We start from the raw sequence: 230686 nt of genomic DNA, 5'->3' as shown, positions 1-230686 counted from the left end.
ACGTTTGCGAGCCCTACGGTAACGTGTTCCGGTACATTCCGCGTAACGCCTGAACGCGCGGCCGCGATGGAGCCTATACCGTCGGAACTGGCTGCCCATTACGCATTTCAGCAATATGAAAATGCATTGATAAATCGCGATTTGCTGATTTTCTTTTATCGCGCGATTTTCTTTCCTATCGATTACACAGATCATTTCCGATTGCGTGGATTTCGACAATCCGGACGGCAAAATGAAAAACTGTGAACGACACGCGTTGCCACCGGCGCATGCCGGTGGCCGAATCCGCATCTGCGCACCGCGGGTTCAACCGAAGCGTGCGGGCCGGTACGGACGGGGATCGATATAGGTCGGCGCGCCCGTCATCATTTCGGCGAGCAGACGGCCGGTCGCGGGCCCGAGCGTGAGCCCATGATGGCAGTGGCCGAACGCGAACCACAAATGGCGGTGGCGCGGCGCGGGCCCGATCACCGGACGCATGTCGGGCGTGCACGGCCGCATCCCGAGCCAGGGCTCCGGATCGAGCCGCTCGCCGATGCCGAACGCGTCGCGCGCCAGCGGTTCGGCGCGTGAGAGTTGCACGCCGGTCGGCGGCGCGTCGCGCGGCGCGATCTCGACGCCGGTCGTGAGCCGCAGGCGGCCGCCCTCCATCGGCGCGACGACGAAGCCCTCCTCGGTATCGCACACGGGCACGTTCAGCAGCGTGCGGGTCGGCAGGTAATGCATGTGATAGCCGCGCTTCGCGCGCAGCGGAATCCGGTAGCCGAGCGGCGCGAACACCCGATCCGACCACGGCCCGAGCGCGACCACGGCCGAGCGCGCCGAGATCGGCCCGTGCTCGGACCCGATCTGCCAGCCGTCATCCACCTGCGCGAGCGTCGTCGCGTCGCCGCGCACGAACGTGCCGCCGTCGCGCTCGAACAACCGCGCATAGGCCTTGGTCAGCCCGCCCGGGCTCGACACCGTCTTCGGGTCCTGCCAGTGAAAGGCGCCGCAGAAGGCGTCGCCGATACCGGGCTCGCGCGCGCGCAACGCACGCGCGTCGAGCACGGTCATCCGCAGCCCGTGCGCGTCGGCCACGCGCTGCTGGGCGCGCGCTTCCGCGTCGAACAGCGCGGGCGAACGAAACGCCTCGATCCATCCGCCGTCGTGCACGAGCGGCTGCGCGTCGGTGCGCGCGAGCAGCGCATCGTGCTCGACGACGCTCGCCGCGACGAGCGGCAGCAGGTCGCGCGCGGCGGCCGCGAGCCGCTGCGGCGACGATTCGCGCCAGAAGCGCGCGAGCCAGCCGGCGTACTCGGGCAGCGCCTTGTAGTCCCAATAGAGATCGACCGAACGGTTGCGCGCGTAGCGCAGCAGCGTGCCGAGCCGGCGCGGAAACGCATACGGCACGACCGACGAGCGCTCGATCAGCCCCGCATTGCCGTGGCTGGTTTCCTCGCCGGGCGCGCGCCGGTCGACGAGCGCGACGCGCAGGCCGCGATCCTGCAGATGCAACGCCGACGACACGCCGACGATGCCGGCCCCCAGAACGATGACGTCGAAATCCATGGTTCCCCGCACTGCGTCGAGATGGGAGGCGCCGTGCGCCAGCCCCGCGGCCGGCGCGCGGCGGCGCTCACTTCGCGATGATGTCGCGCTTGAAATACTTCCGCGACAGCGCGCTCAGCGTGCCGTCCTGCTTCAGCGCGTCGAGCGCGCCGACGATCTTCGCCTGCAGCGCCTTGTCGTTCTTGCGCATCCCGAAGCCGGTGCCTTCGCCGAGCGTCGCCGGATCCTTCAACGGCTCGCCGACGATCCGGTAGTCGCGACCGGCCGGCTTGTCGAGGAACCCGTCCTGCGCGGTTTGCGCTTCCTGCACGGCCGCATCGAGACGCCCCGCGACGAGATCGGCGTAGATCTGATCCTGATCCGGGTACGACACGACGGCCACGCCCGCATCGGCCCAGTGCGCCTTCAGGAAATCCTCCTGCGACGAGCCCTGCAGCACGCCGACGTGCTTGCCGCGCAGGCTCGCGACGTCGGGCTTCAGCGGCGAACCGTGCTTCGCCACCATCACGATCGGCACCACGTAGATCGCCGGTGTGAAGTCGATGCTTTGCTTGCGCTTCGCGGTGATGTTCATCGCCGAGTTGATCGCGTCGAACTTGCGCGCCTGCAGCGCCGGGATCAGCCCGTCGAACGCATTCTCGACCCACACGCATTTCATGTTCAGCTTCGCGCACACCGCGTTGCCGATGTCGACGTCGAAACCCTGCAACTGACCGGCCGGCGTCTTGCTCTCGAACGGCGGATAGGCAGCTTCGATCCCGAAGCGCAGCGTGGCCTGTTCCGCATGGGCCGTGACGGCCGCGCACGCGAGCGCCGCAGCGGCGCAGAGGGAAAGTTTCCGGTTCATGACGGTCCTTCTGTTCTGGATTGAGGCTGGAGATCGGTCGTGCGACGCCCTCGACCGGGCGCCAGCGCGGCATCCGAGGCACGCAGCCGCCTGGCGACGTGTCGGATCACACATGCCAAATATAGACTTAAAGTCTACTATAGACTATAGGGGATACGAGAATGTCGCCCCAATTTCTCGACGTCGAAATTTCGTAGCCTGCTTCCAACGCCTTTGATTCCATGATGTTTTCCATGAATCCAGCAATGACGCAGCGTCTCGAAAAGAAAAATTCTCCCGATTTTGTTTGTCTATATTAGACTTTTCGTCCATCACGAACCCTGCCGGACGCCGTCTTTCGAGACTTTCTGTCCAGCCCGAACCGGAGATGTCCGATGACGCAAACCGTCCCCACCCCGCCGCTGATCGTCGACGAAGCCGCAGTGCGCGCGGCGCTGCCGTCGCTCGACGTGCTCGGCACGCTGCGCCGCATGTTCGCGTCGCTCGCCGCGGCGCGCGCAGTGCAGCCGCCGCAGACGCTCACGCTGTTTCCCGATCAGGCCGGCGACTTCATCACGTATCTCGGCGCGCTCGCCGATGCGCAGGTATTCGGCGCGAAGCTGTCGCCGTACATCGTGACGGGCGGCAAGCCCGACGGGAGACCGATCGTCACCGCATGGACCGCGCTGATGTCGATGCAGACCGGCCAGCCGCTGATGTGGTGCGACGCGGGGCTCTTGACCGTCGAGCGCACGGCCGGCACGACGGCGCTCGCGGTCGACTGCCTCGCGCCGCGCGACGCGCGTCATCTCGCGATCGTCGGCACGGGCGCGGTCGGCCTCGCTCACCTCAGGCACACGGCGGCGCTGCGCGATTGGGACACGATCCGCGCGTATTCGCCTGCGCTGGCCGGCGATGCGGCGCAGCAAGCGGCCCTCGCCGCGCTCGACCCGCGCGCACGCGCGGCGGCGAGCGTCGAGGCCTGCGTGCGCGACGCGGACGTGGTGATGCTGTGCACGTCGTCAGGCACGCCCGTGCTCGGCGACGGGATGCTCACGCGCCCCGCGCTCGTCACGTCGATCAGCACGAACGTCGCGCGCGCACACGAAATCCCGCCCGCGTGGCTGCCGGACATGGACGTCTACTGCGACTACCGGCACACGACGCCCGCGAGCGCCGGCGAGATGCAGATCGCGGCGGCCGAGCACGGCTGGGATGCCGGCCGGATCGTCGGCGACCTGCCCGCGCTCGTCGCCGGCACCTGCGCGGCGCCGTCGCGCACGCGTCATGCGTTGTTCCGCTCGATCGGCCTCGGGCTCGAGGACATCGCGATCGCGCATGCGCTGTACACGCATCTGACGCGCGCATGAACGGCATGCGCACGCGGGGCCGATACAATGGCGCAACCGCCGCGGCGGCCGCGCGCGGGCGCACGGGCATGCCGGCCGACGGTGCGCCGGCTCGCCGGCCCGACACGCTGCCCGGCTCCCGCCCACCCGAGATCGCGACACCGATGCGCAAGAAGAAATCTCCCGTCAAAGACCTGCTGCTCACCCGCTATGCGCCGATCGCCGACGGCATCGCCGCACTGTTCTTCCCGTACGCGGAAGTCGTGATCCACGACCTGCACGACCAGACCGTGCTGTATCTCGCGAACAACCTGTCCAAGCGCGAGGTCGGCGACGATTCCGCGCTAGAGGAAATCGATCATTCGGCGCGCGAGCGCGTGATCGGCCCGTACGAGAAGCTGAACTGGGACGGCCGGCGGATGCGCTGCGTCAGCAACGTGCTGTTCGACGACGAAGGCCGGCCGGCCGGGATGATGTGCATCAACTTCAACATCGCGGTGTTCGACGAAGTGCGCGCGACGCTCGATCTGTTCATCAAGGGCGCGGGCGTCGTCGCGCAGCCCGACGAGTTGTTCCGCGACGACTGGCAGGAGCGCATCAACACGTTCCTGCACGGCTGGCTGCGCGAGCGGCAGGTCGGGCTGAACGGGCTCACGCGCGAGCACCGGCGCGAGCTCGTCGAGGCGCTGTACGCGGAAGGCGCGTTCCGCGGCAAGAGCGCGGCGAACTACGTCGCGAACGTGCTCGGGATGGGGCGCGCGACGGTCTACAAGCACCTCAAGCACCTGAAGGAAACGCAGGGCGACGCGTGAGCGCGACGCGGCGGGCACCATCGCGGTAGCTCGGCGTCGGTACCGGGCCGGCGGTTCCACGCCCCTGCTTCGCGACACGCGGGCGCGCGCCCTTTCGCACCATGCCACACGGTTCCGCGAGCGACGAAGCGTCGAAACATAAAGTGATATAGTCTCGGTTACATTTTTTGCCGCCCGGACCGCCCATGACGACCGCTCCCGCCCCGACTGCCCGCCCGACCCTGACCGTCGAAATCTGGTCCGACCTGATCTGTCCGTGGTGCTGGATCGGCAAGCGCCGCTTCGACGAGGCGCTGGCCGCGTTCGCGCACGCCGACCGCGTCGACGTCGCGCTGCGCGCGTACCGGCTGATGCCCGGCCAACCCGTCGAGCCGGTCGAGGCGATGCTGGCCGGCAAATACCGGATGGCGCCCGCGCAGGTCAACCAGATGCTGCGCCAGGTGACCGATGCGGCCGCGAGCGTCGGGCTGCGCTACGACCTGCCCGGCACGCTCGTCGGCGACACGCTCGACGGCCACCGGCTCGTGAAGCTCGCGCAAGCGTCGGGCCGCGCGCACGCACTGACCGAGCGGCTCTACCGCGCCTATTTCTGCGAGCACGGCTCGCTGTTCGATCATGCCGTGCTGACCGAGCTTGCGGTCGAAGCCGGACTCGAGCGCTCGGCCGTCGAAGCCGTGCTCCGCAGCGACGCGTATCGCGACGAAGTCGAAGCCGACATCGCGCGCGCCGCACGAATCGGCGGGCGCGGCGTGCCGCTGTTCGTGTTCGGCGGCCGCTACGCGGTGTCAGGCGCGCAGCCGGCCGACGCGTTCGCGCGGGCGCTCGATCAGGCGTGGCGCGACGGCATCGTCGAACCCGCCGGCGACGACGCGGCCGCCTGCGGCCCCGACGGCTGCGAACTGCCGGCTCGATCGTAACGGCTCATCCCGCAGCACGCGCGCCACTACGCGACGCTCCTGCCACAAACCGGCAGGAAGCCCGCGCCGCCGGCATCTACAATGCATCCTTTCAAATAACTATCGGAAGGCTGCAGGCCCATGACCCACGGGATTCACGGCGAGAAGCGCTGGTACGCGCTGATCGTGCTCTGTCTCGGCGTGCTGATGATCGTGCTCGACAGCACGATCGTAAACGTTGCGCTGCCGTCGATCAGCACCGATCTCCACTTCACCGAAACGGCCCTCGTATGGGTCGTCAACGCATACCTGCTGACGTTCGGCGGCTGCCTGCTGCTCGGCGGCCGGCTCGGCGACCTGTACGGCCAGCGGCGCATGTTCCTCGCGGGCCTCGTCGTGTTCACGCTCGCGTCGCTCGCGTGCGGCCTCGCGCAATCGCAGGCGATGCTGATCGCCGCGCGCGCGGTGCAGGGGTTCGGCGGCGCGGTCGTGTCGGCCGTCTCGCTGTCGCTGATCATGAACCTCTTCACGGAACCCGGCGAACGCGCACGCGCGATGGGCGTCTACGGCTTCGTGTGTGCGGGCGGCGGCAGCATCGGCGTCCTGCTCGGCGGGCTGCTGACGAGCTCGCTGTCGTGGCACTGGATCTTCCTCGTCAACCTGCCGATCGGCGTCGCCGTCTACGCGATGTGCGTCGCGCTGCTGCCGCGCACGCGTGCGCCGGCGGGCACCGCACGGCTCGACGTCGCCGGCGCGATCACCGTGACCGCGTCGCTGATGCTGGCCGTCTACGGCATCGTCGGCGGCAACGAGGCCGGCTGGCTGTCGACGCAGACCGTCGCGCTGATCGGCGCGGCCGTCGTGCTGCTCGTGCTGTTCATCGCGATCGAGTCGCGCGCCGCGCATCCGTTGATGCCGCTCACGCTGTTCGCCGCACGCAACGTCGCGCTCGCGAACGCGATTGCCGTGCTGTGGGCAGCCGCGATGTTCGCGTGGTTCTTCCTGTCGGCGCTGTACATGCAGCGCGTGCTCGGCTACGGGCCGCTGCAGGTCGGCCTCGCGTTCCTGCCGGCGAACCTGATCATGGCCGCATTCTCGCTCGGGCTGTCGGCGCGCATCGTGATGCGTTTCGGGATCCGCGGCCCGATCGCCGCCGGCCTGCTGATCGCGGCGTGCGGCCTCGCGCTGTTCTCGCGCGCGCCGGTCGACGGCGCTTTCGTGTGGCACGTGCTGCCCGGCATGACGCTGCTCGGCATCGGCGCGGGCGTCGCGTTCAATCCGGTGCTGCTCGCCGCGATGAACGACGTCGACCCGGCCGATTCCGGGCTCGCGTCGGGCATCGTCAACACCGCGTTCATGATGGGCGGCGCGCTCGGGCTCGCGGTCCTCGCGAGTCTCGCCGGCGCCCGCACCGACGCGCTCGCGACGGCGCAAGCCGCGCCGCTCGACGCGCTGAACGCCGGCTACCGCGCGGCATTCGCGTTCGGCGCGGCGTTTGCGACCGTGGCCGCGCTGATCGGTTTCGCGCTGCGGATCCGGCCGCAACGCTCGGTCGAAGGCGCAGGACCCGCGATGCACTGACCGTCGGCAGCCGGACGGGAACCGGCCTCGAGTCAGGGCGTGCAGCATCGCGCCCTTTTTTGTGCGCACCGGACGCGCGGCGTACACGCCCGGTTCGCCCTGCCTTTTCAGGCCGACGACGCCTCTCAGCCCCTGCTCAAACGCTCGTTTCACGCCCGCCGGCCGTCGCCGCGTGCCCCCTCGCGGCCGATTTTTAACCCAGTCGTACGTTGACGCGTCACTTTTGCGACAATGGCGGACTTTGATGCGCGCGCCGCGGCCGCGCGCCGCCGCCGAACGCCGCATAACCGCCTGCTTCCGATGTCGCTTCCCCATATCGATCTGCTGTACTCCCTGTCCGGCCTGTTCGTCGGCATCCTCGTCGGCCTGACGGGCGTCGGCGGCGGTTCGTTGATGACGCCGATTCTCGTGCTGCTGTTCGGCGTCCACCCCGCGACGGCGGTCGGCACCGACCTGCTGTACGCGGCCGCGACCAAGGCCACCGGTACGCTCGTCCACGGCCTGAAAGGCTCGATCGACTGGCGCATCACGGGCCGGCTCGCGGCCGGCAGCGTGCCGGCCGCGGCGCTCACGCTGTGGTGGTTGCACACGCACGGAATGAACACGCCGGGCACCGCGCGGATGATCCAGCTCGTGCTCGGCGTTGCGCTGCTGCTCACGTCGCTCGCGTTGATCTTCCGCCCGCAGCTCACGGCATTCGCCGCACGCAACCCGCTCGCGCCGAGCCCCGCGCGCACGCTGTGGTCGACCGTGCTGACGGGCGCCGTGCTCGGCGTGCTCGTGTCGATGACGTCGGTCGGCGCCGGCGCGATCGGCGTGACCGTGCTCCTGCTGCTGTATCCGCTGCTCGCGACGACCCGCATCGTCGGTTCCGACATCGCGCATGCGGTGCCGCTCACGCTGGTCGCGGGCATGGGCCACTGGCTGCTCGGCTCGGTCGACTGGTCGATGCTGCTGTCGCTGCTGCTCGGTTCGCTGCCCGGCATCGTGCTCGGCAGCCTGCTGTCGGCGCGCGCGCCCGAGCGGCTGCTACGCAACCTGCTCGCCGCGACCCTGGTCGCGGTCGGCGTGCGGCTCGTGCTGGCGTAAGCGGCGAGGCCGCCCTTTCCTCCGCGGTTACACCCTTTTCCCGTCCGGCGCATGACGCGCCGGCCCAGCGCTCGCTGCACAAAAAACAGCCCGACCGGCCTGCGCCGATCGGGCTGTCGTCCATCCGGGGCGGCGCGCGCCGCCCCACGCCGCTTACTGCCCCTGCTGCTGCAGTTTCTGCTGCTTCATCTGCTGCGTGCGCGCCTGCAGCTTCAGCACGCGCTGCAGCGCGGTGCGGTTCGCGAGGATGCCGTCGTAGAAGTTGGCGAGATCGCCCTTCAACGCGGTCCGCGATGCGTCGTTCAGGTAGATCATGTGACCCGACGGGTAGTTCTTGATCGTCAGGTTCTGCGCCTTGAGCGTCGGATCGAGCGGCATCTGCGCGAGCGTCAGCTCCGTCTGGTGGAACGGCGTGACGGCGTCGAAATAGCCGTTCGCCGACAGCACCTTCAGGTCCGGGTTCACGCTCATCGTCGACGCCAGGTCGCCGGCCGTGTACAGCGTATTGCCGCCGCCCTTGTTCGCACCGGTCGGGTCCGTGTGGCTGAAGTCCCAGTTGTTGAAGACCTGGTCGTTCAGGTCCACGAACGACGACGTCGACGTGTACTTGAGGTCGGTGTTGATGTAGCTGTTCCACAGCACCGTGTATGCGCCGCCGACGTTCGTGATCGACGGATCGTTGCTGCCCGAGTTCGGCAGGATGTACGGCGCGATGCCCTTGCCCGTGAAGTTCGCGCGACCGTCGTACTGGCCGATCTGCGTGCCCGGCACGAGCGTCAGGAAGAACGTGTACGGCGGGTTGTCGTCCGACGACGGCACGTTGCCGAGCGCGGCCGGGTTGCCGAAGGTCTGGATCAGCGACGTCGGGTCCGTGCCGATGTACGCGCCCATCTGCTGCGCGGTCTGCAGGTTCAGGTTCAGCCGCACGTTCACGAAGCCGCCGTCCTGCGGGTTCGGCTTCTGCGCGAGCGGCGCGAGCGTGTTGTCCGCGTAGTTGCGGGCCTGAACCATGTACGCGTCGAGATCGGTCGGCGTCGGGTTGAGCGTCGTCTTCTTCCAGTAGAACGCGTCGGCCGCGAGCGTCGGGAACGTGCCCGGCGCGGACAGCGCGTTCGCGTAGTCGAGAATCGACGACTGCAGCGTGATCCCGTTCAGGTCGATGCCGTCCTCGTGCAGCACCCACGACACGACCGCGCTGCGCGCGGTGCCGTACGACTCGCCGTACAGGAACTTCGGCGAATTCCAGCGCGAATACTTGGTCAGGTAGCGCTGGATGAAGCGGTCGATCGAGCGCGCGTCCTGGTCGGTGCCCCAGAAGTCCTTGTTCTTCGCCGGCGCGATCGCCGTCGAGTAACCGGTGCCGACCGGGTTGATGAACACGAGGTCGGTGCGGTCGAGCAGGCTGTCCGGGTTGTCGAGCAGCTTGTACGGCGCGGGCGGGGTGAAGTTCGGGAACGACGACTGCAGGCGCTTCGGCCCGTACGAGCCGAGCAGCAGGTAGACCGACGACGAACCGGGGCCGCCGTTGTAGAAGAACGTGACCGGGCGCGGCTTCGACGGGTCCGGATTGTCCTGCGTGTACGCGACGTAGAACATCTTCGCGTTCGGCGCCGACGTGATCGGATCGATCGTCGTCAGGTGGCCCGTGGTGGCCGTGTACTTGATCGTCTTGCCGCCGATCGTCACCTGGCGGTGCACGACTGCCGCGCCTTCGGTCGAATCCGTGACCGCGTCGTTCGGCCCGGTGCCGTACACGTCGGTGTCGACGTACGGCTGGTCGGCCGCGGCGGCGGCCGTTGCGTCGGTGCTGGCCGACGTGCTGCCGCTGGACGTCGCAGCCGCGGTGGCGGCCGCCGCACTCGGGCTCGGCCCGTCGTCGCCGCCGCACCCCGTGACGAGCAGCGCCGCGGCCGCTGCCGCGGCGAGCGGTACGCTCAGGGTCGTTCCAAATAGCGCGAAACCGTCTTTCAAGGACTTGCGTGTCGTCATTATTGCCTCTCGAACAGAACGATAAATACCGCCGGCCGCAAAGGATCATTTGCGCCGGCGCTCCGCACCGGGAATGCATTCGTTATGCGACGCACTCCGAGTTTTTTACCGGATCGGCGAATACCGATCGGCACGATTTACCCCACCCACGTTTTTTTGCAACCGCACAATGGAATCAATTCCATTGCGAACGGCAATTCAACGGTTTGCAGCAATACGAATGCATTTCGCGAATTCGCATGCGCACGAAATCGACGACCAAAGGACGCCCTGCGAAGCCCGCCCGGCAACGCGCCTTCACTTCGAACAGACGAACGATCCCGGTCGGCGCGATACCGATTAATCGCGAAACGGCGATCAATTGCGACGCGAGTCGACTGAATAAAATCGAAAGGATCGATTAACTAAAAGGAAAGGAATATTCTCGTATCTGGAATTTATTAAATTAAGTGAAAATACCGGCGCATAATAGGTTCCGGATTTATGGCCGTAAAGTAATAATTTGTTACGGCGCTCGCCATTCGGATAAAAGGCAGTACGGGACCGATTCCAGGCGACGTAAAAAAAGCCGGACGGCTGTCCGGCTTCTTCGGAGGCGGCGCGACGGCCGCCGTCAGAGCGGCACGTCGATCGTGCCGACGCCGGCGGAGATCGCGTTCGCGCCCGGCGCGGCCGAGATCGGCGGCAGGTTCGCGCTCGTCAGCGCGGGTGCGGCGCCCGGCGTGCCGCCGCGCGGCACCGTGCGGATCACCTGCGACGGCGGCAGCGGCGCGCCGTTCTTCAGGTGCTTCCACATCAGGTTCAGCGCCTGCACGTTGTAGTAGTGAACCGGCACGAAGCGCGTGTCGAAGCCCGGAACCGACAGGAATGCGTCGAAGTGCTGGCCGTTCGTCACTTCGTAGAACACCAGCTGGCTGCGCCCGGCTTCGCTGATGCCGTTCTGCGCGACGTACGCGCGCGACGCGTGGTTCACGGGAACGAGCGCGTCGCTGCGGCCCTGCACGATGATCGCCGGCTTGCCGTGCAGGTTCGCGTTCACGCGCACCGCGTCGATGTTCGCGGGCATGCCGAGCATCCCGTTCGTCCACAGCTGGCGCAGGCACAGCGCGCCCGCGAAGCTCGCGTCGGGCGTCGCGAGCCGGTGGTCGACGCCCGCGCCGTTGTTGAACACGAGATTGATGCCGGCCGTCGGCGGTACGCCGTTGCCGGCGCCGAACACGGCCGGCATCGGCGACGCGGCGGGCGCCGCGACCGCGCCGGTCGCCGGGTTCGTCGTCGCGAAGCTGAAGTTGCACAGGTTGTCGGTCACGCGCGAGCGCGTGTACGCGTTCGCATAGGTGACCGCGATCGCGGGAATCGCCTGCGAATCCCACATCGACGCCTGCAGCAGGTCGGAATCGGCCAGATAGCCGGCCGCATGGAGCTGCGCGAGCGCGTCGGCCGCCTGGCTCTGCGTGTCGGCGCCTGCCACCAGCCCGGCCGCGGCGAGCGTCGCGCAGCGCTGCGCGCGGATCGACTGCGTGGTCGCGGCCGGCAGCGCGCTCAGGTACGGCGCGCCGGCCAGCGACGCCGATGCGGCCGCGCACGGTTCCAGCAGGTTCGCGAGCGTCGCGTAATCGGCCAGCGGCCGGCCGAACGACGGCACCGGCTGGCCGCCCGCGCGAACGACCGCATTCGGCGCCATCCGCACGTTGATCTGCGGCTCGCCGACCACGACCGCGGTAATCCAGCCGCGGTCGTCCTGCTCGGCCGCCGCGAGCGAGGCGCCGCCGCCGTTGCTGACCGACGCGGCGATCGTCGTGATGTCGCCCGCGCGATAGCGCACGCCGTGACGCGCGCCGTCGATCAGCGGTCCGAACTGCTCGTTGAGCGCCCAGTACGCGAACTCGACCGACTGCAGCGTCACGCGCCCCCAGTCCTGCTCGGGATTCTGCTGCGAATGCGCGTGCTTGAACGCATAGCGGTTCGGGAAGCGGCTGTTGAACGCGGCGAGATCGCCGCTCGTCACGTTCGCGGTGAACAGGCTCGCGGTGCCGGCCAGCACCGCGTTGGCGAGCGTGCCGTCGATCAGCGTGACGGTGTCGGAACCGAGCTCGTGCGCGCCGTTGCCGCCGCCCTTGTCGTTGTAGGCCACCGCGCAGCCGCGCTTGAGCGCCCACTCGCCGGCCGCGGAAATCGCGCCGTACACGCCGCGCGAGCCGGACGACGTCGCGGTGACGATGCACGGCCGCGCGGGATCGAAGCTCGCGGGCACCTGCACGAGCAGCGTCACGTTCTTCGCGCCGCTGCCGTCGTCGGCATACGCGAGATATTCGGTACCGGGGATCTTGCCTTCGCCGAGCGTATCGTTGCCGTCGAGGTCGACGTTCGGCCCCCAGAAGCGGCCGTAGCCGCCGTTCGCGCTCATGTCGACGAGCGCGCGGTAGTTCGACCAGATGGCGAGGCGACGCAATTCGGCGCTCGTCGGCCGCGACGGGTTCGCGAAGCCGGGCGCACTCGCCGCGGCGAGGCCCGTCTTGCCGAGGCCGGCCGTCAGCAGGTCGTCGCTCGCGCCGTCGTAGGCCGTCGTGCGCACGCTGCCGGACACGAAGCCGGGCAACCGGTTGCGCTCGGCCGACTCGTCGCCGTTGCAGGCGCCGAGCATCGCGACCGCGGCCAGCGCCGCCCCCCACACCACCCGCCTGCCCCACCCGAGCTTCGTCATCGCCGCCCCCTCGATATCGTTATCGGTCCGCCGCCGCGCCGCGCACGGCGTTCGGTTTCTGAAGCGCAAACGGGCCCCGGCATGCCGGGGCCCGCCTGGAAACGGGCGCACGCGGCGCTCGCGCGCCGCCGCCCGGCATTACTGCTGCTGAACCGTCAGCTTGTTCGTGACCGACGTCACGCCCTTCACGCTCTTGGCTGCCGCTTCCGCCTTGTCGATCTGTGCCTGGTCGGGCACCGTGCCCTCCAGCGAGATCGCGCCGCCCTTCGAACGCACGACGAGGTTCGCCACGTCGATGCCGCCTGCCTTCGTAATGGCCTTGCGCACCGCGTAGCCGAGCTTGCGGTTCGCCTTCTTCGCGGTTTTCGCGGCGGCCTTCGGCGCGCTCGCCGCGGCCGACGGCGCTTCCGTTGCCGCTGCGTCGCTCGACTGCGCATACACGCTGCCCGACAGACAGGCCGCCACGGCGGCGACACCCAACGCTCTCAACACGATCGACTTCATGCTATCTCCTTATCACTCCGGAACGGCCGTGCACAGTACGGCCGGATACCCCCAAAAACAGCCGGCCCGCGCGCGAACGGGCGGGACAGCCGGTGTTTTCCACGGCGATACGAGAGAGGCGTCACGGGCCGGCGGCCGGCGCACGCGAAAGCGGGCCGGCCGGGCCGGACAGCCGCCGGCCGGACGCGCCCGGTCTGATGACGTGCCGGGTCGCGCGCGATTCGGGCGCGGCTGCGTCGCACAATGTAATCCAGCGCCCGCGGAAGCGCAAAGCTTTTGACGCGACGGCCCGCGCCGCTGTCGCCGCGCCGCCGTGCAATCCCGCCGCGACTCGCGCATGCACGGCGAAACCGGGTACCATCGCCGCGAGCATCCGTGTCGTCCGGTGACGACCGTCACCGATGCGTCACGCCAGCGTCATCCGCCAATCCCATGAAGCCAGCCCGCCCTCGCCCGCCGCGCCGTATCCTCGCCCGCTTCGTCGCCGTCTCGTGGCGCGACCTCGCGCTGTCGATCGGCCCGACCGTGCTGCTCGCCGGCGCGGCCGTCTGGCTCGCGGTCAAGCTGATCCAGCCGGCGCCGCCGTCCACGCTCGTGATTTCGTCCGGGCCGCCCGGCAGCACCTACTGGAACGCAGCCCAGAAATACAAGACGATCCTCGCAAAAAACGGCGTCACGCTCGACGTTCAATCGTCCGAAGGTTCCGCGCAGAACCTCGCGCGGCTGTCGAACCCGAACGCGCCGGTCGACGTCGGCTTCGTGCAGAGCGGCATCGGCCCGAAGGAGCGCGACGAGCATCTCGTGTCGCTCGGCAGCATCGGCTACGTGCCGCTCGCGATCATGTACCGCGGCCCGGTCGTCGGGCGCCTGTCCGACTTCAAGGGCAAGCGGCTCGCGCTCGGCGCGCAAGGCAGCGGCGCGCGCGAACTGAGCCTCGCGCTGCTGAAGATGAACGGCATCGTGCCGGGCGGCCCGACCGAGCTCCTGCCGACGGCCGGCGAGGACGCCGCGACCGCGCTGCTCGACGGCAAGATCGACGCCGCGTTCCTGTCGGGCGACTCGACGCAGATCCCGGTGATGGCGAAGCTGTTCCGCGCGCCGGGCGTGCACGTCTACTCGTTCACGCAGGCCGACGCGTATGCGCGGCGCTTTCCGTACCTGACCGCGATCACGCTGCCGATGGGCGTCTACGATCTCGGCCGCAACCTGCCGCCCGCCGACATCCACACGGTCGCGCCGACGATCGAACTCGTCGCGCGCGACTCGCTGCACCCCGCGCTGTCCGACCTGCTGATCGAGGCGGCGCGCGAAGTACACGGCCACGCGACGATCCTGCAGCACGCAGGCGAATTCCCGTCGTCCGTCACGCGCGGCTTCCCGCTGTCCGACGATGCCGCCCGCTACTACAAGTCGGGCAAGACCTTCCTGTACCGACGGCTGCCGTTCTGGGTCGCGAGCCTCGTCGACCGGCTGCTGGTGGTGGTCGTGCCGCTGATCGTCGTGCTGATTCCCGGGTTGCGGCTCGTGCCGTCGCTGTACGGCTGGCGCGTGCGCTCGCGCATCTACCGCTGGTACGGCGCGCTGATCGCGCTCGAGCGCAGCGCGCTCGGCGAACATACGGCCGAGGAGCGCGTCAAGCTGCTCGACGAGCTCGACGACATCGAGGAAGCGGTGAACCGGATGAAGATGCCGCTCGCGTACGCGGGGCAGTTCTACGTGCTGCGCGAGCACATCGGCTTCGTGCGCGAACGGCTCACCGCGCACGACCAGGATGCGCCGGCGGCCCCGCCCGGCGCCGGCAATCCGCCGGCACGCACGGAAACCGACCCGCCGCCGGCCGGCGACGCCCCCCGGGCGACTCCCGGTTCCGCGTAAGCGAACGATCCGCGATCATTGCTGCATGCGCGCGCCGCCGCGTAACATGGAGGCCGCCGCCAGGCGCCGCACGCCCCACCTTCTGGAGAACGACATGACAACCGGCCTCGACACCGCCCAACCCGCCTGGTTCTTCGACTTCGTGTCGCCGTTCTCGTATCTGCTGCTCGAACAGCACGACAAATGGCCGGACGTGCCGTTCAACCCGGTCGCCGTCTCGCTGCCCGACCTGCAGCGCCACTGGGGCCAACGCCCGAGCGCCGACGTGCCGGCCAAACGCGTGTTCACGTACCGGCATGCGCTGTTTCGCGCGGAACAACTCGGCATCCGCTTCAAGATGCCGCCCGCGCATCCGTTCGATTCCGACAAGGTCCTGCGCCTCGCGATCGCGCTGCGCGCCGATATCGTGACGGTGCTGGAAATGTTTCGCTTCATCTGGCGCGAAGGGAACGATCCGTCGACGCCGGAAGGCTTCGCGGCGCTGTGCGAACGCGTCGGCGTCGGCCACGGCGACGAGCTGATCGAATTCGAGGAAACCGCTGCACAACTGACCCGCAACACGGCCGACGCGATCTCGCTCGGCGTGTTCGGCGTGCCCACCTTCTGGATGAACAAGCAGCTGTTCTGGGGCGAGGACGCGCTGCCGATGGTGCTGTACTGCGCGCGCACGCCGAACTGGCTCGAATCGCGCGAGGTCAAGCGGATCAGCACGCTGCCGAAGGGCCGCGCGTGATGGCCGGTATCACGCACGGCAACGCGCGGCTGCGGTAAGGTTACGCGTCACCGGAATCACCCCCCATCGATGGAAGACGACGACCGTACCGCCTCGCTCGACATCTGGCTCGTGCGCGTGTTGCGCACGCTGCTGCTCGAGCGCAGCGTCACGCAGGCCGCGCTGCGGCTGAACCAGACCCAGCCCGCGATCAGCACCGCGCTGCGCAAGCTGCGCGAGACGCTGAACGACCCGATCCTCGTGCGCGGCAAGTCCGGCATGGTGCCGACCGAATACGGCGCGTCGCTGCTCGACGCCGCATCGCGCGCGCTGCGCGAGGTCGATTTCATCGCGACGCCGCACGGCGACTTCGATCCGTCGTCCGCGCGGCGCACGTTCCGCGTCGCCGCGCCCGACTACCTGAACGATTTCTTCATGCCGACGCTGATCGAGCGCTTTCGCGACGCGGCGCCGCATGCCCATCTGGAGATCGATTCGCTGAATCCCGCGCTCGACCACGCGGGTGCGCTCGAATCGGGCGCGCTCGATCTCGTGATCGGCAACTGGCCGAAGCCCGACCCGCAGTTCGCGCGCCAGGACCTGTTCTCCGACACAATCGTATGCCTGATGCGCGACGCGCATCCGCTCGCCCGCGTGCCGCTCACGCGCGACGCGTATGCGTCGGCCGCGCACGTCGCGCCCACCCCGTACACCGGCGACAAGCGCAACGCGATCGAGATCGGCCTGGCGCGCGCGCGCCTCACGCGACGCATCGTGACGACGCTGCCATACTTCGGGATCGTGCCGCAGGTGCTGCTGCAGTCGGACCTGATCTTCACGACGACGCGCCGCTTCGCGACGCACTATGCGCAACTGCTGCCGCTCGTCGTCGTCGCGCCGCCCGTACCGTTCCCGCGTATCAAGAGCTACCTGCTCACGCATCCGCAGCCCGATCGGCCGACCGACATCGCGTGGCTGTGCGCGCTGATGCAGAGCGTATCCGACGAGCTGACGGTCGCCCGCACGCGCAAGCGCTGACGCGCGGCCGGCGCGCCGCGCGACCGTTCGACAGCGCGGCCGCTCAGGCCGTGCAGAAGGTTTCCTGCAGATGGGTCCAGCGCACGACGCCCGCCGCGTCGCGCGCGAACACGGCGGTCGCACGGCGCGCGGGCAACTCGCCCGCCGCCGCGTGCTGCGCTTCGAGATAGGCGATCACCGCATGCGATGCGTCGGCCGCGAGCACGCGGATCTCCGACAGCGTGATGCGCAGCCCCGGCTTCGCGCCGGCCAGCTTCGCGAACAGCGCGCGCGTGCCGTCACGGTCGACCACGCGGCCGTCGGTCAGGGTCATCGTGAAATCGGCGGCAAACGCCGCGAGCAGCGCATCGAGCACCGCCGGCGCGGTATCGACGCCGGACAGCCAGCGCTCGATAACGACGAGGCTCGCATCGAGCGCGTCGAGATAGACGGAGTGATCGGACATGGGTGTGCACGGTGAGGTGAAGCACGGCCCGCTGCCGCGCGTCGTCGTGCAGTGTATGCAAAAACGCGCGACCGTGCGCCGGCCGCGCGACATCGGCGTTTTACCGCGCGCAGGACACGTCTTCGCGTGCGCGCCCGGCCGCCGCCGCCTTCGCATCGGCCACCCGCATGCCCGAGCGTGCCTGCAGCAGCTCCGCGCAGACGGCCACCGCGATCGCGCCCGGCGCCTTGTCGACGATGCCGGCGACACCGATCGGACACACCATCTCGACGAGCCGCGCCGGATCGACGCCGCGCGCAACGAGCCGGCGCTCGAACTTCACGCGCTTGGTGCGCGAGCCGATCATCCCGAAGTACGCGTAGTCGCGCCGCCGCATGATCTGCGCGGCGAGCGAGAAGTCGAGCGCGTGGTTGTGCGTCATCACGAGGAAGTACGCACCGGGCGGCGCCGCGTCGACGACGGCCTCCGGCGTGTCGGTCGGCTCCGGCTGCACGTTCGGCGGACATTCGTCCGGGAACAGCTCGTCGCGCGTGTCGACCCACTGCACGACGCACGGCAGCGCGCCGAGCAGCGTGACGAGCGCGTGCCCGACGTGCCCGGCGCCGAACAGCACGATGTGCATCGGCGCCGGCGCGCCGGTCGCGCGGTTGCGCTGGCCGGTGCCTTGCGCGAACGCCGGGGTCGACGCGGCGCGCGACGGCTGGGCCGGCCCGTTCATGCCAGCCTCCGCCGGGCCGTGCCGCCGTGAGCGGGCAACGTACGAAGCGCGCGCAAAGAGCGTTTCATGTCAGCCTGCCTGGCCCGCGCGGGCCGCACGCACCGCGCCGATCGCGCGCAGGATCGACTCGCCGGTGGCCGGCGCGTCGAGCGGCGGATTCACCTGGTAATCGCCGACTGCCGCGATCGCGTCGCGCACCGCGAAGAACACCGAGAACGGCAGCAGCAGCGGCGGCTCGCCGACGGCCTTCGAGCGGTGGATGCTGTCCTCGACGTTGCGGTTCTGGAACAGCCGCACGTTGAACTCGGGCGGCGTGTCGTTCACCGTCGGGATCTTGTACGTGGACGGCGCATGCGTCATCAGCTTGCCGCCCTGGTTCCACCACAGCTCCTCGGTCGTCAGCCAGCCCATCCCCTGGATGAACGCGCCTTCGACCTGGCCGATGTCGAGCGCCGGGTTCAGCGACGCGCCCACGTCGTGCAGCGCATCGACGCGCAGCGTGCGCATCTCGCCCGTCAGCGTGTCGATCACGACTTCCGACACGGCCGCGCCGTACGAGTAGTAGTAGAACGGGCGGCCCTGCAGTTTCGACTGATCCCAGTGCAGCTTCGGCGTCGCGTAGAAGCCGTCGGACCACAGCTGCACGCGCGCGAGGTAGGCCTTCGCGATCACTTCGCCGAACGGCACGCTCGCGCCGCCGATCCACACGAAGTCGTTGCCGAACTTCACGTCGGCCGCATCGACCGTGCCGTCGCCGAACTGCTTCGCCGCGAACGCCGCGAGCCGCTCGCGCAACTGGCGCGCCGCATCCTGCGCGGCCTTGCCGTTCAGGTCCGAGCCCGTCGACGCGGCGGTCGCGGACGTGTTCGCGACCTTGCTCGTATCGGTCGCCGTCACGCGGATCCGGCCGAAGCGGATGCCGAGCTCGTGCGCGACCACCTGCGCGACCTTCGTGTTGAGCCCCTGCCCCATTTCCGTGCCGCCGTGGTTCACGAGCACCGAGCCGTCGGTGTAGATGTGCACCAGCGCGCCCGCCTGGTTGAAGTGCGTGACGTTGAACGCGATGCCGAATTTCACCGGCGTGAGCGCGATGCCCTTCTTCAGCACCGGGTTGCGCGCGTTGAACGCGCGCACGCCCGCGCGCCGCGCACGGTAGTCGCTCGTCGTCTCGAGTTCGCCGAGCAGCTCGTGCAGGACGTTGTCCTCGACCGTCTGCCCGTACGGCGTCACGTTGCGTTCGGTCTTGCCGTACAGGTTCGCGTAGCGCACGTCGAGCGGATCGCGGCCGAGCGAGCGCGCGATGTCGTCGAGGATGTATTCGATCGCGAACGCGCCCTGCGGGCCGCCGAAGCCGCGGAACGCGGTGTTCGACTGCGTGTTGGTCTTGCCGCAGTAGCCGGCGATGTCGACGTCGCCAAGCCAGTACGCGTTGTCGAAGTGGCACACCGCGCGCGTCATCACCGGGCCCGACAGGTCGGCCGAGAAGCCGCAGCGCGACGTCATGTCGAGCGCGACGCCGTCGATGCGGCCGTCGTCGTCGTAGCCGACGTCGAAGCGGTAATGGAAGTCGTGCCGCTTGCCGGTGATCATCATGTCGTCGTCGCGGTCCGGACGCAGCTTCACCGGGCACAGCAGCTTCCACGCGGCAAGCGCCGCGCAGCACGCGAACAGGCCCGACTGCGATTCCTTGCCGCCGAACCCGCCGCCCATCCGGCGGCATTCGACCAGCACGTTGTGCGACGCGACGCCGAGCACGTGCGCGACGAGGTGCTGCATCTCGCTCGGGTGCTGCGTCGAGCAGTACACGTGCATCCCGTCGTCGTCCTTCGGCACCGCGTACGCGATCTGCCCTTCCAGGTAGAACTGCTCCTGCCCGCCGAGCAGCATCTCGCCCGACTCGCGGTGCGGCGCGGCGGCGAGCCGCGCGGCCGCGTCGCCGCGCGCGAGCTTCAGCGGCGGGATCACGTAGGTTTCGGCCTTGCGCGCTTCCTGCGCGGTCAGGATCGCGGGCAGCTCCTCGTAGTCGACCTGCGCGCGGCGCGCGGCGAGCCGCGCGGTCTCGTGCGACGTCGCGACGACGATGAACATCGGCTGGCCGACGAACTGCACGACGCCCTTCGCGAGCACCGGATCGTCGTGGACGATCGGCCCGCAATCGTTGACGCCCGGGATGTCGTCGGCCGTGAACACGGCGACCACGCCCGGCGTCGCGCGCACCGCGTCGAAGTTCATCGACACGATCCTCGCGTGCGGCTTCGCCGACAACCCGAGCGCCGCGTGCAGCGTGCCCGCGACGAGCGGGATGTCGTCGGTGTAGGTGGCGCGCCCGCTCACGTGCAGGTGGGCGGACTCGTGCGCGCGCGACACGTGCACTTGCGCGGCGTCGGCCTGCGGGTCGACGGTGCTGAGGAACGGTTCTGCTTGCTGGTTCATGTTCGGTGTTCTCCGTCTTCAGACGCGCGCCGCGTCGTTGGCAACTTCGGCGGCTACTTCGCGCACGTTCAGCGCCTGCGGCGGCAGCGGGTCGTGCGGACGCGTCTCCAGCCAGAACCGGAACATCAGGTTCTTCGCGGTATCGAGGCGATACGTGCTCGTCGCGCGCATGTCGGACAGCGGCTGGTAGTCGCGTTCGAGCGCCTGCATCGCGGCCTGCGCGGTGGCTTCGTGCCACTGTGCGCCGTCGAGCACGGCTTCCGTATGTGTGGCGCGCTTCGGCGTCGCCGCCATCCCGCCGAACGCGACGCGCGGCTCGCGGATCGTGTCGCCGTCCGCGATGAACGCGAACGCCGCGCACACGGCCGAGATGTCGGAGTCGAACCGCTTCGACAGCTTGTAGGTGCGGAACTGCAGCTTCGCGCGCGCGCCGGTGCGGGTCGGCACCTTCAGGCCGACGACGAATTCATGCGGCGCCATGTCCTTTTGCTGATAGCCCGTGTAGAGCGCTTCGAGCGGCAGCTCGCGCACCGTGTCGCGGCCGCGCAGTACGACCCGCGCGCCGAGCGCGATCAGGCCCGGCATCGAATCGCCGATCGGCGAGCCGTTCGCGACGTTGCCGCCGATCGTGCCCGCGTTGCGGATCGGCAGCGACGCGAAGCGCTTCCACATCTCGGTCAGCTCCGGGTAGGTGCGGGCGAGTGCCGCATAGGCCTTCTCGACCGTCACGCCCGCGCCGATCTCGATCCAGTCGTCGCCGTCCACGACCTGCTGCAGTTCGGCGATCTGGCCGACGTAAATCAGATCGTCGAGGCGGCGCATCTGCTTGGTGACCCACAGCCCGATGTCGGTGCTGCCCGCGAGGATGCGCGCGTCGGGACGCTCGGCCTTCAGCGCGGCCAGCGCGTCGAGCGTGCGCGGCGCGGCAAAGCGCGCGCCGTTGGCCGCCGTGTAGTCGAACGTGTCGTCGCGCTTGAGCGATGCGAGCGTGCGGGCAAGCGCCGCTGTGTCGACCACCGCCGACGGCGCCGGCGAGGCTTCGCCGGTCGCGCCTTCGCCGGTCGCACCTTCGCCGGTCGCATCGAACATCCGCACCGCCGCATCGACGATCGGGCGATAACCGGTGCAGCGGCACAGGTTGCCCGTCAGCGCATCGGCGATCTCGGTGCGCGTCGGCACGTCCTTCGCCTTCGCGCACGCGTTGCCGCAGCCTTCGTGGCCGTGCTTCTCGTACAGCGCCCACATCGACATCACGAAGCCGGGCGTGCAGAACCCGCATTGCGAACCGTGGCAATCGACCATCGCCTGCTGCACCGGATGCAATGCGCCGTCCGGCCGGCGCAGGTCCTCGACCGTCAGGAGCGCCTTGCCGTCGAGCGTCGGCAAGAACTGGATGCACGCGTTGACGGCCTTGAACTCGACCGCGCCGGCGTCGGTCAGTTCGCCGACGACGACCGTGCACGCGCCGCAGTCGCCTTCCGCGCAGCCTTCCTTGGTGCCGGTGCAATGCGCGTCCTCGCGCAGGTATTGCAGCACGGTGCGGGTCACGTCCGCGCCGCTGACTTCGCGGATCGCGTGACGATGGTAGAAGCGAATCGGCTCACTCATGTCTCGGTGTTTCTTCAAATTGGGGGCAAGGCGGCCTGCGCGGAGCGCTCGACCGACGTTTTTCCGACAGTTTGAACGCTATCACCGTCAAATTCCGCAACCCATAGTCCATCGCGCATGCGGCTCATATAACTGCCGCGATATGCGCGCCCGGCCGCCCGCGCCCTTTGCCGCACCGTGCGCTCTGCCGTTCCCGGCGCCCGCGACCGCAGGTCGTCTTCGCGAACGGCGGCCCGGTTAACTAAACGGTACCTGCGTGAAAACCGGTTCCATGGGAAAATCCCGATTCCCTTTTCCGCCGTTTTCCGTTCGATCCGTCATTCGTTCCGACCCCATGTCAACCGATTCCGCCACACCGCCGCACAGCGGGTTCGCGGTCACGCTGCAAATCGTGTCCGTCGTCTGCTTCACGTTCATCTGCTACCTGACCATCGGCCTGCCGCTCGCGGTGCTGCCGGGCTTCGTCCACGACGACCTCGGCTTTTCCGCGATCGTCGCGGGCGGCGCGATCAGCGTCCAGTATTTCGCGACGCTCGCGTCGCGGCCGCTCGCCGGGCGCCTCGCCGATACGCTGGGGCCGAAGCAGACGGTGCTGCGCGGGCTGGTCGGCTGCGGCGTGTCGGGCGTGCTGCTGCTCGTCGCGCTGCTGCTCGCACACTGGCCGGTCGCGAGCCTCGTGCTGCTGATCGCGAGCCGGCTCGTGCTCGGCGTCGGCGAAAGCCTGTGCGGCACCGGCGCGATCCTGTGGGGCATCGGCCGGGTCGGCGTCGCGCACAACGCGAAGGTGATCTCGTGGAACGGCATCGCGACCTACGGCGCGCTCGCGCTCGGCGCGCCGGTCGGCGTCGCGATCGCCCATACGCTGAATCCGGCGCTGATCGGCGTGATCGTGATCGCGCTGGCCGCGCTCGGCTTCTACCTCGCCCGCCTGATCGCTGCCGTGCCGCTCGTGCACGGCGAACGGATGTCGTATGCGAGCGTGTTCACGCGCGTGCTGCCGCACGGCCTCGGCCTCGCGCTCGGCTCGGCCGGCTTCGGCTCGATCGCGACGTTCGTCACGCTGTACTACGCGGCGCGCCACTGGCCGAACGCCGCGCTGTCGCTGACCGTGTTCGGCACGCTGTTCATCGGCGCGCGCCTGCTGTTCGCGAACACGATCAAGACCCACGGCGGCTTCCGCGTCGCGATCGTGTCGTTCGCGTTCGAATGCGCGGGCCTCGTGCTGCTGTGGCTCGCGCCGGTGCCGCACGTCGCGCTCGTCGGCGCGGCACTGACGGGCTTCGGCTTCGCGCTGATCTTCCCGGCGCTCGGCGTCGAGGCCGTCGCACTCGTGCCGCCCGCGAGCCGCGGCGCGGCGCTGTCTGCGTATTCGGTGTTCCTCGACCTGTCGCTCGGCATCACCGGCCCGCTCGCCGGCTATGTCGCGGGCGCGTTCGGCTATCCGCAGGTGTTCCTGTTCGCGGCGGTGGCCGCCGCCGCGGGCGTCGCGCTGTCGATGGTGCTGTATCAGCGGCAGGCGCGTGTGGCGGGAAGCGGCGCGGCGGCTTGATCACGCCGCTCGCCTCACGGCGGCCAGTTGCGAAAGTCGCGGCGCCGTCGCGTCAAAAAGAAAACGCCTGCATCGCGCAGGCGTTTTTTTATATGGCGGCCGTTGCGATGGCCGGCGCGGTCACGCCGTCCGCAGAAACAACCGGCGCGTGAGATCGAACGCGACGAGATTGCCGGCCACCACGAGCAGCAGCCCGATCACCGCGAGCGGCGACCATTGGTAGCCCTCGAACACCGTCGACACGGCCAGCGCGACGATCGGGAACAGCACCGTGCAGTACGCGGCGCGCTCCGGCCCGATCCGGCCGACGAGCGTCAGGTAGGCGGTGAAGCCGATCACCGAGCCCGGCACGGCCAGGTACACGAGCGCGCCGAGATAGCGCGGGCTCATGTCGAGCGTGAACGGCATTCCGGCCACCGCGCTGCCGACGGTCAGGATCGCCGCGCCGATCAGCATCGCCCAGCCGTTGGTCGCGAGCGGGTGCAGCCCCATCGACTGCATCCGGCTCGACAGCAGGTTGCCCGCCGAGAAACACATCGTGCCGGCGAACGCGATCGCGAGCCCGATCCAAGTCGCGTGATCGTCGAGATGGCCGGCCATCTGCTGCCAGAACAGGCATGCGATGCCGGTCAGGCCGAGCAGCGCGCCGGCGATCGCCGACGGCCGCAGCGGGCGGCCCATGAACAGCCGGCCGTTGATCGAGTTCAGCAGCGGCGCAGTCGAGAAGATCACCGCGACGAGCCCGCTCGGCACGACCTGCTCCGCATAGTAGAAGCACAGGAAATTCAGGCAGAACAGCGCGAAGCCCTGCGCGGCGAGAAAGCGCCACGCTTCGCGCGGCGGGCGCACCGGTCGGCGCATCACGCGCAGCAGGGCGAACAGCACGGCGGCCGCGAGCCAGAAGCGCCACGCGATCGACACGGGCGGCGGCACCGAGCCGAGTTGCCACTTGATCGCGATCCAGGTAGTGCCCCAGATCAGCACGGTGACGAAATAAAGCGACAGGTTCATGGCGACAATCCGGGAAATCGGGTGAATCGGGATCCCGACTATGCCGCCGCACCGCGCGTGCCGATTGTCCGGAATTGCGGTCTTTTTCGGGACGCCGCACACGCGGTCGCGCGGCCGCTTATACTCGGCGCATCATGAGTCCCTCCCTCTGCGCCCCGCCCGTCGACCGCGCCGCCGCCCTGGCCGGCGGCGATCTGCCGTTCGGCCTGCAGTCGGTCTGCCGCACGCTCGCCGACGCGAACGCGACGCTCGAGCGCTTCGCGTGGCTCGGCGACCATCTCGCGATCGCCGAATGGACGCGGATCACCGACGAAAGCGAGACGATCTACGAGCAGCCCGGTCACCACACGCTGTCGTGCTACCTCGACGGCGGCTACCGGACCGAGCGCCAGCGCGTGCCGCGCTACGGCGCGCCGAGCCTGCTGTGCGCATTGCCGGGCGACCATGAATCGCGCTGGTGGGTGCGCGGCGAAATGCATTTCATCCACCTGTATTTCCTGCCCGAACACTTCACGCAGCGCGCGATCCGCGAGCTCGACCGCGAACCGCGCGAACTGAAGCTGGCCGATCGCACCTATTTCGAGGATGCGCGCGTCGCCGCGCTGCTGCGCTCGCTTGCGCTCGACGGCTGGGACGATGCCGACGACCGGCTGCGCGCGAACGAAACCGCGCATGACGTGCTGAGCCTGCTGCTGCGCGGCCAGAGCACGACGCGCACCGACACGTCGTACCGCGGCGGGCTCGCGCCGGCCGTGCGCCGCCGCGTGCGCGACTACATCGACACGTACCTGACGCAGCCGCTGACGCTCGGCGAACTCGCCGAGGTCGCCGCGCTGTCCGAATACCATTTCTCGCGGATGTTCCGGCTGTCGTTCGGCCGTGCGCCGCACGCATGGGTGGCCGAGCAACGGCTCGCTCGGGCCCGCGAGCTGCTGCGCACGACGGCGCTGCCGCTCGCGCAGATCGCGGCCGACTGCGGCTACGCGAACGCCGGCCACTTCAGCCATCGCTTTCGCGACGCGCACGGCACGACGCCGAATACGTACCGGCGCGCGATGCAGGGCCGCTGAGCGCGGCCCCGTGGCGCTGTTCCGCGCTTACGCGCCGCGCCGCGACAGTTCCTGTTCGAGCGCGGCGACGCCGGCCGGCAGGTCGACCGGCACCTTCAGGTCGACCATCGTGCGGCCGAACGCATGCAGCGTGCGGAACAGGTTGTGTTCGCGGCACTGCTCGCCCATCTGCCCGATCCGCACGATCGGCAACCCGAACGAACCCGAGATCTCGACCTGGTACTGCTTCGAGATATGGCCGCAGACCATTCCCGGCGTGAGCCCCTCCGGCGTCTCGATCCCGACCACCGAATTGAGCCGGCAGTCCTTCGGCGCATAAAGCTTGAGCCCCATCGATTCGACACCCGCCTGCAGCGCCAGCGAGCAGCGCAGGTGGCGCGCGAAGCGGCTTTCGAGCGTCTCCGCGCAGACGAGCCGCAGCGCCTCGTGCAGCGCGAGCACGCCCGACACGGGCGCCGTGTAGTGATAGCCGGCGTTGTGCCAGAAGTTCTCCGCGAGCGCCATGTCGAGGCACCAGTGCGCATTCGGCTCGGGGCGCTTCTTCATGCGTTCCCACGCGGCATCGGAAAACGCGATCAGCGACACGCCCGGAATCGACGACAGCCCCTTCTGGCCGCCGGTGATCACCGCGTCGATGCCCCACGCGTCCATCTCGAGCGGCATCGTCGACAGCGTGCACACCGCGTCGACGACCACCAGCGCGCCGGCCGCCTTCGCGAGCGCGGCGATGTCGCGCAGGTCGCGGTTCCATACGGTGTTCGACGTCTCGCCCTGCACGATCGTGACGATCTCGGGCCGCTCGCGCGCGATCGCGTCGGCGATCTCGTCGAGGCTCGCGACCGCGCGGTCGGCGACTTCGAGCGTCGCGACGTCGGCGCCGACGCGCGTGGCCATCTCGGCCATCCGCGCGCTGAAAAAGCCGTTGCGGATCGACAGCACGCGCGTGCCGCGCCACGCGAGGTTCGAGATCGCCATTTCCATCGCGGCCGAGCCTGGGCCCGCAACGCCGAGCACCCACTTCGTGCGGGTCTGGAACACGTAGCGCGCCATCTCCTTCACCTGCTCGATGATCTTCGCCATCGTCGCGCCGAGATGGTTGATCACGATCGTGTTCGCCTTGGCCACCACGGCCGGGATCGGAACCGGGCCGGCCCCCATCATCAGCAGCGGTTCTTCGGGCAGGATCGCGTCGAGCGGCACGACGACGGGACAGGGAATCGGCGAATAATCGATGGACATGGCTGGAAAAAGGTGAGGAAAGGAAAATGCTCGGACGCCCGTGACATGGCACGGCGAACCGGTCGATCATTCCGCGTTCCGCCGCCCCGCGCAAGAGGCACGCACGTCCGGACAGCGCGACGCCGGCCGGTCGCCGGACCGGGCCAGCCGGTTGCGCCACGACCCGCCGGATTGAAAAATGGATTGCCGGCCGGTTCCGAAACGGTTCCATTCGAGTTCCGCCCGCACGATTTTCTCCGTCAATATCGGCAACGATTCGCCGACACCGGCGGTTCAGCCGGATTCTCGGTTCGAACGAAATGGAGCGGTCACCTGATACAAATCGCGGAGCGAATTCGATACACAAAATCCGAACGTGGAAAAAACATCCACTATTGCGGCATGTATTGGGGAGCGATTCCGAAATTGCCCTGTCACGGTTCGCATGAATTTAGCTCAACACGTTGATTGGAATAGGCAATCCCGGCCGCCTCGGCGCATATTCCAATACCGCACCGTTTTTCGCGGGAGGATCTTGCTGCATTGCAGCGTTAAACCGGTACTCGCGATTTCGATTTTACGCAAGCCGCCCATTTTCTCAGGTTGACGGATATCGGTTCCGTATTGAACAATCGTCTGCGGAATCGAAATTCGATTTTCGATACGAGGGAGAGCTGGGGCCGCGCAATGCGCTTTCGATGTCGTGCGGCGATAAATCACAACCAAAATCAATCAACCGGGCCAGAAATACGCAAGCCATGAACCAGATTCAGACCATGCGTGTATTCGTCTGCGTCGCCGAACAGCAAAGCTTTCGGCGCGCGGCGCACCATCTCGGCGTGTCCAATGCGCTCGTCACGCGTTCGATCGCGATGCTCGAGGGCCACCTGAACACACGGCTGATCCATCGCACCACGCGCAACCTGTCGCTCACCGAGGCCGGCGTGCGCTACCTCGATGGTTGCCGCGCGCTGCTCGAGGAATTCGACCACCTCGAATCGTCGGTCGCGCATGCTGCGCGCGAACCGGCCGGCACGCTGCGCGTCGTCGCGTCGGGGCTGCTGTCGCCGCTGGCGCTGACGCCGCTCGTCAGCAGCTTCCGGCACCGCTATCCGGAGCTGCGCGTGCAGCTGACCGTCGCCGAAGGCCCGCTCGACGTACTCGATTCGGGCTACGACGTCGGCATCGTCACCGGCACCCGGCTCGACGGCAACCCGTCGCTGATCGGCCATGCGCTCGCGCCGAACCCGTTCGTCGCGTGCGCGGCGCCGGCCTATCTCGACCGGCGCGGCGAGCCGCGCGTGCCAGACGATCTACCGGGCCACGACTGGGTCACGCTCGCGCCGCACCAGCACGCACCGACGTGGCAACTGGTCGGTCACGACGGCGTCGCCCATTCGGTCACGGTGCGCCCGGCCTGCACGGTCAACCAGCTCGCGCTCGTGCAGGCGGCGGCCGTGGCCGGCGCCGGCATCGCGGTGCTGCCCGAGCCGTGCGTGACCGACGCGCTCAACCACGGCACGCTCGTGCGGCTGATGGCCGGCTACCGGATCGACGATCCCGACGCGCAGTTGTCGCTCGTCTATCCGAACCGCCAGTACGTGCCGGCCCGCACGCGCAGCTTCGTCGAGCACGCACTCGAGCACTTCGGCGCGCCGTCCGCCCGCGAGCGGACGGACTACGGCTTCCTGCGGCCGGTGCGCGGGCCCGAACACGCCGATATCGTCACGGGCCTGCAGTAAACTGCGCGCGTCAGCCATCGGAGGTGCAGCGTGCGCGTGATCCTGTTCAGCAGCCGGCAGTACGACGAAGATTCGTTCACCGCCGCCAACCGGCAGTTCGGCTATCGGCTGCACTTCCAGCCGTCGCACCTCGACGCGGAAACGGCGATCCTTGCGCACGGCTATGACGTCGTCTGCCCGTTCGTCAACGACACCGTCGATGCGGCCGTGCTCGAGCGGCTCGCCGACGGCGGCACGCGGCTGATCGCGCTGCGCTCGGCGGGCTTCAACCATGTCGACCTCTCCGCCGCCGAACGGCTCGGCATCGCGGTCGTACGCGTGCCCGCGTATTCGCCGCACGCGGTCGCCGAGCACGCGGTCGCGCTGATCCTCGCGCTCAACCGCCGCCTGCCGCGCGCCGTCGCACGCACGCGCGAAGGCGATTTCTCGCTGAACGGGCTGCTCGGCTTCGACCTGCACGGCAAGACCGTCGGCGTGATCGGCACCGGCATCATCGGCAGCGTGTTCGCGAAGATCATGATGGGTTTCGGGATGCACGTGCTCGCGCACTCGGTACCGCCGTACAACGACGAGCTGATCGCGTTCGGCGCGCGCTACGTCGAGCTCGACGAGTTGCTGCATCACGCCGACATCGTCAGCCTGCATTGCCCGCTGCTGCCGTCGACACACCACCTGATCGACGAACGAACGCTCGCGCGGATGAAGCACGGCGCGATGCTGATCAACACGGGGCGCGGCGGCCTCGTCGATGCGCAGGCGCTGATCGACGCGCTCAAGAGCGGCCAGCTCGGCCATCTCGGGCTCGACGTGTACGAAGAGGAAAGCGGGCTTTTCTTCGAGGATCACTCCGACCTGCCGCTGCAGGACGACGTGCTCGCGCGCCTGCTGACGTTCCCGAACGTGATCGTCACGTCACACCAGGCATTCTTCACGCGCGAGGCGCTGGCCGAGATCGCGCACACGACGCTGCTGAACATCGAGGCGTGGCATGCGGGCGCGCCGCAGAACGTCGTCATGCCAAACCGTTGAGAAACAGCCCGTTTGACGGCCAGCAGCGCATCCGCAATCGTTTGCTTCTGCTCATTGCCGCTCACCGCACCCAACCTCGTCAACAATTGAGTGCATTGTTTCGCGTGAAGTAACGTTTCGTGCGCGCCGTCTGTTATCGTTGCGCCGACGTCCTTCCCTGCCTTTGCCGCTCATGCGTTTCGACGATTCCGACATCGCCGCCGTCTATCGCGCCATCTTCGAACGGCGCGACATGCGCCACTTCACGCCGGCGCCCGTCGATCCGGCCGTGCTCGCGCGGCTGCTGCGCGCGGCGCACCACGCACCGAGCGTCGGCTTCATGCAGCCGTGGCGCTTCATCCGCGTCACCGATCCCGCATTGCGCACCGCCATTCACGCGCTGGTCGAGGCCGAGCGCCGCGCGACCGCCGACGCGCTCGGCGAGCGTCAGGACGAATTCATGCGGCTGAAGGTCGAGGGCGTGCGCGAATGCGGCGAGCTCCTGGTCGTCGCGCTCGCCGACGGCCGCGAACGCCATGTGTTCGGCCGCCGCACGCTGCCGGAGATGGATCTGGCATCCGCCGCATGCGCGATCCAGAACATGTGGCTCGCGGCGCGCGCGGAAGGCCTCGGGATGGGCTGGGTGTCGCTGTTCGACGTCGATGCGCTGCGCACGCTGCTGCGGATGCCCGACGGCGCGAAGCCGATCGCCGTGCTGTGCATCGGGCACGTCGATGCGTTCTATGCGAAGCCGATGCTCGAAGCAGAACGCTGGGCCGCGCGGATGCCGATCGAAGCCTGCCTGTTCGAGAACGGCTGGGACGCGCCGGCGGCGATCGACGGGGCCGGATCGGCTGCGTCGCCGGCAGATGCTGAAATCGAAAAAACCTCGGCCGCGATACCCGACGGGGCGCCCGAACGCATCGCCTGATGCACGGTTCGGCAGCCACCATCGTGCCGCTACCGAATCGCCGCCGATCCCACGGGGGGAAGCTCCCCGCCCGCCGCCCCGTCGCACGCCGGCAACAACCGTTTTGGCCCCAAGCATAGGGGTTTTCACTGAAGTAGAATCGCGGCTGACGTTCGCCTGACCGACCGCCCGTCCCGCGCATCCCGCGCCTGGCTCGAGCGGCATCCTTTCCCGAGCCTACCGCGATGCCCCTGCCTCTTTTCGCCCTTGCCGTCGCCGCATTTGGAATCGGTACCACCGAATTCGTGATCATGGGCCTGCTGCCGAACGTCGCGCGCGACCTCGGCGTGTCGATCCCGGCCGCCGGAATGCTCGTGTCGGGCTATGCGCTCGGCGTGACGGTCGGCGCGCCGATCCTCGCGATCGTCACCGCGAAGATGCCGCGCAAGCGTGCGCTGATGGGTCTGATCGGGCTGTTCATCGCGGGCAACCTGTTCTGCGCGATCGCGCCCGGCTACGCGGTGCTGATGGCCGCGCGCGTCGTCACCGCGTTCTGCCACGGTGCGTTCTTCGGCATCGGCTCGGTGGTCGCGAGCAACCTCGTCGCGCCGAACCGCCGCGCGCAGGCGATCGCGCTGATGTTCACCGGCCTCACGCTCGCGAACGTGCTCGGCGTGCCGCTCGGCACCGCGCTCGGCCAGGCGTTCGGCTGGCGCGCGACGTTCTGGGCCGTCACCGGCATCGGCATCGCCGCGGCCGCCGCGCTCGCGGTGTGCCTGCCGAAAAATCTCGCGATGCCCGACACCAGCATCACGCGCGAATTCAGCGTGCTGAAGCACCCACAGGTGCTGATGGTGCTCGGCATCAGCGTGCTCGCGTCCGCGAGCCTGTTCAGCGTGTTCACGTACATCACGCCGATCCTCGAGGACGTGACGGGCTTCTCGCCACGCCAGGTCACCTACGTGCTGCTGCTGTTCGGCCTCGGCCTGACGGTCGGCGGTACGCTCGGCGGCAAGCTCGCCGACTGGCGCCGGATGCCGTCGCTGATCGCGACGCTCGCGCTGATCGGCATCGTCCTCTCGCTGTTCGCGGGCACGATGCATCTGCCGTTCGCCGCGCTCGCGACGATTTTCGTGTGGGGTATCCTCGCGTTCGCGATCGTGCCGCCGCTGCAGATCATGATCGTCGATCGCGCGAGCGACGCGCCGAACCTCGCATCGACGCTGAACCAGGGCGCGTTCAACCTCGGCAACGCGACCGGCGCGTGGCTCGGCGGCATGGCGATCGGCTCCGGCGTGTCGCTCGTGAACCTGCCGTGGGTCGGCGTCGCGATGGCCGTCGCCGCGCTCGCGCTCACGCTGTGGTCGGCGTCGCTCGAACGTCGCCCGGTGGCCGTGCCGACCGAATACGTGTAACGCGACCCTGCCGCGATCGTTGCGGACACAACTCCATCCGAACCTGACGGCCTTCATGGACCTTTCAACGATCGCGGTGTAGCATCGCGGCCGATGAAAGCCATTCTCAATCGCGATTTCCTCGCGCTGATCCTGAGCGTCGCGGTCGTCGGCCTCGGCACCGGCGCCACGCTGCCGCTCACGGCACTTGCACTGACCGAAGCCGGACACGGCACCAACGTCGTCGGCATGCTGACGGCCGCGCAGGCCCTCGGCGGCCTCGCGATCGTCCCGTTCGTCACCGCGCTCGCGCGGCATATCGGCGCGCGCCGCGCGATCGTCGTGTCGGTCATGCTGCTCGCGGCCGCCACCGCGCTGATGCAGTTCACGTCGAACCTGGTCCTGTGGGGCGTGCTGCGCGTGCTGTGCGGCGCCGCGCTGATGCTGCTGTTCACGATCGGCGAGGCGTGGGTCAACCAGCTCGCCGACGATTCGACGCGCGGCCGCGTCGTCGCGATCTACGCGACCAATTTCACGCTGTTCCAGATGGCGGGCCCCGTGCTCGTCAGCCAGATCGCCGGCGCGACGAGCATCCGCTTCGCGCTGTGCGGCGCGCTGTTCCTGCTCGCGCTGCCGACGCTCGCGACGATCCGCCGTGCGCCGCTCGCCGGCGACGACGCGCATCACGACGCGCACGGCCGCTGGCTCGACGTGCTGCCGCGCATGCCCGCGCTGATCATCGGCACCGGCTTCTTCGCGCTGTTCGATACGCTCGCGCTGTCGCTGCTGCCGCTCTACGCGATGGATCACGGCGTCGCGAGCGCGACCGCCGTGCTGCTCGCGTCGATCATGCTGTTCGGCGATACCGCGATGCAGTTCCCGATCGGCTGGCTCGCGGACAAGCTCGGCCGCGAACGCGTGCATCTCGGCGCCGGCTGGATCGTGCTCGCGGGCCTGCCGCTGCTGCCGTTCGTGATCGCGAACCCGTGGCTGTGCTGGCCGCTGCTGTTCGTCCTCGGCGCGGCGGCCGGCAGCATCTATACGCTGTCGCTCGTCGCGTGCGGCGAGCGTTTCCGCGGCGCAGCGCTCGTCACCGCGAGCTCGCTCGTGTCGGCGTCGTGGAGCGCCGCGAGCTTCGGCGGCCCGCTGGTTGCGGGCGCGTTGATGGAGCAACTGGGCAGCAACGCGCTGATCGGCGTGCTGGTCGCCTGCGTCGCCGCGTTCGTCGTGGCCGCATTGTGGGAACGGCGCGCGGCGGTGCAACGCGCGGTCTGATGCAGATTGGCGTTGGCGTTGGCGTTGGCGTTGGCGTTGGCGTTGGCGCGCAACATCATGCGTCGATACGCGTCGGCCCGCTCGCACCCATCCTCCGGTCAACGAAAAACGGTCCGCGCAATGCGGACCGTCCCGTCATTCCGTACTAGCGTGGCCGGCCTGCGCGTGACTTCCCGCGCTGCGGTCCGTCAAGCACGCCGCGCCGGCAAAATCTTGCCCGCACACGTGCCGAAGCCGACGCGATAGCCGTCGCCCTGGCACCAGCCGGCAAGCGTCAGCTCGTCGCCGTCCTCGATGAACGTGCGGCTGCCGCCGCCGTTCAGCGCGACCGGCTCCTTGCCGTTCCACGTCAGTTCGAGCAGGCTGCCGAACGAATCCTTGGTCGGCCCGCTGATCGTGCCCGAACCCATCAGGTCGCCCACGCGGGTGTTGCAGCCGGCCACCGTGTGATGCGCCAACTGCTGCGCCATCGTCCAGTACATGTGCTTGAAGTTCGTTCGGCAGATCGACGTCGCTTCGGCTGCCCCCTCGGCCCGTAGCGTCACCTCCAACGCGATGTCGAACGCATGCTTGCCCGCATGCTGCAGATACGCGAGCGGTTGCGGCGACTGCTCCGGCTGCGCGACGCGGAACGGTTCGAGCGCGTCGAGCGTGACGATCCACGGCGAGATCGTCGTCGCGAAGCCCTTCGAGTTGAACGGGCCGAGCGGCACGTACTCCCACTGCTGGATGTCGCGCGCGCTCCAGTCGTTCAGCAGCACCATCCCGAAGATATGCGCTTCCGCGTCCTCGCACGCGATCGGCTCGCCGAGCGCGTTGCCTTTCCCGACGATGAAGCCCGTCTCCAGTTCGATGTCGAGCTTGCGGCACGCGCCGAACACCGGGCGCTCCTGGTCGGGCAGCTTCAGTTGCCCGTTCGGGCGCCGCACCGGCGTGCCGCTCACGACCACCGACGACGCGCGGCCGTTGTAGCCGATTGGCATCTCCGACCAGTTCGGCAGCAGCGCATTCTTCGGATCGCGGAACATCGAGCCGACGTTGGTCGCGTGCTCCTTCGACGAATAGAAATCGGTGTAGCCGGGAATCTCGACCGGCAGATGCAGCGTCGCATCGCGCTGCGCGACGAGCACCTGCGCGCGCAGCGCCGCATCGTCACGCAGCGTCGCGTTGTCGCGCGAGAACAGCGCCGACAGTTGCACACGCACGCTGCGCCACGTGTCGCGGCCGAGCGCGATGAACGCGTTGAGCGTCGGCACGGCGAATGCATCGGCGCCGGCCGGCAGCGTCACGAGGCCCGCACGCGCGAGCGCCGCGAGGTCGACAATCTGGTCGCCCAGCGCGACGCCGGCACGGCGCGCCGGTTGCTTCGCGTCGCTGAAGATCCCGAACGGCAGGTTCTGGATCGGGAAATCGCAGGCGGGATCGTTCGCGGTCTCGACCCAGCTCTTGCGGGCCGGATCGAGCGTCGCGCGCCAGTCTTGGGTATCGCTCACTTTTGCTCCGGATTGAAGTGTTTCTTGATGCCTTGCCAACATTCGAAGTAATCGGCCTGCAGCTGCGCGGTGTCGAGCGCGTAGCGCGTCGGCCGGATCAGCGTGCGGGTTTCGAACATGAACGCCATCGTCGCGTCGACCTTGTGCGGCTTCGTCGTATCGCTCGCGGACGCCTTCTCGAACGTGTCCGCATCGGGCCCGTGGCCCGACATGCAGTTGTGCAGGCTCGCGCCGCCCGGCACGAAGCCCTCGGCCTTCGCGTCGTACGCGCCGTGCACGAGCCCCATGAACTCGCTCGCGACGTTGCGGTGGAACCACGGCGGGCGGAACGTATCCTCGGCCGCGAGCCAGCGCGGCGGGAAGATCACGAAGTCGATCGTGTCGACGCCCGGCGTGTCGCTCTGCGCCTGCAGCACGAGGAAGATCGACGGATCGGGATGGTCGAAGCTGATCGAGCCGATCGTGTTGAACAGGCGCAGGTCGTATTTATACGGTGCGTAGTTGCCGTGCCATGCGACGACGTCGAGCGGCGAATGGCCGATGTCCGCGCGCCAGAGGCGCCCGTTCAGCTTCGCGACCAGGTCGAACGCACCTTCGCGGTCTTCGTAGGCGGCCTGCGGCGTCAGGAAGTCGCGCGGGTTCGCGAGCCCGTTCGAGCCGATCGGGCCGAGATCCGGCAGGCGCAGCAGCGCGCCGAAGTTCTCGCAGATATAGCCGCGCGCGTCGCCGTCCGGCAGCGCGACGGCAAAACGCACGCCGCGCGGAATCACCGCGATCTCGAACGGCTCGACGTCGAGCCGGCCCAATTCGGTCGCGATGAACAGGCGCCCCTGCTGCGGCACGATCAGCAGTTCGCCGTCCGCGCTGTAGAAGAAGCGGTCCTGCATCGAGCGGTTCGCCGCATACACGTGGATCGCGCAGCCGTTCATCGCGGCGGCCGAGCCGTTGCCGGCCATCGTCACGAGGCCGTCGACGAAATCGGTCGGCTCGACCGGCATCGGCAGCGGATCCCAGCGCAACTGGTTCGGCGGCGTCGGCGGCACGTCGGCCGAATCGGCGAAATCCGACACGAGCCGCTGCGGGCCCGCATACGGCTCGAACGGCCGGTGCACGGCGGCCGGGCGGATCCGGTACAGCCACGAGCGGCGGTTGTGGCCGCGCGGTGCGGTAAACGCGGTGCCCGACAACTGCTCCGCGTACAGCCCGTACGGCGCGCGCTGCGGCGAGTTGCGACCGTGCGGCAGCGCGCCGGGCAGCGCCTCGGTCGCGAATTCGTTCGCGAAACCGCTCAGGTAGCCGGCGGTCGCCGGTTTCGACAGGTCAAGCGTCATCGTTTCGTTTCTCCATCAATTCAGGGCGGCGTTCGGCGCCTGCGCGCCGCTGCGCCGCGTGACGCCCGCCAGGCCCAGCACGAACAGCGCCGAGCACAGCACGGGCACCGCGGCCGCGTGGAACAGCGCGCCGTTCGACCAGTTGAGCGCAATCAATTGCCCGCCGACGAGCGGCCCGAGCACCGAGCCGATCCGGCCGATGCCGAGGCTCCAGCCGATACCGGTCGAGCGCAGCGACGTCGGGTAATACTGGCCCGCGAGCGCGTTCACGGCCGGCTGCCCGCCGACTACGCAGAACCCGCCCGCGAACACGACCACCAGCAGCCACGGCAGCGCATGCGCGACCGAGCCGATCAGCCCCACCGACACGGCCGCGCACACGAAGCACGCGAACAGCACGCGCACGAAACCATGACGTTCGATGAACCAGCCGAGCGACAGCGTGCCGATCACGCCGCCCGTCTGCAGCACCGTGCCGACGATCACCGCCGTGCTCGGCGAATAGCCGGCGTCGCGCATCACGGTCGGCAGCCAGTTCGACAGGAAGTACAGGTCGATCAGGTTCATGAAGCTGATGGCCCACAGCAGCAACGTGACCGGCAGGCGGCCATGGCGGAACAGCTCGGCGACCGGCGCGCCGCTCGCGGCACGCTCGCGCACGACGAGCCGCGTATTCGCATCGATGCCGGCTTGCGGCGCGAACCGCGCGAGCCAGTCGCGCGCCTGCGCGACGCGCCCTTTCAGCACCAGGAACTGCAGCGACTCGGGCAGCCGCGCGAGCATCGCGATCGTCAGCACGAGCGGCACCGCGCCGCCGACAAAGAACACCGAACGCCAGCCCAGCGCCGGAATCAGCGCCGCGCTGATGAAGCCGCCGACCGCCGCGCCGAGCGTGAAGCCGCACGACACGATCATCATCCGCTTCACGCGATGCGCGGCCGGGCTGAACTCGCCGACCAGCGCCATCGCGTTCGGCATGATGCAGCCGAGGCCGAGGCCGGTGACGAAGCGCAGCGCCATCAGCACGGGGATCGAGCTCGCGAACGGCGTCGCGAGCATCGTCGCCGCGAAGAACAGCGTCGAGCCGATCAGCACCGGGCGCCGGCCGATCCGGTCGGCCAGCACCGACAGCCCGAGCGCGCCGAGCAGCATCCCGAACAGGCTCGCGCTGAACACCGGCCCGAGCGCCTGCTTCGGCACGCCCCATTCGGCGATCACGCTCGGTGCGACGTAGCCCATCGCCTGCGCATCGAAGCCGTCGATCACGAGGCATAGCCCACACAGCATCAGCAGCATCCAGTGAAAACCCGGGCGATGGGTCTCGTCGATCACGCGCTCGACTTCGAGCACGCGCGCGTCGGCCGGCGCCGCGCTCATTGCGCGACCTCGGCGGCCGGATGCACGGGCGGCGTCACGCCCTGGCGCGCGAGCGCCATCGCTTCGCGCAGCACGTCGGCGTCGCCGACCTGGTTCGCGAGCAACAGGATCAGCTTCGCGTTGACGAGCTGGCTGTCGGCATCCGACAGGTCGCGATGCATGTCGATCAGCGCTTCGTAGAACGCGTCGGGGTCGGCCAGGCGCGGGCGGGTATCGAGTGGGGGCATGACGGTGTCTCCGGTGTCTTTGTCGTATCAGCGGGCGCAGGTGGCGCGCGCCAGTGCGTCGGCAATCGCCTGACGGTCGAGCGTGCGCGTGCGTGCGCAGACGTGCTGGTCGGGGCGCAACAGGTAGAACGTGCCGGGCTGCGCGTCGTAGCGCCGCGCGGCGAGCCCGTCGACGTCCTCCACGACGTCGACGCCGGCCACCGGCTGCGCGTGCCCGGCCGGCACGACGAGCACGGGACGCACCGGCAGCGCGAGACCGCCGACGGCCTGCGCGAGCGCCGCCGCGTCGCCCGGCAAGCCGAACAGCACGCCGGTGAAGCCGCCGCGCAGATGCTGCAGCAGCCATCCCCGCGCACCCTGCACGCGCACCGGCGCATCGGCCGCCGCCGCGCCCGGCCGCATCGCGCACGCGAATGCGTCGCCGCCGCGGTCCGGCGTGTTGAGCGGCGAATCGGCGAGCACGGCCGGCACCGACAGGCGCCCGCTGTTCACCAGCTTGCGCGCGAACTCGCAGTCGCGCGCAAGCTTCAGCGTCGCATCACGAAACACGCGCGACACCGCGCTCTTCGGCGTGATGAAATCGGTCGAGCGCGTCGAGTGGCGGATGTTCTCGTCGGCCGCAAACTCGCGCTCGCTCGCATACGTATCGAGCAGGCTGTCGGCGGAATGGCCGTCGAGCACCAGCTTCAGCTTCCACGCGAGGTTGTCCGCGTCCTGCACGCCGCTGTTCGCGCCGCGCGCGCCGAACGGCGACACGCCGTGCGCGGAATCGCCCGCGAACAGCACGCGGCCGTGACGGAACGTGTCCATCCGCTGGCAGCGGAACGTATAGACGCTCACCCACTCGAGCTCGAACTCGACGTCCGGCCCGAGCAGCGCGCGCACGCGCGGGATCACGCGCTCCGGCTGCTTCTCGGCGACGGGATCGGCATCCCAGCCGAGCTGGAAGTCGATGCGCCACACGTTGTCGGGCTGGCGGTGCAGCAGCACCGACTGGTTGCGGTGAAACGGCGGATCGAACCAGAACCAGCGCTCGGTCGGAAACTCCGCCTTCATCTTCACGTCGGCGATCAGAAAGCGGTCCTTGAACGTGCGGCCACGGCTTTCCAGGCCCATCATCGTGCGCATCGGGCTGCGCGAGCCGTCGGCCGCGATCACGTACTGGGCGCGCAGCGTCGCGACGCCGTCCGGCGTCTCGACCGTCAGCACCGCGTGTTCGGCCGACTGCTCGATACCCGTCACCTTGTGCTTCCAGCGGATGTCGATGTTCGGCAGCTCGAGCGCGCGATCGGCCAGATAGCCTTCGACGTAGTACTGCTGCAGGTTGATGAACGCGGGGCGCGCATGCCCTTCCTCGGGCAGCAGGTCGAACGCGTAAAGCTGCTCGTCCTGCAGGAACACCTTGCCGACGTGCCAGCTCACGCCCTTGTCGACGAAGCGCTCGCCGCAGCCGAGCCGGTCGAAGATCTCGAGCGTGCGCTTCGCGAAGCAGATCGCGCGCGAGCCGGTCGACAGCGTGTCGTCGTCGTCGAGCAGCACGACGGGCACGCCCTGCTGCGCGAGGTCGATCGCGGCCGCGAGGCCCACCGGGCCCGCGCCGACGACGATCACCGGGTGGACGGCCGCGTCGTGCGCGCGGGCGCGGTACTCGAACTTCAGCGTCTGGTAATCGATGCTCATGGTCGCCATCCGCTCCTCAACCGCGCCGTGCGCGCACCGCCGCGCCCGTCGTCCCGCCCCTCTCCTGCCGGCGCGCCTGCCCGCCTGTCCTGTCAACCGCCACGTCTCGCTCCTTGCTTCCTGTTGATTCGTGAACGGCGCCGTTTCGCGGCGCCCGCATGCCGCATTGCTTGATCGGCGGCACATTCTGGATTTACGAATAGTAAAACCAATTACGAATAGTGAAATAAACGTAAACCCTAGGCATCGACGCGGGGACGGGATAACCATATGAGCGAAACGCCAAGCCGAGCGCGGCGCGCACTGCTAATATCAAGTCAACGAGGCGGCCCTTTCGGCCGCCATTTTTCCTTCTCACGCCGATGATTCCGCCTACCATCCCCGAGCTGGTCGCCCGTGCCGGGCAACTGCCGTATCTGCGGGAACACCTCGCGCTTGCCGAGGGCGGCACCGCGTGCGCGAATCTGCCCGAGCGCACGCTCGCCAGCGCGTACGAGCCGATCTACGACGTGACGATGCCCGGCTCGCCGCAATCGACGTCGTTCGCCGACGCGATCGAGCGCTACGGCGACGAGCTCGGCTTCCAGGCCGTCACGCTCGTCACGGGCGCGCAGCACGATCCGGTCGACGCGGCCGTCGACGACCAGACGCTGGTCGCGATCGACCGCCTGTCGCGCGCGCTGCACGCGATCAATTTCTTCGGGGCGCAGCGTCACGGGCTGCTGTTCCTGCGCGTGCACGAGCGGCTGCTCAAGAGCGTGAAATACGACCACGGCAAGCATTTCTCGTCGGTGCTGCAGCGCTTCGGGCTGCCGCCCGAGCGGATCGTGATCGAGTTGCCGGCGGTCGCGGTCGCCCACAAGACGTTCCTCGGATACCTGACGCGCAGCTACCAGCATCACGGGTTCAAGGTCGCGGACAAGCTGCCGGACCCGGGCCGCATCCTCGCGGTCGAATCCGACATGGCGCGCCCCGACTACATCAAGATGGATGCGGGCATCGCGTTGCGCGACGGGATGGTCAAGGCGCTCGTCGCCTACGCACAGCGCGTGCGCATTCCGCTCATCTTCGACGGCGTCGTCGACGAGACGCAGTGCGAGCTGCTGCGCCAGCACGACGTGCGGTTCATGCAGGGGCCGGTGTTCGCGAAGGTCGTGACGGCCTGAGGGATCGGCGGGGAAGGCGCGCGGGAGCGGCGTGCCGGATGGCGGGCGCCGGTGTCGTGCCGCTTCGCAGATCGGGTTTCGGCACGCAGCGTGGCGCGACGCCGGTCGGTTCCTGGTTCGTTCATGCAGCGAAGCCGGACGCGCTTGCGCGCGCTCGACGCCGGCGCAGCGACCGACGCCGATGTGGCGCCTATTCTGGTCCGCCGTCGGCGTACTTCGGTAGATCGTCGTCGATCTCGATGCCGGGGAAACGATCCCCGTACCAGACATGCCACGCCGGACGCAGCCGCGACGGTTCGTCGAGCGTCGCGGAATTGATCTCGACCGTCTGCGGCGCGTCGGAGCGCCGGTATTCGAGCTGCGCGCCGCAACGGCCGCAGAAGCGCCGCTCGCCCCACGCGCTCGATGCATAGACGGTCGGTTCGCCCTGCAAGTATTCGAATGCGCCGATCGGCACCGATGCCGACGCAACGACCGCCGCCCCGGTCGTGCGCTGGCAGAGCCGGCAGTGGCAGAAGCCCGCGTCGGCGGGAACGTCGGCGATACGGTAGCGGATCGCGCCGCACGCGCATCCGCCTTCCATCGGTTCGGAGTGCGCCATTGCAAACCTCGTCGTCGGGAAGCACGCGAACGATGATGAGCGCGGTTCTCCCGTCGCGCAATACGCAACGGCGCCGCGCCGCCTCCGCGCCCCACGCTTTACGGCCTACGCCGACCCAGCGCGAACCAACCGGTTGCCGCGCGACGGCAACGCCCGCGCGCTTGCTCAGACCGTCTGCCCGAGCCGCTGCGCGAGCGCCTTCAGTCGCGGTCCGACCTGCGTGCGAAACACGTCCTCGTCCATCGACGACGCGGGGCCGCTGCAGCTCAGGATCAGCCAGCGCCCCTCGCGCGGCTCGCGAAACGGCACGGCCGCCGCGTTCACGTCCATGTGCCACGCGCGGAACGAATAACAGCAACCGCCCGTCGAGAACTCGGCCACCGCCCGCTGCGCGGCCTCGACGAGCGCATCGGCGTCGGCCGCGCCGCCGGCCGCGCGGTGCAGTTCGGCATAGAGCGCGCGGCGCGCGTCTTCCGGCTGCACGGCCAGATACGCGCGCCCCATCGAGCTCGTCAGCATCGACAGCCGCGAACCGGGCGCGAGCCCGAGCGTCAACGCGGTCTCGCTGCGGATCGTCTCCAGGTAGATCATGTCGAGCCCGTCGCGGCAGCCGAGCGACACGGCCGCGCCGATCTCGCGCGCCAGCGCCTGCATGTGCGGCCGCGCGAGATCGATCGTCCCCGAGCCCGACAGCAGCGCGTAGCCGAGCGACAGCACGCCGGCGTCCAGCGCATACTTTCCGAGCGTCTCGTCGTAGCGCAGATAGCCGAGCACCGTCAGCGTATAGGCGAGCCGGTTCACCGTCGCCTTCGGCAGGCCCGTGCGTTCCGCGAAATCGCGATTGCCCAGCATCGTCTCGCCGGGCCGGAAGGCGCGCAGCAGGTCGAGCCCGCGCGCGAGCGCGACGACGAACTTGCGCTCGTCGATCGGGGTGTCGTCGATGGTTGAAAGTGTCATCCGGTGCTACACTGGGTTCGGTTTGCAAAACATTGTTCCGCACAGCGGAACGCAAGTCAAGCGAACTTCACGCATCAGCCCGGAGCAAGCGCCGAAGCACTCTCTGCCCGACCGAAAAAGCACGGGTGTGGAGTCGCGCCGAGGCGCCCGCTCCGACCGACCGCAAAGATGGGGCCGAGTAAGCACCACTCGGCCCGACCGCGAAGCATGGGGCCCGAGTAAGCGCTGAAGCGCCAACTCCGGCCGACAGGAGATGAGACGATGAGTGCTGCAACTTTTCATTGGGACGATCCGCTGCTGCTCGACCAGCAACTGACCGAAGAAGAGCGAATGGTCCGCGATGCCGCGCAGGCGTACGCACGGGACAAGCTCGCGCCGCGCGTCACCGAAGCGTTCCGCCACGAACGCACCGACGCGGCCATCTTTCGCGAGATGGGCGAAGTCGGCCTGCTCGGCCCGACGATTCCCGAGGAATACGGCGGCCCCGGCCTCAACTATGTGAGCTACGGATTGATCGCGCGCGAAGTCGAGCGCGTCGATTCGGGCTACCGGTCGATGATGTCCGTGCAGTCGTCGCTCGTGATGGTGCCGATCCACGAATTCGGCTCCGACGCGCAGAAGCAGAAATACCTGCCGAAGCTCGCGACCGGCGAATGGATCGGCTGCTTCGGCCTGACCGAGCCGAACCACGGCTCCGATCCGGGCAGCATGGTCACGCGCGCGAAGAAGGTGCCGGGCGGCTACTCGCTGTCCGGCGCGAAGATGTGGATCACCAACTCGCCGATCGCCGACGTGTTCGTCGTGTGGGCGAAGCTGGAAGAAAACGGCAAGGACACGATCCGCGGCTTCATCCTCGAGAAGGGCTGGAAGGGCCTGTCGGCGCCCGCGATCCACGGCAAGGTCGGGCTGCGCGCATCGATCACCGGCGAGATCGTCCTCGACGAAGTGTTCGTACCCGAAGAGAACCTGATGCCGAACGTGAGCGGCCTGCGCGGCCCGTTCACCTGCCTGAACTCGGCGCGCTACGGGATCGCGTGGGGCGCGCTGGGCGCTGCCGAGTCGTGCTGGCACACCGCGCGCCAGTACGTGCTCGACCGCCGGCAGTTCGGCCGGCCGCTCGCCGCGAACCAGTTGATTCAGAAGAAGCTCGCCGACATGCAGACCGAAATCACGCTCGGCCTGCAAGGCGTGCTGCGCCTCGGCCGGATGAAGGACGAAGGCACGGCCGCCGTCGAGATCACGTCGATCATGAAGCGCAATTCGTGCGGCAAGGCGCTCGACATCGCCCGCCTCGCGCGCGACATGCTCGGCGGCAACGGCATCTCCGACGAATTCGGCGTCGCGCGCCACCTCGTGAACCTCGAAGTGGTCAACACGTACGAGGGCACGCACGACATCCACGCGCTGATCCTCGGCCGCGCGCAAACGGGTATCCAGGCATTCTTCTGACGATCCGGTCATGACGCACGCGGCAGCGATGCCGCGCACGCGCCCGCCGCCAAGCAAGAGGCCCGCCCGGCATCGCTGCCGGGCGGGCCTCTCGTCATCGGAGCCGCGGCTGCGGGCCGCCGATGCTTACTTGTTCGGCTGCGGCGTCAGGCGCAGATACGGACGCACCGCGTTGAAGCCCTTCGGGAAGCGCTTCTTCAGCTCTTCCGGATCCTGCAGCGACGGCACGATCACGACGTCGTCGCCGTCCTTCCAGTTGCCGGGCGTTGCGACCTTGTAATTGTCGGTCAGTTGCAACGAATCGATCACGCGCAGCACTTCGTCGAAGTTGCGCCCCGTGCTGGCCGGATAGGTGATCGTGAGCCGCACCTTCTTGTTCGGGTCGATCACGAACAGCGAACGCACCGTCAGCGTTTCGTTCGCGTTCGGGTGAATCATGTCGTACAGCTGCGATACCTTGCGGTCCGCGTCGGCGATGATCGGGAAACCCACGACCGTCGACTGCGTTTCGTTGATGTCGTTGATCCAGCCCTTGTGCGATTCGACGCCGTCGACCGACAGCGCGATCACCTTCACGTTGCGTTTCTCGAATTCGCCCTTCAGCTTCGAGGTCAGCCCGAGTTCGGTCGTGCACACCGGCGTGTAGTCGGCCGGATGGGAGAACAGGACACCCCAGCTGTTGCCGAGCCACTCGTGAAACTTGATGGTGCCCAGGCTCGATTCCTGCTCGAAATCCGGTGCGATGTCGCCAAGACGCAGACTCATGATGTTCCCTCCTCGAACGATGCTGGTTGAAACCGCGCGCCGGACAGCGCGGGGCAGTCCATCAGCTTACGGGAAGCAATGGGCCGTGCGAACGATTATTCCGTTTGATATTCATACTTTTTTGTCATTTTTACCCGGCGTCGCGGCAGTGCGGAGGGCTGCGAGGGAAACTTTTCAATCCTTTGCCGCTCTGTTCATGATTACAAGTCGTTTACCATGCAGTCTTGCGCTGCCGCCGTGTGTCTTCCCGGCTCGCCAGCAGGCAGGGGTTTCGCTACGATGTGAACCTGCAGCATGACAGCACGAAGGGAGTTGCAATGTCGGAAATCAACAAGGAGAAACTGATGTCGGATATCAAAACCGTTCTCTCGGACGCCGAAGACCTGCTCAAGCAAGCGGCGAGCAGCACGGGCGACCGTGCGGCCGAGCTGCGCGAGAAGGCCATGTCTCGCCTGAAGCAGGCCAAGGAAAAGGCGGCCGACGTCCAGGTCGTGGTGGTCGAGAAAGGCAAGAAGGCCGCGCGCGCGACCGACGACTACGTGCACGAGCATCCGTGGACGTCGATCGGCGTGGCCGCCGGCGTCGGCGTGCTGATCGGCCTGCTGATCAATCGCAAGTAACGCGCTTGGCGCCGTTTCGTCCCGCAGGCCGCGTCGCGCGGCCCGCGGGCGTCGAAGCCAGCCGGCTGCGCCGGCCGGCTTTGTCCTAGCTGCTCACTGCACGCGCAAGCACCTCATCCATGACGACAGACACCCCCTCGCAGCCGTCCGGTCAAGGACCGCTGCGCCGCCTCGTCGGCTCCGCCATCGGCCTTCTGCAGACGCGCCTCGAACTGGTGGGCATCGAGCTCGCCGAGGAGAAGGAGCGCCTGATGGGCGTGCTGTTCCTCGGGCTCGCCGCGATGATGCTCGCGACGATGGCGCTCATCAGCCTGACCGTGCTGGTCGCGATCGCGTTCTGGGATACCTACCGCTGGCAGGCACTCGCCGCGATCACCGCGCTGTATGCCGTTGGCGGCATCGTGTGCGCGCTGAAGGCCCGCTCGGGCCTGCGCGACGCGCCGACCGTATTCGAGGCGACGCTCGCCGAACTCGAGAAAGACCGCGACCTGTTCCGCGGCAAGTCGTGAACGCCCTCGCGCTCATCCCTCCCACCTACCTCGCCGACGCGCCATGAGCCAGAACATCACGGGCAATTCATCCCGCTCCCATTCGTCGCGATCGAACTGGAGCGCATCGCAGCACCGCGCGCTCCGCAAGGAATTGCTGATCCTGCGATCCGAAGTCGAGCGGCTCGAACTCGCGGAAGCCGCCGCCGAAATGCGTCAGGCCGTCACGCGCTTCAGCTGGCTCAAGGTGTTCATCCCCGGCCTGTCCTCCCACAAGTTCGGCCAGTCGGCCAAGAACCTGAACGCAAGCCTCGGCCAGCTCGTCAACCAGTATCCGATGCTGAGCTCGCTCGCGTCGCTCGTGCTGGCGAAACCCGTTCGCTCGCTGCTGCGCGCGAGTGCGGGCCCCGCGTTGAAGTGGGGCACCCTCGGCTTCGCCGCATGGGAGGTCTACCGGATCTGGAAGCAGTCCCGCGACGAGCGCGGGCTCGACGCACACGACGACTGACCGTCGGCATCTCCGCGCGCACGGCCATGGCCGCTGCGTGTCTTCCTTGCGAACTCAGCGCCCGCCCCAGCAGGCCGCGCCGGGTTCGTCGGCGCCATCGTTTCCTGCATTGCCCTTCGTCCCGTCCGAGCGCAGCGTGAACGTGCCGCATGCATCGTCGCGCATCGGGCCGGTATCGAGTGGCGTCGCTGCCAGTTCATAGCTCACCGGCGAATCGTCGCCGTCGGGCCGCCCGAGCGTCAATCGATACACGGCATGCCCGTCCGGCGGCGCGTGCGCGAGCGCATCCGGCAATGCCGCAGGCGGCGCACCGTCCAGCGTTTCGAGATATTGGGCCGCACGGTACAGCGCGGACACCGCCGACGCGCGGTGAACACGCACGACATGCTCGCGATACGTCGGAATACCCCACCCGGTCAGCACCGCGACGATCGCGAGCACGATCATCAGTTCGATCAGCGTGAATCCCGCCGCTCGGCACATCGACAGGCGGCCTTTCATCGAAACACCGCCGCGACACGACGCCAACGCAGCACGATGATGTGGCCGTCGCGTATCGCGACCTGGTGTTGCAGCCACACGGCGCTCGACGCGTGCGCGCCGACGCCGCGCGCAGTGATCAGGTAAGTGCGGTCGCCGGCCTGCCCTGCCGGACGTCGCCACGCCTCGATCAGGCATCGCGGCGGTTGCGCGGCCGTCGGCCAACCGGCGAATGGCGCGAACGCTTCGACCGCCGCCAGCGGCGGCATGCGTCGCCATGCGTCGGGCTCCGCATGCGATTCGCTTTCGCTCACATACGGCGCCGAGCCGCGCAGCAATCGCCAGGTGCACGCGGCAAGCGCGGCATCGGCCGCGTGGAATGCGATCAGCCGATCCGACAACGCTCGAGTGCGGCGCGATTCCGTCAATGCCGCGTCGAACCACGTGCCGGTCAGTGCCGCGATCGCTGCGCCGATGGCGATCACCGCAGGCAACGCAAGGCCCGCGTCGCGACGCCATGCGCGGCGGGTTGAGCGCAAACGTAGATGCAGCTCGTGCGGGCTCGCCGCCGAAAGGTCAACGCATCGGGAGAGGGTGTCCCGCGCGTACTGCGCTGTTCCGCTCATCGCGCCACCCCGCTTGCTCGAGTTGCATCATGCAACGCAACGTCGGATCGGAGCGCGACGTTCCGCAACGCGACGATGCGATCGAGCGTCAAACGTGCACGGCCGTCCGGCGCCAACGCGGCGCGGCCGTCGCAGTCGACATGCCGCGTCGGTTCGCGCATCGGTTCGCCGCGCGCCCGCACACAGACATGCACGGCCACGACCTCGCGCCAGTCGTCGGCACGCATCGCATCGGCGTCGACAAACTGCGTGGCGCCGCGGCGCAAATAGCGCATGCGCAATTGATCGATTCCCGCCACGACGGGCTGCGGCGTGCCCGGCCGGCCGCTTCCTTCGCAATACAGTTCGGGTTCGCCCGTCGACGGGCTGATATGCGCGTCGAAGCGATTCTCCACCGGCGCCGGTTCGCCCGGCACGCCGACACCCTGCCCGAGGCAATCCGTCGCCTGACCGCTCACCGTCGTCCACGTCGATACGGCATCGCCGACATACCGGATCAGCAACGCGTCCGATGACAAGCGCGACGGCTCGCAGCGCACCTGTGCGCCGCTACCCCGCACGCGCGCCATCGAACACCCGAACACCGGCGGCAACGACGATGCCGCTTCGGCATCGAGCGGCCGGAATCCTGCCATCTGGACCTGCTGACCGATCAGCATCAGCGCGGTCGTAGCCGCGTCGCGCATCCTGAACCCGTCTTCCGCACGGCGCTGCGCAATGCGCTGCGCGTGGTACAGCGCACCGGCCGCCGCGAGCACGAGCAGCCCGACGGTCATCGCGATCAGCACTTCGAGCAGCGTATGCCCACGCATCCAGCGATCAGCGTTCATCGCCTGCCCGCTCGCGAAATGGTATCCGGACACACGATGGCGGTCGCGTCGACGTTCCCGCCGCGTCGCAGCGCGGCGGCGCGCTCCCATTGCCGCCACGCCAGCGGACAACCGCATAGCGGACGCCGCCCGGCCCACCGTCGAGCGTCATCGCGCCATCCGGCAACGACGCTGCCGCCAGCGCCGCGAGGTCGTCGTCGGCCGCGGCCGCAGCATGCAGACGCTCGATACGCGCGTCGGCCAGCCACAGCGCGCGTTCGCGCCAGATCGTCGCGCGCTGCGCACGCGCCATCGCGAGCTGGCTGCCGACTACTGCCAGCATGACGGTGGCAAGCAGCGCGATGGCCAGCGTCGCCTCGATCAACGACGTACCGCGCATGGCATCGCGCATGGCGATCACACCGCGTCGCAACGGCCGGCGGCGATTCGCGCGCGGCCGCCTGCCGCAATCCGCACGCAACGCGACGCGTGCGCATCGTCGGCGCCGGACACGCTGCGCCTCGGACGCACCTCGAAACGCCGGATTCCGCCGATCGACTGACCGACCGGCGGCGCAAACGCAAGCTCATGTGCGGCGCCCGAAACGGCCACTTCGGCATCGCGCGGGTAGCGTCGCAGCACACGCGATTGCCCGTCGACCTGCCCGCTGACGAGCCAGTCGCACGACCATTCGGCAGGATCGCATCGCTCACCGGCGCGCAGACAGGCACCGTCGCGCCCGGCGCGGCACAGCGTGACGCGCGCGCCAAGACGCGTTGCCTCGGCACGCGCAAACGACAGCGCACCGAGCAGCGCGCGCGAGCGTGCATCCACGCGTTCGCGCATGCGCCACTGGTCGAACGTGGGGACCGCATAGAGCGCGAGCCCCGCCGCCAGCGACATGACGACCATCAGCTCGACGAGCGTGAATCCGCCCGGTCGTTGCACCACATTCTTCAAGGATTGGGCGCCCAGTTCCATCGCAATCGTCCTCCGCCACGGTGATGCAACGACTGTAGCGGCGCGTGCGGACGCGCGCCATTGGCCGAACGGCCGACTGGCGACATGCGATCGCAGCCGACACAATCGGCGCGAATCGAACCAACGGAGCAGACGATGAACGAACGCAGCGCGTCAGCGCTTACGTGGGGTCTTGGCGGGAGAAGCGCGACGGAACTCTTCGATCACGTCGGCAAATTCGGAAACGTCCTCGAACTGGCGATACACCGATGCGAAGCGCACATAGGCGATCGTATCGAGGCCGCGCAACTCGTTCATCACGAGTTCGCCCAGCTTCTCGCTACGCACTTCGCGCTCGCCAGTCGCGAGCAGTTGATATTCGATACGGGCGACCGCCGCGTCGATCGCGTCGGCGGCAACCGGCCGCTTGCGCAGCGCGAGTTGCATGCTGGCGACGATCTTGCGACGGTCGAACTCCGTGCGGCTGCCGTCCTTCTTCACGACGAACGGCAGGGACAACTCGACCCGCTCGTACGTCGTGAAACGCTTGTCGCAAGCCGAGCAGCGACGGCGCCGCCGAATCGCGGCGCCATCTTCGGACACGCGCGAGTCAACGACCTGCGTGTCGTCATGCCGGCAGAACGGGCAGCGCATCGGCGATCAACGGTAAACCGGGAAACGCTTGGTCAGCTCGGCGACCTGCGCGCGTACGCGCTCGATCGTCGCTGCGTCTTCCGGGTTCTCCAGCACGTCGGCAATCAGGTTGCCCACCTGCTCGGCTTCCGCCGGCCCGAAACCGCGCGTGGTCATCGCCGGCGAACCGAGACGGATGCCGCTCGTCACGAACGGCTTTTCCGGGTCGTTCGGGATCGCGTTCTTGTTCACCGTGATGTGCGCCGCGCCGAGCGCCGCTTCCGCTGCCTTGCCCGTGATGTTCTTCGCGCGCAGGTCGACCAGCATCACGTGGCTTTCCGTACGGCCCGACACGATGCGCAGGCCGCGCTTCACCAGCGTTTCGGCCAGCACGCGTGCGTTCTCGACGACCTTCTGCTGGTATTCCTTGAACTCCGGCGACAGCGCTTCCTTGAACGCCACTGCCTTCGCCGCGATCACGTGCATCAGCGGGCCGCCCTGGATCCCCGGGAAGATCGCCGAGTTGATCGGCTTCTCGTACTCGGCCTTCATCAGGATCACGCCGCCGCGCGGGCCGCGCAGGCTCTTGTGCGTCGTCGTCGTCACGAAATCCGCGTGCGGCACCGGGTTCGGGTACACGCCCGCCGCGATCAGGCCTGCATAGTGCGCCATGTCGACCATCAGGTACGCGCCCACCGACTTCGCGATCTTCGCCAGACGCTCGAAGTCGATCTTCAGCGCAAACGCCGACGCGCCCGCGACGATCAGCTTCGGCTTGTGTTCCTGCGCGAGCTGCTCGGCCGCTTCATAGTCGATGTCTTCGTTTTCGTTCAGGCCGTAGCTCACCACGTTGAACCACTTGCCCGACATGTTCACCGGCGAGCCGTGCGTCAGGTGGCCGCCATGCGCGAGGCTCATGCCCATGATCGTGTCGCCCGGCTTGAGCATCGCGAAGAACACGCCCTGGTTCGCCTGCGAACCGGAGTTCGGCTGCACGTTCGCCGCTTCCGCGCCGAACAGTTGCTTCACACGGTCGATCGCCAGCTGCTCGACCACGTCGACGTACTCGCAACCGCCGTAGTAGCGCTTGCCCGGATACCCTTCCGCGTACTTGTTCGTGAGCTGCGAGCCTTGCGCGGCCATTACGGCCGGGCTCGTGTAGTTTTCCGACGCGATCAGCTCGATGTGATCTTCCTGGCGGCGGTTTTCCTGCTCGATCGCTGCAAAGATTTCGGGATCGACGTTCGCGATGGTGCTTTGGGCTCTGTCAAACATACGGTTTCCGTTAAGTGTGTACAGGTTGACCGGAGTGGCCAAGTACGGTGCGCTGCTGGCGAGACCAGCTCGACGTGGCGGAAGAATCCGTATGACGCGAGGCAGGACAGCCACCGGCGATGCACGCGACGGCGCACAACGGCTGCCCAGGCGAACGGCAAAAACAGCGCCCCGCGCTTCACGGTGGGATGCTCCACCTTGAACCCGAAGGGTTCTATCGCCAGTCACGCAGGGGTGATGAGCGCATTAGTGTATTGGATGCGTCATGAATAGGCAACCGCACGGCGGGGCGCCCGAATCAATTGGGGCCAGATTTTACGCGCCCGTGCCGAAACGCTTCGTCGCCTTGCCGCGGTGCGGCATTCTCAGTAGGCTTGCGGGATTCCACCCGCTATCACGTCACCGACCAGGAGCAGCAATGATCGTGTTCGTCACAGGCGCGTCCGCCGGTTTCGGCGCCGCCATCTCCCGTGCCTTCGTCAAGGGAGGCCACCGCGTGGTCGCGACCGCGCGCCGCAAGGATCGTCTCGATGCGCTCGCCGCCGAGCTCGGCGACGCCCTTCTGCCGCTCGAGCTCGACGTGCGCGACCGCGCAGCCGTCGAAGCCGTGCCGGCCGCCCTTCCCGCCGAATTCGCGGCGCTCGACGTGCTCGTGAACAACGCCGGCCTCGCGCTTGGCGTCGAGCCTGCCCATAAGGCCAGCCTCGACGAATGGCAGACCATGATCGACACGAACTGCTCGGGCCTCGTGACCGTCACGCATGCGCTGCTGCCCGGCATGATCGAGCGCGGCCGTGGCCATATCTTCAATCTCGGCTCGGTTGCCGGCACCTATCCGTATCCGGGCGGGAACGTATACGGCGCAACCAAGGCTTTTGTCCGACAATTCAGCCTGAACCTGCGCGCCGATCTGATCGGCACGCCGTTGCGCGTGACCGACATCGAGCCGGGCCTGTGCGGCGGCACGGAATTCTCGAACGTCCGCTTCCGTGGCGACGACGCGAAGGCGGCGAACGTGTACCAGAACGTCCAGCCGCTCACGGCCGAGGACATCGCCGACACGATCTACTGGATCGCGACGCGCCCGGCGCACGTGAACATCAATACGATCGAGATGATGCCGGTCGCCCAGGCGCCGGCCGGCCTCGCGATCCATCGCGGCTGACGCATCGCGCACCGCCGCGGCGGCCTCCGGCCGGCCCGCGGCGTGCCGCGTCGTACTACATTCCGTTACGAAACCGTTACGAATCCGGTTCCTGCGTTCCGGTAGAATGCGCGCCATGACTCAGCCCACCCGCTCCCCGGAAGCGCTGTCCGGCTTTACCTGGCCGGTGCGCGTGTACTACGAGGATACCGATGCAGGCGGCATCGTCTTCTATGCCAACTACCTGAAGTTCTTCGAGCGCGCCCGCACCGAGTGGCTTCGCGCGTGCGGCGTCGACCAGCGCCGGCTCGCCGACGATACCGGCGCGATCTTCATCGTGCGCAGCACGTCGCTCGACTACCGCGCGCCGGCGCGACTCGACGACACGCTGACGATCACGAGCCGGCCCGGACGCATCGGCCGCGCGTCGGTGGAATTCACGCAGGAAGCCTGGTGTGGCGACACGCTGCTCGTGGCCGGGCACATCCGCCTCGGCTGCGTCGACCGTCACGGCATCCGGCCCGCGGCCATCCCGCCGGCCGTGCTCGACGCGCTGCAACGCGGGCCCGTCATCGACGACGCCGGGCAGCCTGACCTGTCAACGAAGCTCGCATGAGCGCCGTTTAGACACAGCCTATGAACTTGCCGTTCTGATTCGATACTAAGCAAGGTTCGGCGTCAGGCATGGCCGGCGCGCCGCGCCGCACGCACACCGGACGCCCTTGCCGGGCACTCCCGAAGGGACGTTACTCAAACCTCTATGAATACTGCTCAAGACCTGTCGATCATTTCCCTCGTCCTCAACGCGAGCGTGCTGGCCCAGGCCGTGATGGGACTGCTGCTGCTGCTGTCGCTGATGTCGTGGACCTTCATCTTCCGCAAGTGGTTTGCGATCCGTCGCGCGCGCGCGCAAACCGAACGCTTCGAGAAGGATTTCTGGTCGGGCGGCGACCTGCAGGCGCTGTACCAAAGCGCAGCCAACAACCGCCACACGATCGGCGCACTCGAGCGGATCTTCGAATCGGGGATGCGCGAATTCCTCAAGGCGAAGGAAAAACGCCTCAGCGATCCGGGCCTCGTGCTCGACGGTGCGCGCCGCGCGATGCGTGCGTCGTTCCAGCGTGAAATGGACGCGCTCGAAGCCAACCTCGCGTTCCTCGCGTCGGTCGGCTCGGTCAGCCCGTACATCGGTCTGTTCGGCACGGTCTGGGGGATCATGAACTCGTTCCGCGGCCTCGCGAACGTGCAGCAGGCCACGCTCGCGAACGTCGCGCCCGGTATCGCCGAAGCGCTCGTCGCCACCGCGATCGGCCTGTTCGCCGCGATTCCGGCGGTGGTCGCGTACAACCGCTACGCGCACGACATCGACCGCCTCGCGATCCGCTTCGAGACCTTCATCGAAGAGTTCTCGAACATCCTGCAGCGTCAGGCCCAGTAAGGAGCGCGCCATGGCAGGAAGCCCCATCCGATCCAGCATGCGCGGCGGCCGTTCGCGCCGCGCGATGGCCGACATCAACGTCGTGCCGTACATCGACGTGATGCTGGTGCTGCTCGTGATCTTCATGGTCACCGCACCGCTCGTCGCGCCGTCGATCATCAACCTGCCGACCGTCGGCAACGCGGCGCCGCAGGAGCAGACGCCGCCCGTCGTCGTCAACATCAAGGCCGACCGCACGATGAGCGTCAAGTACAAAGGCGACTCGGGCGCGACCCAGGAAGACACGATGACGAAGGCCGAGCTCGACAGCTTCATCTCGGCCCGGCAGGCCGATCACCCTGACCAGCCGGTCGTGATCGCAGCCGACAAGACCGTGCAGTACGATGCCGTCATGACCGTGATGTCCGATCTGAAGGCGCGCGGCGTCAAGCGCGTCGGCCTCCTCGTCAAATCGCAATGAACCGGCAGCAATCCACGCGCAGATCCGCGTACCCGCTCCAGCCTCCCCGCGAGCGTGGGACATGGCGCGCGTTCGCGCTCGCCGCGCTGATGCACGTGCTGCTCGCGCTGTTCCTCTATCACGGCGTGCAGTGGCAGAACAGCACGCCGGCCGGCGCCGAAGCCGAGCTGTGGACCGAAGTGCCCGACGTCCCCGCGCCACGGCCCGTCGTCACGCCCACGCCGCCCGCGAAGGTCGCGCCGCCCCCTCCCCCGGTGCGCGACGAACAGGCCGACATCGCGCTGCAGCAGAAGAAACGTCAGCAGGAAGCGGCCGCGCGCGAAGCGCAGCTCGAGCAGCAACGCCGCGCGCAGCAACTGAAGGCCCAGCAGGAAGAGGAGGCACGTCGCGCGCAGCTCGCCGCGCAACAGGCCGCCGCGCTCGCCGCGCAGCGGGCCGCGGAACGCGACAAACAGAAGCAGGCCGACAAGCTCAGGCAACAGCAGCTCGCCGAGCAGCAAAAGCTCGAACAGCAGAAACTCCAGCAGCAAAAGCAGGCTCAGCTCGAAGCGCAGCAGGCGGCGAAGGCGAAGGCCGACGCAGCCGCGAAGGCAAAGGCGGAAGCGCAGGCCAAGGCGAAGGCCGAAGCCGCGGCGCGCGCGAAGGCCAATGCGGCGGCGAACGCGAAGCTCGACCGCGAGCGCAGTGCGCGCCTCGCGCAGCTGCAGGGGCTGTCCGGCGCCGGCGAAGGCGGCGGCGAAGGCCTCGCGAAAAGCGGCACGGGCACGGGCTCCGGCGGCAATGCCGCCACGCCGGGCTATGCCGACAAGGTGCGCCGCCGCGTCAAGCCGAACATCGTTTGGGGCGGCGAGCGGGCGGGCCTGACCACCGTCGTCAAGATTCGGTGCACGCCGTCCGGTGACGTATTGAACGCATCGGTCTCCCGCTCGAGCGGGAATCCGGGGTGGGATCAAGCCGTGGTCAACGCGATCCACGCGTCGGTCCCGTTGCCGCCCGATTCTAACGGTCGTACCCCGTCTGACATTACGATCACCTTCAAGGCGGCAGAGTGAAACGAAATGCGCTTACACTCCGGGCGTCGCTGTCAGATGGGAACGAATCGGGTATTTTTACTGTCTCTGCCGTTGCGCAGCGATCCAAGCCATACGGGAAGCAAGAAGCATGAGTTTGATGACAAAGCTAGGTTTCAGGGCACTCGTGGCCTCGTGTCTGATTACGGCCGGCAGCGCCGCTAACGCCCAGGTCAACGTGCTGATCACCGGTGTCGGGTCGACCCAGTTCCCCATCGCCACCGCGAATTTCACGAACGAGGCGAACCTGCCGCAGCAGGTCACGTCGATCGTTCGCGCCGACCTCGCGCGCAGTGGCAAATTCACCAACATCGACGCCGGCAGCACGCCCGTGCCCGAGACCGCATCGGTCGATCTCGGCGCATGGAAGGCCAAGGGCGCGAATGCGTTCGTGGCCGGCAGCGTGAACCGCGACGCAAACGGCCAGTACAAGGTCAACTTCATCCTGTACGACACCGTGAAGCAGCAAAGCCTCGGCGGCCTGTCGCTGACGGCCACCGACACCACGCTGCGCACGGCCGGCCACAAGATCGCCGACTACATCTACCAGAAGCTGCTCGGCGTGCGCGGCGTGTTCGCCACGCGGCTGTCGTACGTGATCAAGACCGGTAACCGCTACCAGCTGCAGATTTCGGATTCGGACGGCCAGAACGCGCGCATCGCGCTGTCGAGCACCGAACCGATCATCTCGCCGGCCTGGTCGCCGAGCGGCACGAAGGTCGCGTACGTGTCGTTCGAGCGCAAGAAGCCGATCGTCTACATTCATGACCTGCCGACCGGCAAACGCTACATGGTCTCCGACCAGAAGGGCAACAACAGCGCACCGGCGTGGTCGCCGGACAGCAACACGCTCGCCGTCGCGCTGTCGCTGACGGGCAATACGCAAATCTATACGGTCAACGCGAACGGCGGCGGCCTGCGCCGTCTCACGCAGAGCAGCTCGATCGATACCGAACCGTTCTACTCGCCGGACGGCCGCTGGATCTACTTCACGAGCGACCGTGGCGGTGCGCCGCAAATCTACCGGATGCCCGCACAGGGTGAAAGCGCCGGCGCCGCACAGCGCGTGACCTTCACCGGCAGCTACAACACGAGCCCGCGCGTGAGTCCGGACGGCAAGCTGCTCGCATACATCTCCCGCACGGGTGGGGGCTTCAAGCTGTACGTTCAGGATCTGCAGACCGGCGCGGCGAACGCCATCACGAATACCAATCGCGACGAATCGCCGAGCTTCGCGGCAAACGGCCAGTACCTTCTGTACGCGACCCAGTCGGGCGGTCGCAATGTTCTGGCTGCAGTGCCCTCCGACGGCAGCGCGCCGCCGCAGATCCTGTCCGTCCAGGGCGGCTCCGTTCGCGAGCCGTCGTGGGGGCCCTTCATGCAATGACCACAAGGAGAGTAACCATGATGTCGAATAAAGCTCGTCTGGCCCTGGCCGTGATGATGATCAGCGCGCTCGCAGCGTGCAAGTCGGGCGTGAAGCTCGACGACAAGGCAAACAACGCGGGTGCAGTCAGCACGCAGCCGAGCGCCGACAACGTCGCGCAAGTGAACGTCGATCCGCTGAACGACCCGAACAGCCCGCTCGCGAAGCGCAGCATCTACTTCGACTTCGACAGCTATTCGGTGAAGGACGAGTACCAGCCGCTGATGCAGCAGCACGCGCAGTACCTGAAGAGCCACCCGCAACGCCACGTGCTGATCCAGGGCAACACCGACGAACGCGGCACGAGCGAGTACAACCTCGCGCTGGGCCAGAAGCGTGCGGAAGCCGTCCGCCGTGCGATGGCCCTGCTCGGCGTGAACGATTCGCAAATGGAGGCCGTGAGCCTCGGCAAGGAAAAGCCGCAGGCAACGGGTCACGACGAAGCATCGTGGGCGCAGAACCGCCGCGCCGACCTCGTCTACCAACAGTAAGTAACGGAAGAATCGCCGTATGACGCACCGTTTAACCTGGCTGCGCGTTGCCGCAGCATTCTGCGTCGCGGGCGCGGCGTGGTCGGCCGCGCCGGCGCACGCCGGCATGTTCGACGACAACGAAGCGCGCCGTGCCGTACTCGATCTGCGCAGCAAGAGCGACAACCTGTCGAGCCAGTTGTCGGCCGCCCAGCGTACGATCCTCGATCAATCCGGCCGTATCGACCAGCTGAATCAGCAGGTCGCGACGCTGCGCGGCGAGAACGAGGATCTGACGAACCGGCTGACGACGCTCGAGCGGCAGCAGAAGGAGTACTACCAGGATCTCGACACGCGGCTGAAGAAGTTCGAGCCGCAGCAGGCGACGATCGATGGTGTCGAAGGCACCGTGCAGCCGGGTGAAACGGATGCGCTCAGCGCGGCGCAGCAGCAGTTCCGCAACGGCAACTTCAAGGCGGCGGCGGCTTCGTTCCGCGCGTTCATCGCGAAGTATCCGCAGAGCCCCTATCAGCCGACCGCGCAGTACTGGTACGGCAACGCGCAATACGCGCTGCGCGACTACCGCGGTTCGACCGCGACGTGGCAGGGGATCGTCAGCAAGTTCCCGCAGCACCCGCGCGCGGCCGACGCCCTCGTGGCGATCGGCACGAACCAGCTCGAGCAAGGCCAGAAGGCGGCCGCGAAGAAGACGTTCGAGCAGGTCGTGTCGCAGTACGCCGGATCGAACGCGGCGCAGACGGCGCAGGGCAAGCTCGAAACGATCAAATAATTATCGTGACGGGTTGTTGACAGCCCTGCAACCCGTCGCTATAATCTTTTGCTCTTTAGGTCGTTGCCCAAGTTGCTGAAGCAACGAACCGACAGGTTTCAAGAACGTGGGGTGGTAACTCAGTTGGTTAGAGTATCTGACTTTTAATCAGAGAGTCGAGGGTTCGAGTCCCTCCCACCCTACCAACTATCTTCGATAGTGCAAACAAGCCTCCCTCGCGGAGGCTTTTTTGCGTCTGTCGCTTTTGTATCGCACTCCGACGCCCTCGATAGGCTCGCCGTAGGTCAGCCGGATCCACCGGGCTCGTCACGCAACCCAACCGTCACACGCACTCAGTACGGCCCCGAGGTTCGGTGTCCGGAACATCTCCATCGCCTGCGCGACGGCATGGATGAAACGAACGGACGGTGGACCTGCGGCGCCCCGATGAATACGTTCCGCCGCGGACCTCATCACGCAACGAGCAGCATCAGCGAGCGCCCGCAGCCCGCACCGTCACTCCTGGATCGACGGCACGGAATCAGCGTCGGTATAGCGCGGCTTCGCGTTCTGCAAATCGCGCGTGTTCTTCTGCACGGCCACCGAGCCGAACAGCGCGAGCACGAACGACATCGCGTAAAAGCCCTTCTCGCTCAATTGAAGCGTCGCGTTGAAAAGGCCAACGATCAGCAGCGCGATCGACAGCAGTAGCGCAATCCAGCTGAGGCCGTAGTAGATGCCTGTGACGGGAATGCCTTCCGCGCGGTCGCGCACGCTCTTCTGCAGCGAGATCGCCGCATAGAGGCCGAACACCAGCACGGTGAAGTAGTAGCCCTTCTCGTTGAGCTGCATGCCGGCGTTCCAGAGCCCGATCAGGAATGCCGCGAAACCGGCGAGCAGCGCGGCCCACGAGGCGGCCACGAACGCGAACGACGGTTGCTGGATGGTGGTCTGGTTCATTGCTTTGCCCTCTCTTTCTTGTTGTTCGAAATCGTTTTCGTTGAACTGCGTTTTGCGCATGGTAGCAGCTTTGGCGCGCGTCACGATGCGCGCGCTCGCAGGTTCACGTTTCTCGCCGCGCGCGCCGCCAGCGCCCCGGCGTCGTGCCGAGCACCGCGCGAAACGCCTTGCCGAATGCGGCCTCGGACTGGTAACCGACCGCCTGCCCGATTTCCGCCTGCCCGCGCTGCGTGTCCTGCAGCAGCGCGCACGCATGCATCATCCTGATCTGCGCGACGAATGCGCCGACGCTCATCCCGGCCTTCTCGCGGAAATGCCTCGCATAGGTCGCGCGCGACATCGCCGCCGCGGCGCCGAGCGATTCGACCGTCCACGGTTGCGCCGGCGCCTGCAGCACGGCCCGGACCGACGGGCCGAGGCGCGCATCGGCCGCCAGCGCGAGCCAGCCGGACGGCACGCGCGCGCGGCGGCCGTATGCACGCAGTGCATACGCGAGCAGCGTCTGCCCAAGCGCGTTCACGATCGCGCCGGCACCCGGCTGCATGTTCGACGCCTCGGTACGCAGCACGCTCGTCAGCAGTTGAAGCGGCGCGGCGCCCGATGCGTCGCGCAAGCCGACGTGCAACACCTGCGGCAGCGTGCGCATCAGCAGTTCGCCCGCGCCGCGCGCATAGACGAACCGTCCGCAGAGCAGATCCACGCTCGCGCTGCCCGGTTCGGCCGGATCGAGATTCGACTTGATCGGCAGCACCGCGCCGTCGCCGGCACTCGAATCGCGCAGCGGCACGAGCGGCTTCGACCGGCTGCCCACTGCGTCGAGCAGGTCGTGCGCGCCGCCGGCGGGCAGCAATACGAAATCGCCGTCCGCGAGTTCCAGCGTGCGCCCGTCGGCGGCACGCAGCCGGCAGGTTCCAGCCAACACCAGATGGAACGCCGCCTCGCCGGGCGGCAGCGGGTCGTGCGGCATCGCGAACGGGCCGTCGAGCAGGCAGCGCACGTCGAGCTTGACATGGCTGCGACCGAGCGACAACAGTTGACTCAATGCATCCATGAGACGATTGCGCTAAAAATCGACACTCTAGCGTATCGAAACCCTCGACGCGAGCGATCAGAATAGCCATGCATCGCCCGAGATCGCGGCACCCGCCGCCCTCCTCACTCTTCTCGACAAGGACGCATCATGCTGAACTGGAATGAATACCGGAAGGAACTCTCGACGCGCATCGGCGACATCGCCAAGCTGTCGCCCGATACGCTGGCCGGCTACAAGGCGCTGTCCGGCGCAGGCGCCAAGACCGGCCATCTCGACGCGAAGACACGCGAACTGATCGCACTCGCGGTGGCCGTCACGACGCGCTGCGACGGATGTATCGCCGTGCATACGGCCGAAGCGGCCAAGCATGGCGCGACCAAGGAGGAAGTGGCGGAAGCGCTCGGCGTCGCGATTGCGTTGAATGCGGGCGCGGCGCTCGTCTATTCGGCGCGCGTGATGGACGCGCTCGGCGATTGAGCCGGCGGCTGCGGCACGACCGTCGGGCCGCATCGCATTGTCGTGTTGCGCCCGGCCGCATGGCCGGGCGGGTGCGCATCGCGCGGACGGCGATGTACGAAGCGCGTGCGGGTGACTCGCCTGGACGCGTAAGCGTCGTGGAGTCGGCTACCATGCGCGAACGATACATCGCGAAGGAGCGCTCCATGTGCCGCTGGCTCGCCTATACGGGTAATCCGATCCATCTGGAAACCGTGCTGTTCCGCGCAAAGCATTCGCTGATCGACCAGAGCCTGCATTCGGAGCTGGGCGCGACGACGACCAACGGCGACGGCTTCGGCATCGGCTGGTACGGGCATCCCGACGAACTCCCGTTCCGCTATCGCTCCGTGCATCCCGCGTGGAACGACCGCAATCTGCGCGAAGCCGCGCGCGCGATCCGCTCGCGGATGTTCATCGCGCATATTCGCGCGGCAACCGACACGCCCGTGCAGGAAACCAACTGCCATCCGTTCCGTCACGGCCGCTGGCTGTTCGCGCACAACGGGCTGATCCGCGACTTCCACAAGCTGCGCCGCGACCTGACGATGAAGGTCGATCCCGCGCTGTTCCCGACGCTCGAAGGCTCGACCGACTCCGAGCTGATGTTCCGCCTCGCGCTGACGTACGGTCTCGAGCAGGCGCCGCTGCCAGCGCTCGAGCGGATGGTCGGCGTGGTCGAGGAAACCGCCGCGCGGCATCGCGTCGCCGCCCCACTCAACATGACGATCTGCGCGACCGATGGCGAACGGATCGTCGCGGTGCGCTACTCGAGCGAACGGCAATCGCGGTCGCTGTTCCACAGCACGTCGTTCAAGCACCTGCACGAGTTGTATCCGCATAACCCGCGTATCGCCGAAGCCGGCGACGATGCGTTCATGGTCGTGTCGGAGCCGCTCGTCGACCTGCGCGGCGCGTGGGAGGAAGTGCCGGAGGGGATGGCAATCGTCGCGCACGGCGCCGATGTGCAGCAGCGGCCGTTCGGGCCGCGGCACAAGTGACACGCCGCAATCCTGACGAAAGCGGGCGTCGTATTTCAGGTGTCGATTCCTTCGGCGCGATACGGCAATTGCGGCAATCCGTTTTGACGGACCGGTGATCGGTACCGCCGAATCAATCGAAAGCGATACGAATCATCTCCCGACGAATACGGTCCGGCAACAGGCTTGGGATAATTCCCCCAATTCGATAATGAGCGACGGAATCGCATGGCGAAAGCAGGCTCTACGTACTACTGTGATTTTCCCGGAATAGAAAATTAATACTCTTGCGATTTGACTCCGACCAGGAATCCGGGGCGATAATCGACGCACGGTCGACTACATATGTACGAGGAATTCCGCGACACGTCGACGAACAATCGTCACCGTTCTTCCAACGAATTCCGACGCAAATCTCTCGCCCCATTGCCCTCATGGCGTCGGGCCTGATCCGGACGTACCGCAAATTCAGCGGGCGACGAAACGGGGCCGACATTTTACGCACCTTCTTCTCCGTCGGCGACACGTTCTCATTTCGAATTATTACGGCGAATCGGCAATCATTACCTGATGGAAAGGACTCGCACATCGTCGTGCCGCGCGAAGGAGAACGCTTATTCCTGATTAAAATATTCAAGTTACAAATTTTGAAAAGGCACGTTACAATTCGCCGACGGATGAATCCGCATCACAATAAAGCAACGACGCAGTTACCGGCACATCGACTCCGAGATGACTCAAGATCTCCAAAACCCACTTCCTGTCATGCTGACGGGCAATCAATCCGTGCTTTCCAGCATGAAGCAGGACCATGCCTTCGTGGTATGGCTCACCGGTGTCTCCGGTGCCGGCAAATCGACGCTCTCGAATCTACTGAAGGAACAACTCGACGCGCGCGGCCTGCGGACTTTTCTGCTGGACGGCGACCAGCTTCGCGAAGGATTGAATCAGGACCTGGGATTCAGCGACGCTGACCGCCACGAGAACATTCGTCGAACGGCCGAGGTCGCGCGCCTGATGGTGGATGCGGGGCTCGTCGTCATCGTTGCGCTGATCTCGCCGTTTCGGGAGGCACGGGCCAAAGCGCGCGCGCGTTTTCCGCAGGGCAGGTTTTTCGAAGTCTTCGTCGACGTCGCGCTGGATGTGGCGGAAGCACGCGACCCCAAGGGGCTGTATGCGTTGGCAAGGCAAGGGACCATTCGGCAGTTCACCGGTATCGAATCGACCTATGAAAAGCCGGTATTGCCCGACGTGCATGTGCGCACGGGCGAAGCAAGTCCGCTCGAATGCGTGCACGCGATCATGCAGAAATTGCCGTTGAACGGCTGATATTGGCGGGGCCACCGGCTCGCCAGCGCCTCTACTCCCTTCTTCTTTTTCGGCGCGCTATCGTGGCGACCGACGGTTGAACCCTCCGCCTTACGTCACATCGGCCCACTGTCCTGGTTGGACGCGACGATCAAACCGCATCCGAATCGAATCAAGCTCGCCCGGCAACCTGCGCGAACGCGCGCGCAGCCGCGGCAGCGCGACGAATCCGAGACGTTCGTACAGCGCGCGGGCGCGCACGTTTCGGGTTAGGACGTCGAGCACGACGTCACGGCTGCCCTCGGCCGGCAACGCGCCGGTATCCAGCGCATTGCGAAACAGCGCGCTGAAGATGCCCGTACCGCGCTGGCGCTCATCCGTCGCGCAATGTGCGATCAAAATCTGCGAACGCTTCGGCGCCGGAATCTCTGTCTCGAGCACCAGTCCGCGTAGCAGCTGACCGATCGTACGGCGCAGCCCAAAGAAGCGCATCAATGCCCACACGACATGCACGTCGTCGAACGTTGTCCGCTGCCCGTCGTGAATCGCCATCACCGCGAGCACCGTGCCATCGTCTGCGACTGCGACGCGATGCCGGCGCCACGAGAAGCGTCCGTGGCGCGACCGGAATGCCTGTTGCAGGAAAGCGATGCAGCGCGCGTCGCTTTCGCCAAGAAAGAAGCCGAATTCGGCCACACCGGACGCAAACACGAGCGGTGCGCACGCTGCCGCGTCATCCGCATCGGCCGCGCGAAACTGCGGCGGTTCGCCGGCGCGCGGGACCGCTTGCGAAACCACGGCGCCCCGCGTCACGCACTGCGTCCTGCAAGACGCGACAACACGGCAACGGCCCGACTGATCTGCTCCGGCTCATGCGTCGAACAGATGAAAAAGCGCAGCCTTGCGGCCTTCTCCTCGACGGCAGGATAGAAGATCGGCTGCACGTTGATGCCTTCGTCGAACATCGCATTCGCCCACTGCGCGGCCTTCAGCGAGCTGCCCGTGATCACCGGCACGACCGCATACCCGGCGCTCGTGCCCGTATTCAACCCGGCGGCACGCGCCTCGGTCAGGAACTGCCGCCCGCGCGCCTGCAGTTGCGCGACGCGCTCCGGCTCGGCCTGCAGGCGTTCGAGCGCGGCCAGCGACGCTGCGGCGAGCGTCGGCGCGAGCCCGACGCTGTACAGGAAACCCGGCGCCAGATGGCGCAGCATGTCGACGAGCGGCTGGCAGCCGGCGATGAACCCGCCGCAACCGGCCAGCGTCTTGCTCATCGTGCCCATCCACATGTCGACCTGGTCGGGCGCGACGCCGCCATGCTCGCGGATGCCCTTGCCGCTCGCGCCGAGCACGCCGAGCGAATGCGCCTCGTCGACCAGCAGGAATGCGCCGTGGCGCGTCTTCACGTCGACGAAGCGCTGCAGGTCGGGGAAATCGCCGTCCATGCTGTACAGCCCTTCGATCGCGATCAGCACGTGCCGATATTCGCGGCGCACGCGCGACAGCAGCTCGTCGAGCGCCTGCCAGTCGTTGTGCGCGAAGCTCAGCCGCTTCGCGCCGCTCAACTGCGCACCCTGCACGATGCTGTTGTGCGCGAGCGCGTCGTGAACCACCAGGTCGCCCGGGCCGAACAGCGCGCCGATCACGGTCACGTTGGTCGCGTGGCCGCTCACGAACGCGACGCAGTCGTCGGTCTCGTAGAACGCAGCCAGCGCCCGCTCGAGCTCGCGCTGCACCGGGCGCTCGCCCGCGACCATCCGGCTCGCCGAGGCCGACGTGCCGTAGCGGTCGATCGCGGCTTTCGCGCGCGCGGACACCGCCGGATCGCCGGCCAGCCCCAGATAGTTGTAATTCGCGAAGTTCAGGTATTCGCGGCCGCCGATCTGCGTGGTCGCTCCGGCGACGCCGTCGTGCACACGGAAAAACGGCGAGTCGACCCGCAGCTTCTCGCCCATCTCGCGCATGATCCGGACCTGCTGATACTGCGGCATCGATTCGAAGCGGCTGCGCGCCGACGTGGCCTGCGCCGCCGGCGTGCCCGGCACGCCGGGCGCCGCCGCGGCGTCGGTCGCGCGCTCCAGTTGCCGTTTCAGCGCTTTCGCCGCCAGTTGCTGGCGAAGATGCTCTCCCAGTGCCATTGCTTCCTTCGCGTTATCTCGAAAAGACGCTATGTTACGCCGCGTATTTTTAAAAGGCGTGGTGTCATGCGTCGGAAAAGTCAGCCCACTGCCACGCATCGGGCGTGGCCAGCAACGCATCGACCAACCGAAAATTCATCTCGTGGCTCGGCCGCAGCGCACTCACGCGCGCGAGCAGCGGTGCACCGGCCAACGCGAGATCGCCGATCAGGTCGAGCACGCGATGCCGGACGAACTCCTCCGGCAGCCGCATCCCGCCCAGCACGCGATTGCCGACGATCGACGCGGTGCACGACGGCCGCGCGCCGCGCAGGATCGGCACGCCGCGCAGATAGCCGGCGACGATCGCCGGCACGGCCCACTTCACGCGCCCGTACGAGCGCGACGGCGCGATGTCGGTCGCGAATGCGGCCGGCGTCAGCGCGCCGTCCCAATGCATGTCGCCGAAGCCGCGCAGGTCGTTGCGTACGCTCAGTTCGTAGCGCGGCGCCGGCTCGAGCCGCATTTCGCGCCGCTGGTCGCCATCGCCGTCCGCGACGACGACCGGCCGCAATACGCGGATGAAGCGCTTCGGCGCATCGAGCGCGACGCGGCCACACGCGCGGATCGCATCCACCCATGGGGTTGCGCTGCCGTCGAGAATCGGCACCTCTTCCGCATCGAGCTCGACGATCGCATGATCGATCTCGCATGCGAGCAGCGATGCAAGCAGGTGCTCGACCGTGCGCACGCCGATGCCGTCGGCATTGCGCAGCATCGTGCAGAGCGGCTGCGCACGGCGCAGCGCGGGATCGACGGGCAACGTCGCAACCGTGCGCCCGTGCTCGACCCGACGGAACACGATACCCGTCACGCCGTCTTCCGGACGCGCGGGCAGAATCCGCACGGCGACCCGGCGGCCCGTGTGCAACCCGTGCCCGTCGATCGTCAGCGGGCGCGCCAGCGTGCCCTGCCGCGTCGCCCAGCCGGTCGGCGCGCTCACCGCGCCACCTCGAGCGACGGCGGCGGCGACGCCTGGCCGACAACCGATGCCGGCCGCGTATCGAGCATCGCACGCGCTTCGCCTTCGATCGCATGCTTCGCGGCGAGCGCCGCGACGGCCTCTTGAGCGGCATCGGTCGCCGCCACGGCATCGGCGCCGGTATCGGCCGACGCGCCGATCGAATCGACGATGCGCGCGGCCAGCGTCGTCACCGACGCGCCTTCGGCGATCGCCATCACCGACAGCTTGACCTCGAATGCTTCCTCGACCGCGAGGCCGAGCTCCATCCCCATCAGCGAATCCATGCCCATATCGAGCACCGACTTGTCGAGCGCGATGCGATCGGGCGTCATGTGCAGAATCCGCGCGATCTGCGCCTGCAGCGTCCGCGCGACCAGCGCGATCGCTTCGTCGCGCGGCAGCGCGAGCACCTCTTCGCGCAGCTGCGTGCCGCCATCGCGCGCATCGCCGCCCTTCGCTTGCGATTGCAGCAGCGCATACCGGCGCGCCTTCGCGGCCGGCATCCCGCGTGCGACCGCGTGCCAGTCGAGCCGCACCACCGCTTCGCCGGCCGCGCCCGCGGTCAGCACGCGCTCGAGCGCGGCCATCGCTTCGTCGGACGTGATCGACGCGCCGCCGATCCGCGACTGCAACGCTTCGCGCGTATCGGCGTGGCGTGCGAGGAAGCCGACGTCCTCGAGCGGCCCCCAGGCCATGAACGTGCCGGGCAAGCCCGCTGCACGACGATGTTCGACCAGCGCCTCGAGGAAGGTGTTGGCCGCGACGTAGTTCGATTGCCCCGGATTGCCGAGATAGGTCGTCGCCGACGAATAGACGACGAACAGGTCGAGCGGCAGCCCGCGCGTCGCGCGATGCAGGTTCCATGCGCCGGCCACCTTCGGCGCGAGCACCGCGGCCATCCGCGCATCGTCGAGATTGCGCACGAGGCCGTCGTCGATCGACATCGCGGAATGCAGCACGCCCTTCAGCGGAAGGCCGCGCCGGACGATCGCGGCAATCATCGCGTCGACCGCCGCCGCATCGGTCACGTCGCACGACACGACGTCGACGGTGACGCCGAGCGTATCGTGCCAGCGCGCGACCTCGTCGCGCGCCGGCGCAGCGAGTTCACCGGAGCGGCTCGCCAGCGTCAGCCGGCGTGCGCCGCGCTCGATCATCCAGCGCGCGCTCGCGAAGCCCAGGCCGCCCGTGCCGCCGACCACCAGGTATGCGCCATGCGGATCGAGCGCGAGCGCCTCCGCCCGCGCGACGCCGCGCGTCGGCGCGGGCGTACCGGACGGATAGGTCACGAGCACCTTGCCGATCTGGCGCGCCTGCTGCATGTAGCGGAACGCATCCTCGGCCCGCTCGGCAGGAAACGCGCGATACGGCAGCGGATGCAGCACGCCTTCCGTGAACAGCGCCATCACTTCACCGAACAGCCGTGCGGTCAGCGCCGGCAACGCGCCCATCAACTGATCGGCGTCGATGCCGAAATAGCTGATGTTGTTGCGGAACGGCCGCAGGCCGATATGGCTGTTTTCGTAGAAATCGCGCTTGCCGAGTTCGAGGAAACGGCCGAACGGACGCAACGTATCGATGCTGCGCACCATCGCCTCGCCGGCGAGCGAATTCAGCACGATGTCGATGCCCTCGCCGCCCGTCATCGCGCGAATCTCGTCCGCGAAGGCTAGGCTGCGCGAATCGAGCACGTGATCGGCGCCGAGCAGACGCACGAACTCGCGTTTCTCGTCGCTGCCGGCCGTCGCGAACACTTCCGCGCCGAAGTGGCGCGCGAGCTGAATCGCGGCGATCCCTACGCCACCCGCGCCGCCGTGCACGAGCACGCGCTCGCCGCGGCGCAGCCGTGCGAGTTCGACCAGTGCGTAGTACGCGGTGAAGAACGTGGTCGGCACCGTCGCCGCTTCCTCGAACGACAGGCGTTCGGGCTTCGGCGCGATGGCCTGCGCGCGTGTCCTCACGCGCGTCGCGAACGATGCCGGCGCGAAGCCGAGCACCGCGTCGCCCGGCGCGAATTCCGTCACCGCGCGGCCCACCCGGACGACGCGGCCGGACAGTTCCATGCCGATCGTCGCGCCCGCGAAGCCGGTCTCGACCGCTTCGTCGGACAGGAGCCCCATCGCATACATCACGTCGCGGAAATTCAGGCCGGTGGCAACCGGCTCGATTTCCACCTCGTCGTCGCCCAGCGCGCGTTCCGGCAACGCGAACCATTCGAGATTGCGCAGCGAGCCCGGTGCGTCGAACGCGAGCACCGACGCGCGCGCCATCGCGCCGTCGCTGCGCGCCGCGGCCTGCGCGGCCGTCAGCATGCGCGGCACCAGCCGCCCGTGTGCGCTCAGCACGACTTCTTCCTCGACCGCCGCGCCGGTCAGCTCGCGAATCAGCGCATCGGGGATCCCTTCCGCCGTGCGATCGACGTCGATCAGCCGGCACGCGAGTTCGGGATGCTCGTTCGCCAGCACGCGACCGAGGCCCCACAGCGTCGCCTGTTCCGGATGCGCATGCGCGGCCTCGGCGAACGGCGCGCCTCCGCGCGTGACGACGGTCAGTCGCGTGGCCGCGTTCGGCTGCGCGCCGAGCGCGCGCACGAGTGCTGCCAGCGCGATCACGCCGTGACGCAGCGCGGCCATCAGGCCGTCTCCCGTCGTCGTATCGGCGAGCGGCGTCTCCGGCGCGCAGAACACGACATGCGCCGGCTGCCCGGCCGGCAACGACGCGATCGCGTCGGCCGCATGCGTGACGTCGACGATATCGGCCGGATAGCCCGCGTGCGCGAGCGCATCGGCCAGTCGCCCGCCGAAACCGCCGGCCGCGTCCGGGGCGTGCATCACGAGCCATTGTTCGCAGCGGGCGAGCCCATCGAGATCGCTCGCGTCGCTGCCGTGTTGCGCGGCAGCGGTACTGGCCGGGTTGCGCGCGATGACGAACGTCGGCGTGCCATCCAGATCGAGCCCCTGCTCGACATGCCGCACGACGTCGACGTAGCCCGCGCGCGCCAGCGCCGCTTCGAGATCCGTCGGCGCCAGCGGCGCGGGCGCATCGGCTTCTGTCGCCGCCGCCTGCGGGGCGAACACGATGTCGGAGAAGCGGCCGCGACGCGACTCCGCCAGCAGCAGCAAGCCGCCCGGCGCCAGCCACGACCGCATCGCATTCAGTGCATCGGCCGGATCGTGACGGCCGCTCAGCGCGCGGTTCGCGACGATCACGTCATAAGGCCCGGCATCGTCGGCGGACAGCGACAAGCGTTCGCCCGGTTGCAACGCCACCGTGCGCACCGTCGCTTGCGCATCCGTATCGAATCCGGCCAATTGCCCGGCCGTCGCGGCGATCGTGTGATCGCAGCGCGCGGCGGCGAGATGCATGCCGAGCGTTTGCAGCACGTCGCCGTCCGTCGCGCCCAGTTCGAGCACGCGCAGCCGGCGCGTCGGCTGCCACGCGTCGACCGCCTGCTCGACGCTGGCCGCCAGCAGCGCGTGCACGTGCTGCCAGGTCGGCGATGCGGCAAGCAGTTGCTCGACCAGACTGTGCCCGGTGGGCGACAACCAGCGAACATCGTCCTTCGCACCGTTGAGCACGTCGGGCAGCGCCGCGCCGCAATGGGCGAGCAACGTCAGCTCGGCCACGTGCCCCGGCGATTCGGCCAGCAGCCCGCGCCACAGATCGTCGAGCGGCGGCAGCGCCGCGCACGCCGCATCGTCGCGCACCAGGCGCGCGCCGTCACGAACGGCAAGACCATCCTCGACGAGCATGTCGGCCAGGCGTGCAGCGAACGCCGCCCGCTCCGGAGCAGGCTGCCACGTGCCGGCGAACACGCCGAGCGCATCGAACGCGCGGAGCACGTACAGGCTCGCCAGCACGTCGAGCAGCGGCAGGATTTCGGTCAAATGCTGCGTCCGGCGGCCGTCGAGGCCGGCGGCATCGACGCGCGCGACGGCTTGCGCGAGCAGCGCGTCGGGCGCCGGCAACGCGGCCGCGTCGACGTCGTTCGCCAGCGGCATCTCTTCGAGGCGGTAGACGAAACGCGAAGGCAGGTTCTGGCGGCGACCGACGAGATCCACGCGCCGGAACCGGCATGCGCCGAGCCGCGCCACGATCGCGCCGTGCGCGTCGAGGAATTCGAAATGCGCGACGATCGAATGCGGGCTGCGCCGGTCGATCCGCGCGAGCACGCGGGCGACCGTGTCGCCGCGCAGGTAGTCGACCCGGCCGATCTGCACCGGCACGTAAGCCGGATGCTCGCCGTCGCGCGCCTGCGCGGCAAGCAGCGCGAACAGCGGATGAAACCCGCTGTCCATCAGCGCCGGATGCAGCAGATAGGCGGACAGCGCCCGCGCATCGCCGCACGCGGCCGGCGCGGCGACGTCGGCCAGCGCGACGTCCTCGGCCGCGGCAACCCGCACGGTGCGGACCCAGCGGAACGCCGGCCCGTAGCCGAGGCCGATCGCCGCGGTATTCGCATACAGCGTGTCGCCGTCGACGGCCGGCAGCGCGAGCAGGCGCTCGAGCGTCTCGGCCGGCACGCTGCTCGCGGCGCCGAGCGCGTTGCCGCTTTCGAGCATCCGCCCCGTCACGTTCAGCGCCCATGCGCCGTCGGACATCCGGTCGCGCGTCTCGATCGTGAACGTCGCGGTGCGCGGCTCGATCACGAGCCGGAACAGCTTCGCCTGCTGCGGCTGGAACACGACCGGCGTGCGGATCTCGACGTTTTCGAGCGCCGCATCCGGCGTATCGAAGAAGGTCCGCGCCGCGGCGAGCGCCATTTCCACGTAGCCGGCGCCCGGGAACGCCACGCCGCCGTCGACGACGTGATCGGCCAGCATCGGCAGCTTCGCCGGATCGAGCTGGTTTTCCCAGCCGAAGGCGTGTTCGTGCAGGCGATAGCCGAGCAGCGGATGCTCGCGGCGGCGATCGACGAGACCGTAGCCTTCGACGGTCGGCGTGAGCCAGAAGCGGTCGCGCTGCCACGGATAGGACGGCAATGCCGCACGCGATGCGCCGGGCGCGAAGCGGTCGGGATCGACGCTCGCGCCGTGCGCGATCGCCGCGAGAATCGCTTGCCGCAGCGTCGCCGCGCTGCCGTGATCGCGCTTGAGCGTCGGCAGCGCCACGCCTGTCACGCCGGCCGCCGTCATCGCCTGCTTCACGTACGTGCGAAGGATCGAATGCGGCGAGACTTCGATGAACAGCCGGACGCCCTGCTCGATCAAGTGCGCGATGCCGTCCCCGAAGCGCACCGGCTCGCGGATGTTGCGCCACCAGTAGCGCGCATCCAGTTCGTTGCCGGCCAACGGGCCGCCGGTCACCGTCGACACGAACGCGCCGTTGCCCGATTGCGGCCGCACGCCGGCCAGTTCGGCCAGCACCACCGGCTCGATGCGATCCATGTGGCTGCTGTGGAACGCATAGTCGAGATCGAGCATCTGGAAGAACTTGCCGCTGCCGCGCAGCGCCGCCTCCAGCGCCTGCAAGCCCTGCAGTTCGCCTGCGAGCGTGACCGCATCGGGGCTGTTGATGCCGGCCACCTCGACCCGGCGCGCCAGCCCGTGGCGCGCGATCAGCTCGCGCGCCGCCGCCTCGCCGATGCCGACCGCTGCCATCCGGCCGCTGCCGCGCGTCATCGCCTGCGCGCGACTGCGGATCTTGATCACGCGCACCGCGTCGGCGAGCGACAGCGCCCCCGTCACCCACGCCGCGGCGATTTCACCGACGCTGTGGCCGATCGCCGCGTCGTAACGCATGCCGCGTGCGTCGATCACGCGAATCATCCCGACCTGGATCGCGAACAGCAGCGGCTGCGCGTTCTCCGTCGCGGCGAGCCATTCGGCGCCCGCGCCGGCCAGCCATTCCGCGCTCGGGCCGCCGCGCATCACGTCGACAAGCGACGGGCTGCCGTCCTCGCACCACAGCGCGTCGACTTCGTCGAGCGCCGCACGGAAAACCGCGTTCTCCGCATAGAGTTCGTTGCCCATCCCGACCCACTGGCAACCGTTGCCCGAGAACACGAGCGCGGTGCGCAACGCGTCGGCGGGCGCCTGGCCGGTCGCGACACAGGCCGGCAGCCCTTCCTGCGCCGGCTGCGCGAGCGCCGCAAGCGCCGCACGGCCTTCCGTCACGGCGGCGGGCGCGACGATCGCGCGATGTTCGAACCATTGACGTCGTCGCGCGGCCGCGCCGGCAAGCGCCTGCCAGTCGGCGCCGTTGTCGAGCATGGCCAGATAGCGGCCTGCGAGCGCCGCGAGCGCATTCGCGCTGCGCGCGGTCAGCACGAGCGGCGACGGTTGCGCTTGATTCGGCGCGGGCGCTGCCGTCGATACGTCGTTTGCGACCGGCGCCTCGGTCAGCACGACGTGGGCGTTCGTTCCGCCGAAACCGAACGAGTTGACGCCGACCGTCAGCGGCGCGCCGCCCGCGTCGAGCGGCATGTAGCGATCGACGACGCGCAGACGCCCGCCGTCGAAATCGATCCCGGGATTGGGCGTGACGAAGTGCAGCGAGCGCGGCACCGCGCGATGCTTCAGGCACAGCACGGCCTTCAGCAGGCCGGCCATGCCGGATGCCGTTTCGAGGTGGCCGATGTTGGTCTTCACCGAACCGATCAGCAGCGGACGGTCCGCCGGGCGCTCGCCCGACACGACGTCGATCAGCGCGCGCGCTTCGATCGGATCGCCGACCGCCGTACCGGTGCCGTGCGCCTCGAGATAAGCGAGCGACTGCGGATCGATGCCGGCGCGTGCATACACGCTGCGCAGCAGCGCTGCCTGCGCGGCCGCGCCCGGCACGCTGATCCCGCCCGGCGAGTGGCCGACCGAGTTCACGCCGGAGCCGGCGATCACCGCATGGATCGTGTCGCCGTCCGCCAGCGCGCGATCGAGCGGCTTGAGCAGCACGACCGCACCGCCTTCCGAGCGCACATAGCCGTCGCCGGTCGCGTCGAATGCGCGGCAACGGCCGCGCGGCGACAGCATCGACGCCTTGGAGAAACTGACGAAGCCGAACGGATGCAGCAGCAGGTTGACGCCGCCCGCGAGCGCCACGTCGGCTTCGCCGGACTGCAGCGCCTTGACGGCCTGATGGAGGGCGACGAGCGACGACGAGCAGGCGGTGTCGACCGTCATGCTCGGGCCGTGCAGGTCGAACAGATAGGACACGCGGTTCGACGCGATGCTCAGCGTATTGCCGGTCGCCGAATACGGATCGATCACGTTCAGATCGTCCATGTTGCGGTTGCCGTAATCCATGCTGGCCGCGCCGACGAAAACGCCGCAGTTGCTGCCGCGCATGTCGGCCGGGCGCACGCCGGCGTCCTCGAACGCTTCCCATGCGAGTTCGAGCAGCAGGCGCTGCTGAGGGTCCATCTGGGCCGCTTCGCGCGGGGAAATGCCGAAGAACGCGGCGTCGAAGCCGGCGACGTTGTCGAGCACGCCGGCCGCGAACGTGTAGCTCTTGCCCGGTTCGCGTTTGGACGGGTGCTGGTAGAAATCGGTGCCGAAGCGGTCGGCGGGGATTTCGGTTACTGCGTCGCGTTCGTCGCGCAGCAGTTGCCAGAAGTCGCCAAGATTGTTTGCGCCCCCGGGAAACCGACAAGCCGCCCCAATTATTGCAATCTTACTATTCATCTTTTATGTCGCTTTCTCGGATGCGTGCGGTTCTTCCGCGCGATTTCCGTCATCTTGTACCACATGCAGCAGTGCAACCCCAAGCTCTTCGGCTGCCAAATTCCGGCATTCTGGAGTATCTGTGCCGTAATTTCGCCAAATGAAGTAGTCGCTGGTTTGTGGAGAAACGCCCAGCTTTTCGAATACGTGCGGTAGCGCGGGAACGTGGTCGCCGTAAAAACAAACGACCGTTTCACGATCGCTGGCGCGTAAATGATCGAGCAAGCGGCCGATCATTGCGTCGGCGTTTTCAATGTGTCTCAGATAGGCAGTCAGATCGCGCCAAGATGCGCCCTCGCCCAAAGTATGCCGTGAAGAGGATTCTCCAGGCAAAACCTGCTCGAGATGCAACGGGCCGTGGTTTTCCATCGTCATCGCGAAGATGAAGCGTGGTTTCTCGCGCTCGCTTTCCAGTGCGGCGATCACCGCGTCCAGCACGGCGGCATCGGAGATATACGGGCCAGCACGCGGCGCGTCGGCAAAGTATTCGATGTCGAGGAATGTGTTGAATCCGAGCAACGGAAAGACACGATTTCGGCCAAAGAAATCGGCGTAATACGGATGCAGCGCGAGCGTTTCATAACCGCCGCGGCCGAACCAGCTTGCGATCGACGCGCACGCGCGACGCACGAACGCATACGGATAAAAACGCGCGTAGCCGAGGCGCTCGAACGACAGGCCGGTCAGTACCGAAAATTCCGTGCGCATCGTGTTTGCGCCCCAGGCTGGCACCGTCAGTTCACCATAAACAGTCGCCTCCTGACAGGCCCGATCGAATCGGGAAAGAATATCGCGATTGATTGCCGGCCCCACTCTACGAACGTCAAAAAAGGATTCGCTCTGGATCACAACGACATCCGGACATTTAACTGGGACACCGGAGACGAATACCCCCACCCCCATCTGCTGCTCGAATTCTCGGACTGTGGAAATGCGCAAGCCATTCAGCAAATAGGCGGCGAATACTGTAAAAAAACCGAACCGCCTCCGATCATCCGCAGCGACAAGCGATAGCTCGAGATGAGCGGCAAACCAACGCGCGCACAGAAAACACATCGCCGCACCCAACATGGCAACACCGCGAAAGCTAGGAAACAACGGACGCTCGAGCACGTAGCCGCTCATCAGCAATATCACGCCGGTCGCAATCGCAACTATCTTGCCTGCGCTCAGGAACGGCAGATAGAGACGTGGATGGGAGAAAAGTTGACTGAACAAACTGAGGTCCGTGAACACGAAAGGCTCGAGCAACGACTCGTACTTCGCATTGCTCACGGCAGCTAGAAGACCGACAAGTGCAACAGAAACAAACGCAGAAAAGAGCGGCCGAATGGTTAGGGAGAAAGCCACGCAAAACACGCATACGACTGCTAACGCGTGCAACAAGACGGCAGCCAGCGGCCGACGCCACGCGCCTCGCGGGCGGACGATCAAATCCAGGCCAAAGGACAACACCAGCGCCGCTGCAACTGCGAGACCATGCGCCGCAAGTTCCCCGTTCAAGCTATCGCCCCTCTCGCGGAACGTAGGACAGGCGCGACAGTATGGCGTCTGCAATCCACGCCGGTAAAAAGTTAAGTAGTCGCATGCCTACTGCGAGCATTGCAGGAAAGGCAATTTCCGCACGTTTAGCCGCAAGCCCGGCACGTATGTGGCGGGCCGCCTTGTCGGCCGACCATATGAATGGTTTGTCACCGGGAAACACATCGCTCATCGAAGTTTTTACGAATCCCGGCAAAACAATGGACACGACAATCCCGTCACGTGCAAGCAGCGGACGAACTGAGTCGCCATACGCCTTGATCGCTGCCTTGCTGGCGCAATAGGCCGGCGAAATAGCCATACCCCGCAGTGCTGCGATCGAACTGACCATTGCAATCTGCCCGCACTTGCGCACACGCATCCTCTCGACCACCGGCAGGACTGCATGTAAAGTACCGTAGAAATTGGTATCGTTGACCGTTACCGTTCGATCGAGGGCCTCCCAATCGGAACTGGATGCGAGCGTGCTTGCTGCCCCTGCATTAGCGATCAACAGGTCGATCGGATAAGCGTCGTCGAATCGATGAAGCCATGCCTCCAGTTGCAACGCATTTCGAACATCAACACGACCGGCGACAACAGTTGCCCCCCGTTCACGACAAGCTGCTTCGCATGCGTTAAGCCTCGCTTCGTCACGAGCAACCAATCCAAGGACAACCCCAGGAGCGGCATAGTCTAGTGCCAATGCAAGCCCAATTCCGGAACTAGCGCCCGTAACGACTACGTGACGTACGCGCTCCTTAAGCACGAGCCGCCTCAAGCCGCATGACTGTGCGCTCAACCGCCATCGCAATTCCGCTACGGGTATAAAAGTCACCGTTGATCTGGGTGTGATGCATGATGTAGTTAAGGAATGCTTGATAAAGTGCCATGTCGGGACGATCGGCTTGCGTCCAGAAATCCTCAAGCGTACCTTGCCAAGTGAGGCCATTTATATCGTAGATCGCAGTTCCCAACGTGATGAGCGGTCGGCAATGGTGAACTGCGGACAGCCCCACCGTGCTATTCACGACCACGACGCCCCTTGCATGCTCCAGCAGAGTTGGCAAATGTCCGGAATCAATAAAGCGTAGGCGGTCGGCAAGACCCAGAACGCCGGCAAGCCGGGAGACGAACCGACGATAATTGATCAGTCCCGTGTCAAGTGGATGATTTTTGATCACTAGGAGGCTGCCCTGGGGCGAATGGGCCGCAAACGACCGCATGACGCGATCAATTGCACTGCAAATTCCGTCAAACGGAGAATGAAAAACTATCTGCGCATCAGAATTGAGTTGCAATGGAAACAGATAATATGCACGCCCCTCATCAAGTAGCGCTTTCGTTACTTTGGTCGCCTCGCGACGATGCCTGCCTTGCTGCAAAGCGCGAAACCCTAATCCAGCATATTCGACCACACCGTTCTTCGGCCGATGCGATTGATAGTTAGGAAACCGCGCAGCATAGAAAGCGTTAGCAGCGCGATACCGGATATCGTGCAACGAACGCTCGTAGAGATTGTAGCCAGTCGGCAAGCCCGCAGGACTTGGCGGAATCACGCCGCGCTGGTCAAAATACCATTTCGGATCACGCGACAGGAGTGAGCGCCCATTGACACCGTGCGCCTCGAGTGTTACCCAGTGCGGCCGAACATAACCTTCCTCAAACACATGTACTTTCACACCCATCGCCTGCGATATTGGGTGAACATGCGCATGCACCTCACGGCAATCGCCGAACATGAGGATATCTGAATAGCTGCCTGCCTGCAGCATTTCCCGGTACCACCCTGGAAGGTCGCTCGCGCGGCCACTGTAGTTCAGAACGGGACCTTTACAACTGTAAGCAAAATCCCCGCCGCAGAAATTTACCCTGCGTACCGCATGCCCTCGGTCACGCAACGCAGACGCAAGCTGGCCGAAGAACGGTGAAGCCGTGCCCTGCAAGGCAAGGAAGGATCGATGCATCGATTTTTTGAGTGGAGCAAAACAGGGCACCCAAGAGCCCCCCCCTTGGGAAACGAGCCTGTCTGGATGGTCTTGTTGGCGCTACGGGCTGGACAGCGGAGAATACATCATTACGCGGGAAAGAAATATAAAGCTCACAAAAATTTAAAATCAGTGTCGCTCCGACGCCGAAGAACGATAGCAATAGTCATATCAAGTCGTTATATAATCGCCGCTGCGCCGCTCCCCTTCCTTGCGCCGCCTTCCCTGCCATACCCTCAAACGTATCGGCAAATGCTCGAGCCAGCCCCGAAGATGTCAGGCGTGTGAACCAAGCGAAATTCAACCGAGAAAGCGGTATCAGTTGATGGGATCAGTTGTTTTTCGGGTTAATCCGGCTGCATCCAGTTCCTCCACCATGACGGGTGATGCGTGGAAGTATTGGTACGGGCCGGGCATGAGGTGGCAAAGGCTGGTGCCCCAGGAAATTCCGCTGGCCGCTGGAACTTGCCAAGCACCCCTCGACCACCAGACGACCGAGGCAAAATCGGCGAGACCGCTCGGTCTGTCAGTTCGAAGCGGGACGGCGCGGTTTTGCGCTGTGGCCGTTGGCCTACCCGTTCCGCTGTTACCGGAATCACACAATGCGCTGAACCTGCTCGCCTCACCGGCAACATCGAGCCGAGAGCCACGCAGCGCCGGCCCCATCGTAGCCATCAGTTCACCGATCCGGCTGCACAAGCGATCCGGAGCATAACCTGACAACGCAATGGCAAACTACACAACCGCTCGCCGAGGGACAACTCGCCGCCGACGTTCTGCTATGCCTCTGTTATTGAGCGATTGCTGGAACGCTTCCCATTGGAACGCTAAAATCGCTCGACGAAGGATGCGCACCGCTGGACTACTGGCTCAGCGGCAATCCAGCCGCGCTGTACCGGGTATCACCGACATTGCGCATCGCCTCCGGGGCACCCCAATCGCAGGCCGTCGTCCGGTCATCGATGAAATCCAGGAAATCGGCCAACTAGGTACTCGACTCGAATGTTCGACTCGCTTTCCTACATAGCCGATCTGTTGTTCGACATCATCGTCTCGGAAAACTGCCGATCATGCTCGAATTCGCAACACCGACCCGTCTGCCGTGCACCGCAGCTTACTTGAGATTTTTTTGCTAGCTGTACCGTACGTTCCCGTTTGATGCGACACGTTCGCCAAACCCCACTCTTTGATTGTGATCGATTCGAAATGGAAGTTACCGCTTCTTCCGCAGCACGCCGAGAGTCGCTGGTGCACAAAGTAACGAACAAGCTTCGTCGCGCCAACCCGCTCTTCATTTGCACGGTGGTCATTCCGACAGTTATTGCTACGACGTACTATGGTCTGATCGCGTCCGACGTCTACATCTCAGAATCTCGCTTCGTGGTGCGGAGCCCCGAACGCCAATCTCAAAGCACTCTCGGCGCATTGCTTACCAATACCGGGCTGTCTCGCTCACAGGACGACAGCTATACGGTCGAGGACTACATCTTGTCGCGCGACGCACTGAAGCGCTTAAACGAAAAAATTGACCTCGTCGGCGGTTACTCGGCACCGGCAGTCGACATATTCAGCCGGTTTGGCGGCTTTTCGTTCGACAAGAGCTTTGAAGCGCTTTACCGCTACTACCAAAACAAGATAACGGTCCAGCTCGACTCGGCATCTTCGATCACGACCCTCACAACGCGTGCGTTCACGCCGGAGCAAGCATACGCTGCGAACGAAAACCTCATCGAGATAAGCGAGGGTCTGGTCAATCAGCTCAACAACCGCGCACGCGAGGACATGATCAAGTTTGCATCGCGCGAAGTGGAGACGGCCGAACAACGCGCTAGAACCGCGGCACTTAATCTTTCGGATTACCGGAACAAGAAGGGCGTAATCGACCCGGAACGGCAGTCGGCCCTGCAGCTTCAGCAGGTCGCCAATCTTCAGGATGAAATGGCCGCGGCTACGGTCACACTCAACCAAGTCAGACAAGCGTCGCGCGACAATCCACAAATCCCGATCCTAGAGCGCCGAATCAGCTCGCTGCGGGACGAGATTGCCAAAAGAAGCAATCAAGTTACTGGCGGTGACCGTTCGCTTGCCAACAAGGCCGCCGAGTATGAACGCCTCTCCCTCGAGCGAGATTTCGCCGACAAACAACTCGCGGTCGCACTCGCTTCGCTCGAGCAAGCCCGGAACGACGCAATGCGCAAGCAACTTTATCTCGAGCGTGTCGTGCAGCCGTCCAAGCCGGATATGGCACTCGAACCGCGTCGCCTGCGGAATATTCTTGCGACCTTGATCCTCGGCATTATTGCCTGGGGTGTTCTAACGATCCTGATCGCCGGCATTCGAGAGCATCGTGACTGACACGACAACGACCATCAAGCCTTCTCTCTGGCGCTCGTTCGAGATCCAGCGCCAGGTCATTTTCGCGCTACTAATGCGCGAGATTATCACGCGGTATGGACGCCACAATTTCGGTTTTCTGTGGCTCTTTCTTGAGCCGATGATGTTCACGTCGGGGGTGACGATCGTTTGGTCTCTCGGTCACTTCACCCATGGATCGAATTTGCCTATTGCCGGCTTCGCCGTGACTGGTTACTCGTCACTGCTCGTCTGGCGAAACTCGGGCAATCGCTGTTCGAAGGCAATCGAGCCGAACCTGAGCTTGCTGTATCACCGCAATGTCCGGGTACTCGACGTCTTCCTATCACGCTTGATACTCGAAACGGCTGGCGCCACCGCATCCCTGTCGCTCCTTATCCTTATATTTACCGCGCTTGGTTTGGCTTCGTTTCCTGCCGATCTGCTTACGATGACGATCGGCTGGCTGATGCAATGCTGGTTCGCATTCGCCATTGGCCTGACGATCGGCGCCGCCTCCGAGCGCTCGGAGGTGTTTGAGCGCGTCTGGCACACCGCAACGTATCTCCTCTTCCCGTTCTCGGGTGCCGTGTTCATGGTCGACTGGCTACCGAAGGCGGTACATCCATACATTCTCGTGTTACCGATGGTTCATGGTGCTGAAATGATTCGGCACGGGTACTTCGGAAACATTGTCCGCACGCACGAAAACCTTCTCTACTTTATTGCGGCCAATTCGGTATTAACGTTGGTCGGGATGATGCTGGTCCGAGACGTCAGCAAACGCGTGGAGCCAGAATGATCGCAATCAAAGCCGTCACAAAGGTTTATCGCACCCGCCAAGGTCCACGCGTCGTCCTCGACAAGATCGACCTCAATGTGCAGAAAGGGGAAAAAATCGGCATCCTCGGCCGCAATGGCGCAGGCAAATCGACGCTCATCCGGATGATCAGCGGTGCCGAATTCCCGACCTCCGGCAACATTGAGCGGAATATGACCATTTCATGGCCACTCGCGTTCGGCGGGGCATTTCAGGGCAGCCTCACCGGATACGACAACCTTCGTTTCATTTGCCGTATCTACGGGGTGGATTTCGCTAAGGTTGCACCGTATGTCGATGACTTTTCCGAACTTGGAGTGTACCTACGGGAGCCGGTCAAGAAATACTCATCCGGGATGCGAGCGCGACTCGCGTTCGCAATTTCTCTAGCCGTCGATTTCGACTGCTTCCTGATTGACGAGATTGTGGCAGTTGGTGATGCACGCTTTCATGCGAAGTGCCATCACGAATTGTTCGAGAAAAGAAAGGACCGCGCCATGATTATAGTTTCCCACGACGCCGGATATATGCGCGAACACTGTGATCGCGCTGCCGTCCTCGTGTCCGGAAAGCTGCACAACTTCGACACGGTCGACAATGCGCTCGATTTCTACCACAACGAATCTAACGTTTGATTTTCTAGAGTTTTTCTTAATCCACAAACACCAATTGCATTCACGAACGATCGATATTCACCGCACTTTACTGCCACGAAAACCTGAACATCGATTTAAATTTGGCCGGCAATGAAAAAAATCTTTCTCAGATCTCGCAGAAATGCATCGGGCCGCGACACTACTCCGGCCGAACTCGACCTCTCGTTCTATCGCTGCTGGTACAACGATCTGGCGTCGCTGAGTGATGCACGACTGGTTATGCATTGGCGCAAGGAAGGGCCAGAAGAAGGCCGTCATCCTAATCTGAATGCGCTACTTCAGAAGGAACACCTCGACCCTGCCGACTTGCCCGAGGACTTTGCACCGGAGACCTATGTCGCACTCAATCCAGACATCAAGGCCTCGTTGCCAAGCAGCTATCACGCGACTTATCACTATCTGAAAACCGGGGCTGCACACGGCCGACCATTCCGGTTCGACTGGCAATTCTATGTCGATGCCTACCCGGACCTAGCTCACCTGAAGAGCAGAGAGGAGGCGATCCAGCACTGGCTCCAGCAGGGACGTCAAGACGGCCGATTTCCGTCACTCGACGACTTTCTCTCGTCGCTAGGCGTCACGCGCCGCGTGCTGCCCTCGCAATTGACTCTTGACGAAATTCACCGACTGAATCCGGACGAGCATTTCCCGAATTTCTTTACAGCACTCAAGGAAATCGCCACTCAGATTCCGGTACGCAAGTTGTCGATTTCCGACGATGCCGCAACCAACGCCAACTTTTACCTCCAGCTCGCCCTACATCAAGAGCGCATCGAGTCTCGTTCACGGGCGGACGAGTTGTATCAGTTGTCGCTTCATTTTGCGCCTACAGCACTTGCGCACGAGCATCTCGGCAATCTTGCTGTTAATCGTCATGAGTTGCACCAAGCGGTCGCTCACTACCAGCATGCGCTAAAGCTCGGCTCCCGCTCAGAATGGGTGCCACAGAATCTCGCACATGCTCTGTCCAAGGTGCATCAATTTGACAAAGCAGTTGAAGTACTGATTGCAGCAACCGCAACGCAATCCAATCTCGATCTTCTCTCCGACAAGCTCGACGACGTCCTGTACAACTACTGGTATACGCAGGAGCAGGTGTTCAACTGTCTTGCGATCAGCCATGAGCGCAACGCGCTTATCGAAACGTCAGAGGCTGCCACGAAGTTCGTTGCTGATGCATACGCCCGGTTTTTCACCGCCTACTCCATACAGCGCAAACTCTCGACCCCGATTCGCAGCAACCGTGTCCTGATCATCGGGACGTTTGATCTGCCGCAATGCCTACGGTATCGGATCGAACAGAAAGTCGAACAACTGGAACTTGCCGGCTATCAGGCTACCGCCGCCAATTATCGCGATCATGACCAATGTGACGAGCTCGTCAATTTCCACGACGTCGTAATTTTCTACAGGGTACCCGCTTCGATCCGAACTATCCGCACGATCGAGCGCACCAGGGCACTCGGGAAAATCACGTTCTACGATATCGACGATCTGCTTATCGATCCGGTCAGCCCGCCGCCTATCGAATCATTCGGGGGCCAAGTATCGCTGCAAGTCTATGCAAACCTGACCAAAGATACCGCTGTATTCCGTGCAGCCGCGACGCTTTGCGATTTCGCAATATCGTCAACCAAGCCGTTACTCGACAAATTGTCTGAACTGGTCAGATATCGGACGGGATTTCTCCATCGCAATGCGCTAGACGACATCATATTGAAGTCAACAAAAGCGGCCACAAACTCGTCGGGATATATTAATATCTTCTATGGCAGCGGAACACTAGCACACAATAGCGACTTCATCGATATCGCACTGCCGGCAATCAACAAACTGCTGCAGAACTATCCGAAGGCGCGCCTCGTCACAATCGGCCACCTCAAGCTCCCTTCACAGTTCCTGAAGAAGCACGGGCATCAGGTCGTCCAGTTCCACTCCGTACTTGAACCAAAGAGTTACCTGAATTTTCTGTCATCGGTTGACATCAATCTCGCCGTTCTGCATGACGACGTCATTAATGATTGCAAAAGCGAGATCAAGTGGATGGAGGCCGCGTATTTCGGCATCCCATCCGTCATGAGTAAGACGAAAAACTACGTTGACACGATCGACCATGGGGTCACTGGCTTCCTGGCGACAAACCCCGAGGAGTGGTATGAATACCTCGAAAAACTCACGGTTGATGCGTCCCTCCGGCAACAAATGGGCGTCGCCGCGCAAAAGCATATTCAGTCAACGTACATGCCTGAAACGCTTTCCGAAAACATCGTCAACTTCATTGATTCTGCTGTTCGCCAGCATTCAGAAATCTGATTACACGCCGCGAAGCCATGAGTAACAACAGACCGAAAATTGCCATTGTCAATGTCTTTTTCCCGCCTCAGGCAATCGGGGGAGCAACGCGCGTCGTTGCCGATCAGGTGCAACTTCTGACGGAACGGTATTCTGAGAATTTCGATCTGGTCGTATTCACGAGCGATGCGCACAATCATAAACCGTACATGCTGCGCCCGTACGTCCACAATGGGGTGCGTGTCTATTCGACGTCGATTCTGTGGCGCGTCAACATGGACTGGCACGAAACCGATCCGAAAATTGGGGAAATCTTCGACCAATTTTTGGAATTCGAGAAGCCAGATCTAATCCATTTTCATTGTATTCAACGCCTCGGCGGAGGCATCGTCGAAGCAGCACGAAATCGGGGTATTCCGTACTATGTCACGGCTCATGATGCGTGGTGGATTTCCGACTATCAATTCCTAACCGATACGAAAGGAAATGTTTACTCCGACGGGCATCCCGATCCGTTCTCAAAGTATCAGCTACCGGAAGGCATTACCTGGGAGGAATCTCTTCATCGTCGCAACTACCTCAAGGCATTGCTCGCCGACGCTGAAGAGGTGTTGTGTGTCTCGGAAACATATACGAAACTCTACCAGAGTAACGGCATTTCCAATTGCCTGACGAATCGTAACGGGATTTCTGATTTTGTTGACTGGAAGACAAAAGACACGGCATATAGCAAACGCGTCATCTGCGGACATATCGGCGGAATGGCCACCCACAAGGGATTCTTTTTGTTTCGCGACGCCGTCATGCGAAGCGGATCGAACAATATCGAGGCACTGGTCGTCGATCATTCACAACCGGAGAACTTCTTCGAAAGAACCCTTTGGGGTAACGTGCCCGTTACCATTATTGGCCGCGTCGCACAACAACGAATCATAGATGTTTACGGGCGTATCGACGTACTGTTCGCTCCTTCGCTCTGGCCTGAAAGCTTCGGGTTGGTTACCCGGGAAGCAGTTGCCTGTGGCTGTTGGGTTGTCGCATCGAATGTCGGTGCTATCGGAGAAGAAATCACCGAAGAAAATGGTTTTGTCGTAGATCCAACAGCAGATGCTCTCTCGTCAACGCTGGATATCATCGATCAAAATCCGGGAAAATACAAACAGCGATCCACGTCAGGAAACATACGCTACTCTTCGCAGCAAATTAGCCAGCTTGCCGAACTATTCAATCGTAAATTGGCACAACAAAAATGATCGAAAATCTTTTCATGAGCATCGGCGCGATGAAGGCATCAACATCGTGGCTTTATACACAGCTTAAAGATCATCCCGACATTTATTTTCCGCCCCAGAAAGAAATACACTATTTCTCTCATGTTAGGCAACATTGCGATTTCGAATCCCGAGACAACCGTGTCCGCACACTCGCCTCTTATCTCGATCAACAGAACGGTTATTCCGGCGACTTCGTAGAAGACAACGCCACCGAATTCAAATGGTACGGGCGGTATGCCGCGCAGCATGAAATCGATGACCGATGGTATCAGTCGCTATATCAGGACGCTGGAAGTGCCAAGTATTGTGCTGATTTCTCGAATCTGAACAGCTGTCTCGATGAAGCCGGGTGGCAACTGGTTCGAACAAATGCGAAAAATATCCGGGCAGTTTACGTGCTCCGTGACCCACTTGAACGAGTTTGGTCGCACTATAAGTTTGAGCTGGCTTGGAACGGACTCGCTCATGAGATCTCACATGAGTACTTTCAGAGATTCCAAGAAACACTCAATCAAGATTGGTTCTGGAAACATGCACGCTACGATCAGATTATCAAAAATCTCCGAGGATTCTTAGCAGATCACGAACTCCGAATCTTCTACTTTGAAGATTTTCGCAAAACCCCCAGAGAAGCACTGGCAAGCGTATGCGATTTTCTTGAAATCGACCATCAATTCCCAGCGATCGATAATGCAAGTGACAAGGTCAACTCGTCTCCAGAGGTTCAAATTCCTGACGAATTTCTTGTTTATCTGGCAGATCGACTTCAGCCGATCTATGACGAACTTGACGGGCTCGGGATCGGTCATATCGACTGGCGTCGCCACGAGCAACGCACGACCACCATTGCGCGCCGAATTCGGCGTACGGCCGCATCGGACTATTACTCCGAAGATCCGCTTGTACTTCGAACGCTTATCGACAACTACGAGAAGGAGTTGAGCTCGCTCGGTATGATGCTCGGAAGCAAAGCTGAGGAGGTCTCACGTCTTCGTCAGTTGTGCCTAAATTACGAAGAACGGATCCTGAAGCAGGATCGCATCATCTCCAGCCTGAGCCCTGGCGCAACCGTATCCAACTGGGCAACATTTGAGGCAGACACCGTGAACACTAGCGCGACATCAATCGCACATGGTTCCTCATTTCATGTCGCGAGCATCATGGACCAAACATTCATGTCGTCGCCCAACGAAACCGTCGACGTCACGGAAAATACCCTCCTTATCGGCACGTCACTCGAATCAGCCATTGAATCGATGGGAAGTGAGCAGTTGCCGAACAAGTTCGCTAATACTGAGTATGCTGCAGAGCAGCACATCCCATCGGACGTTCGCGGATCGGACAATATCACGTCGTGATTATGTCCGGCATCGACGCCGCGATGGGAAGGAACGCGCTCCGGCAAATGCTCGATGCCCCCGGGGCCGATATCGATCGACAAAACCGCAGCGCATGTTGTTCGACCAACGACAACATCCCACGACGCCTATGCAGTAGACATGCTTCCCGTGCCAGATAGTATCGGTCTGTACAGTGAGTAGCCGTGCGCAGCAAACGGGAGAAGTAACGAGTTCCAGCTAGGCGGCGTTCAACGCAGCCAAATACGTTTCATTGCTTACCGACAAAGTTAAATGCCCGCCCAATCCATTCCGTTTATTCGCCGCACGTTCTTATTCAAACTGGCGCCCATGCAAGACGTGGCGATAGACAACACTCGACCGAATACGTGGACATCTATTGGCACCGACCCCACATTCGAACTAATTCCAATAGATGGCACATATCCTCGCGGGTGGGTGTATATGCAATCATCTTTAGTTCGGCGTGGCGCACAGCTTCAGGCACAACTTTTTGTCGACAGCGGCTCAGGGTTTTCTGAGGCAGAATGTATTGTTATTCCCACAACTCGGCCCGGAAACATCAAGCACGTATTTAAGCTTCCGCCAACTGTTCGCGCACTTCGTTGGATACCGATGCGAGGCAAGGGTGTGATCGTCCAACAGCCGATCGTCATGACCGCAATAACTGAAATCGAGCGCGTCGTGAGGATGGCCGAATGGGTTGCGAGCGACATCTGGAAGTTTAGAAAAACCAATCAAGCGAAGCAGTACTCGCTAAAGACAAGACGCATCTTCTTTGATCTCCTCGGCGCCTATGAAGACTGTGCAAAACTCAGGATTCATTCTGCACCGCCTTCCTATCAGACGTTCATCGATAATTACACTGCATTGAGCAATGCAGATGAAGCCGCGATTCGATCCCATATCGCGCAATTTTCGCAGAAGCCGCGGATTTCGATTGTAATGCCAACATTCAATCCCCCATTAGGTTATCTCAAAGAGGCAATCGACTCGGTACGAAATCAGCTGTATTCGAATTGGGAGTTGTGCATTGCAGACGATTGCTCCACCGCCAGCGACGTCCGGCCGTTCCTGACATCATTGCCAGCAATAGATTCGCGTATCAAGGTACATTTCAGGGACGTCAACGGCCACATATCAGCCGCATCGAATAGTGCACTGGCAATCGCTGAAGGTAGTTTCGTTGCGCTTCTCGACCAGGATGATCTTCTGCCGAAACATGCGCTCTACCATGTCGCGCTGGAGATCAATCGCTTCCCCGATGCAAACGTTATCTATTCTGATGAAGACAAGATTGACAACGCGGGCAATCGAAGTGACCCGTATTTCAAGAGTGACTGGAACCCCGATCTTTTCCTTTCGCACAACATGATTTCGCATCTGGGTGTATACCGAGCCTCCCTACTTCGTGAAATCGGGGGATTTCGCATTGGTTATGAAGGCAGCCAAGATTACGATCTGGCACTGCGATGCGTGCGCGCCAGTCGGCCGGCTCAGATTCGACACATTCCACATGTCCTTTATCATTGGCGCCTTCATGACGAATCGACGGCGGCCAATCCGAACGCCAAACACTACGCCTATGACGCCGCATTGCGCGCCATACAGGACTTTCTCTCCGACAAACCGGGCGCGCGTGTCGAGCATGGCCATATCATTGGAACCTACCGCGTCATCTATCCGATTCCAGAAAGACAGCCTCAGGTCAGCATACTGATTCCTACACGTAACGGCCGGAATATTCTGAAACAATGCATCGAGAGCATCCTCCGTAAAACCAAGTATAAAAATTACGAGATAGTTGTCGTTAACAACCAGAGCACATGCTCCGAAACAATAAGTTACCTGAAGCGAATCTCGAATCACAACAAAATTCGCGTCATAAACTACGATGCACCGTTCAACTATTCCGCTATCAACAATTTTGCGGAAAAACATGCAACCGGCGAGATCATTGGTTTGCTGAACGATGACGTCGAGGTCGTCTCACCTGACTGGTTGAACGAAATGGTATCCCAAGCACTTCGCCCCGAAGTCGGCGTCGTGGGGGCCAAACTACTCTATTCCGACGGCTTTGTTCAGCATGCGGGTGTAGTCATTGGCATCGGTGGCTTTGCGGGTCACGCGCATCGCCTGCATCCCGGAACGCACCCTGGCTACGCGGGGCGCGCCATACTAACGCAGAACTTCTCCGCGGTTACCGCCGCCTGCCTAGTTGTTCGACGATCGGTTTACCGGGAACTCGGCGGCTTCAACGAACAGGATCTGACCGTCGCGTTCAACGACGTCGATTTCTGTTTACGCGCAGGCACGGCGGGATACCACGTTACATGGACGCCTTATGCAGTCCTGTACCATCACGAATCATATTCACGGGGTAGTGACCAAGCATCGGCGGAGAGCCGCGCGAGGCTCGAACGAGAAAAAAACTACATGCGGGCACGATGGAAAACAGATTCCAAACCGGACCGCTTCTACAACCCCAACCTGACGTTGGAAAAGGAAGATTTTACCTTGGCGCACCGTCCGCGCGGCGAACGCCCTTGGTTACCGTTCGTGAAGAAATAAGTCCTTCTGCCCGACTAGCCTAACGGACACCTCGGCATTTAGAAATATGCAGTGTCTTTGAATGCCGAGGCCGCACGATCCTTGGCCGAAACGAGGCCGTCGTTGGTAACTGATCATTCGATCACTAACATCGGATCGTCCCAACGAATGGCCCGTTCGGCGTCTGGGTACCAGTAATCGGTTGTCTTGTATAGGAATTCGACTGCATCCGATATCACGGCTAAGCCGTGAGCAAACTCCTCAGGCATCCACCCTCAGGCAGAGTCACGCCGACCCAGTGACCAAACGTCGGCGGCAGGCGCCGAATATCGACCGCGACATCAAATACTTCACCCGCGACAATACGGACCAGCTTTCCCGGTGCGTGATGGATTTGATAATGCAGCTCCCCGACGTTCTTTGCCGACCTCGAGTGATTCCTGTACGAAAGTGATTGGCTGATCGATTGCTTCTTCAAAGGAGCGATGATTGAAATTCTCCACGAAAAAACCACGCGTATCACCAACCACCGTTGGTTCCAATATCTTGACATCCGGAATGATCGCATCGATGCCATTCATCTAACCTTGCCCTCCTTCAGAAGGTTCCGCAAGTAGCGCCCGTATCCGTTCTTGCTGAGTGGCTGCGCAAGTTACTCAAGCTGCTCTGCATCAATGTAGCCTAGCCGGCATGCAATCTCCTCGACGCAGGCGATTTTCGGGCCTTGTCGATACTCCATCGTAGCAATAGAGTGCGATGCTTCGAACATCAAATCGTGTGTTCCGGTGTCAAACCAAGCATAGCCGCGCCCATTGTTTTTACATCAAGCAACCCTTTTAGGTACAGCGCATTGCGATCGGTGGTCTCAAGCTCAACGCATGACGATGCTTTGATCGACTTCGCGAAGTCGACCACACGTTCATCGTAAAAGTACAGAACCGTCACCACGCAATGGGATTTCAGTATTGCTGGTTTCCCCCCAATACCAACTGCTTTCCCTGCATGGTCGAATTCCACAACACCATACCGCTCGGGATCTTGCATGTGATAGGCGAACACGCTGGCACCCGGCATTTTAATTGTAGAGCCATTACTTGAATGTCTGCACACCGGTAACAACGGGGTAAGCGACAGAAAATACCAAATTAAGTACCTTCTGAATATCCGTGATCGGCGCGTTCGACACGTATAGCAGATCCTTGTTGTCCATCATGAAGCTCTGAGACACGAAGAACGAATTGGGATCATGCAAGTTGAGTCGATAAATAACAGGAACCCTGCCATCCGCCGTGACTCGGACCGGTAAATTGGGCCATGCAAGTGCATTCGCCTTTTCCATTCTGAAGACGAACACACCCTTGGCGTCGGAACGGGAATCCTGCAAACCGCCAGCCCGCGCAAGAGCTTGCGCAAGCGTGATGCCTTGCGCTTCAAAGTTAATTTCCTGATTCTTGCCAGTCGCACCAAGCGCCATGAAACTGTAAGGTTGGAACAATGCAGTTACGACATCCCCCGCGCGCAACGGAATGTTCTGCCTCGGATCGCGAATAACCGTTTGCAGCGGCAACGATACGACTTCGTTGCCACGCGTGACCTGTAGCGTGATCTTATCGATCGGTTGCCGAACACCGCCCGCGTTTGCAAGCGCGTCCAACAAGCGTTCGCCACGAGCGGAGAGTTGCATTCGATTGCTGCTTACGACATCCCCGACAACCGTCACGTACGACGTTGCGTTACGCGATAGCTTGACAAGCACCTGTGGATCGTGCGCAATGTTCTTCAGGCGCCCGGTAATGTCAGCTGCGAGTTGCACCGGCGTCCGTCCGATAGCCTTCACGTTACCCACGAACGGCACATTTATCATGCCACTTCCGTCGATGGTCTGGTCCGGCAGGACTGTAACGCGGGCATTGCTAGGGCCGCCTCGACTGTCGCCCTGTAGTGCACCGAACAAGGTCGCTGGAGGGGCTTCCCAGATCGACACTTCAATCGAGTCCCCCACGCCGAGTTGCTGACGAAACTGGGCCGTATCACCCAGTGCTGTCGCAAAATCCGCTTGTCCGCGCTCCGCGTGGAGCTTACGCGCGACGTCATCGGTCATATCGACGACCTGGATGCCCGCAGCCTCGGCTGCATTGTTCGAGGAATCAGCGACTTGATTAATACGTGCAGTGCTCGGTCCGGATGTCGGAACAACGGAACACCCGGTAAGCACGCCGACTATCAAGGTGGGCAGTACAGCACGACTGAGCAAATGCGGCATGTGATGCGGTCGATAAATATGGGCTGGCGCGAATTGTCGCACAATGCAACATGCCATAGAATAACGGGTTGGAAAATTGTTGCATCCGAACTCGAAACCTTAGCGGGGTACAAAGCCCTCTCCGGAACAACATCCCCCACCTCCCGGCACACTCTTATTTCAACCGAGTGACAAACATTCTCCTCGACGTCACCCGCCTGACCACGCGCCACTACGACGGACTCATCCCGACGGGAGTCGACCGGGTTGGACTCGCGTATATCAGGCGATACGGAAATCACGCGCGGGCGGTTTTCAGTGAACGGGGTTTCTCAACCGTCCTGACTGAAAGCAATTCGCAACGCATCTTCAATCTGTTGCTCTCGCCTCGGCGGGAGAAAAACGAGGTGCGTTCAATTGTTGCGCGGGCACTACTGAATCGGTTCAACAGAGATCGATTTGAACGGGCAATATTGTTGCATACAAGCCACAACGGGATGGAATTTCCACGATACTACCGGACCATGCGTGCACTAAACGCTCGTCCAGTTTTTATGGTCCACGACCTGATTCCGTTGACGCATGCAGAATATTGCCGCCCTGGCGTCGACGCGACTCATCGTCTGCGTATTCGTACAGCATTGAAGCACGCGAGCGGTCTAATCGCGAACTCGCATGCGACGCTTGACGAACTAGCCATCGAGGCTCGGCGCGCTGGACTTTCGCTGCCGCCGAGCGTCGTTGCACATCTCGCACCTGCAGTCTCGCATTACGCGCCAGCGCCGCCCCCCCTCGACGCACCCTACTTTGTAATGCTCGGTACCATCGAACCGCGCAAGAACCATTGGTTCGTCCTGCATCTCTGGCGCCGCCTTGCGGAACGCTTGGGAACAGCAGCGCCACGACTCGTGATCATCGGTCGCCGCGGCTGGGAATGCGAAAACGTGGTCGACATGCTCGAACGCTGCGCAGAGCTTCGCGGTCTAGTGCACGAAGAGTCGAATTGCTCCGACGAGCGCCTTCACGCACTGCTCCAACATGCGCGGGCGCTCCTCTTTCCGTCTTTCGTCGAGGGCTACGGCCTGCCGCTTGTCGAGGCGCTGATGCTGCGCGTGCCCGTCATTGCTAGCAATCTCGCAATCTTCCATGAGATCGCCGCTGACATTCCCGACTACCTCGACCCGCTTGACGGCACCGATTGGATCAACCGAATCCTCGCATACGTGCCGGCCAATAGCCCCGAACGCTCAGCTCAAATGGCTCGGGTTGCCCATTTCCGTGGACCAACATGGTCCGAACACTTCGAGCGAGTCGACGCGTTTCTCGACTCACTCGCCTGACGCGACGAATCTCAGGAGCAGCCACGTTGCGCATCGAGAACGTACTGATCCGCCCACGACGGCGCGCCTGTTCATCCCCGCACCGAACCAGTGCATCGGCAACTGCGACAGTATGGCCTGGGCCGCTCGCTGCACGGCCATCCCCTTCCGCAGTAAAGCTTTCATGGTTCCAGGTGTCCGTCGAGAGGGCGCCGCAGAACGCGCTGATAGACTCGCTCGACGCAATTCTCCGCTCAGAACCACGGCTCGGCACATCAAGGCGAAACGCAACACTGATGTCTCGCGTACTTGAGAGCGATGCACTGCATCTGCGTAGCCGGATCGATCCATTACCGGATGCGCTGCGCCTCAACAATGGAAGCAAGCATGTTGTCGTCATGGACGAGCGCATCCGTTCAGAGATCGACGTGGGCGTGTCCGTGCGCGACCGATGTCGTCAATTCTCGGCGCTGCTCCGCCACCTCGCGGAATTTCAATCGGACGCACAAGTCTGGATCTTGCGTAGCAACGATCCCGGTAGAGGCCCCTGGTTATCAGAACGGGCACGTTTGCCTCATAACGTGCACCCCGTCTCCGGCTCAAGCTCACTGCGCGATATCCTACGACAAGCGAACCATATCTATACGGTTGCCGCCTCGGAAGGCATGGCGGCACTGCTCGCTGGAGTGCCCATCTACGTGTTCGGCGCCCCCTATTATGCTGGCTGGGGACTCACGAATGATGCGCAGCCACTGCCCGGACGTCACGCGCGCCCCACACTCGCCGCTCTGTTTGAAGCCGTCTTTTCGCGGTCGGCCCACTACCTGGACCTTGAGACATACACGGTTGGCACACTCGACGCAGTTCTCGATGCTGTCGATCTACAGCATGCAGTTGCACACCGTTTTGCCGATCTGCGACGCGTTGCCGGCATCCACTTTCAATGGTGGAAACGCCCTTTTGCAACGCCCTATCTGAATGCCGGCGGAGGTCGCCTACGCTGGAGTGCCCGACCGGCCACTCTCGGTACCGACGAACATGCGGTTTTATGGGGCGCACGCGACGCGACAGCGCTGCCTGCCACTACGCCGCGGGTGAGGATGGAGGACGGCTTCATCCATTCCAGCGGACTGGGTTCCGATATGTCTGCGCCACGCAGTCAGGTCATCGATCGGCGCGGAATCTATTTCGATGCCAGTGCGCCGAGCGATCTGTCGACCCTGCTCAACACGATAGATTTCCTTCCAGCGGAGTTGGCACGCGCTGCTGCACTACGAAGTCAAATCGTTGCGGGCGGCATCACTAAATACAACCTCGGGCGCAAAGCGCCTATCTGGTTGGCACCCGTCAATCAAAAGGTCGTGCTTGTCGTTGGTCAAGTTGCCGATGACGCATCTATCCGGCTCGGTGCGCGCGGCATCGATAATCTTGGCGCACTGTTGCGCCGCGTACGCGAGCGTCGCCCCGATGCATTCATCGTGTACAAGCCTCACCCGGATGTGCTGTCTGGAAACCGGAACGGCCTCACCAATGCCGCCCAGTTGGCAAACATCGTTGACTCTGAGTCAGACATGATCTCACTCATCGAGGCGGCAGACGAGGTGCATACACTATCGTCTCTTGCCGGATTCGATGCGTTGCTGCGTGGCAAAACCGTCTGTACCTACGGGCTACCGTTCTATGCCGGGTGGGGCCTCACCGACGACGATCTCTCCCCTCTACCTTGGCGGGAGCGGACTTTGTCGCTCGATATGCTGGTGGCGGGCACTCTGCTGCACTACCCGCTTTACTGGGACTGGAAACTCCAGCTCTTCACAACCCCCGAAGCCGTCGTCAGCCAGTTGGCGAAGGCTGCTGCGCGTCCGCTGAGAAACGTCGCCCGGGATCGCTGGCGCCCTTACTTGAAGGCATTTCGCTGGACTCGCAATATCTTGCGCCATCTTTCGTGGCAGTATCGACGAGTCATGACTCGAGGCCACTCGGTCTAGCGTTGCGTACGCAGCAGCTAGAGGCGACCAAATTGACGCTTCGTAGCACCATGCTTTGTTAAAATGGCTCGCCTCGACAACTGAGGACCGGCCCAGGTATTCCACATGAGCCTCCATCCGATCATTCTTTGCGGCGGCAACGGCAGCCGGCTCTGGCCAATGTCCCGCAGCAACTACCCGAAGCAATACTTGAAGCTGGCGGGCGAGCAGACCCTTATCCAGCAAACGGTTCAACGGGCGAATGAAATACCGGGGATCGCACCTCCTGTCATTGTCGCGAATCACGAGCATCGATTCATGGTGGCCGAACAACTTCAGCACACCGGAATCAAGCCGCGAGCAATCGTGCTGGAACCGCTCGGCCGCAACACTGCCCCGGCCATTGCTGTTGCGGCACATATTGCGTTACGCGATGATCCGGATGCCTTGCTTCTTGTGCTGCCGTCCGACCATATCGTTCAGAACGTGCCGGCATTCGTCACGGCCGTCGACACGGCAATCGCAGTCGCAAGGCGAGGGCATCTCGTCACATTCGGGATTCCGCCTACCGAACCTCACACGGGCTATGGGTATATCCGCCGCGGCGAAGCGCTTGAGACCGGCCACGATGCTCACACCGTCAGCGCATTCGTCGAAAAACCTGATCGTGAGCGCGCGGCAGAATTCCTCCAAGATGGCCGTTACTACTGGAATAGCGGTATGTTTCTGTTGAACGCATCGGCCTATCTCGACGATATCGTGCAACATGCACCCGATATCAATCGACAGGCATTGCTGGCGCTCGAGCAAGCTCAACAAGACTACGATTTCCTGCGCCTCGCCTACTCGGCATTCGCTGCCTGTCCAAACCTCTCCATCGATTACGCCATCATGGAAAAAACCGAGCGTGCTGCCGTGGTTCCGGCAGCCCAGCTCGGCTGGAGCGATATCGGTTCGTGGAGTGCGCTCGCCGATATCTCTGCGTGCGACGACCAAGGCAACACTATCTCCGGCGACATCTATACAGACACGGTCGCAAACTCATATATTCGTGCGGAACACCGGATGGTCGCTGCAATCGGCGTCCGGGACGTCGTGATTGTCGAAACTGCTGACGCTGTCCTGATCTCGCATCGCGATCATGTCCAGGACGTCAAGAAGTTAGTCGAGAAACTCAACTTATCGGGACGGATCGAATCAGTCACCCATCGTCGTGTCCCTCGACCATGGGGTTCCTACGAAAGCATTGATGCCGGCGACCGCTTTCAGGTCAAACGCATCGTCGTCGCTCCCGGTGCGCAGTTGAGCCTGCAAATGCATCATCATCGGGCCGAGCACTGGATCGTAGTGAAAGGTACAGCACGTGTGACAAATGGGAACGCGGAAATCATTCTCACCGAGAATCAATCCACTTATATTCCTCTCGGCACGCCACACCGCCTGAGCAATCCCGGCAAGATTCCGCTCGAACTGATCGAAGTGCAGTCGGGTTCGTATCTGGGTGAGGACGACATCGTCCGCTTTGAAGACACGTACGGCCGCGCGCCGAAGTAACCGGTCGCCGAGCCCGCATGACCAAGCGCTCCACGTGACACGGGTTCGTCTCCCGCTGCGGCATACTCCAGTATTTCCGGACGTGCTTGCACCGACGCTCCCGTCAGCGTCGTTGTCTGAACGCCATCGTGTCCGTTCCAACGGACAACACCACACATCCGTCAGAACCGCCCTCAGCGCCAATGTCTTTGACATTTCTTGAGCATCTCATCGCACCCGCTCGATTGCCGTCCCGCCACCGCACAGGTATAACTGCGCAGCCAGGCGCACGTCGCGCCCCGTTTATCTACCCGGAGAACGCATGATCGATCTCGCCACCGCCCAGCAATTCCTGATGACCCGCGGCCTCGACTTCGGCCTGAACCTCCTCGCCGCGATCGTCCTATGGTTCGTCGGCCGCTGGGCGATCCGCATCGGTACCCGCCTGCTCGGCAAGGTCGTACGCCGCAGCGGCAAGGTCGACCCGACGCTCACCGACTACCTGACTTCCGTCGTCGGCGTGCTGCTGACGATCCTGCTGATCCTCGCGATCCTGCAGCTCTTCGGCGTGCAGACCACCTCGTTCGCCGCGTTGCTCGCCGGTCTCGGCCTCGCGATCGGCACGGCCTGGGGCGGCCTGCTCGCGCATTTCGCCGCCGGCGTGTTCATGCAGGTGCTGCGCCCGTTCAAGATCGGCGACGTGATTAGCGCGGGCGGCGTCACGGGCACCGTGAAGGAGCTCGGCCTGTTCGGCACGACGATCATCACCGCCGACAACATCGTGACGATCGTCGGCAACAACAAGATCTTCTCGGACAACATCGCGAACTACAGCGCGACGCCGCACCGCCGCGTCGACCTGACCGCGAAGATCGCGAACAGCGTCGACGCGGCCGATGCGATCAATCGCCTGAAGACGCAGATCCAGTTGGTTCCGAACGTGCTGAAAGTGCCGGCACCGGACGTCGGCGTGCTGCAGTTCACGCCGGAAGGTCCGCTGCTGTTCGTTCGCCCGTCGACTCAGCCGGAGAACTACTGGCAGGTGTACTGCGACACCAACCGCGTGATCCTCGAGACGTTCCGCGATGCCGGCTATCCGACGCCCGAAACGCCGATCTCGCATCGCAACACGTAAATGCAAGCAGCGGTCGACCCGCATGGACGAAAAAAAAGCGTGGCACTCGCCACGCTTTTTCATTTCCCCGAAGAGGAACGAACCCGCGTTCAGCGCCCACCCGCCTTCGGCACGTTATCCGACTGCTTCCCGCGCACGAGCTTCCACACCGCGCCGAGCGCGACCGGCACGATCGCCGCGCCAATCCCGACCAGCACGATCACGTTCAGGTACTGGCGAATGAACGGGATGTTGCCGAAGAAATAGCCGAGCAGCACGAGCAGCAGCACCCACACCAGCGCGCCGATCACGTTGAACAACTGGAAGCGCGCGGCGCTCATCGACGACGCGCCCGCGACGAATGGCGCGAACGTGCGCACGACCGGAATGAAGCGGGCGAGCACGATCGTCTTGCCGCCGTGCTTGTCGTAGAACGAGTGGGTCTTCTGCAGCGCGGCGCGATCGAGGAATCGCTCGAGCACCGGAATATGCGTATTGAAGACCTTCGGGCCGATCCAGCGGCCGATCAGGTAGTTCACGGTGTTGCCGGAAATCGCCGCGACGAGCAGCAGCACGATCAGCAGGCCGACGTTCATTTCGCCCGTCGCCGCGAACGCGCCGCCGATGAACAGCAGCGAATCGCCGGGCAGGAACGGGAACACGACGAGCCCCGTCTCGCAGAACACGATCAGAAACAGGACGAGATAGACCCACGCGCCGTACTGCCGGATGAAATCGCCGAGGAAAGCGTCGATATGCAGGACAAGGTTGACGAAATGCAGCAGCGTATCCAAATGCGATTCCTCGAAGGCGATGGGGCCGGAACGGCCGGAACAGGCCAGGGATGGCCGAGGCGCCCGCCAGCCAAGGCGGCGCGTGCAACTGGGTGATGATACCGAAACTACCTTAAGGCTCCGTGAAAAAACGTAACGGCCGGCTGCCCCGGCACGCGTTCGCCGCCTCGCTATAATTCGGCCATGTCCGATATCACCGAAACGGCCGCGGGCGCCGCACCCGCCCCCGCCGCGCGCCCGCTGCGCGCGATCCAGCCCCTGCCCGACCAGTTGATCAGCCAGATCGCCGCCGGCGAGGTCGTCGAACGCCCGGCGTCGGTCGTCAAGGAGTTGCTCGAGAATGCGATGGACGCCGGCGCGACGACGCTGCGTATCGTGCTGGAAGAAGGCGGCGTCAAGCGCATCTCGATCACCGACGACGGCTGCGGGATTCCGCCCGACGAACTGGCGCTCGCGCTGATGCGCCACGCGACCAGCAAGATCCGCTCGCTCGAGGAGCTCGAGGCGGTCGCGACGCTGGGCTTTCGCGGCGAAGCGCTCGCGTCGATCGCGTCGGTGGCCGAGATGTCGATCACGAGCCGGACGGCCGATGCCGCGCATGCGACGAAGATCGATGCGCAGACGGGCGTGCTGTCGCCCGCCGCCGGCTCGATCGGCACGACGATCGAGGTGCGCGAGCTGTACTTCAACACGCCCGCGCGGCGCAAGTTCCTGAAGAGCGAGCAGACGGAATTCGGCCACTGCCTGGAAATGATCCGCCGTGCGGCGCTCGCACGGCCGGACGTCGCGATCTCGGTGCTGCACAACGGCAAGGCCGTCGAGCACTGGAATGCGACCGAGCCCGCGCAGCGCGTCGCGAAGATTCTCGGCGAAAGCTTCGCGACGGCGCACCTGCCGCTCGACGAGCAGGCCGGCCCGCTCGCCGTCTACGGCTGCGCCGGCCTGCCGACCGCGAGCCGCGGGCGCGCCGACCAGCAGTATTTCTTCGTGAACGGCCGCTTCGTGCGCGACAAGCTGCTGACGCACGCGGTGCGGGCAGCCTACGAGGACGTGCTGCACGGCGACCGCTACCCGTCGTACGTGCTGTTCCTCGACCTGCCGCCCGAAGCCGTCGACGTGAATGTGCATCCGTCGAAGATCGAAGTGCGGTTCCGCGATTCTCGCTCGATCCACCAGTATGTGTTCCACGCGGTGCAGCGTGCGCTTGCCCGCCATGCGGGCGCATCGCCGGAAACCACCGCGGGCGGCCATGCCGCGCATATCGAACCCGCGCCGCGCGGGCCGGCATCGTTCGTCGATACGCCGCTCGGCCAAGGCCCGAGCGCCGCGATCGGCGGCAGCGGATTCTCGGCGCCGTCGTCTTCGTCGTCGGCCGGCAACACGTGGATGCGCCAGGCGCGGATGACGCAGGGCACGCTGCCCGTCGCGCAGCCGCTCGCGCTCTACGACGCGTTGTTCGGCCGCAAGGACAGCGGCGCCGGCACGCCGGACGGCACGACGCTCGTCGCCCGCGATGCGGCCGACGCCGCCGACGCCCCGGCCGCGCCGCTGCCGGGCTTCGCCGCGTCGCCGCTCGCGCACGACGAGCAGCCGCTCGGCTTCGCGCTCGGCCAGATCCACGGGATCTACGTGCTCGCGCAGAACGCGTACGGTCTCGTGATCGTCGACATGCATGCGGCGCACGAGCGGATCCTGTACGAGCAGTTCAAGAACGCGCTCGCGGATCGCTCGGTCGCCGTGCAGTCGCTGCTGCTGCCGATCTCGATGACGGCCACGCCGGTCGAGATCGGCACGGTCGAGGAAGAGCGCGACACGCTCGAATCGCTCGGCTTCGATCTCGCGGTGCTGTCGCCGACGACGCTCGCGATCCGCGCGGTGCCGGCGCTGCTGAAGGATGCGGACCTGCAATCGCTCGCGCGCGCGGTGCTCGCCGACCTGCACGCGTTCGGCGGCTCGCGTGTGCTCACCGAGCGCCAGCACGAACTGCTCGGCACGCTCGCGTGCCATCACGCGGTGCGCGCGAACCGGCGCCTGACGCTCGACGAGATGAACGCGCTGCTGCGCCAGATGGAGGCGACCGAGCGCGCGGACCAATGCAATCACGGCCGGCCGACCTGGTATCAGCTCACGCTGAACGATCTCGACCGTCTCTTCATGCGCGGGCAATGAGCGCTTCTTCGCAGTCCAGCCCGACGACGATCGCCTGCCTGCTCGGCCCCACCGCTTCCGGCAAGACGGCCGCGGCGCTGGCGCTCGCCGCGCGCCGCCCGATCGAGATCGTCAGCGTCGATTCGGCGCTCGTCTACCGCGACATGGATATCGGCACCGCGAAACCGTCGCGCGACGAGCGCGCGAGCGTGCCGCATCACCTGATCGACATCATCGACCCGGCCGACGCGTATTCGGCCGCGGAATTCCGCGCGGACACGCTGCACCTGATCGGCGAGATCGTCGCGCGCGGCCGTACGCCGTTGCTCGCGGGCGGCACGATGCTGTACTACAAGGCGCTGACGCAAGGGCTCAACGACCTGCCGGGCGCCGACGCGGAGGTCCGCGCGGCACTCGACGCCGACGCCGCACGCGACGGCTGGCCCGCGCTGCACGCGCGGCTCGCGCAGGTCGATCCCGACACGGCCGCGCGGCTCGCGCCGAACGATTCGCAGCGGATCCAGCGTGCGCTGGAAATCTTCATGCTGAGCGGGCAGCCGATGTCAGCGCTGCTCGCCGCGCCGCGCCGCACGGACGATGCGGCCGCCGCGTACCGCTTCGTGCCGGTCGCGCTCGAGCCGTCGGATCGCGCGGTGCTGCACGCACGGATCGCGCAGCGCTTCGACGCGATGCTCGACGCAGGCTTCATCGACGAAGTCGAACGGCTGCGGCGCCGCGCCGATCTCCATCCCGACCTGCCGTCGATGCGCTGCGTCGGCTACCGGCAGGCGTGGGAATTCCTCGACGGCGTCACCGACTACCGGACGATGCGCGACAAGGGCATCTTCGCGACACGCCAGCTATGCAAGCGCCAGATCACGTGGCTGCGCGCGATGCCGGAGCGGATCGTGGTCGACTGCATCGCGCCGGATTCGACGGCCCGTGCACTCGACGCACTCGAACGCGTCCTCGACGGCCGCTCGCCGGACTGACTCGGTCAGCCCGCCCGCCGCGCCGCCAAGCGCGCGCGGGCGCCATCGACGATCCACGCGATGCCGCGCTCGAACGCTTCGTCGCCGCTGCGCTCGCGCAGCGCGGCCCAGCCTTGCGCGAGCCGCGGGTACTCGGCCGCGTCCGGCAGCGGCGCATCGGCTTCGCCGTCCGGCGCCGCCTGCTCTTCCAGCACCCATCCGACCACGAAGCGACCGATCGCGACCATCACGTCGACCGCTTCGTCCGGCGTGAACCCCGCGTCGCCGAGCAGCGCGACCTTGCGTTCGATCGAGCTGAAATGCAGGGCGCGCGGCCGCGTGCCGGCATGCAGGCGTGCGCCGTCGCGATAGGCCAGCAGCGCTCGGCGAAAACTGCGCGCATTCTCCGCGAGCCATGCATCCCATACATCGCCCGGCTGCGGCAGCGACGCGCCGTGGCGCTCCAGCATGATCGCCTCGGCCATTGCGTCGAGCAGCTCGGCCTTGTTCCTGAAATGCCAGTACAGCGTCGGCGATTGCACGCCGAGCCGCTCGGCAAGCCGTCGCGTCGACAGTCCGTCGATCCCCACCTCATCCAGCAATTCGAGCGCCGCGCGCAATACCGTGTCGCGCGTCAGCCGCGCTCCCGTGTCCTTCATCTCTATCACCGATAGGGAAACTGTGGAATACTCCTCACTCTATCATCGATAGAGTGATCCTCTTGAACCCGTCCCTGATTGCCATCCTGGCCACGGTCCTGCTCGACGCGATCGGCGTCGGGATCGTGATGCCGATTCTCCCCGGGCTGCTGCGCTCGCTCGCCGGCGCGGGCAGCACCGACACCCACTACGGAATCCTGCTCGCGCTGTACGCGTTCGCGCAGTTCCTGTGTGCGCCGCTGCTCGGCGCGCTGAGCGACCGTTTCGGCCGCCGCCCGGTGCTGCTCGCATCGCTCGCGGGCGGCGCGCTCGACTATCTGCTGATGGCGCTCGCGCCGACGCTCGCGTGGCTTTACGTCGGGCGGCTGATCGCGGGCATCACCGGCGCGAACGTCGCGGTCGCGACCGCGTACGTGACCGACGTGACGGCCGAACCGGATCGCGCCCGGCGCTTCGGCCAGCTCGGCGCGATGATGGGCATCGGCTTCATCGCCGGCCCGCTGATCGGCGGGCTGCTCGGCGTGCTGCATCTGCGTGCGCCGTTCGTCGCGGCCGCGTTGCTCAATGCGCTGAACCTCGTGCTCGTGTGGCGCGTGCTGCCGGAATCGCGGCCGCGGTCGGCCCGGGAAGGCCGGACGGTCGGCGCGCTGAACCCGTTCGCGAGCCTGCGCCGGCTGAGCGGCGCGCCCGCGCTCGCGCCGCTGGTCGGCATTTACGTGATCGTGGCGCTCGTGTCGCAGGCGCCCGCGACGCTGTGGATCTTGTACGGCCAGGAACATTTCGGCTGGTCGACGCCGGTCGCCGGGCTGTCGCTCGCCGGTTACGGCGCATGCCACGCGCTCGCGCAAGCGTTCGCGATCGGGCCGTTGATCGCGCGGCTCGGCGAGCGGCGCGCGCTCGCACTGGGCCTGGCAGGCGACGCGCTCGGGCTGGAGATCATCGCATGCGCCACCGCCGCCTGGGTGCCGTTTGCGCTGCTGCCGCTGTTCGCGGCCGGCGGCATGACGCTGCCCGCGTTGCAGGCGATGCTCGCCCGGCAGGTCGACGATGCGCGCCAGGGCGAACTGCAGGGCATGCTGGCGAGCGTGGCGAGCCTGATCGGCGTCGCGGGGCCGCTGGTCGTCACCGCGACCTACGCGGCGACGCGCGCAACCTGGCCGGGGCTCGTGTGGGCTGCGGCCGCGCTGCTGTACCTGCTCGTGCCGCCGTTGCTGGCCGGCGCGCGCCCAGCGAATGCGCCGCGGGCATCCGCGTAAGCGTAAGCGTAAGCGCGAGCGTGCGCCGTCGCGCTCAGCTCGCGAGCGTGACGAGATTCGCGTCGCGCACGAGCTGCCAGCGGCCGTCGGCCTTGCGGAAGATCGTCAGTGTGTGGCCCGACCGGCGGATCGTCTCGCCGCCCGGCGGCGTCGCGTCGATCTCGATGAAATTGCGCATGTATGCCCAGTCGCCGATCACACGCAGCTCGTCGATCCGGTAGCGGCCGTCGATCTTCGGCGCGTTTTCCGCGCCGGCGTTCGCGTCGCGCGACGCGGCCGCGAACGCCGCCTTGTCGAACGGCGGCTTGCCGGCCACCATGAAGATCGCGTCGTCGGCGATCAGGTCGAGCACGGTCGCCAGATCGCCGCGCCGGCTCGACACGAACCAGGTTTCCACGAGCTCGCGGATCGCGCGTTCGTCTTCGGTCATCGTCGCCCCTCCTTCATCGGCGCGCGTCCGTACGCACGCGGCGCCCGAAAAAAAACCGCCCGGAGCGATTCCGGGCGGCTTTCCGTACTGCATTCTGCTGCTGCCGTGCGTCAGACCACGACCGTCTGCGCCTCGCCTTCGCGGGTCGCACGCACGGTGCCGATCTTCCACACCTGTTCGCCGGCGGCGGTCAGGTCGGCGATCGCTGCGTCGGCGTCGGCCGCCGAGACGATCACGGCCATGCCGATCCCGCAGTTGAACACGCGGTGCATTTCCGCGTCGGCGACGCCGCCGTGCTCCTGCAGCCACTTGAACAGCGGCGGCAGCGGCCATGCCTGCTGGTCGAGCTCGGCGGTGAGGCCTTCGCGCAGCACGCGCGGGATGTTCTCGACGAGGCCGCCGCCCGTGATGTGCGCCATGCCCTTCACCGTCAGCTTCTGCATCAGCGCGAGCAGCGGCTTCACGTAGATGCGCGTCGGGGCCATCAGCGCGTCGGCCAGCGAGCGGCCGTGGAAATCCGCCGACAGATCGGGGTTCGCGCGCTCGATGATCTTGCGCACGAGCGAGAAGCCGTTCGAGTGGATGCCGCTCGATGCGAGGCCGAGCACCACGTCGCCTTCGGCGATCGTGCTGCCGTCGATGATCTTGCTCTTCTCGACCGCGCCGACCGCGAAGCCGGCCAGGTCGTATTCGCCGTCCGGGTACATGCCCGGCATTTCGGCGGTTTCGCCGCCGATCAGCGCGCAGCCCGAGAGTTCGCAGCCCTGCGCGATGCCCTTGACGACGGTCGCGGCCGTGTCGACGTCGAGCTTGCCGCACGCGAAGTAGTCGAGGAAGAACAGCGGCTCGGCGCCCTGCACGAGGATGTCGTTCACGCTCATCGCGACGAGATCCTGGCCGACGGTGTCGTGTTTGTTCAGATGAAAGGCCAGCTTGAGCTTAGTTCCCACGCCGTCGGTGCCCGAGACGAGCACGGGCTCCTTGTACTTCTTCGGCACTTCGAACAGCGCGCCGAACCCGCCGATGCCGCCGAGCACGCCGTCGCGCAAGGTTTTCTTCGCAAAAGGCTTGATCTTGTCGATGAGCGCGTCGCCTGCGTCGATGTCGACGCCTGCGTCGCGGTAGGACAGACCCTGAGCGTCGGGAGCGGATTTCGGAGGATTCATGGGGGAATGCGAGAAGGTCGGTAAAATGCGATTTTACCCGAAGCCGGCCCGTTGGCCGGAATTCCCAGCACCGAATCGTCAGGGATCGCATCTTGGTCAACACGTCCCCGTTTTCATCGCCGGGCGAAGCGCGCCGAAAGCCGCGCCGCGCCGTGCGTACGGTCGCGCGTGAAGCCAGCCGGGACGCCTTCCCTCGCGCGTGCCCGGCGTACGGCACGCGTTTTTTCAACCGCCCCGCATTGTGACTGCTGTGTCCCGTCAACTGACGCTCGATCTCGGCACGCCGCCGCCCGCCACGTTCGACAACTTCATCATGAGCGACGAGAACGACGAGCTCGTCACGCGCCTGCAGAAGCTCGATCTCGCGCTCGCGGCCGGCCCCGTGCCGGATCGGTCGTTCTATATCTGGGGCGAACCGGGCAGCGGCCGCACCCACCTGCTGCAGGCGCTCGTGAGCGACGCGTCGTACGGCTACGCGCGCTACCTGACGCCGCAGAGCCCGCTCGGCGCGTTCACGTTCGATCCGCGCATCGGCATCTACGCGATCGACGACTGCGACCGGATGAGCGACACGCAGCAGGTCGCGCTGTTCAACCTGTTCAACGAAGTGCGCGCGCACCCGTCGAGCGCGTTCGTCGCGGCGGGCCCGGCGGCGCCGCTCGCGCTCGACGTGCGCGAGGATCTGCGCACGCGGCTCGGCTGGGGGCTCGTGTTCCACCTGTCGCCGCCGTCCGACGCCGGCAAGATCGCCGTGCTCAAGCTCGCGGCGAAGGAGCGCGGAATCGCGCTCACCGACGACATCGCCGCGTACCTGCTGACCCATTTCCGCCGCGACATGCCGAGCCTGATGGCATTGCTCGACGCGCTCGACCGCTTCTCGCTCGAGCAGAAACGCGCGGTCACGCTGCCGCTGCTGCGCCGGATGCTCGCACGTCCCGGCGACGACATCGCACCACCGGGCACGGGCCCGAACCGCTTCGAGTAAAATGCGCTTCCATGACTAATCTGGCACTCTTTGACCTCGATCACACGCTGATCCCGACCGATAGCGACCACGAATGGGGTCGCTTCATGGTGAAGCTCGGCATCGTCGACGCGGAAAGCTTCTCGCGTCAGAACGATCAGTTCTTCGCCGACTACAAGGCCGGCAAGCTCGACATCCACGCGTACCTGTGCGCGATGCTCACGCCGCTCGCGAAGTATTCGCGCGCGCAGCTGGCCGAATGGCACGAGCAGTACATGCACGAGGTGATCCGCCCCGCGATGACGCCCGCTGCGCTCGAACTCGTGCGCAAGCACGTCGACGCCGGCGACCTGTGCTGCGTCGTGACGGCCACCAACGAATTCATCACGCGCCCGATCGCGACCGCGTTCGGCGTCGACACGCTGATCGCGTGCGAGGTCGAAACGACCGACGGGCATCCCGATTCGCCGTACACGGGCCGGCCGACCGGTACGCCGAGCTATCGCGAAGGCAAGATCGTGCGCACCGAAGCGTGGCTCGCGTCGCTCGGCAAGCACTGGGACGACTTCGAACACAGCTATTTCTACAGCGACTCGCACAACGACATTCCGTTGCTCGAGAAAGTCACCGACCCGATCGCGACCAACCCCGACGACACGCTGCGTGCGCACGCAAGCAACCGCGGCTGGCGCATCCTGGATCTCTTCTGAACGTCGTGATCAAAAAATTCATTCGCAAGCTGCTCGGGCAGGACGAAACCGAGCAAACGCCCCCCGCCGCGGCCCCGGCCGACGTAGCGGCCCCTGCTGCCCCGCGCGCGCCGAAGGGCGCCCGCGGCGGCGCGAAGCAATCGCGCAGCAACCATGAGCCGACCGTCGTGCCGGCCAGCGTGCACGGCATCAACCCGGCGCTGATCTCGAGGAACGCGGTGCGCGTGACCGACACGCTGCAGCAGGCGGGCTTTCGCGCGTTCATCGTCGGCGGCGCGGTGCGCGACCTGCTGCTCGGCATCGCGCCGAAGGACTTCGACGTCGCGACCGACGCGACGCCGACCGAGGTGCAGCGCCTGTTCCGCCGCGCGCGCCTGATCGGCCGCCGCTTCCAGATCGTCCACGTGCAGTTCGGCCAGGAACTGATCGAGGTATCGACGTTCCGTGCGCTGGTCGACGCGCCGCCCGAGGCGGCCGCGGCCGAGCCGCCGAAGCGCCTGAAGCGCGACGAACTCGATCGCCGCACGCACGCGGTCGATGCGAGCGGCCGCGTGCTGCGCGACAACGTGTGGGGCGAGCAGCACGAGGACGCCGCGCGCCGCGACTTCACGATCAACGCGATGTACTACGACCCGTCGACGCAGACGGTGCTCGACTATCACGACGGGATGGCCGACGTACGCGCCCGCCTGTTGCGGATGATCGGCGATCCCGCCACCCGCTTCCGCGAGGATCCGGTGCGGATGCTGCGCGTTGTGCGCTTCGCGGCGAAGCTCGGTTTCGAGATCGAGCCGCATACGCGCGAGCCGATCCACGCGCTCGCCGACCTGATCAACAACGTGCCGGCCGCGCGCCTGTTCGACGAAATGCTGAAGCTGCTGCTGTCGGGGCACGCGCTCGCGTGCCTGCAGCGGCTGCGCAAGGAAGGCCTGCATCACGGGCTGCTACCGCTGCTCGACGTCGTGCTCGAACAGCCGCAGGGCGAGAAGTTCATCACGCTCGCGCTGAACAACACCGACGCGCGGGTGCGCGCCGGCAAGCCGGTGTCGCCGGGTTTCCTGTTCGCGACGCTGCTGTGGCACGACATGCGCCAGCGCTTCGAGCAGTACACGGCCGCGGGCGAAATCCCGGTGCCGGCGCTCCATCGCGCGATGGACGACGTGCTCGACATGCAGACCGAGAAACTCGCGATCCACAAGCGTTACTCGGCCGACATGCGCGAGATCTGGGGCCTGCAGTTGCGCCTCGAGAAGCGCTCGGGCCGCAGCGCGATGCGGCTGCTGGAACACCAAAGGTTTAGAGCGGGGTATGATTTCCTCCTGTTACGCTGCGAATCCGGCGAGCTCGATGCGGAAGTCGGACAGTGGTGGACGGATTTCATCGAAGGCGACGCGGCCGCTCGCGAGGCATTGCTCACGCAGGGCGGCTCGAAGGAAAAATCGCCCCGCAAGCGGCGCCGCCGCGGCGGTGCGCGAAACCGCAACCCGGGTGAAGGCGCCGCCGCGCAGGCGCCGGATACCGCGGGCGGTACCGCGAGCGGTTCCGACGACTGACGCATGCGCCGGCGAACGACGTAGGAAGTGATGCCATGACGGTTGCATATATCGGATTGGGGGCGAATCTCGGCGATGCGCGCCAGACCCTGAAGGACGCGGTGGTGTGCCTCGCGCAGCAGCGCACCATCTCGATCCTCGGCAAGTCGAGCCTGTATCGCACGGCGCCGTTCGAAGCCGGCGGCGACGACTACTACAACTGCGTCGTCAAGCTCGACACGACGCTGTCGGCCCGCGAGCTGCTCGCGCTCTGCCAGAAGATCGAACATCACTTCGGCCGCGAGCGCCCGTATCGCAATGCGCCGCGCACGCTCGACCTCGACATCCTGCTGTTCGGCGCCGATTCGATCGACGAACCCGACCTGATCGTCCCGCACCCGCGCCTCACCGACCGCGCATTCGCGCTCGTGCCGCTCGTCGAAATCGAGCCGGCGCTCGACATCCCCGCGCGCGGCCGTGCCGACGCCTTTCTCGCCGCGGTCGCGGATCAGCGCGTCGAAAAGGTGCAAACCTGCCAGTGCCTGATGCAAAAGGCGCTCGCTGCCGGCGAAGACGCCGACAAGACCCGCTGCCGATGAACTCGACTCCGCTGACCGTCACCGCGCCCGACCTGCGCGCCCCGCACCGCTATCTCGTGATCGAAGGTCCGATCGGCGTCGGCAAGACGACGCTCGCGCGCCTGCTCGCCGAGCGCTGGTCGATGCAGACGCTGCTCGAACGCCCGCAGGACAACCCGTTCCTCGAACGCTTCTATCGCGACACCGCACGCTACGCGCTGCCCGTCCAGCTGTCGTTCGCGCTGCAGCGCGCGCAGCAGGCGCGCGAGCTGATCGGCGCGCTCGACACGGGCCGGCCCGTGATCGCCGATTTCATGCCGCAGAAGAACGACATCTTCGCGCGGCTGAACCTGCCGGAAGACGAGTGGCAGCTGTATCGCTCGGTCGCCGCACACGTCGACGTGCCGCAGGCGCCGTCGCCCGATCTCGTCGTCTATCTGCAGGCCAGCCCCGAAGTGCTGTTCTCGCGCATCCAGAAGCGCGGGACGCCGATGGAGCTGCAGATCAGCGACGCGTACCTGCGCTCGCTCGTCGATGCGTACAACGAATTCTTCTACCACTACGACCGCACGCCGGTGCTGACGGTCGCAGCCGAACACCTGAACCCGCTGGATTCCCCCGAGGATCTCGCCCTGCTGGTCGAGCGCATCGAGACGATGCGCGGCCGCAAGGAATTCTTCGTCAAGGGCGAGACGGCGCGTTGACGCGTCCCGCCCGTCGTTCCTTCCCCATCGACCCGGATTTCCCATGACCTATCTCCAGGAATCGAGCCGGCCTGCCGTGACGGTACCCAAGCTGCAGGCAATGCGCGACGCCGGCGAGAAGATCGCGATGCTCACGTGCTACGACGCGAGCTTTTCGGCGCTGCTCGATCGCGCCGGCACCGACGTGCTGCTGATCGGCGATTCGCTCGGCAACGTACTGCAGGGCCATACGACCACGCTGCCCGTGTCGCTCGACGACATCGCTTATCACACTGCCTGTGTCGCACGTGCGCAGCCGCGTGCGCTCGTCGTCGCCGATCTGCCGTTCGGCACGTACGGGACGCCGGCCGACGCGTTCGCGAATTCCGTCAAGCTGATGCGCGCGGGCGCGCAGATGGTCAAGCTCGAGGGCGGCGAATGGCTCGCCGATACGATCCGCTTCCTCGTCGAACGGTCGGTACCCGTGTGCGCGCACCTCGGCCTCACGCCGCAGTCGGTGCATGCGTTCGGCGGCTTCAAGGTCCAGGGCAAGACCGAAGCCGGCGCCGCGCAACTGCTGCGCGATGCGCGCGCGGTCGAGGAAGCCGGTGCGCAACTCGTCGTGCTCGAAGCCGTGCCGACGCTCGTCGCATCCGAAGTCACGCACATGCTGAAGATTCCGACGATCGGCATCGGCGCGGGCGTCGACTGCTCGGGGCAGGTGCTCGTGCTGCACGACATGCTCGGCGTGTTCCCCGGCAAGCGGCCACGTTTCGTGAAGGACTTCATGCAGGGACAGCCGAGCATTCAGGCGGCCGTCGAAGCCTACGTGAGCGCGGTGAAGGACCAGTCGTTCCCGGGCCCGGAACACTCGTTCTGACGCGTACCCGGCGGCTCGTTCGCCGGTGCCCTGCCGATAAAAAAGCGCGGCGCCCGTAAAGGGCGCCGCGCTTTTTTTCCGGAAGCCGCGTGGCCGATGCTCGGCGGCCGCAGCCCGGGCAGGCTCCCGAGCCGTCACCCCGTCACTTCAGCACCGCGTCGAGCGCCCCGCGCAGTGCGTTGGTCAACAGCAACGCCTGCGCGCGCGCCAGATCGTCGCGCATGACGACCCGCTCCACGGCGCCGAACGCGCGATCGTCGAGCAGCACGCCGCGCATCACGCCCGGCAGCACGCCGCTCGTCAACGGCGGCGTCACCCACTGGCCGTCGAGCTTCACGAACAGGTTCGAGCGCCCGCCTTCCGTCACCTCGCCGCGCTCGTTGACGAACAGCATGTCGAACCCGCCGAGCGCCTCCGCCGCCTGCCACGCGCGGTCGTATTCGGCACGGCGCGTGGTCTTGTGCAGCAGCAGCGCATCGCTCGCGAGGGTCGGCGCGAAGCCGTGCGCGCAGGCCAGCAGCACGCCGACCGGCCCCGCCGGCAGCGGCTTGAGCGGCGCCGCGACGATCTCGATCGTGCCGTCCTTCGCCAACGCGAGCTTCATCCGGTACGCGCCGTCGCCGTCGAGCGCCGCGCAGCGCGCATCGATCTCGCGACGCAACGCGTCGGCATCGAAACGGAAGCCGAACGCATCCGCGCTGCGTTGCAGCCGCGCGAGATGGCGATCGAGATGGCGGATTCCGTCCGCCCGCGTCGCGACCGTCGTTTCGAACAGCTGGAAGCCGGGGTCGGCGTCCGTCAGGAATCGCGCTTTCAATTCGCACTCCGCGTATTCATCGGCCGCGACGCTGTCGAGCACGATGCCCGCGCCGACGCCCATCGTGCCGCGCCGCCGGCCGGCGGCGGCCGTTGCCGCGTCGCGCGTGGCGCTCGTCGCGGCGGGATCGGCTGCGACCGCATCGAGCGTCAGCGTCCGGATCGCGACCGACAGGCAGAAATCGCCGCACCCGGCCGCAGCGCCTGCCGACGCGGCCTCGTCCTTCGGCGCGTCGAGCCAGCCGATCGCACCGGTATACAGCCCGCGCGGCGTCGACTCGATCGCATCGATCAATTGCATCGTCTTGTACTTCGGCGCGCCCGTGATCGACCCGCAAGGAAACAGCGCGCGCAGCATCTGCGCGAACGTCGTGCCGTCGCGCCAGCCGGCCTCGACCGTCGACGTCATCTGCCACACCGATGCATACGGCTCGACGGAGAACAACGCCGGCACCTTGACGCTGCCCGTGCGCGCAATCCGCGACACGTCGTTGCGCAGCAGGTCGACGATCATCACGTTTTCCGCGCGGTTCTTCGGGTCATTCGCGAGGAACGCGGCCGCCGCCGCGTCTTCACGTGGGTCGGCCGAGCGCGGCGCGGTGCCCTTCATCGGCCGCGCGCGCAGCACGTCGCCCTGCTTCTCGACGAACAGCTCCGGCGAGCACGAGACGACCCACGCGCCGTCGGGCAGCGCGATCAGCGCGCCGTAACGCACCGGCTGCCGCGCGCGCAGCCGCCGGTACAGCGCGAGCGGCGTGCCGAACACGTCGAAATTCAGCCGGTACGTGTAGTTGACCTGATACGAATCGCCCGCGCGCAGCGCGTCGTGCACCGTGGCGATCGCCGCGTCGAACGCATCGCGCGACACGCTCTTCGCGACATGCGCGACGCCCGCGATCGACGGCGCGGCGCCGCCGTCCTGCTGCGCGAGCCACGCGTCGACGTCGTCGCGCGACAGCCGCTCGCAGCGCGCATACAGCAAAAAGCGCAGCGGGGCATGGCCCGGCTGCGCCCGTTGCAGGTTGCGTCCGAATTCGTAATCGCCGACGACGACCGCATGCAGCCCGTCGCGCAGATCCTGCGCGAGCGCCGCGTCGATGGCGTCGAGCTGCGCCGGGTCCGTGCACACGCGTTCGCGCACGAAGCCCGAATACAAACGACTCGACCGCGCGGACGCGGTCGAGTCGCAATCGTCCAAGAGCGCGAACGACGCGCTCTCGTTGCCTTCAGTCATGCCGTTACTCGAAGAAGCTCTTCACCCGGTCGAACCAGCTCTTGCTCTGCGGGCTGTGACGCGCGCCGCCCTCGGCCAGCGATTTCTCGAACTGCTTGAGCAGGTCGCGCTGGTGATCGGTCAGCTTCACCGGTGTCTCGACCTGCACGTGCACGTACAGATCGCCCGCAATGCTCGAACGCAGCCCCTTGATGCCCTTGCCGCGCAGGCGGAACGTCTTGCCCGACTGCGTGCCTTCCGGCACCGGGAACGACGCCCGGCCGGCCAGCGTCGGCACCTCGATCTCGCCGCCGAGTGCGGCGGTCGTGAACGGAATCGGCATCTGGCAGTGGAGATCGTCGCCGTCGCGCTCGAACACCGCGTGCGGCTTGATGTGGATCTCGACGTACAGGTCGCCCGGCGGCCCGCCGTTGATGCCCGGCTCGCCGTTGCCGGCCGAGCGAATCCGCATCCCGTCGTCGATCCCGGCCGGGATCTTCACTTCGAGCGTCTTGGTTTCCTTCACCTTGCCCGACCCGTGGCAATGCGCGCACGGTTCCGGGATATAGGTGCCCGTGCCATGGCACTTCGGGCAGGTCTGCTGGATGCTGAAGAAGCCCTGCGACATGCGCACCGTGCCCTGGCCGTGACAGGTCGGGCAGGTTTCCGGCTTCGTGCCGGGCTTCGCCCCCGACCCGTGACAGACTTCGCACGACACCCAGCTCGGCACGCGGATCTGCGTGTCGTAGCCGTGCGCGGCCTGCTCGAGCGTGATTTCCATGCTGTAGCGCAGGTCGGCGCCGCGATACACCTGCGGGCCGCCGCGGCCGCCGCGCGCGGCACCGCCCGCGGCCTGGCCGAAGATGTCGCCGAAGATGTCGCCGAATGCATCGGCGAAACCGCCGAAGCCCTGCGCGCCCGCACCGCCCATGTTCGGATCGACGCCCGCGTGGCCGTACTGGTCGTACGCGGCCCGCTTCTGGCCATCCGACAGCATTTCATAGGCTTCCTTCGCCTCCTTGAAATGCTCTTCCGCATCCTTGCTGTCCGGATTGCGGTCAGGGTGATACTTCATCGCAAGCTTGCGATATGCCTTCTTGATTTCGTCGTCGCTCGCGTTCTTCGCGACGCCCAGAACCTCGTAGTAATCCCGTTTCGCCATATCGATTCACTGTGCCGCCACGCTTCGCGCACGCGGCGGCTCCTTTCGCCCGCAGTAAAGTCTCTCGACTCGTCTGGCGCTGCACCGTCCGCGGACGGCTCACGCAGCACCCGCCAAAAAACAAATGTGCCCGGAGGGCCGCAAGGCCCGCCAGGCGTGGAGTCGATCCGGCCATCCGGAAGGAAAGACAGACCGCTTGTCAGCCGCGCCGCGCGCGTTTCGCGCGCGGCGTACGGTGCCATGGCAACCCGGCTCAGTCCTTCTTCACTTCCTTGAACTCGGCGTCGACGACGTCGTCGGCAGCCTGTTGCGCACCACCCGCATGGGCCGCGCCTTCCGCCGCACCGGCCGCGCCGGCCGCACCCGCCTGCTGGGCCTGCATGTCGGCGTACATCTTCTCGCCGAGCTTCTGCGACACCTTGCCGAGTTCCTCGACCTTCGCGTCGATCGCAGCCTTGTCGGCCGACGTGTCCTTCAGCACGTCCTCGAGCGACTTCAGCGCCGCTTCGATCGCTTCCTTCTCGCCCGCGTCCAGCTTGTCGCCGTACTCGGTCAGCGCCTTCTTCGTGCTGTGGACCAGCGCGTCGCCCTGGTTGCGCGAATCGGCCAGCTCGCGCAGTTTGTGGTCTTCCGCTGCGTTCGCTTCCGCGTCCTTGATCATCTGGTCGATTTCAGCCTCGGACAGGCCCGAGTTCGCCTTGATCGTGATCTTGTTTTCCTTGCCGGTCGCCTTGTCCTTCGCGCCGACGTGCAGGATGCCGTTCGCGTCGATGTCGAAGGTCACTTCGATCTGCGGCACGCCGCGCGGTGCCGGCGGGATGCCTTCGAGGTTGAACTCGCCGAGCAGCTTGTTGCCCGCCGCCATTTCGCGTTCGCCCTGGAACACCTTGATCGTCACGGCGCTCTGGTTGTCGTCGGCCGTCGAGTACACCTGAGCGTGCTTCGTCGGGATCGTCGTGTTCTTGCTGATCATCTTCGTCATCACGCCGCCGAGCGTCTCGATACCGAGCGACAGCGGGGTCACGTCGAGCAGCAGCACGTCCTTGCGGTCGCCCGACAGGACCTGGCCCTGGATCGCCGCGCCAACCGCGACGGCTTCGTCCGGGTTCACGTCGCGGCGCGGATCCTTGCCGAAGAATTCCTTCACCTTCTCCATGACCTTCGGCATGCGCGTCTGCCCGCCGACCAGGATCACGTCGTCGATGTCCGACACCTTGACGCCTGCGTCCTTGATCGCGATGCGGCACGGTTCGATCGTGCGCTCGACGAGGTCTTCCACCAGCGCTTCCAGCTTCGCGCGGGTGATCTTCAGGTTCAAGTGCTTCGGGCCCGACGCGTCCGCCGTGATGTACGGCAGATTGATTTCGGTCTGCTGGCTCGACGACAGCTCGATCTTCGCCTTTTCGGCGGCTTCCTTCAGGCGCTGCAGCGCGAGCACGTCCTTCGACAGGTCGACGCCCTGCTCCTTCTTGAACTCGCCGATGATGTAATCGATGATGCGCTGGTCGAAGTCTTCGCCGCCGAGGAACGTGTCGCCGTTGGTCGACAGCACTTCGAACTGCATTTCACCGTCGACGTCCGCGATCTCGATGATCGACACGTCGAACGTGCCGCCGCCGAGGTCGTACACGGCGATCTTGCGGTCGCCCTTCTCGGCCTTGTCGAGGCCGAACGCGAGCGCGGCTGCCGTCGGCTCGTTGATGATCCGCTTGACTTCGAGGCCCGCGATGCGGCCGGCGTCCTTGGTCGCCTGGCGCTGGCTGTCGTTGAAGTACGCCGGCACCGTGATCACGGCTTCCGTGACCGGCTCGCCGAGGTAGTCTTCCGCCGTCTTCTTCATCTTGCGCAGCACTTCGGCCGACACCTGCGGCGGCGCGAGCTTTTCGCCGTGCGCTTCGACCCATGCATCGCCGTTGTCGGCCTTGATGATCGAGTACGGCATCAGGCCGATGTCCTTCTGGACTTCCTTCTCTTCGAAGCGGCGGCCGATCAGGCGCTTCACCGCGAACAGCGTGTTCTTCGGGTTGGTCACCGACTGGCGCTTGGCCGGCGCGCCGACGAGGACTTCGTTGTCGTCCATGTAGGCGATGATCGACGGCGTGGTGCGCGCGCCTTCCGAGTTCTCGATGACCTTGACCTGGTTGCCTTCCATGATGGCGACGCACGAGTTCGTGGTGCCGAGGTCAATACCGATGATCTTTCCCATTTTTTCCTAATCTCCAGAAATGCTTGTTTGCTGCACGAAACACCGCGTTTTTGGGCGGTTTCGCACGCCAGAATTCAACTCTGTTCCCGAAATGCGTCCGTCCGATCCGTTTTCAAGACCCGACGAGCGATGCGGATATTAAATTTTTTCAATCGCCGCCGGCTAGCGGATCGTGCCGGCCACCGGTGCTTTCGCCGGACGGCGCACCCGCCGCGGCCATCTTCGCGCGTGCCGCCGCGACGGCTGCCTGGAACTGCGCGAGGCCATGCCAGCCGGTCGCGCGGCCCAGCCGCTTGCCTCGGTGGAAGAAGAACCACGTCGGCACGCCGTGCAGCCCGAAGCGGCGCCCCAGCTGATGGTGCTCGTACACGTTGCAATGGAACCACTTCAGCTCCAGCGCGCGGATGGCGCCGGGCTGCGCGAGCATCGCCTTCTTCGCGATCTCGCAGTTGAAGCAGTCGACGCCCCAGAAGAACACCACGGCCAGCGCATCGCCCGCACCGTCGATGGCCGCGTCGAACGTGCCGGCGTCGAGCGCCTGCATGTCGAACGCGTCGAACGCGGCCGGATCGACGCCGGCGGGCACCATGTCGGCCGCCTTACTTCGGCTGGGCGACGGTGACGAGCGCCGGACGCAGCACGCGATCGGCGATCATGTAGCCCTTTTGCAGCACCGTGACGACGGTGTTCGGCTCCTGCTCGGCCGGCACCATCGAAATGGCCTGGTGCTGGTGCGGATCGAACTTCTCGCCGACCGGGTTGATCGCGACGACGCGGCCCTTCTCGAGTGCGCTCGTCAACTGGCGCAGCGTCAGCTCGACGCCTTCGCGCACCTTCGCGATATCGCCGGAGGTATCGCTGACGGCCGCTTCCAGGCTGTCCAGCACGGGCAGCAGGTGTTCCGCGAAGCTCTCGATCGCGAACTTGTGCGCCTTCGACACGTCGTCCTGCGCGCGGCGGCGCACGTTCTCGGTCTCGGCCTTCGCCCGCAGGAAGCTTTCCTGAAGCTCGGCGACCTTGGCTTGAGCCTCCGCGAGCGCCGCGTCGGCGGCTTCGGCGGCGGGCGCGGCGCCTTGCGCCGCCTGCTTTTCGCTACCGATGTCTTCGGCCGATTGGGTAGCCGGGTTCTCTTGCGTGTTTTCCATGTCGCTGAAAGTCGATTAGAGGTTGAAGCCAAATCGGCAACCGTCGGACGTATACCCGGCGGCACCGCACATTGATGGTGCAAATAAGGGCGAAAACTGCGATTTCAAGAGGGTCATTCGCCGGCATTCGCCAATGCCGTGAAACAACCGCGCGTTTCTTGGTGCAGGCGTCGCATAGTTCGCCGGATCGGGCGAAACGGCCTGTAACAACGCTTACCCGGCAAGTACTAGCTCCGCACAGGCCCGCTGCACTACACTCCACTCAAGCGTCGGAAAAGCGTGTTTACCCTAGCTGACCGCCGCCCGACATCCACCTGGCGCCGTTTTCACCCTTGTTCTCGAGGGGAGTACCGTGAAACTGACCTTTGCGATATCGGTGGTCGCGCTGGTACTCATTGCCGGCACCACCACCATCTGCCTGTCGGGAGCCGTCACCGACCGCACGACCGAATACGGAAGCGCGCGGGCGACGTTCGACCAGATGTTCAGCTCCCACCAGAAAATCTGTCGATGATGCGCCGGTCGCGCTTCGTCGGCCGGCCGTGCAGCCCGGCCGCCGGCTCGCGATACGTGCGGCGCCGCTCCAGTTCGGCGAGCCGCGCGGCCCGCCCCGCTTCCGTTTCCTCATAGAGCGTCTGCGCGACGCTCGCGGGGCCGCGCACGTCGCACACGCCCAGCACGGCAATGTGCCAGACGATGCCGTCGATCGCAATCTCGACCTCGTCGCCCACCCGCACGTCCTTCGCCGGCTTGACCGCTGCACCGCCGATCTTCACGTGTCCCTTGTCGACCGCATCGGTCGCGAGCGAGCGCGTCTTGAAGAACCGGGCCGCCCACAGCCATTTGTCGATGCGCAGCTTCGCGCCCGGTTCCGTGGAAATCTTGTAGTTCATGTCAGCCTCCGCCGGGCAGTCCCAAGGAGGCTGACCGCCCCCTCGGGGGGCAGCGAACGAAGTGAGCGTGGGGGTCGTTTCATCTCAGCCTCCGCCGGGCCGCCCCAAGGAGGCTGACCGCCCCCTCGGGGCAGCGAACGAAGTGAGCGTGGGGGTCGTTTCATCTCAGCCTCCGCCGGGCCGCCCCAAGGAGGCTGACTGCCCCCTCGGACAACAACGGCGAACGAAAAGCGCGTGGAAATCGTTTCATCTCGTCTCAACCGACCGTTTCGGGCTGCGCGGCCTTGACGGGCCAGCCCTGCAGATTCTCCGCGATGATCTCGCCGAGCGCGCCGATCCACGCGGACGCGCCGTTCAGACACGGAATGCGGTGGAAGGTCTTGCCGCCGCCGGCGAGGAACTCGTCGCGCACTTCCATGCCGATTTCCTCGATCGTCTCCAGGCAATCGGCCGTGAAGCCGGGACAGAACACGTCCGCCCGCCGCACGCCCGCCTCGCCGAATTCGCGCAACGTCGGCGCGGTGTACGGCTGCAGCCATTCGGCCTTGCCGAAGCGCGACTGGAACGTGACGCGGCATTCGGTACCCGACAGCCCGAGCGCGGCCATCAGCAATGCGCCGGTCTGCTGACACTGATCGTGATACGGGTCGCCGAGGTCGAGCGTGCGCTTCGGCACGCCGTGGAAACTCAGCACCAGCTTGTCGCCGGCCGCGAAATCGGGCCGGCCGTGCTGCGCCCAGTACTGGCGCACCTGTTCGGCCAGCGCATGAATATAGGCCGGATGGTCGGCGTAGTGCCGCACCGTGCGCACTTCCGGCTGATTGCGCATGCGCGCGAGTGCGTCGAACGCGGCATCGAACGCGGTGGCCGTGGTCGACGCCGAGTATTGCGGATACATCGGCATCAACAGCACGCGCTCGACGCCCGCGCGCTTGAACTGCGCGAGCGCGTGCGCAATGTTCGGGCTGCCGTAGCGCATCGCGTAGTCGACCGTCACGTGATAGCCGTTCGACACGAGCAGGTGCCGCACGCTGTCGGTCTGACGCTCGGTGTACACGCGCAGCGGCGAGCCCTCGGGCATCCAGACGGCCGCGTATTTCTTCGCGGATGCACGGCCGCGCAGCGGCAGGATCAGCGTGCGCAGCAGCACCTGCCAGACGGCCTGCGGGATTTCGACGACCCGTGGATCCGACAGGAATTCGGCCAGGTAGCGCCGCACTGCGCGCGGCGTGGGCGCGTCGGGCGTGCCGAGATTGATCAGCAGCACACCGATGCGATGGGCGGCCGCGATATTCGAAGGCGGCTCAAGATCGAAACGCATGGGCAAGGACGTGCTCGAGGCACGGGACCGGATGGCCTTCAATTATAACGGGCCGCCCCGTGCCGTTCGGCCGACTGTCGCCGCAAGCGGCGCCGCGGCACGATAGCGGGGCGGGATCGGGCTGGCGGTCGCCGGTTATTGCTGGCTCAGCGTGAGAGACAGCAGGCGCGCGGTGATGTCGACGATCGGTATCACGCGGTTGTACGCCATCCGGGTCGGGCCGATCACGCCGAGCGTGCCGACGATCTGCCCGTTCACCTCGTACGGCGCGGTGACGACGCTCATTTCCTCGATCGGCACGAGCGTCGATTCGCCGCCGATGAAGATCTGCACGCCCTGGGCGTGGCTCGACACGTCGAGCAGTTGCAGGAGGCCCGTCTTTTGGTCGAATACGTCGAACAGCTTGCGCAGCCGCGCCATGTCGGACGACAGGTCCGCCACTTCGAGCAGGTTGCGCTCGCCGGAAATCAGCACGGTGTCCTCGGTGTCGGGCACCTCGGTGCTGGCCGTCACGGCCGCGTGCATCAGCGTCGTCATGTCGCCGCGCAACTGGTCGATCTCGTCGCGCAGGCGGCGGCGCACCTCGTCGAACGACAGGCCGGCGAAATGCGCATTGATGTAGTTGGACGCCTCGGTCAGCTGCGACGGCGAATAGTCGCGCGGCGTCGCGAGCATGCGGTTCTGCACGTCGCCCTCGGGCGTGACGATGATCAGCAGGATGCGCTTGTCGGACAGGCGCATGAACTCGATCTGCTTGAACACGTGGCTGCGGCGCGGCGTCAGCACGACACCCGCGAACTGCGACAGGTTCGACAGCACGCTCGCGGCGGCGGCGACCACCCGCTGCTGCGGCTCGCCGGCCTGCAGCGTGTTCTGCACCTGGCGCGCGACGGCCTCGGCGTCGATCGGCGCCTCGACCGTCAGCATCGTATCGACGAACAGCCGGTAGCCGCGCGGCGTCGGCACCCGGCCGGCCGACGTGTGCGGGCTCGACACGAGGCCGAGCTCCTCCAGGTCGGACATCACGTTGCGGATCGTCGCCGGGCTCAGCTCGAGCCCGGAGTAACGGGACAACGTGCGCGATCCGACTGGCTGACCGTCGGCGATATACCGTTCGATCAGGGTTTTCAGGAGGGTTCGTGCGCGAGGATCTAGCATGGTGGAAAATTTTAGCGCAACCGCGCGAGCGCGGCGAGTGGCGTCGTCCACCGTTGCGCGGGCCGGCCCGATCCGGCCCCGTCGGCGCACAGCCGGTTCTTTTCGTCAACGAGCTATGGTGTAATGCCGGCATGAAAACCGGTAATCAGTTCAATACTGTCGCGCTCGTCGGCCGGAGCAACACGCCCGGCATCGCCGAGCCGCTCGCCACGCTGGCCGACAGCATCGCCACGCTCGGCTTCGAGGTCGTGTTCGAAGGCGAGACCGCGCGCGAAATCGGCATCGCCGGCTACCCGGCGCTTACCCCGGCCGAAATCGGGGCGCGAGCGGACGTGGCGATCGTGCTCGGCGGCGACGGCACGATGCTCGGCATCGGCCGCCAGCTTGCGCCCTACCGGACACCGCTGATCGGGATCAACCACGGGCGGCTCGGCTTCATCACCGACATCGCGGCATCCGACATGCAGGCACTCGTGCCCGTGATGCTGGCCGGCAAGTTCGAGCGCGAGGAGCGCTCGCTGCTCGAGGCGCGGATCGTGCGCGACGGCGAACCGATCTACCACGCGCTCGCGTTCAACGACGTCGTCGTGAACCGCAGCGGCTTCTCCGGGATGGTCGAGCTGCGCGCGTCGGTCGACGGCCGCTACATGTACAACCAGCGCTCGGACGGCCTGATCGTCGCGACGCCCACCGGCTCGACCGCCTATGCGCTGTCGTCGGCAGGCCCGATCCTCCATCCGCAGCTGGCGGGCATCGTGCTCGTGCCGATCGCGCCGCACGCGCTGTCGAACCGGCCGATCGTGCTGCCCGACGATTCGAAGATCGCGATCCAGATCGTCGGCGGCCGCGACGTCAACGTGAACTTCGACATGCAGTCGTTCACGTCGCTCGAACTGAACGATACGATCGAGGTGCGCCGCTCGAAGCACACGGTGCCGTTCCTGCACCCGATCGGCTACAGCTACTACACGACGCTGCGCAAGAAGCTGCACTGGAACGAACACGCATCGAACGAAGACGACAAGGCGTCCTGACGCCGCTCCGCCCGACACCATGCTCCGCCACCTCTCGATCCGCGACTTCGTCATCGTCGCCGCGCTCGATCTCGAATTCGACAGCGGCTTTTCCGTCTTTTCCGGCGAAACCGGCGCCGGCAAATCGATCCTGATCGACGCCCTCGCCCTCGCGCTCGGCGAACGCGCCGACGCGAGCGTCGTGCGCACCGGCTGCGGCCGCGCCGACATCACCGCCGAATTCACGCCGCACGACCGCGTCGCGCGCTGGCTCGACGAGCACGCGTTCGACGCCGAGGACACCGTGATGCTGCGCCGCGTGATCGACGCGAACGGCCGCTCGCGCGCATTCATCAACGGCACCAGCGCGACGCTCGCGCAACTGCGCGAACTCGGCGAGATGCTCGTCGACATCCACGGCCAGCACGCGCACCAGCTGCTGATGCGGCCCGACGCGCAGCGCGAGCTGTTCGACACGCACGCAGGGCTCGTCGCCGATGCCGCGAACGTCGCGCGCGCGTGGCGCGTGTGGCGCGACGCAACGCAGGCGATCGACGCCGCGAAGGCGCACGAGCGCGAATTGCAGCTCGAACGCGAAAAGCTCGCATGGCAGCTCGCCGAACTCGACAAGCTCGCGCCGCAAGCCGGCGAGTGGGACGAAGTCAGCAACGAACACAAGCGCCTGTCGCATTCGGCGAACCTGATCGAAGGCGTACGCGGCGCGCTCAACGCACTGTCCGAGTCCGACGACGCGATGCTCGCGCAGCTCGGCGCGATCGTGTCGAAGCTGCGCGGCCTGGCCGACTACGACACCGCGCTCGGCGATGCGCTCGCGTCGCTGGAGCCGGCCGAGATCCAGTTGCAGGAAGCCGTCTATTCGCTGTCGCACTATGCACAGCGCGTCGATCTCGACCCCGAGCGGCTCGCGCAGGTCGAAACGCGTCTCGACGCGCTGCACTCGACCGCCCGCAAGTTCCGGCTGCCGCCCGACACGCTGCACGAAGAGCATGCGGCGCGCCGCGCGCAACTCGCCGCGCTCGACGCGGCCGCCGATCTCGGCGCGCTCGAGGCGGCGCAGGCCAAGGCGCGGGAAGCCTATCTCGCCGACGCCAAACGCCTGTCGAAGGCGCGCGCGCAGGCTGCCAAGGCGCTCGGCACGGCCGTCACGGCCGGCATGCAGGAATTGTCGATGGCGGGCGGAAGCTTCGAAGTCGCGCTCGTGCCGCTCGCGGACGGCGGCCCGCACGGGCTCGAGCAGGTCGAATTCCGCGTGGCCGGTCACCCGGGCGTGCCGCTGCGGCCGCTCGCGAAGGTCGCGTCGGGCGGCGAACTCGCGCGGATCAGCCTCGCGCTCGCGGTGATCGCCAGCGCGGCGAGCCCGACGCCGACGCTGATCTTCGACGAAGTCGATACGGGAATCGGCGGCGGCGTCGCCGAAGTGGTCGGCCGCCTGCTGCACCAGCTCGGGCGCGACCGCCAGGTGTTGTGCGTGACGCACCTGCCGCAGGTCGCCGCGCGCGGCGACCATCATTTCCAGGTGGCGAAGGGCGCCGACGAACGCGGCGGCACGGTATCGACCGTGGTTGCGCTCGACCGCGCCAGCCGGATCGAGGAAGTCGCGCGGATGCTCGGCGGGCTCGAAATCACGGCCACCACGCGCAAGCACGCGAAGGAAATGCTGGCGGCCTGACATTGCCGCCGCCTGTCCCGCTCGAGTCGAACGGGCTCGCTCATCCGATTCAGGGCGGTATGCGGATCGATGCCGCGCCCGCCTGCCTTCGTTCAAACGCCCGTTTCAACCGCGCCGAACACACGCGTCCACAGCGCCGTCACGGCCGCGCGCTCGTCCGCCACCACCGCCGGATCGACGCGCGCCTTCTCCATCCCGTCGAGCCGCAGCTTGTGCTGCAGCTTCCGGTATTTGCGGTACGCCGCGCCGACGCGCTCGGCCTCGTCCTCGCTCATCAACCCGAAGCGCGCGACTTCGCGCAGCAGCGCGATGTTGCCGGTATTGCGGATCAGCTCGGCGTCGCTCGACGCATGCAGCAGCACCCAGTACTGGACGATGAATTCGATGTCGACCATCCCGCCGCGATCGTGCTTCAGGTCGAACAGCTCGGTCTGGTTCGGGTGGCCGGCGAACACCTTGCCGCGCATGTCGACGATCTCCTTCGCGAGCACGCCGCCGTCGCGCGGCGTCGTCAGCACCTGCCGGCGGATCGCCTCGAAATCCGCGCCGATTTGCGCGTCGCCCGCGCTGTAGCGGGCACGCGTCAGCGCCTGGTGCTCCCACACCCACGCGGTGTTCGCCGCATCGCCCTCGCGCAACTGATAGCGGCGGAACGCATCGAGATCGGTGACGAGCAGGCCTGCCTCGCCGTTCGGCCGCAGCCGCAGGTCGATGTCGAACAGCGCGCCCGCGCCGGTCGCGGTCGTGAGCCATGTGATCAGGCGCCGCGTGAAGGTCGTGTAGACGTCCGCCGCACGCTCGTCCGGATCGTCGTACAGAAAGATCAGGTCGAGATCCGACGCATAGCCGAGCTCCTTGCCGCCCAGCTTGCCGTACGCGATCACCGCGAACTTCGGCACGTCGCGGTGGCGCTTCGCGAGCTGCGACCAGACGACTTCGATCGTCACGTCGAGCACCGCGTCGGCCAGCTCGGACAGCCGGTCGCTCACGTGCTCGACCGACAGTTGCCCGGCCAGATCGATCAGCAGGATCCGGAACACTTCCGCGTGCTGCGCGTGGCGCAGCAGGTCCATCTGCTGCTCGGGGCCGTCGGCCGCCGCGAGCCGCGCACGCAGCGCATCCTTGAACGCGGGCCAGTCGAACGGGCTCGCGATCGCCTCGTCGTCGAGCAGCTCGTCGAGCAGCTGCGGGTGGCGGATCAGGTAGCCGCCGCCCCAGCGCGTCGCGCCGAGCACCGACAGCACGCGGTCGAGCGCGGCCGGATATTCGGTCAGCAGCGCGAGATAGACGCCGCGCCGGCTGACCGTCTCCAGCAGGTCGAACAGGCGCACGATCGTGTCGTCGCGGCGCGCGGCGTCGATCTTCGGCGCGGCGTCGAGCGCGCGCTGCGCGACGCTGTCGAAGCGCTGCCGGCTCTTTTCCGGCAGCCCGGTGTAGCGCGACGATTGCCAGATCGCGCGCAGCCGCGCGAGCACGGCGGCCGGATCGGCGAAGCCCAGGCCGTCGAGGCGCGCGACCAGCGCGTCGTCCTCGCCGTCGTCGGCCAGCGCGCCGCTCCAGATCCACGCGGCGGCCGTGTCGTCGCCGGCCGCGCACGGCGCGCCGCTCGCCTTGTCGGCGAAGATCTGGTCGAACTGCGCTTCGACGAACGTGCGGTGGCCGTCCAGCACCGTCATCAACGCCGCGTAGTCGGCAAAACCGAGCGACGCGGCCAGCGCCGCGCGCTCGTCGGGCTCGACCGGCATCGCGTGCGTCTGCGCGTCGTTGCGGTACTGCAGCCGGTGCTCGAGCGTGCGCAGGAAGTTGTAGGCGTCGGTCAGGCGGGCACACACGTCGTCGCCGATCAGCCCGCGCGCCTGCGCATGCCGCAGCACCGCGAGCGTCGGCCGCACGCGGAATCCCGCATCCTGGCCGCCGCGGATCAACTGGAACACCTGCGCGCTGAACTCGATCTCGCGGATCCCGCCGCGCCCGAGCTTGATGTCGTCGGCCTTGTCGGGCCGCATCGACGCGCGCCGCGCGGCTTCGTGCCGGATCTGCTGGTGCAGCGAACGGATCGCGCCGATCACACCGAAATCGAGATAGCGGCGGTAGACGAACGGCTTGACGATCGACTCGAGCTGCGACGCCAGCCGCCGCGCCGCATCGCTGTCGCCCTCCGACACGAGCCGCCCCTTGATCCACGCATAGCGCTCCCACTCGCGCCCCTGCACGTAGAAATATTCCTCGAGCATGCCGAGGCTGCACACGAGCGGCCCCGAATCGCCGTTCGGGCGCAGCCGCATGTCGACGCGAAACACGTAGCCGTCGGCCGTGACCTCGGACAGCACGCCGATCAGGCGCCGGCCGAGCCGCGTGAAGTATTCCTGCGTGGACAGCGGCGAACGGGCGCCGCCGGTGGTCTCGCCGTCGTCCTCGTAGACGAAGATCAGATCGATGTCCGACGACACGTTCAGTTCGCGGCCGCCGAGCTTGCCCATCCCGACCACGCCGAGCACGACGCGCTGGCCGTCGGCGCCGCGCGGCTCGCCGTACAGCGCCTCGAGTTCGGCCGACAGCAGCGCCAGCGAGCGCTGCACGGCCACTTCGGCAAGATCGGTCATCGCGCCCGTCACCTCGGCGACGTCCGCCAGCCCGCGCAGGTCGCGCTCCGCGACCGCACCGAACGCCTCGGCGCGCAGTTGCCGCAGCGCGCGCTTCAGTTGCTCGTCGCCCGGCGCGGCCGCGCCGGCCGGCGTCGCGAGCAGCTCGGTCAAGCGCGCGTCGAGCTGCGCGCGGCCGAGCGGCGCGGCCGCCCACGCGGCGACCTGCTCGGCCAGCGTGGGTCGAGCGGCAGCCGCGCGGGCCAGGTATCGGGAGTAGGACGTGCTGATCAGGGCGGAAGCGTCGGTCATCGAGAAGCGGGCCTGGCGGAAAGGCCGGGGGCAGCGGGCCGGCGCGTGCGCGCCCGCTGCCCCCGGCCTCATGGACTCGGCGCGGCCTCGCCGGACGCTCGTGCGCCCGTCGCGACACCGCGCGCCGGAAAGCCCGTGCCGCGCTGCCCCAACGGCCGCCGGCACGAACCCGTGTGATACATTTCAACGTCAGTCTGCAAAACTACCATATCGCCGCCCGTCCGCCGCATGTCCGACCGTCAGGAATCCGCCGTAGCTGCGCCCGAAGCGGGACCTCCGAAGCACGATCATCCGGTCCTGCGTCGCGTGTTCAGGGTGACGCTGGCAGTCGGGATCGGCACCTACTTCGTCGCGTCCGGCGCCCTCCTCGGGCTGCGCTACGTGCTGCTGCCGCGCATCGACGAATTCCGCCCGCGCATCGAGCGCGCCGTGTCCGACAAGCTCCACGCGCAGCTTTCGATCGGCAAGCTTTCCCCGAACTGGTCCGGCATGCAGCCGGGCGTCGAACTCACGAACCTGACGATTCGCGGCCGTGACGGCCAGATCGCGCTGTCGGTGCCGCACGCGACGGCCGCGCTGTCGTGGATGTCGCTGCTGCGGCTGTCGCCCGCGCTGTCGAGCCTGATCGTCGATCAGCCCGACCTCGTCGTCGCGCGCGCGGCCGACGGCTCGCTGAGCGTCGCGGGCGTCGGCGTGGCCACCACCCACGGCGGCAACGACACGTTCGGCACCTGGTTGCTGAAGCAGGAGGCGATCGTGCTGCGCGGCGGCACGCTGCGCTGGCGCGACGCGCTGCACGACGCACCGGAGCTCGTGCTGTCGGGCATCCGGCTCGCGGTGCTCAACGACGGCCGCGTGCACAAGGCCGCGCTGCAGGCGCCCGCGAACGGCACGCTGCTGCTCGGCCCGCTCGATTTCCGCGCGCGCTTCAGGCACAAGCCGCTCGCGCCGATCGGCAAGCCGGCGAACTGGACCGGCGACGCCTACCTGTCGACCGGCCCCGTCGACCTGCAGACGCTCACGCGCTATCTCGACGTGCCGCTCACGATCCACGCGGGCCGGATCGACAATGCGATCTGGGCGACCTTCGGCGACGGCCACCTGCGCTCGGCGGGCGGCGACCTGCAAGGCGCCGACGTCGCGCTGCGCGTGCGCCCGACGCAGCCGCGGCTCGACGTGCCGACGGTCGGCTTCGGCTGGGACATGGTGCTCGACGCGGGCCACGACTACACGCTGCACCTGACGCGCTTCAATGCGGAGCTCGGCCAGCCGCCGCTGCCGGACGGCACGCCGCTCGCCCGCTCGCTCGCGCTGTCGACGCTGACCGCGCGCTACCGCGTGCCGACCGCGAACCAGGGGCAACTGCTCAGCGTGGTCGGCGACCGCGTCGATCTCGGCATCCTCAGCGAATTCATCCGCGGGCTGCCGCTGCCGGCGCGCCTGCGCAACGAGCTGATCAAGATCGACCCGCGCGGGATGGTGTCGAACTATCACATCGAAGTCGAGCGCGCGAAACCCGCGCACGCCGATCTCGCCGACGAAGAGCGGCGCATGGGCGCCGCGCCGATCGTCCGCTACCGCTTCCTCGGCGATCTGCAGGGCATCAGCTTCGCCGCGCAGGAGCCGCCGCCCGGGCTTTCGCCGCGCGGCCACCCGCGCGCCGGCTGGCCGGGCGTCGAGAATCTGTGGGGCCGCGTCGATGCGAACGAGACGGGCGGCGCCGCGCATATCGACACGGTCAACGCGGCCGTCACCGTGCCCGGCGAATTCGACGAGCCGCGCCTGACGTTCGACCGGCTGCGCGGCAACGCCAAATGGACGATCACGCCCGCGCCCGGCGACAAGCACGCGCGCGTCGACGTGTCGCTGCCCGACCTGCTCGTGTCGAACCCCGATGCCGAAATCGCGGTGTCGGGCTCGTACACGAACCCCGGCCACGGCCGCGGCTCGCTCGACCTGCGCGCCGATTTCGCGCGCGCGTCGGTCGCACGCATTCCGCGCTACCTGCCGACCGGGATGTCCGAACACCTGCGCGACTATCTCGGCCACGCACTGCAGGACGGCAAGGTGACCAAGGGCGCATCGATCGTCGCACGCGGCCCGCTCGAGAAATTCCCGTTCGAACACGAGCCGGACGCCGGCGTGTTCCACATCGTCGCGCCGTTCACCGGCGGCCGCTTCGAGCCGACGCCGTACCCGCCGCGCAAGCTCGCGAACGGCACGCCGAGCGTCTGGCCCGCGCTCGACGGCATCGACGGCGTGTTCGAGCTCGCGCAGAACAAGCTGCGCTTCGACATCGCGCGCGCGCACTACAAGCGCGTCGCGCTGACGAAGGTCGCCGGCCGCATCGACGATCTCGGCAACCCGTCGCACTCGCCGCTGATCATCGACGGCCATGCCCAGGGCCCGCTCGCCGACCTGATCGATTACGCGGACAACAGCTCGCTCGGCACGATGAGCGACCACATCGGCCAGCGGATCGATGCGCAGGGCCCCGCGTCGCTCGCGCTCAAGATCACGATTCCGCAGCACGTCCCCCATCCGCACACGCACGTCGAAGGCGTGCTCGCGTTCGGCGGCAACACGCTGTCGACGAGCGGCGTGCCGCCGCTGTCGGCCCTGCGCGGCACCGTCGGCTTCACCGAGGCCGGCGCGTCGCTGCACGCGCTGTCGGGGCGCTTCCTCGGCGGCCCGGTGCGCGCGAACGGCAACTTCCAGTCGCATGGCCCGTACGCGGTGAACGTCGACGGCCGGCTCGCGCTCGACGCCGCGCGCGGCCTGAACCTGCACGGCGCGGCCGCCGCGCTGCTCGAGCACGTGGTCGGCGACGCGCCGTACAAGGTCGCCGTGCGCGGCGCGCCGGGCCGCCTGCCCGACGTCAGCGCGCAATCCGACCTGACCGGCGTGGCGCTGAACTTCCCGGCGCCGTTCGCGAAGCCGGCCGGCACGCCGATGCCGTTCCGCTTCACGCTGCAGCCGGCGCCGCAGGCGGACGGCAAACGCCTCGAACACGCCGACCTGACGCTCGGGCCGGTGAGCGCGACCTACCTGCTCGACGCGACGCGCGGCCAGCCGCTGCGCGCGGTGCGCGGCGCGATGGGCATCCACCGGATGCCCGACATGCCGCAGGACGGCGTGAGCGCGGCCGTCGACGTCGGCGAACTGGACGCCGACGCGTGGCTCGCCCTCGCCCACACGCTGCAGCCCGACACGCCGCGCGCGCCGGCGCCACAGGCCGCGCCGCGCGTCGATTTCGCGAGCTTCGCGCCGAAGCGCTTCGCGTTCCATTTCGGCACGCTGAAACTGCTCAAGCGCAACTGGGAGAACGTGATCGTCGGCGCGTCGCACGTCGACGACCTCTGGCAGGCGAACATCGCGTCGAACCAGGTCTCGGGCTACCTGTCGTGGGCGCCGGGCGGCGGTCACAACGGCGCGGGCGTGCTCAACGCGCGGCTCGCGAAGCTCGTCGTGCCGCAGAGTTCGCAACACGACCTCGTCGGCCGCGCGATGAACCTGCCGACGCCGGCCGACCGCCCGATGCCGTCGATCGACCTGATCGTCGACCAGGTCGTCGCGCGCGATCACGACATCGGCCGGCTCGTCGTCAACGCGCGCAACATCGACGAAGACGGCACACCCGTGTGGCAGCTCGACAAGCTGGAACTGTCGAACCCGGCCGCGAAGCTCACGGCGACCGGCAACTGGCGCACGTCGCGCCGCGCGCTCGCCCGCGGCGCCGACGAACACGACGCGCCGCGCCGCACCGTGTTCGACTTCAAGCTCGACATCGACAACGCGGGTGCACTGCTCGATCGCGTCGGCCTGCCGCGCACGCTCGCGGACGGTCACGGCTCGGTCACGGGCAAGGTCGGCTGGCGCGGCGGCCCGACCGCGCTCGACTTCCCGTCGCTCGGCGGCCAGGTCGCGGTCGACCTCGAACACGGACAGATCCTGAAGGTCGATCCGGGCGCGGCGAAACTGCTCGGCGTGCTGAGCCTGCAAAGCCTCGCGCGCTTCCTGACGCTGAACTTCCGCGACGTGGTCGGCAAGGGGCTGCCGTTCGACAAGATCACCGGTACCGGCCGGATTTCGAACGGGATCGCGCGCACCGACGACTTCTCGATGATGACGGGCCCCGCGAACGTCACCGTGCGCGGCGCGGTCGATCTCGGCGCCGAGACGCAGGATCTGCATGCGCACGTCGCGCCGAAAATCAGCGCGGGCGCAGCCGCGATCGGCGCTGCCATCATCAACCCGCTGCTCGGCGTCGGCGTGCTGGCCGCGAACTATGCGCTGTCCGAGACGCTGTCGCGCGCGTTCGCGCTCGACTACGCGATCACCGGCTCGTGGGCGCACCCGCACATCGAGCGGGTGCGCAGCGATCAGGGTAAGATGAATCACGGTCCGGCCGATGCAGCGAGCCATTGAGCGCGCATCGAACCGCGCAGGGCGCCGGGCCGCACCCCATTTATGACGCAACCGATTCCGCGATGACCGACCACGCCCGTTCCGCCACGCCCTTCCGGGTCGCCGCGCTGCAGATGGTGAGCACGCCGGACGTCACACGCAATCTGGCCGAAGCGCGCCGCCTGATCGCGGAAGCCGCCGGCGAAGGCGCGCAGCTCGTGCTGCTGCCCGAGTATTTCTGCTTCATGGGCCACCGCGACACCGACAAGCTCGCGCTCGCCGAACCGTACCGGGACGGCCCGATCCAGCAGTTCCTCGCCGACGCCGCGCGCCGCCACGGCATCTGGGTGATCGGCGGCACGCTGCCGCTGAAGGCGCCGGAGCCCGATCGCGTGCTGAACACGACGCTCGTGTTCGATCCGTCCGGCAACGAAGCCGCGCGCTACGACAAGATCCACCTGTTCAACTTCGAGAAAGGCGACGAATCGTTCGACGAGGCACGCACGATCCGCGCGGGCGACACGGTCGTCGCGTTCGACGCGCCGTTCGGGCAGGTCGGCCTGTCGGTCTGTTACGATCTCCGCTTTCCGGAGCTGTACCGCCGCATGGGCGACTGCGCGCTGATGGTCGTGCCGTCGGCGTTTACGTATACGACGGGCCGCGCGCACTGGGAAACGCTGCTGCGCGCGCGGGCCGTCGAGAACCAGTGCTACGTGCTCGCGGCCGCGCAGGGCGGCAAGCACGAGAACGGCCGGCGCACGTGGGGCCACAGCATGCTGATCGACCCGTGGGGCGAGATCGTCGCGGTACGCGACGAGGGCGCCAGCGTCGTGCTCGGCGCGATCGATCCGCAGCGCATCGCCGACGTACGCCAGAGCCTGCCCGCATGGCGACACCGCGTGCTGACCTGAATCCGCCGCACCGCTTGACACGCCGTGCGGCCCACCCGTCTGCCCGGCAGCACCCGACAACTTTTTGAGAACTCCCGATATCCGCATGAACATCATCGAACCCGGCATCCGCAACCTCGCGCTGGCGAAGGACATCCTGCTCACGCCGTACGGCCTCGACGAAAGCCTGCTCACGCGCACGATCGCCGACATCTTCACGCATCGCGTCGACTACGCGGACCTGTACTTCCAGGCGACCCGCAGCGAAGCGTGGAGCCTCGAGGAAGGCATCGTCAAGTCGGGCAGCTTCAGCATCGACCAGGGCGTCGGCGTGCGCGCGGTCGCGGGCGACCGCACCGCGTTCGCGTATTCGGACGATCTGTCGCCCGAAGCGATCGCGCAAGCCGCCGCCGCGACCAAGGCGATCGCGGCGGCCGGCGGCGGCCGCCAGAAGATCAAGGCCGCCACGTCGCTGACGGGCATCTCGGGCCGCGACCTGTACCTGCCGTCCGACCCGCTCGCGTCGCTCGACGCGACGGCCAAGGTCAAGCTGCTCGAACGCATCGAGCAGATGGCGCGCGGGCGCGACCCGCGGGTCACGCAGGTGATGGCCGGCCTCGCCGGCGAATACGACGTCGTGCTGGTCGCGCGCAGCGACGGCGCGCTCGCGGCCGACATCCGGCCGCTCGTGCGCGTGTCGGTCACCGTGATCGCCGAACAGAACGGCCGCCGCGAGATCGGCTCGGGCGGCGGCGGCGGCCGCTTCGACTACGGCTACTTCACCGACGAGGTCCTGTCGCGCTATGTCGACGACGCCGTGCACGCGGCGCTCGTCAACCTCGATGCGCGCCCTGCGCCGGCCGGCGCGATGACGGTCGTGCTCGGGCCGGGCTGGCCGGGCGTGCTGCTGCACGAGGCGATCGGCCACGGTCTCGAAGGCGACTTCAACCGCAAGGGCTCGTCCGCATTCGCGGGCCGGATCGGCGAGCAGGTCGCCGCGAAGGGCGTGACCGTCGTCGACGACGGCACGCTGCCGAACCGCCGCGGCTCGCTGAACATCGACGACGAAGGCAACCCGACGCAGTGCACGACGCTGATCGAGGATGGCATCCTGAAGGGCTACATCCAGGACACGCTGAACGCGCGGCTGATGAAAATGCCCGTCACGGGCAACGCACGGCGCGAGTCGTACGCGGCGCTGCCGATGCCGCGCATGACGAACACCTACATGCTGAACGGCGACAAGGATCCGCAGGAAATCATCGCGTCGGTGAAGAACGGCCTGTACGCGGTGAATTTCGGCGGCGGCCAAGTCGACATCACGAACGGCAAGTTCGTGTTCTCGGCGTCCGAGGCGTACATGATCGAGAACGGCAAGATCACCTACCCGGTGAAGGGCGCGACGCTGATCGGCAGCGGCCCGGAATCGCTGAAGTACGTGAGCATGATCGGCAACGACATGTCGCTCGACACGGGCGTCGGCGTATGCGGCAAGGAAGGCCAGAGCGTGCCGGTCGGCGTTGGCCAGCCGACCCTGCGGATCGACAAGATGACGGTCGGCGGTACGGCATAACCGCATCGCGGCGCACATGATCCGCGTATTTTGACGAAAACGCGCGGATTATCCGCATTTTCGACGGTCCCCGGTTGCCAGCCGCTCGGGGACGGGGTATAAATTCCGAATCAACTTTTTTGACGAGCCGAATTTCCGTCATGTCCGCCAAGTTTTACTTTTACTTTTTTTGGTATCTCAGACCGCTGGCGGATCGAGAGGGTTGATGGCGCGTAAAGCGCAACCGAAATTCCCGAAAAAAACCGCCGGCGAACCCGGCGGTTTTTTTTCGCCCTTCGCCAGCCGGTCGCCGCCGCAGCGGTCCCGCGGCCCCGACCGGCAGCACCGAATTGCCCGCATCGATGAATCCGCCGCACGCGCACTGACCGAACGGCGCCCCGGAAAACCAGGAGAAACAGCATGCCCCCGCACAACACCGACGACGTCCGCATTCGCGAACTCAAGGAACTGACGCCGCCCGCCCACCTGATCCGCGAATTCGCGTGCTCCGAAGCCGCGTCCGAGCTGATCTACCACTCGCGCCAGTCGATGCACCGCATCCTGCACGGGATGGACGACCGGCTGATCGTCGTGATCGGGCCGTGCTCGATCCACGACACGAAGGCGGCCATCGAATACGCGGGCCGGCTCGTAAAGGAGCGCGAGCGCTTCAAGGGCGAACTGGAAATCGTGATGCGCGTGTACTTCGAAAAACCGCGCACGACGGTCGGCTGGAAGGGGCTCATCAACGATCCGCACCTCGACAACAGCTTCAAGATCAACGAAGGGCTGCGCACCGCGCGCGAGCTGCTGCTGCAGATCAACGAAATGGGACTGCCGGCCGCAACCGAATACCTCGACATGATCAGCCCGCAGTACATCGCCGACCTGATCTCGTGGGGCGCGATCGGCGCGCGCACGACCGAGTCGCAGGTGCACCGCGAGCTCGCATCGGGGCTGTCGTGCCCGGTCGGCTTCAAGAACGGCACCGACGGCAACGTGAAGATCGCGGTCGACGCGATCAAGGCCGCGTCGCAGCCTCATCATTTCCTGTCGGTGACGAAGGGCGGCCATTCGGCGATCGTGTCGACGGCCGGCAACGAGGATTGCCACGTGATCCTGCGCGGCGGCAAGACGCCGAACTACGATGCGGACAGCGTGAACGCCGCCTGCGCGGACATCGGCAAGGCCGGCCTCGCCGCGCGCCTGATGATCGACGCGAGCCACGCGAACAGCTCGAAGAAGCACGAGAACCAGATCCCCGTGTGTGCCGACATCGGCCGCCAGATCGCGGCCGGCGACGAGCGGATCGTCGGCGTGATGATCGAGTCGCACCTCGTCGAGGGTCGCCAGGACCTGAAGGAAGGCTGCGCGCTGACCTACGGCCAGAGCATCACCGACGCGTGCATCGCGTGGGACGACAGCGTGAAGGTGCTCGAAGGCCTGGCGGAAGCCGTGAAAGCGCGCCGGGTCGCGCGCGGCAGCGGCAACTGATAGCCGGCGGATCTCCGGCCGGCGCTTGACGCACGCGGCCCCGGTCTAGCGCCAAAAAGAAAAGCCCGGCTCGCGCCGGGCTTTGTCATTGCGTCGTTGCGTTGGCCGAAACCGGCCGTCGAACCTTCACTCGAGCGCACCCGACCCGAAGATCTCGGTGTTCACGCGTTCCGGCGCGACGCCGAGCGCGACGAGCGCATCGCGCTGCGCCTTCATGAACGCGACCGGGCCGCAGATGTAATAGTCGGCGTCCGGCACCAGCGCGTACTGCTGCACGCGTTCCGGCGTGAGGCGCCCTTCGAGGTCGTGGTCGATGCCGACGCGATCGTTCGGGCCGACCAGCTCGTACAGCACGGTGCGCTCGACGTTCGCGTGCTCGCCGACGGTATCGTTCAGCCAGTCGCGGAACGCGTGCACCGCGCCCGAACGGCATGCGTGAATGAACCGCACGTCGCGCTTGCTGCCTTCGGCGACCAGCGTCGACGCCATCGACATCATCGGCGTGATGCCGACCCCGCCCGAGATCAGCACGACCGGCGTATCCGCGTCGCGCTTCAGCGAGAAGTCGCCCATCGGTGCGGTCACCTCGACGATCGCGCCCTCTTCCACGCCGTCGTGCATCAGCGTCGACACCTTGCCGGCAGGGATCGCTTCGGCCTTGCCGGCCTCGCGCTTCACCGAGATGCGCAGCCACTTGCCGTGCGGCGCATCGGACAGGCTGTACTGGCGCGGCTGGTCGACGCCGAGATCGCCGACGAAGCGCTTCACGGTGACGTACTGGCCCGGCTCGAACGTCGGCGCCTCGCCGCCGTCGGCGGGCGTCAGGTAGAACGACGTGATCTCGTCGCTTTCACGCACCTTGCGCACGACCTTGAACGGGCGGAAGCCGCTCCACGCGGCGTTCGCGTACAGATCGGCCTCGGCGCCGATCATGATCTGCGCGAGCTGGCCGTACGCAACCCGCCACGCTTCGAGCGTGTCGGCATCGACCGCGTCGCCGAGCACTTCGACGATCGACGCGAGCAGGTTCTCGCCGACGATCGGGTAGTGCTCGGGGCGGATGTTCAGGCTCGCGTGCTTGTGCGAGATGCGCGACACCGCGCCGCCGAGCGCGCCGAGGTTGTCGATGTTGGCCGCGTACGCGTAGACGGCCTTCGCGAGCGTTTCGGGCTGGCTGCCGGTCTTCTGGTGCGTCTGGTTGAACAGGTTCTTCAGTTCCGGATGACGCGCGAACATGCGCTGATAGAAATGCTTCGTGATCGTCGCGCCGTGCTCGGCGAGGACGGGGGCGGTGGCCTTCACACGGGCCATCTGGTCAGCGGTGATGTGGGTCATGTTCGTTCTCCGTTAAACATGCTCATACAATACATGTTTAAAAACGGGCGCCTGCCGGACAAATTGTCGCAGTGCGCAAAAACGTGGCGGCTGCTAGCGGACGCGTCCGCGCTCCCACAGCACGTCGGCGCCGCCGCCGGCGCGGTTCAGCACGCGCGCCAGTACGAACAGCAGGTCGGACAGCCGGTTCACGTACCGCCGCGGGGCATCGTTGAGCGTATCGCAGCGCCCGAGCGCGACGATCGAGCGCTCCGCGCGGCGGCACACGGTTCGGCAGACGTGCGCGAGCGATGCGGCGCGCGAGCCGGCCGGCAGGATGAACTCCTTCAGCGGCGGCAGCGTCGCGTTGTAGTCGGCGAGCCACTGGTCGAGGCGCGCGAGATGCGTATCGTCGAGCACCGTGTGGCCGGGAATGCACAGCTCGCCGCCGAGATCGAACAGGTCGTGCTGGATCGTGACGAGCGCCGTGCGCACGTCGTCCGGCAATGCCTCGGCCAGCAGCACGCCGAGATTCGAGTTCAGTTCGTCGACGTCGCCGATCGCGGCGATCCGCGCGTCGTCCTTGCCGATGCGCCGCCCGTCGCCCAGCCCGGTAGTGCCGTCGTCGCCCGTGCGCGTCGCGATCTTGCTCAAGCGGTTGCCCATGCGAATGTCCTCTCGTGCGCGGCCGCCTCGCGGCCCGGTTGGCTGGAACGCGATTATCGCAGCCCGCGGCGGGAGGCGCAGCGGACGTTACAGCGTAGAATGAGGCGACAGTATGACAAGCAGTCAGGAGACATTCGTGAATCACCCTGCCCCGCCGGCCGCCACGTGCCGCCCGCTGCCCCCCGCCATGCTCGATGCGCTGCGCGCCGCTTTCGGCGAGCGCGTGTCGACCGCCGACGCGGTTCGCGCCCATCACGGCCGCGACGAATCCCCGTTCGATCCGCAACTGCCCGACGCCGTCGTGTTCGCGCGCAGCACCGACGACGTGCGCGAAGTCGTGTCGCTGTGCTCGCTCTACGGCGTGCCGCTGATCCCGTACGGCGCCGGCTCGTCGCTCGAAGGCCACCTGCTCGCGGTGCGCGGCGGCGTGTCGCTCGACCTGTCGGAAATGAACCGCGTGCTGTCGATCAACGCCGAAGACCTGACCGTGACGGTCGAGCCGGGCATCACGCGCAAGGCGCTCAACGAAGCGCTGCGCGACACCGGCCTGTTCTTCCCGATCGATCCGGGCGCCGACGCCAGCATCGGCGGGATGACCGCGACCCGCGCGTCGGGCACCAACGCCGTGCGCTACGGCACGATGCGCGAGAACGTGCTCGGCCTGAGCGCGGTGCTCGCGGACGGCCGCGTGGTCAAGACCGGCTCGCGCGCGCGCAAGTCGTCGGCCGGCTACGACCTCACGCGGCTGTTCGTCGGGTCCGAAGGCACGCTCGGCGTGATCACCGAGATCACGCTGCGCCTGCATCCGCTGCCCGAGGCCGTGTCGGCCGCGATCTGCACGTTCCCGACGATGGGCGACGCAGTCCGCACGGTGATCGAGACGATCCAGATCGGCGTGCCGATCGCGCGCGTCGAATTCGTCGACGCGCTCGCGGTGCGCTCGATCAACCGTCACTCGAACCTGACGCTGACCGAAGCGCCGACGCTGTTCTTCGAATTCCACGGCACCGACGCCGGCGTGAAGGAACAGGCCGAACTCGTGCAGGCGCTCGCCGGCCAGAATTCCGGCCAGGGCTTCGAATGGGCGACGCGCCCCGAGGATCGCACGCGGCTCTGGTCCGCGCGCCACAACGCATACTTCGCGATGCTGCAGTTGAAGCCCGGTTGCCGCGCGGTGACGACCGACGTGTGCGTGCCGATCTCGCAGCTCGCCGCGTGCGTCGAGGAAACCGAGGTCGACCTGCGCGCGTCGTCGCTGCCCTGCCCGATCGTCGGCCACGTCGGCGACGGCAATTTCCACGTCGCGATCCTGATCGATCCCGACAAGCCCGAGGAACTCGCCGAAGCCGAACGCATCAACGACCGGATCGTCGAGCGCGCGCTGCGTCTGGGCGGCACCTGCACGGGCGAGCACGGCGTCGGGCTGCACAAGATGCGCTTCCTGCCGAAGGAGCACGGCGACAACGCAATCGACACGATGCGCGCGATCAAGCTCGCGCTCGATCCGCGCAACCTGATGAATCCGGGCAAGATTTTCACGTGCTGACACGGCGGCGCGGCACCGCGCCCCACGCAGGAGACCTCATGAACGCTCCCGTCGAACTGTCGAGCGCCGCACGCGCGCAGCGCCAGCGTGAAGTCGTGCAGGCGCTGATGACCGTGCTGCCGACGCACTGCCTGCTGTACCGCGACGAGGACACGGCGCCGTACGAATGCGACGGCCTGTCCGCGTACCGCCGGCTGCCGCTCGCGGTCGCGTTGCCCGAGACGGAGTCGCAGGTGCAGCGGATCGTGCAGATCTGCCGCCGCATGGAAGTGCCGATCGTGCCGCGCGGCGCCGGCACCAGCCTGTCGGGCGGCGCGCTGCCGATCGCGCTCGGCGTCGTGCTGTCGCTCGCGCGCTTCACGCGCATCGTCGAAGTCGACCCGTACGCGCGCACGGCGACCGTGCAACCCGGCGTGCGCAACCTCGCGATCTCGGAAGCGGCCGCGCCGTACGGCCTGTATTACGCGCCCGATCCGTCGTCGCAGATCGCCTGCACGATCGGCGGCAACGTCGCGGAAAATTCCGGCGGCGTCCACTGCCTGAAATACGGGCTGACCGTGCACAACGTGATGCGCGTGCGCGCGGTGACGATCGACGGCGAGATCGTCGAATTCGGCTCGCTCGCGCTCGACATGCCGGGCCTCGACCTGCTCGCCGTGATGATCGGCAGCGAAGGGATGTTCGCGATCGTCACCGAGGTCACGGTGCGACTGATCCCGAAGCCGCAGACCGCGCAGCTCGTGATGGCGAGTTTCGACGACGTCGTCAAGGGCGGCGAGGCCGTCGCGGCGATCATCGCGTCGGGCATCATCCCGGCCGGGCTCGAGATGATGGACAAGCCGGCGACGCAAGCCGTCGAGGCGTTCACGCACGCGGGCTACGACCTCGACGCGAAGGCGATCCTCTTGTGCGAATCGGACGGCACGCCCGAAGAAGTCGCCGAGGAGATCGTGCGGATGACGGCCGTGCTGCGCGAACACGGCGCGACGCGCATCCAGGTGTCGCGCAACGAAAGCGAGCGGCTGCGCTTCTGGTCCGGCCGCAAGAACGCGTTCCCGGCCGCCGGCCGTATTTCCGCCGATTACTACTGCATGGACGGCACCGTGCCGCGCCGCGCGATCGGCCCGCTGCTCGCGCGCATCGAACAGCTCGAAACGCGCTACGGGCTGCGCTGCATCAACGTGTTCCATGCGGGCGACGGCAACATGCATCCGTTGATCCTGTACAACGCGAACGATCCGGACGAGTTGCACCGCGCCGAGCAGTTCGGCGCGGAGATCCTCGAATGCTGCGTGGAATTCGGCGGCAGCGTGACGGGCGAGCACGGCGTCGGTATCGAAAAGCTCAATTCGATGTGCGTGCAGTTCTCGCCGCAGGAGCGCGACGCGTTCTTCGCGGTCAAGCGCGCATTCGACCCGGCCGGGCTGCTGAACCCGGACAAGGGCATCCCGACCCGCGCGCGCTGCGCCGAATACGGGCGCCAGCACGTGCGCGGCGGGCTGCTGCCCCACCCCGACCTGCCGCGCTTCTGAGCGGCGCGCGCGGGTCGCGGCTTGCACCGGCGGCCGCGCCGCGCGGGTCTGCCGTGCCCGCGCGGCGCGTTCGCGTGCCGGCCCCCGCATGCCGGAAGCGGGACGGGGCTTAGGGATAGTCGCGATGTGGAATCGCGCCACCCCGGTACAATCGACCGGACAACGAGACGAGAAAGCAACGGAACATGGAAGAGGACGACATCGTCGCCGGATGGGCCGAGCGCATCCGCGCCGCCAGTGCCGACGGCCGGCCGCTGCGGATTCGCGGCGGCGGCACCAAGGACTGGTACGGCCAGGCGCTCGAGGGCGAAATACTCGACACGCGCGCGTTTCAGGGCGTCGTGTCGTACGACCCGGCCGAACTCGTCGTCACGGTCCGCGCGGGCACGCCGCTCGCGCAACTTGAAACCGTCCTCGCCGAGCGCGGCCAGATGCTGCCGTTCGAGCCGCCGCACTTCGGCCGTTCGGCCACCGTCGGCGGCTGCGTCGCCGCCGGCCTCGCGGGCCCGCGCCGCGCCACCTGCGGCGCACCGCGCGATTTCGTGCTCGGCACCACGCTGATGAACGGTCGCGGCGAAAGGCTGCGCTTCGGCGGCCAGGTCGTGAAGAACGTCGCCGGCTACGACGTGTCGCGGCTGATGGCCGGCGCGCTCGGCACGCTCGGGCTGATGCTCGACCTGTCGATCAAGGTGCTGCCGATACCTGTCGCCGAAGTCACGCTCAAATTCGAGATGACCGCGACCGACGCGGTGCGCAAGCTCAACGAATGGGGCGGCCATCCGCTGCCGGTCAGCGCGAGCGCGTGGCGCAACGGCACGCTCGTGCTGCGCCTGTCGGGCGCGGAAGCTGCCGTGAAATCCGCGAAAACGCTGCTCGGCGGCGAAGTCGTCGACGCGGTCGAGGCCGAGCGCTTCTGGTCCGGCCTGCGCGAGCATACCGATCCGTTCTTCAACGGCATCCCGCCCGGCTACGCGCTGTGGCGCCTGTCGCTGCCGTCGATCACCGAACCGATGCACCTGCCCGGCACCCAGTTGATGGAATGGGGCGGCGCGCAGCGCTGGTGGATCACCGACGCCGACGCGCAAACCGTGCGCATGAGCGCGAAGCAGGCCGGCGGCCATGCGACGCTGTTCCGCGCGGGCGACACCTACGACCGCAGCGCGGGCGTGTTCACGCCGCTGCCCGCGCCGATGATGAAGATCCACCGCGGGCTGAAGAGCGCGTTCGATCCCGCGCGCATCTTCAATCGCGGCCGGCTCTACCCAGACCTCTGAGGGATCGATGCAAACGAACCTCGCCGATTTCATCCGCAATACGCCCGACGGCGACGAGGCCGACGCGATCCTGCGCAAGTGCGTGCACTGCGGGTTCTGCACCGCGACCTGCCCGACCTATCAACTGCTCGGCGACGAACTCGACGGCCCGCGCGGACGCATCTACCTAATCAAGCAGATGGTCGAAGGCGCGCCCGTCACGCGCAGCACGCAACAGCATCTCGACCGCTGCCTCACCTGCCGCAGCTGCGAGACGACCTGCCCGTCCGGCGTGCAGTACGGCCGGCTCGTCGAGATCGGGCGCAAGCACGTGGAGGCGCAGGTGGAACGCCCCGCGCAGCAGCGGCTCATGCGCCGCGTGCTCGCGAGCGTCGTGCCGAACGCCGCGCTGTTCTCGCCGGCGATGCGGCTCGGCCAGCACGTGCGGCCGCTGCTGCCGAAGCGACTGCGCGACAAGGTGCCGCCGCGCACGCGGCTGCTCGAATGGCCGCACCGCACGCATACGCGCAAGATGCTGATGCTCGGCGGCTGCGTGCAGCCGTCGATGCTGCCGAACATCAACATCGCGACCGCGCGCGTGCTCGACGCGCTCGGCATCGAGACGGTCGTCTCGCCCGACGCGGGCTGCTGCGGCGCGATCCGCCTGCACCTGAACTATCACGACGAAGCGCTCGACGACGCGCGCCGCAACATCGACGCGTGGTGGCCCCACGTCGAACAGGGCGCCGAGGCGATCGTGATGAATGCGTCGGGCTGCGGCGCGACGGTGCTCGAATACGCGCACCTGCTGCGCGACGATCCGGCCTACGCGGAGAAAGCGCAGCGCATCGTGTCGCTGACGCGCGACATCTCCGACGTGCTGCTCGCGTTCGAGGCCGAACTCGCGACGATCGCCCGGCGCCGTGCGATCCATACGGTCGCATACCACCCGCCGTGCACGCTGCAGCACGGGCAGCAGTCGCGCGGCAAGGTCGAGCGCCTGCTCGAGACGCTCGGCATCGACGTGCGGCTGCCGGCCGACAGCCATCTGTGCTGCGGCTCGGCCGGTACCTACTCGCTGACGCAGCCGTCGCTGTCGTACCGGTTGCGCAAGCAGAAGCTGCTGAAGCTGCAGGCGCTCGAACCGCAGATGATCGTATCCGGCAACATCGGCTGCATCGCACACCTGCAAAGCGGCACGCAGGTGCCGGTCGCCCACTGGATCCAGCTCGTCGAGCATTTGCTGTACGGCTAGTGCCTGTTCACGCGTAACGGGCGGGCGCGCGGCGTCCGTATAATGAGCGGATCGATGCGCCGCGGATCGCGGCGCATCGGCTTCATGCCCGTTTCCGCGCTGCCTGCGTGCCTGCTTCCGTGCCCGTCATGTCCGATCTCGCCGCCCGTCTCGACTCCGTTCACCGCCGCATCGCCGACGCCGCCCGCGCGGCCGGCCGCGATCCCGCCACCGTATCGCTGCTCGCCGTGTCGAAGACGTTTCCGGCCGACGACGTGCGCGCCGCGCATGCGGCCGGGCAGCACGCCTTCGGCGAGAACTACGTGCAGGAGTCGCTCGACAAGATCGACGCGCTCGCCGACTTGCGCGCGAGCCTCGAATGGCATTTCATCGGGCCGCTGCAATCGAACAAGACGCGCCCCGTCGCCGAGCGCTTCGACTGGGTCCATTCGGTCGACCGGCTGAAGATCGCGCAGCGCCTGTCGGAACAGCGCCCCGCGCACCTGCCGCCGCTCAACGTGTGCGTGCAGGTAAACATCAGCGGCGAGGCGTCGAAGAGCGGCGTCGCGCCGGCCGACGTGGCCGAGGTCGCGCGTGCGGTCGCCGCGCTGCCGTCGCTGCGGCTGCGCGGCCTGATGGCGATTCCCGAACCGGCCGGCGACACCGACGCGCAGCGCGCGCCGCATCGCGCGCTGCGCGCGTTGTTCGACGCATTGCGCGCCGACGGCCTGCCGCTCGACACGCTGTCGATGGGCATGTCCGCCGATCTCGACGCGGCCGTGCTCGAAGGCGCGACGATCGTGCGCGTCGGCACCGCGATCTTCGGCGCGCGCGATTACGCGCGCTGAACGCCGCGCTCTTTTCCGCCTTTCCGTTCACTCACTCGCTCATTCCCGACATCATGAAAATCGCATTCATCGGCGGCGGCAACATGGCCGCGGCCCTGATCGGCGGCCTGATCAAGCGCGGCGTCGCCGCGGACGGCCTGTATGCCATCGACATCAACGAAGACGTCCGCGCGCGCACCGCGCAGCAATTCGGCGTGCGCACCGGCGCGGCCGTCGACGCAACGCTCGCCGATTACGACGCGATCGTGCTCGCGGTGAAGCCGCAGGTGCTGAAGGACGTCGCGCAGGCGCTCGCGCCGCACCTGAAGTTGCAACTCGTGATCAGCATCGCGGCCGGCATCCGCGGCACGGATCTCGCCCGCTGGCTCGGCGGCTACGCGCGCGTCGTGCGCACGATGCCGAACACGCCGGCGCTGGTCGGCATGGGCGTGACGGGCCTCGCCGCGCTGCCGGGCGTCGACGCGGCGGGCCGCGAACTCGCATCGAGCGTGCTCGGCGCGGTCGGCGAGATCGTGTGGTTCGACGATGAATCGCAGCTCGACGCGGTCACGGCGATTTCGGGCAGCGGCCCCGCGTACGTGTTCTATTTCATCGAAGCGCTGCAGGAAGCCGCGCGCCGTCTCGGCATGAACGACGAACAGGGTCGCGCGCTCGCGGTCGCGACGTTCGCGGGCGCCGCGCAACTGGCCGCGCAATCGGGCGAGCCGGCGAGCGTGCTGCGCGAACGCGTGACGTCGAAGGGCGGCACGACGGCCGCCGCGCTCGCGGCATTCGACGCACAGGGCGTGAAGGAAGCGATCGTGCGCGGCGCGCTCGCGGCCGAAGCGCGTGCGAAGGAAATGGGCGACGAGCTCGGCCGCGCGTAAGCGCGACAGCGGCGCCGGTTTGCGCCGGCGCCGGACGTAAAAAAAAGCGACCGTCGGGTCGCTTTTTTCGTTGGCGCCGCCCGCAAAGGCGCGATATGTCGGGGTGTCGTTCAGCGAGCGGCCAGCAGGTAATGCGCGGCGATGCCCGCGAACAGCACGCCGCCCAGCCAGTTGTTGTGGCGGAACGCCGCGAAGCACGGCATCCGTTCGCGACCCTTGATCAGCGTGTAGTGATACAGCGCGCAGCCGACCGCCGCCGCCCAGCCGGCCCAGTACGCGATGCCGAAGCCGAGCGTCACGCCGATCCACACGTAGATGCCGAGCGTCACCGCGTAGCACGCCATCACGGCCGCGACGTCGAAGCGGCCGAACGTCAGCGCGGACGTGCGGATGCCGATCTTGATGTCGTCGTCGCGATCGACCATCGCATATTCGGTGTCGTACGCGACCGACCAGAAGATGTTCGCGACCAGCATCACCCACGCCAGCACCGGCACCGTGTCCTGCACGGCCGCGAACGCCATCGGGATGCCGAAGCCGAACGCGATGCCGAGATACGCCTGCGGAATCGCGAAGAAGCGCTTCATGAACGGATAGGAGCCGGCGACGAACAGCGCGACGACCGACAATTCTTTCGTCAGCGTATTGAGCGGCAGGATCAGCAGGAATGCGACGAACGACAGCCCGACCGCGATCGCGACGGCCTCCCATGCCCGGATCTTGCCCGACGTCAGCGGCCGGTCGGCCGTGCGCTTCACGTGGCGGTCGAAATCGCGGTCGGCGTAATCGTTGATCGCGCAGCCGGCCGAGCGCATCAGCAGCGTGCCGAGCGTGAAGATCACGAGCAGCGGCCAGCGCGGATGGCCGTCCGATGCGATCCACAACGCGTTGAGCGTCGGCCACAGCAGCAGCAGGCTGCCGATCGGCTTGTCCATCCGGACGAGCCGCAGATACAGGGGAAAGCGGGCAAGCATGGCGAAGCACCAGGAAGAGAATCCCGGCATTTTAGAGCCGAGCGGCGCTGCGCGTCATGTCGGCGCGACCCTCGGCCGGCGGTCGCGGCGGGCCGGCCGGCCGCCGCGGCCCGCTGCGCACGGCCGTGCGGCGGCGGGCATCGATCCAGGGACGGATTCGGAGCCGGCCCGCCCGGGCCCGCCCCGACTCCCCGGCAGCGCTGGGCTTACGCGAGCAACGACCGCAGCATCCATGCGGTCTTTTCATGCGTCTGCAGGCGCTGCGTGAGCAAATCGGCGGTCGGCTCGTCGCTCGCCGCGTCGGCGATCGGGAAGATTTCGCGTGCGGTGCGCACGACCGTCTCGTGCCCTTCGACGAGCTGGCGGATCATCTCCTCGGCGGCCGGCACGCCCTTCGCTTCGGGCACCGACGACAGTTTCGCGAAATCGCCGAACGTGCCGGGCGCGACGACGCCCAGCGTGCGAATGCGCTCGGCGACGGAGTCGACCGCGAGCCATAGTTCGTTGTACTGCTCCTCGAACATCAGGTGCAGCGTGTTGAACATCGGTCCGGTCACGTTCCAGTGGAAATTGTGGGTCTTCAGGTACAGCGAAAACGTATCGGCGAGCAAGCGCGACAGGCCCTCCGCGATGTTCTTGCGGTCCTTGTCGCTGATGCCGATGTTGATCTGCGTGGCGTTGCCTTTCTTGGCCATCTTCGGGACTCCTCATTCGAAATGTTGAACCGGCGAAAATGCATCGGGCAATCCGCATGCCGCCTCGCGCGGCATCCGTTCGCGACTCGCCAGTCTAGCGTCGCGAATCCGTGGCCGCCCTCAACCGCCGGCGGCCGACACGACCGGCGCGAGCGCGTGCAGCGCCTGCGAGGCCAGCTCCGCCGCTCCGCCGACGACGATCGCGAAGCCGACGACGTAGCGCGCCAGCTCCACCGGCGATCGCAGAATGGGCGCCGCGGCGGCGCGCATGTCGAGCATCATTTGCGTCATGATCGTCACTCCTTTGGCAAGACAAGACATCGTTCAGGGAAGAAACGGCCGGTAGCCGGACCGGCCGTTTCACGTTACTGCATCACCGCATCACCGCGTCGGGATGCGGCCGGGTTCACGCGAGGTCGAAGCGGTCGAGGCTCATCACCTTGTTCCAGGCCGCGACGAAATCGCGCACGAACTTCTCCTTCGCGTCCGCGCTGCCGTACACCTCGGCCAGCGCACGCAGTTGCGCATGCGAACCGAAGATCAGGTCGACGCGCGTGCCCGTCCACTTGAGCGCGCCCGTCGCGCGATCGCGCCCTTCGAACACGTCGTTCGCGGCCGACACCGGCTTCCATTCCGTGCCCATGTCGAGCAGGTTCACGAAGAAGTCGTTCGTCAGCGTTTCCGGACGATCGGTGAACACGCCATGCTTCGCATCGCCGGCATTCGCACCGAGCACGCGCAGGCCGCCGACGAGCACCGTCATCTCCGGTGCGCTCAGCGTCAGCAACTGGGCCTTGTCGACCAGCAGCGCCTCGGCCGGCGTCTTGTACGCGTGCTTCAGGAAGTTGCGGAAACCGTCGGCGAGCGGCTCGAGCACGGCCATCGCGTCGACGTCGGTTTCTTCCTGCGACGCGTCCATCCGGCCCGGTGCGAACGGCACGGTGACCGCGATACCCGCATTCTTCGCGGCCTGCTCGACGCCGGCCGCACCGGCCAGCACGATCAGGTCGGCCAGCGACACCTTCTTGCCGTCCGTCTGCGCGTCGTTGAACGCCTTCTGCACGCCTTCGAGCGTTTCGAGCACCGCCGCGAGTTCGGCCGGGCGGTTCACTTCCCAGTCCTTCTGCGGCGCGAGGCGGATGCGTGCACCGTTCGCGCCGCCGCGCTTGTCCGAACCGCGGAACGTCGATGCGGACGCCCACGCGGTCGACACGAGCTGCGACACGCTCAGCCCCGTCGCCAGCACCTTCGCCTTCAGCGCGGCGACGTCGGCGGCGTCGATCAGCGGGTGATCGACGGCCGGGATCGGATCCTGCCACAGCAGGTGTTCCGCCGGTACTTCCGGGCCGAGATAACGGGCGCGCGGGCCCATGTCGCGGTGCGTGAGCTTGAACCACGCGCGTGCGAACGCGTCGGCGAATTCGGCCGGGTTCTCGTAGAAGCGGCGCGAGATCTTTTCGTAGGCCGGGTCGAAACGCAGCGACAGGTCGGTCGTCAGCATCGTCGGACGATGCTTCTTCGACGCGTCGTACGCGTCCGGAATGATCTCGTCGGCATCCTTCGCGACCCACTGGTGTGCGCCGGCCGGGCTCTTCGTGAGCTCCCATTCGTAGCTGAACAGGTGCTTGAAGAAGTCGTTGCTCCACTTCGTCGGCGTCGACGTCCACGTGACTTCGAGACCGCTCGTGATCGTGTCCTTGCCCTTGCCCGTGCCGAACGTGCTCTTCCAGCCGAGGCCCTGCTCTTCGAGGCCCGCGGCTTCCGGCTCCGGACCGACGTTGGAGGCCGGGCCGGCGCCGTGCGTCTTGCCGAACGTGTGGCCGCCCGCGATCAGCGCGACCGTTTCCTCGTCGTTCATCGCCATCCGCGCGAACGTCTCGCGGATGTCGTGCGCGGCGGCGACCGGGTCGGGGTTGCCGTCCGGGCCTTCCGGGTTCACGTAGATCAGGCCCATCTGCACCGCGGCAAGCGGGCTTTCGAGTTCGCGCTTGCCCGTGTAGCGGCTGTTCGGGCCGCCGCTCAGTTCCAGCCAGATCTTTTCCGAGCCCCAGTAGACGTCGTCCGGCTCCCACGTATCGACGCGGCCGCCGGCATAGCCGAACGTCTTGAAGCCCATCGATTCGAGCGCGACGTTGCCGGTCAGGATCAGCAGGTCGGCCCACGAGATGTTGCGGCCGTACTTCTGCTTGATCGGCCACAGCAGGCGGCGCGCCTTGTCGAGGCTCACGTTGTCCGGCCAGCTGTTGAGCGGCGCGAAGCGCTGCTGCCCGCCGCCCGCGCCGCCGCGGCCGTCGGCCGTGCGGTACGTGCCGGCGCTATGCCATGCCATGCGCACGAACAGGCCGCCGTAGTGGCCGAAGTCGGCCGGCCACCAGTCCTGCGACGTCGTCATCAGCGCGTGCAGGTCCTGCTTCACCGCGGCGAGATCCAGCTTCTTGAACGCCTCGGCGTAGTCGAAATCGTCGTCCATCGGATCGGACAGCGCCGAATGCCGATGCAGGACGTCGAGGTTCAGCCGGTTCGGCCACCAGTCCTTGTTCGTCGTGCCGCTGCCTGCGGTGTGGTTGAACGGGCACTTCGTTTCGTTCGACATGCTTTTTTCTCCTTCACTGGCTCGTAGGCCCCCACGTGCCGGGCGCGGTTCGTGGAGCGTTGCGGGGGGTAAGAAACGGAACAGGCGGGTCCTCCTGTCGTACTACGGGATGTCGTGCGCGGCCCTGGACACGCGTTCCCGTTGCCGTGCGCCGCAGGCGGGGCACTCGGGGAAGCGGCTGCCGGCAGTCGTCGTACCGACGACGCGGGCGGCTTTTCGGATATCGGACATGCGATGCTCCCTCAAGGCTCGACGGCAGGTGATTCGGGGGAACACTGGACCGGCGTGCGGCGGCACTCATCCGCCATACACACGGTCCGCCAGGTACGCGAACGCAATCGGGCGCAGGCCGCGAACCGCCGCCCTGGCGCGATGTACGACCGTGTCGCGCGACGGGATGTTCCGCTGCGCGTGCTTCAATACCGACCGCATCATGACATCCTCCTTTGACGCTTGCATCCAACGTGCATCTCGCACGTCGGCTCGACATCGATCCATGTAGAGGATTCTATCTATATCTATCAATTATTTGAATTTGATAAATTTCATCTATGTAATAGGGAAAAATAAACGGGGTCGTACGACCCCGTTCATCACGCTGCCACACACGCCTGCATCGGCGCGTCAGTTCATCGTGGCCGGCATGTCGAGCTTCGCGACACCCGGCAGCTCGCAAGCGGCAATCGCGTCGCTGATCGCGTCGATCGCCGGCATCCGCGTGAAGCTCTTGCGCCACACGAGCACCACGCGGCGGTCGGGCACCGGTTCGTTGAACGGTACGTACGACAGCAGCTCGGCATCGGGGCCGTTCGCGCGCGGGCCGATCTCGGCGACCGACATCCGCGGCAGCACGGTGATGCCGACGCCACTCGCGACCATGTGGCGAATGGTTTCGAGCGACGAGCCCTCGAACGTCTTCTGGATGCCGTCGGCCGTTTGCGAGAAGCGCATCAGTTCCGGACACACGCCGAGCACGTGATCGCGGAAGCAGTGGCCGTTGCCGAGCAGCAGCATGGTTTCCTGCTTCAGATCCTCGGCGTCGATTTCGTCGCGCTTCTCCCATGGATGGCCGGCCGGCAGCGCGACGACGAACGGCTCGTCGTACAGCGGCCGCACCATCAGGCCGGTTTCGGGGAACGGCAGCGCCATGATCGCGGCGTCGATCTCGCCCTGCTTCAGCAGTTCGAGCAGCTTCAGCGTGTAGTTCTCCTGCAGCATCAGCGGCATCTGCGGGACACGCTGGATCATCTGCTTGACGAGCGTCGGCAGCAGGTACGGCCCGATCGTGTAGATCACGCCGAGGCGGAACGGGCCGACGAGCGGGTCCTTGCCCTGCTTCGCGATCTCCTTGATCGCGAAGGTCTGCTCGAGCACGCGCTGCGCCTGGGTGACGATCTGGTCGCCGATCGGCGTCACGCTCACTTCGCTCGCGCCGCGCTCGAAAATCTGCACGTTGAGCTCGTCTTCGAGCTTCTTGATCGCCACCGACAGGGTCGGCTGGCTCACGAAGCACGCTTCGGCCGCGCGACCGAAATGCCGCTCGCGCGCGACCGCGACGATGTACTTCAATTCAGTCAGGGTCATTGTGGGTCAATCAGAGATATACAGGCGATAGGTTTAATTTATACACCCTCTTACCCAGGTTCGCCAAGTTTCTCTGCATCGCGATGCGTCGAGTGGCGGCTTTCGATCCGGCCCCAAGCCGGTCGATCAGGCCTTCAGGTATTGCTCGCGCGCGCCGAGCCAGCGCGCGAGATGCTGCGTGACGACCTCCGGATACGCGGCAATCAGCCGCGCCGCGGCCTCGCGGGCGGGATCGATCAGCCAGCCGTCGGTCTCGAGGTTCGCAAAACGCAGCATCGCCGCACCCGACTGGCGCGCGCCGAGGAATTCGCCGGGGCCGCGGATTTCGAGGTCGCGCCGCGCGATCTCGAAACCGTCGGTCGTCTCGCGCATCGTCTTCAGCCGCTCGCGGCCGGCGATCGACAGCGGCCCGGTGTACAGCAGCACGCACACCGACGCCGCGGTGCCGCGCCCGACACGGCCGCGCAACTGGTGCAGCTGCGCCAGGCCGAACCGTTCCGCGTGCTCGATCACCATCAGCGAGGCGTTCGGCACGTCGACGCCGACTTCGATCACGGTCGTCGCGACCAGCAATTGCACTTCGTTGCGCGTGAACGCTTCCATCACGGCCGCCTTGTCGGCCGGCGACAGGCGGCCGTGCACGAGGCCGACCTTCAACTCGGGGAGCGCCGCGGCCAGCGTCTCGTAGGTTTCGACGGCCGTCTGCAGCTGCAGCGTCTCGCTCTCCTCGATCAGCGGGCACACCCAGTACACCTGGCGCCCGGTCAGCGCGGCCTCGCGCACGCGGGCGATCACTTCGTCGCGCCGCGCGTCGCCGACGAGGCGCGTCAGCACGGGCGTGCGGCCGGGCGGCAACTCGTCGATCGTCGATACCTCGAGGTCCGCGTAGTACGTCATCGCGAGCGTGCGCGGAATCGGCGTGGCCGACATCATCAGTTGGTGCGGCTGAAAGTCGCGCGCGCCGTTGGCGGCATTCGCGGCCTTCGCGCGCAACGCGAGACGCTGCTCGACGCCGAAGCGGTGCTGCTCGTCGACGATCACGAGGCCGAGCCGCGCGAATTCGACCGTGTCCTGGATGATCGCGTGCGTGCCGATCACGAGCTGCGCGGTGCCGAGCGCGGCGGCCTCGATCGCCGCGCGTTTCTCTTTCGCCTTCAGGCTGCCCGCGAGCCATGCGACCGTGACGCCGAGCGGCTCGAGCCATGCACGCAGCTTGCGCGCGTGCTGTTCCGCGAGGATTTCGGTCGGCGCCATCAGCGCGGCCTGGTAGCCGGCGTCGATCGCCTGCGTGGCGGCCAGCGCCGCGACGACCGTCTTGCCGCTGCCGACGTCGCCCTGCAGCAGACGCTGCATCGGATGCGCGAGCGTGAGGTCGTGCGCGATCTCGTCGACGACGCGCGCCTGCGCGCCGGTCAACGTGAACGGCAGCGCCGCGTAAAGGCGCGTGGTCAACGCATCGGCATCGGTCGCGGCGCGGCGCGGCATCGCGGGCGCGGCGCGCGTGCGGCGCTCCTCGTGCGCCCGCTTGAGCGACAGCTGCTGCGCGAGCAGCTCCTCGAACTTGATGCGCGTCCATGCCGGATGCGAGCCGTCCATCAGCGCGGCTTCGTCGGAATCGACGCCCGGGTGGTGCAGGATGCGCACGGCCTGCGCGAGCGTCGGCACGCCGAGCGGCTTCAGGTAATCGCGCTCGATCTCGGGCGGCAGCAGTTCGGGCAGCGGCGTGCGCTCGACCGCGTTCTCGATCGCCTTGCGCAGATACGCCTGCGACACGCCGGCCGTGCTCGGGTAGACGGGCGTGAGCACCTGCGGCAGCGGCGCATCGGCTTCGACGACGCGCACGGCCGGATGCACCATCTCCATCCCGAAGAAGCCGCCGCGCACGTCGCCGCGCACGCGCAGCCGCTGGCCGACGGCCATCTGCTTGACCTGCGAGCCGTAGAAATTCAGGAACCGCAGCACGAGCTGCTCGCCGTCGTCGTCCCGGATCTTCACGACGAGCTGGCGGCGCGGCCGGTACGCGACCTCGTTGTCGAACACGACGCCTTCGGTCTGCGCGATGCCGCCCGGCAGCAGTTCGCCGATCGGCGTGAGCGTGGTTTCGTCCTCGTAGCGCATCGGCAGATGCAGCACGAGATCGATCGAGCGCGTGAGGCCGAGCTTCGCGAGCTTGTCGGCGGTTTTCACCGGCTTGTCGGCGGCCGGCTTCTTCTTGCGCTTCGCATCGGCCGCCCCTGCTTCGTCGCCGGCGGCGCCGTCGGCCTCGGGCGCGGCCGCCGCGGGCTGCGCAAGCCGCCCGTCGGCGCCGCGCTTCGGGCCGGCGCGGCGCGCGCCGGAGCCCGATGCGGACGGCGCGGACGAGGCGGCATCGTCCGCGTCGAACGGATCGGCGGAATCGGCAACGGCAGCGGGGGAACGGCGTGGTGACACAGGCATCGGATCGTCTGGGTGCTTCGCAAGGCAAGTACAATAGCGGCTTTCACGTCGTCCGAACGAACGACGCCGGCCAGGCCGCGCATCCCGTCATCATAGCGGCTCGCGCGCCCCGATTACGCGTTTGCGCGCTGTCGGCCACGCCCGCCGGCCGCTTCGAACCAACCCGCATGTTCACGCTTTCCGATTTCGATTTCAATCTGCCGCCCGAGCTGATTGCACAAACCGCGCTGCCCGATCGCACCGCGAGCCGCCTGCTCGAGGTCGACCGCGGCGTCGAGCCCGCACGCCTCGTCGACCGCCATTTCGCCGAGCTGCCGTCGTGCATCGCGCCCGGCGACCTGCTCGTGTTCAACGATACCAAGGTACTGAAGGCGCGGTTCTTCGGCCAGAAGGCCAGCGGCGGCAAGATCGAGGTGCTGATCGAGCGCGTGACGGGCACGCACACCGCGCTCGCGCAGATCCGCGCGAGCAAGTCGCCGGGCGCCGGCACGACGCTGCGCCTGGCCGATGCGTTCGACGTGACGGTCGGCGAGCGCGTCGAGCCGTTCTTCACGCTGCACTTCCCCGCCCCGTGCCTCGACCTGATCGAGCAGTACGGCCGCCTGCCGCTGCCGCCGTATATCGAGCACGATCCCGACGCAACCGACGAAACGCGCTACCAGACCGTCTACGCGAGCAACCCGGGCGCGGTCGCCGCGCCGACGGCCGGGCTGCACTTCGACCAGCCGCTGCTGGAGAAGCTCGACGCGATGGGCGTCGAGCGCGCGACGCTGACGCTGCACGTCGGCGCCGGCACGTTCCAGCCGGTGCGCGTCGAGAACATCGCCGAGCACAAGATGCACAGCGAGTGGTACGACCTGCCGCAGTCGCTCGTCGAGAAGATCGCCGCGACCCGCGCGCGCGGCGGCAACGTGATCGCGGTGGGCACGACGTCGATGCGCGCGCTCGAAGCCGCCGCGCGCTCGGCCGACGAAGCGGGCCGCCCGCTCGCGGCGACGCAGGCCGAAACCGACATCTTCATCACGCCCGGCTACCGTTTCCGCGTGGTCGACCGGCTCGTCACGAACTTCCACCTGCCGAAATCGACGCTGCTGATGCTGGTGTCCGCGTTCGCGGGCGTCGAGACGATCCGCGCCGCTTACCGGCACGCGATCGCCGAACGCTACCGCTTCTTCAGCTACGGCGACGCGATGCTGCTCACGCGGCGCGACACGCCGGAGGCGCCGCGCGCGTGAAGCGCGGCGGGGCGGCGGGCGCGACGGCCCGCACGCCACGCACTGCGCGGCCGCCGTTGCATCGCAGTGCCCGTATTCCCGCTGCGCGCGTCACGCTTTTGCGCGCACCCGCTTTTCCCCGCCGCCGGTTTCCCGGCGGCGTTTCCAACATGCGCCGGACTGTTTTCCGGTAGCAAGGAGCACTCACGATGACCGAAGGTTCATCCCACGATACGCACGCGAGCCACAACACGCCCGCTCGCGTGCAGAGCCGCCCGGCGAACGGGCTCGAATTCGAACTGCTGACGACCGACGGCCACGCGCGCCGCGGCCGCGTGAAGCTCAACCACGGCACGGTCGAGACGCCGATCTTCATGCCAGTGGGCACGTACGGCACCGTGAAGGCGATCCAGCCGCGCGAGCTGCACGAAATCAAGGCCCAGATCATCCTCGGCAACACGTTCCACCTGTGGCTGCGCCCGGGCCTCGATACGATCGACGCGCACGGCGGCCTGCACGGCTTCATGGGCTGGAACAAGCCGATCCTGACCGACTCGGGCGGCTTCCAGGTGTTCTCGCTCGGCGACCTGCGCAAGATCACCGAGGACGGCGTCACGTTCGCGTCGCCGATCAACGGCGACAAGCTGTTCCTGTCGCCGGAAGTGTCGATGCAGATCCAGAAGGTGCTGAACTCGGACATCGTGATGCAGTTCGACGAATGCACGCCGTACGCGACCAACGGCGTGCCGACCACGCACAAGGAAGCGGCCGACTCGATGCGCATGTCGTTGCGCTGGGCGAAGCGCTCGCTCGACGAATTCGACCGGCTCGGCAACCCGAACGCGCTGTTCGGGATCGTGCAGGGCGGGATGTTCGAGGACTTGCGCGACGAATCGCTCGCGGGCCTGTCCGAACTCGGCTTCCACGGCCTCGCGATCGGCGGGCTGTCGGTGGGCGAGCCGAAAGAGGACATGATGCGCGTGCTGCGCCACGTCGGCCCGAAGCTGCCGGCGAACAAGCCGCACTACCTGATGGGCGTCGGCACGCCGGAGGACCTCGTCGAAGGCGTCGCGAACGGCGTCGATATGTTCGATTGCGTGATGCCGACCCGCAACGCGCGCAACGGCTGGCTCTTCACGCGCTTCGGCGACGTCAAGATCCGCAACGCGACGCACAAGAACTCGCTGAAGCCGCTCGATGCGAGCTGCACGTGCTACACGTGCCAGAATTTCTCGCGCGGCTACCTGCATCACCTGCACCGGGTCGGCGAAATCCTCGGCGCGCAGCTCAACACGATCCACAACCTGCACTACTACCTGCAGCTGATGAGCGAGATCCGCGACGCGATCGAAACCCATACGTTCGACGCGTTCCGGCAGCGCTTCGCGGAGGATCGCGCGAGAGGGGTCGACTGACCGGCCGGCGGGCGGCCTGCCCCATAGGACACGACCTGAAAGAAAACCGTACCCAATGGGACACGCACTAAAAAACCCCGGTCCACCCGCCGGACCGAGCCATCAAACATTACAATTGCCTTTCCAAGCAAGCCGCAACGGTATCGGTTCGCGCTTTAACAGCTTGATCCGAAAGCGCATTTGCCGCGCCGTTTGCGCATGGGGCCGGTGGTAGAATAACCGGCTTATTTTTCGATCTTCCCCTACGGAGAGACCAACGTGCCGTTCATTTCCAATGCCTTCGCGCAAGGTGCCGGTGGCGCCGAATCGAGCCTGATGAGCTTCCTGCCGCTCATCCTGATGTTCGCGGTGCTGTACTTCATCATGATCCGTCCGCAGATGAAGCGCCAGAAGGAACACCGCAACATGCTCGCGGCCATGGCGAAGGGCGACGAAGTCGTCACGAGCGGCGGCCTCGTCGGCAAGGTGACGAAGGTCACCGAAGGCTACATCGGCGTCGAAATCGCCGAAGGCACCGAAATCACCGTGCAGAAGGCTGCCGTCACGACCATTCTGCCGAAGGGCACGATCAAGTCGCTGTAAGGCTTATACCGAGCGTCCGGCCCCCCGCGCCGTGCCCGCCTGAGAGAGCGGGCCGCCGCGGCGCCGGACGCGACGCTTTCACGCCAACCACCCGTTCGGCCCCCTCATGAATCGTTATCCACTCTGGAAATATGTCGTGATGGTCGTGGCGCTCGCCATCGGCCTTCTGTACACATTGCCCAACTTCTTCGGCGAAGCGCCGGCGGTGCAGGTGTCGAGCGGCAAGGCCACGGTCAAGCTCGACTCGACCACGCTGACCCAGGTCGAATCGGCGCTCGCGTCCGCGCAGATCACGCCGGACGACGTCACCTTCGAGAACACGGCGACCAACGCGAACATCCGCGTGCGCCTGAAGGACACCGATACGCAGCTGCGCGTCAAGGACCTGCTGCAGAAGTCGCTGAACGCCGACCCGAACGATCCGCAGTACGTCGTCGCACTGAACCTGCAAAGCGCGTCGCCGCGCTGGCTGACCGCGCTGCACGCGCTGCCGATGTATCTCGGCCTCGACCTGCGCGGCGGTGTGCACTTCCTGCTCCAGGTCGACATGACGGGCGCGCTCACGAAGAAGCTCGACTCCGACGCGTCCGACGCGCGCACGCTGCTGCGCGACAAGAACATCCGCGACGGCGGCGTGAGCCGCGTCGAGCAGTCCGTGGTCGTCAACTTCAGCGATGCGCAGACGGCGGAAGACGCCCGCAAGGTGCTCGCCGCGTCGATCACCGAGCTGCAATGGGCGACGCAGCCCGGCGGCGGCGGCACGCAGGTGGTCGGCACCTTCACGCCGGCCGTGCAGAAGTCCGTCGAGGACGCCGCGCTCAAGCAGAACCTGACCACCCTCCACAACCGCGTGAACGAACTCGGCGTGTCCGAGCCGATCCTGCAGCAGCAAGGCAGCGACCGCATCGTCGTCGAACTGCCGGGTGTGCAGGACACCGCGAAGGCGAAGGACATCATCGGCCGCACCGCGACGCTCGAGGCGCGCCTCGCCGACCCGATCAACACGCACCCGAACCCGAACGATCCCGTGCCGCCGGGCGAGGAACTCTTCACGCAGGGCAACCAGGCGCCCGTGCTGCTGAAGAAGGACGTGATCTTCACCGGCGACCGCATCATCGACGCGTCGGCCGGCTTCGACGAGCACCAGCGTCCGTCGGTCAACATCCGCCTCGATTCGGCGGGCGGCCGCGCGGTGCGCACGGTGTCGCGCGAGAACATCGGCAAGCCGATGGCGATGGTGCTGTTCGAGAAGGGCAAGGGCGAAGTGCTGACGGTCGCGACGATCCAGTCCGAACTCGGCGACCGCTTCCAGATCACGGGCCAGCCGACGCCGCAGGCCGCGGCCGATCTCGCGCTGCTGCTGCGCGCCGGTTCGCTTGCCGCGCCGATGGACATCATCGAGGAACGCACCATCGGCCCGAGCCTCGGCGCCGACAACATCAAGATGGGCATCCACTCGGTGATCTGGGGCTTCTGCGCGATCGCCGTGTTCATGGTCGCGTACTACATGCTGTTCGGCGTGGTGTCGGTGATCGGCCTGTCGGTGAACCTGTTGCTGCTCGTCGCCGTGCTGTCGCTGATGCAGGCGACGCTGACGCTGCCGGGCATCGCGGCCATCGCGCTCGCGCTCGGCATGGCGATCGACTCGAACGTGCTGATCAACGAGCGCGTGCGCGAGGAACTGCGCGCCGGCCAGCCGCCGCAGCTCGCGATCCAGGCCGGCTACGCCCATGCGTGGGCGACGATTCTCGACTCGAACGTCACGACGCTGATCGCCGGCCTCGCGCTGCTCGCGTTCGGCTCGGGCCCGGTTCGCGCGTTCGCGATCGTGCACTGCCTCGGCATCCTGACGTCGATGTTCTCCGCGGTGTTCTTCTCGCGCGGGATCGTCAACCTCTGGTACGGCGGCCGCAAGAAGCTGAAGTCGCTCGCGATCGGCCAGGTGTGGAAGCCGGAAGGCGCCGCTGCCGCCGCGTCGTTCGCCGATGCGGACGAATCGACCGACACTGCCCGCGCCGCGAAGCTCGCCGCCCCGGCGAAGGGCAACGCGCCGCGCGCCGGCAAGCCGCAGTTGCGCAACCGCGCGCAGCAAGGCGTGTCGCCGAAGAAACCGGGCTCGACCCAATAAGGCCCCGGAGACGAAGCCATGGAATTTTTCCGCATCCGTAAAGACATTCCGTTCATGCGGCACGCGCTGGTGTTCAACGTGATCTCGCTGGTCACGTTCCTCGCCGCCGTGTTCTTCCTGTTCCACCGCGGGCTGCACCTGTCCGTCGAATTCACCGGCGGCACGGTGATCGAGGTTCAGTACCAGCAGGCCGCGCAGCTCGAACCCGTGCGCGCGACGCTCGGCAAGCTCGGCTATGCCGATGCGCAAGTGCAGAACTTCGGCACGTCGCGCAACGTGCTGATCCGCCTGCAACTGAAGGAAGGCCTCACGTCCGCGCAGCAGAGCGACCAGGTGATGAGCGCACTGAAGGCGCAGAGCCCGGACGTGACGCTGCAGCGCGTCGAGTTCGTCGGCCCGCAGGTCGGCCGCGAGCTCGCGACCGACGGTCTGCTCGCGCTCGCGTGCGTCGTGATCGGCATCGTGATCTACCTGTCGTTCCGCTTCGAATGGAAGTACGCGGTGGCCGGCATCATCGCCAACCTGCACGACGTCGTGATCATTCTCGGCTTCTTCGCGTTCTTCCAGTGGGAGTTCTCGCTGGCGGTGCTCGCGGCGATCCTCGCGGTGCTCGGCTACTCGGTCAACGAGTCGGTCGTCATCTTCGACCGGATCCGCGAAACGTTCCGCCGCGAACGCAAGATGAGCGTGCAGGAAGTGATCAACCACGCGATCACGACCACGATGTCGCGCACGATCATCACGCATACGTCGACCGAAATGATGGTGCTGTCGATGTTCTTCTTCGGCGGCCCGACGCTGCACTACTTCGCGCTCGCGCTGACGGTCGGCATCATGTTCGGCATCTACTCGTCGGTGTTCGTCGCGGGCTCGCTCGCGATGTGGCTCGGCATCAAGCGCGAAGACCTGATCAAGGAAAAGAAGGCCGCGCACGATCCGGACGATCCGAATGCCGGCGCGCAGGTTTGAGCGCTACACCGTTTCGGCTTCGAAAAAACCGGCCCGTTTGGGCCGGTTTTTTTATGTGCGGGCCACCGCGGTCCGACACGCGGCCGGCTCGACCGGCGCGGTCGCAGGGGTCGGCTACAATCGTCACCGCGCCCTGCCCCGTCGCTTGCCGGTTGCCCCCGGCACCGGGCACCCCCTCGCCACCCGTCCGAACGTGCGGTCCCGATGATGCCTCCCATGCGTGTCGTTCGTCGCCTCGCCGTCTGCGCAGCCGTCGCGGCCGCGTTCCCGTATGCGCCGCTCGCCGATGCGCAACCGGCATCCGCATCCCCCGCCGCTTCGCTGCCTGCCGCTTCACCGGCCGCCGCTTCGGTGCCCGCCATCCGACCGCCGTCGCCCTGCCCGCCCGACTGGGAGCCGCAGCTCTGCGAACTGAAAGCGGCCGTCGAAGTGCTGAAGAAACAGCACCTGACCGACGTCGACATCGGCGCGCTGCTCGACGCCGCGACCCACGAAGGCATCAAGACGCTGCCGTACGCACGCTTCTTCAACGCGAAGGAAGAGCAGGAGCGGCGCGACGACGAGCGGCGCGCACGCGACGGCACGCCGGGCATCGGGATCGTGTTCGAGACACGGCCCGACGGGCTGCACATCATCGACGTGATCCCCGACGCACCGGCGGAACGGGCCGGCGTGCGGCCCGACGATCTCGTCGTCGCGATGAACGACAGGAGCGTCGTCGGCATCGACGGCAGCGCGCTGATGCAACTCGCGAAGGGCGACGCGGGCGTGCCGCTGAAGCTCACGGTGCAGCGCGGCCCGAAGCATGCGGTGCTGAGCTTCGCGCCCGTGCGCACGATCGTCAAACCGCATCCGGCGACCGCGAAGCGGCTCGACGGCGACATCCTGTACACGCGGCTGTCGAGCTTTCCGGAGCCGGCGGTCGGCGACTATATCGACGCGGTGCAGGCCGCGCGCCGCGCGGGGCCGCCGGTGAAGCAGATGATTCTCGACCTGCGCATCAACGGCGGCGGCGCGCTCAATGCGGCGATCGGCATCACCGCGCTGTTCGCGGGACGCGACCGCACCGCGATGGTGACGGTCGAGCGCGGCGACACGCACCGCCGCCGCTACACGACCAACTGGCCCGACTACGAATTGCCCGTCATGCACGGGCAGGATCCGCTCGCGCCGCTGCAGGCCGACGACTGGTGGCGCACCGTGCCGCTCGTCGTGCTCGTCGACGGACAGAGCGCGTCGGCCGCCGAAGCGACCGCGGCCGCGCTGAAGGATCTCGGCCGCGCGAAACTGCTCGGCATGCCGACCTACGGGAAAGGGCTCGCACAGACGGGCGTCGATCTCATCGACGGCACGCGTCTCAATTTCACGTTCGCGCGCAACCTGCGGCCGAACGGCTGCCCGATGGACGGCTACGGCGTCATGCCGGACTGGCTCGTGCCGCCGCGCGTCGATTCGGACGTCGACGGCGTGCTGCTGTGGTACCGGGAAGCCGATCTGGCCCGCGCACCGTATGCGGACCGGCAGGCGCCCGACCCGTTCGCGCAGGTGCGCAACGCACGACAGAAGCTGCGCGAGCAGCGCGTGCGCGCGAAGATCGATACGGCGAGGAGCGCGGCGCTGCCGCAGCGCGCGTTCGGCACGGCCGCCGACTGGCAGCTCCGGCAGGCGCTCGCCGCGCTCGCGGGGCGCCCGGTCCGGACCGTCGACGCGCCGCCGCAACTGATGCCGGCGCAACCGGTGTGCGAGCGCGGCGGCAATTGACGCGCCGCCCCGCCCCTTTCAGCGAAACCCGAACCGCCGCCGCAGCACGACCAGCGCCGCGAGGCTCAGCACGGCCGCGAACATCAGGTAGAAGCTCGGCGCAGTCTTCATCCCGGTCTCGCGGATCAGCCACGCGATGATGAACGGCCCGAAGCCGCCGAAGATCGTCACCGCGACGTTATACGCGAGCGACATCCCGGTCGTGCGCGTCTGCACCGGAAACACCTCGGACAACAGCCCCGGCAGCGCCGCGAAGTAGCCGGTCATCAGGAACGCGAGCAGCACCTGCAGCGCGATCAGCGTGCCGAAGCCCGGATGCGCGACGAGATACGCGAACGCCGGATAGATCAGCACGAGGATGCCGACGGCCGGCGCGATCATCACGCGCACGCGGCCGTAGCGATCCGACCAGTGGCCGACGAGCGGCGCGAACGCCATCTGGATCACGCCGACGACGAGAATCGCCGCGAACGCGGCGGACGGCGCGAGGCCGAGCTGCTTCACGCCGTAGGTCGGCATGAACAGCACGAGATAGGTCGCGACGGTGCCGAGCACGACCACGCCCATCGCCGCGACGAGGCGCGCCTTGTGCGACGCGAACGTATCGCGCAGCGGGTTCGCGGTGCCTTCGGCCGCGAGGAATTCGGGCGTCTCGTCGACCTTGGTTCGGATGTAGTACGCGACCGGCCCGAGCAGCAGCCCGAAGAAGAACGGCACGCGCCAGCCCCACGACGCCATCTGCGCGGCCGACAGTTGCGCGTTCAGCACGGTGCCGAAGCCCGCGGCGAGCAGCGTCGTGAGCCCCTGGCTCGCGACCTGCCAGCTCGCGAAGAACCCGCGCCGGCCCGGCACGTGCTCGGCGAGGAACGCGGTTGCGCTGCCGAACTCGCCGCCTGCCGAAAAGCCCTGCATCAGGCGCGCGGCGACGAGGATCACCGGCGCGGCGACGCCGATCGTCTCGTAGGTCGGCAGCACCGCGATGATCAGCGTGCCGGCCATCATCAGCAGGATCGACAGCGTGAGCGCGGCCTTGCGGCCCGCGCGGTCGGCATACGCGCCGAGCACGATCGCGCCGAGCGGCCGCATGAAGAACGACACGCCGAACGTGCCGAGCGTGAGCAGCAGCGACACGGTGTCGTTGCCGGCGGGGAAGAACAGCTTCGAGATCGTCACCGCGAAAAAACCGTAGACGACGAGATCGAACCACTCGAGCGCGTTGCCGATCGACGCGGCGACCACCGCGCGCCAGACGCGCGGCGACGAGGCAATGGAACGGGACTGCGTGACGGCATGCATCGGCGATCTCCTTGTCGTTGTACGTTCTGTTCGAGGCGGCCGCCGTCGCGGCGTCGGCCTGCCCGGCGCCGCATGGCCGCATGCTGCGCTCGGGCGATTATAGGCGCGCAAAAAAACCGCCGCGCCCTGGTAACGGGAGCGCGGCGGTTTGCCCGCAGGGGCCGGCACGATGGCCGGCCCGGCAGGAGAGCCTTACTGCTGCTTGACCGCTTCGGCCGTGATCAGCAGCTTCGTCTTCATCTTGAAGCCGTACTGCTTGCCGTAGTCGAGACCGAAATCGTCGCGGCTGAATTCGCCGACCGCGTCGACGCCGCACACTTCGCGCTTGAGCATCGGGTGCGGCATGCACTTGAACGAATCGATCTTCAGCGTGAGCGGCTTCGTGACGCCATGCAGCGTCAGGTTGCCGACCACCGACACCGGCTTGTCGCCGTCGAACTTGATCGTGCCCTTGTAGTTCGCCTGCGGGAACTTCGCCGCATCGAAGAACTCGGCCGTCTGCAGGTGCTCGTCGAGCTTTGCGCTGCCGGTGTGGATCGACGCGATGTCGGTCGTCACGTCGACCGTGCCGGTCTTCGCCGCGCGATCGAGCGTCACGGTGCCGCTCGACTTGTCGAACTTGCCGCGCCAGACCGACAGGCCGCCGAAGTGGTCGGCCTCGAAGCTCGGGTACGTGTGGCTCGGGTCGAACTGGTAGGTCGCGCTTTCGGCGAAGGCCGAGAACGACAGCGAAGCGGCCAGCGCGCCGGCGGCGATGATCAGATGCTTTTTCAAACCTTTTCTCCTGGGAACGGCGCCGCGCCCTCGCGCGGCATTCAGTGGACGCGGCAACCTGCCGCTTACTTCGTGGCGACGAGATGGAACTTGATCTGCACTTCGTCCGCGACGACCGACGTGTCCTTCCACTCGCCGGTACCGACGTTGAAGGTCGAACGCTTGATCGGCAGCACGCCGTCGAACGTCTGCGTCGCGCCGTTCTGCGCGACCGTGACGGGCACCGTGACGGTCTCGGTCTTGCCCTTGATCGTCAGCTTGCCGGTCACGTTGTACTTGTTGCCGCCGGCCGGCGCGATCGCCGACGACACGAAGCTCGCCTGCGGATAGGTCTTCGCGTCGAACCAGTCCTTGCCGGCGACCTGGTCGTTGTACATCTTGTCGCCGAGGTCGAAGCTCGCGACGTCGATCGTCATTTGCGCGCTGCCCTGCGCGGCCTTCGCCGGGTCGAACTTCACCTGCGCGGAAAACTTCTTGAACGCGCCTTCGGTCGGCACGTTCATCTGCTTCGACACGGCGGACACCTTGCTCTTCGCGAGATCGACGTCGGCATGCGCCGCGCCCGACGCGACAAACGCCGCCGCGGCGAACGCGGTCAGCATGGAGCGGGAGAAAGACACTTTCATGGGATCCTTCATTTGGCAAAGGGAAGCATGCGCGACAGCAGGCCGTCGCGGTCCAACAACTGATGCTTGAGCGCCGCGAGCACGTGCATCGCGACGAGCGCAAGCAGAATGTAATTCAAAGACACGTGCAGCGTCTTGAAGGTTTCCTTGAGCGCCGGATCGGGGTCGATCAGGCGCGGCAGCGGCACGATGCCGAGATAGACGACCGGGATATTCGACGCCGAGCTGTACAGGTAGCCCGTCGCCGGAATCACGATCATCAGCACGTACAGCAGCATGTGCACGCCGTGCGACGCCGCGCGCTGCCACGCCGGCGTGTCGCCCGGCAGCGGCGGCGGCACGTGGGTCGCCCGCCACAGCACGCGCACGACGGCGAGTGCGAACACCGTCACGCCGATCCACTTGTGCCACGAGAAGTACTTCAGCTTGGTGGGCGTGAAGCCGGGAATGTCCGTCATCACCCAGCCGAGCGCGAAGCCGCAGACGATCAGCAGCGCGATCAGCCAGTGCAGGGCGATCGCGGTAGGCGCGTAGCGTGCCGGCGCGGCCGGCGGCGATTTCGATGCCATCTTGGGTTCCTCAGTTCAGCGAACGGCTGCGCCGGTAAATTCGGCCGACGCATGTCGAGGGCGCCATGCTACCGCAACCTTTTGACGCGCGCGGACTCTGAGGACAGGCGCGCCAGCCGGCTGACGGCTTCCCGCCATGTTACCGACCGGTCACGCAACGCACGATCCTTGACCCATCGAAAAAGCCCTTTTGGTAAGATTGGCGCGGGTTCCGGCCCCGTCGACGCGTTCCCCGGCCGTCGCAGCACCGCCTTTTCCATGCAACGATACGACCTGATTGCCTGCCACGAATGCGACGCACTGTTGCATAAACCGCGCCTGAGCGGCCGCGAAATCGCACGCTGCCCGCGCTGCGACGCGCTGCTCTATCGCAACAGCACCACGCAGATCGAGCGCATCAGCGCGCTCGCGGTCGCGGCGCTCGTCACGTTCGTCATCGCGCAGGCGTTCCCGATCCTCGAAATGGACCTGAACGGCACGCGCGTGCAGACGACGCTGATCGGCGCGATCGATGCGCTGTGGCATCAGGACATGGAGATCGTCGGCGTGATGGTGTTCTGCTCGACCGTGCTGTTCCCGCTCGTCGAGATGGCCGCGCTCCTGTACGTCCTGCTGCCGATCCGGCGCGGCATCGTGCCGCCCGGCCTCAACGTCGTGCTGCGCACGATCCAGCTCGTGCGGCCGTGGGGGATGATCGAGGTGTTCATGCTCGGCATCGTGGTCACGATCGTGAAGATGGTGAGCCTCGCGCGCGTCGTGCCCGACGCGGCGCTGTTCGCGTTCGGCGCGCTCACGCTGATGACCGCCGTCGTGCTGATGTTCGACCCGCGCACGGTGTGGGACATCGCCGACGACCTGCGCGCCGGCCGCGCGCCGGCGCGGCCCGACCCCGCCGCGCCGCTGCAGGACACGCCCCGCCGATGACGAGGCCCACGCCGACCGCCGCCCGCGAGGGCTACGCCAGCTGCCACGCGTGCGGGCTCGTGCAGACGATCGACCGGCCGCACGCGCATTGCGCGCGCTGCGGCAGCGCGCTTCACGTGCGCACGCCGAACAGCATCATGCGCACGTGGGCGCTGCTGCTCGCGGCCGCGATCCTCTACATTCCGGCGAACCTGCTGCCGATCATGCGTACGTCGTCGATCGTCGGGTCGCAGCAGGACACGATCATGAGCGGCGTCATCTATTTCTGGACGTCCGGCGACTGGCCGCTCGCCGTGGTCGTGTTCGTCGCCAGCATTCTCGTGCCGATGCTCAAGCTCGCCGTCCTGACGATCCTCGTCATCAGCGCACAGCGCCGCACCGCCTGGCGGCCGCTGCAGCGCACGCGCCTCTATCGGATCGTCGAGCGCATCGGCCGCTGGTCGATGCTCGACATCTTCGTCGTGACGCTGACCGTCGCGCTCGTCCATTTCCGTTCGCTCGCCGTCATCACGGCCGGCCCCGGCGCGCTCGCGTTCGGCTCGGTCGTGATCCTGACGATGCTCGCGTCGATGCAGTTCGATCCCCGCCTGATCTGGGATCCAGTCGAAACCTCAGGGAATCACCATGAATAGTCCACAAGGCCCGCAGCACGATGCGCCCCGGCCGCCCGATCCGGCGATCTCGACGAAAAGCGGCTGGCTGCCGTCGCTCGTCTGGCTCGTGCCGCTGATCGCCGCGCTGATCGGCATCGGCCTCGTGATCAAGTCCGTGCGCGAGCGCGGCCCGGAAATCACGATCAGCTTCCACAGCGCCGAAGGGCTCGAGCCGGGCAAGACCCAGGTCAAGTACAAGGACGTCGAGATCGGCACGGTCAAGACGATCAAGCTGTCGAAGGATCTGTCGCGCGTGCTGGTCCAGGTGCAGCTCAAGAAGGAAGCCGAGGACTTCGCGGTCCAGGGTTCGCGCTTCTGGATCGTGCGCCCACGCGTGGGCGCGACCGGCGTGTCGGGGCTCGGCACGCTGCTGTCCGGCGCGTACATCGGCGTCGACGCCGGTCACGGGCAGGACACGCTGACCGACTTCACCGGCCTCGAGACGCCGCCCGCCGTCACGGGCGACCAGAAAGGCACGCAGTACGTGCTGCGCGGCGATTCGCTCGGCTCGGTCGACATCGGCTCGCCGGTCTACTACCGTCGCGTCCAGGTCGGCCAGGTGGTCGGCTTCTCGCTCGACAAGGACGGCACGGGCGTCACGTTCAACGTGTTCGTCAATGCACCGTACGACCAGTACGTCGGCATGAACACGCGCTGGTGGCAGGCGAGCGGCGTCGATCTGCGGCTCGATTCGAGCGGCCTGAAGCTGAACACGCAGTCGCTCGCGACGGTGATCCTCGGCGGCATCGCGTTCCAGACGCCGCCGAACCAGGGCAGCGGCACGACCGCGCCGAACAACACGACGTTCCGTCTCGGCTCCGACGAGGGCGACGCGATGCGCGACCCGGACGGCCAGCCGCTGCAGGTCGTGATGAACTTCAACCAGTCGCTGCGCGGGCTCGCCGTCGGCGCGCCGGTCGACTTCCGCGGCATCGTGCTCGGCGAAGTGACGAACATCGGCATCGACTTCGATCCGAAGACGAAGAACTTCCTGATGCCGGTGACGATGAACGTGTATCCGGAGCGCCTCGGCCGCCGCTTCCGCGAGACGATCGAGAGCAAGGGCGAACCGGCGCGCCGCGAAATCGTCGAGCGGCTCGTCCAGCACGGGCTGCGCGGCCAGCTGCGCACCGGCAACCTGCTGACGAGCCAGTTGTACGTCGCGCTCGACTTCTTCCCGAAGGCGCCGGCCGTGAAGATCGACACGGCCCGCCAGCCGCTCGAGCTGCCGACCGTGCCGAATACGCTCGACGAGCTGCAGTTGCAGGTCGCCGACATCGCGAAGAAGCTCGACAAGGTGCCGTTCGACCAGATCGGCGCGAACCTGAACAGCGCGCTCGCGAACGCCGACAAGCTGTTCAAGCAGCTCGACACGCAGGTCGCGCCGCAAGCGCGCGACACGCTGTCGGCCGCGAAGCAGACCTTCTCGACCGCCGAGGCGACGCTGCAGCAGGATTCGCCGCTGCAGTCCGACGTGCGCGGCGCGCTGAAGGAACTCACGCGCACGCTGCAATCGCTGAACGCGCTCGCCGACTATCTGGAGCGCCACCCCGAATCGCTGCTCAAGGGCAAGCCAGGAGATAAACCATGACGACACGCGTGAACGGTTTTGCGAGCGGCGCGGCGGCCGTCTTCGCCGCACTCGCGCTCGCCGCGTGCAGCTCGCCGCCCGCGCGGTTCTACACGCTCAGCCCGGCCGACGCCGCGGCGCCGCTGCGCACCGCGCCGGCCAACCCGGCGTTCCTGATCGAGGTGCCGTCGGTCGGCGTGCCCGAACAGGTCGCGAAGAACCAGTTGGTCGTGCAGAAGAACGCCGCGCAGGTCGACGTGCTCGAGCAGGAGCGCTGGGCGTCGCCGCCCGCCGACGAGATCCGCCGCGCGCTGTCGGACGATCTCGCCGCTCGGCTCGGCACGATCGACGTCGCGAATTCCGCCTATCCGGCCGGCGTACCCGTGTACCGCATCAGCGTGAACGTGCAGCGCTTCGAGTCGTGGCCCGGCAAGCGGGCCGCGGTCGACGCCGTGTGGAGCGTGCGCTCGCTCGCCACGCAGGCCGTGATGACCTGCCGCACGAGCGTCGCCGAACCGGTCGGCGACGGCTACGACGCACTCGTCGCCGGCCACCGGCGCGCGCTCGACGCGATTGCCGCGCAGGCCGCGGACGGCGTGCGCGCGATGGCCGCGCGCCGCGGCGCGCCGGCCACGCCCGCGGCCGGCAGCAAGACGGCGGCCGCGCCGGTCGTGCCGTGCCCGGCCAACCCGACGTCCGGCGGCGACGCCGGCGCGACGGGCAAGTCCGGCGCATAAGCGAACGCGGACGGCGCGCAGGCGAACGTTCGACACGGCGTTCGCCCGCGCGGTGTCGAATGGCGCGTCGGGCCGCGTGCCGCCCGTCGGGGGCTGCACGCCGCCGCAGCCGGCCTCGCGTACCGCCTTCATCGGCCGACGGCCATTTAGAACGGCCATTTACATTCTTTGTCAAAGCCGCCGGAACCCGCGCCATGCAACGCGGTCGGCTTGCGTTTTCCGGCCCGATTGACGATCCTACGCACTTTCAGGCTCGCGCCGTTCGTCGTGCGCACCGGCCAGTGGCGCCGGGCCGCGTTCGGCCCGACCGCCGTGCCCCCGGCGCCTGCACGCGGTCGGCGTGCACCGCAGCGGGGCAGTCGCATCGCGGGTCGCCGCGCCCCGTCCGGCACCGGCCCCGTCTCATCCGTTCTCCCGGCGCCGCGCCGTTTCCCCGGCCGGCATCCCGAACCCGCCCGTCACGGGCTTTCGCTATTCCGTTTATGTTTCGTTCCCTGACGACCCTGATCAAGAAGTGGCGCGCGTCGCGCAATGCCGGTCACCAGCTCGATGCGCTGCTCGCGCATGCCGACGCCGACGCGTCGTACGCCGAGCGCAGCGAATGGCTGATCGAGCTCGCGCACTGGCTGCGCCGCAACGGCACGGTGCAGGACGAGCCGGCCGAGCGCGACGCCGACACGCGGGCCTATCCCGCCCATGCGCGGCTGCGCTACCTGTTTCACGTGCTCGATCGCAACCCCGCATGGAAAGCGCACGCCGCGCGCATCCTGCGCGGCATCCTGCGCGAGTGCGACGGCATCTCGCTGCTGTGCGACGCCGGCATGCCCGTGCATTCGGGCTTCTTCGGCGCGCTGTTCGAGCGGATCGATTCGTCGCTGATCCCGCCCGCGCCGAACCGCCGCGAACTGTCGGCGCTGTTCACGCTGATGTTCCCGACGCCCGAGGACGCGAAATGGATCGACGCGCTGCCCGACGACCTGCTCGCGCGTCTCGCCGAGCTGCTCTCGTTCGACGTCACCGACGAGGAGCGCCACGAGCCCGGCTCGTTCTCGCGCGATCTGCTGGCCGCGCTGCACAACCTGACCTGCCAGATCAGCTCGACCGGCCTGTCGCAGACGGTGCGCAGCCGGCTGTCCGACGACGATGCGCGCAAGCCGCTCGAATCGCAGCCGTTCTACCGCCTCACGCGCGCGATGCTCGCGGTCGAGACCGCGCACGCGGCCGTCGAGGACGGCGGCGATCCGAGCAAGCTGCTGCACGAGGTGAACTACCTGCGCGTGCTGCTCGACGAATGCCGGATCGCCGTCGACAACGTGTTCGCGCACCTGTACCGCAACGGCGTGTCGGTCGACATCGTGTTCCAGGTCGAGCGGATGCGCATGCGCATCCTGCGCGCGGAAATGCTGCTCAACGCGTGGATGGCGCGCGACGACCTGCACGGCATGGCGCACCTGACCGCCGAGCTCGTCGACGCGAACCAGAGCAGCCAGAGCGTCGCGCACCTCGTGCGCAGCAACTTCTCGCTGTTCGCACGCAAGCTCGTCGAGACCAACGCGGACACCGGCGAGCACTACATCTCGCGCGGCCGGGCCGAGTACCTGAAGATGCTGCGGATGGCCGCGGGCGGCGGCCTCGTCACGGTCGCGACCGTGTGCGTGAAGTTCGCGATCACGGGTGCGCACCTGCAGTCGATGCTCGAAGGGCTGCTGGCGGGCATCAACTACGCGGCCAGCTTCATGCTGATGCACTTCCTGCATTTCACGCTCGCGACCAAGCAGCCCGCGATGACCGCGCCGACGCTCGCGCGCGAACTCGACGACACCGGTCACGAGGAAGGCGTGAAGGCGTTCGTCGCGTCGGTGATTGCACTGATCCGCACGCAGGCGGCCGCGATTTCCGGGAACGTGGTCGTCGTGCTGCCCGTGTGCCTGCTCGTGCAGCTGTTCGCGGCCAACGTCGCGCATACGAACCTGATCTCGCCGGAGAAGGCGCACGCGACGCTGCATTCGTTCTCGCTGCTCGGCCCGACGCCGTTCTATGCGGCGCTCACGGGCGTGCTGCTGTGGGCGTCGAGTCTGCTCGCGGGCTGGGCCGACAACTGGTTCGTGCTGCACCGCGTCGGCGATGCGCTCGCGTACAACCGCCGGCTGCGCCTGACGCTCGGCGCGGCCGGCGCCGCGAAGCTCGCGCATTTCTGCCGATCGAACGTCGCCGGCGTGGTCGCGAACGTCGGCCTCGGCCTGATGCTCGGCCTCGTCCCGGCGATCGTCACCGTGTTCATGTTCCCGTTCGAGGTGCGGCACGTGACGCTGTCGGCCGGCTCGATCGGGATCGCGCTCGGCGTACTGGGCAAGGATGCGCTCGGCACGCCCGAACTGTGGTGGGCCGGCGCCGGCGTGCTCAGCATGGCCTTCCTCAACGTGCTCGTGAGCTTCGCACTCGCGTTCACGATGGCCGTGCGCTCGCGCAGCCTGCGCCCGACCAAGGTGCGCGCGCTCGTCGCCGCGATCGTCCGCACGGTGCTGTCGAATCCGCTCGCGCTGTTCTGGCCGGCGGGCACCCCGGCCGCGCGCGCCGGCCAGCCGGGCGCGCACTGAGCTGCGGCGGGCAGCGGCGCCCCGCCGGTGCCCGTCGCCGTCCTCCCGGCACGCGCGAGCGGCCGTCGTGCCGGCGCCGTCGCGCCGAAACGCCGGCCCCGGTCGGCCGCGCCGCGTACAATAGTGGACTTTTGCACGTCCTCACCCGCCTTATGTCCTCGCCCACCCTGTTCGAATTCTTCGCCCCCTGCCCGCGCGGCCTCGAAGCGGCGCTTGCCGCCGAGCTGGCCGAAATCGCCGGCCGCCACCTGAACGGCGCGCCGTTCACCGCGGGCGCGCAGGTGCCGGGCGGCGTCCATTTCAGCGGCGGCTGGGCCGCCGGCATGGCCGCGAACCTCCATTCGCGGATCGCGAGCCGGATCCTGCTGAAGATCGCGCACCGCGCGTACCGCAACGAGCAGGACGTCTATGCGCTCGCGCTCGAGCAACCGTGGGAGCGCTGGTTCGCGGCCACGCAGACGCTACGCGTCGACATCACCGCGATCAAGTCGCCGCTGAAGAGCCTAGAATTCGCGACGTTGCGCGTGAAGGACGCGATCTGCGACCGGATGCGCGACAAGACCGGCGCGCGCCCGAGCATCGACACCGGTGCGCCGGACGTGCGCGTGTTCGCGTTCCTGACGGCGGGCGAATGCACGCTGTACCTCGATACGTCGGGCGAGCCGCTGTTCAAGCGCGGCTGGCGTCTCGACAAGGGCGCGGCGCCGCTGCGCGAGAACCTCGCGGCCGGCATCCTGCGCCTGACCGGCTGGACGCCCGGCACCGCGCTGTACGACCCGATGTGCGGCAGCGGCACGTTCCTCGCGGAAGCCGCGCAGATCGCGCTCGGCGTGGCGCCCGGCGTCGAGCGCCGGTTCGGCTTCGAAAAGCTCAAGCAGTACGACATCACCGCGTGGCAGGGGCTGAAGGTCCCGGCGCTCGACGCGAAGCGCGCGGCGCGAGCCAGGCGCGGCGAAGCGCTCGGCGTGTACGGCAGCGACATCTCCGGCGACATGCTCGAGAAGGCGCGCGCGAACCTCGAGCGCGCGGGCGTGCCGTCGGTGTGGCTCAAGCAGGTCGATGCGCGCGGGATGACGCCGCCGTGCGACGGGCCGGGCATCCTCCTCGCGAACCCGCCGTACGGCGAGCGGATCGAAGTGCGCGGCCGCAGCGCGCGCGGCGAGGTGCGCGAAACCGGCCGCAACCGCGGCAACGACGACGCATTCCGTCGCACGCACACCGACGCGCCGGACAGCGAGTTCTTCAACGCGCTCGGCGATGCGCTGAAGCAGCGCTTCACGGGCTGGCAGGCGTTCCTGCTGACGTCCGACCGTTCGCTGCCGGGCCAGTTGCGCCTGCGCGAATCGGCCAAGACGCCGCTGTTCAACGGCGCGCTCGAATGCCGGCTGTTCCGCTTCGACCTGATCGCCGGCAGCGTGAAGGCACGCCCGGCCGCGCCGGAGGGCGACGCGTAAGCCATCCGTGCGCTTGTGCAAGCCACGACGTGCAGGGGCCGCCATCGCGGCCCCTGTGCTTTTCCGCAGCCGGTCAATGCTTCGACTGCGACCAGCGTGCCATCGTGAACGGCAGGGCATGCCCCGTCTCGAGCAACGTCTTCAGGCTCGACAGCACGACCGGCCAGCCGCCGCGAATCCCTCGATCCATCTCCGAACCGGGCACCAGCCCGTCGTGCGTGACGGTCAGCTTCACGACGCCCTCGTGCGGCTCGACCAGATAGGTCACGCGCGATTTCCCGCCCTCCCCCGACGGCGTGCGCCACGTGACGACCAGCCGGCGCGGTGGATCGTTCTCGACCACTTCGCCGACGATGTCGACCCGCGACGGATCGTCGTAGTCCTGATGTTCCCACCGCGAACCCGGCCGCCAGTCGGGCGACGCGTTGCGATGCCGTACCCAGTAGTCCTTCGTCAGCTCGGCGTTGGTCAGCGCGTCGAACACGCGCTCGGGCGTGGCCGCAATGAAGGTCACGTACACGAAGTCGGGATTACCCATTGTCGTCTCCCGTGTCGCGGGGCGCTTCCAGCCCCCGCTTGAGGTCCGCCAGCGCCTGCAGGCGCTGACGCTCGAACTTGCCGATCCAGCGTTGTGCGATGTCATGGATCGGCACCGGATTCAGGTAATGCAGCTTCTCCCGGCCGCGCCACGTCGTCGCGACGAGATTCGCGGCCTCGAGCAGCGCGAGATGCTTGCTCACGGCCTGCCGGCTCATCGCGAGCCCGTCGCACAGCTCGGACACGGTCTGGCCGTTTTTTGCGTACAGCAGATCGAGCAACCGACGGCGCGTGGCATCGGCCAGCGCCTTGAAAACGAGGTCCATGCCGCTCCCGGGTCAACGGTCTTATTATGCAACCAAATGGTTGCATGTCAAGGGTGACAACTCTACTGACAATACGGTGTCAGCAGCCCGCGATCACACTGCAATCCCGGCGCAATGCAGGCTGGTTTCCCCACCGAATCCGAATAACAACGCAACACAAGGAGCTCGTCATGACGTCAGCAACCGCCACTGCAACCGTGGAACGCGCGATCGCCTGGTTCGACATTCCGTCCCTCGATTTCGACCGCGCGATCCGCTTCTACGAAACCGTGCTGCAAACCACGTTGCAGCGCGAGGTCATCGGCGGCGTGCCGATGGCGACGTTCGATCGCGACGCATCGAGCACGGGTGGCAGCATCGTGTTCGATCCGCAGCAGATGAAGCCGAGCGCGAACGGCGTGCTCGTCTACCTGAACGCCGGCGAGTCGGTCGTCGCGGCGCTCGAACGCGCGAAGCGCGCGGGCGGCGTCGTGCAGGGCTCCGTCGTCGAGCTGCCGAACAACTACGGCTACGTCGGCTACCTGATCGACACGGAAGGCAACCGCGTCGGCCTGCACGCGCCGAAATGCCACTGAGCGCAGCGGTCAGCGGGCCGGCGCGGCGCTATCATCGCGAAGTCCCCGTAGCCAGAGGAATCGAGGTGCTGTCATGACCCGCCGTGCCGACCGCCTGTTCCAGATCGCCGAGCTGTTGCGCGGGCGTCGTCTCACGACCGCGCAGCAGCTGGCCGACTGGCTGTCGGTGTCGCCGCGCACGGTCTATCGCGACGTACGCGACCTGCAACTGTCAGGCGTGCCGATCGAAGGCGAGGCCGGCATCGGCTACCGGCTGAACCGCAACGCGAGCCTGCCGCCGCTCACGTTCACGGCCGAGGAGCTGGCGGCGCTCGCCACCGGCGCGCGCATGCTCGAGACCTGGGGCGGTGCGCGCTTCGCGAGCGGCGCGCGCTCGGCGCTCGCGAAGATCGCGTCGGCAATGCCGGCCGACAAGCGTACGGCGCTCGACCGGCTGCCCGTGTTCGCGCCGTCGTTCCACATCGACGCGACGTTTTGCGCGAAGGTCGACGCGATCCACCAGGCGATCGACACGCGCCACATCGTCAGCTTCGACTATCGCGACCGGCTCGGCGCGCATTCGCAGCGTCGCGTCTGGCCGCTCGGGCTCGTCTACTGGGGCGGGCGCTGGACGATCGGCGCGTGGTGCGAGCTGCGCGACGATTTTCGCACCTTCGACATCGCGCGGATGGGCGACATCACCGTGCACGAGCAGTTTCCGGACATGGAGGGCCGGCGGATCGCCGACTACATGCGGATCGCGGAAGCGCCGATGCGCTGACGCGGCGCGGCGGGCGGCCGCCGCCCTTCGTTTTCGGGCGCCATGCGGCGCCCGCCTCCGCTTTCGTTACCCGCCGAACACCACCGGCCGCTTCGGCCGCTCGTCGACGTGCAGCGAAAACACGTCCGCACGTGCGTAGTGCCCCACGACGTCGAAGTCGTAGCGCGCCCGCACGAGCTCGTCGGTGTCGATACGGGCGGTCACGAGCCCGGCCTCGCCGATCAGCGGCTCCGTCAGCAGGTCGCCGAGCGGCCCGACGATCACGCTGCCGCCGCGAATCAGCGGCCGCTCGGGGTCCCAACCCGGCACGTCGATGCCGAGCGCGCGCGGCGACGGCTGCACCTGGCACGCGCTCACGACGAAGCAGCGCCCTTCGTGCGCGATGTGCCGCATCGAGCTCTGCCACACGTCGCGCTCGTCGACGGTCGGCGCGCACCAGATCTGCACGCCTTTCGCGTACATCGCGCAGCGCAGCAGCGGCATGTGGTTCTCCCAGCAGATCGCGGCGCCCGCGCGGCCCGCGGCCGTCTCGACGACGGGCAGCGTCGAGCCGTCGCCCTGCCCCCAGATCAGCCGTTCGGTACCGGTCGGCATCAGCTTGCGGTGCTTCGCGACGAGCCCGTCGCGCGGATCGAAGAACAGCGCCGTGCAGTACAGCGTGCTGCCGCCGCGCTCGATCACGCCGACCACGAGGCTCGCGCCGGTGCGCTGCGACAGCGCGGCCAGCTCGTCGGTTTCCGGCCCCGGCACGTCGATCGCCTGCGCGGCGTAGCGCGCATATGCTTCGCGTCCTTCGGGCAGCCGGTAGCCGAGCCGCGTGCCGAAGATTTCGCCTTTCGGATAGCCGCCGAGCACGGCCTCGGGCAGCACGACCAGCGACGCGCCGCTGTCGCGGATCGCGGTTTCGCAGCCGAGGATCGTGTCGAGCGTGGCGTGCGTGCCGGCGGGCGATGCGCCGATCTGCAGCGCGGCGATGACTGACGTGGACATGAAGGCGTCTCCGTTGAATGGGATGTCGCCATCTTTATCGATAAGATGTCATCGATCAAATCGATGGAACGATATGTGTCATGAACGTGGATGATATCGCCAGCCTCGACCTGAACCTGCTGAAGGTGTTCGAGGCGCTGTACGAGGAAGGCGGCGCGAGCCGCGCGGCGCTGCGGCTCGACCTCACGCAGTCGGCGGTCAGCGCGGCGCTCGGGCGGCTGCGCGTGATCTATGCAGATCCGCTGTTCGTGCGCACCGGCCGCGGGCTCGCGCCGACGCCGCGCGCGGACGAGCTGAAGCCGATCCTGTCGGACGCGCTCGACCGCTGCCGCGAAAGCCTCGCGATCGCGGCCGACGGCGGCGACCGCGTCGGCCGCACGATCTCGATCGGGCTGTCCGACGACTTCGAGATCGCGCTCGGCCGCGCGTTGATCGATGCGCTCGCGCAAGAAGCCGCCGGCATCCGGCTGATCTTCCGGCAGACCCACAGCGGCATCGCCGGCGACGCGCTGCTGCGGCACGGCGTCGATCTCGCGATCGCATCGGGCGGCTTCTCGGCGAACGGGCTCAGCCGGCGCGCGGTCGCGACGGGCGGATATGCGTGCCTGATCGATCCGGCCGGCCGCGCGCGGACGCCGCGCACGCTGACGCTCGCCGAGTTCCTGCGGCGCGACCACCTGCTCGTATCGTCGGGCGGCGTGATCGGGATCGTCGACGAGGCGCTGGCCGCGCTCGGCCACCAGCGGCGCGTCGCGGCGTCGACCACGCATTTCGCCGCGCTGCCGTATCTGCTCGCCGGCTCCGACGCAGTCGCGACGATTCCCGCGCATGCGGCCCGCGCGATCGCGCAATCGACCGCGCTGCGCGCACTCGCGTGCCCGATCGACCTGCCGCGCTATCCGGTCGAAATCGGCTGGCGCACGAGCACGCAGCGCGACCCGGCGATCGTGCGCGTACGCGACGCGATCGCCGCCTGCATCGCGCAACGCGTCGCACCATGAAAAAAACCCGGCCGGCTTGCGCCGGTCGGGCCTGTGCCGGCGCGGCGCCCGCGCATCGAAGCGGGCGCCGCATAGCCTCGGCGTGCGCTACTCGACCGCCTTCACCATGTCCTCGATGACCTTCTTCGCATCGCCGAACACCATCATCGTCTTGTCCATGTAGAACAGGTCGTTGTCGAGGCCCGCGTAGCCGGCCGCCATCGAACGCTTGTTGACGATCACCGTGCGCGCCTTGTACGCCTCGATGATCGGCATCCCCGCAATCGGCGATTTCGGATCGTTCTTCGCGGCCGGGTTCACGACGTCGTTCGCGCCGAGTACGAGCACCACGTCCACCTGGCCGAATTCGCCGTTGATGTCCTCCATCTCGTGCACGATCTCGTACGGCACTTCCGCTTCCGCGAGCAACACGTTCATGTGGCCCGGCATCCGGCCGGCGACCGGGTGGATCGCGTACTTCACGTCGATGCCCTTCTCGACCAGCTTGTCGGTCAGCTCCTTCAGCGCGTGCTGCGCACGGGCGACGGCGAGCCCGTAACCCGGCACGATCACGACCGATTCCGCGTTGCCGAGCATGAACGCCGCGTCGTCGGCCGAACCCGACTTCACCGGCCGCTGCTCCTGCGCGCCCGCCGCGCCGCCGGCCGCCGCTTCGCCGCCGAAGCCGCCGAGGATCACGTTGAAGAACGAGCGGTTCATCGCGTGGCACATGATGTACGACAGGATCGCGCCCGACGAGCCGACCAGCGAACCGGCGATGATCAGCATCGCGTTGTTCAGCGAGAAGCCGATGCCGGCCGCCGCCCAGCCCGAGTACGAGTTCAGCATCGACACGACCACCGGCATGTCCGCGCCGCCGATCGGGATGATGATCAGCACGCCGAGCACGAACGCGATCGCCGTCATGATGATGAACGGCAGCCACGCCTGCGTGATGAAGAACAGGATGCCGAAGCCGAGCATCGCGATCGCGAGCATCAGGTTGATCAGGTGCTGGCCCGCGTACACGACCGGCGCGCCCTGGAACAGCCGGAATTTGTACTTGCCCGACAGCTTGCCGAACGCGATCACCGAACCGGAGAACGTGATCGCGCCGACGAACGTGCCGATGAACAACTCGACGCGGTTGCCGTACGGGATGAAGCTCGACGACACCGCGTCCTGCGGCACGAGGCCGAACGCTTCGGGCTCCGACACCACCGCATATGCGATGCACACGGCCGCGAGACCGATCAGCGAGTGCATGGCCGCGACGAGCTCCGGCATCTTCGTCATCTCGACGCGCGCGGCGACGAACGCCCCGACGCCGCCGCCGACGATCAGCGCGCCGAGCACGAGCGCGAGGCCGAGCGGCAGGTTCGCGCCGAGCCACGCGGCCTGCTTGACGATCAGCGCGATCGTCGTGAGGATCGCGATGGCCATCCCGACCATCCCGAACAGGTTGCCGCGCCGCGCGCTCTTCGGATTCGACAGGCCCTTCAGCGCCTGGATGAAGCACACCGAGGCGACGAGGTACAGCAGCGTAACGACGTTCATGCTCATCGCGCGCCCTCCTTGCCGCCCTCGATGCGCTTGGGCTCCTTCTTGCGGAACATCTCGAGCATTCGCCTCGTCACGAGAAAGCCGCCGAACACGTTGACGGCCGCGAGCGCGACCGCGAGCGTGCCGAAGAACTTGCCGGTCGCGCCGACGGTGAGCGCCGCCGCGAGCATCGCGCCGACGATCACGATCGCCGAGATCGCGTTGGTCACGGCCATCAGCGGCGTATGCAGCGCCGGCGTGACGTTCCAGACGACGTGGTAGCCGACGTACACCGCCAGCACGAAGATGATCACGTTGATCACCGTGTGATTGATGACTTCCATGGTCTCCTCCGTTATTTGCGCGTGACTTCACCGTCGCGGCACAGCAGCGTCGCGGCGACGATGTCGTCGGTCAGGTCGACGTTCAGCGTGCCTTCCTTCGTGACGATCAGCTTCGTGAAGTCGAGCAGGTTGCGCGCGTACAGCGCCGATGCGTCCGACGCGACCATCGACGCGAGATTCGTGTAGCCGGCGATCGTCACGCCGTTGTGCACGATCACCTGATCGGCGACGGTCAGCGGGCAGTTGCCGCCCCTGCGGCCGTCGATTTCCGGGCCGCGGCCGGCCGCGAGATCGACGAGCACCGAGCCGGGCTTCATCGCCTGCGCGGTGTCGACCGAGATCAGCGTCGGCGCCGGGCGCCCGGGAATCAGTGCGGTGGTGATCACGATGTCGGCCTGCCTCGCACGCTCGTGCACGAGCGCGGCCTGGCGGCCGAGCCACGATGCCGGCATCGGGCGCGCATAGCCGCCCACACCCTGCGCGGCTTCGCGCTCTTCGTCGGTTTCGAACGGGACGTCGAGGAATTTCGCGCCGAGCGACTCGATCTGCTCCTTCACGGCCGGCCGCACGTCGGACGCCTCGATCACCGCGCCCAGCCGCTTTGCGGTCGCGATCGCCTGCAGGCCCGCGACGCCGGCGCCGAGAATCAGCACGCGCGCCGCCTTCACGGTGCCTGCGGCCGTCATCAGCATCGGCATGAAGCGCGGATACAGCGACGCGGCCACCAGCACGGCCTTGTAGCCGGCGATGTTCGCCTGCGACGACAGTACGTCGAGACTCTGCGCACGCGTCGTGCGCGGCGCGGCCTCGAGCGCGAAACCGGTCACGCCGGCCGCGGCGAGTTTCGCCGCCTGCTCGCCGTTGAACGGCTCGAGCATGCCGATCAGCACGGTGCCGCGCTTGAGCAACGGCAGTTCGGCATCGGTGGGCGCCTGGACCTTCAGGACGAGATCGGCGTCAAACGCGGCCGACTGGTCGGTCAATTCGGCGCCGACGGCCGCATAGGCTTCGTCGGGATAGCTGGCTGCGCTGCCGGCCCCTTTCGCGATACTGACGCGATGGCCGGCCGCCGCGTATTTCTTCACGGTTTCCGGCGTCGCAGCCACACGCGCCTCGTTGGCCCGCGTTTCAGCAGGCACTCCAATATGCATCGTCAGTCCCTCCAGTCATTGTCAGTATTTCTTTTCTTGCGATCTTTTACTGCACAACGAGCCGGACAGGCTGACATACCGGCTCACGAGCAACGGCTTTCACGCTGCACTTTAACCGAAAGCGATGGTCGCGCCAGCACTTTCCGCACGATCGTGCTCGAATGCGACAGGCGCTTGACCCGCGCCGCCACGCAGCGTCGTCACGCAGCGTCGTCACGCAGCGCCGGGACGGACGATCCGAGAGGGTCGGATCGTCTGACGAACGGCCGGCAACGTTCGGGCGCAACCGGTAAAATGCCGAACCATGAAACCCGAAATCTGGACCCCGCATGTGACGGTCGCCGCGCTCGTCGAGCGCGCCGGCCGCTTTCTCGTGATCGAGGAAGAAACCTCGACGGGCCTGCGCATCAACCAGCCGGCCGGTCATCTCGAAGCCGGCGAAACGCTGGCCGATGCCGTGATCCGCGAAACGCTCGAGGAAACCGCGCACCCGTTCACGCCCGACGCGCTCGTCGGCGTCTATCTCGCGCACTACGATCGCCCCGGCAGCGCCGGCGCGACCTACCTGCGCTTCACGTTCTGCGGCACCGCCGGCGAACCGGTCGCGGGCCATGTGCTCGACGACGGCATCGTCCGCACGCTGTGGATGACGGCCGACGAACTGCGTGCCTGCAGCGAGCGCCATCGTTCGCCCGCGGTGATGCGCTGCGTCGACGACTATCTCGCCGGGCGGCGCATTCCGCTCGATTTCGTGCACACGCATTCGGTCGCCCCGCGCCCCGAGGCATTCGAACGTCAGGCGGTCGGCAAATGAGCAAGCGCCGTGTAGTGGTGGGCATGTCGGGCGGCGTCGATTCGTCGGTGACCGCGTGGCTGCTGAAGGAACAAGGCTACGACGTGGTCGGCCTGTTCATGAAGAACTGGGAAGACGACGACGACGGCGAGTACTGCTCGACGCGCCAGGACTGGATCGACGTCGTGTCCGTGGCCGACCTGATCGGCATCGACGTGGAAGCCGTCAACTTCGCCGCCGAATACAAGGACCGCGTGTTCGCCGAGTTCCTGCGCGAATACTCGGCCGGCCGCACGCCGAACCCCGACGTGCTGTGCAACGCCGAGATCAAGTTCAAGGCGTTCCTCGACCACGCGATGTCGCTCGACGCGGAAATGATCGCGACCGGCCACTATGCGCGCGTGCGCGAGCGCGACGGGCGTTTCGAACTGCTGAAGGCCTTCGATCATACGAAAGACCAGTCGTACTTCCTGCACCGGCTGAACCAGGCGCAACTGTCGAAGACGATGTTCCCGCTCGGCGAGATCCCGAAGACGAAGGTGCGCGAGATCGCCGCGCAGATCGGGCTGCCGAATGCGAAGAAGAAGGATTCGACCGGCATCTGCTTCATCGGCGAACGGCCGTTCCGCGATTTCCTGAACCGCTATCTTCCGACGAAACCCGGCCCGATGAAGACGCCCGACGGCAAGGTGGTCGGCGAGCACATCGGCCTCGCGTTCTATACGTTCGGCCAACGCAAGGGCATCGGCCTCGGCGGCAGCAAGAGCGGCAGCGGCGAGCCATGGTACGTCGCCGCGAAGGACATCGCGACGAACACGCTGTACGTCGTGCAGGGTCACGATCATCCGTGGCTGCTGTCGCGCGAGCTCGTCGCCGGCAACGTGAGCTGGGTCGCCGGCGAGCCCCCGGCGGACGGCTTCGCGTGCGGCGCGAAGACGCGCTACCGGCAGGCCGACGCGGCGTGCACGTTCGGCCGGGCCGCGGATGGCCGGGCCGCGACAGGCGCCGCGGCAGCCGGCCCGGCAGGCGAAGCGCGCTTCTCGCTCGCGTTCGACGACGCGCAGTGGGCCGTCACGCCCGGCCAGTCGGCCGTGCTGTACGACGGCGAGATCTGCCTCGGCGGCGGCATCATCGAGTTCGCGGCCACCGGCCAACCCGGCCAGGCTGCACCGGCGGGCCACGCGCCGGCGCTCGCCGAAGCACGCTGACATCCATTCGGTTTAGACTTGCGGCACGCCGCGCCCGGCGGAACACGATTCCGCCGCGGCCGGCGCGCCGCCTTCGCAGCGTACGCATGGCGGTATTTCAAGATTCTTATGGAGTCCCCCATGCTTTCACGCCGCTACCTCGCGATGTGGTGTGCCGTGCTGCTGCTCGTCGCAGCGGCCGCGCTCGCGTCGGCCCACGTTCTTTCCTGGCTGTGGATCGTCGTCCCCATCGCCCTCGTCGCGCTCGGCCTGTACGACCTGAAGCAGGACCGCCACGCGATCCTCCGGAATTACCCGCTCTGGGGCCACTTCCGCTTCCTGTTCGAATTCATCCGACCTGAAATCCGCCAGTACTTCGTCGAGGACGACACCGACGAAAAGCCGTTCTCGCGCGCGCAGCGCAGCCTCGTCTACCAGCGCGCGAAGAACGTCGCGGACAATCGTCCGTACGGGACCGAGCTGAACGTGAAGGCCGTCGCGCACGAATGGATCAGCCATTCGCTCGCGCCGACGAAGCTGCCGAGCCACGACTTCCGCATCCGCGTCGGCGCGAATCGCGCGCAACCGTACGACATTTCGATCTTCAACATCTCGGCGATGAGCTTCGGCTCGCTGTCCGCGAACGCGATCCGCTCGCTGAACCTCGGCGCGAAGAAAGGCGGCTTCGCGCACGACACCGGCGAAGGCTCGCTGTCGAAGTACCACCGCGAGCACGGCGGCGACATCATCTGGGAAATCGCGTCCGGCTACTTCGGCTGCCGCAACGAAGACGGCACGTTCAACCCCGACAAGTTCGCGAAGCAGGCCGCCGATCCGCAGGTCAAGATGATCGAGGTGAAGCTGTCGCAGGGCGCGAAGCCCGGTCACGGCGGCGTGCTGCCGGCCGCGAAGATCACGCCGGAAATCGCCGAAACGCGCGGCGTGCCGATGGGCAAGGACTGCATCTCGCCCGCGACGCACTCGGAATTCTCGACGCCGCGCGGGCTGCTCGAATTCGTCGAGCGGCTGCGCACGCTGTCCGGCGGCAAGCCGACCGGTTTCAAGCTGTGCATCGGTCACCCGTGGGAATTCTTCGGCATTGCGAAAGCGATGATCGAGACGGGCATCGTGCCCGACTTCATCGTCGTCGACGGCGCGGAAGGCGGCACGGGCGCGGCGCCGCTCGAATTCACCGACCACGTCGGCGTGCCGCTGCAGGAAGGGCTGCTGCTCGTGCACAACACGCTCGTCGGGATCGGCGTGCGCGACCGCGTGAAGCTCGGCGCGAGCGGCAAGATCATCACCGCGTTCGACATCGCACGCACGCTCGCGATCGGCGCGGACTGGGTGAACTCGGCGCGCGGCTTCATGTTCGCGGTCGGCTGCATCCAGGCGCAGCACTGCCACACCGACCGCTGCCCGACCGGCGTCGCGACGCAGGACCCGGTGCGCCAGCGCGCGCTCGTCGTGCCCGACAAGGCCGAGCGCGTGTACAACTTCCACCGCAATACGCTGCATGCGCTGCAGGAACTCGTGCAGGCGGCCGGCCTCGCGCATCCGTCCGAGCTGCGCGCGCATCACATCGTGCAGCGGGTCGCGCCGCACGAGGTGCGACTGATGTCGCAACTGCTGAAGTACCTGAAACCCGGTGCGCTGCTCGACGGCCAGACCTGCGGCTTGTCCCTGTACGACAAGTGGTGGCCGATCGCGCGCAGCGATTCGTTCTCGCTCGGCGAAGCCGTGTACGCATCGATCGAGTGACGCGCGCGGCCGCCCCGTGCTAGCGGCGGCCGGCGCGGCAAAAAGAAAAGCGCCCCGCGGGGCGCTTTTCTTTCGTCTGCCGAATGCGTGAAGGCCGGGCCGCGGCTCAGTTCTGCGGCAGCGTATCGGCGAACGACTGTCGCTGCTGCAGCTTCACGAAATGCTTGTCGAGGTTCGGGTGGCGATCGCGCCAGTCGAGCTCGGGCATCCGGAAATCGAGATAGCCGAGCGCGCAGCCGAGTGCGATGTCGGCGAGCGTGTAATGATTGCCGACGCACCACGTCTTGCCGCCGAGACCCTGCGACATCGCGACGAGCGCGTCGTCGATCTTGCGTTGCTGGCGCGCGATCCAGCTCGCGCTGCGCTGCCCTTCTTCCCGCAGCGTGTGTTCGAGACGGATCGCGACCGCCGCGTCGAGCACGCCGTCGCCCAGTGCTTCCCAGCAGCGCACTTCGACGCGTTCGCGGCCCGACGGCGGAATCAGCTTGCCGACCGGCGACAGCGTATCGACGTATTCGCAGATCACGCGGGAATCGAACACCGCGGCGCCATCCTCCATCACGAGGCACGGGACCTTGCCGAGCGGATTCGATGCATGAATATCCGTCTCCGGCGCCCACACGTTCTCGAGCTCCAGCTTGTAGTCGATCTTCTTTTCAGCAAGCACGATCCGCGCCTTTCGGACGTACGGGCTGCTGAGCGAACCGATTAATTTCATCATCTGCCTTTTCAAGGGAACCGCCGAGAGTATACGTTGTCGCCGATCATAACCGGCACGCGCGGCCGGGTAGAAAATCGCCCGTCCGGCCTGTGGATGGTTTGCAACAGCTGCCGTGCGGGCCTTGGCCGGAGCGGCTTGCGGCCCCACTCTCACGCACCGCGTCGCGCGGCGCTACAATCGCACGATGAATGCGCCCCTCGATACCGCCATCGCCGTCGACGTCTACCGCCAGCGCCGCGAACGCGTGCTTGCCGCACTGCGTGCCGCGGGCGGCGGCGTCGCCATCGTCCCCACCGCGCCGGAAATGCTGCGCAACCGCGATACGGCCTACCCGTATCGGTTCGACAGCTATTTCCATTACCTGACGGGCTTCACCGAGCCGGATGCCGTGCTCGTGCTGAACGCGGCCGCGCCGCACGGGGCGCCGGAATCGATCCTGTTCTGCCGCGGCAAGAACGTCGACCGCGAGATCTGGGAAGGCTTTCACTACGGTCCCGACGCCGCACGCGACGCGTTCGGCTTCGATGCGGCATTCGCGGTCGACGTGATCGACACCGAAATGCCGCGCCTGCTCGCCGATGCGGGCACCGTGCACTACCGGTTCGGCGCATCGGCCGACTTCGAGCGCCAGCTCGCAGGCTGGATCGACGCGGTGCGCGCGCAGGCACGCACGGGCGTCGCCGCGCCGGACGCGCTGCTCGACCTCACGCCGCTGCTCGACGACATGCGGCTCGTGAAGGACGAACACGAACTCGCGATCATGATGCGCGCCGCGCACATCTCCGCGCTCGCGCACCGCCGGGCGATGCAGGTGTGCCGCCCCGGCATCCGCGAATACGAGCTCGAGGCCGAGCTGCTGTACCTGTTCCGCAAGCACGGCGCGCAGGCGCCCGCGTACGGTTCGATCGTCGCGGCCGGCGCGAATGCGTGCGTGCTGCACTATCCGGCCGGCAACGCGGCCGCGCGAGACGGCGACCTGATCCTGATCGACGCCGCCTGCGAACTCGACGGCTATGCGTCGGACATCACGCGCACGTTCCCGGCAAACGGCCGCTTCTCGCCCGCGCAGCACACGCTGTACGACATCGTGCTCGCCGCGCAGCAGGCCGCGATCGACGCGACGCGCGCGGGCGTGCCGTTCGAGGCGCCGCACGACGCGGCCGTGCGCGTGCTCGCGCAGGGGCTGCTCGACACCGGGATCATCCCGAAAACGCGCTTCTCGAACGTCGACGACGCGATCGCCGAGCGCGCGTACACGCGCTTCTACATGCATCGCACCGGCCACTGGCTCGGGATGGACGTGCACGACTGCGGCGACTATCGCGAACGGCTCGCCGCGCGCGACGCCAACGGCGCGCTGCCGTGGCGCACGCTGAAAGCCGGCATGACGCTCACCGTCGAGCCCGGCCTGTACGTGCGCGCGGCCGACGACGTGCCGCCCGAATACTGGAACATCGGCATCCGCATCGAGGACGACGCGATCGTGCGCGAGCACGGCTGCGAACTGATCACGCGCGACGTGCCGGTCGCGGCCGACGAGATCGAGGCGCTGATGCGCGAGGGCGCCGCGCACGGCGCGTGAGCGGCCGCGTGCCGCCTGCGACTGCCTAGACCGCTTGAACCGCTTCGACTGCCAACACCGTTTCACGAACCCTGATGACGACCGCTTCCCCCTCCGCCGCGCCGGATTACGACCTCGCCATCGTCGGCGCGGGCCCCGTCGGGCTCGCGCTCGCCGGCTGGCTCGCGCGCCGCAGCGCGACGCAGCATGCATCGATCGCGCTGATCGACGCGCGCGACCCGGCCGCGAGCGCGAACGATCCGCGCGCGATCGCCGTGTCGCACGGCAGCCGCGTGCTGCTCGACACGCTCGCGTGGCCCGCCGACGCCACGCCGATCGAACATATCCACGTGTCGCAGCGCGGCCATTTCGGCCGCACGCTGATCGATCGCGACGAGCACGCCCTCGCCGCGCTCGGCTACGTGGTGCGCTACGGCTCGATCGTGCAGGCGCTCGCGAATGCGGTGCGCGGCACGCGCGTCGACTGGCTCACGTCGACCACCGCGCGCGCGCCGCAGCAGGACGCCGACGGCGTCGCGCTGACGCTCGACGGCCCGCAAGGCGAGCGCACGCTGCGCGCGCGTATCGTCGTCAATGCCGAAGGCGGGCTGTTCCACGAACAGCAGGCCGATACGGCCAAGCATCGCCGCGACTACGGACAGACCGCGCTCGTCGGCACGGTCACGGTATCGGCGCCGCGCCCGAACGTCGCGTGGGAACGCTTCACGCACGAGGGCCCGCTCGCGCTGCTGCCGCTCGGCGGGCCGCATCAGGCCGATTACTCGCTCGTCTGGTGCTGTACGCCCGACGAAGCGGCGCGACGTGCCGCACTGCCCGACGATGCGTTCCTGCGCGAGCTCGGCAGCGTGTTCGGCGAACGCATGGGCGAATTCGTCGCGATCGCCGGGCGCGCGTCCTTCCCGCTCGGCCTGAACGCCGCGCAGACGCTCGTCAGCGGTCGCGTCGCGATCGTCGGCAATGCCGCGCAAACGCTGCACCCGGTTGCAGGCCAGGGGCTCAACCTCGGGCTGCGCGATGCGCACACGCTCGCCGACACGCTGTCCGCACAAGGCTTCGAAGCGACCGCGCTCGCGACCTTCAACGCGCGCCGCGCGCTCGACCGGCGCTTCACGATCGGCGCGACCGACACGCTGGCGCGCCTGTTTACGGTCGACTCGGGCCCGCTTCCGCTGCTGCGCGGCGCCGCGCTCACCGCGCTCGAGTTCGTGCCGCCGCTCAAGAAGGCGATCGCGCGCCAGATGATGTTCGGCCAGCGTAGCTGACGCGCGGCACACCGCACAGCGCCTCCAGCAAACCGGGTCAAATCGGCGGGGCATGGGAATACGGTAAAATGCCCGCTTTCCGTCTTCCCTTCCCCCTGCCCGCGCTTGCCGCGGGCGGCGCCATTGCGATGCCCGTTATCGGCTCTCACGTATTGCGTAACAACCTGTTCGTCGCCCCGATGGCCGGGGTGACGGATCGTCCGTTCCGCCAGCTGTGCAAACGGCTGGGGGCCGGTTATGCCGTGTCCGAGATGGTCGCGTCCAACGCGCAGCTGTGGAAAAGCGCGAAGACGATGCGGCGCGCGAACCACGAAGGCGAAGTCGAACCAATCGCGGTGCAGATCGCCGGCGCCGATCCGGCGATGATGGCCGAAGCGGCCCGCTACAACGTCGACAACGGCGCGCAGATCATCGACATCAACATGGGCTGCCCGGCGAAGAAGGTCTGCAACGTCGCGGCCGGCTCCGCGCTGCTACAGAACGAGCCGCTCGTGCAGCGGATCGTCGAGGCCGTCGTCGCGGCGGTCGGCACGGGGCCCGATGCGGTGCCCGTCACGCTGAAGATCCGCACCGGCTGGGACCGCGAGCACAAGAACGCGATCACGGTCGCGCGCCTGGCCGAAGCGGCCGGCATCTCGATGCTCACCGTGCATGGCCGCACGCGCGCCGATCTGTATCGCGGCGATGCCGAGTACGACACCATCGCGGCCGTGAAGGCGGCCGTGCGGATTCCGGTCGTCGCGAACGGCGACATCACGTCGCCGGCGAAAGCGAAGGCCGTGCTCGACGCAACCGGCGCCGACGCGCTGATGATCGGTCGCGCCGCGCAAGGCCGGCCGTGGCTGTTCCGCGAAATCGATCATTTCCTGCAAACCGGCGAGCTGCTGCCCCCGCCGCGGATCGACGAGATCCAGCACGTGATGAACGAACACCTGGAAGACCACTACGCTTTCTATGGCGAATTCACCGGCGTCCGTACTGCGCGCAAGCACATCGGCTGGTACACTCGCGGCCTTTCCGGTGCCAACGGGTTCCGGCACCGAATGAACACGCTCGATTCCACCCGCGAGCAGCTCGCCGCCGTCAATGCATTCTTCGAGGCGCAAAAGGCGCTGTCGGACCACCTCGTCTACGTCGACGACGAAGCGGAAAACAGCCAGGGCGAGTCGGACGACCATAACCAGTTAGCAGCATGAGCAAGCACAACATCGAACAATGTGTCCGCGAGAGCCTGGACGTGTATTTCCGGGATCTAGACGGCTCCAATCCGCACGACGTCTATGAAATGGTGATGTCCTGCGTCGAAAAGCCGATGCTCGAGGTCGTGCTCGTACAGGCCGGCGGCAACCAGTCGCTCGCCGCGGAGTACCTCGGCATCAATCGCAATACGCTGCGCAAGAAGCTGCAGCAGCACGGCCTGCTGTAGGCGGCCGTCCCGTCCCCGTTTCCCTGGCTATTGGTGGTTCCATCATGATCAAGCAAGCGCTCATTTCCGTTTCCGACAAGACCGGCATCGTCGACTTCGCGAAGTCGCTGTCCGACCTCGGCGTCAAGCTGCTGTCGACGGGCGGCACCGCGAAACTCCTCGCCGACGCCGGCCTGCCCGTGACCGAAGTGGCCGATTACACGGGCTTCCCGGAAATGCTCGATGGGCGCGTGAAGACGCTGCACCCGAAGGTGCACGGCGGCATCCTCGCCCGCCGCGACCTGCCCGAGCACATGCAGGCGCTCGAACAGCACGGCATCCCGACGATCGACCTGCTCGTCGTGAACCTGTATCCGTTCGTCGCGACGATCGCGAAGGACGACTGCACGCTCGCCGACGCGATCGAGAACATCGACATCGGCGGCCCGACGATGCTGCGCTCGGCCGCGAAGAACCACCGCGACGTGACGGTCGTCGTCGACCCGGCCGACTACGCGGTCGTGCTCGACGAAATGAAGGCGAACGGCAACACGATCGGCTACCCGACCAACTTCCGTCTCGCGACGAAGGTGTTCGCGCACACCGCGCAATACGACGGCGCGATCACGAACTACTTGACGAGCCTGACCGACGAGCTGCAACACGCCTCGCGCAGCGCGTACCCGGCCACGCTGAACATGGCGTTCGACAAGGTGCAGGACCTGCGCTACGGCGAGAACCCGCACCAGAGCGCGGCGTTCTACCGCGACCTCGCGGCGCCGGCCGGCGCGCTGGCGAACTACCGCCAGCTGCAGGGCAAGGAACTGTCGTACAACAACATCGCGGATTCGGACGCCGCGTGGGAATGCGTGAAGACGTTCGACGCGCCGGCCTGCGTGATCATCAAGCATGCGAACCCGTGCGGCGTCGCGGTCGGCAACGATTCGGCCGACGCGTACGCGAAGGCATTCCAGACCGACCCGACGTCGGCATTCGGCGGCATCATCGCGTTCAACCGCGAAGTCGACGAGGCGGCCGCGCAGGCGGTGGCGAAGCAGTTCGTCGAAGTGCTGATCGCGCCGTCGTTCAGCGACGCCGCGAAGCAGGTGTTCGCCGCGAAGCAGAACGTGCGCCTGCTGGAGATCGCGCTTGGCGACGGCCACAACGCATTCGACCTGAAGCGCGTGGGCGGCGGCCTGCTCGTGCAGTCGCTCGACGCGAAGAACGTGCAGCCGAGCGAGCTGCGCGTCGTCACGAAGCGCCAGCCGAGCGCGAAGGAAATGGACGACCTGCTGTTCGCATGGCGCGTCGCGAAGTACGTGAAATCGAACGCGATCGTGTTCTGCGGCAACGGCATGACGCTCGGCGTCGGCGCCGGCCAGATGAGCCGCGTCGATTCCGCGCGCATCGCGAGCATCAAGGCGCAGAACGCGGGCCTGACGCTCGCCGGCTCGGCCGTCGCGTCGGATGCGTTCTTCCCGTTCCGCGACGGCCTCGACGTCGTCGTGGCGGCCGGCGCGACTTGCGTGATCCAGCCGGGCGGCTCGATGCGCGACGACGAAGTGATCGCGGCAGCCGACGAGCACGGCATCGCGATGATCCTGACGGGCGTGCGCCACTTCCGTCACTGATCGCAGCATGCGGCCCGCGCGGCCGCTGCACGAGAACCCGGCGGCATCCCCTCCGCCGGGTTTTTTATTGCGCGGCGCCTTTGCGCCCGCCCGGGCGGCCGGCTTGCCGCACCGTTCGTTGTAGTATCGCTGCATCACGCCATTCTCCTCACTCATGCGAATTCTCGGCATCGACCCCGGCCTGCGCGTCACCGGCTTCGGCGTCATCGACGTCAGCGGCCACCGGCTCGCCTATGTCACGAGCGGCGTGATCCGCACGCCGACGGCCGACCTGGCCACCCGCCTCGGCACGATCTTCCAGGGCGTCTCGACGATCGTGCGCGAACACGCGCCCGACCAGGCCGCGATCGAAAAGGTGTTCGTCAACGTGAACCCGCAGTCGACGCTGCTGCTCGGCCAGGCGCGTGGCGCCGCGATCTGCGGCCTCGTCGCGGGCGGGCTGCCGGTCGCCGAATACACCGCGCTGCAGCTCAAGCAGGCCGTGGTCGGCTACGGCCGCGCGACCAAGACGCAGATGCAGGAAATGGTCACGCGGCTGCTCAACCTGTCCGGCCAGCCGGGCTCCGACGCAGCCGACGCGCTCGGCATGGCGATCTGCCACGCACACGGCGGCAACACGCTCAGCACGCTGGGCGGCCTCGCGCCGGCGCTCGCGCAGAAAGGGCTGCGCGTGCGGCGCGGCAGGCTGGTCGGCTGACGCCGCCCGCGCACCGCGGCCCGGCACACCGGCTCGACCGCGTTGGCGGCTTGACCGTCCTACCCGCGCCCGACATGCCCGCGACGCGCGCCGCTTCGGGCTGACGGACGCGCCCCATCGGCATTGCGCCGCGCGTGCGCTACACTCGCGCTTTCTTCCTCGCATCCCGTCCTCCATGATCGGTCGCATCGCCGGCATCCTGCTCGAAAAGAACCCGCCTCATCTGCTCGTCGACTGCAACGGTGTCGGCTACGAAATCGACGTGCCGATGAGCACCTTCTACAACCTGCCGCAAACGGGCGAGCGCGTCGTGCTGCTCACGCAGCAGATCGTTCGCGAGGACGCCCACCTGCTGTACGGTTTCCTGACGCCGCAGGAGCGCACGACCTTCCGCGAGCTGCTGAAGATCACCGGCATCGGCGCGCGCATGGCGCTCGCCGTGCTGTCCGGCATGAGCGTGCAGGAACTCGCGCAAGCGGTGACGATGCAGGACGCCGCCCGCCTCACGCGCCTGCCCGGCATCGGCAAGAAGACCGCCGAGCGCCTGCTGCTCGAACTGAAGGGCAAGCTCGGCGCCGACCTCGGCGCGCTCGCCGGGGCCGCGTCGCCGTCCGACCACGCGACCGATATCCTCAACGCACTGCTGGCGCTCGGCTACTCCGAGAAGGAAGGCCTTGCCGCGATCAAGAACGTGCCGGCCGGCACCGGCGTGTCCGAAGGCATCAAGCTCGCGCTGAAGGCGCTGTCGAAGGCGTAACGCGCGGTCGATCCGGCCGTCGAAGCCAGTGTCGCGCCGCCGCGCGGCGCTCGCCAGTCGGCCGTTCGGCCAGGTGGTCCGCGCGTCGTCGCGCGGTACAATGACCGCATGATTGAAACCGACAAACTCGCCACCGAGCAGCGGATCATCGCCGCCACGCCTGCCTCGTCGCACGAGGAGGTGTTCGAACGTGCATTGCGGCCGCGCCAGCTCGACGACTACGTCGGCCAGGAAAAGGTGCGCGGCCAGCTCGAGATCTTCATCGAAGCCGCGAAGCGCCGCTCCGAGCCGCTCGATCACGTGCTGCTGTTCGGGCCGCCGGGGCTCGGCAAGACGACGCTCGCGCACATCATTGCGCGCGAGATGGGCGTGAACCTGCGCCAGACGTCGGGCCCCGTGCTCGAGCGCGCGGGCGATCTCGCCGCGCTGCTGACGAACCTCGAAGCGAACGACGTGCTGTTCATCGACGAGATCCACCGGCTGTCGCCGGTCGTCGAGGAAATCCTGTATCCGGCGCTCGAGGATTACCAGATCGACATCATGATCGGCGAAGGGCCGGCGGCGCGCAGCGTGAAGCTCGACCTGCAGCCGTTCACGCTGGTCGGCGCGACCACCCGCGCGGGGATGCTGACCAACCCGCTGCGCGATCGTTTCGGGATCGTCGCGCGCCTCGAGTTCTACGACGCCGATCAACTGTCGCGCATCGTGCGGCGCTCGGCGTCGCTGCTGAATGCGCAGATCGACCCGAACGGCGCGCTGGAAATCGCGAAGCGCGCGCGCGGCACGCCCCGGATCGCGAACCGTCTGCTGCGCCGCGTGCGCGACTTCGCGGAAGTGAAGGCCGACGGCCAGATCACCGCGGCCGTTGCCGATGCCGCGCTCGCGATGCTCGACGTCGATCCCGTCGGCTTCGACCTGATGGACCGCAAGCTGCTCGAAGCGATCCTGTACAAGTTCGACGGCGGCCCGGTGGGGATCGACAATCTCGCGGCCGCGATCGGCGAGGAGCGCGACACGATCGAGGACGTGCTCGAACCGTACCTGATCCAGCAGGGCTTCCTGCAGCGCACGCCGCGCGGCCGCGTCGCGACGCTGCTCACGTATCGCCACTTCGGGCTGTCGGTACCCGATGCGCGCCGCATCACCGAGCACGACGCGTGGGATACCCCCGACGGGAAGTAATCCGTCGCCGCGCCGCACCCGCCATGACGACGCCGCCCAGCCGCCACCCCACCGCACCCGTGCCGGGCCCACGCTGGGCCGAGCCGATCCGCAAGCGGCTCGTGGCCGGTATCACGCACCTGACGGCCGGCGGCGGCGGCCCGTCGATCGATCTCTCCTCACCGCCCGGAGACCCGGGGCTGTTCGGCCCCGACGCCGTCTGCTGGCGCGTGCATGCCGATTTCACGTCGATGATGACGGGCGGCATCGCCGCGCTGCTGTTGCAGGCGCTCCACCCGCTCGCGCTCGCGGGCGTCTGGGATCATTCGTCGTTCCGCACCGACATCTTCGGCCGCTTGCGGCGCACCGCCACGTTCATCACGGGTACGACGTTCGGCAGCCGCGCGGACGCGCTCACGCTGATCGAGCGCGTGAAAACGATCCACACGCGCATATCAGGTACCGCGCCCGACGGCCGGCCGTACCGCGCCGACGATCCGGCGTTGCTCACCTGGGTGCATGTCGCGGAAGTGTCGAGCTTCCTCGCCGCGCATCTGCGTTACGTGAATCCCGCGCTGCCGGGCGAACTGCAGGACCGCTATTACGCGGAGACGGCGCTGATTGCCGAGCTGCTCGGCGCCCGCGAGATTCCGCGTTCGCGCGCCGAGGTGGCCGCTTATCTCGCGCGCATGCTGCCCGAACTCGACGCCGGGCCGCGTACCTTCGAGGTCATGTCCATCCTGCTGAACGTGCCGGTCGCGAAGCCCACGCTGCGGCCTGCCGCGTCGCTGGTGATGCATGCCGGGATCGACCTGTTGCCGCCGTGGGCGCAGCGCATGCTCGGCGTGTCGACGTTCGCGCCGTTACGGCGTGCGGTGGTTCGACCCGGCATACGCGCCATCGCGCCCGTGCTGCGCTGGGCGCTCGTGAACGGCGCGTCGAAGCGTGCGCGCCGCCGCGCGACGGCCGCTCCGTCCGACGGCACTCCGCCTGCCTGACGATCTGCTTCTTCCGATCATTTCAATTTACTGTCAAATAGCTGTGACAAGCTGACGGGCTTGCACCCACGCATGGTCGCACCTCGTGCTCGTCACGCGTGTCCGTGACCCGTGCGGTGTCCCGCCCACCCGACCGACGCCCGATGCCCGCGATGCCACGCCTGCCGATCCGTTTCGCCCTTGCCGCCAGCCTGTCCACCGTCTTCGCCCTCGCCGCGTGCGGAGGCGACGATGTCGCCGCCGTCGCGCGTACGAACGCGCAGCCGCCGTCCGGCGGCACGACGACGCCGGCTCCCACGCCGCCCGCCACCACCACGCCGCAGCCGGGCAAATGGAAGGCTGCCCGCGTCGGCGACCTGATCGACGTCACGCTCGGCGACCTCCATCCGACGCAGGGTGCGATCGGCTACGACCAGATTTACTACAAGCTCGGCCGCTACGAACTGCAGCCCGACAAGAAATTCGACGACTTCTGCGCGGACGAAGGCCTCGGCGGCGTCGCATCGAGCGGCTACACGGCCAAATCGTCGCTGCGCGAGCCGGCGAGCTACACGTGCGCGACGACCGACGCGAACGCCCGCGACCGCTCGGTGCTGAACCCCGTCGTGATCGGCCCCAACGGCGACACGCTGTACCTGACCGACGGCCATCATGGGCTGTCGACCTATTACGAAACGCCCGACGGCGGCCCGGCGCTGCACGTGCACGTCGTCGTCAAGGACAACCTCGCCGATTATTCGGGCGACGCGTTCTGGCAGCAGATGCAGAGCCGCGGCTATCTGCGCCTGAAGAACGGCGAAGGCCAGCCGATCACGACCGCGCAGTTGCCGACCGGCCTCGGCCTGACGCTCGGCATGACGAACGACCGCTACCGCTCGCTCGTCTATTTCACGCGCGACATCGGCTACAGCAAACCCGCACAAGCGACCGACTACCTCGAGTTCTACTGGGCCGACTGGTTGCGCGCGCAGCCGGGCACGTTCGCGCTGGCCGGCTACGACCTGACGCGGCCCGGCACGACCGATCCCGATCCGGCGAAGGCCGACACGGGCTACCTGAATGCGGTCTGGAATACGTCGACGCGGATGGTCGCGGCCACGGACCCCGTGATCGACGGCAAGACGGGCGCCGACCTCGGGCGCGCCGATGCGATCAACGGCGGGAAGAAATACAGCAAGGGGGAATTCGACAAGCTGCGCCAGCCGATCACGGCCGACAAACCCGGCAAGATCGCGTACGCACTCGACTACAAGACGCGCCACGGGCTGCCGCAGTAAGCGTCACGCGCGAAGCAAGGCAACGGAACCCCGGGCCGGCCATGCCGGACGGGGGGCATGCTCAGAGCACCTTGCGGTATCCGTCGTCGTCGCTCGCGGCTTCGAGATGCGACACGTCGGCCCACCGCACGACCTGCGCGCGGCCATCCACGTAGTCGACGACGTTGATGCTGGTGTTGAGCAACTGATAGGTACGCGGCGCCGACAACTCGATCCCGTTCGCGAAGCGATACACGCAATCGAGCACGCCGCCGTGCGCGACGCACGCGATCCGGCCGCCCGGATGCGCAGCGACGATCGGTTCGAGCGCATGCAGCACGCGGTGATAGAACTCGCGCTGCGACTCGCCGCCTTCCGGCGCGAAGCCCGGATCGCGTGTCTGCCAGGCCGCATACGCGTCCGGAAACAACGCTTCGATCTCGGTGCTGTCGTGCCCCTGGAATGCGCCGTACGAACGTTCGCGCAACCCTTCGCGCAGCAGCAGCGGCAGCCCGAGCGCATCGGCGAACGGCTGTGCGGTCTGTTGCGCGCGCATCAGGTCGCTCGAATACACCGCGTCGATCCGCGCGCCGTCGCGCGCCTCGCGCCCGAGCCGGGCCGCCAGCCGCTGCGCCTGCGCGAGCCCCGTGTCGGCCAGCGGGATGTCGATATGCCCCTGGATGCGCTTGATGCGGTTCCAGGCCGTCTCGCCATGGCGGATGAAAAGAATCTGCGTGGTGGCCATCGCGGCGCGCCTCCGGGGAAGAATCAGGGCCGCATTTGCAGCCAGAACGTCACGGGGCCGTCGTTGACGAGCGACACCTGCATGTCGGCGCCGAACTCGCCCGTCTCGACGACGGGATGGCGCGCCCGCGCGGCCGCGACGAAATAGTCGAACAGCCGCGCGCCTTCGTCGGGCGGCGCGGCCGGCGTGAAGCTCGGTCGCAGCCCGCTGTTGGTATCGGCCGCGAGCGTGAACTGCGACACGAGCAGCAGGCCGCCTGCACGGCCTTCGCCGTCGATGTTCGACACCGGCAGGTTCATCTTGCCCGCCGCGTCGCTGAACACGCGATAGCCGAGCAGCTTCGCGAGCAGCTTGTCGGCCGCGGCCTCGGTATCGCCGCGCTCCGCACAGACGAGCGCGAGCAGGCCCGCGCCGATCTCGCCCGTCGTGCGCTCGCCGACGCGTACGTCGGCGCGCTTCACGCGCTGGATCAGCGCGATCATGCGGTCAGCGTGACGCGCGCGAAGCGGCGCTTGCCGACCTGCACGACGAACTCGCCGGCCTCGACCTTCAGGCCCTTGTCGGACACGGTCGCGCCGTCGATCTTCACGCCGCCCTGCTCGATGTTGCGCAGCGCTTCGCTCGTCGACGGCACGAGGCCGGCCTGCTTCAGCAACTGACCGATCGCCAGCGGCGCGCCGGCCAGCGTGACCGACGGAATGTCGTCCGGCACGCCGCCCTTCGCGCGGTGGTTGAAGTCCTCGAGTGCGCGCTCGGCGTCGGCCTGCGAGTGAAAGCGCGCGACGATTTCCTGCGCGAGCAGTACCTTGAAGTCGCGCGGGTTGCGGCCGCCTTCGGCGTCGCGCTTGAAGCCGGCGATTTCTTCCATGCTGCGGAACGACAGCAGTTCGAAGTAACGCCACATCAGCGTGTCCGAGATGCTCATCAGCTTGCCGAACATGTCGGTCGGCTTCTCGCTGATGCCGACGTAGTTGCCCTTCGACTTCGACATCTTCTCGACGCCGTCGAGGCCTTCGAGCAGCGGCATCGTCAGGATGCACTGCTGTTCCTGGCCGTACTGCTTCTGCAGTTCGCGGCCGACCAGCAGGTTGAATTTCTGGTCGGTGCCGCCGAGTTCGAGATCGGCGTTCAGCGCGACCGAATCGTAGCCCTGCATCAGCGGGTACAGGAATTCGTGGATCGAGATCGGCACGCCGCCCTGGAAGCGCTTCGTGAAATCCTCGCGCTCGAGGATCCGCGCGACCGTGTAGCGCGACGCGAGCTTGATCATCCCGTCCGCGCCGAGCGGCATCGACCATTCGCTGTTGTAGCGGATCTCGGTCTTGTCGCGATCGAGCACGAGCGCGGCCTGCTCGAAGTAGGTCTTCGCGTTCGATTCGATCTGCTCGCGCGTGAGCGGCGGGCGCGTCGCGTTGCGGCCCGACGGATCGCCGATCAGCGACGTGAAATCGCCGATCAGGAAGATCACCGTGTGGCCGAGGTCCTGCAGCTGGCGCATCTTGTTCAGCACGACCGTATGGCCGATGTGGATGTCCGGCGCGGTCGGGTCGAGGCCGAGCTTGATGCGCAGCGGCGTGCCCGTGGCTGCGCTGCGCGCGAGCTTCTGCGCGAACTCTTCCTCGATCAGCAGCTCGTCGACGCCGCGCTTCGTGACGGCGAGCGCATGCCGGACTTCGTCGGTGATCGGGAAAACGGGCTTGGAACTGGGTTCGGTGCTCATCGGTGCCGGGAAGAATGTCGCAAAAACAGGGATTTTCCCATAACTTGCGCGCGCATCGCTTAACGACGCGTCAGGTTGCGCGGATAATCGGGCGCAAGGCGCGCGGCACCGGCCCGCGCCGCACGATCCAGGAGAACCCAACGTGCCGCAACGACCGCCGCAGAATGCCCATTCGGCAGACGGCATCTACTTCGGGCTGATGTCGGGAACCAGCATGGACGGCGTCGACGGCGTCGCCGTGCGTTTCGAGGCCGGCCGCGCGCCGGCCGTGCTCGCGGAAGCGTTCGTCGGCTTCGCGCAATCGCTGCGCGACGCGCTGTTCGCGCTGCAGCAGCCCGGCGACAACGAGATCGACCGCGAATCGCTCGCGGCGAATGCGCTCGTCACGCGCTATGCGGTGTGCTGCCATGAATTGCAGCGTACGGCCGGGCTGTCGCGCGACGAGATCCGCGCGATCGGCGTGCACGGCCAGACGGTGCGCCATCGCCCCGAGCGCGGCTATACGCGCCAGCTCAACAATCCGGCGCTGCTCGCCGAGCTGACCCAGATCGACGTGATCGCCGATTTCCGCAGCCGCGATGTGGCCGCGGGCGGCCACGGCGCGCCGCTCGCACCTGCCTTCCATGCGACGGTGTTCGGCGCGCCGGGCGAAACGCGCGTCGTCTGCAATCTCGGCGGGATCAGCAACATCACGATCCTGCCCGACGCGGGCGGCGACGTGCGCGGCTTCGACTGCGGCCCCGCGAATGCGCTGATCGATGCGTGGGCGACCCGCCATCTGGGCAAGCCGTACGACGACGGCGGGAGGTTCGCCGCACGCGGCAGCGTACGCGCGCCGCTGCTCGACGCGTTGCTCGACGAACCGTATTTCACCGCGCCGCCGCCGAAAAGCACCGGACGCGACCTGTTCAATCCCGCATGGCTCGATGCGAAGCTCGCCGCGTTCCCGCAGGTTGCGCCGGAGGATGTGCAGGCGACGCTCACCGCGCTCACCGCGGTGTCGGTGGCGCGCGAAATCGCGCAGCACGCGCCGGGCTGCAAGGCCGTCTTCGTATGCGGCGGCGGCGCACGCAATCCGGTGCTGCTCGACGCGCTCCGGCACGCGCTACACGAGGCCGGCGTGCCGGCCACCGTCGATACGACGGCCGCGCTCGGCGTACCGCCGCAGCAGGTCGAAGCGCTCGCGTTCGCGTGGCTCGCGTACCGCTTCACCGCGCGCCAGCCCGGCAATCTCGCGAGCGTGACGGGCGCCGCCGGCGAGCGCGTGCTCGGCGCGCTTTATCCGCGCTGAAGCGATACCGTCGCGCGGCGGGCGCCGCAAGGCGAGCGCGCATGAAAAAACGGGGCATCAAGCCCCGTTTTTTCATGCCGGCGAACCGGCGCGGATCCGGCGTGCGCTCAGACCGAGAACGACGAACCGCACCCGCAGGTGGTGGTTGCGTTCGGATTCTTGATCACGAACTGGGCGCCGTTGAGGTCGTCCTTGTAGTCGATCTCGGCGCCGACCAGGTACTGGTAGCTCATCGAGTCGATCAGGAGCTGGACGCCGTTCTTGTTCATCACGGTGTCGTCCTCGTTGACTTCCTCGTCGAACGTGAAGCCATACTGGAAGCCGGAGCAGCCGCCACCCTGCACGAACACGCGCAGCTTCAGGTCGGGATTGCCCTCTTCGTCGATCAATTGCTTGACCTTGTCGGCCGCGGCGTCGGTGAAGACGAACGGCAGCGGCATATCGGTCGTCGTTGCTGCGGATTCGGTAACAGCGTTCATTCGAACTCTCCAAAAAGCTTTAGCCGCTATTGTAGGGCCGATCAGAAGATCGTGCTGAAGTCCATGAAATCAACAGGTTCTTGTCGATTTCATCAAGGGCGCCCGCGCAGGCGGGCGCCGCAGCGGCCCGGAAGCGGGCATAAAAAAACCGCCAGCGTGAAAGCTGGCGGTTTTTCCGGCGGACGCCGCCCGAAAGCGGCGAGGCCATGAAGCGAAATTAACGCTTCGAGAACTGCTTTGCGCGGCGAGCCTTGCGCAGACCGACCTTCTTACGCTCGACTTCACGCGCATCGCGCGTGACGAAGCCTGCGCTCGACAGCGACGGCTTCAGCGTCGCATCGTAGTCGATCAGTGCACGGGTGATGCCGTGGCGCACTGCACCTGCCTGACCCGTTTCGCCGCCGCCATTGACGTTCACCTTGATGTCGAACGTCTGGCCGTGGTTCGTGAGTTCCAGCGGCTGACGCACGATCATCAGCGACGTTTCGCGCGAGAAGTAGTCAGCGATGGGCTTGCCGTTGACGATGATGTCGCCCTTGCCAGCCTTGATGAAGACACGTGCGACAGCGCTCTTGCGGCGGCCCGTGCCGTAGTTCCAGTTACCGATCATGTGGGCTCCCCTTAGATCTCGAGCGCCTTCGGCTGTTGAGCCGAATGCGGATGCGTCGCTTCTGCGTAGACCTTCAGCTTCTTGATCATCGCGTAGCCGAGCGGGCCCTTCGGCAGCATGCCCTTGACCGCCTTCTCGAGCGCGCGGCCCGGGAAGCGTTCCTGCATCTTGCCGAACGTCGTTTCATAGATACCGCCCGGGTAGCCCGAGTGACGGTAGTACTTCTTGTCCAGCGTCTTGTTGCCCGTGACCTTCAACTTGCTCGCGTTGATGATGATGATGAAATCACCGGTGTCGACGTGCGGGGTGAACTCAGGCTTGTGCTTGCCGCGCAGACGGCGTGCCACTTCGCTGGCAACACGGCCGAGAACCTTATCCGTCGCGTCAATCACGTACCATTCGCGCGTCACCTCATGGGCTTTTGCGGAAAACGTCTTCATGATCGATCCAAAAAAAATGCTTTGCCCGATGTGTTCTTCCTGCTTGTCTGTGTGCGCTTCGAGGCGCGGTGCAGGCTCTCCCTGTTCTTTTTCCGTGGGCATGAATGCGGAAAAGCCCTGAATTATAAAGGAAATACGGCTGCGTGGTCAAAGAGAATCCACGTCCCGTGTTCGCGACGGCCGAAATGAGCCAAAATCCGATCGTGCCCCGACCAGCCAGGCGAACCGAGCGCCTGGGGAGGCACCCATCGACGCGGGGCACCTGACCTTGCCGCGCCCGACCGGCCGAACCCGAAAAACAACAAATCAGCATGATGAAACAACGACTTACGCCCTTCTTCGCGGCCGCCCTGCTGGCCACCGCGGCGCCCGCCGTCGCCGCCCGCTCCGGCTGCGAAGCCAAGCTCGACGCACTCGACGCGCGCATCGCCGAAGCCCGGACCGCCCATGCCGAAGACCGCATCGCGCGCCTGCGTGCGGTGCGCGAACGCGTGCGCCACTTCTGCGCGCGCGGCCACGGCCACGCGTCGGCCGCCCATGCGCCGGCGCCCGATGCCGGCACGCGCGGCACGCCGCCCGACGCGACTTCGCAGCCGGCGGCGCGACAGCCCGCGTGACGGCGGCGGCGCGTGCAAGCCGCGCGCCGATGTTTGCATGAGACGAAAAAAAGCCCGAACGGCTGGTTCGGGCTTAATCCACCTTAGGAGGAGGGTGGAGGAGACATTCGGAGGTTGCCGCAGCGCGACAACCAATGAGGTTCATTATACGAATGGCCTGCGGACTTCACAAGAAAATTTGCATGGCGAAATTACATTCCACGATATGGGATTTCGACCAGCAAACTTACGCACCCGGATTATCGTTTTAAATCAACCACATAATCGCACCAGACACGACCTGAAACCGTCCCCGCCTAGAGCAAAACCCCTAAATTAAGCAGGGAAATCGCCGCTCGCCACTCCACTCGCATGGCGCCGGCGTTGCACGTCGTGCAGCGCATCAGCCGACCGTTGCGCCGCGGGCTACAATGCCGGATCGAATCCGAATCAGGCAACGCTGGAGTGCAAGCATGGAATGCAAAGTAAGCTGGATGGGCCAGGACGGCATGGCGTTTTCCGCCGAGACCGGCAGCGGGCATCTCGTCACGATGGACGGCGCGCCCGAAGGCGGCGGCCACAATCTCGCGCCGCGTCCGATGGAAATGGTGCTGCTCGGCACCGGCGGCTGCACGGCCTATGACGTCGTGCTGATCCTGAAGAAGAGCCGCCAGGAAGTGAGCGGCTGCTCGGTCACGCTGAAGGCCGAGCGCGCGAGCGAAGATCCGAAGGTGTTCACGAAGGTGCACTTCCACTTCACGGTCACTGGCCGCAATCTGAATCCGGCCACGGTCGAGCGCGCGATCAACCTGTCGCACGACAAGTACTGCTCCGCGTCGATCATGATCGCGAAGACGGCCGAACTCACGCATTCGTTCGACATCGTCGCCGCCTGAGCGCACGGCGAACGCATGAAAAAAGGGCCGGCGCTCCGCTGGGAGACGCCGGCCCTTTCGTATTCGAACGGCAAAGCAGGCCGATAAGCCGGATTCTGTGCACGCCGCGCGCCGAAGCGCGCCGCGCGTGGCAGCCATTCCTCTAGGCGCGCCATTGCTGACGCGCTCAAGCTTCCTACCCGCAGACGAGACGGGGGCCCCGTCCTGCATCCGAAAATGCGCGCCTGCCTACTTGGAATTGCTCCGGGTGGAGGTTACCGTGCCGGCGAACGTCGCCGTCGCCGCGGTGCGCTCTTACCGCACCGTTTCACCCTTACCTGATCCCGGCTTGCGCCGGGCCATCGGCGGTTTGCTTTCTGTTGCCCTGTTCCGCGTGTCGCCACGGATGGCCGTTAGCCATCACCCTGCCCTGTGGAGTCCGGACTTTCCTCGCCCCCGCGCGCCCGAAGGCGGCGAGGCCGCGACTGCCTAGCCTGCTTTGCGACGCGCATTCTAGCACTGCGCGCCGCCGTCGGCAGCGCGCGAGCGGCGGCCGCTGCGAAACACGGCCGAATCGTCGTAGAACGCGGCGTCGGCGTTCGCCACGCACCAGCCCGGCACGCCGAGCACCGGCAGCGGCGCGAAATCGCGGGTCGTCAGCGCGCGCGTCGCGAGTTCGGCGGCGATCCGCGCATCGACATGCGCGCTCCGTTGCGCGTCGGGCCATGAAAAATAGTCGGCGCTCACTTCGACGATCCACGCGTGCGCGGTGCAGGACTTGTACGGTACAACGAGCTGTTCGAGCAGCGCATGGCCGACCAGCCGCGCTTCGCAGCGCGTACCCCACGCATCGCGCGCGGTCACCAGCAGCCGCTGCCAGTCGAAGCCGCGCAGCGCGTCGGCGAGCGCGCAGTCGGCCGTGACGAACAGCGCCGCATTCTCGTCGAACAGCGTCAGCGCATCGCGCAACGTGCCACGCACGGGGCCGACCCCGCCCGCCGCATCGATCGCGGCGGCCTGACGCGCATTCAGCACGGCCTTGGTGCGCGGGTACGCGAGCCAGACGAGCGCATTGAAGAAGTCGTGGAGATTGTGGCGGGTCGGCACGCGGCCGGTGGCCGCAATATGGGTCTCGTACGCGATGCCGGGCGGCAGCTCGGCCTGCGGCACGAACCGCAGCGGCCTGCCGCGACCGGTGACGCGACCGCCGCCGCGCAACGCGCCGTTCAACGCATCGAGCAGCGCGGCCTCGCCCGCACGGGCGGCCGCCTGCCACGCGCGACCCGGCTCCGCGTAAGGCGCGAGCCACGGCGCGGACCAGTCGATCCGCGCGAACTCCGCCGCCGCGAGACCGGCCGCAGGGCCGGGTTCACGCGGCGGCGCGCCGGTCACGCGAGTTTCCAGCCGATCGTCTCGCCGCCACGCAGTGGCACGACCGGCGTATCGCCCGCGAAGATCTCGCGCGGCAGTTCCCACGCCTCGCGACGCAGCGTGACCGTCTCGGCGCTGCGCGGCAGCCCGTAGAAATCCGCGCCGAAGAAGCTCGCGAACCCTTCCAGCTTGTCGAGCGCGCCGGCCGTGTCGAATGCTTCCGCGTACAGTTCGAGCGCGTGCAGCGCCGTGTAGCAGCCCGCGCAGCCGCACGCGGTTTCCTTCGCGCCGCGCGCATGCGGCGCGCTGTCGGTGCCGAGGAAGAAGCGCGGGTTGCCCGACGTCGCGGCCTCGACCAGTGCCACGCGATGCGTCTCGCGCTTCAGCACCGGCAAGCAGTAGTAATGCGGGCGAATCCCGCCGACGAACAGTGCGTTGCGGTTGTACAGCAAGTGATGCGCGGTGATCGTCGCGCCGAGCAAACCGGGCGCCGCGTCGGCATCGCGCACGTAGTCGGCCGCGTCCTTCGTCGTGATGTGCTCGAACACGACCTTCAGGCCCGGGAAATCGCGGCGCAGCGGCGTCATTACGCGATCGATGAACACCTTCTCGCGATCGAACAGGTCGATCGACGCATCGGTCACCTCGCCGTGCACGAGCAGCGGCATGCCGGTTTCCTGCATCGCCTCGAGCGTCTTCGCGCATTTCGCGAGATCGGTGACGCCGTGGTCGGAGTTCGTCGTCGCGCCCGCCGGGTACAGCTTCACGCCGTGCACGAAGCCGCTCTCTCGCGCGCGGCGGATTTCGTCGGGCGGCGTGTTGTCGGTCAGGTACAGCGTCATCAGCGGTTCGAACGTCAGCCCGGCCGGCAGCGCGGCGAGGATGCGCTCGCGATAGGCCTGCGCCTGCGCGGTGGTCGTGACCGGCGGCTTCAGGTTCGGCATGACGATGGCGCGGCCGAACTGACGGGCGGTGTGCGGCAGCACGGCGGCGAGCATGTCGCCGTCTCGCAGGTGCAGGTGCCAGTCGTCGGGACGGGCGAGCGAAAGCGTCGCCGGGGAAGAAGCGTTCGAGGCAGTCATAGGAGGCGTCGTGAGGAACGGGCTTGCCATCGGCGGGGCCGGAACGCGCGTGCGCGGGCCGACTGACGGCAAACCGCAACACGGGGCCTTTGGCCAGCGGAATCCGCTTTTTACCGCTCAGGGCTCGGTGATATGCTAGAAACCGCATTGTACCGGGGTTCGCCCGGTTCGTTACCCCGCTTCAGCCTGCCGCCCCACGTAAAATGTGCCAACTCCTTGGAATGAACTGCGCCGCGCCGACGGACGTCACATTCTCCTTCACAGGTTTCGCGGCCCGGGGCGGGCTCACCGATCACCATGCCGACGGCTGGGGCATCGCGTTCTTCGAAGACAAGGCCTGCCGTCTCTTCATCGATCACCAGGCATCTGCCACGTCGCCGATCGCCGAAATGGTGAAGCGCTACCCGATCAAATCCAAGAACACGATCGCGCACATCCGCAAGGCGACGCAAGGGCACATCCTGCTCGAGAACAGCCATCCGTTCATGCGCGAGCTGTGGGGCCGGCACTGGATCTTCGCGCATAACGGCGATCTGCAGGACTACGCGCCGGATATGGACGGCAGCGTCTACCATCCGGTCGGCACGACCGACAGCGAGCAGGCGTTCTGCGTGCTGATGCAGGGGCTGCGCGAGGCCTTTCCCGGCGCGCAGCCGCCGCTGCCCGAACTGTTCGAGCGGGTCGGCGAGTTGACGCGCGGCATCACCGATCACGGCGTGTTCAACTTCCTGATGTCGAACGGCCAGGCGCTCTTCGCGCACTGCTCGACGCGGCTGCACTACCTCGTGCGGCGCTGGCCGTTCTCGACCGCGCATCTCGTCGACGAAGACCTGTCGATCGACTTCGCGAAATACACGACGCCGGAGGATCGCGTCGCGGTGATTGCGACGCAGCCGCTCACCGACAACGAAGTCTGGACCGCATTCGAGCCAGGCGAGCTGATCATGTTCCAGTGCGGCGACGTCGCCGCGCGGATGCGGATTCCGGTGCCCGAGCGCGTGCTCGAGAAACTGCGCAACCCGTCGCTCGACGCGTCGGCGTCCGCGCCGCGCACGGCGGTTCGCGAAGCGCTCGCCACCGCGGCCGACGGCGATTCCGACGACGCGATCGATTTCTGAAGCGCGGCATCGGCCGCTTCCTGCGCACTGCCAGCCGCGCGAGCTTCACGCGACGCGTCCGACGACGCCCGTCATCGGCGTAAATCGCCGCGCTGCGGCCAATATGGTTTCATTTTGACGACCACCCGGCGCAACCGATCGACGTCATGCAACATTTGCTTGATTTTATTAATTTACAAGCGAAAATAAATAAAAGACGCAACAAACAAAACGACGACCGATTAAAACGAAAATCCCGGTCTCGCATTTTAGCGCGCCCCTCCCGTCGGAACCGTGCGTTACCCCACCTACTCCGGCAGCCCTTCCGAATTTTCGAAAAAATCCCCCAAACCCGCCACCACCATGGCCTTCGGTTCGATTAACCACACAAATCGAAAATACCACGCATTACGGTTCGCATCATTACAGTTTCCCGTTTCTCGATAATCGACGGCCACCCGAATCAGTAGACTCCGCCCATCCTCGGTGTAACGAAACACGATTGGCGCGACACGCAGCCATAGCCGCCGCACGCCCCTTCGGATCGTTTCCCCACCGAGGAATGCGAATTCGCCGAATGGCGGCGAATGCCACGTCAAAAAGAAGAAAGAGGGGTATGCCGTGAATCACTCATTTCGATCGATATGGAGCGAAGCCGCCGGCTGCTGGGTCGCGGTTGCGGAAACGGCCCGGGCGCGCGGCAAGCGCTCGGGCAACGCATCGGGCTCGAGTCGTCGCACCGCGCACGCAACGACGCGCCGGTCGCCGCTTCGCGTCGCGGCGCTCGGCGCCGCACTGGCGGCGCTGTCGGCCGGCGCCGCGCACGCATCGACCTGCGGCAGCGGCGCCGCAATCGCGAACGGGGGCGCCTGCACGCTCGACAGCTTCAGCCCGACGGTCAACGACAACCTGGCCGGCGCCACGACCGTGTCGGGCGGCGACCGGGTCGGCCTGACGGGCGCCTGGACCGGCGCGACCGGCGACATGGGCTACACGCTGACGCCGCTCGGCAGCACGTCCGTCGTATCGGGCAACCCCGACCAGCCGCTGCTGTCGATCGGCGGCAAGACGCGCAGCGTCAGCACGCCCGACTCGATCACCGGCAGCCATACGTCGGTCGCGACCTATGACTCGGGTGCGTTCGCGGCATCGAGCGCCGGCTCGATCAACGTGCCGGTCTATCACGACGTGAACGGCAACCAGTACGTGAACACGCGGATCGGCACCGTCGAACGCTCCGGCGGCACGCTCGACGTGTCGATCGGCGATCCCGCGGGCGCGCCGACGGCGGCCGGCAATGCGATCACGATGGCGCCCAAGCAGACCGATCTGTTCGTCGCGGACGGCACGGGCACGGCGCAAAGCGTCGTCAACTGGAACTCGCGCAACCAGGTCTGGCTCGGCACCGGCGACTATCTCGCGAGCGGCGGCCCCGTCAGCCACGTGCTGCTCGACGTGCCGGCGTATGCGGGCACCTTCACGGCGTTCGACGGCAGCGCCTGGACGGTCACCGACGCCGCGTCGCTCGCCGCGTACAACACCTTTCTCGTGCGCTCGGTCCAGAGCGGCGCACTCGGCTCGCAGGCCGCGTACGATCAAGCATTCAGCCAGGCCGTCACGTTCTCCACGCAATCGTTCGAGTATGCGAACAACGTGACGCCGGGCGACAAGAACACGCTGCGGATGGATTACCTGACGGTCATGCACGGCACCGGCGCAAACGCGACGCTGCACATCGGCAAGGACGGCCAGATCGACTTCCGCGGCACCAACACGATCGACTCGAGCTCGGCGGTCCTCGCCGAAAACGGCGCGCACTTCGTCAACGACGGACGGCTGTCGGGCGACTTCACGCTCGTGCGCCTGCTGACCGGCGCGAGCGGCGTGAACAACGGCGTGATCTCGTCCGGCTACGCAGCCGGCGACAACTTCGACACCAGCGGCGCCGCGCGGCCGTACAACTTCAGCCTCAACGCATACACCGAGGGCAGCGGCATCTACGCGAACGGCGCCGGCACGACCTTCGTCAACAACGGCGTGATGAACGTCGGCGCCTGGACCTTCAACAGCACGCGCCCCGACCTGCAGAACTACGCGGTAGCCGCCACGGACGGCGCACGCGCATCGAACGCCGGCACGATCAACGTCGGCGTCAACGCGACGACGCTCGACAGCCAGGTGATCGGCGGCCTCGTCGCCGGCGGCAGCTTCACGAACGAAGCCGGCGGCACGATCTATCTCGGCCGCGCCGCGCAGTACGACGCCGCCTCGCCCGAAGCCGCGAACGACGTCGCGCTGTCCGCGCACGCGTACGGCATCCTGCTCGGCGCGTCGGGCACCGCGAGCAACCTCGGCACGATCGTGATCGGCACGCAAACGCAGAACGGCGCCGCGCTGGCAAGCATCGGTTCGACCTCCGGCGCGCTGACCAACGCGGGCGCGATCGTCGTCGACGGCGCCGCGCCCGGCACGCCGCTCGCCAACGTCGGCATGCTCGCCGCCAACACCGCGGCGGCCGTGACCAATACGGGCACGATCACGCTGAATGGCGTGAACGGCATCGGCATCATGGTCGTCGGCACCGGCACGAACGCGACGGCCGCGACGTCGACCGGCACGATCGACGTGGCCGGCGGCCTCGATCCCGCGTCGGGCACGCGCAACTACGGCGTCTGGGCCGAAGGGCCGCTCGCGAAGGCCACGGTCGACGGGGCGCTGAACCTGACCGGCACGGGCGCGATCGGCGTGCATGCGCGTTCGGGCGCAACGATCGACGTCGGTGCGAACGCCGTGCCGGCCTTCACGTCCGGCACCGACCAGATCGGCTTCTATGCATACGGTGCAGGCTCGAAAATCAACGTCGCCGCGCAGCACCTGAGCGTCGACACCGACGATTCGACGCTGTTCCGCGTCGCGGGCGGCGCGGCCTACACGGGCGCGTCGACGGCCGGCGCGCTGACGACCGACGTCAACGGCCAGCGGGCGCGCGGCGTGCTCGCGACCGACGCCGGCACCACGCTGTCGACCGGCAACGCGGTCTATAACGTCAACGGCGCGAACGGCATCGCGATCGCGGTCGAAGGCGGCGCGAAAGGCACGATCGACGCGGGCGCGACGATCAATCTGAACGCGGGCGGCGCGACCGCGGGCGTCGTCGACGGCCAGGCGCACGATCTCGCCGGCGCGAATGCCGGCGCACCGGTCGCGACGACGCTGATCAACGATGCCGCCGTCACGTCGTCGACCGCCGGCGTGACGGGTTTCGTCGCGCAAAACCTCGGCACGCTCGAGAACCGCAGCACGGTGTCGCTGACCGGCGCCGGCTCGACGGGCGTCGTGGCCGGCACGCTCGGCACGGTGAACAACGCATCGACGATCCGGGTCGCCAACGGCACGGGCGCGCTCGTGCAGGGTGCGTCGGCCACGCTCGCGAATGCGGGTTCGATCGAAGCCGACGACGGTATCGCGGGCGTACGCCTGACGGGGGCCGGCGCATCGGTCGCGCTGTCGGGCGCCGGCGCCGTCATCGCGAACGGCAGCGCCGACGGCGTGCTGATCGACTCGACCGTCACGGGCGGCGGTATCGCGGCCGGCGCGACGTCGATCGCGGTCGGCGGAGCGGGCAGCGGGATCCGCAACCTCGGTGCGAATGCAACGATCGCGCTGTCCGGCACGCAGGTCGCCACGACCGGCAACGGCGCCGCCGGCCTGACGTCGACCGGCGCGGGCGCGCGCATCGCGACCGATGCGGCCACGGTCGTCCGCACGGCGGGCGCCGATGCGCGCGGCCTGTCCGTGTCGGGGGCCGATTCCACGCTCACGGCCCATGGAACGACCGTCGCGACGACCGGCACGAACGCCCATGCGGTCGTCATGGACGCCGGCGCGACGGCCCTGCTGTCAGGCGCGAAAATCTCGACATCGGGAAGCGCGGCCGATGCCGTCGTCGTGCAAAACGGCGGCCGCATCGCCGATGCGGGATCGTCGCTCGCCAGCGCGGCCGGCAACGGCGCAACCGCGAACAGCGGCGGCGTGCTCGCGTTGACGGGCACGACGCTCGCGGGCGCGACGGCCGGCGTGCTGACGTCGGACACGCTCGCGAACGGCGCGACCAGCTCGGTACTCGTCGACGGCGGCAGCGTGACGGCCGCCACCGGGCCGGCCTTCGCCGCGCGCGGCGGCACGGCCGACATCGCGGTGCGCAACGGCACGGTCGTGACGGCCGGCAACGGCACGCTGCTGAACCTCGCGAACGGCAGCAACGTGACGTTCGACGCATCGGCGGTGAACCTCGCGGGCGACATCGTTTCCGACGCGTCGAGCACCGGCAACGTGTTCCTCGCGAACGGCACGACGCTGACCGGAAAGATCGACCCGGTCGCGCTGACCATCGACGGCACGAGCACGTGGCGCATGACGGGCAGCTCGGTCGTGAGCCGCCTGAGTAACGCGGGCCTCGTCGCGTTCGCCGCGCCGACCGGCTCGCCGACGCTGGCCGGCAGCTACAAGACGTTGACGACCGGCGGCTACGTCGGCAACGGCGGCACGATCGCGCTGAACACGTACCTCGGCGCCGACGCGTCGCCGACCGACAGGCTGATCGTGAACGGCGGCGCGGCGACCGGCACGACCGGCCTGAAGATCGCCAATACGGCCGGCACGGGCGCACTGACCACCGGCGACGGGATTCCGGTGGTCGTCACGGCCAACGGCGGCACGACCGCCGCGTCGGCGTTCCATCTCGCGGGCCCGGTACAGGCCGGCGCATACGAGTACCGGCTCTATCGCGGCGGGCAGAGCGACGCGAACGGCTGGTACCTGCGTTCGCAGCTCGACCCGACCGACCCCGGCGACCCGATCCACCCGTCCGGCGGCGACGGCGGCAACGACGGCAATGGAAACGGCAACGGCGGCGCGCTCGCGTATCGCCCGGGCGTCTCCGGCTACGCGATGACGCCGCTGCTGAACGCCGACTACGGCTTCTCGACGCTCGGCCGGCTGCACGAGCGCGTCGGCGACATCTACAACGTCGAGAAGCAGCAGCCCGGCAATCGCGACGGCGTGTGGGGGCGTATCGGCGGCCAGAGCCTCGATGCGAACGCGGGCCGCTTCTCGGCCGACGAACGCACGTTCTTCGCGCAGTTCGGCAAGGACTGGACCGTCGATCAGGCGCCGAACGGCGCCGGCAGCACGCATGCGGGCGTGACGGCCAGCATCGGCGTGGCGAATGCGAGCTTCAGCGACATGGCGCGCGCCGGCTCGCCCGACCTGTCGACGTCGACCGGCTCGGTCGAGATGCACGCGCAGAGCGTGGGCGGCTACTGGACGCGCTATCTGCCTGACGGCACCTACTTCGACAGCGTCGGACAGGTCACGCACTACGGCAACCGCTATCGCGACAGCTACGGCAACGAAGCGTCGCAGAACGGCTTCGGCGTCGCGCTGTCGCAGGAAGTCGGCAAGCCGTTCGCGCTCGGCACGTTGCCGATCGCGGTCGAGCCGCAGGCGCAGTTGATGTATCAGTACCTGAAGCTGAACGGGTTCAACGACAACGTGTCGGCCGTCTCGGGCACGACGACGCATGCGCTGCGCGGCCGCGTCGGCGTGCGCTTCTTCCGGCCGAACCTCCAGTCGGACGCGGGCGGCGGCGCCGCGACGCCATACTTCACGGCCGACGTGCTGCACGACTTCCTGTCGCCGGGGCAGACCGTCGTCGGCGGCACGCCGTTCGCGACACATCTCGGGCGCACGTGGTACGAGCTCGGTGTCGGCGTGACCGCCGGCTTCGGCAAGTCGGGCGAGCTGTATGCGAACGCGAAGATCGCGCGCAACATCGGCGGCGATTACCGGCGCGGGATCGTCGGGCAGGTCGGCTACCGGTACAGCTGGTAACGCCCGGCGGACGAAAAAAAACCGCCCGGCGGCATGCCGGGCGGTTTCTGGCTGGGTGCGCGCAAGACGCGCGAACGCTCAGTGCAGGATCTTCGCGAGGAAGTCCTTCGCGCGGTCCGATTTCGGATTCGAGAAGAAATCGTCCTTGCGGTCGTCCTCGACGATCGCGCCCTTGTCCATGAAGATCACGCGATGCGCGACCTTCTTCGCGAAGCCCATCTCGTGCGTGACGACCATCATCGTCATCCCTTCCTGCGCGAGTTCGACCATCACGTCGAGCACTTCATTGATCATCTCGGGATCGAGCGCGGACGTCGGCTCGTCGAACAGCATCGCGATCGGGTCCATCGACAGCGCGCGCGCGATCGCGACACGCTGCTGCTGGCCGCCCGACAACTGGCCCGGAAACTTGTGCGCATGCGCCTTCAGGCCGACGCGATCGAGCAGCTTCATGCCCTTTTCGGTCGCCTCGTCCTTGCCGCGGCCGAGCACCTTGATCTGCGCGAGCGTCAGGTTCTCGGTGATCGACAGGTGCGGGAACAGCTCGAAATGCTGGAACACCATCCCGACCTTCGAGCGCAGCTTCGACAGGTTCGTCTTCTTGTCGCCGACCGACTGGCCGTTCACGAGGATCTCGCCCTGCTGGAACGGCTCCAGGCCGTTCACGGTCTTGATCAGCGTCGACTTGCCGGAGCCGGACGGGCCGCATACGACGACCACTTCGCCTTTCTTGACCTCGGTCGTGCATTCGGTGAGGACCTGAAACTGGCCGTACCACTTCGAAACGTTCTTGATGGAAATCATCTTGTGACCTTTTTCTGGAGACCCTTGACGAGAGCAGACGCCAACGAGCAAATCACGAAATAGCATGCGCCGGCGAACAGGACCATCTCGACGGTCGTGCCGTCGCGATCGCCGATGTTGGCGGCCGTGCGGAAGAAGTCCGCGAGACTGATCACGTACACGAGCGACGTATCCTGGAACAGGACGATCGCCTGCGTGAGCAGCAGCGGCACCATCGCGCGGAACGCCTGCGGCAGGATCACGAGGCGCATCGCCTGCGCGTAGTTCATGCCGAGCGCGAACGCGGCATTCACCTGCCCGCGCGGCACCGCCTGGATGCCGGCGCGGATGATCTCGGAATAATACGCGGCTTCGAACAACGAGAACGCGACCATGGCCGACGCGAGGCGGATGTCGATCGTCGGCGACAGCCCGAGCACGCCCTGCAGCAGCTGCGGCACGATCAGGAAGAACCACAGCAGCACCATCACGAGCGGGATCGAGCGGAACACCGTGACGTAGCCCTTCGCGAACCACGCGAGCGGTTTCACGCCGGACAGCCGCAGCAGCGCCAGCAGCGTGCCCCAGACGATCCCGACCACGATCGCGATCAGCGTGATCTTGAACGTGACGACCGCCCCCGACCACAGCGTCGGCAGCGCGCCGGGAATACTACTCCAGTCGAACTGATGCATCACTTGCCTCCGATATAGCCGGGCAGCCGCGTGCGGCCTTCGATCCAGCGCATGAACGCCATCACGACGAGGTTGATCAGCACGTACGCGAGCGTGACCGCGATGAACGACTCGTAGGTCTGCGCGGTGTAGTCGACGAGTTGGCGCGCCTGCGCGGACAGATCGAGCAGGCCGATCGTCGACGCGACGGCGGAGTTCTTGAAGATGTTCAGGAATTCCGACGTGAGCGGCGGCACGATGATCCGGTACGCGACGGGCAGCAGCACGTAGCGATACGTCTGCCATTGCGTGAAGCCCATCGCGAGGCCGGCCGCGCGCTGGCCCTTCGGCAGCGCGTTGATCCCCGAGCGCACTTGTTCGCACACGCGCGCGCCCGTGAACAGACCGAGACAGACGATCGACGCGGTAAAGAACTGCGTGCCGGGCGGCAACTGCTTGATCCAGGTGCCGATCGACGCGGGCAGCAGCTCGGGTATCACGAGATACCAGATGAAGAACTGCACGATCAGCGGAATGTTCCGGAAGATCGACACGTACACGGTGCCGATCGCGGCGAGCCATTTGTTCGGCACGGTACGCAGCACGCCGAACAGCGATCCGACGATCAGCGCGATGACCCAGGCGACGAGCGACACTTCGATCGTCACCCAGAAGCCGGACATCAGCCATCCGAAATAAGTCGTCGGCTCGCCGGTCGACACGGGGCTCAGGAAGATGCCCCAGTTCCAGTGGTAAGACATGGGCAAGACTCCAGCAAAAAGAAACGGAAGAAGCGTGGCCTCTTCCGTCTCATGAGCGTCATTTCTGCATCAACGGCAGTGTGATCAGTCGAGCGCCTTGTCGTTCGGGTTCGCGTACAGCTTCTTCATCGACTCGGACAGCGGGAAGTTCAGGTTCAGGTTCTTCGGCGGGATCGGGTTCTCGAACCACTTCGCGTAGATCTTCGCGGCTTCGCCCGACTTCTCGACTTGCGAGATCGCGTCGTCGACGACCTTCTTGAAGTCGGTATCGCCCTTGCGCATCATGCAGCCGTAGGCCTCTTCCGATTGCGGCGTGCCGACGATCACCCATTCGCCCGGCTGCTTCGCCTTCGCGCGCTCGCCCGCGAGCAGCGCGTCATCCATCATGAACGCGACCGCGCGGCCCGATTCCAGCGTGTTGAACGAATCGCCGTGATCCTTCGCGCTGATGATGTTCATGCCGAGCTGCTTGTCGTTGTTCATCTTGCGCAGCAGGCGCTCCGACGTCGTGCCGGCAGTCGTCACGACCGTCTTGCCCTTCAGGTCGCCGAAATCCTTGACGCCCGAATCCTTCTTCGTCATCAGGCGCGTGCCGATCACGAAGATCGTGTTCGAGAATGCGGCCTGCTGCTGACGCTCGGCGTTGTTGGTCGTCGAGCCGCACTCGATGTCGACCGTGCCGTTCTGCACCAGCGGAATACGGTTCTGCGACGTGACGGGGATGTTCTTCACCTGCAGGTTCGGCAGGTTCAGCTTCTTCTTCACCGCATCCACGACCTTCATCTGGAAGTCGCGCGAATAGCCGACCACCTGCTGGTTCTGGTCATAGTAAGAGAACGGAATCGACGATTCGCGGTGGCCCAGCGCGATCACGCCCGTGTCCTTGATCTTCTTCAGCGTGCCCGTCTCCTGAGCATGCGCGCCGCTTGCGAACGCGCAAAGCGCCGCCACCATCAGGACTGCCTTGTGGTATTTCATTTTGGTCATCTCCTTGGCTAAAACCCGCGCCAGTGTATCAAAGTAATATTTTTGAAAGTACTGGTTGTTTACCGCACTACGAATCGCCCCGTGCGAAGCCGTCCTCCCGGCTTCCGGCGCCTGAATGCGCACGCGGGCGGCGCCGGATTCGGCACCGCCCGCGAGGGTTCATGCACGCAATCGCGAGGATTGCGTCATGCGTCGATCGTAGTCGAACCGATCAGGGATACAGGCCGCGCATTTCGCGCGCCATCAGGATGCGCTTGCACGCGACGATGAACGCCGCCGTACGCACCGTCACCTTGTGCTCTTCCGCGACCGCCCACACGCCGGCGAACGCTTCGCGCATCACGCGCTCGAGACGGTGGTTGATCTCGTCTTCCGTCCAGAAGAAGCTCGAGAAATCCTGCACCCACTCGAAGTACGACACGGTCACGCCGCCCGCGTTCGCGATCACGTCGGGGATCACGAGCACGCCGTTCGCGCTCAGGATGTCGTCGGCCGCCGTCGTCGTCGGGCCGTTCGCGCCTTCGACGATGATCTTCGTGCGGATCTTCGATGCGTTCTTCTCGGTGATCTGGTTTTCCAGTGCCGCCGGGATCAGGATGTCGGTCTCGACCGTCCAGAACTCGTCGTTCGGCATCGGCTCGGCGCCTTCGAAGCCCGCGACGCCGCCCGTGCGTGCGACGTGGTCGAGCAGCTTGTTCGAATCGAGGCCGGCCGGCTGGTAGATCGTGCCCGTGTGGTCCTGCACCGCGATCACCTTCGAGCCCGCTTCCTGGAACAGCTTCGCCGCAATGCCGCCGACGTTGCCGAAGCCCTGCACCGCGATGCGCGCGCCTTCGATCTCGAGGCCCTTCTTCTTCGCCGCTTCGCAGCCGACGACGAACACGCCGCGGCCCGTCGCTTCCTTGCGGCCGAGCGAACCGCCGAGCGCGATCGGCTTGCCGGTCACGACGCCGGTCGACGTCTGGCCCTGGTTCATCGAGAAGGTGTCCATCATCCACGCCATCACCTGTTCGTTGGTGTTGACGTCCGGCGCCGGAATGTCGGTGTTCGGGCCGATGATGATGCCGATTTCGCTGGTGTAGCGACGCGTCACGCGCTCGAGCTCGCCGCGCGACAGCTTGCGCGGGTCGACGCGGATGCCGCCCTTCGCGCCGCCGTACGGCACGTTCACGGCCGCGTTCTTCACCGACATCCATGCCGACAGCGCCATCACTTCCGACAGCGTCACGTCCTGGTGGTAGCGCACGCCGCCCTTGCCCGGGCCGCGCGACACGTTGTGCTGCACGCGATAGCCCTCGAAGTGCGCGACGGTACCGTTGTCGAGCTCGATGGGCACGTCGACGACCAGGATGCGCTTCGGACGCTTCAGCGTTTCGAGCCAGCGCGACAGCGAGCCGAGGTACGGCGCGACGCGATCGACCTGTTGAAGGTAGTTGCCCCACGGGCCGAGATCGTCGGCGTGCAGGTAGGACGGGATGGACTGCTGTTGCGAAGACATGGAGGCTCCAACGTTCAACGGATTGCGCACATTGTCGAAAAACCCGTTTTTTTTATCCAATGCCGTTTGTTTATTCGATTATGCGTTTCTTGCATGATCGCGATTTTTCGCAAGATCGCGGTCGATTTGCGCAAGAACGCCCGCGATCGGCCGGGCATCGCGCTCGTGAAAACCGCTCTGCCGACGCGCGGGCCGGCCCGCGGACAGCCGTCCGACAGGCGCCGCAAGGCCGCCGTCAGCCGGCCGAATCAACCGTCGGCGGTTAGCCGGTGCCGCCGCCGGCGGTCTCGCGCAGCTCGTCGCGCACGACGTCCCACAGCGCGCGCACGAGCTTCTGCCGCGGATCGTCGCCCTGCAGCGCGAGCTTGTCGCAGTACAGCCGGATCTCCATCGTCAACGTGAACGGATGCGCGCCGCCGCCGCGCGCCGAGCGGTCGAGCCGGATCAACCGGCCGCCCGCGACCGCGTCGTCGACCGCGCTGTGCGGCAGGAACGCGACGCCGTGGCCCGCGAGCGCCATCGCCTTCAGCCCTTCGGCCATGTCGGTTTCGTACACGCGATCGAGGAACAGACGCGTCGGCGCGTTCGCGATGATGACTTCGGTCATCCGGCCGAGATACGCGTTCGGCGTATACGACAGATACGGCACGCGCGCGTCGGCCGCGCCCGGCAGCGTATGGCGCGGCCGGCCCGCGCGGCCGGGCGCGGAAAACGGGCTGATCGGCTCGCTGCCGAGAATCAGCATGTCGTAGCGAGCCGGGTCGAGCGCGACCGGATGGCTCGGGTGGTGGTAGCCCATCACGAGGTCGCAGCCGCCCTCGACGAGCGACAGCACCGCGTCGTGCACGTTCAGCGCGCGCAGCCGCGTGTGGACCTGCCCCATCTTCGCCTCGATCCGCTCGAGCCAGCGCGGGAAATACGTGAGCGACAGCGTGTGCGGCACCGCGAATTCGATCGTCGGCACCGGTGCGCCGACGTGGCCGCGCAGCAGCGTCCTTGCCTCGTGCGCCTGCGACAGCATCGTCAGCGCTTGCTCGTAGAAAATCTGCCCGGCCTGCGTGAGCCGGGTCGGATAGACCGAACGATCGATCAGCTCGGTCGCGAGCCATGCCTCGAGCGCCTGGATGCGCCGCGAGAACGCCGGCTGCGACACGTGCCGCAGCTCGGCGGAGCGGCTAAAGCTGCGCGTTTCCGCGAGCGAGACGAAGTCTTCGAGCCATTTCAGTTCCATGCAGGCGGGCGCGGCGGGCGGCGGTCGGGAAGAAGCCTGCATTCTACCGGCGGGCAGGCCCGGCCGGCGGCTTGCCTGGCGGCCCGACGAGCCGGCGCGGGCGCCTGCCCGCAGGCCGTTCGCGCGCCGCCCGGGCATCGTTCGGCCGTGGCGCCGGCGACCGGGCCGGTTCGGCCGGGATCGTCCCGCGCCAATGGTAAAATGCCGGATTCTCTCCCCTCGCTCGACCCGGCCCCAAGGCCCCGCCCGATCATGTCCGACACTCGTCCCGATACGCTTTTCGCCCTCACCGCGCTCTCGCCCATCGACGGCCGCTACGCCAGCAAGACCGAAGCGCTGCGCGACTGGCTCTCCGAAGCCGCCTTCATGCGCCACCGCGTCACCGTCGAGGTGCACTGGCTGATCGCGCTGTCGCGCGCCGGCTTCGCGGAAGTCCCGCGCTTCTCGGAAGCGTCCGAGCAGTTCCTGCTGCAGCTCGCCGAGCGCTTCACCGCGCACGACGCCGCGCGCATCAAGGAAATCGAGCGCGTGACGAACCACGACGTGAAGGCCGTCGAATACTGGCTGAAGGAATCGGTGAAGGGCCAGGCCGAACTCGAGAAGGCGAGCGAATTCATCCACTTCGCGTGCACGTCCGAGGACATCAACAACACGTCGCACGGGATGATGCTCGCCGGCGCGCGCGAACACGTGATCCTGCCGGCGCTGCGCACGGTCCACCAGCGCCTCGTCGCACTCGCGCACGCACACGCCGAACAGCCGATGCTGTCGCGCACGCACGGCCAGCCGGCCAGCCCGACGACGCTCGGCAAGGAACTCGCGAACGTCGCCGCGCGCCTCGCCCGCGCGATCGCGCGCATCGAGAAGGTCGAGATCCTCGGCAAGATGAACGGCGCGGTCGGCAACTTCAACGCGCACCTGTCCGCGTATCCGGAATTCGACTGGGAAGCGTTCTCGCGCGACGTGATCGAAAACCGCCTGAAGCTCACGTTCAACCCGTACACGATCCAGATCGAGCCGCACGACTACATGGCCGAACTGTTCGACGCGGTCGCGCGCGCGAACACGATCCTGCTCGACCTCGATCGCGACGTGTGGGGCTACATCTCGGTCGGCTACTTCAAGCAGAAGACGAAGGCCGGCGAGATCGGCTCGTCGACGATGCCGCACAAGGTCAACCCGATCGACTTCGAGAACTCGGAAGGCAACCTCGGCCTCGCGAACGCGACGCTGCGCCACCTCGCCGACAAGCTGCCGGTGTCGCGCTGGCAGCGCGACCTGACCGACTCGACGGTGCTGCGCAACATGGGCGTCGCGCTCGGCTATTCGCTGCTCGCGTACGATTCGCTGATCCGTGGCCTCGACAAGCTCGAGGTGAACCCGCAGCGCCTGAACGAAGATCTCGACAACTGCTGGGAAGTGCTCGCCGAGCCGGTGCAGACGGTGATGCGCCGCTACGGCATCGAGAACCCGTACGAGCAGTTGAAGGAACTGACGCGCGGCAAGGGCATCACGCGCGAAGCGCTGCAGGAATTCGTCGGCACGCTCGCGATCCCGCAGGACGCGAAGGATCGCCTGCTCGCGATGACGCCGGCGTCGTACATCGGCAAGGCCGTCGAACTCGCGAAGCGGATCGCGTAAGCAGCGCCGTCGCCCGACAAAAAAACCGATGCGAGCGATCGCATCGGTTTTTTTCATGGGCGCTCGCGCGCGGGACGAAGATCAGAATGAAATCATCCGGCCCGGGTTGAGCGCGCTCATCACGCTCATCGCGGCCTTCGCGGCGGGAATCGCGATCGGCGACAACTGCCGGCCAAGCGGAATCGCGCGGTGGTCGATGCCCGTGAGCATCGAGAAATCGTCATTGCGGCCGACGAAATCGTCGCAGATCGCCTTGCCGATCCGCACCGTCTGCGCGACGCCGTGGCCGCTCCAGCCCTGCACCATGTACATCGGCACGCGGCCGTCGGTCTTGCGGCTGTCGGTGGCGCCGTTCAGCGTGAAGTCGCTGACGCCGCTCCAGCAGTAGTCGAGCGCGAAGCTGCCATCGGCCTGCGGAAACACCGTGTTCAGCCGCGTCACCAGATACGCATTGACGTCGGGCTGCGCCCAGCAACTGCCGGTGCCCTGCCCGCCGAACAGCAGGCGGTTGCCGCGCACCGGCCGGTAGTAGTCGATCTGGAACTGCGTGTCGTACACCGGCATGCCGGCGGGCATCAGCGTCGCGACGTCGACGTCGAGCGGCGCCGTCACGCTCACGTACGTGAAGAACGGCACCGTGGTCGCCGCGCCGTCGTCGAGCAGCCGGAACGTCGTGTTGTGCAGCGCGAGCACGACGCCGCGGCGCGCGGTGATCGTGCCGCCCGGCGTCGTGGCGACGACGCCGGCGGGCGTCTCGTCGAGCTCGAGCACCTCGGTGCCTTCGAACAGCGCGCCGCCGTTCAGCCGGAAGCCGTGCACCATGCCGCGCACCAGCGCGAGCGGGTGAATCTGGCCGCCGAGCGCATCGATCGCCGCGCCGTGATACAGCCCGGAGCGCACGTATTCGTCGTGCAACTGATGGCGGCCGACGAGCGTCACGCCCGCATCGCCGAGATGGCGGCGCGCATCCGCGCCGTCGAGCAGCGCGCTCATGTGGCCGGGGTGAACCGCCGCCGTGACGTGGCCGCGCTTGCGGTCGAGATCGAGCGCGTAACGCACGCCGATCTCGTCGATCAGGTCCATCGACTCGGCGGATGCGAAGCGCCACAGCCGCTTCGCATCGTCGTGCGACAGGTGGTCGATCATGTCGGCGGCTTCCCAGCGCGCGAGGCCGGGCGTCAGTTGCCCGCCGTTGCGGCCCGACGCGGCCGAGCCGACGTGATGCTTGTCGACGAGGATCGTATCGACGCCCGCTTGCGCGAGATGCAGCGCAGCCGATGCGCCGAGCAGGCCCGCGCCGATCACGAGCACGTCGCACACGGCGTCGCGCGCGAGCGGCGCGCTGTTTTCGTGGCGCGACAGCGACGCTTCGTACCAGTTCGCTGGACGCGCGCCGTCGTAGCGGGCCGGATCGCACCAGTTCCAGTTGTCTTTTTCGATGTTCAGTTGCGTTTGCTCGAAACGCGCTTCGCCCTGGATCAGGGGCTTGTTATCGGACGTCATGATTGCACTTGCATGGTCTTGGGCCGCCTGTCGAAGAGCCTTCTGGCTTCGCGGGTGGGGCAGCCGGTTCCACTTGGGTGTCAACGAGAAAGGAGGCGCGAGGGCCCGTGTTGACGGCGGGCACGCTCGTGCCGCCTGGATCCCGGACTGTGCGAAAGCACGTATCGAAAGGTGCCGGGACACCCAATTTCTACACCGCAGAAATAATTCTACAGTGTAGAATAAGCTTTCGTCAAGTTTACAGCCGGCGCCATTCCGGCCGGCCAGCCCGTCTCGATGAAAGACAAACCCGCCCAAGGCCCGCGCGGCCTCGACAAGGACGCGATCGTCGCGGCCGCGCTCGCACTGCTCGAGGAGGTCGGCGAAGCCGCGTTCAGCGTGCGCAAGCTCGCGCAATCGGTCGGCTGCGATCCGATGAGCGTGCTGTATCACTTCAAGTCGAAGGAGGGCCTGAGTCGCGCGATCGCGAATGCGCTGTCGCGCTCGCTCGTGCCGGTCGATCCGTCGCAGCCGTGGCGCGAACGGCTGCGCGACCTCGCGCGCCAGTACCGCGCGCTCGCGCTGCGCTACCCGGCCGCGTTCGCGCTGCTGCAGCGGCACATGAGCACGGGGCCGGCCGATCTCGCGCACATCGAGGCCGTGCATCGCGCGCTGACCGACGCCGGCATCCCGCGCGCGGCGCTGCCGTCGGTATGCGTCGGCTGGTACGCGAGCGTGATCGGCCTCGCCGCCGCCGAAGCGGGCGGCCTCACACGGCCCGCGAACGACGTCGAGCTCGCGGAAATGCGCGCGCTGTCCGACGCCGGGCATCCGCTCGTCAAATCGGCCGCCCCGCTCTATGCGCGGCTCGATCCGGCCGTCGTACACGACACGATGCTCGACGTGCTGCTCGACGGCATCGCGCAACGCGCGCGCACCGCCTGACCGGCGTACGCGCCGCCAACGAAAAAGGCGCCCGAAGGCGCCTTTTTCATGACGACGGCCGCGAACCGCGCTCAGTGCGGGTGCGGGTGCGGCAGGCCGATCTTCAGCATGACCTGATCGACGATCTGCTCGGGCGTCAGCTCGATGCTGACCTCGATCGCTTCGTCAGGGCCCGGCTCCTCGAGCGTGTCGAGCTGGCTTTTCAGCAGCGACGGATCGAAGAAATGGCCGGTACGGCTCTTCAGGCGCTCTTGCAACACCTCGAACGAGCCCTTCAGATACACGAACCGCACGTCGGTATCGGCGCCGCGCAGCACGTCGCGGTACGAGCGCTTCAGCGACGAGCACGTGAACACGGCCGTTTCGCCGGCGCGCTGCTTTTCCTCGATGGCCGCGCGAATCGTGCGCAGCCACGGCCAGCGGTCTTCATCGGTCAGCGGAATACCGTGGTGCATCTTTTCCTTGTTCGCCGCGCTGTGAAACGCGTCGCCATCGGTATAGCTGCACGACAGGCGTTCCGCCAGCATTTCGCCGATCAGCGACTTGCCCGCGCCCGACACGCCCATTGCGATCAGAATCATTGACTACCCCTTGTTACAGAACCATGCTCAGCAGCAACGTGAAACTGAGACCGAGCACCGAGATGATGGTTTCAAGCAGCGACCAGGTCTTGAACGTCTGACCGACCGTCATCCCGAAGTATTCCTTGATCAGCCAGAAGCCGCCGTCGTTCACGTGCGAGAAGATCAGCGAGCCCGAGCCGGTCGCGAGCACCAGCAGCTCCGGGCTGACCGCCGTGCCGGCCGCCGCCGCGATCGGCGCGACGATGCCGCAGGCCGTCGTCATCGCGACCGTCGCCGAACCCGTCGCGAGACGCATCAGCGCCGCGACGAACCAGCCGAGCAGCAGCGGCGACAGGTGCGCGTGCTTCGCGGTCTCGACGATCTGCTGCGAGATCCCGCTGTCGCGCAGGACGCCGCCGAAGCCGCCGCCCGCGCCGACGATCAGCGTGATGCCGGCGATCGGCGCCAGGCACTCGCCGCAGAACTTCTGGATCTGGTCGCGGTTGAAGCCCTGCAGCTTGCCGAACGTGAAGAAGCTCACGAGCACGGCGATCAGCAGCGCGACGTCCGAGTTGCCGGCAAAGCGCAGCAGGTTGTTCGGCAGCGACTTCGGCGCGAACACCAGGTCGGCCCAGCTGCCGACGAGCATCAGCACGACGGGCAGCAGGATCGTGAACAGCGTGATGCCGAAGCTCGGCAGTTCGCGCTTGCGGCCATCCGCGTTCGAATCGACGAATTGCGATGCGAGCGGGTTGTTGTCCGGCAACTTCACGAACTTCGAGATCATCAGCGCGAACAGCGGACCGGCGATGATCGCGGTCGGCACGCCGACGACCAGGCCGAATGCGATCGTCTTGCCGATATCGGCGCCGTATTGCTGGACGGCCAGCAGCGCGGCCGGGTGCGGCGGGATCAGCCCGTGCACGACCGACAGGCCGGCCACCATCGGCAGGCCGACGACGAGCAGCGACTTGCCGGTGCGCTTCGCGACGTTGAACGCGATCGGGATCAGCAGCACGAAGCCGACTTCGAAGAACACCGGCAGGCCGACGATGATCGCGACGAACATCATTGCCCAGTGGATGTTCTTTTCACCGAACCAGTCGATCAGCGTGGTCGCGATCCGTTCGGCGCCGCCCGATTCGGCCATCATCTTGCCGAGCATCGTGCCGAGGCCGACGACGATCGCAATGTGGCCGAGCGTGCCGCCGGTGCCCGTTTCGAACGACTTGACGATCTTGTCCATCGGCATGCCGACGACGAGGCCGAGGCCGAGCGAAACGATGATCAGCACCAGGAACGGGTAGATCTTGTAGCGCGCGATCATCAGGATCAGCGCGGCAATCGCGATCAGCGTGAATACGAGCAGCATGCTGCCTTGGACGGCCCCCATGTGGCACTCCTCCTAGAATTGTTCGAACCGGGCGAGTCGTTGCGAGTATGCCCGGCTATGCAGGTCTCCGAAACACGGGGGTACCCCCCCGTCAGGACGCTGAATTTTACTTATCTTTGCGATCCGCGGATAGAACCGGTTCCATCAGCAAAAACCCTCGGTAAAACAAGCACTAACGCTTGCTTTCCGAGGGTCAAGGGCCTGTTCGCGCCAGTAACGGGCTTGCGCTGGCCACCAGAAGGGCCGAGCGCAAGGAATGCGACGAAGCGAATACTTGGCGTATTCGCGAGGAGCATGACGCAGCGATTGGCCCTTCTGGTGGCCAGCCCCACGAATTATTTTCCACAAACACGGGAACGAGCCTTTCCGCCCACATTGCGGCGTCGTTCGTCGCTTGTTTGGCTCGGCCAAACGGCGCTCCTCACGCCTTGCACTGCGGGCGGAAAGGCTCGTTCGCAAGCCCGTTACTGGCGCGAACAGGCCCTTGTCATCCGGTACAAGTCTTAGCGGGGCAACTGGCTCGCCGCTTGCGCGAGACGCGTGACTTCCGCCCAGTCCTGCGCGGCGAGTGCGGCCTTCGGCGTGAGCCACGAGCCGCCGACGCACACGACGTTCGGCAGTTTCAGGAAGTTCGGCGCGGTGTCGACCGTGATGCCGCCGGTCGGGCAGAACTTCAGCGCCGGGAACGGGCCGTGGAACGCCTGCAGCATCGGCACGCCGCCCGCCTGCTGCGCGGGGAAGAACTTCACGATCTCGTAGCCGAATTCGAGCGCCTGGATGATGTCGCTCGGCGTCATCACGCCCGGCAGCAACGGCAGGCCGGCGTCGAGCGACGCGAGATGCAGCTCCTTCGTCAGGCCCGGCGACACGCCGAACGTCGCGCCCGCGCGCTTGGCCTGCGCGCAATGCTCGGGCTTCGTGATCGTGCCGACGCCGACGACGATGTCGTCCGCGAGCTGGCTCGCGCGCTGGATCGCCTCCAGGCCCGCCGGCGTGCGCAGCGTGATCTCGAGCACCTTCACGCCGCCCGCGTGCAACGCGCGCGACACGTTTTCGCCCTGCTCGACCGAGTCGAACGCGAGCACCGGAATCACCGGGCCCAGCTTCACGATTTCAGCAATCGTCTTCATTGAATTGGCTCCTTGAAATTCATGCGGCGACGCTGACGGCCGTTTCGCCGACCAGCGCCCCGAAAACCGATGCGCCCTGCTCGGCCGGCGCCGCGGCCGCGCGGAACACGCCGAACAGTTCGCGCCCGAAACCGACTTCGTTCTCGGCCTGGCGCTGCGGCTGCGCGACCGGGCGCGCGTGCCACTCGGCGTCGTCGATCTCGATGTCGAGCACGCCGGCTTCCGCGTCGATCACGAGCGTATCGCCCGTCTTCACCTTGCCGATCGGGCCGGCCAGCAGCGCTTCCGGCGACACGTGGATCACCGCCGGCACCTTGCCCGACGCGCCCGACATGCGGCCGTCGGTCACCAGCGCGACATGGAAGCCCTGATCCTGCAGCACGCCGAGCAGCGGCGTCAAACGGTGCAGCTCGGGCATGCCGTTCGCGCGTGCGCCCTGGAAGCGCACCACCGCGACGAAATCGCGCTTCAGCTCGCCGCGATCGAACGCTTCCTGCACGGCCTCCTGCGAGTCGAACACGATCGCGGGCGCCGTCACCTTGCGGTGCTCCGGCGCGACCGCCGAGATCTTGATCACGCCGCGGCCGAGCCGGCCTTGCATCAGGCGCAGGCCGCCGTCCGGCTGGAACGGGTCGCGAATGCCGCGCAGCACCTTCGTGTCGTGGCTCTCGGCCGCACCGTCGACCCACGTCAGCTTGCCGTCGATCAGCTTCGGCTCCTTCGTGTAGTGCGACAGGCCCTTGCCCGCGACCGTCGTCACGTCTTCGTGCAACAGCCCGCCTTCGAGCAGGTTGCGCACCAGGAACGCGACACCGCCCGCCGCGTGGAAGTGGTTCACGTCGGCCTTGCCGTTCGGGTAGATCTTCGCGAGCAGCGGCACGACGGCCGACAGCTCGTCGAAGTCGTTCCAGTCGATCAGGATGCCGGCCGCGCGCGCGATCGCGACGAGATGCAGCGTGTGGTTGGTCGAGCCGCCCGTCGCGAGCAGCGCGACGATCCCGTTGACGATCGCCTTTTCGTCGATCACGTGGCCGATCGGCGTGTAGTGGCCGCGCTCGACGGTCAGGTCGAGTACGCGGCGCGCGGCCTCGGCCGTCAGCGCGGTGCGCAGCGGCGTATGCGGGTGAACGAACGCCGAGCCCGGCAGGTGCAGCCCCATCAGCTCCATCAGCATCTGGTTGCTGTTCGCGGTGCCGTAGAACGTGCAGGTGCCGTGGCCGTGATACGCGGCCGATTCGGCTTCGAGCAGCGCGTCGCGGCCGACCTGGCCGGTCGCGAACTGCTGGCGGATCTTCGCCTTGTCGTCGTTCGACAGGCCGCTCGTCATCGGGCCGGCCGGCACGAAGATCGTCGGCAGGTGGCCGAACTGCAGCGCGCCGATCAGCAGGCCCGGCACGATCTTGTCGCAGATGCCGAGGCAGAGCGCCGCATCGAACATGTTGTGCGTGAGCGCGATCGCCGTGCCCATCGCGATCGCCTCGCGCGAGAACAGCGACAGCTCCATCCCCGGGTTGCCCTGCGTGACGCCGTCGCACATCGCCGGCACGCCGCCCGCGAACTGCGCGACCCCGCCGTTCTCGCGCGCGGCCGCCTTGATGATCTCGGGGAAATCCTTGTACGGCGCGTGCGCGGACAGCATCTCGTTGTACGAGGACACGATGCCGATGTTCGGCTCGCGAATCGCCTTGATCGCGAACTTGTCGTTGCCCTCGAGGCCCGCGAAGCCGTGCGCGAGGTTGGCGCACGACAGCGCGCCGCGCGCCGGGAACTTGCCTTGCGCGCCGTCGATGCGCTGCAGATAGGCGGAACGGGTCGATTGGCTGCGGGCGATCACGCGTTCGGTGACCTTCGCCAGAGTGGGGTGCAGCGACGTCATGCTGGGCGCTCCTGTATGCCGGCCGACACCGGCGGTTGGAATCGTGGGGACGGTCGAGCTTCGTCGATCGAACGAAGGCAGTCTAGTAGAAAAACTACAAGCACGCAATGCCGATCGACTCACTCGCAACCGTTATTCCCGCCACCAGCAAGGGCTTGATCAGTGAAAACCCTAATTCACGCTGCTGATCCCGCACCGAAATCTTCGCGACTGGGCTAGTATTTTCATGTAGATTTTCTACAATTCGATTGCGATACACTCGCTCATCCGAACCCGATTTCCATTCGCCGTCCCATGCTGCCTCGCATTGAAGCGATCCGCGCCGAGTTGCGCCCGTCCGAGCGCAAGCTCGCCGACTACATTCTCGCCGCGCCGCGCGAGGTGCTCGACCTCGCGATGACCGAGCTGTCGACTCGTGCGGGCGTCAGCCAGCCGACGATCGCGCGCTTCTGCCAGGCGCTCGGCTGCAGCGGCTTTCGCGAATTCAAGATCCGGCTCGCGCAGAGCGTGGCGCCGGGCGTGTCGTCGGTGTATCGCGACGTCGAGCCCGACGAACCGGCGCCCGGCATCATCGGCAAGGTGTTCGACCGCACGATCGGCGCGCTGATCGAAGTGCGCAACAGTTTGTCAGCGGGCAGCGTCGCCGACGCGATCGCGCTGCTGTCGAACGCGTCGCGCATCGAGTTCTACGGCGCCGGCGGCTCGGGCATTGCCGCGCAGGACATCCAGCACAAGTTTTTCCGGCTCGGCGTGCCGAGCGTCGCGTATTCGGATCCGCACACGTTCTCGATGTCGTCGGCGCTGCTCGGGCCGCACGACGTCGTCGTCGCGATCTCGAACACCGGTCGCACGCGCGACATCGTCGACGCGGCGCGCTCCGCGCTCGCGTGCGGCGCGAAAGTCGTCGCGATCACGCAGAGCCATTCGCCGCTCGCGAAGCTCGCGACAGTCAGCCTCGCGTCGAACGTCGCCGAGGAAACGGACGTGTTCTCGCCGATGACGTCGCGGATGTCGCATCTCGCGATCGGCGACATTCTCGCGGTTGGTGTCGCGCTGTCGCGCGGGCCGGCGCTGATGGAACGGGTCGGTCGCGCGAAGGAAGCGATCACGCGGCGCCGGATCGACGACGCGAAGGATTGAGCCGGCGACGCACGGACCGCACGTCAACGAACAACGGCGCCCCGAGGGGCGCCGTTGCGCATGATTCGGCGGCGACGTAACCGCCGGCCGCGCCGCTCAGAACGGCTTGATCACCACCAGCGCGACCGCCGCGAGCATGCCGAGCACCGGCAGTTCGTTGAACACGCGATACCACTTGTCGGTGCGGCGGTTCTCGCCGCGCTCGAACACCCGCAGCAGGTGCCCGCAATACGCGTGGTAGATCACGAGCAGCAGCACCACCGTCACCTTCGCATGGATCCAGCCCTGCCCCTGCCCGATGCCGATCGCGAGCCAGAGCCACAGCCCGCAGGCCAGCGCCGGCACCGCGATCATCGTCATGAAGCGGAACAGCTTGCGCGCCATCAAGAGCAGGCGCCGCACCGCGGCCGGATCGGTCTCCATGGCCAGGTTCACGTAGATGCGCGGCAGATAGAAGAGCCCCGCGAACCACGCGGCGATCAGAACGATATGGAACGTCTTGACCCAGAGCATTGCCATTGGTGATGCGCCTCGTTGTTGACTTATTGACGGCCTTCGCCGTGCCCGAGCACCACGTATTTCAGCGACGTCAGGCCTTCCAGGCCGACGGGGCCGCGTGCGTGCAGCTTGTCGTTCGAGATGCCGATTTCCGCGCCGAGGCCGAATTCGAAACCGTCCGCGAAGCGCGTCGACGCGTTGACCATCACGCTCGCCGAATCGACTTCGCGCAGGAACCGCATCGCGCGGTCGTGATCCTCGGTGACGATCGCATCCGTGTGATGCGAGCCGTAGTGGTTGATGTGCTCGATCGCGGCGTCGAGCCCGTCGACGACCTTGATCGCGAGCACCGGCGCGAGATACTCGGTGTGCCAGTCTTCTTCGGTCGCGTCGACGAGCGGGCCGACGCCCGCATCGGCGAGCACCGCGCGCGCGGCCGCGTCGACGCGCAGTTCGACCTGCTTGTCGCGATACAGCTTGCCGAGCGGCGGCAGCAACTTCTCCGCGATGCCGCTCGACACGAGCAGCGTTTCCATCGTGTTGCACGTGCCGTAGCGGTGCGTCTTCGCGTTGTCGCACACCGTCAGCGCCTTGGCCAGATCGGCGCGATCGTCGACATACACGTGGCAGATGCCGTCGAGGTGCTTGATCATCGGCACGCGCGCCTCGTTGATCAGGCGCTCGATCAGGCTTTTGCCGCCGCGCGGCACGATCACGTCGACGTATTCGGTCATCGTGATCAGCTTGCCGACCGCCGCGCGATCGGCCGTCGCGACAACCTGCACCGCGTCCTGCGGCAGCCCTGCCGCCGCGAGCCCTTCGCCGATCAGCTTCGCGAGCGCGGTATTCGATTCGAGCGCCTCGGAGCCGCCGCGCAGGATCGTCGCGTTGCCCGACTTCAGGCACAGCGCGGCCGCGTCGATCGTCACGTTCGGGCGCGACTCGTAGATGATGCCGATCACGCCGAGCGGCACGCGCATCTGGCCGACCTGGATCCCGCTCGGGCGGAACTTGAGGTTGCCGATCTCGCCGATCGGATCGGCGAGCGACGCGACCTGGCGCAGCCCTTCGACCATCGTGTTCAGCGCCTTGTCCGACAGCGTCAGGCGATCGACGAACGCCGCATCGAGCCCCTTTTCGCGGGCGCGGGCAACGTCGCGCGCATTCGCATCCTTCAGCGCCTGCGCGTCGCGTTCGATCGCGCGGGCCACGGCGTCGAGCGCCGCGTTCTTCGCGGCCGTGCTGGCGCGCGCCATCGCGCGGGAAGCGTGCCGGGCGCGACGGCCCAGGTCGGTCATGTACTGATCGATATCCATCGTGTGACTCGAGAAGCGAGCCGCGCGGAGCGGCATGAATTCGTGGGGAAGCATGGGCCGGCCATCCGGGGGCCGGCCATCCGGGGGACGACCATCCGGGCGCGACGATCCGCGGAACAGCCATCCGTGCAGGGCAGCGGCCGATATGCCGCGCCAGCCATCGAAGCATTGTAAGCGGGTTGCGCAGCGCGCGCTGACGGCCCGGACGGGACCTAGCGTCGCACGCGACCCGCGGTCGGCGGTCGCTCGCCGCGGGCGCCCGCGACCGTCATCGCAAGCTGGAACAGCCCGTCCCACGGGTCGGGCGGCGGCTCGTCCTGCGTGCGGCGGCCCGGTGCGACGGCCGTGAGCCCCTTGACCTGCCGGTCGAGCTTCGCGGCGAACGCGAGCGCCTTTTCGAGCACCGCTTCCGACACGCGGTTCAGCGCGGGCGCGATCAACCGCTCGCGCGGCCCCCACACGCGGTTCTCGCGCAGCAGCGTCGCGAGCGGCTTGCCGGCCGCCGTGCCGCGCTTGATCCGCAGCAGCGTGCGCAGCTCCTCGACGACGGCCCACATCACGAGCACGATCGCCTCGCCCTCGCCCTTCAGCCCGTCGATCATCCGCGCGAGCCGTGCGGCGTCGCCGGCGAGCATCGCTTCGTTCAGCTTGAACACGTCGTAACGCGCGACGTTCAGCACCGCGTCGTGCACCTGCTCGAACGACAGCGCGCCCTGCGGATACAGCAGCCCGAGCTTCTGGATTTCCTGGTGCGCGGCGAGCAGGTTGCCCTCGACGCGCTCCGCGATGAACTGCAGCGCGCGGCGCCCGTCGTCGCCCGGCGCGGCGCGCTGGCCCTGCATCGCGAGTCGCTGGCCGATCCAGTTCGGCAACTGCGCACGGTCGACCGGATCGATCTTCAGCGCGACACCGCCGTTCTGCAGCGCGGTAAACCAGGCGGATTTCTGCGTGGCCGCGTCGAGGCGCGGCAACGTGACGAGCATCAGCGCGTCCGGATTGGGCGTGGCCGCGAGCGTCTTCAGCGCATCGGCGCCTTCCTTGCCGGGCTTGCCCGACGGAATGCGCAGCTCGATCAGCTGGCGCTCGCCGAACAGCGACATCGCCTGGGTCGCGCCGAGCAGCACGCTCCAGTCGAAACCGCGCTCGACCGTATGCACCGAACGCTCGGTGAAGCCGGCCGCGCGCGCGGCCGCACGAATGCGGTCGCACGCTTCCTGCGCGAGCAGCGGCTCGTCGCCGTAGACGGTATAGAGCCCGGCCAACCCCTTCGCGAGGTGCGGCTCCAGCGCATCAAGTCGCAATTGCATCGCTGCGTGCGCCCGCGATCAGAGCGGCGGCGGCGGCAGCGGCGCGCGCGGCGCCACACCCGGCACCACGTCCTCCGGGGCCGGCGTCAGCGAGTGGACGATCGCGAGACGCCGCATCAACTGATCGACCGCGTCGTTCTGCATGTCGCCGTACAGGATGTCGGCTTCCTGCGCCTTCGCGTTCGTGTACTGGTCGCTGTACGTCATCGCGCGGTTCAGCGCGATCGCGCTCGGCGGGATCAGCACGGTGCCGTCCTTGCTCGTCAGCGTGTAGTTCAGCGTGTAGAACAGCGCGTATTCCTGCGCGGAGCCGTACTTGTTGAGCGTCAGCGTGTTCTGGCCACGCGACTCCCACATGCGCAGCACGGCGTCGGCGTCGTCCGCCGACTTGACGATCTTCGTGTCGCTGCCGGCCTGGACGAGGCGCGTGAGCCGCGCCTCGACGGGCGCCGGCGCACCGGCCACGAACAGGTGCTTGAACGCGTAGTCCTGCTGGCCGCGCAACTGGAAGCCGCATGCCGACAGCACGACCGTGCTGCCGACGAGCATCAAAAACGATCTGCGGATCACCTTCGCTCCTTCTGGGTACGTCCGACGGCCGGCGGCCGTCAGACGACGATGTTCACGAGGCGGCCCGGCACGACGACGATCTTCTTCGCCGGCTTGCCGTCGCTGAATTTCGCGAATGCCTCGTCGGCCACCGCCGCCGCTTCGATCGCGTCGCGGCTCGCGTCCTTCGCGACCTTCAGCGCACCGCGCACCTTGCCGTTCACCTGCAGCACGAGTTCGATCTCGGCCTGCTCGAGCGCGGCCTCGTCGACCTTCGGCCACGGCGCATCGAGCAGCGGGCCGAATTCGTCCGCGTAGCCGAGCGCCTTCCACAGCTCGAACGTGACGTGCGGCACGACGGGGTACAGCACGCGCAGCAGCACGCCGTAGGTCTCGCGCAGCACGGCGGGCGTCGCGCCTTTCGCGCCGTCGATCGCGTTCAGCATCTTCATCGCGGCCGACACGACCGTGTTGTACTGCAGGCGCTGGTAGTCGAAATCGGCCTGCTTCAGCACGCCGTAGATCTCGCGGCGCAGCGCCTTGTCGGTGTCGCCGAGCGCGGCGGCGTCGAAGCCCGCGCGCGCGGCGAGCGCTTCGCGATTCGCGTAGCCGAAGCTCCACACGCGGCGCAGGAAGCGGCTCGCGCCCTCGACGCCCGCGCCCGACCACTCGAGCTGCTGCTCGGGCGGCGCCGCGAACATCGTGAACAGGCGCGCGGTATCGGCGCCGTACTGGTCGATCAGCAGTTGCGGATCGACGCCGTTGTTCTTCGACTTCGACATCTTTTCGATGCCGCCGAGCACGACCGGCTGGCCGTCCGCATTCAGCGTCGCGCCGACCGGGCGGCCCTTGTCGTCGTGCGTGACCGTCACGTCGAGCGGGTTGTACCAGGTCTTCTTGCCCGCCGCGTCTTCGCGGTAGTACGTCTCGTTCAGCACCATCCCCTGCGTGAGCAGGTTCTTCGCCGGCTCGCCGAACTTCACGAGGCCGAGGTCGCGCATCACCTTGGTCCAGAAGCGCGAATACAGCAGGTGCAGGATCGCGTGCTCGATGCCGCCGATGTACTGATCCATCGGCATCCAGTAATCGGTGCGCGCGTCGACCATCGTCTCGGCGTCCGGTGCCGTGTAGCGCGAGAAGTACCACGACGAATCGACGAAGGTGTCCATCGTGTCGGTTTCGCGCTTCGCGGCCGCGCCGCACTTCGGGCACGTGCAGTTCAGGAACGCTTCGGACTTCGCGAGCGGGTTGCCCGAGCCGTCCGGCACGAGGTCTTCCGGCAGCACGACCGGCAGATCCTGCTCCGGCACCGGCACGTCGCCGCACGACGGGCAGTGGATGATCGGGATCGGCGTGCCCCAGTAGCGCTGGCGCGATACGCCCCAGTCGCGCAGGCGCCACGTGACCTGCTTGTCGCCGAAGCCGCCGGCCTTCAGGTCGGCGGCGACCGCGTCGACCGCTTCCGTGTAGCGCAGGCCGTCGTACTTGCCGCTGTTCACGCAGACCGCGGTTTCCTTGTCGCCGTACCACTCCTGCCATGCGTCGAGCGAGTACGTCTGCCCTTCGCTCGCGATCACCTGCTTGATCGGCAGATCGTATTTCTTCGCGAACGCAAAATCGCGCTCGTCGTGGCCCGGCACGCCCATCACCGCGCCTTCGCCATAGCTCATCAGCACGTAGTTGCCGATCCACACCTCGACCGGCTCGCCGGTCAGCGGGTGCTTGACCGAGAAGCCGGTCGCGACGCCCTTCTTCTCCATCGTCGCGACGTCGGCCTCGGCGACGCCGCCGCGCTTGCACTCGTCGATGAACGCGAGCAGCTCCGGCTTGTCCTGCGCGAGACGCGCGGCGAGCGGGTGCTCGGCCGCGATCGCGCAGAACGTGACGCCCATGATGGTGTCGGCGCGCGTCGTGAACACGCGCAGCAGCTTCTGCTCGCCGTCGAGTTCGTACGGGAAGCCGAAGTTCACGCCGAAGCTCTTGCCGATCCAGTTCTGCTGCATGATCTTCACGCGCTCGGGCCAGCCGAGGCCGTCGAGGTCGTTCAGCAGCTCATCCGCGTACTGCGTGATCCGCAGGTAGTACATCGGGATCTCGCGCTTCTCGACGAGCGCGCCCGAGCGCCAGCCGCGGCCGTCGATCACCTGCTCGTTCGCGAGCACGGTCTGGTCGACCGGGTCCCAGTTCACGGTGCCCGTCTTCTTGTACGCGATGCCCTTCTCGAGCATCTTCAGGAACAGCCACTGGTTCCACTTGTAGTAGTCGGGCTTGCACGTCGCGATCTCGCGCGACCAGTCGATCGCGAGGCCCATCGACTGCATCTGGCCCTTCATGTAGTCGATGTTGTCGTAGGTCCACTTCGCGGGCGGCACGCCGTTCGCCATCGCGGCATTCTCGGCCGGCATCCCGAACGCATCCCAGCCCATCGGCATCAGCGTGTTGTAGCCGTTCATCCGCAGATAGCGGTACATCACGTCGTTGATCGTGTAGTTGCGCACGTGACCCATGTGCAGCTTGCCGGACGGGTACGGCAGCATCGACACGCAGTAGAACTTCGGCTTCTGCGAATCTTCCTTCGTCTTGTAGGCATCGGCTGCGCGCCAGTCGCCCTGGGCGGCGGCTTCGACGTCGGCGGGTACGTATCTCTCGTGCATGGTGTGGTTCGGGCTAGGCTTTAGGCGGCGCGACGGCGCGCGCGCAGGATTGGATCGAAATCGTGCGTGCCCGGCGCAGGAACGGGTTGACCGGTTCCGGGCCGGGAAAAACGTCGATT

Annotated in this window: 195 protein-coding genes, 1 tRNA gene, 1 other RNA gene, 2 pseudogenes and 1 riboswitch; of the genes and pseudogenes, 102 read left to right on the top strand and 97 right to left on the bottom strand. The window is 66.7% G+C overall.

Features of this window, described 5'->3' with window-relative positions:
• Nucleotides 1-306: 306 nt before the first annotated feature.
• Both WS61_RS14695 and WS61_RS14690 read right to left on the bottom strand, forming a co-directional pair.
• Nucleotides 307-1551: an FAD-binding oxidoreductase gene (locus WS61_RS14695; protein WP_059501108.1), complete on the bottom strand. Its 1245-nt coding sequence runs from the start codon at nucleotides 1549-1551 to the stop codon at nucleotides 307-309.
• Nucleotides 1552-1618: 67 nt separating this feature from the next.
• A complete protein-coding gene (locus tag WS61_RS14690; protein ID WP_059501107.1) occupies nucleotides 1619-2398 on the bottom strand; it encodes an ABC transporter substrate-binding protein in 780 nt (259 codons plus the stop codon).
• A 374-nt stretch (nucleotides 2399-2772) separates the two neighbouring features.
• On the opposite strand from WS61_RS14690, the gene WS61_RS14685 reads away from it, so the two are divergent.
• From WS61_RS14685 to WS61_RS14665, 5 genes are all read left to right on the top strand, one after another.
• Nucleotides 2773-3747 (top strand): ornithine cyclodeaminase family protein, encoded by a 975-nt coding sequence (locus tag WS61_RS14685; RefSeq protein ID WP_059501106.1) that lies wholly within the window; start codon nucleotides 2773-2775, stop codon nucleotides 3745-3747.
• Entirely contained in the window at nucleotides 3744-4538 is a 795-nt protein-coding gene (locus WS61_RS14680; RefSeq protein WP_059501105.1) for a transcriptional regulator, read from the top strand. The genes WS61_RS14685 and WS61_RS14680 overlap by 4 nt, the downstream gene beginning before the upstream one ends.
• A gap of 185 nt (nucleotides 4539-4723) precedes the next feature.
• Nucleotides 4724-5455 carry a DsbA family oxidoreductase gene (locus WS61_RS14675; RefSeq protein ID WP_059501104.1) on the top strand — a complete coding sequence of 244 codons (732 nt, stop codon included), beginning with the start codon at nucleotides 4724-4726 and terminating at the stop codon, nucleotides 5453-5455.
• Between the two features lie 120 nt (nucleotides 5456-5575).
• Nucleotides 5576-7015, top strand: coding sequence for a DHA2 family efflux MFS transporter permease subunit (locus tag WS61_RS14670; protein ID WP_059501103.1), 1440 nt, complete (start codon nucleotides 5576-5578; stop codon nucleotides 7013-7015).
• A 300-nt stretch (nucleotides 7016-7315) separates the two neighbouring features.
• Complete coding sequence (locus WS61_RS14665; protein WP_043205476.1) at nucleotides 7316-8104, top strand: sulfite exporter TauE/SafE family protein; 789 nt, start codon at nucleotides 7316-7318, stop codon at nucleotides 8102-8104.
• Nucleotides 8105-8257: 153 nt separating this feature from the next.
• Here the strand turns inward: WS61_RS14665 and WS61_RS14660 are convergent, their stop codons facing one another.
• From WS61_RS14660 to WS61_RS14650, 3 genes are all read right to left on the bottom strand, one after another.
• Nucleotides 8258-10093, bottom strand: coding sequence for a S10 family peptidase (locus WS61_RS14660; protein ID WP_059501102.1), 1836 nt, complete (start codon nucleotides 10091-10093; stop codon nucleotides 8258-8260).
• A gap of 613 nt (nucleotides 10094-10706) precedes the next feature.
• Nucleotides 10707-12797, bottom strand: a complete 2091-nt coding sequence (locus WS61_RS14655; protein WP_059501101.1) for a D-(-)-3-hydroxybutyrate oligomer hydrolase — start codon at nucleotides 12795-12797, stop codon at nucleotides 10707-10709.
• Between the two features lie 138 nt (nucleotides 12798-12935).
• Nucleotides 12936-13301 carry a BON domain-containing protein gene (locus WS61_RS14650; protein ID WP_059501100.1) on the bottom strand — a complete coding sequence of 122 codons (366 nt, stop codon included), beginning with the start codon at nucleotides 13299-13301 and terminating at the stop codon, nucleotides 12936-12938.
• Nucleotides 13302-13733: 432 nt separating this feature from the next.
• On the opposite strand from WS61_RS14650, the gene WS61_RS14645 reads away from it, so the two are divergent.
• From WS61_RS14645 to WS61_RS14635, 3 genes are all read left to right on the top strand, one after another.
• On the top strand, nucleotides 13734-15176 hold the full coding sequence (locus WS61_RS14645; RefSeq protein WP_059501099.1) for a TAXI family TRAP transporter solute-binding subunit: 1443 nt from the start codon (nucleotides 13734-13736) through the stop codon (nucleotides 15174-15176).
• Nucleotides 15177-15270: 94 nt separating this feature from the next.
• Nucleotides 15271-15909, top strand: a complete 639-nt coding sequence (locus WS61_RS14640; protein WP_059501124.1) for a 2-hydroxychromene-2-carboxylate isomerase — start codon at nucleotides 15271-15273, stop codon at nucleotides 15907-15909.
• A gap of 69 nt (nucleotides 15910-15978) precedes the next feature.
• Entirely contained in the window at nucleotides 15979-16926 is a 948-nt protein-coding gene (locus tag WS61_RS14635) for a LysR family transcriptional regulator (protein WP_034206550.1), read from the top strand.
• 43 nt (nucleotides 16927-16969) lie between these two features.
• Here WS61_RS14635 and WS61_RS14630 read toward each other — a convergent pair whose 3' ends face one another.
• The 4 genes from WS61_RS14630 to xdhA form a co-directional block, all read right to left on the bottom strand.
• Complete coding sequence (locus WS61_RS14630; RefSeq protein ID WP_059501098.1) at nucleotides 16970-17371, bottom strand: nuclear transport factor 2 family protein; 402 nt, start codon at nucleotides 17369-17371, stop codon at nucleotides 16970-16972.
• A 100-nt stretch (nucleotides 17372-17471) separates the two neighbouring features.
• Nucleotides 17472-18089: a xanthine dehydrogenase accessory protein XdhC gene (gene xdhC, locus WS61_RS14625; RefSeq protein WP_059501097.1), complete on the bottom strand. Its 618-nt coding sequence runs from the start codon at nucleotides 18087-18089 to the stop codon at nucleotides 17472-17474.
• Between the two features lie 69 nt (nucleotides 18090-18158).
• The gene (gene xdhB / locus WS61_RS14620) at nucleotides 18159-20522 is read right to left on the bottom strand and encodes a xanthine dehydrogenase molybdopterin binding subunit (protein WP_059501096.1); all 2364 of its coding nucleotides are present in this window, start codon (nucleotides 20520-20522) and stop codon (nucleotides 18159-18161) included.
• An 18-nt stretch (nucleotides 20523-20540) separates the two neighbouring features.
• The gene (gene xdhA, locus WS61_RS14615; protein WP_059501095.1) at nucleotides 20541-22130 is read right to left on the bottom strand and encodes a xanthine dehydrogenase small subunit; all 1590 of its coding nucleotides are present in this window, start codon (nucleotides 22128-22130) and stop codon (nucleotides 20541-20543) included.
• 334 nt (nucleotides 22131-22464) lie between these two features.
• On the opposite strand from xdhA, the gene WS61_RS14610 reads away from it, so the two are divergent.
• Together WS61_RS14610 and WS61_RS34860 are read left to right on the top strand one after the other, a co-directional pair.
• Nucleotides 22465-23679 carry an MFS transporter gene (locus WS61_RS14610; RefSeq protein WP_059501094.1) on the top strand — a complete coding sequence of 405 codons (1215 nt, stop codon included), beginning with the start codon at nucleotides 22465-22467 and terminating at the stop codon, nucleotides 23677-23679.
• Complete coding sequence (locus tag WS61_RS34860) at nucleotides 23676-23831, top strand: hypothetical protein (RefSeq protein ID WP_157692733.1); 156 nt, start codon at nucleotides 23676-23678, stop codon at nucleotides 23829-23831. The genes WS61_RS14610 and WS61_RS34860 overlap by 4 nt, the downstream gene beginning before the upstream one ends.
• Here WS61_RS34860 and WS61_RS14605 read toward each other — a convergent pair.
• Nucleotides 23800-24690 (bottom strand): DMT family transporter, encoded by an 891-nt coding sequence (locus WS61_RS14605; protein ID WP_059501093.1) that lies wholly within the window; start codon nucleotides 24688-24690, stop codon nucleotides 23800-23802. The two genes, WS61_RS34860 and WS61_RS14605, sit on opposite strands and share 32 nt — an antisense overlap.
• A 134-nt stretch (nucleotides 24691-24824) precedes the next feature.
• Here WS61_RS14605 and WS61_RS14600 point away from each other — a divergent pair, with 134 nt between their 5' ends.
• Nucleotides 24825-25760 (top strand): AraC family transcriptional regulator, encoded by a 936-nt coding sequence (locus WS61_RS14600; protein ID WP_059501092.1) that lies wholly within the window; start codon nucleotides 24825-24827, stop codon nucleotides 25758-25760.
• Between the two features lie 27 nt (nucleotides 25761-25787).
• Here WS61_RS14600 and WS61_RS14595 read toward each other — a convergent pair whose 3' ends face one another.
• Nucleotides 25788-26999: an alanine--glyoxylate aminotransferase family protein gene (locus tag WS61_RS14595; protein WP_059501091.1), complete on the bottom strand. Its 1212-nt coding sequence runs from the start codon at nucleotides 26997-26999 to the stop codon at nucleotides 25788-25790.
• 737 nt (nucleotides 27000-27736) lie between these two features.
• On the opposite strand from WS61_RS14595, the gene WS61_RS14590 reads away from it, so the two are divergent.
• The 5 genes from WS61_RS14590 (at nucleotide 27737) to WS61_RS14570 (ending at nucleotide 33307) form a co-directional block, all read left to right on the top strand.
• Complete coding sequence (locus WS61_RS14590) at nucleotides 27737-28720, top strand: LysR family transcriptional regulator (RefSeq protein WP_059501090.1); 984 nt, start codon at nucleotides 27737-27739, stop codon at nucleotides 28718-28720.
• Nucleotides 28721-28750: 30 nt separating this feature from the next.
• Nucleotides 28751-29749 carry a 2-hydroxyacid dehydrogenase gene (locus WS61_RS14585; RefSeq protein ID WP_059501089.1) on the top strand — a complete coding sequence of 333 codons (999 nt, stop codon included), beginning with the start codon at nucleotides 28751-28753 and terminating at the stop codon, nucleotides 29747-29749.
• 172 nt (nucleotides 29750-29921) lie between these two features.
• Nucleotides 29922-30659 carry a 5,6-dimethylbenzimidazole synthase gene (bluB, locus tag WS61_RS14580; protein ID WP_059501088.1) on the top strand — a complete coding sequence of 246 codons (738 nt, stop codon included), beginning with the start codon at nucleotides 29922-29924 and terminating at the stop codon, nucleotides 30657-30659.
• Between the two features lie 224 nt (nucleotides 30660-30883).
• Nucleotides 30884-32053, top strand: a complete 1170-nt coding sequence (locus tag WS61_RS14575) for an MFS transporter (RefSeq protein ID WP_059501087.1) — start codon at nucleotides 30884-30886, stop codon at nucleotides 32051-32053.
• Between the two features lie 93 nt (nucleotides 32054-32146).
• The gene (locus WS61_RS14570; protein ID WP_059501086.1) at nucleotides 32147-33307 is read left to right on the top strand and encodes an MFS transporter; all 1161 of its coding nucleotides are present in this window, start codon (nucleotides 32147-32149) and stop codon (nucleotides 33305-33307) included.
• A gap of 188 nt (nucleotides 33308-33495) precedes the next feature.
• Here WS61_RS14570 and fahA read toward each other — a convergent pair whose 3' ends face one another.
• Genes fahA through WS61_RS14545 form a run of 5 tightly spaced genes read right to left on the bottom strand, consistent with a single transcriptional unit; the run spans nucleotide 33496 to nucleotide 39415 of the window.
• Entirely contained in the window at nucleotides 33496-34800 is a 1305-nt protein-coding gene (gene fahA / locus WS61_RS14565; protein WP_059501085.1) for a fumarylacetoacetase, read from the bottom strand.
• Nucleotides 34797-36131: a homogentisate 1,2-dioxygenase gene (gene hmgA / locus WS61_RS14560; RefSeq protein WP_059501084.1), complete on the bottom strand. Its 1335-nt coding sequence runs from the start codon at nucleotides 36129-36131 to the stop codon at nucleotides 34797-34799. Before hmgA ends, fahA begins: the two co-directional genes overlap by 4 nt.
• Before the next feature lie 15 nt (nucleotides 36132-36146).
• Complete coding sequence (locus tag WS61_RS14555; RefSeq protein WP_059501083.1) at nucleotides 36147-37508, bottom strand: MFS transporter; 1362 nt, start codon at nucleotides 37506-37508, stop codon at nucleotides 36147-36149.
• Nucleotides 37505-37735, bottom strand: a complete 231-nt coding sequence (locus WS61_RS14550) for a DUF2783 domain-containing protein (RefSeq protein ID WP_034206533.1) — start codon at nucleotides 37733-37735, stop codon at nucleotides 37505-37507. The genes WS61_RS14555 and WS61_RS14550 overlap by 4 nt, the downstream gene beginning before the upstream one ends.
• A 27-nt stretch (nucleotides 37736-37762) precedes the next feature.
• Nucleotides 37763-39415 (bottom strand): FAD-dependent oxidoreductase, encoded by a 1653-nt coding sequence (locus tag WS61_RS14545; RefSeq protein ID WP_059501123.1) that lies wholly within the window; start codon nucleotides 39413-39415, stop codon nucleotides 37763-37765.
• 362 nt (nucleotides 39416-39777) lie between these two features.
• Here WS61_RS14545 and WS61_RS14540 point away from each other — a divergent pair, with 362 nt between their 5' ends.
• Nucleotides 39778-40581 (top strand): EAL domain-containing protein, encoded by an 804-nt coding sequence (locus tag WS61_RS14540; RefSeq protein WP_034206532.1) that lies wholly within the window; start codon nucleotides 39778-39780, stop codon nucleotides 40579-40581.
• Between the two features lie 190 nt (nucleotides 40582-40771).
• Here WS61_RS14540 and WS61_RS14535 read toward each other — a convergent pair whose 3' ends face one another.
• The gene (locus WS61_RS14535) at nucleotides 40772-41182 is read right to left on the bottom strand and encodes a GFA family protein (RefSeq protein WP_059501082.1); all 411 of its coding nucleotides are present in this window, start codon (nucleotides 41180-41182) and stop codon (nucleotides 40772-40774) included.
• A gap of 165 nt (nucleotides 41183-41347) precedes the next feature.
• Entirely contained in the window at nucleotides 41348-42139 is a 792-nt protein-coding gene (locus WS61_RS14530) for an IclR family transcriptional regulator (protein WP_059501081.1), read from the bottom strand.
• 261 nt (nucleotides 42140-42400) lie between these two features.
• Between WS61_RS14530 and WS61_RS14525 the strand changes: the two genes are divergently transcribed.
• On the top strand, nucleotides 42401-43588 hold the full coding sequence (locus WS61_RS14525; RefSeq protein WP_059501080.1) for an acyl-CoA dehydrogenase: 1188 nt from the start codon (nucleotides 42401-42403) through the stop codon (nucleotides 43586-43588).
• A 126-nt stretch (nucleotides 43589-43714) separates the two neighbouring features.
• Here WS61_RS14525 and WS61_RS14520 read toward each other — a convergent pair whose 3' ends face one another.
• The gene (locus WS61_RS14520) at nucleotides 43715-44353 is read right to left on the bottom strand and encodes a peroxiredoxin (RefSeq protein WP_006476788.1); all 639 of its coding nucleotides are present in this window, start codon (nucleotides 44351-44353) and stop codon (nucleotides 43715-43717) included.
• 317 nt (nucleotides 44354-44670) lie between these two features.
• Here WS61_RS14520 and WS61_RS14515 point away from each other — a divergent pair, with 317 nt between their 5' ends.
• From WS61_RS14515 to WS61_RS14505, 3 genes are all read left to right on the top strand, one after another.
• Nucleotides 44671-44973 carry a YqjD family protein gene (locus tag WS61_RS14515; protein WP_006494044.1) on the top strand — a complete coding sequence of 101 codons (303 nt, stop codon included), beginning with the start codon at nucleotides 44671-44673 and terminating at the stop codon, nucleotides 44971-44973.
• A 119-nt stretch (nucleotides 44974-45092) separates the two neighbouring features.
• On the top strand, nucleotides 45093-45482 hold the full coding sequence (locus WS61_RS14510; RefSeq protein ID WP_059501079.1) for a phage holin family protein: 390 nt from the start codon (nucleotides 45093-45095) through the stop codon (nucleotides 45480-45482).
• 43 nt (nucleotides 45483-45525) lie between these two features.
• Complete coding sequence (locus WS61_RS14505) at nucleotides 45526-45969, top strand: DUF3318 domain-containing protein (RefSeq protein ID WP_034206527.1); 444 nt, start codon at nucleotides 45526-45528, stop codon at nucleotides 45967-45969.
• Between the two features lie 54 nt (nucleotides 45970-46023).
• Here the strand turns inward: WS61_RS14505 and WS61_RS14500 are convergent, their stop codons facing one another.
• The 7 genes from WS61_RS14500 to glyA form a co-directional block, all read right to left on the bottom strand.
• Nucleotides 46024-46470, bottom strand: coding sequence for a type IV pilin protein (locus WS61_RS14500; RefSeq protein ID WP_059501078.1), 447 nt, complete (start codon nucleotides 46468-46470; stop codon nucleotides 46024-46026).
• Nucleotides 46467-46931, bottom strand: coding sequence for a pilus assembly protein (locus WS61_RS14495; protein ID WP_059501122.1), 465 nt, complete (start codon nucleotides 46929-46931; stop codon nucleotides 46467-46469). Before WS61_RS14495 ends, WS61_RS14500 begins: the two co-directional genes overlap by 4 nt.
• 140 nt (nucleotides 46932-47071) lie before the next feature.
• Nucleotides 47072-47905: a type IV pilus assembly protein gene (locus WS61_RS14490; RefSeq protein ID WP_059501077.1), complete on the bottom strand. Its 834-nt coding sequence runs from the start codon at nucleotides 47903-47905 to the stop codon at nucleotides 47072-47074.
• Nucleotides 47895-48296 carry a hypothetical protein gene (locus WS61_RS14485; protein ID WP_095211734.1) on the bottom strand — a complete coding sequence of 134 codons (402 nt, stop codon included), beginning with the start codon at nucleotides 48294-48296 and terminating at the stop codon, nucleotides 47895-47897. The genes WS61_RS14490 and WS61_RS14485 overlap by 11 nt, the downstream gene beginning before the upstream one ends.
• A 5-nt stretch (nucleotides 48297-48301) precedes the next feature.
• The gene (locus WS61_RS14480) at nucleotides 48302-48865 is read right to left on the bottom strand and encodes a GspH/FimT family pseudopilin (RefSeq protein WP_059501075.1); all 564 of its coding nucleotides are present in this window, start codon (nucleotides 48863-48865) and stop codon (nucleotides 48302-48304) included.
• Nucleotides 48866-49018: 153 nt separating this feature from the next.
• Nucleotides 49019-49498, bottom strand: a complete 480-nt coding sequence (gene nrdR, locus WS61_RS14475; protein WP_050011738.1) for a transcriptional regulator NrdR — start codon at nucleotides 49496-49498, stop codon at nucleotides 49019-49021.
• Between the two features lie 6 nt (nucleotides 49499-49504).
• Complete coding sequence (gene glyA, locus WS61_RS14470) at nucleotides 49505-50752, bottom strand: serine hydroxymethyltransferase (RefSeq protein ID WP_059501074.1); 1248 nt, start codon at nucleotides 50750-50752, stop codon at nucleotides 49505-49507.
• A gap of 137 nt (nucleotides 50753-50889) precedes the next feature.
• Nucleotides 50890-50990: riboswitch (ZMP/ZTP riboswitch) on the bottom strand.
• A gap of 180 nt (nucleotides 50991-51170) precedes the next feature.
• Here glyA and WS61_RS14465 point away from each other — a divergent pair.
• The 9 genes from WS61_RS14465 (at nucleotide 51171) to WS61_RS14425 (ending at nucleotide 57735) form a co-directional block, all read left to right on the top strand.
• Nucleotides 51171-51917, top strand: coding sequence for an SDR family NAD(P)-dependent oxidoreductase (locus tag WS61_RS14465; RefSeq protein WP_059501073.1), 747 nt, complete (start codon nucleotides 51171-51173; stop codon nucleotides 51915-51917).
• 106 nt (nucleotides 51918-52023) lie between these two features.
• The gene (ybgC, locus tag WS61_RS14460) at nucleotides 52024-52512 is read left to right on the top strand and encodes a tol-pal system-associated acyl-CoA thioesterase (protein ID WP_059501072.1); all 489 of its coding nucleotides are present in this window, start codon (nucleotides 52024-52026) and stop codon (nucleotides 52510-52512) included.
• A 144-nt stretch (nucleotides 52513-52656) separates the two neighbouring features.
• A complete protein-coding gene (gene tolQ / locus WS61_RS14455) occupies nucleotides 52657-53334 on the top strand; it encodes a protein TolQ (RefSeq protein ID WP_059501071.1) in 678 nt (225 codons plus the stop codon).
• 10 nt (nucleotides 53335-53344) lie between these two features.
• Nucleotides 53345-53794, top strand: a complete 450-nt coding sequence (gene tolR / locus WS61_RS14450; protein ID WP_006484943.1) for a protein TolR — start codon at nucleotides 53345-53347, stop codon at nucleotides 53792-53794.
• Nucleotides 53791-54846 (top strand): cell envelope integrity protein TolA, encoded by a 1056-nt coding sequence (gene tolA, locus WS61_RS14445; RefSeq protein WP_059501070.1) that lies wholly within the window; start codon nucleotides 53791-53793, stop codon nucleotides 54844-54846. Before tolR ends, tolA begins: the two co-directional genes overlap by 4 nt.
• A 109-nt stretch (nucleotides 54847-54955) precedes the next feature.
• Nucleotides 54956-56251, top strand: coding sequence for a Tol-Pal system beta propeller repeat protein TolB (gene tolB / locus WS61_RS14440; protein ID WP_034206517.1), 1296 nt, complete (start codon nucleotides 54956-54958; stop codon nucleotides 56249-56251).
• 17 nt (nucleotides 56252-56268) lie between these two features.
• Nucleotides 56269-56781 (top strand): peptidoglycan-associated lipoprotein Pal, encoded by a 513-nt coding sequence (pal, locus tag WS61_RS14435; protein ID WP_006484980.1) that lies wholly within the window; start codon nucleotides 56269-56271, stop codon nucleotides 56779-56781.
• Between the two features lie 19 nt (nucleotides 56782-56800).
• Nucleotides 56801-57550, top strand: a complete 750-nt coding sequence (gene ybgF, locus WS61_RS14430) for a tol-pal system protein YbgF (protein ID WP_011544679.1) — start codon at nucleotides 56801-56803, stop codon at nucleotides 57548-57550.
• A 108-nt stretch (nucleotides 57551-57658) separates the two neighbouring features.
• Nucleotides 57659-57735 (top strand) — tRNA-Lys (locus WS61_RS14425).
• A gap of 310 nt (nucleotides 57736-58045) precedes the next feature.
• Here the strand turns inward: WS61_RS14425 and yiaA are convergent.
• Together yiaA and WS61_RS14415 are read right to left on the bottom strand one after the other, a co-directional pair.
• Complete coding sequence (gene yiaA / locus WS61_RS14420) at nucleotides 58046-58489, bottom strand: inner membrane protein YiaA (RefSeq protein WP_059501121.1); 444 nt, start codon at nucleotides 58487-58489, stop codon at nucleotides 58046-58048.
• A 103-nt stretch (nucleotides 58490-58592) separates the two neighbouring features.
• Nucleotides 58593-59540 carry an AraC family transcriptional regulator gene (locus WS61_RS14415; RefSeq protein WP_059501069.1) on the bottom strand — a complete coding sequence of 316 codons (948 nt, stop codon included), beginning with the start codon at nucleotides 59538-59540 and terminating at the stop codon, nucleotides 58593-58595.
• Between the two features lie 129 nt (nucleotides 59541-59669).
• Here WS61_RS14415 and WS61_RS14410 point away from each other — a divergent pair, with 129 nt between their 5' ends.
• The 3 genes from WS61_RS14410 to cysC all read left to right on the top strand — a co-directional run bounded on the left by WS61_RS14410 (nucleotide 59670) and on the right by cysC (nucleotide 62326).
• A complete protein-coding gene (locus WS61_RS14410; RefSeq protein ID WP_006484989.1) occupies nucleotides 59670-59999 on the top strand; it encodes a carboxymuconolactone decarboxylase family protein in 330 nt (109 codons plus the stop codon).
• A 185-nt stretch (nucleotides 60000-60184) separates the two neighbouring features.
• The gene (locus WS61_RS14405) at nucleotides 60185-61018 is read left to right on the top strand and encodes a class II glutamine amidotransferase (protein WP_059501120.1); all 834 of its coding nucleotides are present in this window, start codon (nucleotides 60185-60187) and stop codon (nucleotides 61016-61018) included.
• Between the two features lie 744 nt (nucleotides 61019-61762).
• Nucleotides 61763-62326: an adenylyl-sulfate kinase gene (gene cysC, locus WS61_RS14400; RefSeq protein ID WP_059501068.1), complete on the top strand. Its 564-nt coding sequence runs from the start codon at nucleotides 61763-61765 to the stop codon at nucleotides 62324-62326.
• Nucleotides 62327-62416: 90 nt separating this feature from the next.
• Here cysC and WS61_RS14395 read toward each other — a convergent pair whose 3' ends face one another.
• The 7 genes from WS61_RS14395 to WS61_RS14365 all read right to left on the bottom strand — a co-directional run bounded on the left by WS61_RS14395 (nucleotide 62417) and on the right by WS61_RS14365 (nucleotide 76592).
• Nucleotides 62417-63118, bottom strand: coding sequence for an N-acetyltransferase (locus WS61_RS14395; protein WP_059501067.1), 702 nt, complete (start codon nucleotides 63116-63118; stop codon nucleotides 62417-62419).
• Nucleotides 63115-64443 (bottom strand): aminotransferase class I/II-fold pyridoxal phosphate-dependent enzyme, encoded by a 1329-nt coding sequence (locus tag WS61_RS14390; protein ID WP_059501066.1) that lies wholly within the window; start codon nucleotides 64441-64443, stop codon nucleotides 63115-63117. The genes WS61_RS14395 and WS61_RS14390 overlap by 4 nt, the downstream gene beginning before the upstream one ends.
• 64 nt (nucleotides 64444-64507) lie before the next feature.
• Nucleotides 64508-65425 (bottom strand): UDP-3-O-acyl N-acetylglycosamine deacetylase, encoded by a 918-nt coding sequence (locus WS61_RS14385; protein ID WP_059501065.1) that lies wholly within the window; start codon nucleotides 65423-65425, stop codon nucleotides 64508-64510.
• Nucleotides 65422-73065: a type I polyketide synthase gene (locus WS61_RS14380; protein ID WP_059501064.1), complete on the bottom strand. Its 7644-nt coding sequence runs from the start codon at nucleotides 73063-73065 to the stop codon at nucleotides 65422-65424. Before WS61_RS14380 ends, WS61_RS14385 begins: the two co-directional genes overlap by 4 nt.
• A 3-nt stretch (nucleotides 73066-73068) precedes the next feature.
• Nucleotides 73069-74607: an LTA synthase family protein gene (locus tag WS61_RS14375; RefSeq protein ID WP_059501119.1), complete on the bottom strand. Its 1539-nt coding sequence runs from the start codon at nucleotides 74605-74607 to the stop codon at nucleotides 73069-73071.
• A gap of 1 nt (nucleotide 74608) precedes the next feature.
• A complete protein-coding gene (locus WS61_RS33390) occupies nucleotides 74609-75394 on the bottom strand; it encodes an SDR family oxidoreductase (RefSeq protein ID WP_095211732.1) in 786 nt (261 codons plus the stop codon).
• Complete coding sequence (locus WS61_RS14365) at nucleotides 75387-76592, bottom strand: capsule biosynthesis protein (protein ID WP_059501062.1); 1206 nt, start codon at nucleotides 76590-76592, stop codon at nucleotides 75387-75389. The genes WS61_RS33390 and WS61_RS14365 overlap by 8 nt, the downstream gene beginning before the upstream one ends.
• Nucleotides 76593-77819: 1227 nt before the next feature.
• On the opposite strand from WS61_RS14365, the gene WS61_RS14360 reads away from it, so the two are divergent.
• The 7 genes from WS61_RS14360 to WS61_RS33380 all read left to right on the top strand — a co-directional run bounded on the left by WS61_RS14360 (nucleotide 77820) and on the right by WS61_RS33380 (nucleotide 87936).
• Nucleotides 77820-78968 carry a hypothetical protein gene (locus WS61_RS14360; protein ID WP_059501061.1) on the top strand — a complete coding sequence of 383 codons (1149 nt, stop codon included), beginning with the start codon at nucleotides 77820-77822 and terminating at the stop codon, nucleotides 78966-78968.
• Complete coding sequence (locus WS61_RS14355; protein ID WP_095211728.1) at nucleotides 78961-79767, top strand: ABC transporter permease; 807 nt, start codon at nucleotides 78961-78963, stop codon at nucleotides 79765-79767. Before WS61_RS14360 ends, WS61_RS14355 begins: the two co-directional genes overlap by 8 nt.
• Nucleotides 79764-80420 carry an ABC transporter ATP-binding protein gene (locus WS61_RS14350; protein WP_059501060.1) on the top strand — a complete coding sequence of 219 codons (657 nt, stop codon included), beginning with the start codon at nucleotides 79764-79766 and terminating at the stop codon, nucleotides 80418-80420. Before WS61_RS14355 ends, WS61_RS14350 begins: the two co-directional genes overlap by 4 nt.
• A gap of 111 nt (nucleotides 80421-80531) precedes the next feature.
• Nucleotides 80532-82754, top strand: a complete 2223-nt coding sequence (locus tag WS61_RS14345) for a glycosyltransferase (protein ID WP_059501059.1) — start codon at nucleotides 80532-80534, stop codon at nucleotides 82752-82754.
• Nucleotides 82755-82771: 17 nt separating this feature from the next.
• Nucleotides 82772-83986 (top strand): glycosyltransferase family 4 protein, encoded by a 1215-nt coding sequence (locus tag WS61_RS33385; protein WP_095211727.1) that lies wholly within the window; start codon nucleotides 82772-82774, stop codon nucleotides 83984-83986.
• 14 nt (nucleotides 83987-84000) lie between these two features.
• Nucleotides 84001-85365 carry a sulfotransferase domain-containing protein gene (locus WS61_RS14340; protein ID WP_257127263.1) on the top strand — a complete coding sequence of 455 codons (1365 nt, stop codon included), beginning with the start codon at nucleotides 84001-84003 and terminating at the stop codon, nucleotides 85363-85365.
• Nucleotides 85366-85638: 273 nt separating this feature from the next.
• On the top strand, nucleotides 85639-87936 hold the full coding sequence (locus WS61_RS33380) for a glycosyltransferase family 2 protein (protein ID WP_257127262.1): 2298 nt from the start codon (nucleotides 85639-85641) through the stop codon (nucleotides 87934-87936).
• Between the two features lie 113 nt (nucleotides 87937-88049).
• Here the strand turns inward: WS61_RS33380 and WS61_RS36060 are convergent, their stop codons facing one another.
• From WS61_RS36060 to WS61_RS14325, 4 genes and pseudogenes are all read right to left on the bottom strand, one after another.
• On the bottom strand, nucleotides 88050-88184 hold the full coding sequence (locus WS61_RS36060; protein WP_373557120.1) for a dTDP-4-dehydrorhamnose 3,5-epimerase family protein: 135 nt from the start codon (nucleotides 88182-88184) through the stop codon (nucleotides 88050-88052).
• Nucleotides 88157-88496, bottom strand: a pseudogene (locus tag WS61_RS33375) (dTDP-4-dehydrorhamnose 3,5-epimerase family protein). The gene WS61_RS36060 and the pseudogene WS61_RS33375 overlap by 28 nt, the downstream one beginning before the upstream one ends.
• Nucleotides 88493-88983, bottom strand: a pseudogene (locus tag WS61_RS33370) (sugar phosphate nucleotidyltransferase); the annotation flags it as partial. The pseudogenes WS61_RS33375 and WS61_RS33370, both read right to left, overlap by 4 nt.
• 22 nt (nucleotides 88984-89005) lie before the next feature.
• Nucleotides 89006-90178, bottom strand: a complete 1173-nt coding sequence (locus WS61_RS14325) for a polysaccharide biosynthesis/export family protein (protein ID WP_059501055.1) — start codon at nucleotides 90176-90178, stop codon at nucleotides 89006-89008.
• A 167-nt stretch (nucleotides 90179-90345) separates the two neighbouring features.
• Between WS61_RS14325 and WS61_RS14320 the strand changes: the two genes are divergently transcribed.
• The 4 genes from WS61_RS14320 to WS61_RS14305 all read left to right on the top strand — a co-directional run bounded on the left by WS61_RS14320 (nucleotide 90346) and on the right by WS61_RS14305 (nucleotide 96111).
• Entirely contained in the window at nucleotides 90346-91497 is a 1152-nt protein-coding gene (locus WS61_RS14320; protein ID WP_059501054.1) for a glycosyltransferase family 1 protein, read from the top strand.
• Complete coding sequence (locus tag WS61_RS14315; RefSeq protein WP_095211724.1) at nucleotides 91446-93464, top strand: capsular biosynthesis protein; 2019 nt, start codon at nucleotides 91446-91448, stop codon at nucleotides 93462-93464. The genes WS61_RS14320 and WS61_RS14315 overlap by 52 nt, the downstream gene beginning before the upstream one ends.
• Before the next feature lie 105 nt (nucleotides 93465-93569).
• Nucleotides 93570-94997, top strand: coding sequence for a mannose-1-phosphate guanylyltransferase/mannose-6-phosphate isomerase (locus tag WS61_RS14310; RefSeq protein ID WP_059501052.1), 1428 nt, complete (start codon nucleotides 93570-93572; stop codon nucleotides 94995-94997).
• Between the two features lie 301 nt (nucleotides 94998-95298).
• A complete protein-coding gene (locus tag WS61_RS14305; protein ID WP_059501051.1) occupies nucleotides 95299-96111 on the top strand; it encodes a mechanosensitive ion channel family protein in 813 nt (270 codons plus the stop codon).
• Between the two features lie 89 nt (nucleotides 96112-96200).
• On the opposite strand, the gene WS61_RS14300 is transcribed toward WS61_RS14305, so the two are convergent.
• On the bottom strand, nucleotides 96201-96884 hold the full coding sequence (locus tag WS61_RS14300) for a DedA family protein (RefSeq protein ID WP_059501050.1): 684 nt from the start codon (nucleotides 96882-96884) through the stop codon (nucleotides 96201-96203).
• 183 nt (nucleotides 96885-97067) lie between these two features.
• Here WS61_RS14300 and mutL point away from each other — a divergent pair, with 183 nt between their 5' ends.
• Together mutL and miaA are read left to right on the top strand one after the other, a co-directional pair.
• Nucleotides 97068-99053: a DNA mismatch repair endonuclease MutL gene (gene mutL / locus WS61_RS14295; protein ID WP_059501049.1), complete on the top strand. Its 1986-nt coding sequence runs from the start codon at nucleotides 97068-97070 to the stop codon at nucleotides 99051-99053.
• Nucleotides 99050-100024 (top strand): tRNA (adenosine(37)-N6)-dimethylallyltransferase MiaA, encoded by a 975-nt coding sequence (miaA, locus tag WS61_RS14290; RefSeq protein WP_059501048.1) that lies wholly within the window; start codon nucleotides 99050-99052, stop codon nucleotides 100022-100024. Before mutL ends, miaA begins: the two co-directional genes overlap by 4 nt.
• A 5-nt stretch (nucleotides 100025-100029) precedes the next feature.
• Here the strand turns inward: miaA and tetR are convergent, their stop codons facing one another.
• A complete protein-coding gene (gene tetR, locus WS61_RS14285; RefSeq protein WP_059501047.1) occupies nucleotides 100030-100662 on the bottom strand; it encodes a tetracycline resistance transcriptional repressor TetR in 633 nt (210 codons plus the stop codon).
• Between the two features lie 56 nt (nucleotides 100663-100718).
• On the opposite strand from tetR, the gene tet reads away from it, so the two are divergent.
• Nucleotides 100719-101918 (top strand): Tet(A)/Tet(B)/Tet(C) family tetracycline efflux MFS transporter, encoded by a 1200-nt coding sequence (tet, locus tag WS61_RS14280; RefSeq protein ID WP_218921209.1) that lies wholly within the window; start codon nucleotides 100719-100721, stop codon nucleotides 101916-101918.
• Between the two features lie 34 nt (nucleotides 101919-101952).
• On the opposite strand, the gene WS61_RS14275 is transcribed toward tet, so the two are convergent.
• A complete protein-coding gene (locus tag WS61_RS14275; protein WP_059501046.1) occupies nucleotides 101953-102348 on the bottom strand; it encodes an SgcJ/EcaC family oxidoreductase in 396 nt (131 codons plus the stop codon).
• Between the two features lie 110 nt (nucleotides 102349-102458).
• Nucleotides 102459-103514, bottom strand: a complete 1056-nt coding sequence (purM, locus tag WS61_RS14270; RefSeq protein ID WP_059501045.1) for a phosphoribosylformylglycinamidine cyclo-ligase — start codon at nucleotides 103512-103514, stop codon at nucleotides 102459-102461.
• A 250-nt stretch (nucleotides 103515-103764) separates the two neighbouring features.
• Here purM and hda point away from each other — a divergent pair, with 250 nt between their 5' ends.
• Genes hda through panB form a run of 6 tightly spaced genes read left to right on the top strand, consistent with a single transcriptional unit; the run spans nucleotide 103765 to nucleotide 108861 of the window.
• On the top strand, nucleotides 103765-104499 hold the full coding sequence (gene hda, locus WS61_RS14265) for a DnaA regulatory inactivator Hda (RefSeq protein ID WP_034206485.1): 735 nt from the start codon (nucleotides 103765-103767) through the stop codon (nucleotides 104497-104499).
• An 11-nt stretch (nucleotides 104500-104510) separates the two neighbouring features.
• The gene (locus tag WS61_RS14260) at nucleotides 104511-105188 is read left to right on the top strand and encodes an HAD family phosphatase (RefSeq protein ID WP_011656045.1); all 678 of its coding nucleotides are present in this window, start codon (nucleotides 104511-104513) and stop codon (nucleotides 105186-105188) included.
• 5 nt (nucleotides 105189-105193) lie between these two features.
• The gene (pcnB, locus tag WS61_RS14255; RefSeq protein WP_059501044.1) at nucleotides 105194-106741 is read left to right on the top strand and encodes a polynucleotide adenylyltransferase PcnB; all 1548 of its coding nucleotides are present in this window, start codon (nucleotides 105194-105196) and stop codon (nucleotides 106739-106741) included.
• Between the two features lie 35 nt (nucleotides 106742-106776).
• Nucleotides 106777-107319: a 2-amino-4-hydroxy-6-hydroxymethyldihydropteridine diphosphokinase gene (gene folK, locus WS61_RS14250; RefSeq protein WP_006476832.1), complete on the top strand. Its 543-nt coding sequence runs from the start codon at nucleotides 106777-106779 to the stop codon at nucleotides 107317-107319.
• Entirely contained in the window at nucleotides 107316-108002 is a 687-nt protein-coding gene (locus tag WS61_RS14245; RefSeq protein ID WP_059501043.1) for a deoxynucleoside kinase, read from the top strand. Before folK ends, WS61_RS14245 begins: the two co-directional genes overlap by 4 nt.
• Before the next feature lie 43 nt (nucleotides 108003-108045).
• Complete coding sequence (gene panB, locus WS61_RS14240; RefSeq protein ID WP_059501042.1) at nucleotides 108046-108861, top strand: 3-methyl-2-oxobutanoate hydroxymethyltransferase; 816 nt, start codon at nucleotides 108046-108048, stop codon at nucleotides 108859-108861.
• A gap of 142 nt (nucleotides 108862-109003) precedes the next feature.
• Here panB and WS61_RS14235 read toward each other — a convergent pair whose 3' ends face one another.
• The 5 genes from WS61_RS14235 to grpE form a co-directional block, all read right to left on the bottom strand.
• Nucleotides 109004-110911, bottom strand: a complete 1908-nt coding sequence (locus tag WS61_RS14235; protein WP_059501041.1) for a chorismate-binding protein — start codon at nucleotides 110909-110911, stop codon at nucleotides 109004-109006.
• A gap of 4 nt (nucleotides 110912-110915) precedes the next feature.
• Complete coding sequence (gene dnaJ / locus WS61_RS14230) at nucleotides 110916-112052, bottom strand: molecular chaperone DnaJ (protein WP_034206478.1); 1137 nt, start codon at nucleotides 112050-112052, stop codon at nucleotides 110916-110918.
• 253 nt (nucleotides 112053-112305) lie between these two features.
• A complete protein-coding gene (gene dnaK, locus WS61_RS14225) occupies nucleotides 112306-114258 on the bottom strand; it encodes a molecular chaperone DnaK (protein WP_059501040.1) in 1953 nt (650 codons plus the stop codon).
• 148 nt (nucleotides 114259-114406) lie between these two features.
• On the bottom strand, nucleotides 114407-114847 hold the full coding sequence (locus tag WS61_RS14220) for a thioredoxin family protein (RefSeq protein ID WP_059501039.1): 441 nt from the start codon (nucleotides 114845-114847) through the stop codon (nucleotides 114407-114409).
• A 10-nt stretch (nucleotides 114848-114857) separates the two neighbouring features.
• Nucleotides 114858-115403: a nucleotide exchange factor GrpE gene (gene grpE, locus WS61_RS14215; RefSeq protein WP_034206475.1), complete on the bottom strand. Its 546-nt coding sequence runs from the start codon at nucleotides 115401-115403 to the stop codon at nucleotides 114858-114860.
• 352 nt (nucleotides 115404-115755) lie between these two features.
• Between grpE and WS61_RS35205 the strand changes: the two genes are divergently transcribed.
• Complete coding sequence (locus WS61_RS35205; RefSeq protein ID WP_006476841.1) at nucleotides 115756-115917, top strand: hypothetical protein; 162 nt, start codon at nucleotides 115756-115758, stop codon at nucleotides 115915-115917.
• Here the strand turns inward: WS61_RS35205 and WS61_RS14210 are convergent.
• The 3 genes from WS61_RS14210 to hrcA form a co-directional block, all read right to left on the bottom strand.
• Nucleotides 115889-116296, bottom strand: coding sequence for an RNA-binding S4 domain-containing protein (locus WS61_RS14210; RefSeq protein WP_034206474.1), 408 nt, complete (start codon nucleotides 116294-116296; stop codon nucleotides 115889-115891). The two genes, WS61_RS35205 and WS61_RS14210, sit on opposite strands and share 29 nt — an antisense overlap.
• A 256-nt stretch (nucleotides 116297-116552) precedes the next feature.
• Entirely contained in the window at nucleotides 116553-117617 is a 1065-nt protein-coding gene (hemH, locus tag WS61_RS14205; protein ID WP_059501038.1) for a ferrochelatase, read from the bottom strand.
• A 135-nt stretch (nucleotides 117618-117752) separates the two neighbouring features.
• A complete protein-coding gene (gene hrcA, locus WS61_RS14200) occupies nucleotides 117753-118775 on the bottom strand; it encodes a heat-inducible transcriptional repressor HrcA (protein ID WP_011544637.1) in 1023 nt (340 codons plus the stop codon).
• Nucleotides 118776-118906: 131 nt separating this feature from the next.
• Between hrcA and WS61_RS14195 the strand changes: the two genes are divergently transcribed.
• Nucleotides 118907-119809 (top strand): NAD kinase, encoded by a 903-nt coding sequence (locus tag WS61_RS14195; protein ID WP_034206472.1) that lies wholly within the window; start codon nucleotides 118907-118909, stop codon nucleotides 119807-119809.
• Between the two features lie 19 nt (nucleotides 119810-119828).
• Entirely contained in the window at nucleotides 119829-121478 is a 1650-nt protein-coding gene (gene recN, locus WS61_RS14190) for a DNA repair protein RecN (RefSeq protein WP_059501037.1), read from the top strand.
• A gap of 92 nt (nucleotides 121479-121570) precedes the next feature.
• Here recN and glnE read toward each other — a convergent pair whose 3' ends face one another.
• The gene (gene glnE, locus WS61_RS14185; protein ID WP_059501036.1) at nucleotides 121571-124372 is read right to left on the bottom strand and encodes a bifunctional [glutamate--ammonia ligase]-adenylyl-L-tyrosine phosphorylase/[glutamate--ammonia-ligase] adenylyltransferase; all 2802 of its coding nucleotides are present in this window, start codon (nucleotides 124370-124372) and stop codon (nucleotides 121571-121573) included.
• A gap of 228 nt (nucleotides 124373-124600) precedes the next feature.
• Between glnE and WS61_RS14180 the strand changes: the two genes are divergently transcribed.
• The 4 genes from WS61_RS14180 to aroG all read left to right on the top strand — a co-directional run bounded on the left by WS61_RS14180 (nucleotide 124601) and on the right by aroG (nucleotide 132715).
• Entirely contained in the window at nucleotides 124601-128800 is a 4200-nt protein-coding gene (locus WS61_RS14180; protein WP_059501035.1) for a YhdP family protein, read from the top strand.
• Between the two features lie 62 nt (nucleotides 128801-128862).
• Complete coding sequence (locus tag WS61_RS14175) at nucleotides 128863-129690, top strand: carbon-nitrogen hydrolase family protein (protein ID WP_059501034.1); 828 nt, start codon at nucleotides 128863-128865, stop codon at nucleotides 129688-129690.
• A gap of 85 nt (nucleotides 129691-129775) precedes the next feature.
• Nucleotides 129776-131242 carry a metalloprotease TldD gene (gene tldD / locus WS61_RS14170; RefSeq protein ID WP_059501033.1) on the top strand — a complete coding sequence of 489 codons (1467 nt, stop codon included), beginning with the start codon at nucleotides 129776-129778 and terminating at the stop codon, nucleotides 131240-131242.
• Between the two features lie 399 nt (nucleotides 131243-131641).
• Complete coding sequence (aroG, locus tag WS61_RS14165) at nucleotides 131642-132715, top strand: 3-deoxy-7-phosphoheptulonate synthase AroG (RefSeq protein WP_034206466.1); 1074 nt, start codon at nucleotides 131642-131644, stop codon at nucleotides 132713-132715.
• Between the two features lie 126 nt (nucleotides 132716-132841).
• On the opposite strand, the gene hmpA is transcribed toward aroG, so the two are convergent.
• The gene (gene hmpA / locus WS61_RS14160) at nucleotides 132842-134050 is read right to left on the bottom strand and encodes an NO-inducible flavohemoprotein (RefSeq protein ID WP_059501032.1); all 1209 of its coding nucleotides are present in this window, start codon (nucleotides 134048-134050) and stop codon (nucleotides 132842-132844) included.
• 93 nt (nucleotides 134051-134143) lie between these two features.
• On the bottom strand, nucleotides 134144-134695 hold the full coding sequence (locus WS61_RS14155) for a cob(I)yrinic acid a,c-diamide adenosyltransferase (RefSeq protein WP_059501031.1): 552 nt from the start codon (nucleotides 134693-134695) through the stop codon (nucleotides 134144-134146).
• Nucleotides 134696-134831: 136 nt separating this feature from the next.
• On the opposite strand from WS61_RS14155, the gene WS61_RS14150 reads away from it, so the two are divergent.
• The 6 genes from WS61_RS14150 to proC all read left to right on the top strand — a co-directional run bounded on the left by WS61_RS14150 (nucleotide 134832) and on the right by proC (nucleotide 141974).
• On the top strand, nucleotides 134832-136241 hold the full coding sequence (locus WS61_RS14150; RefSeq protein ID WP_059501030.1) for an FAD-binding oxidoreductase: 1410 nt from the start codon (nucleotides 134832-134834) through the stop codon (nucleotides 136239-136241).
• A 38-nt stretch (nucleotides 136242-136279) separates the two neighbouring features.
• A complete protein-coding gene (locus WS61_RS14145) occupies nucleotides 136280-137773 on the top strand; it encodes an FAD-linked oxidase C-terminal domain-containing protein (protein WP_059501029.1) in 1494 nt (497 codons plus the stop codon).
• A 185-nt stretch (nucleotides 137774-137958) separates the two neighbouring features.
• The gene (gene glcE / locus WS61_RS14140) at nucleotides 137959-139047 is read left to right on the top strand and encodes a glycolate oxidase subunit GlcE (RefSeq protein WP_059501028.1); all 1089 of its coding nucleotides are present in this window, start codon (nucleotides 137959-137961) and stop codon (nucleotides 139045-139047) included.
• 7 nt (nucleotides 139048-139054) lie between these two features.
• Nucleotides 139055-140281: a glycolate oxidase subunit GlcF gene (gene glcF / locus WS61_RS14135; protein WP_034206459.1), complete on the top strand. Its 1227-nt coding sequence runs from the start codon at nucleotides 139055-139057 to the stop codon at nucleotides 140279-140281.
• Between the two features lie 128 nt (nucleotides 140282-140409).
• Complete coding sequence (locus tag WS61_RS14130; protein ID WP_059501027.1) at nucleotides 140410-141108, top strand: YggS family pyridoxal phosphate-dependent enzyme; 699 nt, start codon at nucleotides 140410-140412, stop codon at nucleotides 141106-141108.
• 53 nt (nucleotides 141109-141161) lie between these two features.
• Nucleotides 141162-141974, top strand: coding sequence for a pyrroline-5-carboxylate reductase (gene proC, locus WS61_RS14125; RefSeq protein ID WP_059501026.1), 813 nt, complete (start codon nucleotides 141162-141164; stop codon nucleotides 141972-141974).
• A 110-nt stretch (nucleotides 141975-142084) separates the two neighbouring features.
• Here proC and ubiA read toward each other — a convergent pair whose 3' ends face one another.
• From ubiA to recG, 6 genes are all read right to left on the bottom strand, one after another.
• Nucleotides 142085-142948, bottom strand: a complete 864-nt coding sequence (ubiA, locus tag WS61_RS14120) for a 4-hydroxybenzoate octaprenyltransferase (RefSeq protein WP_059501025.1) — start codon at nucleotides 142946-142948, stop codon at nucleotides 142085-142087.
• Between the two features lie 206 nt (nucleotides 142949-143154).
• On the bottom strand, nucleotides 143155-143643 hold the full coding sequence (gene dpsA / locus WS61_RS14115; protein WP_034206455.1) for a non-specific DNA-binding protein DpsA: 489 nt from the start codon (nucleotides 143641-143643) through the stop codon (nucleotides 143155-143157).
• Nucleotides 143644-143763: 120 nt separating this feature from the next.
• Entirely contained in the window at nucleotides 143764-143925 is a 162-nt protein-coding gene (locus tag WS61_RS35200) for a hypothetical protein (RefSeq protein ID WP_179949682.1), read from the bottom strand.
• Between the two features lie 124 nt (nucleotides 143926-144049).
• Entirely contained in the window at nucleotides 144050-146236 is a 2187-nt protein-coding gene (gene katG, locus WS61_RS14105) for a catalase/peroxidase HPI (RefSeq protein WP_059501023.1), read from the bottom strand.
• A gap of 624 nt (nucleotides 146237-146860) precedes the next feature.
• A complete protein-coding gene (locus tag WS61_RS14100; protein ID WP_006754461.1) occupies nucleotides 146861-147820 on the bottom strand; it encodes a LysR substrate-binding domain-containing protein in 960 nt (319 codons plus the stop codon).
• 126 nt (nucleotides 147821-147946) lie between these two features.
• A complete protein-coding gene (gene recG, locus WS61_RS14095) occupies nucleotides 147947-150256 on the bottom strand; it encodes an ATP-dependent DNA helicase RecG (RefSeq protein ID WP_059501022.1) in 2310 nt (769 codons plus the stop codon).
• Nucleotides 150257-150423: 167 nt separating this feature from the next.
• On the opposite strand from recG, the gene queA reads away from it, so the two are divergent.
• From queA to WS61_RS14065, 6 genes are all read left to right on the top strand, one after another.
• A complete protein-coding gene (gene queA, locus WS61_RS14090) occupies nucleotides 150424-151491 on the top strand; it encodes a tRNA preQ1(34) S-adenosylmethionine ribosyltransferase-isomerase QueA (protein ID WP_059501021.1) in 1068 nt (355 codons plus the stop codon).
• Nucleotides 151492-151679: 188 nt separating this feature from the next.
• Complete coding sequence (gene tgt, locus WS61_RS14085; protein ID WP_059501020.1) at nucleotides 151680-152885, top strand: tRNA guanosine(34) transglycosylase Tgt; 1206 nt, start codon at nucleotides 151680-151682, stop codon at nucleotides 152883-152885.
• A gap of 258 nt (nucleotides 152886-153143) precedes the next feature.
• Complete coding sequence (yajC, locus tag WS61_RS14080; RefSeq protein ID WP_006476868.1) at nucleotides 153144-153467, top strand: preprotein translocase subunit YajC; 324 nt, start codon at nucleotides 153144-153146, stop codon at nucleotides 153465-153467.
• Nucleotides 153468-153573: 106 nt separating this feature from the next.
• Nucleotides 153574-155595, top strand: coding sequence for a protein translocase subunit SecD (secD, locus tag WS61_RS14075; protein WP_059501019.1), 2022 nt, complete (start codon nucleotides 153574-153576; stop codon nucleotides 155593-155595).
• Between the two features lie 18 nt (nucleotides 155596-155613).
• A complete protein-coding gene (secF, locus tag WS61_RS14070; protein ID WP_059501018.1) occupies nucleotides 155614-156564 on the top strand; it encodes a protein translocase subunit SecF in 951 nt (316 codons plus the stop codon).
• Between the two features lie 216 nt (nucleotides 156565-156780).
• Nucleotides 156781-158325, top strand: a complete 1545-nt coding sequence (locus WS61_RS14065; RefSeq protein WP_257127261.1) for a S41 family peptidase — start codon at nucleotides 156781-156783, stop codon at nucleotides 158323-158325.
• Between the two features lie 18 nt (nucleotides 158326-158343).
• Here the strand turns inward: WS61_RS14065 and WS61_RS14060 are convergent, their stop codons facing one another.
• From WS61_RS14060 to WS61_RS14045, 4 genes are all read right to left on the bottom strand, one after another.
• A complete protein-coding gene (locus tag WS61_RS14060) occupies nucleotides 158344-159621 on the bottom strand; it encodes an MFS transporter (RefSeq protein ID WP_059501017.1) in 1278 nt (425 codons plus the stop codon).
• A 192-nt stretch (nucleotides 159622-159813) separates the two neighbouring features.
• Nucleotides 159814-160395, bottom strand: a complete 582-nt coding sequence (locus tag WS61_RS14055; protein ID WP_006476873.1) for a YceI family protein — start codon at nucleotides 160393-160395, stop codon at nucleotides 159814-159816.
• A gap of 65 nt (nucleotides 160396-160460) precedes the next feature.
• Nucleotides 160461-161021, bottom strand: a complete 561-nt coding sequence (locus WS61_RS14050) for a YceI family protein (RefSeq protein ID WP_059501115.1) — start codon at nucleotides 161019-161021, stop codon at nucleotides 160461-160463.
• Nucleotides 161022-161029: 8 nt separating this feature from the next.
• Complete coding sequence (locus WS61_RS14045) at nucleotides 161030-161590, bottom strand: cytochrome b (protein ID WP_034206446.1); 561 nt, start codon at nucleotides 161588-161590, stop codon at nucleotides 161030-161032.
• 258 nt (nucleotides 161591-161848) lie between these two features.
• Here WS61_RS14045 and WS61_RS14040 point away from each other — a divergent pair, with 258 nt between their 5' ends.
• The 6 genes from WS61_RS14040 to WS61_RS14015 all read left to right on the top strand — a co-directional run bounded on the left by WS61_RS14040 (nucleotide 161849) and on the right by WS61_RS14015 (nucleotide 169525).
• Entirely contained in the window at nucleotides 161849-162514 is a 666-nt protein-coding gene (locus tag WS61_RS14040; protein ID WP_059501016.1) for a paraquat-inducible protein A, read from the top strand.
• Nucleotides 162511-163146, top strand: a complete 636-nt coding sequence (locus WS61_RS14035; protein WP_059501015.1) for a paraquat-inducible protein A — start codon at nucleotides 162511-162513, stop codon at nucleotides 163144-163146. Before WS61_RS14040 ends, WS61_RS14035 begins: the two co-directional genes overlap by 4 nt.
• The gene (locus tag WS61_RS14030; protein ID WP_059501014.1) at nucleotides 163139-164758 is read left to right on the top strand and encodes an intermembrane transport protein PqiB; all 1620 of its coding nucleotides are present in this window, start codon (nucleotides 163139-163141) and stop codon (nucleotides 164756-164758) included. The genes WS61_RS14035 and WS61_RS14030 overlap by 8 nt, the downstream gene beginning before the upstream one ends.
• Nucleotides 164755-165474, top strand: coding sequence for a membrane integrity-associated transporter subunit PqiC (locus WS61_RS14025; protein ID WP_059501013.1), 720 nt, complete (start codon nucleotides 164755-164757; stop codon nucleotides 165472-165474). Before WS61_RS14030 ends, WS61_RS14025 begins: the two co-directional genes overlap by 4 nt.
• A 482-nt stretch (nucleotides 165475-165956) precedes the next feature.
• On the top strand, nucleotides 165957-168071 hold the full coding sequence (locus tag WS61_RS14020) for a site-specific recombinase (protein ID WP_059501012.1): 2115 nt from the start codon (nucleotides 165957-165959) through the stop codon (nucleotides 168069-168071).
• 152 nt (nucleotides 168072-168223) lie between these two features.
• Nucleotides 168224-169525 (top strand): class I SAM-dependent RNA methyltransferase, encoded by a 1302-nt coding sequence (locus tag WS61_RS14015; protein WP_059501011.1) that lies wholly within the window; start codon nucleotides 168224-168226, stop codon nucleotides 169523-169525.
• Nucleotides 169526-169598: 73 nt separating this feature from the next.
• Here the strand turns inward: WS61_RS14015 and WS61_RS14010 are convergent, their stop codons facing one another.
• Together WS61_RS14010 and WS61_RS14005 are read right to left on the bottom strand one after the other, a co-directional pair.
• Nucleotides 169599-170063 (bottom strand): SRPBCC family protein, encoded by a 465-nt coding sequence (locus tag WS61_RS14010; protein ID WP_059501010.1) that lies wholly within the window; start codon nucleotides 170061-170063, stop codon nucleotides 169599-169601.
• Nucleotides 170056-170388 carry a helix-turn-helix transcriptional regulator gene (locus WS61_RS14005; RefSeq protein WP_059501009.1) on the bottom strand — a complete coding sequence of 111 codons (333 nt, stop codon included), beginning with the start codon at nucleotides 170386-170388 and terminating at the stop codon, nucleotides 170056-170058. Before WS61_RS14005 ends, WS61_RS14010 begins: the two co-directional genes overlap by 8 nt.
• A gap of 170 nt (nucleotides 170389-170558) precedes the next feature.
• Here WS61_RS14005 and WS61_RS14000 point away from each other — a divergent pair, with 170 nt between their 5' ends.
• Nucleotides 170559-170963 carry a VOC family protein gene (locus tag WS61_RS14000; RefSeq protein ID WP_034206437.1) on the top strand — a complete coding sequence of 135 codons (405 nt, stop codon included), beginning with the start codon at nucleotides 170559-170561 and terminating at the stop codon, nucleotides 170961-170963.
• Between the two features lie 73 nt (nucleotides 170964-171036).
• Nucleotides 171037-171723: a YafY family protein gene (locus WS61_RS13995; RefSeq protein WP_059501008.1), complete on the top strand. Its 687-nt coding sequence runs from the start codon at nucleotides 171037-171039 to the stop codon at nucleotides 171721-171723.
• A gap of 66 nt (nucleotides 171724-171789) precedes the next feature.
• Here the strand turns inward: WS61_RS13995 and WS61_RS13990 are convergent, their stop codons facing one another.
• Nucleotides 171790-172713, bottom strand: coding sequence for a carbon-nitrogen hydrolase family protein (locus WS61_RS13990; protein ID WP_059501007.1), 924 nt, complete (start codon nucleotides 172711-172713; stop codon nucleotides 171790-171792).
• Nucleotides 172714-172793: 80 nt separating this feature from the next.
• Between WS61_RS13990 and WS61_RS13985 the strand changes: the two genes are divergently transcribed.
• Entirely contained in the window at nucleotides 172794-173714 is a 921-nt protein-coding gene (locus WS61_RS13985) for a LysR family transcriptional regulator (RefSeq protein WP_059501006.1), read from the top strand.
• 87 nt (nucleotides 173715-173801) lie between these two features.
• On the opposite strand, the gene WS61_RS13980 is transcribed toward WS61_RS13985, so the two are convergent.
• The 3 genes from WS61_RS13980 to WS61_RS13970 are packed head-to-tail and all read right to left on the bottom strand — an operon-like array spanning nucleotide 173802 to nucleotide 176730.
• Nucleotides 173802-175256: an NAD(P)(+) transhydrogenase (Re/Si-specific) subunit beta gene (locus tag WS61_RS13980; RefSeq protein WP_006483443.1), complete on the bottom strand. Its 1455-nt coding sequence runs from the start codon at nucleotides 175254-175256 to the stop codon at nucleotides 173802-173804.
• Nucleotides 175253-175579, bottom strand: coding sequence for an NAD(P) transhydrogenase subunit alpha (locus WS61_RS13975; protein ID WP_012327914.1), 327 nt, complete (start codon nucleotides 175577-175579; stop codon nucleotides 175253-175255). Before WS61_RS13975 ends, WS61_RS13980 begins: the two co-directional genes overlap by 4 nt.
• An 11-nt stretch (nucleotides 175580-175590) precedes the next feature.
• Nucleotides 175591-176730, bottom strand: coding sequence for a Re/Si-specific NAD(P)(+) transhydrogenase subunit alpha (locus WS61_RS13970; RefSeq protein ID WP_059501005.1), 1140 nt, complete (start codon nucleotides 176728-176730; stop codon nucleotides 175591-175593).
• Between the two features lie 304 nt (nucleotides 176731-177034).
• Between WS61_RS13970 and WS61_RS13965 the strand changes: the two genes are divergently transcribed.
• The 3 genes from WS61_RS13965 to WS61_RS13955 all read left to right on the top strand — a co-directional run bounded on the left by WS61_RS13965 (nucleotide 177035) and on the right by WS61_RS13955 (nucleotide 180471).
• On the top strand, nucleotides 177035-177544 hold the full coding sequence (locus tag WS61_RS13965; RefSeq protein WP_059501004.1) for an NUDIX hydrolase: 510 nt from the start codon (nucleotides 177035-177037) through the stop codon (nucleotides 177542-177544).
• Nucleotides 177541-178731, top strand: coding sequence for a tRNA 2-thiouridine(34) synthase MnmA (mnmA, locus tag WS61_RS13960; RefSeq protein WP_059501003.1), 1191 nt, complete (start codon nucleotides 177541-177543; stop codon nucleotides 178729-178731). The genes WS61_RS13965 and mnmA overlap by 4 nt, the downstream gene beginning before the upstream one ends.
• 120 nt (nucleotides 178732-178851) lie before the next feature.
• Nucleotides 178852-180471 carry an FMN-binding glutamate synthase family protein gene (locus WS61_RS13955; RefSeq protein WP_059501002.1) on the top strand — a complete coding sequence of 540 codons (1620 nt, stop codon included), beginning with the start codon at nucleotides 178852-178854 and terminating at the stop codon, nucleotides 180469-180471.
• 106 nt (nucleotides 180472-180577) lie between these two features.
• Here the strand turns inward: WS61_RS13955 and WS61_RS13950 are convergent, their stop codons facing one another.
• Nucleotides 180578-181192, bottom strand: coding sequence for a glutathione S-transferase family protein (locus WS61_RS13950; RefSeq protein WP_027783574.1), 615 nt, complete (start codon nucleotides 181190-181192; stop codon nucleotides 180578-180580).
• A 184-nt stretch (nucleotides 181193-181376) separates the two neighbouring features.
• Here WS61_RS13950 and WS61_RS13945 point away from each other — a divergent pair, with 184 nt between their 5' ends.
• The 10 genes from WS61_RS13945 (at nucleotide 181377) to WS61_RS13900 (ending at nucleotide 191962) form a co-directional block, all read left to right on the top strand.
• On the top strand, nucleotides 181377-182774 hold the full coding sequence (locus WS61_RS13945) for an aminopeptidase P N-terminal domain-containing protein (RefSeq protein WP_059501001.1): 1398 nt from the start codon (nucleotides 181377-181379) through the stop codon (nucleotides 182772-182774).
• Nucleotides 182775-182848: 74 nt separating this feature from the next.
• Nucleotides 182849-184036, top strand: a complete 1188-nt coding sequence (locus WS61_RS13940) for a UbiH/UbiF/VisC/COQ6 family ubiquinone biosynthesis hydroxylase (protein ID WP_059501000.1) — start codon at nucleotides 182849-182851, stop codon at nucleotides 184034-184036.
• Between the two features lie 128 nt (nucleotides 184037-184164).
• Nucleotides 184165-185232, top strand: a complete 1068-nt coding sequence (dusB, locus tag WS61_RS13935) for a tRNA dihydrouridine synthase DusB (RefSeq protein WP_034206429.1) — start codon at nucleotides 184165-184167, stop codon at nucleotides 185230-185232.
• Nucleotides 185229-185462, top strand: a complete 234-nt coding sequence (locus tag WS61_RS13930) for a Fis family transcriptional regulator (RefSeq protein ID WP_006476892.1) — start codon at nucleotides 185229-185231, stop codon at nucleotides 185460-185462. Before dusB ends, WS61_RS13930 begins: the two co-directional genes overlap by 4 nt.
• 44 nt (nucleotides 185463-185506) lie before the next feature.
• A complete protein-coding gene (gene purH, locus WS61_RS13925) occupies nucleotides 185507-187072 on the top strand; it encodes a bifunctional phosphoribosylaminoimidazolecarboxamide formyltransferase/IMP cyclohydrolase (protein ID WP_059500999.1) in 1566 nt (521 codons plus the stop codon).
• Between the two features lie 154 nt (nucleotides 187073-187226).
• On the top strand, nucleotides 187227-187769 hold the full coding sequence (gene ruvC, locus WS61_RS13920) for a crossover junction endodeoxyribonuclease RuvC (protein ID WP_006476894.1): 543 nt from the start codon (nucleotides 187227-187229) through the stop codon (nucleotides 187767-187769).
• A gap of 175 nt (nucleotides 187770-187944) precedes the next feature.
• Complete coding sequence (gene ruvA, locus WS61_RS13915) at nucleotides 187945-188526, top strand: Holliday junction branch migration protein RuvA (protein ID WP_021162490.1); 582 nt, start codon at nucleotides 187945-187947, stop codon at nucleotides 188524-188526.
• A 108-nt stretch (nucleotides 188527-188634) separates the two neighbouring features.
• Nucleotides 188635-189708, top strand: coding sequence for a Holliday junction branch migration DNA helicase RuvB (gene ruvB, locus WS61_RS13910; protein WP_059500998.1), 1074 nt, complete (start codon nucleotides 188635-188637; stop codon nucleotides 189706-189708).
• 23 nt (nucleotides 189709-189731) lie between these two features.
• Nucleotides 189732-190685 (top strand): oxygenase MpaB family protein, encoded by a 954-nt coding sequence (locus WS61_RS13905; RefSeq protein ID WP_059500997.1) that lies wholly within the window; start codon nucleotides 189732-189734, stop codon nucleotides 190683-190685.
• A gap of 152 nt (nucleotides 190686-190837) precedes the next feature.
• The gene (locus WS61_RS13900; protein WP_059501114.1) at nucleotides 190838-191962 is read left to right on the top strand and encodes a ParB/Srx family N-terminal domain-containing protein; all 1125 of its coding nucleotides are present in this window, start codon (nucleotides 190838-190840) and stop codon (nucleotides 191960-191962) included.
• Nucleotides 191963-192023: 61 nt separating this feature from the next.
• Here the strand turns inward: WS61_RS13900 and WS61_RS13895 are convergent, their stop codons facing one another.
• The 3 genes from WS61_RS13895 to tyrS are packed head-to-tail and all read right to left on the bottom strand — an operon-like array spanning nucleotide 192024 to nucleotide 194406.
• Nucleotides 192024-192686: a histidine phosphatase family protein gene (locus WS61_RS13895; RefSeq protein ID WP_059500996.1), complete on the bottom strand. Its 663-nt coding sequence runs from the start codon at nucleotides 192684-192686 to the stop codon at nucleotides 192024-192026.
• 23 nt (nucleotides 192687-192709) lie between these two features.
• The gene (gene dtd, locus WS61_RS13890) at nucleotides 192710-193168 is read right to left on the bottom strand and encodes a D-aminoacyl-tRNA deacylase (protein ID WP_059500995.1); all 459 of its coding nucleotides are present in this window, start codon (nucleotides 193166-193168) and stop codon (nucleotides 192710-192712) included.
• Entirely contained in the window at nucleotides 193165-194406 is a 1242-nt protein-coding gene (gene tyrS / locus WS61_RS13885; RefSeq protein ID WP_059500994.1) for a tyrosine--tRNA ligase, read from the bottom strand. The genes dtd and tyrS overlap by 4 nt, the downstream gene beginning before the upstream one ends.
• A gap of 142 nt (nucleotides 194407-194548) precedes the next feature.
• On the opposite strand from tyrS, the gene WS61_RS13880 reads away from it, so the two are divergent.
• Nucleotides 194549-195697, top strand: coding sequence for an anhydro-N-acetylmuramic acid kinase (locus WS61_RS13880; protein WP_059500993.1), 1149 nt, complete (start codon nucleotides 194549-194551; stop codon nucleotides 195695-195697).
• Nucleotides 195698-195804: 107 nt separating this feature from the next.
• Here the strand turns inward: WS61_RS13880 and erpA are convergent, their stop codons facing one another.
• The 4 genes from erpA to rplM are packed head-to-tail and all read right to left on the bottom strand — an operon-like array spanning nucleotide 195805 to nucleotide 197226.
• Nucleotides 195805-196176 (bottom strand): iron-sulfur cluster insertion protein ErpA, encoded by a 372-nt coding sequence (gene erpA / locus WS61_RS13875; protein WP_006759918.1) that lies wholly within the window; start codon nucleotides 196174-196176, stop codon nucleotides 195805-195807.
• 19 nt (nucleotides 196177-196195) lie between these two features.
• On the bottom strand, nucleotides 196196-196384 hold the full coding sequence (locus WS61_RS35195) for a hypothetical protein (RefSeq protein WP_179949372.1): 189 nt from the start codon (nucleotides 196382-196384) through the stop codon (nucleotides 196196-196198).
• A 9-nt stretch (nucleotides 196385-196393) separates the two neighbouring features.
• A complete protein-coding gene (rpsI, locus tag WS61_RS13870) occupies nucleotides 196394-196786 on the bottom strand; it encodes a 30S ribosomal protein S9 (RefSeq protein ID WP_006476904.1) in 393 nt (130 codons plus the stop codon).
• A gap of 11 nt (nucleotides 196787-196797) precedes the next feature.
• On the bottom strand, nucleotides 196798-197226 hold the full coding sequence (gene rplM, locus WS61_RS13865) for a 50S ribosomal protein L13 (protein ID WP_009687896.1): 429 nt from the start codon (nucleotides 197224-197226) through the stop codon (nucleotides 196798-196800).
• Nucleotides 197227-197537: 311 nt separating this feature from the next.
• Between rplM and WS61_RS13860 the strand changes: the two genes are divergently transcribed.
• Together WS61_RS13860 and WS61_RS13855 are read left to right on the top strand one after the other, a co-directional pair.
• On the top strand, nucleotides 197538-197843 hold the full coding sequence (locus WS61_RS13860) for a DUF1090 family protein (protein ID WP_059500992.1): 306 nt from the start codon (nucleotides 197538-197540) through the stop codon (nucleotides 197841-197843).
• A 410-nt stretch (nucleotides 197844-198253) separates the two neighbouring features.
• Nucleotides 198254-198718, top strand: a complete 465-nt coding sequence (locus tag WS61_RS13855) for an OsmC family protein (RefSeq protein ID WP_074801272.1) — start codon at nucleotides 198254-198256, stop codon at nucleotides 198716-198718.
• 68 nt (nucleotides 198719-198786) lie between these two features.
• Here WS61_RS13855 and rnpB read toward each other — a convergent pair.
• From rnpB to pyrC, 3 genes are all read right to left on the bottom strand, one after another.
• Nucleotides 198787-199198: RNase P RNA component class A (gene rnpB / locus WS61_RS13850), an RNA gene on the bottom strand.
• A 12-nt stretch (nucleotides 199199-199210) separates the two neighbouring features.
• Entirely contained in the window at nucleotides 199211-200089 is an 879-nt protein-coding gene (locus WS61_RS13845; protein WP_059500991.1) for a DUF3025 domain-containing protein, read from the bottom strand.
• Nucleotides 200086-201150, bottom strand: a complete 1065-nt coding sequence (pyrC, locus tag WS61_RS13840; protein ID WP_059500990.1) for a dihydroorotase — start codon at nucleotides 201148-201150, stop codon at nucleotides 200086-200088. The genes WS61_RS13845 and pyrC overlap by 4 nt, the downstream gene beginning before the upstream one ends.
• Nucleotides 201151-201353: 203 nt before the next feature.
• On the opposite strand from pyrC, the gene WS61_RS13835 reads away from it, so the two are divergent.
• Together WS61_RS13835 and WS61_RS13830 are read left to right on the top strand one after the other, a co-directional pair.
• Complete coding sequence (locus WS61_RS13835) at nucleotides 201354-202268, top strand: class II glutamine amidotransferase (RefSeq protein WP_059500989.1); 915 nt, start codon at nucleotides 201354-201356, stop codon at nucleotides 202266-202268.
• A 600-nt stretch (nucleotides 202269-202868) separates the two neighbouring features.
• A complete protein-coding gene (locus tag WS61_RS13830; RefSeq protein WP_059500988.1) occupies nucleotides 202869-208139 on the top strand; it encodes an autotransporter outer membrane beta-barrel domain-containing protein in 5271 nt (1756 codons plus the stop codon).
• 78 nt (nucleotides 208140-208217) lie between these two features.
• Here the strand turns inward: WS61_RS13830 and WS61_RS13825 are convergent, their stop codons facing one another.
• From WS61_RS13825 to WS61_RS13800, 6 genes are all read right to left on the bottom strand, one after another.
• Nucleotides 208218-208943, bottom strand: coding sequence for an amino acid ABC transporter ATP-binding protein (locus tag WS61_RS13825; protein WP_034206415.1), 726 nt, complete (start codon nucleotides 208941-208943; stop codon nucleotides 208218-208220).
• Nucleotides 208940-209617 (bottom strand): glutamate/aspartate ABC transporter permease GltK, encoded by a 678-nt coding sequence (gene gltK / locus WS61_RS13820; protein WP_059500987.1) that lies wholly within the window; start codon nucleotides 209615-209617, stop codon nucleotides 208940-208942. The genes WS61_RS13825 and gltK overlap by 4 nt, the downstream gene beginning before the upstream one ends.
• Nucleotides 209617-210357 carry an amino acid ABC transporter permease gene (locus WS61_RS13815; protein WP_059500986.1) on the bottom strand — a complete coding sequence of 247 codons (741 nt, stop codon included), beginning with the start codon at nucleotides 210355-210357 and terminating at the stop codon, nucleotides 209617-209619. The genes gltK and WS61_RS13815 overlap by 1 nt, the downstream gene beginning before the upstream one ends.
• Nucleotides 210358-210441: 84 nt before the next feature.
• Nucleotides 210442-211335, bottom strand: a complete 894-nt coding sequence (locus WS61_RS13810; RefSeq protein ID WP_059501113.1) for a glutamate/aspartate ABC transporter substrate-binding protein — start codon at nucleotides 211333-211335, stop codon at nucleotides 210442-210444.
• A 220-nt stretch (nucleotides 211336-211555) separates the two neighbouring features.
• Nucleotides 211556-212842, bottom strand: coding sequence for a Glu/Leu/Phe/Val dehydrogenase (locus WS61_RS13805; RefSeq protein WP_059500985.1), 1287 nt, complete (start codon nucleotides 212840-212842; stop codon nucleotides 211556-211558).
• Between the two features lie 262 nt (nucleotides 212843-213104).
• Nucleotides 213105-214073 (bottom strand): LysR substrate-binding domain-containing protein, encoded by a 969-nt coding sequence (locus WS61_RS13800; protein ID WP_059500984.1) that lies wholly within the window; start codon nucleotides 214071-214073, stop codon nucleotides 213105-213107.
• 252 nt (nucleotides 214074-214325) lie between these two features.
• Here WS61_RS13800 and purB point away from each other — a divergent pair, with 252 nt between their 5' ends.
• On the top strand, nucleotides 214326-215714 hold the full coding sequence (gene purB, locus WS61_RS13795; protein ID WP_059500983.1) for an adenylosuccinate lyase: 1389 nt from the start codon (nucleotides 214326-214328) through the stop codon (nucleotides 215712-215714).
• 81 nt (nucleotides 215715-215795) lie between these two features.
• On the opposite strand, the gene WS61_RS13790 is transcribed toward purB, so the two are convergent.
• Entirely contained in the window at nucleotides 215796-217217 is a 1422-nt protein-coding gene (locus tag WS61_RS13790; RefSeq protein ID WP_059500982.1) for an FAD-binding oxidoreductase, read from the bottom strand.
• A 276-nt stretch (nucleotides 217218-217493) separates the two neighbouring features.
• On the opposite strand from WS61_RS13790, the gene WS61_RS13785 reads away from it, so the two are divergent.
• Nucleotides 217494-218141 (top strand): TetR/AcrR family transcriptional regulator, encoded by a 648-nt coding sequence (locus WS61_RS13785; RefSeq protein WP_059500981.1) that lies wholly within the window; start codon nucleotides 217494-217496, stop codon nucleotides 218139-218141.
• A gap of 71 nt (nucleotides 218142-218212) precedes the next feature.
• Here the strand turns inward: WS61_RS13785 and WS61_RS13780 are convergent, their stop codons facing one another.
• From WS61_RS13780 to edd, 4 genes are all read right to left on the bottom strand, one after another.
• Nucleotides 218213-218722, bottom strand: a complete 510-nt coding sequence (locus tag WS61_RS13780; RefSeq protein ID WP_059500980.1) for a gluconokinase — start codon at nucleotides 218720-218722, stop codon at nucleotides 218213-218215.
• Nucleotides 218723-218735: 13 nt separating this feature from the next.
• A complete protein-coding gene (locus WS61_RS13775) occupies nucleotides 218736-220097 on the bottom strand; it encodes a GntP family permease (protein WP_059500979.1) in 1362 nt (453 codons plus the stop codon).
• A gap of 503 nt (nucleotides 220098-220600) precedes the next feature.
• Nucleotides 220601-221227: a bifunctional 4-hydroxy-2-oxoglutarate aldolase/2-dehydro-3-deoxy-phosphogluconate aldolase gene (gene eda, locus WS61_RS13770; protein WP_059500978.1), complete on the bottom strand. Its 627-nt coding sequence runs from the start codon at nucleotides 221225-221227 to the stop codon at nucleotides 220601-220603.
• A gap of 19 nt (nucleotides 221228-221246) precedes the next feature.
• Nucleotides 221247-223103 carry a phosphogluconate dehydratase gene (edd, locus tag WS61_RS13765; protein WP_059500977.1) on the bottom strand — a complete coding sequence of 619 codons (1857 nt, stop codon included), beginning with the start codon at nucleotides 223101-223103 and terminating at the stop codon, nucleotides 221247-221249.
• 294 nt (nucleotides 223104-223397) lie between these two features.
• Between edd and WS61_RS13760 the strand changes: the two genes are divergently transcribed.
• Nucleotides 223398-224243 carry a MurR/RpiR family transcriptional regulator gene (locus tag WS61_RS13760; protein WP_034206404.1) on the top strand — a complete coding sequence of 282 codons (846 nt, stop codon included), beginning with the start codon at nucleotides 223398-223400 and terminating at the stop codon, nucleotides 224241-224243.
• Nucleotides 224244-224339: 96 nt separating this feature from the next.
• Here WS61_RS13760 and WS61_RS13755 read toward each other — a convergent pair whose 3' ends face one another.
• The 5 genes from WS61_RS13755 to leuS all read right to left on the bottom strand — a co-directional run bounded on the left by WS61_RS13755 (nucleotide 224340) and on the right by leuS (nucleotide 230567).
• Nucleotides 224340-224762, bottom strand: a complete 423-nt coding sequence (locus WS61_RS13755; RefSeq protein WP_095211718.1) for a CopD family protein — start codon at nucleotides 224760-224762, stop codon at nucleotides 224340-224342.
• 23 nt (nucleotides 224763-224785) lie between these two features.
• A complete protein-coding gene (locus WS61_RS13750) occupies nucleotides 224786-226057 on the bottom strand; it encodes a glutamate-5-semialdehyde dehydrogenase (protein ID WP_059500976.1) in 1272 nt (423 codons plus the stop codon).
• A gap of 212 nt (nucleotides 226058-226269) precedes the next feature.
• Nucleotides 226270-227364 (bottom strand): DNA polymerase III subunit delta, encoded by a 1095-nt coding sequence (gene holA, locus WS61_RS13745; protein ID WP_059500975.1) that lies wholly within the window; start codon nucleotides 227362-227364, stop codon nucleotides 226270-226272.
• Nucleotides 227365-227382: 18 nt separating this feature from the next.
• Complete coding sequence (lptE, locus tag WS61_RS13740; protein WP_006476923.1) at nucleotides 227383-227934, bottom strand: LPS assembly lipoprotein LptE; 552 nt, start codon at nucleotides 227932-227934, stop codon at nucleotides 227383-227385.
• A gap of 38 nt (nucleotides 227935-227972) precedes the next feature.
• On the bottom strand, nucleotides 227973-230567 hold the full coding sequence (leuS, locus tag WS61_RS13735) for a leucine--tRNA ligase (RefSeq protein WP_059500974.1): 2595 nt from the start codon (nucleotides 230565-230567) through the stop codon (nucleotides 227973-227975).
• Nucleotides 230568-230686 lie beyond the last annotated feature (119 nt).

Source organism: Burkholderia sp. ABCPW 11 (assembly GCF_001523445.1).
Classification (GTDB): Bacteria; Pseudomonadota; Gammaproteobacteria; order Burkholderiales; family Burkholderiaceae; genus Burkholderia.
The sequence above is the reverse complement of the archived record's forward strand: the minus strand, read 5'-3'. Positions and strand labels throughout refer to the sequence as shown.

Coding starts and splice junctions, on each gene's coding strand:
- glyA (WP_059501074.1), bottom strand. CDS start 50,752: ATGTTTGACAGAGCCCAAAGCACCATCGCGAACGTCGATCCCGAAATC.
- WS61_RS14680 (WP_059501105.1), top strand. CDS start 3,744: ATGAACGGCATGCGCACGCGGGGCCGATACAATGGCGCAACCGCCGCG.
- hrcA (WP_011544637.1), bottom strand. CDS start 118,775: ATGCTAGATCCTCGCGCACGAACCCTCCTGAAAACCCTGATCGAACGG.
- WS61_RS14685 (WP_059501106.1), top strand. CDS start 2,773: ATGACGCAAACCGTCCCCACCCCGCCGCTGATCGTCGACGAAGCCGCA.
- purB (WP_059500983.1), top strand. CDS start 214,326: ATGTCCGACACTCGTCCCGATACGCTTTTCGCCCTCACCGCGCTCTCG.
- nrdR (WP_050011738.1), bottom strand. CDS start 49,498: ATGCGCTGCCCGTTCTGCCGGCATGACGACACGCAGGTCGTTGACTCG.
- WS61_RS14030 (WP_059501014.1), top strand. CDS start 163,139: ATGAATAGTCCACAAGGCCCGCAGCACGATGCGCCCCGGCCGCCCGAT.
- WS61_RS14360 (WP_059501061.1), top strand. CDS start 77,820: ATGGAAGTTACCGCTTCTTCCGCAGCACGCCGAGAGTCGCTGGTGCAC.
- cysC (WP_059501068.1), top strand. CDS start 61,763: ATGCTGACGGGCAATCAATCCGTGCTTTCCAGCATGAAGCAGGACCAT.
- WS61_RS14675 (WP_059501104.1), top strand. CDS start 4,724: ATGACGACCGCTCCCGCCCCGACTGCCCGCCCGACCCTGACCGTCGAA.
- rplM (WP_009687896.1), bottom strand. CDS start 197,226: ATGAAGACGTTTTCCGCAAAAGCCCATGAGGTGACGCGCGAATGGTAC.
- hmgA (WP_059501084.1), bottom strand. CDS start 36,131: ATGACGCTTGACCTGTCGAAACCGGCGACCGCCGGCTACCTGAGCGGT.
- gltK (WP_059500987.1), bottom strand. CDS start 209,617: ATGCATCAGTTCGACTGGAGTAGTATTCCCGGCGCGCTGCCGACGCTG.
- WS61_RS14155 (WP_059501031.1), bottom strand. CDS start 134,695: ATGGGCAACCGCTTGAGCAAGATCGCGACGCGCACGGGCGACGACGGC.
- WS61_RS14505 (WP_034206527.1), top strand. CDS start 45,526: ATGAGCCAGAACATCACGGGCAATTCATCCCGCTCCCATTCGTCGCGA.
- WS61_RS13990 (WP_059501007.1), bottom strand. CDS start 172,713: ATGTCCACGTCAGTCATCGCCGCGCTGCAGATCGGCGCATCGCCCGCC.
- tolA (WP_059501070.1), top strand. CDS start 53,791: ATGAACCGGCAGCAATCCACGCGCAGATCCGCGTACCCGCTCCAGCCT.
- WS61_RS13950 (WP_027783574.1), bottom strand. CDS start 181,192: ATGATGAAATTAATCGGTTCGCTCAGCAGCCCGTACGTCCGAAAGGCG.
- WS61_RS14325 (WP_059501055.1), bottom strand. CDS start 90,178: ATGCCGCATTTGCTCAGTCGTGCTGTACTGCCCACCTTGATAGTCGGC.
- WS61_RS13940 (WP_059501000.1), top strand. CDS start 182,849: ATGACGACCGCTTCCCCCTCCGCCGCGCCGGATTACGACCTCGCCATC.
- holA (WP_059500975.1), bottom strand. CDS start 227,364: ATGCAATTGCGACTTGATGCGCTGGAGCCGCACCTCGCGAAGGGGTTG.
- glnE (WP_059501036.1), bottom strand. CDS start 124,372: ATGACCGACGCTTCCGCCCTGATCAGCACGTCCTACTCCCGATACCTG.
- WS61_RS35200 (WP_179949682.1), bottom strand. CDS start 143,925: ATGATGCTCGACATGCGCGCCGCCGCGGCGCCCATTCTGCGATCGCCG.
- WS61_RS14035 (WP_059501015.1), top strand. CDS start 162,511: ATGACGAGGCCCACGCCGACCGCCGCCCGCGAGGGCTACGCCAGCTGC.
- WS61_RS14245 (WP_059501043.1), top strand. CDS start 107,316: ATGAACTCGACTCCGCTGACCGTCACCGCGCCCGACCTGCGCGCCCCG.
- WS61_RS14365 (WP_059501062.1), bottom strand. CDS start 76,592: ATGCATCGATCCTTCCTTGCCTTGCAGGGCACGGCTTCACCGTTCTTC.
- WS61_RS14555 (WP_059501083.1), bottom strand. CDS start 37,508: ATGAGCGCGGCGCCGGCCGACGCGCGCGTGCTCGAAGTCGAGCGCGTG.
- purM (WP_059501045.1), bottom strand. CDS start 103,514: ATGAATCCTCCGAAATCCGCTCCCGACGCTCAGGGTCTGTCCTACCGC.
- WS61_RS14480 (WP_059501075.1), bottom strand. CDS start 48,865: ATGGAACTGGGCGCCCAATCCTTGAAGAATGTGGTGCAACGACCGGGC.
- WS61_RS33380 (WP_257127262.1), top strand. CDS start 85,639: ATGCCCGCCCAATCCATTCCGTTTATTCGCCGCACGTTCTTATTCAAA.
- ybgC (WP_059501072.1), top strand. CDS start 52,024: ATGCGCGCCATGACTCAGCCCACCCGCTCCCCGGAAGCGCTGTCCGGC.
- WS61_RS14520 (WP_006476788.1), bottom strand. CDS start 44,353: ATGAGTCTGCGTCTTGGCGACATCGCACCGGATTTCGAGCAGGAATCG.
- grpE (WP_034206475.1), bottom strand. CDS start 115,403: ATGGAAAACACGCAAGAGAACCCGGCTACCCAATCGGCCGAAGACATC.
- WS61_RS14535 (WP_059501082.1), bottom strand. CDS start 41,182: ATGGCGCACTCCGAACCGATGGAAGGCGGATGCGCGTGCGGCGCGATC.
- WS61_RS14665 (WP_043205476.1), top strand. CDS start 7,316: ATGTCGCTTCCCCATATCGATCTGCTGTACTCCCTGTCCGGCCTGTTC.
- WS61_RS13905 (WP_059500997.1), top strand. CDS start 189,732: ATGACGACGCCGCCCAGCCGCCACCCCACCGCACCCGTGCCGGGCCCA.
- WS61_RS13810 (WP_059501113.1), bottom strand. CDS start 211,335: ATGAAATACCACAAGGCAGTCCTGATGGTGGCGGCGCTTTGCGCGTTC.
- WS61_RS14260 (WP_011656045.1), top strand. CDS start 104,511: ATGACTAATCTGGCACTCTTTGACCTCGATCACACGCTGATCCCGACC.
- tolQ (WP_059501071.1), top strand. CDS start 52,657: ATGAATACTGCTCAAGACCTGTCGATCATTTCCCTCGTCCTCAACGCG.
- WS61_RS14405 (WP_059501120.1), top strand. CDS start 60,185: ATGTGCCGCTGGCTCGCCTATACGGGTAATCCGATCCATCTGGAAACC.
- dnaJ (WP_034206478.1), bottom strand. CDS start 112,052: ATGGCGAAACGGGATTACTACGAGGTTCTGGGCGTCGCGAAGAACGCG.
- WS61_RS14010 (WP_059501010.1), bottom strand. CDS start 170,063: ATGGGTAATCCCGACTTCGTGTACGTGACCTTCATTGCGGCCACGCCC.
- ubiA (WP_059501025.1), bottom strand. CDS start 142,948: ATGCTTGCCCGCTTTCCCCTGTATCTGCGGCTCGTCCGGATGGACAAG.
- WS61_RS13895 (WP_059500996.1), bottom strand. CDS start 192,686: ATGGCCACCACGCAGATTCTTTTCATCCGCCATGGCGAGACGGCCTGG.
- WS61_RS13755 (WP_095211718.1), bottom strand. CDS start 224,762: ATGGCAATGCTCTGGGTCAAGACGTTCCATATCGTTCTGATCGCCGCG.
- tgt (WP_059501020.1), top strand. CDS start 151,680: ATGACCGAAGGTTCATCCCACGATACGCACGCGAGCCACAACACGCCC.
- yiaA (WP_059501121.1), bottom strand. CDS start 58,489: ATGAACCAGACCACCATCCAGCAACCGTCGTTCGCGTTCGTGGCCGCC.
- ruvC (WP_006476894.1), top strand. CDS start 187,227: ATGCGAATTCTCGGCATCGACCCCGGCCTGCGCGTCACCGGCTTCGGC.
- dtd (WP_059500995.1), bottom strand. CDS start 193,168: ATGATCGCGCTGATCCAGCGCGTGAAGCGCGCCGACGTACGCGTCGGC.
- WS61_RS13975 (WP_012327914.1), bottom strand. CDS start 175,579: ATGGAAGTCATCAATCACACGGTGATCAACGTGATCATCTTCGTGCTG.
- WS61_RS14145 (WP_059501029.1), top strand. CDS start 136,280: ATGAACGCTCCCGTCGAACTGTCGAGCGCCGCACGCGCGCAGCGCCAG.
- WS61_RS14235 (WP_059501041.1), bottom strand. CDS start 110,911: ATGACTGAAGGCAACGAGAGCGCGTCGTTCGCGCTCTTGGACGATTGC.
- WS61_RS14045 (WP_034206446.1), bottom strand. CDS start 161,590: ATGGCATCGAAATCGCCGCCGGCCGCGCCGGCACGCTACGCGCCTACC.
- WS61_RS14000 (WP_034206437.1), top strand. CDS start 170,559: ATGACGTCAGCAACCGCCACTGCAACCGTGGAACGCGCGATCGCCTGG.
- WS61_RS14690 (WP_059501107.1), bottom strand. CDS start 2,398: ATGAACCGGAAACTTTCCCTCTGCGCCGCTGCGGCGCTCGCGTGCGCG.
- WS61_RS14655 (WP_059501101.1), bottom strand. CDS start 12,797: ATGACGAAGCTCGGGTGGGGCAGGCGGGTGGTGTGGGGGGCGGCGCTG.
- purH (WP_059500999.1), top strand. CDS start 185,507: ATGATCAAGCAAGCGCTCATTTCCGTTTCCGACAAGACCGGCATCGTC.
- dusB (WP_034206429.1), top strand. CDS start 184,165: ATGCCCGTTATCGGCTCTCACGTATTGCGTAACAACCTGTTCGTCGCC.
- WS61_RS13855 (WP_074801272.1), top strand. CDS start 198,254: ATGCCGGATCGAATCCGAATCAGGCAACGCTGGAGTGCAAGCATGGAA.
- tldD (WP_059501033.1), top strand. CDS start 129,776: ATGAACATCATCGAACCCGGCATCCGCAACCTCGCGCTGGCGAAGGAC.
- WS61_RS14340 (WP_257127263.1), top strand. CDS start 84,001: ATGAGCATCGGCGCGATGAAGGCATCAACATCGTGGCTTTATACACAG.
- xdhA (WP_059501095.1), bottom strand. CDS start 22,130: ATGAGTGAGCCGATTCGCTTCTACCATCGTCACGCGATCCGCGAAGTC.
- WS61_RS14410 (WP_006484989.1), top strand. CDS start 59,670: ATGCTGAACTGGAATGAATACCGGAAGGAACTCTCGACGCGCATCGGC.
- glcE (WP_059501028.1), top strand. CDS start 137,959: ATGGAAGAGGACGACATCGTCGCCGGATGGGCCGAGCGCATCCGCGCC.
- WS61_RS14005 (WP_059501009.1), bottom strand. CDS start 170,388: ATGGACCTCGTTTTCAAGGCGCTGGCCGATGCCACGCGCCGTCGGTTG.
- WS61_RS14060 (WP_059501017.1), bottom strand. CDS start 159,621: ATGCATGCCGTCACGCAGTCCCGTTCCATTGCCTCGTCGCCGCGCGTC.
- recG (WP_059501022.1), bottom strand. CDS start 150,256: ATGCCTGTGTCACCACGCCGTTCCCCCGCTGCCGTTGCCGATTCCGCC.
- proC (WP_059501026.1), top strand. CDS start 141,162: ATGAAAATCGCATTCATCGGCGGCGGCAACATGGCCGCGGCCCTGATC.
- xdhC (WP_059501097.1), bottom strand. CDS start 18,089: ATGAACGGGCCGGCCCAGCCGTCGCGCGCCGCGTCGACCCCGGCGTTC.
- WS61_RS13750 (WP_059500976.1), bottom strand. CDS start 226,057: ATGGATATCGATCAGTACATGACCGACCTGGGCCGTCGCGCCCGGCAC.
- hemH (WP_059501038.1), bottom strand. CDS start 117,617: ATGCGTTTCGATCTTGAGCCGCCTTCGAATATCGCGGCCGCCCATCGC.
- WS61_RS14025 (WP_059501013.1), top strand. CDS start 164,755: ATGACGACACGCGTGAACGGTTTTGCGAGCGGCGCGGCGGCCGTCTTC.
- katG (WP_059501023.1), bottom strand. CDS start 146,236: ATGTCGAACGAAACGAAGTGCCCGTTCAACCACACCGCAGGCAGCGGC.
- glcF (WP_034206459.1), top strand. CDS start 139,055: ATGCAAACGAACCTCGCCGATTTCATCCGCAATACGCCCGACGGCGAC.
- WS61_RS13775 (WP_059500979.1), bottom strand. CDS start 220,097: ATGGGGGCCGTCCAAGGCAGCATGCTGCTCGTATTCACGCTGATCGCG.
- WS61_RS14695 (WP_059501108.1), bottom strand. CDS start 1,551: ATGGATTTCGACGTCATCGTTCTGGGGGCCGGCATCGTCGGCGTGTCG.
- WS61_RS14175 (WP_059501034.1), top strand. CDS start 128,863: ATGACCGACCACGCCCGTTCCGCCACGCCCTTCCGGGTCGCCGCGCTG.
- WS61_RS14210 (WP_034206474.1), bottom strand. CDS start 116,296: ATGAACTACAAGATTTCCACGGAACCGGGCGCGAAGCTGCGCATCGAC.
- WS61_RS13760 (WP_034206404.1), top strand. CDS start 223,398: ATGCTGCCTCGCATTGAAGCGATCCGCGCCGAGTTGCGCCCGTCCGAG.
- tolR (WP_006484943.1), top strand. CDS start 53,345: ATGGCAGGAAGCCCCATCCGATCCAGCATGCGCGGCGGCCGTTCGCGC.
- WS61_RS13815 (WP_059500986.1), bottom strand. CDS start 210,357: ATGTCTTACCACTGGAACTGGGGCATCTTCCTGAGCCCCGTGTCGACC.
- hmpA (WP_059501032.1), bottom strand. CDS start 134,050: ATGACCCACATCACCGCTGACCAGATGGCCCGTGTGAAGGCCACCGCC.
- WS61_RS14380 (WP_059501064.1), bottom strand. CDS start 73,065: ATGAATAGTAAGATTGCAATAATTGGGGCGGCTTGTCGGTTTCCCGGG.
- leuS (WP_059500974.1), bottom strand. CDS start 230,567: ATGCACGAGAGATACGTACCCGCCGACGTCGAAGCCGCCGCCCAGGGC.
- pal (WP_006484980.1), top strand. CDS start 56,269: ATGATGTCGAATAAAGCTCGTCTGGCCCTGGCCGTGATGATGATCAGC.
- miaA (WP_059501048.1), top strand. CDS start 99,050: ATGAGCGCTTCTTCGCAGTCCAGCCCGACGACGATCGCCTGCCTGCTC.
- rpsI (WP_006476904.1), bottom strand. CDS start 196,786: ATGATCGGTAACTGGAACTACGGCACGGGCCGCCGCAAGAGCGCTGTC.
- xdhB (WP_059501096.1), bottom strand. CDS start 20,522: ATGAACCAGCAAGCAGAACCGTTCCTCAGCACCGTCGACCCGCAGGCC.
- WS61_RS13785 (WP_059500981.1), top strand. CDS start 217,494: ATGAAAGACAAACCCGCCCAAGGCCCGCGCGGCCTCGACAAGGACGCG.
- WS61_RS14515 (WP_006494044.1), top strand. CDS start 44,671: ATGTCGGAAATCAACAAGGAGAAACTGATGTCGGATATCAAAACCGTT.
- bluB (WP_059501088.1), top strand. CDS start 29,922: ATGCGTTTCGACGATTCCGACATCGCCGCCGTCTATCGCGCCATCTTC.
- WS61_RS14530 (WP_059501081.1), bottom strand. CDS start 42,139: ATGACACTTTCAACCATCGACGACACCCCGATCGACGAGCGCAAGTTC.
- WS61_RS14305 (WP_059501051.1), top strand. CDS start 95,299: ATGATCGATCTCGCCACCGCCCAGCAATTCCTGATGACCCGCGGCCTC.
- dnaK (WP_059501040.1), bottom strand. CDS start 114,258: ATGGGAAAGATCATCGGTATTGACCTCGGCACCACGAACTCGTGCGTC.
- recN (WP_059501037.1), top strand. CDS start 119,829: ATGCTCCGCCACCTCTCGATCCGCGACTTCGTCATCGTCGCCGCGCTC.
- WS61_RS13995 (WP_059501008.1), top strand. CDS start 171,037: ATGACCCGCCGTGCCGACCGCCTGTTCCAGATCGCCGAGCTGTTGCGC.
- WS61_RS14415 (WP_059501069.1), bottom strand. CDS start 59,540: ATGGATGCATTGAGTCAACTGTTGTCGCTCGGTCGCAGCCATGTCAAG.
- mutL (WP_059501049.1), top strand. CDS start 97,068: ATGTCCGATATCACCGAAACGGCCGCGGGCGCCGCACCCGCCCCCGCC.
- secF (WP_059501018.1), top strand. CDS start 155,614: ATGGAATTTTTCCGCATCCGTAAAGACATTCCGTTCATGCGGCACGCG.
- tyrS (WP_059500994.1), bottom strand. CDS start 194,406: ATGAGCACCGAACCCAGTTCCAAGCCCGTTTTCCCGATCACCGACGAA.
- tetR (WP_059501047.1), bottom strand. CDS start 100,662: ATGAAGGACACGGGAGCGCGGCTGACGCGCGACACGGTATTGCGCGCG.
- WS61_RS35195 (WP_179949372.1), bottom strand. CDS start 196,384: ATGGCCTCGCCGCTTTCGGGCGGCGTCCGCCGGAAAAACCGCCAGCTT.
- WS61_RS14640 (WP_059501124.1), top strand. CDS start 15,271: ATGACAACCGGCCTCGACACCGCCCAACCCGCCTGGTTCTTCGACTTC.
- eda (WP_059500978.1), bottom strand. CDS start 221,227: ATGAAGACGATTGCTGAAATCGTGAAGCTGGGCCCGGTGATTCCGGTG.
- WS61_RS14540 (WP_034206532.1), top strand. CDS start 39,778: ATGATTCCGCCTACCATCCCCGAGCTGGTCGCCCGTGCCGGGCAACTG.
- ruvA (WP_021162490.1), top strand. CDS start 187,945: ATGATCGGTCGCATCGCCGGCATCCTGCTCGAAAAGAACCCGCCTCAT.
- WS61_RS14525 (WP_059501080.1), top strand. CDS start 42,401: ATGAGTGCTGCAACTTTTCATTGGGACGATCCGCTGCTGCTCGACCAG.
- WS61_RS13955 (WP_059501002.1), top strand. CDS start 178,852: ATGCTTTCACGCCGCTACCTCGCGATGTGGTGTGCCGTGCTGCTGCTC.
- WS61_RS13780 (WP_059500980.1), bottom strand. CDS start 218,722: ATGATTCTGATCGCAATGGGCGTGTCGGGCGCGGGCAAGTCGCTGATC.
- WS61_RS13980 (WP_006483443.1), bottom strand. CDS start 175,256: ATGAGCATGAACGTCGTTACGCTGCTGTACCTCGTCGCCTCGGTGTGC.
- WS61_RS14510 (WP_059501079.1), top strand. CDS start 45,093: ATGACGACAGACACCCCCTCGCAGCCGTCCGGTCAAGGACCGCTGCGC.
- WS61_RS14650 (WP_059501100.1), bottom strand. CDS start 13,301: ATGAAGTCGATCGTGTTGAGAGCGTTGGGTGTCGCCGCCGTGGCGGCC.
- WS61_RS14040 (WP_059501016.1), top strand. CDS start 161,849: ATGCAACGATACGACCTGATTGCCTGCCACGAATGCGACGCACTGTTG.
- WS61_RS14130 (WP_059501027.1), top strand. CDS start 140,410: ATGTCCGATCTCGCCGCCCGTCTCGACTCCGTTCACCGCCGCATCGCC.
- WS61_RS14180 (WP_059501035.1), top strand. CDS start 124,601: ATGTCCGACCGTCAGGAATCCGCCGTAGCTGCGCCCGAAGCGGGACCT.
- WS61_RS14350 (WP_059501060.1), top strand. CDS start 79,764: ATGATCGCAATCAAAGCCGTCACAAAGGTTTATCGCACCCGCCAAGGT.
- WS61_RS13930 (WP_006476892.1), top strand. CDS start 185,229: ATGAGCAAGCACAACATCGAACAATGTGTCCGCGAGAGCCTGGACGTG.
- WS61_RS14575 (WP_059501087.1), top strand. CDS start 30,884: ATGCCCCTGCCTCTTTTCGCCCTTGCCGTCGCCGCATTTGGAATCGGT.
- WS61_RS33385 (WP_095211727.1), top strand. CDS start 82,772: ATGAGTAACAACAGACCGAAAATTGCCATTGTCAATGTCTTTTTCCCG.
- pyrC (WP_059500990.1), bottom strand. CDS start 201,150: ATGACTGCCTCGAACGCTTCTTCCCCGGCGACGCTTTCGCTCGCCCGT.
- WS61_RS14605 (WP_059501093.1), bottom strand. CDS start 24,690: ATGAACCTGTCGCTTTATTTCGTCACCGTGCTGATCTGGGGCACTACC.
- WS61_RS13985 (WP_059501006.1), top strand. CDS start 172,794: ATGAACGTGGATGATATCGCCAGCCTCGACCTGAACCTGCTGAAGGTG.
- WS61_RS14485 (WP_095211734.1), bottom strand. CDS start 48,296: ATGCGCGATGCCATGCGCGGTACGTCGTTGATCGAGGCGACGCTGGCC.
- WS61_RS14220 (WP_059501039.1), bottom strand. CDS start 114,847: ATGGTGCCCGCCGGCGTCGATCCGGCCGCGTTCGACGCGTTCGACATG.
- WS61_RS14500 (WP_059501078.1), bottom strand. CDS start 46,470: ATGAAAGGCCGCCTGTCGATGTGCCGAGCGGCGGGATTCACGCTGATC.
- WS61_RS14195 (WP_034206472.1), top strand. CDS start 118,907: ATGAAAACCGGTAATCAGTTCAATACTGTCGCGCTCGTCGGCCGGAGC.
- secD (WP_059501019.1), top strand. CDS start 153,574: ATGAATCGTTATCCACTCTGGAAATATGTCGTGATGGTCGTGGCGCTC.
- edd (WP_059500977.1), bottom strand. CDS start 223,103: ATGACGTCGCTGCACCCCACTCTGGCGAAGGTCACCGAACGCGTGATC.
- WS61_RS14570 (WP_059501086.1), top strand. CDS start 32,147: ATGAAAGCCATTCTCAATCGCGATTTCCTCGCGCTGATCCTGAGCGTC.
- WS61_RS14600 (WP_059501092.1), top strand. CDS start 24,825: ATGAGTCCCTCCCTCTGCGCCCCGCCCGTCGACCGCGCCGCCGCCCTG.
- WS61_RS14065 (WP_257127261.1), top strand. CDS start 156,781: ATGCGTGTCGTTCGTCGCCTCGCCGTCTGCGCAGCCGTCGCGGCCGCG.
- WS61_RS14595 (WP_059501091.1), bottom strand. CDS start 26,999: ATGTCCATCGATTATTCGCCGATTCCCTGTCCCGTCGTCGTGCCGCTC.
- WS61_RS14390 (WP_059501066.1), bottom strand. CDS start 64,443: ATGGCACTGGGAGAGCATCTTCGCCAGCAACTGGCGGCGAAAGCGCTG.
- WS61_RS14490 (WP_059501077.1), bottom strand. CDS start 47,905: ATGAACGCTGATCGCTGGATGCGTGGGCATACGCTGCTCGAAGTGCTG.
- WS61_RS14670 (WP_059501103.1), top strand. CDS start 5,576: ATGACCCACGGGATTCACGGCGAGAAGCGCTGGTACGCGCTGATCGTG.
- WS61_RS13970 (WP_059501005.1), bottom strand. CDS start 176,730: ATGCATATTGGAGTGCCTGCTGAAACGCGGGCCAACGAGGCGCGTGTG.
- queA (WP_059501021.1), top strand. CDS start 150,424: ATGTTCACGCTTTCCGATTTCGATTTCAATCTGCCGCCCGAGCTGATT.
- WS61_RS13825 (WP_034206415.1), bottom strand. CDS start 208,943: ATGATTTCCATCAAGAACGTTTCGAAGTGGTACGGCCAGTTTCAGGTC.
- tolB (WP_034206517.1), top strand. CDS start 54,956: ATGAGTTTGATGACAAAGCTAGGTTTCAGGGCACTCGTGGCCTCGTGT.
- WS61_RS14015 (WP_059501011.1), top strand. CDS start 168,224: ATGTCCTCGCCCACCCTGTTCGAATTCTTCGCCCCCTGCCCGCGCGGC.
- WS61_RS14545 (WP_059501123.1), bottom strand. CDS start 39,415: ATGAGCATCGATTACCAGACGCTGAAGTTCGAGTACCGCGCCCGCGCG.
- WS61_RS13945 (WP_059501001.1), top strand. CDS start 181,377: ATGAATGCGCCCCTCGATACCGCCATCGCCGTCGACGTCTACCGCCAG.
- WS61_RS14590 (WP_059501090.1), top strand. CDS start 27,737: ATGAACCAGATTCAGACCATGCGTGTATTCGTCTGCGTCGCCGAACAG.
- erpA (WP_006759918.1), bottom strand. CDS start 196,176: ATGAACGCTGTTACCGAATCCGCAGCAACGACGACCGATATGCCGCTG.
- WS61_RS13805 (WP_059500985.1), bottom strand. CDS start 212,842: ATGTCTTCGCAACAGCAGTCCATCCCGTCCTACCTGCACGCCGACGAT.
- WS61_RS14645 (WP_059501099.1), top strand. CDS start 13,734: ATGAAGCCAGCCCGCCCTCGCCCGCCGCGCCGTATCCTCGCCCGCTTC.
- WS61_RS14100 (WP_006754461.1), bottom strand. CDS start 147,820: ATGACCCTGACTGAATTGAAGTACATCGTCGCGGTCGCGCGCGAGCGG.
- WS61_RS14635 (WP_034206550.1), top strand. CDS start 15,979: ATGGAAGACGACGACCGTACCGCCTCGCTCGACATCTGGCTCGTGCGC.
- dpsA (WP_034206455.1), bottom strand. CDS start 143,643: ATGGCCAAGAAAGGCAACGCCACGCAGATCAACATCGGCATCAGCGAC.
- WS61_RS14345 (WP_059501059.1), top strand. CDS start 80,532: ATGAAAAAAATCTTTCTCAGATCTCGCAGAAATGCATCGGGCCGCGAC.
- WS61_RS13835 (WP_059500989.1), top strand. CDS start 201,354: ATGTGCCAACTCCTTGGAATGAACTGCGCCGCGCCGACGGACGTCACA.
- WS61_RS14550 (WP_034206533.1), bottom strand. CDS start 37,735: ATGCCCCCACTCGATACCCGCCCGCGCCTGGCCGACCCCGACGCGTTC.
- WS61_RS14465 (WP_059501073.1), top strand. CDS start 51,171: ATGATCGTGTTCGTCACAGGCGCGTCCGCCGGTTTCGGCGCCGCCATC.
- WS61_RS13800 (WP_059500984.1), bottom strand. CDS start 214,073: ATGGAACTGAAATGGCTCGAAGACTTCGTCTCGCTCGCGGAAACGCGC.
- WS61_RS14660 (WP_059501102.1), bottom strand. CDS start 10,093: ATGACGACACGCAAGTCCTTGAAAGACGGTTTCGCGCTATTTGGAACG.
- WS61_RS13900 (WP_059501114.1), top strand. CDS start 190,838: ATGCCACGCCTGCCGATCCGTTTCGCCCTTGCCGCCAGCCTGTCCACC.
- WS61_RS14315 (WP_095211724.1), top strand. CDS start 91,446: ATGGTCCGAACACTTCGAGCGAGTCGACGCGTTTCTCGACTCACTCGC.
- aroG (WP_034206466.1), top strand. CDS start 131,642: ATGCCCCCGCACAACACCGACGACGTCCGCATTCGCGAACTCAAGGAA.
- WS61_RS13860 (WP_059500992.1), top strand. CDS start 197,538: ATGATGAAACAACGACTTACGCCCTTCTTCGCGGCCGCCCTGCTGGCC.
- WS61_RS13965 (WP_059501004.1), top strand. CDS start 177,035: ATGAAACCCGAAATCTGGACCCCGCATGTGACGGTCGCCGCGCTCGTC.
- WS61_RS36060 (WP_373557120.1), bottom strand. CDS start 88,184: ATGCCTGAGGAGTTTGCTCACGGCTTAGCCGTGATATCGGATGCAGTC.
- ruvB (WP_059500998.1), top strand. CDS start 188,635: ATGATTGAAACCGACAAACTCGCCACCGAGCAGCGGATCATCGCCGCC.
- WS61_RS14310 (WP_059501052.1), top strand. CDS start 93,570: ATGAGCCTCCATCCGATCATTCTTTGCGGCGGCAACGGCAGCCGGCTC.
- WS61_RS14275 (WP_059501046.1), bottom strand. CDS start 102,348: ATGACCGAAGACGAACGCGCGATCCGCGAGCTCGTGGAAACCTGGTTC.
- WS61_RS14630 (WP_059501098.1), bottom strand. CDS start 17,371: ATGTCCGATCACTCCGTCTATCTCGACGCGCTCGATGCGAGCCTCGTC.
- WS61_RS14020 (WP_059501012.1), top strand. CDS start 165,957: ATGTTTCGTTCCCTGACGACCCTGATCAAGAAGTGGCGCGCGTCGCGC.
- panB (WP_059501042.1), top strand. CDS start 108,046: ATGACCTATCTCCAGGAATCGAGCCGGCCTGCCGTGACGGTACCCAAG.
- mnmA (WP_059501003.1), top strand. CDS start 177,541: ATGAGCAAGCGCCGTGTAGTGGTGGGCATGTCGGGCGGCGTCGATTCG.
- ybgF (WP_011544679.1), top strand. CDS start 56,801: ATGACGCACCGTTTAACCTGGCTGCGCGTTGCCGCAGCATTCTGCGTC.
- WS61_RS14050 (WP_059501115.1), bottom strand. CDS start 161,021: ATGAAAGTGTCTTTCTCCCGCTCCATGCTGACCGCGTTCGCCGCGGCG.
- WS61_RS13790 (WP_059500982.1), bottom strand. CDS start 217,217: ATGACGTCCGATAACAAGCCCCTGATCCAGGGCGAAGCGCGTTTCGAG.
- folK (WP_006476832.1), top strand. CDS start 106,777: ATGACGGTTGCATATATCGGATTGGGGGCGAATCTCGGCGATGCGCGC.
- WS61_RS14610 (WP_059501094.1), top strand. CDS start 22,465: ATGTCAACCGATTCCGCCACACCGCCGCACAGCGGGTTCGCGGTCACG.